At 66.5% G+C, this 221,367-nt stretch carries 202 protein-coding genes, 4 tRNA genes, 1 pseudogene and 1 riboswitch; of the genes and pseudogenes, 103 read left to right on the top strand and 104 right to left on the bottom strand.

Annotated elements, in window-relative coordinates:
- On the bottom strand, positions 1 to 1,819 hold a 1,819-nt coding region (locus tag CG50_RS01500; protein ID WP_051909337.1), incomplete at its 3' end, for a pseudouridine synthase.
- A gap of 129 nt (positions 1,820 to 1,948) precedes the next feature.
- Here CG50_RS01500 and CG50_RS01495 point away from each other — a divergent pair.
- Complete coding sequence (locus tag CG50_RS01495) at positions 1,949 to 2,416, top strand: nucleoside deaminase (RefSeq protein ID WP_036634244.1); 468 nt, start codon at positions 1,949 to 1,951, stop codon at positions 2,414 to 2,416.
- Positions 2,417 to 2,579: 163 nt separating this feature from the next.
- On the opposite strand, the gene CG50_RS01490 is transcribed toward CG50_RS01495, so the two are convergent.
- Positions 2,580 to 3,272, bottom strand: a complete 693-nt coding sequence (locus CG50_RS01490) for a metal-dependent hydrolase (protein ID WP_036634236.1) — start codon at positions 3,270 to 3,272, stop codon at positions 2,580 to 2,582.
- 111 nt (positions 3,273 to 3,383) lie between these two features.
- On the opposite strand from CG50_RS01490, the gene gatC reads away from it, so the two are divergent.
- The 6 genes from gatC to rarD all read left to right on the top strand — a co-directional run bounded on the left by gatC (position 3,384) and on the right by rarD (position 8,269).
- Positions 3,384 to 3,671 (top strand): Asp-tRNA(Asn)/Glu-tRNA(Gln) amidotransferase subunit GatC, encoded by a 288-nt coding sequence (gene gatC / locus CG50_RS01485; protein ID WP_036634234.1) that lies wholly within the window; start codon positions 3,384 to 3,386, stop codon positions 3,669 to 3,671.
- Positions 3,668 to 5,146 carry an Asp-tRNA(Asn)/Glu-tRNA(Gln) amidotransferase subunit GatA gene (gene gatA, locus CG50_RS01480; RefSeq protein ID WP_036634232.1) on the top strand — a complete coding sequence of 493 codons (1,479 nt, stop codon included), beginning with the start codon at positions 3,668 to 3,670 and terminating at the stop codon, positions 5,144 to 5,146. The genes gatC and gatA overlap by 4 nt, the downstream gene beginning before the upstream one ends.
- An 11-nt stretch (positions 5,147 to 5,157) precedes the next feature.
- Positions 5,158 to 5,850, top strand: a complete 693-nt coding sequence (locus CG50_RS17185; protein ID WP_051909335.1) for a hypothetical protein — start codon at positions 5,158 to 5,160, stop codon at positions 5,848 to 5,850.
- Positions 5,847 to 6,527: an N-acetylmuramoyl-L-alanine amidase gene (locus CG50_RS01470; protein ID WP_152559397.1), complete on the top strand. Its 681-nt coding sequence runs from the start codon at positions 5,847 to 5,849 to the stop codon at positions 6,525 to 6,527. The genes CG50_RS17185 and CG50_RS01470 overlap by 4 nt, the downstream gene beginning before the upstream one ends.
- A 160-nt stretch (positions 6,528 to 6,687) precedes the next feature.
- Positions 6,688 to 7,287 carry a superoxide dismutase gene (locus CG50_RS01465; protein ID WP_036634231.1) on the top strand — a complete coding sequence of 200 codons (600 nt, stop codon included), beginning with the start codon at positions 6,688 to 6,690 and terminating at the stop codon, positions 7,285 to 7,287.
- 82 nt (positions 7,288 to 7,369) lie between these two features.
- Positions 7,370 to 8,269, top strand: coding sequence for an EamA family transporter RarD (gene rarD, locus CG50_RS01460; protein WP_036634230.1), 900 nt, complete (start codon positions 7,370 to 7,372; stop codon positions 8,267 to 8,269).
- A gap of 17 nt (positions 8,270 to 8,286) precedes the next feature.
- Here the strand turns inward: rarD and CG50_RS01455 are convergent, their stop codons facing one another.
- Positions 8,287 to 8,844, bottom strand: a complete 558-nt coding sequence (locus tag CG50_RS01455) for an LOG family protein (protein ID WP_036634229.1) — start codon at positions 8,842 to 8,844, stop codon at positions 8,287 to 8,289.
- A 178-nt stretch (positions 8,845 to 9,022) separates the two neighbouring features.
- Between CG50_RS01455 and CG50_RS01450 the strand changes: the two genes are divergently transcribed.
- The 5 genes and pseudogenes from CG50_RS01450 to der form a co-directional block, all read left to right on the top strand.
- Entirely contained in the window at positions 9,023 to 10,213 is a 1,191-nt protein-coding gene (locus CG50_RS01450) for an Ig-like domain-containing protein (protein ID WP_051909333.1), read from the top strand.
- A gap of 173 nt (positions 10,214 to 10,386) precedes the next feature.
- Positions 10,387 to 12,180: an ABCB family ABC transporter ATP-binding protein/permease gene (locus CG50_RS01445; RefSeq protein ID WP_245615546.1), complete on the top strand. Its 1,794-nt coding sequence runs from the start codon at positions 10,387 to 10,389 to the stop codon at positions 12,178 to 12,180.
- A gap of 170 nt (positions 12,181 to 12,350) precedes the next feature.
- Positions 12,351 to 13,016: a hypothetical protein gene (locus CG50_RS01440; protein WP_036634226.1), complete on the top strand. Its 666-nt coding sequence runs from the start codon at positions 12,351 to 12,353 to the stop codon at positions 13,014 to 13,016.
- A gap of 63 nt (positions 13,017 to 13,079) precedes the next feature.
- Positions 13,080 to 14,408, top strand: a complete 1,329-nt coding sequence (locus tag CG50_RS01435; RefSeq protein WP_245615543.1) for an outer membrane protein assembly factor BamB family protein — start codon at positions 13,080 to 13,082, stop codon at positions 14,406 to 14,408.
- Positions 14,409 to 14,478: 70 nt separating this feature from the next.
- Positions 14,479 to 15,933, top strand: a pseudogene (der, locus tag CG50_RS01430) (ribosome biogenesis GTPase Der); the annotation flags it as partial.
- A 455-nt stretch (positions 15,934 to 16,388) separates the two neighbouring features.
- Here the strand turns inward: der and serS are convergent.
- Positions 16,389 to 17,678 carry a serine--tRNA ligase gene (gene serS, locus CG50_RS01425; RefSeq protein ID WP_036634223.1) on the bottom strand — a complete coding sequence of 430 codons (1,290 nt, stop codon included), beginning with the start codon at positions 17,676 to 17,678 and terminating at the stop codon, positions 16,389 to 16,391.
- Between the two features lie 189 nt (positions 17,679 to 17,867).
- Between serS and CG50_RS01420 the strand changes: the two genes are divergently transcribed.
- A complete protein-coding gene (locus CG50_RS01420; RefSeq protein WP_036634221.1) occupies positions 17,868 to 18,842 on the top strand; it encodes an efflux RND transporter periplasmic adaptor subunit in 975 nt (324 codons plus the stop codon).
- Between the two features lie 47 nt (positions 18,843 to 18,889).
- Positions 18,890 to 22,084, top strand: a complete 3,195-nt coding sequence (locus CG50_RS01415; protein ID WP_036634397.1) for an efflux RND transporter permease subunit — start codon at positions 18,890 to 18,892, stop codon at positions 22,082 to 22,084.
- Positions 22,085 to 22,160: 76 nt separating this feature from the next.
- Here CG50_RS01415 and CG50_RS01410 read toward each other — a convergent pair whose 3' ends face one another.
- Positions 22,161 to 22,457, bottom strand: a complete 297-nt coding sequence (locus tag CG50_RS01410) for an ArsR/SmtB family transcription factor (protein ID WP_081880235.1) — start codon at positions 22,455 to 22,457, stop codon at positions 22,161 to 22,163.
- 306 nt (positions 22,458 to 22,763) lie between these two features.
- Here CG50_RS01410 and CG50_RS01405 point away from each other — a divergent pair, with 306 nt between their 5' ends.
- Positions 22,764 to 23,732, top strand: coding sequence for a magnesium transporter CorA family protein (locus tag CG50_RS01405; RefSeq protein WP_036634219.1), 969 nt, complete (start codon positions 22,764 to 22,766; stop codon positions 23,730 to 23,732).
- 9 nt (positions 23,733 to 23,741) lie between these two features.
- Here the strand turns inward: CG50_RS01405 and CG50_RS01400 are convergent, their stop codons facing one another.
- From CG50_RS01400 to CG50_RS01390, 3 genes are all read right to left on the bottom strand, one after another.
- On the bottom strand, positions 23,742 to 24,212 hold the full coding sequence (locus tag CG50_RS01400) for a hypothetical protein (protein ID WP_036634392.1): 471 nt from the start codon (positions 24,210 to 24,212) through the stop codon (positions 23,742 to 23,744).
- 115 nt (positions 24,213 to 24,327) lie between these two features.
- Entirely contained in the window at positions 24,328 to 24,906 is a 579-nt protein-coding gene (locus CG50_RS01395; RefSeq protein WP_036634218.1) for a retropepsin-like aspartic protease family protein, read from the bottom strand.
- Positions 24,907 to 25,005: 99 nt separating this feature from the next.
- Positions 25,006 to 25,653: a MarC family protein gene (locus CG50_RS01390; RefSeq protein ID WP_036634216.1), complete on the bottom strand. Its 648-nt coding sequence runs from the start codon at positions 25,651 to 25,653 to the stop codon at positions 25,006 to 25,008.
- Between the two features lie 219 nt (positions 25,654 to 25,872).
- On the opposite strand from CG50_RS01390, the gene CG50_RS01385 reads away from it, so the two are divergent.
- Genes CG50_RS01385 through CG50_RS01370 form a run of 4 tightly spaced genes read left to right on the top strand, consistent with a single transcriptional unit; the run spans position 25,873 to position 28,303 of the window.
- Positions 25,873 to 26,115: a twin-arginine translocase TatA/TatE family subunit gene (locus CG50_RS01385; RefSeq protein WP_036634214.1), complete on the top strand. Its 243-nt coding sequence runs from the start codon at positions 25,873 to 25,875 to the stop codon at positions 26,113 to 26,115.
- A 27-nt stretch (positions 26,116 to 26,142) separates the two neighbouring features.
- A complete protein-coding gene (gene tatB, locus CG50_RS01380) occupies positions 26,143 to 26,625 on the top strand; it encodes a Sec-independent protein translocase protein TatB (protein ID WP_036634211.1) in 483 nt (160 codons plus the stop codon).
- Positions 26,622 to 27,470, top strand: a complete 849-nt coding sequence (gene tatC, locus CG50_RS01375; RefSeq protein ID WP_036634209.1) for a twin-arginine translocase subunit TatC — start codon at positions 26,622 to 26,624, stop codon at positions 27,468 to 27,470. Before tatB ends, tatC begins: the two co-directional genes overlap by 4 nt.
- A complete protein-coding gene (locus tag CG50_RS01370) occupies positions 27,467 to 28,303 on the top strand; it encodes an ATP-binding protein (RefSeq protein WP_036634206.1) in 837 nt (278 codons plus the stop codon). The genes tatC and CG50_RS01370 overlap by 4 nt, the downstream gene beginning before the upstream one ends.
- A gap of 375 nt (positions 28,304 to 28,678) precedes the next feature.
- Here CG50_RS01370 and CG50_RS01365 read toward each other — a convergent pair whose 3' ends face one another.
- From CG50_RS01365 to folK, 10 genes are all read right to left on the bottom strand, one after another.
- Positions 28,679 to 29,011, bottom strand: coding sequence for a DUF1491 family protein (locus tag CG50_RS01365; protein ID WP_036634205.1), 333 nt, complete (start codon positions 29,009 to 29,011; stop codon positions 28,679 to 28,681).
- The gene (gene era / locus CG50_RS01360; protein WP_051909331.1) at positions 29,012 to 29,983 is read right to left on the bottom strand and encodes a GTPase Era; all 972 of its coding nucleotides are present in this window, start codon (positions 29,981 to 29,983) and stop codon (positions 29,012 to 29,014) included.
- Positions 29,980 to 30,636, bottom strand: a complete 657-nt coding sequence (gene rnc, locus CG50_RS01355; RefSeq protein ID WP_374272263.1) for a ribonuclease III — start codon at positions 30,634 to 30,636, stop codon at positions 29,980 to 29,982. Before rnc ends, era begins: the two co-directional genes overlap by 4 nt.
- Before the next feature lie 64 nt (positions 30,637 to 30,700).
- A complete protein-coding gene (gene lepB / locus CG50_RS01350; RefSeq protein WP_036634201.1) occupies positions 30,701 to 31,522 on the bottom strand; it encodes a signal peptidase I in 822 nt (273 codons plus the stop codon).
- A 51-nt stretch (positions 31,523 to 31,573) separates the two neighbouring features.
- Positions 31,574 to 31,975, bottom strand: a complete 402-nt coding sequence (gene acpS / locus CG50_RS01345) for a holo-ACP synthase (RefSeq protein WP_036634198.1) — start codon at positions 31,973 to 31,975, stop codon at positions 31,574 to 31,576.
- Complete coding sequence (locus tag CG50_RS01340; protein WP_036634197.1) at positions 31,972 to 32,739, bottom strand: pyridoxine 5'-phosphate synthase; 768 nt, start codon at positions 32,737 to 32,739, stop codon at positions 31,972 to 31,974. The genes acpS and CG50_RS01340 overlap by 4 nt, the downstream gene beginning before the upstream one ends.
- Positions 32,736 to 33,563 (bottom strand): DUF2062 domain-containing protein, encoded by an 828-nt coding sequence (locus tag CG50_RS01335; protein WP_152559394.1) that lies wholly within the window; start codon positions 33,561 to 33,563, stop codon positions 32,736 to 32,738. Before CG50_RS01335 ends, CG50_RS01340 begins: the two co-directional genes overlap by 4 nt.
- A 145-nt stretch (positions 33,564 to 33,708) precedes the next feature.
- Complete coding sequence (locus CG50_RS01330) at positions 33,709 to 35,826, bottom strand: RelA/SpoT family protein (RefSeq protein ID WP_036634196.1); 2,118 nt, start codon at positions 35,824 to 35,826, stop codon at positions 33,709 to 33,711.
- 18 nt (positions 35,827 to 35,844) lie between these two features.
- Entirely contained in the window at positions 35,845 to 36,204 is a 360-nt protein-coding gene (rpoZ, locus tag CG50_RS01325) for a DNA-directed RNA polymerase subunit omega (protein WP_036634194.1), read from the bottom strand.
- A gap of 39 nt (positions 36,205 to 36,243) precedes the next feature.
- Entirely contained in the window at positions 36,244 to 36,867 is a 624-nt protein-coding gene (folK, locus tag CG50_RS01320) for a 2-amino-4-hydroxy-6-hydroxymethyldihydropteridine diphosphokinase (RefSeq protein WP_338048242.1), read from the bottom strand.
- Positions 36,868 to 37,018: 151 nt separating this feature from the next.
- Between folK and CG50_RS01315 the strand changes: the two genes are divergently transcribed.
- The 3 genes from CG50_RS01315 (at position 37,019) to rnr (ending at position 41,450) form a co-directional block, all read left to right on the top strand.
- Positions 37,019 to 37,594, top strand: a complete 576-nt coding sequence (locus CG50_RS01315) for a LabA-like NYN domain-containing protein (protein ID WP_036634192.1) — start codon at positions 37,019 to 37,021, stop codon at positions 37,592 to 37,594.
- Positions 37,595 to 37,834: 240 nt separating this feature from the next.
- Positions 37,835 to 38,977: a succinyl-diaminopimelate desuccinylase gene (gene dapE, locus CG50_RS01310; RefSeq protein WP_036634190.1), complete on the top strand. Its 1,143-nt coding sequence runs from the start codon at positions 37,835 to 37,837 to the stop codon at positions 38,975 to 38,977.
- A 211-nt stretch (positions 38,978 to 39,188) separates the two neighbouring features.
- A complete protein-coding gene (rnr, locus tag CG50_RS01305) occupies positions 39,189 to 41,450 on the top strand; it encodes a ribonuclease R (RefSeq protein ID WP_036634189.1) in 2,262 nt (753 codons plus the stop codon).
- Between the two features lie 246 nt (positions 41,451 to 41,696).
- On the opposite strand, the gene CG50_RS01300 is transcribed toward rnr, so the two are convergent.
- Positions 41,697 to 43,295: a phosphoenolpyruvate carboxykinase gene (locus CG50_RS01300; RefSeq protein ID WP_036634187.1), complete on the bottom strand. Its 1,599-nt coding sequence runs from the start codon at positions 43,293 to 43,295 to the stop codon at positions 41,697 to 41,699.
- A gap of 346 nt (positions 43,296 to 43,641) precedes the next feature.
- Between CG50_RS01300 and CG50_RS01295 the strand changes: the two genes are divergently transcribed.
- Genes CG50_RS01295 through CG50_RS01270 form a run of 6 tightly spaced genes read left to right on the top strand, consistent with a single transcriptional unit; the run spans position 43,642 to position 48,052 of the window.
- The gene (locus CG50_RS01295; protein WP_036634185.1) at positions 43,642 to 44,343 is read left to right on the top strand and encodes a response regulator transcription factor; all 702 of its coding nucleotides are present in this window, start codon (positions 43,642 to 43,644) and stop codon (positions 44,341 to 44,343) included.
- Between the two features lies 1 nt (position 44,344).
- Complete coding sequence (locus CG50_RS01290) at positions 44,345 to 45,949, top strand: sensor histidine kinase (RefSeq protein ID WP_051909327.1); 1,605 nt, start codon at positions 44,345 to 44,347, stop codon at positions 45,947 to 45,949.
- Positions 45,946 to 46,374 (top strand): HPr kinase/phosphorylase, encoded by a 429-nt coding sequence (locus CG50_RS01285; RefSeq protein WP_036634183.1) that lies wholly within the window; start codon positions 45,946 to 45,948, stop codon positions 46,372 to 46,374. Before CG50_RS01290 ends, CG50_RS01285 begins: the two co-directional genes overlap by 4 nt.
- Before the next feature lie 22 nt (positions 46,375 to 46,396).
- Positions 46,397 to 47,362, top strand: coding sequence for an RNase adapter RapZ (rapZ, locus tag CG50_RS01280; protein ID WP_081880225.1), 966 nt, complete (start codon positions 46,397 to 46,399; stop codon positions 47,360 to 47,362).
- Positions 47,359 to 47,763, top strand: coding sequence for a PTS sugar transporter subunit IIA (locus tag CG50_RS01275; RefSeq protein ID WP_036634181.1), 405 nt, complete (start codon positions 47,359 to 47,361; stop codon positions 47,761 to 47,763). Before rapZ ends, CG50_RS01275 begins: the two co-directional genes overlap by 4 nt.
- A 10-nt stretch (positions 47,764 to 47,773) precedes the next feature.
- Positions 47,774 to 48,052 (top strand): HPr family phosphocarrier protein, encoded by a 279-nt coding sequence (locus CG50_RS01270; RefSeq protein WP_051909351.1) that lies wholly within the window; start codon positions 47,774 to 47,776, stop codon positions 48,050 to 48,052.
- Between the two features lie 22 nt (positions 48,053 to 48,074).
- Here CG50_RS01270 and CG50_RS01265 read toward each other — a convergent pair whose 3' ends face one another.
- From CG50_RS01265 to purM, 8 genes are all read right to left on the bottom strand, one after another.
- Positions 48,075 to 48,599, bottom strand: coding sequence for an FUSC family protein (locus CG50_RS01265; RefSeq protein ID WP_036634178.1), 525 nt, complete (start codon positions 48,597 to 48,599; stop codon positions 48,075 to 48,077).
- Positions 48,600 to 48,717: 118 nt separating this feature from the next.
- Positions 48,718 to 49,593 carry a 3-hydroxybutyryl-CoA dehydrogenase gene (locus CG50_RS01260; protein ID WP_036634176.1) on the bottom strand — a complete coding sequence of 292 codons (876 nt, stop codon included), beginning with the start codon at positions 49,591 to 49,593 and terminating at the stop codon, positions 48,718 to 48,720.
- A 190-nt stretch (positions 49,594 to 49,783) separates the two neighbouring features.
- The gene (locus CG50_RS01255; RefSeq protein ID WP_036634174.1) at positions 49,784 to 50,710 is read right to left on the bottom strand and encodes an electron transfer flavoprotein subunit alpha/FixB family protein; all 927 of its coding nucleotides are present in this window, start codon (positions 50,708 to 50,710) and stop codon (positions 49,784 to 49,786) included.
- A complete protein-coding gene (locus CG50_RS01250; protein WP_036634172.1) occupies positions 50,710 to 51,468 on the bottom strand; it encodes an electron transfer flavoprotein subunit beta/FixA family protein in 759 nt (252 codons plus the stop codon). The genes CG50_RS01255 and CG50_RS01250 overlap by 1 nt, the downstream gene beginning before the upstream one ends.
- 151 nt (positions 51,469 to 51,619) lie before the next feature.
- Complete coding sequence (locus tag CG50_RS01245; protein ID WP_036634170.1) at positions 51,620 to 52,195, bottom strand: cob(I)yrinic acid a,c-diamide adenosyltransferase; 576 nt, start codon at positions 52,193 to 52,195, stop codon at positions 51,620 to 51,622.
- 33 nt (positions 52,196 to 52,228) lie between these two features.
- Positions 52,229 to 53,062 (bottom strand): SDR family NAD(P)-dependent oxidoreductase, encoded by an 834-nt coding sequence (locus tag CG50_RS01240; protein WP_036634167.1) that lies wholly within the window; start codon positions 53,060 to 53,062, stop codon positions 52,229 to 52,231.
- Positions 53,063 to 53,293: 231 nt separating this feature from the next.
- The gene (gene purN / locus CG50_RS01235) at positions 53,294 to 53,881 is read right to left on the bottom strand and encodes a phosphoribosylglycinamide formyltransferase (RefSeq protein WP_036634164.1); all 588 of its coding nucleotides are present in this window, start codon (positions 53,879 to 53,881) and stop codon (positions 53,294 to 53,296) included.
- Positions 53,878 to 54,951, bottom strand: a complete 1,074-nt coding sequence (purM, locus tag CG50_RS01230) for a phosphoribosylformylglycinamidine cyclo-ligase (protein WP_051909326.1) — start codon at positions 54,949 to 54,951, stop codon at positions 53,878 to 53,880. The genes purN and purM overlap by 4 nt, the downstream gene beginning before the upstream one ends.
- 160 nt (positions 54,952 to 55,111) lie before the next feature.
- Here purM and CG50_RS01225 point away from each other — a divergent pair.
- Positions 55,112 to 55,187: transfer RNA gene (locus CG50_RS01225), tRNA-Ile, on the top strand.
- A 4-nt stretch (positions 55,188 to 55,191) separates the two neighbouring features.
- Here the strand turns inward: CG50_RS01225 and CG50_RS01220 are convergent.
- Genes CG50_RS01220 through CG50_RS17515 form a run of 3 tightly spaced genes read right to left on the bottom strand, consistent with a single transcriptional unit; the run spans position 55,192 to position 56,710 of the window.
- Entirely contained in the window at positions 55,192 to 56,313 is a 1,122-nt protein-coding gene (locus tag CG50_RS01220) for a tyrosine-type recombinase/integrase (RefSeq protein WP_081880224.1), read from the bottom strand.
- A gap of 2 nt (positions 56,314 to 56,315) precedes the next feature.
- On the bottom strand, positions 56,316 to 56,501 hold the full coding sequence (locus CG50_RS17180) for a hypothetical protein (RefSeq protein ID WP_036634161.1): 186 nt from the start codon (positions 56,499 to 56,501) through the stop codon (positions 56,316 to 56,318).
- Between the two features lie 14 nt (positions 56,502 to 56,515).
- Complete coding sequence (locus tag CG50_RS17515; RefSeq protein WP_081880234.1) at positions 56,516 to 56,710, bottom strand: excisionase family DNA-binding protein; 195 nt, start codon at positions 56,708 to 56,710, stop codon at positions 56,516 to 56,518.
- A 63-nt stretch (positions 56,711 to 56,773) separates the two neighbouring features.
- On the opposite strand from CG50_RS17515, the gene CG50_RS16135 reads away from it, so the two are divergent.
- Together CG50_RS16135 and CG50_RS16775 are read left to right on the top strand one after the other, a co-directional pair.
- Positions 56,774 to 57,262: a helix-turn-helix transcriptional regulator gene (locus CG50_RS16135; RefSeq protein WP_081880223.1), complete on the top strand. Its 489-nt coding sequence runs from the start codon at positions 56,774 to 56,776 to the stop codon at positions 57,260 to 57,262.
- The gene (locus tag CG50_RS16775) at positions 57,259 to 57,570 is read left to right on the top strand and encodes a hypothetical protein (RefSeq protein ID WP_152559393.1); all 312 of its coding nucleotides are present in this window, start codon (positions 57,259 to 57,261) and stop codon (positions 57,568 to 57,570) included. The genes CG50_RS16135 and CG50_RS16775 overlap by 4 nt, the downstream gene beginning before the upstream one ends.
- Positions 57,571 to 57,628: 58 nt before the next feature.
- On the opposite strand, the gene CG50_RS01205 is transcribed toward CG50_RS16775, so the two are convergent.
- The 5 genes from CG50_RS01205 to CG50_RS01185 form a co-directional block, all read right to left on the bottom strand.
- A complete protein-coding gene (locus tag CG50_RS01205) occupies positions 57,629 to 59,269 on the bottom strand; it encodes a type I restriction-modification system subunit M (protein WP_036634159.1) in 1,641 nt (546 codons plus the stop codon).
- Complete coding sequence (locus CG50_RS01200) at positions 59,266 to 60,495, bottom strand: AAA family ATPase (protein WP_036634156.1); 1,230 nt, start codon at positions 60,493 to 60,495, stop codon at positions 59,266 to 59,268. Before CG50_RS01200 ends, CG50_RS01205 begins: the two co-directional genes overlap by 4 nt.
- A complete protein-coding gene (locus CG50_RS01195; RefSeq protein WP_051909320.1) occupies positions 60,492 to 61,811 on the bottom strand; it encodes a restriction endonuclease subunit S in 1,320 nt (439 codons plus the stop codon). The genes CG50_RS01200 and CG50_RS01195 overlap by 4 nt, the downstream gene beginning before the upstream one ends.
- The gene (locus CG50_RS01190; RefSeq protein WP_036634370.1) at positions 61,801 to 64,848 is read right to left on the bottom strand and encodes a type I restriction endonuclease subunit R; all 3,048 of its coding nucleotides are present in this window, start codon (positions 64,846 to 64,848) and stop codon (positions 61,801 to 61,803) included. The genes CG50_RS01195 and CG50_RS01190 overlap by 11 nt, the downstream gene beginning before the upstream one ends.
- A gap of 121 nt (positions 64,849 to 64,969) precedes the next feature.
- The gene (locus CG50_RS01185; RefSeq protein ID WP_036634153.1) at positions 64,970 to 65,170 is read right to left on the bottom strand and encodes a type II toxin-antitoxin system Phd/YefM family antitoxin; all 201 of its coding nucleotides are present in this window, start codon (positions 65,168 to 65,170) and stop codon (positions 64,970 to 64,972) included.
- 791 nt (positions 65,171 to 65,961) lie between these two features.
- Between CG50_RS01185 and CG50_RS01180 the strand changes: the two genes are divergently transcribed.
- Positions 65,962 to 66,201: an AbrB/MazE/SpoVT family DNA-binding domain-containing protein gene (locus CG50_RS01180; RefSeq protein WP_036634152.1), complete on the top strand. Its 240-nt coding sequence runs from the start codon at positions 65,962 to 65,964 to the stop codon at positions 66,199 to 66,201.
- Positions 66,202 to 66,315: 114 nt separating this feature from the next.
- Here the strand turns inward: CG50_RS01180 and CG50_RS01175 are convergent, their stop codons facing one another.
- Positions 66,316 to 66,873, bottom strand: coding sequence for a metallophosphoesterase (locus CG50_RS01175; RefSeq protein WP_036634149.1), 558 nt, complete (start codon positions 66,871 to 66,873; stop codon positions 66,316 to 66,318).
- A 79-nt stretch (positions 66,874 to 66,952) separates the two neighbouring features.
- Positions 66,953 to 67,204: a helix-turn-helix transcriptional regulator gene (locus tag CG50_RS01170; RefSeq protein WP_051909318.1), complete on the bottom strand. Its 252-nt coding sequence runs from the start codon at positions 67,202 to 67,204 to the stop codon at positions 66,953 to 66,955.
- A gap of 90 nt (positions 67,205 to 67,294) precedes the next feature.
- On the opposite strand from CG50_RS01170, the gene CG50_RS01165 reads away from it, so the two are divergent.
- The 3 genes from CG50_RS01165 to CG50_RS01155 are packed head-to-tail and all read left to right on the top strand — an operon-like array spanning position 67,295 to position 69,459.
- Positions 67,295 to 67,897 carry a hypothetical protein gene (locus tag CG50_RS01165; RefSeq protein WP_036634147.1) on the top strand — a complete coding sequence of 201 codons (603 nt, stop codon included), beginning with the start codon at positions 67,295 to 67,297 and terminating at the stop codon, positions 67,895 to 67,897.
- Between the two features lie 48 nt (positions 67,898 to 67,945).
- Positions 67,946 to 68,557, top strand: coding sequence for a hypothetical protein (locus CG50_RS01160; protein ID WP_152559392.1), 612 nt, complete (start codon positions 67,946 to 67,948; stop codon positions 68,555 to 68,557).
- A gap of 59 nt (positions 68,558 to 68,616) precedes the next feature.
- Entirely contained in the window at positions 68,617 to 69,459 is an 843-nt protein-coding gene (locus CG50_RS01155; protein ID WP_036634141.1) for a hypothetical protein, read from the top strand.
- A gap of 35 nt (positions 69,460 to 69,494) precedes the next feature.
- Here CG50_RS01155 and CG50_RS01150 read toward each other — a convergent pair whose 3' ends face one another.
- The 4 genes from CG50_RS01150 to CG50_RS01135 form a co-directional block, all read right to left on the bottom strand.
- A complete protein-coding gene (locus CG50_RS01150; protein ID WP_036634139.1) occupies positions 69,495 to 70,241 on the bottom strand; it encodes a hypothetical protein in 747 nt (248 codons plus the stop codon).
- Complete coding sequence (locus CG50_RS01145) at positions 70,238 to 71,665, bottom strand: hypothetical protein (RefSeq protein ID WP_036634137.1); 1,428 nt, start codon at positions 71,663 to 71,665, stop codon at positions 70,238 to 70,240. Before CG50_RS01145 ends, CG50_RS01150 begins: the two co-directional genes overlap by 4 nt.
- A gap of 257 nt (positions 71,666 to 71,922) precedes the next feature.
- On the bottom strand, positions 71,923 to 73,020 hold the full coding sequence (locus CG50_RS01140; RefSeq protein ID WP_036634134.1) for a helix-turn-helix domain-containing protein: 1,098 nt from the start codon (positions 73,018 to 73,020) through the stop codon (positions 71,923 to 71,925).
- 996 nt (positions 73,021 to 74,016) lie between these two features.
- Positions 74,017 to 74,715 carry a pyridoxamine 5'-phosphate oxidase family protein gene (locus tag CG50_RS01135; RefSeq protein ID WP_036634127.1) on the bottom strand — a complete coding sequence of 233 codons (699 nt, stop codon included), beginning with the start codon at positions 74,713 to 74,715 and terminating at the stop codon, positions 74,017 to 74,019.
- Positions 74,716 to 74,756: 41 nt separating this feature from the next.
- On the opposite strand from CG50_RS01135, the gene pdxR reads away from it, so the two are divergent.
- Complete coding sequence (gene pdxR, locus CG50_RS01130) at positions 74,757 to 76,178, top strand: MocR-like pyridoxine biosynthesis transcription factor PdxR (protein WP_051909316.1); 1,422 nt, start codon at positions 74,757 to 74,759, stop codon at positions 76,176 to 76,178.
- Between the two features lie 584 nt (positions 76,179 to 76,762).
- Here pdxR and CG50_RS01125 read toward each other — a convergent pair.
- Positions 76,763 to 76,969, bottom strand: a complete 207-nt coding sequence (locus CG50_RS01125; RefSeq protein WP_036634122.1) for a cold-shock protein — start codon at positions 76,967 to 76,969, stop codon at positions 76,763 to 76,765.
- Between the two features lie 242 nt (positions 76,970 to 77,211).
- Between CG50_RS01125 and CG50_RS01120 the strand changes: the two genes are divergently transcribed.
- Both CG50_RS01120 and CG50_RS01115 read left to right on the top strand, forming a co-directional pair.
- Entirely contained in the window at positions 77,212 to 78,336 is a 1,125-nt protein-coding gene (locus tag CG50_RS01120) for an aminotransferase class I/II-fold pyridoxal phosphate-dependent enzyme (RefSeq protein ID WP_036634120.1), read from the top strand.
- Positions 78,333 to 79,283 (top strand): Lnb N-terminal periplasmic domain-containing protein, encoded by a 951-nt coding sequence (locus tag CG50_RS01115; protein ID WP_051909314.1) that lies wholly within the window; start codon positions 78,333 to 78,335, stop codon positions 79,281 to 79,283. The genes CG50_RS01120 and CG50_RS01115 overlap by 4 nt, the downstream gene beginning before the upstream one ends.
- 160 nt (positions 79,284 to 79,443) lie before the next feature.
- Here the strand turns inward: CG50_RS01115 and CG50_RS01110 are convergent, their stop codons facing one another.
- Together CG50_RS01110 and mgtE are read right to left on the bottom strand one after the other, a co-directional pair.
- The gene (locus tag CG50_RS01110) at positions 79,444 to 80,004 is read right to left on the bottom strand and encodes a 5-formyltetrahydrofolate cyclo-ligase (protein WP_036634117.1); all 561 of its coding nucleotides are present in this window, start codon (positions 80,002 to 80,004) and stop codon (positions 79,444 to 79,446) included.
- On the bottom strand, positions 80,001 to 81,383 hold the full coding sequence (gene mgtE, locus CG50_RS01105) for a magnesium transporter (protein WP_036634115.1): 1,383 nt from the start codon (positions 81,381 to 81,383) through the stop codon (positions 80,001 to 80,003). The genes CG50_RS01110 and mgtE overlap by 4 nt, the downstream gene beginning before the upstream one ends.
- A 158-nt stretch (positions 81,384 to 81,541) precedes the next feature.
- Here mgtE and guaD point away from each other — a divergent pair, with 158 nt between their 5' ends.
- Entirely contained in the window at positions 81,542 to 82,834 is a 1,293-nt protein-coding gene (gene guaD / locus CG50_RS01100; RefSeq protein ID WP_036634114.1) for a guanine deaminase, read from the top strand.
- Between the two features lie 4 nt (positions 82,835 to 82,838).
- Here the strand turns inward: guaD and CG50_RS01095 are convergent, their stop codons facing one another.
- The 4 genes from CG50_RS01095 to CG50_RS01085 all read right to left on the bottom strand — a co-directional run bounded on the left by CG50_RS01095 (position 82,839) and on the right by CG50_RS01085 (position 85,994).
- Positions 82,839 to 83,291 (bottom strand): SAM-dependent methyltransferase, encoded by a 453-nt coding sequence (locus CG50_RS01095; RefSeq protein ID WP_036634112.1) that lies wholly within the window; start codon positions 83,289 to 83,291, stop codon positions 82,839 to 82,841.
- Between the two features lie 70 nt (positions 83,292 to 83,361).
- Positions 83,362 to 83,526: a hypothetical protein gene (locus CG50_RS16995; RefSeq protein WP_161785373.1), complete on the bottom strand. Its 165-nt coding sequence runs from the start codon at positions 83,524 to 83,526 to the stop codon at positions 83,362 to 83,364.
- 255 nt (positions 83,527 to 83,781) lie between these two features.
- Complete coding sequence (locus CG50_RS01090; protein ID WP_036634110.1) at positions 83,782 to 85,182, bottom strand: aspartate aminotransferase family protein; 1,401 nt, start codon at positions 85,180 to 85,182, stop codon at positions 83,782 to 83,784.
- A 110-nt stretch (positions 85,183 to 85,292) separates the two neighbouring features.
- Complete coding sequence (locus CG50_RS01085; protein ID WP_245615541.1) at positions 85,293 to 85,994, bottom strand: GntR family transcriptional regulator; 702 nt, start codon at positions 85,992 to 85,994, stop codon at positions 85,293 to 85,295.
- 193 nt (positions 85,995 to 86,187) lie between these two features.
- Between CG50_RS01085 and CG50_RS01080 the strand changes: the two genes are divergently transcribed.
- The 5 genes from CG50_RS01080 (at position 86,188) to CG50_RS01060 (ending at position 91,685) form a co-directional block, all read left to right on the top strand.
- Entirely contained in the window at positions 86,188 to 87,522 is a 1,335-nt protein-coding gene (locus CG50_RS01080) for an NAD(P)/FAD-dependent oxidoreductase (RefSeq protein ID WP_036634109.1), read from the top strand.
- Between the two features lie 146 nt (positions 87,523 to 87,668).
- Entirely contained in the window at positions 87,669 to 89,372 is a 1,704-nt protein-coding gene (gene dsbD, locus CG50_RS01075) for a protein-disulfide reductase DsbD (RefSeq protein WP_081880221.1), read from the top strand.
- Positions 89,369 to 90,007: a DsbA family protein gene (locus tag CG50_RS01070; protein ID WP_036634108.1), complete on the top strand. Its 639-nt coding sequence runs from the start codon at positions 89,369 to 89,371 to the stop codon at positions 90,005 to 90,007. The genes dsbD and CG50_RS01070 overlap by 4 nt, the downstream gene beginning before the upstream one ends.
- A gap of 92 nt (positions 90,008 to 90,099) precedes the next feature.
- A complete protein-coding gene (locus CG50_RS01065; RefSeq protein WP_036634107.1) occupies positions 90,100 to 90,561 on the top strand; it encodes a MarR family winged helix-turn-helix transcriptional regulator in 462 nt (153 codons plus the stop codon).
- A 5-nt stretch (positions 90,562 to 90,566) separates the two neighbouring features.
- Positions 90,567 to 91,685, top strand: a complete 1,119-nt coding sequence (locus tag CG50_RS01060; RefSeq protein WP_036634105.1) for an FUSC family protein — start codon at positions 90,567 to 90,569, stop codon at positions 91,683 to 91,685.
- A 53-nt stretch (positions 91,686 to 91,738) separates the two neighbouring features.
- On the opposite strand, the gene CG50_RS01055 is transcribed toward CG50_RS01060, so the two are convergent.
- The 3 genes from CG50_RS01055 to CG50_RS01045 all read right to left on the bottom strand — a co-directional run bounded on the left by CG50_RS01055 (position 91,739) and on the right by CG50_RS01045 (position 94,004).
- Entirely contained in the window at positions 91,739 to 92,560 is an 822-nt protein-coding gene (locus CG50_RS01055; protein WP_036634104.1) for a TIGR00282 family metallophosphoesterase, read from the bottom strand.
- A gap of 144 nt (positions 92,561 to 92,704) precedes the next feature.
- Entirely contained in the window at positions 92,705 to 93,535 is an 831-nt protein-coding gene (locus CG50_RS01050) for an MBL fold metallo-hydrolase (protein WP_036634098.1), read from the bottom strand.
- A gap of 64 nt (positions 93,536 to 93,599) precedes the next feature.
- Positions 93,600 to 94,004 (bottom strand): metallopeptidase family protein, encoded by a 405-nt coding sequence (locus tag CG50_RS01045; protein WP_036634096.1) that lies wholly within the window; start codon positions 94,002 to 94,004, stop codon positions 93,600 to 93,602.
- 123 nt (positions 94,005 to 94,127) lie between these two features.
- Here CG50_RS01045 and gltX point away from each other — a divergent pair, with 123 nt between their 5' ends.
- The 5 genes from gltX (at position 94,128) to ettA (ending at position 102,130) form a co-directional block, all read left to right on the top strand.
- Positions 94,128 to 95,456: a glutamate--tRNA ligase gene (gltX, locus tag CG50_RS01040; RefSeq protein WP_036634361.1), complete on the top strand. Its 1,329-nt coding sequence runs from the start codon at positions 94,128 to 94,130 to the stop codon at positions 95,454 to 95,456.
- A gap of 130 nt (positions 95,457 to 95,586) precedes the next feature.
- Positions 95,587 to 95,678: riboswitch (glycine riboswitch) on the top strand.
- A gap of 144 nt (positions 95,679 to 95,822) precedes the next feature.
- Entirely contained in the window at positions 95,823 to 96,932 is a 1,110-nt protein-coding gene (gene gcvT / locus CG50_RS01035) for a glycine cleavage system aminomethyltransferase GcvT (RefSeq protein WP_036634094.1), read from the top strand.
- 10 nt (positions 96,933 to 96,942) lie between these two features.
- Complete coding sequence (gene gcvH / locus CG50_RS01030; protein WP_036634092.1) at positions 96,943 to 97,305, top strand: glycine cleavage system protein GcvH; 363 nt, start codon at positions 96,943 to 96,945, stop codon at positions 97,303 to 97,305.
- 59 nt (positions 97,306 to 97,364) lie between these two features.
- Positions 97,365 to 100,205 (top strand): aminomethyl-transferring glycine dehydrogenase, encoded by a 2,841-nt coding sequence (gene gcvP / locus CG50_RS01025; RefSeq protein WP_036634090.1) that lies wholly within the window; start codon positions 97,365 to 97,367, stop codon positions 100,203 to 100,205.
- 269 nt (positions 100,206 to 100,474) lie between these two features.
- The gene (gene ettA, locus CG50_RS01020) at positions 100,475 to 102,130 is read left to right on the top strand and encodes an energy-dependent translational throttle protein EttA (protein ID WP_036634089.1); all 1,656 of its coding nucleotides are present in this window, start codon (positions 100,475 to 100,477) and stop codon (positions 102,128 to 102,130) included.
- A 226-nt stretch (positions 102,131 to 102,356) separates the two neighbouring features.
- On the opposite strand, the gene glyA is transcribed toward ettA, so the two are convergent.
- The gene (gene glyA, locus CG50_RS01015; RefSeq protein ID WP_036634087.1) at positions 102,357 to 103,649 is read right to left on the bottom strand and encodes a serine hydroxymethyltransferase; all 1,293 of its coding nucleotides are present in this window, start codon (positions 103,647 to 103,649) and stop codon (positions 102,357 to 102,359) included.
- A 292-nt stretch (positions 103,650 to 103,941) separates the two neighbouring features.
- Between glyA and CG50_RS01010 the strand changes: the two genes are divergently transcribed.
- Positions 103,942 to 104,703 carry an NAD kinase gene (locus CG50_RS01010; protein WP_036634086.1) on the top strand — a complete coding sequence of 254 codons (762 nt, stop codon included), beginning with the start codon at positions 103,942 to 103,944 and terminating at the stop codon, positions 104,701 to 104,703.
- 34 nt (positions 104,704 to 104,737) lie between these two features.
- Here CG50_RS01010 and CG50_RS01005 read toward each other — a convergent pair whose 3' ends face one another.
- From CG50_RS01005 to CG50_RS00990, 3 genes are all read right to left on the bottom strand, one after another.
- Positions 104,738 to 106,141: a sigma 54-interacting transcriptional regulator gene (locus tag CG50_RS01005; RefSeq protein WP_036634360.1), complete on the bottom strand. Its 1,404-nt coding sequence runs from the start codon at positions 106,139 to 106,141 to the stop codon at positions 104,738 to 104,740.
- 503 nt (positions 106,142 to 106,644) lie between these two features.
- Positions 106,645 to 108,537: a propionyl-CoA synthetase gene (locus CG50_RS00995; RefSeq protein WP_036634359.1), complete on the bottom strand. Its 1,893-nt coding sequence runs from the start codon at positions 108,535 to 108,537 to the stop codon at positions 106,645 to 106,647.
- Between the two features lie 174 nt (positions 108,538 to 108,711).
- Positions 108,712 to 110,985, bottom strand: coding sequence for an NADP-dependent malic enzyme (locus CG50_RS00990; protein WP_036634083.1), 2,274 nt, complete (start codon positions 110,983 to 110,985; stop codon positions 108,712 to 108,714).
- A gap of 276 nt (positions 110,986 to 111,261) precedes the next feature.
- Between CG50_RS00990 and CG50_RS00985 the strand changes: the two genes are divergently transcribed.
- The 5 genes from CG50_RS00985 to CG50_RS16130 all read left to right on the top strand — a co-directional run bounded on the left by CG50_RS00985 (position 111,262) and on the right by CG50_RS16130 (position 116,045).
- Entirely contained in the window at positions 111,262 to 111,684 is a 423-nt protein-coding gene (locus CG50_RS00985) for a cytidine deaminase (protein WP_036634080.1), read from the top strand.
- A gap of 1 nt (position 111,685) precedes the next feature.
- Positions 111,686 to 113,008 (top strand): thymidine phosphorylase, encoded by a 1,323-nt coding sequence (locus tag CG50_RS00980; protein ID WP_036634078.1) that lies wholly within the window; start codon positions 111,686 to 111,688, stop codon positions 113,006 to 113,008.
- Positions 113,005 to 114,237, top strand: a complete 1,233-nt coding sequence (locus CG50_RS00975; protein ID WP_036634075.1) for a phosphopentomutase — start codon at positions 113,005 to 113,007, stop codon at positions 114,235 to 114,237. Before CG50_RS00980 ends, CG50_RS00975 begins: the two co-directional genes overlap by 4 nt.
- Positions 114,238 to 114,264: 27 nt before the next feature.
- Positions 114,265 to 114,897, top strand: coding sequence for a uracil phosphoribosyltransferase (gene upp / locus CG50_RS00970; RefSeq protein WP_036634073.1), 633 nt, complete (start codon positions 114,265 to 114,267; stop codon positions 114,895 to 114,897).
- Positions 114,898 to 114,974: 77 nt separating this feature from the next.
- Positions 114,975 to 116,045 carry an SPOR domain-containing protein gene (locus CG50_RS16130; protein WP_051909309.1) on the top strand — a complete coding sequence of 357 codons (1,071 nt, stop codon included), beginning with the start codon at positions 114,975 to 114,977 and terminating at the stop codon, positions 116,043 to 116,045.
- Between the two features lie 49 nt (positions 116,046 to 116,094).
- On the opposite strand, the gene CG50_RS00960 is transcribed toward CG50_RS16130, so the two are convergent.
- From CG50_RS00960 to CG50_RS00945, 4 genes are all read right to left on the bottom strand, one after another.
- A complete protein-coding gene (locus tag CG50_RS00960) occupies positions 116,095 to 117,114 on the bottom strand; it encodes a hypothetical protein (RefSeq protein ID WP_036634071.1) in 1,020 nt (339 codons plus the stop codon).
- An 88-nt stretch (positions 117,115 to 117,202) separates the two neighbouring features.
- Positions 117,203 to 117,787 carry a hypothetical protein gene (locus CG50_RS16125; RefSeq protein ID WP_051909307.1) on the bottom strand — a complete coding sequence of 195 codons (585 nt, stop codon included), beginning with the start codon at positions 117,785 to 117,787 and terminating at the stop codon, positions 117,203 to 117,205.
- A 61-nt stretch (positions 117,788 to 117,848) separates the two neighbouring features.
- On the bottom strand, positions 117,849 to 118,310 hold the full coding sequence (locus CG50_RS00950) for a GFA family protein (protein WP_036634068.1): 462 nt from the start codon (positions 118,308 to 118,310) through the stop codon (positions 117,849 to 117,851).
- A gap of 125 nt (positions 118,311 to 118,435) precedes the next feature.
- Positions 118,436 to 118,858 (bottom strand): MerR family transcriptional regulator, encoded by a 423-nt coding sequence (locus tag CG50_RS00945; protein WP_051909305.1) that lies wholly within the window; start codon positions 118,856 to 118,858, stop codon positions 118,436 to 118,438.
- Between the two features lie 157 nt (positions 118,859 to 119,015).
- Between CG50_RS00945 and CG50_RS00940 the strand changes: the two genes are divergently transcribed.
- Genes CG50_RS00940 through CG50_RS00930 form a run of 3 tightly spaced genes read left to right on the top strand, consistent with a single transcriptional unit; the run spans position 119,016 to position 121,321 of the window.
- Positions 119,016 to 119,507, top strand: coding sequence for a PaaI family thioesterase (locus CG50_RS00940; RefSeq protein WP_051909303.1), 492 nt, complete (start codon positions 119,016 to 119,018; stop codon positions 119,505 to 119,507).
- Positions 119,504 to 119,998 (top strand): PaaI family thioesterase, encoded by a 495-nt coding sequence (locus tag CG50_RS00935; protein WP_036634066.1) that lies wholly within the window; start codon positions 119,504 to 119,506, stop codon positions 119,996 to 119,998. The genes CG50_RS00940 and CG50_RS00935 overlap by 4 nt, the downstream gene beginning before the upstream one ends.
- A 6-nt stretch (positions 119,999 to 120,004) precedes the next feature.
- Positions 120,005 to 121,321, top strand: a complete 1,317-nt coding sequence (locus CG50_RS00930) for an MATE family efflux transporter (protein ID WP_036634063.1) — start codon at positions 120,005 to 120,007, stop codon at positions 121,319 to 121,321.
- Between the two features lie 117 nt (positions 121,322 to 121,438).
- Here CG50_RS00930 and trpS read toward each other — a convergent pair whose 3' ends face one another.
- Complete coding sequence (gene trpS, locus CG50_RS00925) at positions 121,439 to 122,482, bottom strand: tryptophan--tRNA ligase (protein ID WP_036634062.1); 1,044 nt, start codon at positions 122,480 to 122,482, stop codon at positions 121,439 to 121,441.
- 133 nt (positions 122,483 to 122,615) lie between these two features.
- Here trpS and CG50_RS00920 point away from each other — a divergent pair, with 133 nt between their 5' ends.
- Positions 122,616 to 123,299 (top strand): rhomboid family intramembrane serine protease, encoded by a 684-nt coding sequence (locus CG50_RS00920; protein WP_036634059.1) that lies wholly within the window; start codon positions 122,616 to 122,618, stop codon positions 123,297 to 123,299.
- 86 nt (positions 123,300 to 123,385) lie between these two features.
- Here CG50_RS00920 and murJ read toward each other — a convergent pair whose 3' ends face one another.
- The 3 genes from murJ to CG50_RS00905 form a co-directional block, all read right to left on the bottom strand.
- Entirely contained in the window at positions 123,386 to 124,939 is a 1,554-nt protein-coding gene (gene murJ / locus CG50_RS00915; protein WP_036634058.1) for a murein biosynthesis integral membrane protein MurJ, read from the bottom strand.
- Positions 124,936 to 127,653 (bottom strand): [protein-PII] uridylyltransferase, encoded by a 2,718-nt coding sequence (locus CG50_RS00910; protein ID WP_394297129.1) that lies wholly within the window; start codon positions 127,651 to 127,653, stop codon positions 124,936 to 124,938. The genes murJ and CG50_RS00910 overlap by 4 nt, the downstream gene beginning before the upstream one ends.
- Positions 127,654 to 127,755: 102 nt before the next feature.
- Complete coding sequence (locus CG50_RS00905; RefSeq protein ID WP_036634056.1) at positions 127,756 to 128,931, bottom strand: penicillin-binding protein activator; 1,176 nt, start codon at positions 128,929 to 128,931, stop codon at positions 127,756 to 127,758.
- A 99-nt stretch (positions 128,932 to 129,030) separates the two neighbouring features.
- Here CG50_RS00905 and rsmI point away from each other — a divergent pair, with 99 nt between their 5' ends.
- The 3 genes from rsmI (at position 129,031) to gshB (ending at position 131,340) form a co-directional block, all read left to right on the top strand.
- Positions 129,031 to 129,960 (top strand): 16S rRNA (cytidine(1402)-2'-O)-methyltransferase, encoded by a 930-nt coding sequence (gene rsmI / locus CG50_RS00900; RefSeq protein WP_081880219.1) that lies wholly within the window; start codon positions 129,031 to 129,033, stop codon positions 129,958 to 129,960.
- Positions 129,957 to 130,325 carry a YraN family protein gene (locus CG50_RS00895; RefSeq protein ID WP_036634054.1) on the top strand — a complete coding sequence of 123 codons (369 nt, stop codon included), beginning with the start codon at positions 129,957 to 129,959 and terminating at the stop codon, positions 130,323 to 130,325. Before rsmI ends, CG50_RS00895 begins: the two co-directional genes overlap by 4 nt.
- A 70-nt stretch (positions 130,326 to 130,395) precedes the next feature.
- On the top strand, positions 130,396 to 131,340 hold the full coding sequence (gene gshB / locus CG50_RS00890) for a glutathione synthase (RefSeq protein WP_036634053.1): 945 nt from the start codon (positions 130,396 to 130,398) through the stop codon (positions 131,338 to 131,340).
- A gap of 1,153 nt (positions 131,341 to 132,493) precedes the next feature.
- Here the strand turns inward: gshB and infC are convergent.
- Entirely contained in the window at positions 132,494 to 133,099 is a 606-nt protein-coding gene (infC, locus tag CG50_RS00885) for a translation initiation factor IF-3 (RefSeq protein WP_245615540.1), read from the bottom strand.
- Positions 133,100 to 133,138: 39 nt separating this feature from the next.
- The gene (locus CG50_RS00880; protein ID WP_036634052.1) at positions 133,139 to 133,606 is read right to left on the bottom strand and encodes an Lrp/AsnC family transcriptional regulator; all 468 of its coding nucleotides are present in this window, start codon (positions 133,604 to 133,606) and stop codon (positions 133,139 to 133,141) included.
- A gap of 143 nt (positions 133,607 to 133,749) precedes the next feature.
- Between CG50_RS00880 and CG50_RS00875 the strand changes: the two genes are divergently transcribed.
- From CG50_RS00875 to CG50_RS00830, 10 genes are all read left to right on the top strand, one after another.
- Positions 133,750 to 134,055: a DUF2849 domain-containing protein gene (locus CG50_RS00875; RefSeq protein ID WP_036634050.1), complete on the top strand. Its 306-nt coding sequence runs from the start codon at positions 133,750 to 133,752 to the stop codon at positions 134,053 to 134,055.
- Positions 134,048 to 135,709, top strand: coding sequence for a nitrite/sulfite reductase (locus CG50_RS00870; RefSeq protein ID WP_036634048.1), 1,662 nt, complete (start codon positions 134,048 to 134,050; stop codon positions 135,707 to 135,709). The genes CG50_RS00875 and CG50_RS00870 overlap by 8 nt, the downstream gene beginning before the upstream one ends.
- Positions 135,684 to 136,481, top strand: coding sequence for a phosphoadenylyl-sulfate reductase (locus CG50_RS00865; RefSeq protein ID WP_245615539.1), 798 nt, complete (start codon positions 135,684 to 135,686; stop codon positions 136,479 to 136,481). The genes CG50_RS00870 and CG50_RS00865 overlap by 26 nt, the downstream gene beginning before the upstream one ends.
- Complete coding sequence (locus tag CG50_RS00860) at positions 136,478 to 136,855, top strand: DUF934 domain-containing protein (RefSeq protein ID WP_036634047.1); 378 nt, start codon at positions 136,478 to 136,480, stop codon at positions 136,853 to 136,855. Before CG50_RS00865 ends, CG50_RS00860 begins: the two co-directional genes overlap by 4 nt.
- Before the next feature lie 108 nt (positions 136,856 to 136,963).
- A complete protein-coding gene (locus CG50_RS00855) occupies positions 136,964 to 137,782 on the top strand; it encodes a ferredoxin--NADP reductase (protein ID WP_036634045.1) in 819 nt (272 codons plus the stop codon).
- A gap of 500 nt (positions 137,783 to 138,282) precedes the next feature.
- Positions 138,283 to 139,341, top strand: a complete 1,059-nt coding sequence (gene cyoA, locus CG50_RS00850) for a ubiquinol oxidase subunit II (RefSeq protein ID WP_245615537.1) — start codon at positions 138,283 to 138,285, stop codon at positions 139,339 to 139,341.
- Positions 139,331 to 141,328: a cytochrome o ubiquinol oxidase subunit I gene (gene cyoB / locus CG50_RS00845; RefSeq protein WP_051909299.1), complete on the top strand. Its 1,998-nt coding sequence runs from the start codon at positions 139,331 to 139,333 to the stop codon at positions 141,326 to 141,328. The genes cyoA and cyoB overlap by 11 nt, the downstream gene beginning before the upstream one ends.
- Positions 141,325 to 141,948, top strand: coding sequence for a cytochrome o ubiquinol oxidase subunit III (cyoC, locus tag CG50_RS00840; RefSeq protein WP_036634043.1), 624 nt, complete (start codon positions 141,325 to 141,327; stop codon positions 141,946 to 141,948). Before cyoB ends, cyoC begins: the two co-directional genes overlap by 4 nt.
- A complete protein-coding gene (gene cyoD, locus CG50_RS16420) occupies positions 141,948 to 142,484 on the top strand; it encodes a cytochrome o ubiquinol oxidase subunit IV (protein WP_081880218.1) in 537 nt (178 codons plus the stop codon). Before cyoC ends, cyoD begins: the two co-directional genes overlap by 1 nt.
- An 88-nt stretch (positions 142,485 to 142,572) precedes the next feature.
- On the top strand, positions 142,573 to 143,307 hold the full coding sequence (locus tag CG50_RS00830; RefSeq protein WP_036634041.1) for an SURF1 family protein: 735 nt from the start codon (positions 142,573 to 142,575) through the stop codon (positions 143,305 to 143,307).
- A gap of 21 nt (positions 143,308 to 143,328) precedes the next feature.
- Here CG50_RS00830 and CG50_RS00825 read toward each other — a convergent pair whose 3' ends face one another.
- Together CG50_RS00825 and mnmA are read right to left on the bottom strand one after the other, a co-directional pair.
- Positions 143,329 to 144,195 carry a DMT family transporter gene (locus CG50_RS00825; RefSeq protein ID WP_036634340.1) on the bottom strand — a complete coding sequence of 289 codons (867 nt, stop codon included), beginning with the start codon at positions 144,193 to 144,195 and terminating at the stop codon, positions 143,329 to 143,331.
- An 88-nt stretch (positions 144,196 to 144,283) separates the two neighbouring features.
- On the bottom strand, positions 144,284 to 145,423 hold the full coding sequence (mnmA, locus tag CG50_RS00820; protein ID WP_036634337.1) for a tRNA 2-thiouridine(34) synthase MnmA: 1,140 nt from the start codon (positions 145,421 to 145,423) through the stop codon (positions 144,284 to 144,286).
- Positions 145,424 to 145,569: 146 nt separating this feature from the next.
- Here mnmA and sciP point away from each other — a divergent pair, with 146 nt between their 5' ends.
- The 5 genes from sciP (at position 145,570) to CG50_RS17465 (ending at position 151,600) form a co-directional block, all read left to right on the top strand.
- Positions 145,570 to 145,848, top strand: coding sequence for a CtrA inhibitor SciP (gene sciP / locus CG50_RS00815; protein WP_036634039.1), 279 nt, complete (start codon positions 145,570 to 145,572; stop codon positions 145,846 to 145,848).
- 97 nt (positions 145,849 to 145,945) lie between these two features.
- Positions 145,946 to 146,659, top strand: coding sequence for a response regulator transcription factor CtrA (ctrA, locus tag CG50_RS00810; RefSeq protein ID WP_036634037.1), 714 nt, complete (start codon positions 145,946 to 145,948; stop codon positions 146,657 to 146,659).
- A gap of 552 nt (positions 146,660 to 147,211) precedes the next feature.
- The gene (gene ligA / locus CG50_RS00805; protein WP_036634335.1) at positions 147,212 to 149,302 is read left to right on the top strand and encodes an NAD-dependent DNA ligase LigA; all 2,091 of its coding nucleotides are present in this window, start codon (positions 147,212 to 147,214) and stop codon (positions 149,300 to 149,302) included.
- Positions 149,299 to 151,392 carry an ATP-dependent DNA helicase RecG gene (gene recG / locus CG50_RS00800; protein ID WP_036634035.1) on the top strand — a complete coding sequence of 698 codons (2,094 nt, stop codon included), beginning with the start codon at positions 149,299 to 149,301 and terminating at the stop codon, positions 151,390 to 151,392. The genes ligA and recG overlap by 4 nt, the downstream gene beginning before the upstream one ends.
- Positions 151,393 to 151,468: 76 nt before the next feature.
- Positions 151,469 to 151,600, top strand: a complete 132-nt coding sequence (locus CG50_RS17465; RefSeq protein ID WP_275452227.1) for a hypothetical protein — start codon at positions 151,469 to 151,471, stop codon at positions 151,598 to 151,600.
- 199 nt (positions 151,601 to 151,799) lie between these two features.
- Here CG50_RS17465 and CG50_RS00795 read toward each other — a convergent pair whose 3' ends face one another.
- Complete coding sequence (locus CG50_RS00795; protein WP_036634034.1) at positions 151,800 to 152,234, bottom strand: iron-sulfur cluster assembly scaffold protein; 435 nt, start codon at positions 152,232 to 152,234, stop codon at positions 151,800 to 151,802.
- 60 nt (positions 152,235 to 152,294) lie between these two features.
- Between CG50_RS00795 and hisI the strand changes: the two genes are divergently transcribed.
- On the top strand, positions 152,295 to 152,657 hold the full coding sequence (gene hisI / locus CG50_RS00790) for a phosphoribosyl-AMP cyclohydrolase (protein ID WP_036634033.1): 363 nt from the start codon (positions 152,295 to 152,297) through the stop codon (positions 152,655 to 152,657).
- A gap of 3 nt (positions 152,658 to 152,660) precedes the next feature.
- Here hisI and gluQRS read toward each other — a convergent pair whose 3' ends face one another.
- The 6 genes from gluQRS to CG50_RS00760 all read right to left on the bottom strand — a co-directional run bounded on the left by gluQRS (position 152,661) and on the right by CG50_RS00760 (position 159,724).
- Complete coding sequence (gene gluQRS / locus CG50_RS00785) at positions 152,661 to 153,503, bottom strand: tRNA glutamyl-Q(34) synthetase GluQRS (protein WP_036634031.1); 843 nt, start codon at positions 153,501 to 153,503, stop codon at positions 152,661 to 152,663.
- 35 nt (positions 153,504 to 153,538) lie between these two features.
- Complete coding sequence (gene trmFO, locus CG50_RS00780) at positions 153,539 to 154,876, bottom strand: methylenetetrahydrofolate--tRNA-(uracil(54)-C(5))-methyltransferase (FADH(2)-oxidizing) TrmFO (protein WP_036634029.1); 1,338 nt, start codon at positions 154,874 to 154,876, stop codon at positions 153,539 to 153,541.
- A gap of 60 nt (positions 154,877 to 154,936) precedes the next feature.
- Positions 154,937 to 155,638 carry a hypothetical protein gene (locus CG50_RS00775; RefSeq protein WP_152559391.1) on the bottom strand — a complete coding sequence of 234 codons (702 nt, stop codon included), beginning with the start codon at positions 155,636 to 155,638 and terminating at the stop codon, positions 154,937 to 154,939.
- A gap of 104 nt (positions 155,639 to 155,742) precedes the next feature.
- On the bottom strand, positions 155,743 to 158,526 hold the full coding sequence (gyrA, locus tag CG50_RS00770) for a DNA gyrase subunit A (RefSeq protein WP_036634026.1): 2,784 nt from the start codon (positions 158,524 to 158,526) through the stop codon (positions 155,743 to 155,745).
- Between the two features lie 102 nt (positions 158,527 to 158,628).
- Positions 158,629 to 159,129 (bottom strand): disulfide bond formation protein B, encoded by a 501-nt coding sequence (locus CG50_RS00765; protein WP_245615535.1) that lies wholly within the window; start codon positions 159,127 to 159,129, stop codon positions 158,629 to 158,631.
- Between the two features lie 13 nt (positions 159,130 to 159,142).
- On the bottom strand, positions 159,143 to 159,724 hold the full coding sequence (locus tag CG50_RS00760) for a YqaA family protein (RefSeq protein WP_036634025.1): 582 nt from the start codon (positions 159,722 to 159,724) through the stop codon (positions 159,143 to 159,145).
- A gap of 172 nt (positions 159,725 to 159,896) precedes the next feature.
- Between CG50_RS00760 and ypfJ the strand changes: the two genes are divergently transcribed.
- On the top strand, positions 159,897 to 160,754 hold the full coding sequence (gene ypfJ / locus CG50_RS00755) for a KPN_02809 family neutral zinc metallopeptidase (RefSeq protein ID WP_036634024.1): 858 nt from the start codon (positions 159,897 to 159,899) through the stop codon (positions 160,752 to 160,754).
- 27 nt (positions 160,755 to 160,781) lie between these two features.
- On the opposite strand, the gene CG50_RS00750 is transcribed toward ypfJ, so the two are convergent.
- Positions 160,782 to 160,865 (bottom strand) — tRNA-Leu (locus CG50_RS00750).
- A gap of 179 nt (positions 160,866 to 161,044) precedes the next feature.
- Between CG50_RS00750 and CG50_RS00745 the strand changes: the two genes are divergently transcribed.
- From CG50_RS00745 to CG50_RS00710, 8 genes are all read left to right on the top strand, one after another.
- Positions 161,045 to 162,007: a quinone oxidoreductase family protein gene (locus CG50_RS00745; protein ID WP_036634022.1), complete on the top strand. Its 963-nt coding sequence runs from the start codon at positions 161,045 to 161,047 to the stop codon at positions 162,005 to 162,007.
- A gap of 291 nt (positions 162,008 to 162,298) precedes the next feature.
- Positions 162,299 to 163,831, top strand: coding sequence for an acyl-CoA carboxylase subunit beta (locus CG50_RS00740; protein WP_036634021.1), 1,533 nt, complete (start codon positions 162,299 to 162,301; stop codon positions 163,829 to 163,831).
- Positions 163,832 to 163,858: 27 nt separating this feature from the next.
- Positions 163,859 to 164,284, top strand: coding sequence for a DUF6497 family protein (locus CG50_RS00735; protein ID WP_245615533.1), 426 nt, complete (start codon positions 163,859 to 163,861; stop codon positions 164,282 to 164,284).
- Between the two features lie 583 nt (positions 164,285 to 164,867).
- The gene (locus CG50_RS00730; protein ID WP_036634019.1) at positions 164,868 to 165,257 is read left to right on the top strand and encodes a hypothetical protein; all 390 of its coding nucleotides are present in this window, start codon (positions 164,868 to 164,870) and stop codon (positions 165,255 to 165,257) included.
- Between the two features lie 499 nt (positions 165,258 to 165,756).
- Complete coding sequence (locus CG50_RS00725; protein ID WP_036634016.1) at positions 165,757 to 167,760, top strand: acetyl-CoA carboxylase biotin carboxylase subunit; 2,004 nt, start codon at positions 165,757 to 165,759, stop codon at positions 167,758 to 167,760.
- Between the two features lie 153 nt (positions 167,761 to 167,913).
- On the top strand, positions 167,914 to 170,043 hold the full coding sequence (scpA, locus tag CG50_RS00720) for a methylmalonyl-CoA mutase (protein ID WP_036634005.1): 2,130 nt from the start codon (positions 167,914 to 167,916) through the stop codon (positions 170,041 to 170,043).
- 226 nt (positions 170,044 to 170,269) lie between these two features.
- The gene (locus tag CG50_RS00715; protein WP_036634002.1) at positions 170,270 to 170,980 is read left to right on the top strand and encodes a molecular chaperone DjiA; all 711 of its coding nucleotides are present in this window, start codon (positions 170,270 to 170,272) and stop codon (positions 170,978 to 170,980) included.
- The gene (locus tag CG50_RS00710) at positions 170,961 to 172,019 is read left to right on the top strand and encodes an endonuclease/exonuclease/phosphatase family protein (protein ID WP_152559390.1); all 1,059 of its coding nucleotides are present in this window, start codon (positions 170,961 to 170,963) and stop codon (positions 172,017 to 172,019) included. The genes CG50_RS00715 and CG50_RS00710 overlap by 20 nt, the downstream gene beginning before the upstream one ends.
- A 93-nt stretch (positions 172,020 to 172,112) precedes the next feature.
- On the opposite strand, the gene CG50_RS00705 is transcribed toward CG50_RS00710, so the two are convergent.
- The 26 genes from CG50_RS00705 to CG50_RS00580 form a co-directional block, all read right to left on the bottom strand.
- Positions 172,113 to 173,669 carry a Ppx/GppA family phosphatase gene (locus CG50_RS00705; RefSeq protein WP_051909294.1) on the bottom strand — a complete coding sequence of 519 codons (1,557 nt, stop codon included), beginning with the start codon at positions 173,667 to 173,669 and terminating at the stop codon, positions 172,113 to 172,115.
- A 54-nt stretch (positions 173,670 to 173,723) separates the two neighbouring features.
- Entirely contained in the window at positions 173,724 to 175,886 is a 2,163-nt protein-coding gene (locus CG50_RS00700; protein WP_036634000.1) for an RNA degradosome polyphosphate kinase, read from the bottom strand.
- 55 nt (positions 175,887 to 175,941) lie between these two features.
- Positions 175,942 to 176,616: a P-loop NTPase family protein gene (locus CG50_RS00695; protein WP_036633997.1), complete on the bottom strand. Its 675-nt coding sequence runs from the start codon at positions 176,614 to 176,616 to the stop codon at positions 175,942 to 175,944.
- Positions 176,613 to 177,689 (bottom strand): AI-2E family transporter, encoded by a 1,077-nt coding sequence (locus tag CG50_RS00690; RefSeq protein WP_036633994.1) that lies wholly within the window; start codon positions 177,687 to 177,689, stop codon positions 176,613 to 176,615. Before CG50_RS00690 ends, CG50_RS00695 begins: the two co-directional genes overlap by 4 nt.
- 152 nt (positions 177,690 to 177,841) lie before the next feature.
- Positions 177,842 to 178,939 carry a TRAP transporter substrate-binding protein gene (locus CG50_RS00685; protein WP_036633992.1) on the bottom strand — a complete coding sequence of 366 codons (1,098 nt, stop codon included), beginning with the start codon at positions 178,937 to 178,939 and terminating at the stop codon, positions 177,842 to 177,844.
- 179 nt (positions 178,940 to 179,118) lie between these two features.
- Complete coding sequence (locus tag CG50_RS00680) at positions 179,119 to 180,213, bottom strand: TRAP transporter substrate-binding protein (RefSeq protein WP_036633990.1); 1,095 nt, start codon at positions 180,211 to 180,213, stop codon at positions 179,119 to 179,121.
- A gap of 207 nt (positions 180,214 to 180,420) precedes the next feature.
- Positions 180,421 to 181,248 carry an arginyltransferase gene (locus CG50_RS00675; RefSeq protein ID WP_036633988.1) on the bottom strand — a complete coding sequence of 276 codons (828 nt, stop codon included), beginning with the start codon at positions 181,246 to 181,248 and terminating at the stop codon, positions 180,421 to 180,423.
- Positions 181,249 to 181,521: 273 nt separating this feature from the next.
- Positions 181,522 to 182,829 carry an NAD(P)/FAD-dependent oxidoreductase gene (locus CG50_RS00670; protein ID WP_036633985.1) on the bottom strand — a complete coding sequence of 436 codons (1,308 nt, stop codon included), beginning with the start codon at positions 182,827 to 182,829 and terminating at the stop codon, positions 181,522 to 181,524.
- Positions 182,826 to 184,187 carry a glutamine synthetase family protein gene (locus CG50_RS00665; protein WP_036633982.1) on the bottom strand — a complete coding sequence of 454 codons (1,362 nt, stop codon included), beginning with the start codon at positions 184,185 to 184,187 and terminating at the stop codon, positions 182,826 to 182,828. The genes CG50_RS00670 and CG50_RS00665 overlap by 4 nt, the downstream gene beginning before the upstream one ends.
- A gap of 16 nt (positions 184,188 to 184,203) precedes the next feature.
- Complete coding sequence (locus tag CG50_RS00660; protein ID WP_036633980.1) at positions 184,204 to 184,881, bottom strand: type 1 glutamine amidotransferase; 678 nt, start codon at positions 184,879 to 184,881, stop codon at positions 184,204 to 184,206.
- A 130-nt stretch (positions 184,882 to 185,011) separates the two neighbouring features.
- Complete coding sequence (locus tag CG50_RS00655) at positions 185,012 to 186,511, bottom strand: amino acid permease (protein ID WP_036633976.1); 1,500 nt, start codon at positions 186,509 to 186,511, stop codon at positions 185,012 to 185,014.
- Positions 186,512 to 186,879: 368 nt separating this feature from the next.
- Entirely contained in the window at positions 186,880 to 188,211 is a 1,332-nt protein-coding gene (locus CG50_RS00650) for a glutamine synthetase family protein (protein WP_036633973.1), read from the bottom strand.
- 4 nt (positions 188,212 to 188,215) lie between these two features.
- The gene (locus CG50_RS00645; RefSeq protein WP_036633971.1) at positions 188,216 to 189,046 is read right to left on the bottom strand and encodes an ABC transporter permease; all 831 of its coding nucleotides are present in this window, start codon (positions 189,044 to 189,046) and stop codon (positions 188,216 to 188,218) included.
- The gene (locus CG50_RS00640) at positions 189,043 to 189,924 is read right to left on the bottom strand and encodes an ABC transporter permease (RefSeq protein ID WP_036633968.1); all 882 of its coding nucleotides are present in this window, start codon (positions 189,922 to 189,924) and stop codon (positions 189,043 to 189,045) included. The genes CG50_RS00645 and CG50_RS00640 overlap by 4 nt, the downstream gene beginning before the upstream one ends.
- Positions 189,925 to 189,963: 39 nt before the next feature.
- Entirely contained in the window at positions 189,964 to 190,686 is a 723-nt protein-coding gene (locus CG50_RS00635; protein ID WP_036633966.1) for a transporter substrate-binding domain-containing protein, read from the bottom strand.
- Positions 190,687 to 190,734: 48 nt separating this feature from the next.
- A complete protein-coding gene (locus CG50_RS00630) occupies positions 190,735 to 191,511 on the bottom strand; it encodes an ABC transporter ATP-binding protein (RefSeq protein ID WP_036633963.1) in 777 nt (258 codons plus the stop codon).
- A gap of 151 nt (positions 191,512 to 191,662) precedes the next feature.
- Positions 191,663 to 192,106, bottom strand: a complete 444-nt coding sequence (locus CG50_RS00625; RefSeq protein WP_036633961.1) for a tellurite resistance TerB family protein — start codon at positions 192,104 to 192,106, stop codon at positions 191,663 to 191,665.
- Between the two features lie 25 nt (positions 192,107 to 192,131).
- Entirely contained in the window at positions 192,132 to 192,443 is a 312-nt protein-coding gene (locus tag CG50_RS00620) for a phosphoribosyl-ATP diphosphatase (RefSeq protein WP_036633959.1), read from the bottom strand.
- Complete coding sequence (gene hisF, locus CG50_RS00615) at positions 192,440 to 193,201, bottom strand: imidazole glycerol phosphate synthase subunit HisF (protein ID WP_036633957.1); 762 nt, start codon at positions 193,199 to 193,201, stop codon at positions 192,440 to 192,442. Before hisF ends, CG50_RS00620 begins: the two co-directional genes overlap by 4 nt.
- A gap of 208 nt (positions 193,202 to 193,409) precedes the next feature.
- Positions 193,410 to 194,129 (bottom strand): 1-(5-phosphoribosyl)-5-[(5-phosphoribosylamino)methylideneamino]imidazole-4-carboxamide isomerase, encoded by a 720-nt coding sequence (gene hisA / locus CG50_RS00610; protein WP_036633954.1) that lies wholly within the window; start codon positions 194,127 to 194,129, stop codon positions 193,410 to 193,412.
- A 55-nt stretch (positions 194,130 to 194,184) separates the two neighbouring features.
- The gene (hisH, locus tag CG50_RS00605) at positions 194,185 to 194,823 is read right to left on the bottom strand and encodes an imidazole glycerol phosphate synthase subunit HisH (RefSeq protein ID WP_036633950.1); all 639 of its coding nucleotides are present in this window, start codon (positions 194,821 to 194,823) and stop codon (positions 194,185 to 194,187) included.
- Positions 194,823 to 195,410, bottom strand: a complete 588-nt coding sequence (hisB, locus tag CG50_RS00600; RefSeq protein ID WP_036633947.1) for an imidazoleglycerol-phosphate dehydratase HisB — start codon at positions 195,408 to 195,410, stop codon at positions 194,823 to 194,825. The genes hisH and hisB overlap by 1 nt, the downstream gene beginning before the upstream one ends.
- A 130-nt stretch (positions 195,411 to 195,540) precedes the next feature.
- Positions 195,541 to 195,615 (bottom strand) — tRNA-Gly (locus CG50_RS00595).
- Positions 195,616 to 195,637: 22 nt separating this feature from the next.
- Positions 195,638 to 195,712, bottom strand: a tRNA-Gly gene (locus CG50_RS00590).
- A 225-nt stretch (positions 195,713 to 195,937) separates the two neighbouring features.
- Entirely contained in the window at positions 195,938 to 199,372 is a 3,435-nt protein-coding gene (locus CG50_RS00585) for a pyruvate carboxylase (RefSeq protein ID WP_036633944.1), read from the bottom strand.
- 142 nt (positions 199,373 to 199,514) lie between these two features.
- Positions 199,515 to 200,780, bottom strand: coding sequence for a serine protease (locus CG50_RS00580; RefSeq protein ID WP_051909292.1), 1,266 nt, complete (start codon positions 200,778 to 200,780; stop codon positions 199,515 to 199,517).
- A gap of 882 nt (positions 200,781 to 201,662) precedes the next feature.
- Between CG50_RS00580 and CG50_RS00575 the strand changes: the two genes are divergently transcribed.
- The 7 genes from CG50_RS00575 to glmM all read left to right on the top strand — a co-directional run bounded on the left by CG50_RS00575 (position 201,663) and on the right by glmM (position 211,893).
- Positions 201,663 to 202,616 carry a glycine--tRNA ligase subunit alpha gene (locus CG50_RS00575; protein ID WP_051909289.1) on the top strand — a complete coding sequence of 318 codons (954 nt, stop codon included), beginning with the start codon at positions 201,663 to 201,665 and terminating at the stop codon, positions 202,614 to 202,616.
- 97 nt (positions 202,617 to 202,713) lie between these two features.
- Positions 202,714 to 204,774, top strand: a complete 2,061-nt coding sequence (glyS, locus tag CG50_RS00570) for a glycine--tRNA ligase subunit beta (RefSeq protein ID WP_036633942.1) — start codon at positions 202,714 to 202,716, stop codon at positions 204,772 to 204,774.
- A 227-nt stretch (positions 204,775 to 205,001) separates the two neighbouring features.
- The gene (locus tag CG50_RS00565) at positions 205,002 to 207,563 is read left to right on the top strand and encodes a putative PEP-binding protein (RefSeq protein WP_036633939.1); all 2,562 of its coding nucleotides are present in this window, start codon (positions 205,002 to 205,004) and stop codon (positions 207,561 to 207,563) included.
- Between the two features lie 230 nt (positions 207,564 to 207,793).
- Positions 207,794 to 208,465 (top strand): cell wall hydrolase, encoded by a 672-nt coding sequence (locus CG50_RS00560; RefSeq protein WP_036633938.1) that lies wholly within the window; start codon positions 207,794 to 207,796, stop codon positions 208,463 to 208,465.
- 118 nt (positions 208,466 to 208,583) lie between these two features.
- The gene (locus tag CG50_RS00555) at positions 208,584 to 209,495 is read left to right on the top strand and encodes a dihydroneopterin aldolase (protein WP_036633936.1); all 912 of its coding nucleotides are present in this window, start codon (positions 208,584 to 208,586) and stop codon (positions 209,493 to 209,495) included.
- Between the two features lie 38 nt (positions 209,496 to 209,533).
- Positions 209,534 to 210,553 carry a dihydropteroate synthase gene (folP, locus tag CG50_RS00550; protein WP_036633934.1) on the top strand — a complete coding sequence of 340 codons (1,020 nt, stop codon included), beginning with the start codon at positions 209,534 to 209,536 and terminating at the stop codon, positions 210,551 to 210,553.
- Complete coding sequence (gene glmM, locus CG50_RS00545; RefSeq protein ID WP_036633933.1) at positions 210,550 to 211,893, top strand: phosphoglucosamine mutase; 1,344 nt, start codon at positions 210,550 to 210,552, stop codon at positions 211,891 to 211,893. Before folP ends, glmM begins: the two co-directional genes overlap by 4 nt.
- A gap of 53 nt (positions 211,894 to 211,946) precedes the next feature.
- Here glmM and CG50_RS00540 read toward each other — a convergent pair whose 3' ends face one another.
- Together CG50_RS00540 and ilvC are read right to left on the bottom strand one after the other, a co-directional pair.
- Positions 211,947 to 212,660, bottom strand: a complete 714-nt coding sequence (locus CG50_RS00540; RefSeq protein WP_051909287.1) for a hypothetical protein — start codon at positions 212,658 to 212,660, stop codon at positions 211,947 to 211,949.
- A gap of 225 nt (positions 212,661 to 212,885) precedes the next feature.
- Complete coding sequence (gene ilvC, locus CG50_RS00535; protein ID WP_036633930.1) at positions 212,886 to 213,908, bottom strand: ketol-acid reductoisomerase; 1,023 nt, start codon at positions 213,906 to 213,908, stop codon at positions 212,886 to 212,888.
- Between the two features lie 124 nt (positions 213,909 to 214,032).
- On the opposite strand from ilvC, the gene CG50_RS00530 reads away from it, so the two are divergent.
- The 9 genes from CG50_RS00530 to ureG all read left to right on the top strand — a co-directional run bounded on the left by CG50_RS00530 (position 214,033) and on the right by ureG (position 219,999).
- Positions 214,033 to 214,491, top strand: coding sequence for an Lrp/AsnC family transcriptional regulator (locus CG50_RS00530; protein ID WP_036633927.1), 459 nt, complete (start codon positions 214,033 to 214,035; stop codon positions 214,489 to 214,491).
- Positions 214,488 to 214,946 (top strand): Lrp/AsnC family transcriptional regulator, encoded by a 459-nt coding sequence (locus CG50_RS00525; protein ID WP_036633925.1) that lies wholly within the window; start codon positions 214,488 to 214,490, stop codon positions 214,944 to 214,946. The genes CG50_RS00530 and CG50_RS00525 overlap by 4 nt, the downstream gene beginning before the upstream one ends.
- Before the next feature lie 112 nt (positions 214,947 to 215,058).
- A complete protein-coding gene (locus CG50_RS00520) occupies positions 215,059 to 215,880 on the top strand; it encodes an urease accessory protein UreD (RefSeq protein WP_051909285.1) in 822 nt (273 codons plus the stop codon).
- 9 nt (positions 215,881 to 215,889) lie between these two features.
- Positions 215,890 to 216,192: an urease subunit gamma gene (locus CG50_RS00515; protein WP_036633919.1), complete on the top strand. Its 303-nt coding sequence runs from the start codon at positions 215,890 to 215,892 to the stop codon at positions 216,190 to 216,192.
- An 8-nt stretch (positions 216,193 to 216,200) separates the two neighbouring features.
- Positions 216,201 to 216,506 carry an urease subunit beta gene (locus tag CG50_RS00510; protein WP_036633917.1) on the top strand — a complete coding sequence of 102 codons (306 nt, stop codon included), beginning with the start codon at positions 216,201 to 216,203 and terminating at the stop codon, positions 216,504 to 216,506.
- Positions 216,506 to 218,212: an urease subunit alpha gene (gene ureC, locus CG50_RS00505; RefSeq protein WP_036633916.1), complete on the top strand. Its 1,707-nt coding sequence runs from the start codon at positions 216,506 to 216,508 to the stop codon at positions 218,210 to 218,212. The genes CG50_RS00510 and ureC overlap by 1 nt, the downstream gene beginning before the upstream one ends.
- 8 nt (positions 218,213 to 218,220) lie before the next feature.
- Entirely contained in the window at positions 218,221 to 218,724 is a 504-nt protein-coding gene (locus CG50_RS00500; RefSeq protein WP_036633914.1) for an urease accessory protein UreE, read from the top strand.
- On the top strand, positions 218,711 to 219,382 hold the full coding sequence (locus CG50_RS00495; protein ID WP_051909283.1) for an urease accessory protein UreF: 672 nt from the start codon (positions 218,711 to 218,713) through the stop codon (positions 219,380 to 219,382). Before CG50_RS00500 ends, CG50_RS00495 begins: the two co-directional genes overlap by 14 nt.
- Complete coding sequence (gene ureG / locus CG50_RS00490; protein ID WP_036633911.1) at positions 219,379 to 219,999, top strand: urease accessory protein UreG; 621 nt, start codon at positions 219,379 to 219,381, stop codon at positions 219,997 to 219,999. The genes CG50_RS00495 and ureG overlap by 4 nt, the downstream gene beginning before the upstream one ends.
- Positions 220,000 to 220,110: 111 nt before the next feature.
- Here ureG and CG50_RS00485 read toward each other — a convergent pair whose 3' ends face one another.
- A complete protein-coding gene (locus CG50_RS00485) occupies positions 220,111 to 221,304 on the bottom strand; it encodes a UbiH/UbiF family hydroxylase (RefSeq protein WP_036633908.1) in 1,194 nt (397 codons plus the stop codon).
- Positions 221,305 to 221,367 lie beyond the last annotated feature (63 nt).

The following is a 221,367-nucleotide window of genomic DNA, read 5'->3' as shown; positions in this document are numbered from 1 at the left end:
CACGGGGCTTGTCGCTGTAAGGACGGTCGCTGCGCGGTTTGTCACCGAAGGAGCGCTCGCCACGCGGCTTGTCGCTGAACGGACGATCCCCCCGCGGCTTGTCGCTGTAAGGACGGTCGCTGCGCGGTTTGTCACCGAAGGAGCGCTCGCCACGCGGCTTGTCGCTGAACGGACGGTCCCCTCGCGGCTTGTCGCCGTAGCTCTTCGCGCCCTGCGGACGCTCGCTGCGCTCGCCGTCGCGTGGCGCGGCGCCCGCGGCATGGGACTTGAAGCCCGCCGCGCGCGGCTTGCCGGCGCCGCCGTGGCTGCGGAAGCCCTCAGACTTGAACGAGCCGGGTTTGCCGAAACCCGAACCGCGCGGGCGGTCGCCTTCTTCGCGCGGACGGCGCGGGCGTTCGCCCTCACCTTCGGGGCGCTTGGCGTAGGGCTTGCGGAACGACCGTTCGCCCTCGGCGCCACGGTTGTCGTTGCGCTCGAACGGACGCTTGCCGTCCTCGTCGCGGCGCGGACGCTCCGCCCGCTCGGGGCGGTCGCCGCCCTCGAACCGGCGCGGCGCGCGGTCGTCGCCATGCGAACGGAACCCTTCCGAACGCGGCTTCGCGCCGAAGCGCTTGCCCTCGGGCCGGTCGCCGTCGCGACGATCCTTGTAGGGACGTTCGCCGCCCTCGGGACGCTTGCCCTCGAACCGGTCGGAGCCGAAGCGCTTCGGGCCGCGGTCGTTGCCCTCGCTGCGCGGCTTCGCGCCGAAGCGCGGTTTCGCCTCGCCGTCGCGCGGGGTGAAGCCCTCGCGGCGCGGCACGTCGTCACGGCTGCGGAACGGGCGCTCACCCTTCTTCGCATCGCCGCCGGCCGAGAAATCGCGCTGCCGGCCGAAGCCCTTGCGCGGTGCCTCGTCGTCACGCCCCTCGGGGCGGCGGCCGAACGGCTTGTCGCCGAACGAACGTTCGGGGCGGCCCGCGCCCTTCTCGCCGCGCACCACGCGCGGCTTGCGTTCCGAGAGCGGCGGGCGGCCATCCTCGGCCCCGGTCAGCAGCTTGTCGCCGAGCTGGTCGCGCAGCACCTTGCGCTTCACCTCGAGCACGTCGCCGGGCTGCATCTCGTTTAGGCGGAACGGGCCGTAGCTGACGCGGATCAGCCGGTTCACGGTCAGACCGATCTCGGCCATGGCGCGGCGGATTTCACGGTTGCGGCCCTCGCGCAGGCCAAGCGTCAGCCAGGCGTTCGCGCCCTGCTGGCGGTCGAGGGTGATTTCCATCGGCTGGAATTCCTCGCCGTCGATGGTGATGCCGCGGCGCAGCGGATCGAAGGTCTCGGGGCTCGGCCGGCCGTTGACGCGGACGCGATACTTGCGCAGCCAGGCGGTCTCCGGCAGTTCCAGCCGGCGCTTCAGCCCGCCGTCGTTGGTCAGGAGCAGCAGGCCCTCGGAGTTGAGGTCGAGCCGGCCGACATTCATCACCCGCGGCATCCCCTCGGGCATCTCGTCGAAGATCGTGCGCCGGCCCTGTTCGTCCTTCTCGGTGGTGACGAGGCCGAGCGGCTTGTAATACAGCCACAGCCGGGTTTCCTGCGGCGTGTCGAGCGGCTTGCCGTCGACGACCACCTTGTCGCCCGGCTTCACGTCGAGCGCGGGCGAGGAAATCGCCTTGCCGTTGACGCTGACGCGGCCGGCGAGGATCATCTTCTCGGCATCGCGGCGCGAGGCGACGCCGGAGCGCGCGATGACCTTGGCGATACGTTCCGCCGCGTCGGGCGCGGTCTCGGCGACCTCGGTGGCGGGAATTTCGGGCTCGGTTTCGGGGGTTTCGGGCGTATCGGTCATCGTCGGTCCTTCGATGGGAGGGGGCGCGCGGAATGCGGGCAAGGCGCCCTGATACACCGAAGCCCGCGCGAAGCAAAGCGCGATGCGCAAGCGTCTTGAACCGCGGTGCAAAGGCGGCGATGAAGGGCCATGAGCTTCACCTCTTACATGGATCTCGCGCTGGCCGAGGCACGCGCCGCCGCGCTGCGCGGCGAGGTGCCGGTGGGCGCGGTGATCGTGGCCCCGGGCGGGCGCGTCGTGGCGCGCGCCGGCAACCGCACCCGGGAACTGCGCGATCCGACCGCCCATGCAGAAATCCTCGCACTGCGTGCTGCCTGCGCCGCCCTGGGCTCAGAGCGGCTTCCGGGCCACGATCTTTATGTCACGCTCGAACCCTGCCCGATGTGCGCCTCGGCGCTGGCTCAGGCGCGGATCGCGCGGATCTATTACGGTGCGGCGGATCCGAAATCTGGCGGCGTCGCGCAGGGGCCGCGGATCTTCTCGCATCCCCAGTCGCATCACGTGCCCGAGGTCTATGACGACATCGCCGCGCGCGAATCCGAAGAGATGCTGCGCGCCTTCTTCGCCGGTCTGCGCGGCGGTGACGCCGAGAAGTGAGGGGCTCTGCCCCTCTTCGCGGCGGTGCCGCGAATTCACCCCGGGATATTTATGGAAAGATGAATGCAGGAGCGTCGCACTTCCTGCTTTCGATTCGCCTCAAATATCCCGGGGGTGAATTTGCCCGCAGGGCAAAGAGGGGGCAGAGCCCCCTCGCGACGGATCACAGATCGAACGGCACCATGACGTCGGGCTCGATCACCGCGACGCCGGGCAGCGCGGCCTTCATCGCCTCGGCCGATTGTTCGAGCAGCGGGAAAGTCTTGTAATGGCACGGGATCACCGTCCTGAAGTCGAAGTATTTCTTCGCGGCCCAGGCGGCGCCCTCCATGTCCATCGTGAAATGCCCGCCGGCGCAGAGGATGCCGATGTCGGGTTGGTAATAGTCGCCGATCCATCCCATGTCGGCGATGATCGAGGTGTCGCCCGAGACATAGATCGCATGGCCCTCGCCGCGGATCACGTAGCCCGATTCCGTTCCGGTGTAGACCGGCCCGTGCGGCCCGCCCATCGAGGACGAATGGCTCGCCGGCACCATCGACACTTTCGCCCCGTTCAGCGCGACCGTGCCGCCCTTGTTGAAGCCGATGCCCTGGATACCCTCCTTCTCCTGCCACCAGCTGATCAGATCGAAGATCCCGACCACGGGGATCTTCAGCTCTTTCGCGATGGCGAGCGTGTCGCCCGAATGATCGCCGTGGCCATGGGTCAGCAGCACATGGGTGGCGCCATGGATCGCCTCGGCGCGGCGGTCTGCCGGGAAGACCGGGTTGCCGCTGAGCCAGGGGTCGATCAGGATCACCGCATCCTCGATCTCCAGACGAAAGCCGGAATGGCCGAGCCAGGTCAGTTTCATTGTTCACCTCCGGGGTTTCCCCAAGCCTAGCGCGTCGCGCCCGAAAGGGAAGCGTGCTTGAAGTGAGCCGCCCCGGGCGTTAAACCCGCGCAAGATCAATCGGAGACCTTCATGTCCATCGACATCGACACCGCCCGCAAGGTGGCGCATCTGGCGCGCATCCGCGTGGCCGAAGAGGATCTGCCGAAGCTGGCCGATCAGCTCTCCGGCATCCTGACCTTCATGGAACAGCTGAACGAGGTCGACGTGACCGGCATCGAGCCGATGACCTCGGTCACGCCGATGCGGCTGAAACGGCGCGAGGATGTCGTGACCGACGGCGGCTATGCGGAACAGATCCTCAAGAACGCTCCCGATGCCCGCGAGGGCTTCTTTGCCGTGCCGAAGGTGGTCGAATGAGCCTGAACAAACTGACGATTGCCGGCGCCCGCGATGCGCTGCGCAAGGGCGAGGTTACCTCGGTCGAGATCACCGAAGCCTGCATCGCTGCGATCGACGGCGCCGATGCGCTGAACGCCTATGCCCACAAGACGCCCGAACTCGCGCTAGAGCAGGCGAAGGCGGCGGATGCGCGGATCCGGGCGGGTGACGCGCCCGCGATGTGCGGCATCCCGCTCGGCGTGAAGGACGTGTTCTGCGTCAAGGGCGTGCCCTCGCAGGCGGCCTCGAACATCCTCGCGGGCTTCAGGCCGGAATACGAATCGACCGTGACGCAGAACCTGTGGAACGCGGGCGCGGTCATGCTCGGCAAGCTCGGCATGGACGAGTTCGCCATGGGCTCGACCACGGAATCGTCGTGCTATGGCGCGGTGGTGAACCCGTGGAAGGTCGACGATGCGCTGCGCAGCCCGGGCGGGTCCTCGGGTGGTTCGGCGGCGGCGGTGGCGGCCGATCTGTGCCTTGCCGCGACCGGCACCGATACCGGCGGCTCGATCCGTCAGCCGGCGGGCTTCACCGGCACCGTCGGCATCAAGCCGACCTATGGCCGCGTCAGCCGCTGGGGCGTGATCGCCTATGCCTCGTCGCTCGATCAGGCCGGGCCGATGACCAAATCGGTGCGCGATGCCGCGATCATGCTCGAGGCGATGGCCTCGGTCGATCCGAAGGACTCGACCTCGGCCGAGATCCCGGTGCCCGATTACGAGGCGATGCTGACCGGCGACATCCGCGGCAAGAAGATCGGTATCCCGCGCGAATATCGCGTCGATGGCATGTCGGACGAGCTGGCGAAATTCTGGGACGAAGGTGCGCGGATGCTGAAGGATGCCGGCGCCGAGATCGTCGACATCTCGCTGCCGCATACGAAATACGCGCTGCCCGCCTATTACGTGATCGCCCCGGCCGAGGCATCGTCGAACCTCGCGCGCTATGACGGCGTGCGCTATGGCCACCGCGCGCATCTGTCGGCGGGCGACGGCATCGTCGAGATGTATGAAAAAACCCGCGCCGAGGGCTTCGGCCCCGAGGTGCAGCGCCGCATCATGATCGGCACCTACGTTCTGTCGGCGGGCTATTACGACGCCTATTACAACCGCGCCCGCAAGGTCCGCACGCTGATCAAGCGCGACTTCGAGCAGGCCTTCGCGGCCGGCGTCGATGCCATCCTCGCACCGACCTCGCCGACTTCGGCTCTGGCGCTCGGACAGCTTGCCGATGCCTCGCCGGTCGAGATGTATCTCAATGATGTGTTCACGGTGACCTTGAACCTCGCCGGTCTTCCGGGTGTTGCTGTGCCGGTGGGCCTCGATTCGAAGGGGCTGCCGATGGGGCTTCAGCTGATCGGGCGTCCGTGGGGCGAGGGCGAGCTGCTGAACGAGGCTCTTGTTCTGGAACGCGCGGCGGGGTTCACTCACAAGCCGGCGCAATGGTGGTAAGGGGATAGTCGATGCTGAGGGTCTCGCTTCTGGTACTGACGGCGGTTCTTGCGGCCGGGTGTTCCCACAAGGAGGCCGACAGCGAAGACAGCTCCTATGACAGCGGCTCGGGCGGGTTCGGCTCGGCCTCGTCGGGGGATCATGGCTCGATCGGGTCGGACACGCTGGCGGCGCTGAAATCCACCTCGGATGATTCGATCGAGACCGCCTCGCTCAACGGCGGGGTGGCGGGTGGCGATCTGCCGCCCTCGCCGGTCGGATCCTCGTCGCTGTCGGGGGGCGGGAAAGCCGCGTCCTCGATGGCCTCGTCGGTTTCGAGCGCCCCGATGAGCGCGGTTTCCGCCGCCAAGGCCGCGGCCCCCGCGGTTCCTGCCCCGGTCACGAAGGTGGCGAGCCGCGCCGCGCCGGCCACGGCTGCGGCCGCTTCGGCAGCTTCGGGCGGTGGCGATCTCGGATTCGGCTCGCAGGATCTGTCGGTCGACCTCGGCGCCTATGCGCGCAAGGTCACCAATCCGCCGGGCCAGCACGTGTTCCCCCGCACCGATACCGGCATCGACATCGTGCAGGCCTGTCTGAAATACCGCGGCCCCGATCTCGCGCAGATCGCCTTCGTGAAGGCGGGCGGACCGGGCAAGGATCCGCTCGGTCTCGACCCCGACGGCGACGGCTACGCCTGCGGGTGGGACCCGACGCCGTTCCGCTGATGCGCTCGCCGAATTTCGGCCCGCGTCGCGACGGCGCGCAGCCCGGGCTGGTGGTGATCCATTACACCGCGATGCCCACCGCGGCCTCGGCGCGCGATCGGTTGTGCGATCCCGCGGCCGAGGTCTCGGCGCATTGGCTGATCTCTGAAACCGGAGAGGCCGAGGCACTGGTCGACGAGGCGATGCGCGCCTGGCACGCCGGGGCGGGCAGCTGGCAGGGGCGCGGCGACGTCAATTCGCGCTCCATCGGCATCGAACTCGCGAACCTCGGCGACAGACCGTTTCCCGAACCGCAGATGAAGGCGCTTGAGGTGGTTCTGGCCGGGATCCTGCGCCGCTGGTCGATCCCGCCCGAAGGGGTGATCGCGCATTCCGACCTTGCACCCGAGCGCAAGATCGACCCCGGTCCGCGCTTCGACTGGGCCCGTCTGGCGCGGCAGGGGCTGTCGGTCTGGCCGCGGATGCGCGCGGCCGGCGCCCCCGATGCCGCGCGATTCGCCGCACTTATGGAAACCTTCGGCTATCCCGCGGATATGCCCCCCGACGTGCTGCTGAGGGCATTCCGGTTGCGGTTCCGTCCGCGGATCGAAGGCCCGCTCGACGCGACGGACATGGGACTTGCCGCCGATCTCGCGTTGCGCTTCGGCGCCGATGGCGGGGCCTGGCGCGCGAGCTGAGCGCGGGACCGTCCCGAGGTCGCGACAGGGCCCGGATCGCACAGCCGCTGTGAAGCTCCGTCGCGGAAAAGGTGAGACTTTCACTAATGGTTTTCTTGACCTGCGCGATTTGCGGGCTTCTATAGGGGGCAAAGGAAACCTTCGCGAAAGGACTGATGAAATGGCTTTCGAACTCCCGGCTCTTCCCTACGCTCATGACGCGCTTGCGGCGCTCGGCATGTCCAAGGAGACGCTCGAATATCACCACGACCTGCACCACAAGGCCTATGTCGACAACGGCAACAAGGCGATCGCGGGCACCGAGTGGGAAGGCAAGTCGGTCGAAGAGATCGTGAAAGGCACCTACAAGGCGGGCGCCGTCGCTCAGTCGGGCATCTTCAACAATGCCTCGCAGCACTGGAACCACACCCAGTTCTGGGAAATGATGGGCCCGACCGGCAAGAAGATGCCGGGTGAGCTGGAAAAGGCGCTGGTCGAGGCCTTCGGTTCGGTCGACACCTTCAAGGAAGAATTCGCCGCCGCCGGTGCCGCGCAGTTCGGTTCGGGCTGGGCCTGGCTCGTCAAGGAAGCCGACGGTTCGCTCAAGGTCACCAAGACCGAGAACGGCGTGAACCCGCTGTGCTTCGGCCAGACCGCGCTTCTGGGCGTCGACGTGTGGGAGCACAGCTACTACATCGACTTCCGCAACAAGCGTCCGGCCTACCTGAAGAACTTCCTCGACAATCTGGTGAACTGGGAAAACGTGGCTTCCCGTCTCTGACCTGCGGGGATAAGAGGCAAGGGCCCGTCGCGATCGCGGCGGGCCTTTTCATTTTTGCGGTCAACGGAACGGGCGGTGCGCGATGAGCGATTCGGTCAAGGGGTTCTGGGCGCTCCTGGCTTCCTGCGCGATCTGGGGGCTGTCGGGGATCTATTACAAGGCGCTGTCGGATGTGCCGGCGTTCGAGATCCTCGCCCACCGCACGGTCTGGTCGGTGGTGTTCCTCGGCGCCGTTCTGGCGGTTCAGGGCGGCCTTGCGGGGCTGCGCGCGGTGGTGCTGGAAACGCGCACCTTCGCGCTGGTCGCGCTGGCGGCGCTGGCGGTGTCGATCAACTGGGTGGTGTTCATCTGGGCCGAGCAGTCGGGCCATGCGGTCGATGCGAGCCTCGGTTATTTCATCCTGCCGCTGGTCTCGGTGGCCTTCGGGGTGACGCTGTTCCACGAGCGGCTGAGCCGGGCGCAGGTCGCGGCGCTGACGCTCGCGGCGGTGGCGGTCGCCTATATGACGGTCGAGATCGGTTCGGCGCCCTGGGTGGCGCTGAGCCTCGCACTCAGCTTCAGCCTGTATGGCGTGTTCAAGAAGGGGCTGGCGATCCCGTCGCTGGTCTCGGTCACGGCCGAGGTGGCACTGCTCGCCCCGATCGCGCTGGTGTTCCTTCTGGCATGGGAATTCGGCTGGGGTCTTCCGGGCGGCAAGGGCGTGTTCGGCCATGATCTGCGCGCGACGCTGCTGTTGCCGCTGTCGGGCCCGCTCAGCGGGGTGCCGCTGCTGCTGTTCTCCTATGCCGCGCAGAAGGTGAAACTGAGCACGATGGGCATCGGCTTTTACCTTAACCCGACGCTGCAGTTGCTCGTCGCGGTGCTGGTCTTCGGCGAGCCCTTGCTGCACGCCCATGTGGTCGCGTTCCCGCTGATCTGGATCGCGCTCGCGGTCTACACCGTGGCCGGGCTGCGCCGCTCGCGGGCCGAAAGCCGGGGCTGAGCCCCGGCCCGCCGCCTTCAGGCGAAGGCGGTCTTCAGCGCGGTTTCCAGCGCCGCGACATCGGCGACGGGGGTGACGAAATCGCGCAGGCTCGGCGCAGCGAAGGCCTCGTCGACCATGTGCCCGATCAGCGCGAGCAGCGGGTTCCAGTAGCCCTCGGTATCGAGCAGCAGGATCGGTTTCGTGTGCAGCCCGATCTGGCGCCAGGTCAGCACCTCGAAGAACTCGTCGAGCGAGCCCGCGCCGCCCGGCAGCATCACGATGGCGTCGCAGTTCATGAACATGACCTTCTTGCGCTCGTGCATCGTCTCGGTGACGACGAAGGTCGACAGGTCGCGCTTGCCGACCTCACGCGGGAACAGGTGTTCGGGGATCACGCCGAAGGTGCGCCCGCCCTCGGCCTGCGCGGTGCGGGCGACCTCGCCCATCAGCCCGACATCGCCTGCCCCGTAGACCAGCTGCCAGCCGTTGCGCGCCAGCATCGCGCCGGTGTCATGGGCGGCCTGCATGTAGGCCGGGCGCGCACCGGGGCGCGAGCCGCAGAATACGCAGATCGAATGAGCGGGGAGGGACATCGGAAACCTTTCGTGAATGGGCGCGCCGGGGCGCGACTGGCAGCTCTCCGGGCGGGCGACAGGGGCGCGTGGGGGGAGTTGCTTTGTGCCGTGATACCGGGTCAGATGGGGCTGCTCAAGGCGGCGAGAGACCGCGGCGAACGGACCCGGAAAAAAGGGCCTGCGGAAAGGGACACGGATGGAACAGGGTGAAGCGGCCGGCGCTCGGACGCCGGAGGCGGGCAAGGTCGGCGATATCGGCAAGGCCGCAGAGATCGAAGCCATGGCCGATGCGGGAAAGACGCTTTCCGCCGCGCCGCCGCTGGCTGCCGGGGGTGGCGCGGCGCCTCGCCGCGGCGCGCTGATCGGCGGTCTCGCGGGCGTGGCGCTGGTGCTGGCGGTGTTCGGCTATTGGGCGATGAAGGTGCCGGCTCCGGTTTCGGTCAGTGCTCCGGTTCCCGTGCCGGCCGCGACGCCTTCGCCTGCCGCCGCGCCGGAACCTGCGGTGCAGACCCCGCCCGCTGCTGACATCGTCAGCTTCGATCTGCTGCGCTCGGCGCCGGACGGGTCGGTCACGCTGGCCGGCCGGGCGGAGCCCGGTGCCCGGGTCGAAGTGCTGATCGACGGCGCCACGGTCGATACCGTGACGGCCGGCGCGGATGGCAGTTTCGTGTCGCTTTCCACTGCCGCGCCCTCGGCCGTCGCGCGGCAGTTGCAGGTGCGGGTCACCGGCGCCGATGGCATCGCGCGGCTTTCGGCGCAAAGCCTGACCGTTGCCGCCGCCCCCGAAGCTGCCGCCGCTGCGGCCGCCGCCGCCGGCGCGAGCCCGGAACAGGCCACGGCCGAGGCCGATGCCGCCCGCGACATGGCGGCGCGTCCGGTCATCGCCGACGCCGATGGCGCGCGGGTTCTGGCACCGGCCTCCGACAGTCTGGCAATCGACACGCTGTCTTTCGACGCGACCGGACGGGTGGAAATCTCGGGCCGCGGTGCGCCGGCGGGAACGGTGCTGCGCGCCTATGTCGACAATACCGAATTCGGGCTGGTCTCGCCCGGGGCCGATGGCGGCTGGCGCATGGCGCTGCCTGCGCCGGGGGCGGGCGATCACACGCTGCGCGTCGATGCGCTCGATCCGCAGGGCAAGGTTCTGGGCCGGGCCGAGCAGAGCTTCGCCGGGGTTGGCGCCCCCGCCACGCTCACCGCGGCGGCGGGAACGGAGGGACCGAAGACCCGCGTCATCCGCATCGAGAAGGGGGCGACGCTGTGGGCCATCGCGCGCGCGGCCTATGGCGATCCGCTGCTTTACGTGCGGGTGTTCGAGGCCAACAAGGCCCAGATCCGCGATCCCGATCTGATCTATCCCGGTCAGGTGTTCACCGTCCCGCAGTAGAGGCAGCGCGGGCAGACTTTCGGGGGCTGGACTCCGGGCCGGAAAGCCTTAGGTAAGCCCGGCCGGGGCCACAGCCGCGGCCTGCCAATATGTCCGAAGACGAAAGGCGCGCCCTTCGCGGGGCGCGATCAAGGTGTGCGATGCCGCCCTCTCAGATCACGCAATCCGGCCCGATGACCGCCGAAGATCGCGCCCGCAACATCCGCACCCTGCGCGCCGTGCTGCCGAGCCTCTGGCCGAAGGGCGAGAACTGGGCGAAGCAACGCGTCGTTCTGGCGATGCTGCTGCTGATCGCGGCGAAGGCGATCTCGGTGATGACGCCCTTCGTCTACAAGGCGGCGGTCGATGCGCTCGCAGGCCAGGGGCGCGGCGACGGCTGGGCGATCGGTGTGGGGGCTGTCGGACTGACGGTCGCCTATGGGCTGGCGCGCCTCGCCTCGGTCGCGTTCGGTGAATTGCGCGATGCGGTCTTCGTGCGGGTGGCGCAGCGCGCGTTGCGCAAGCTCGCCCTGCGCACCTTCCGCCACATGCACGCGCTGTCGATGCGCTACCACATCACCCGCCGCACCGGCGGGCTGAGCCGCATCATCGAGCGTGGCGTGAAGGGCGTCGAGTTCCTGTTGCGCTTCATGCTGTTCTCGGTCGGGCCGCTGATCCTCGAACTCAGCCTGGTGACGATCATCTTCGCCTGGGTGTTCGACTGGCGCTATGCGCTCGCCGTGGTGGTGACGATCTGGCTTTACGTCTGGTTCACCTTCAAGGTCACCGAATGGCGCGTGGCGATCCGGCGCCGGATGAACGAGGCCGACACCGCCGCCAACCAGAAGGCCATCGACAGCCTGCTGAACTTCGAGACCGTCAAGTATTTCGGCGCCGAGGCGCGCGAGGCACGGCGCTATGACGAGTCGATGCAGGTTTACGAATCCGCCGCGGTGCGCACCGGGCAAAGCCTCGCCTTCCTGAACTTCGGTCAGGGGCTGATCATCACCGCCGGTCTCGTCGTGGTCATGGTGATGGCGGCGATGGAAGTGCAGTCCGGCAAGCTGACCGTGGGCGATTTCGTCATGGTTCAGGCCTACATGATCCAGATCACCCTGCCGCTCGGCTTCCTCGGCACGGTCTACCGCGAGATCCGTCAGGCGCTCGTCGACATGGGCGAGATGTTCGACCTGCTCGACCAGCCGGCCGAGATCAGCGACCGTGCCGATGCAAGGCCGCTGAAGGTGACGGGGGGCGAGGTGGTGCTCGATCACGTCGGCTTCGGCTATACCGCCGAGCGTCCGATCCTGCGCGACGTGTCGCTGACCATCCCGGCCGGGCATACGCTGGCGCTGGTCGGCTCGTCGGGGTCGGGCAAATCGACCATCGGGCGGCTGCTGTTTCGCTTCTACGACGTGACCGCGGGCGCGATCCGCATCGACGGGCAGGACCTGCGCGACGTGACGCAGGACAGCCTGCACGACGCCATCGGCGTTGTGCCGCAAGACACCGTGCTGTTCAACGACACGATCCGCTACAACATCGCCTATGGCCGCGACGGCGCGACCGAGGACGAGGTGATCGCCGCCGCCAAAGCCGCGAAGATCCATGACTTCGTGATGTCGCTGCCCGAGGGCTATGACACCACCGTGGGCGAGCGCGGGCTGAAGCTCTCGGGCGGCGAGAAGCAGCGCGTGGGCATCGCGCGCACGCTGCTGAAGAACCCGCCGATCCTGCTCCTCGACGAAGCGACCTCGGCCCTCGACACCCAGACCGAGCGCGACATTCAGGACAGCCTGCGCGCGATGGGCGAGGGGCGCACCGTCATCACCATCGCGCACCGGCTGTCGACCATCGCGGATGCCGATTGCATCGTGGTGCTGCAAAAGGGCCAGATCGCCGAGCAGGGCCGGCATGACGAGCTTCTGGCGAAGGGCGGTCGCTATGCCGCGATGTGGGCGGCGCAGCAGGCCGAGGATCTGGACTGACGCGCAGTCCCGGTTCGGGGGTCCGGATCTGGCCCCGGACCGGCGCTGATCGCGCGAACGTGGCGGCTCCTTGCCGGGGGAAGGGGCAAGGTGCGATGCGCAGCCTTGTCCCCCCCGCCGGCTTGCGTGTAGAAAACGCCTTGACGACGCGAATGGCAAGGAGCGGGACCGTGACCCAGAGCGACAGCTTCATCAATGAAGTCACCGATGAGGTCCGCCGCGACCGGCTGTTCGGCTACATGCGCCGCTATGGCTGGATCGGCATCCTGGCGGTGATCGGCATCGTCGGTGGCGCGAGCTGGTTCGAGTGGCAGAAATACTCGGTCCAGAGCGGGGCTCAGGCGTTCGGCGACAAGATCCTCGCCGGGCTGAAGGCGGACGATCCGGCGGCGGCGCTGAAAGCGGTGACGGCGAGCGGCTCGCAGCAGGCGCTTGCGCGCATGTCCGAGGCCGCGGCGCTGGCCGAGGCCGACCGCCCCGCCGAGGCTTACGCCGCACTGAAGCCGGTGATGGACGATGCCTCCCTGCCGAAAAGCCTGCGCGACCTGGCCGGGTTGAAGGCGGCGATGTTGCCCGGCGATGCGATGTCCGCCGATGCCCGCACGGCGCTTCTCGACCGTCTGGCAGCTCCCGGTGCGCCCTATCGGCCGCTCGCGATGGAGCGGCAGGCCGTGGCGCTGATCGCGGCCGGAGACACCGCCGGCGCCATCGCGAAGGCACAGGAAATTCTGGCGGAGCCCGGGCTGACGCCGGGTCTGCAACAGCGTGCGAACGAGCTGATCGTGGCCCTTGGCGGCGAGCCGCCGAAGATGTCCTCGCTCGCCGTTGGACAATAGACCGAGTCATCGGCGCCCCGCCGGGCGCCCGCGAAGCCCGAACCGGGCAGGGAGACGAATGCAGTGGTGAATCTGATCCGGGGAATGGCCCTTGCGGGCACGGTTTTGGGCTCGGTAGCGCTGCTGGCGGGCTGCCAGAAGGAAGAAATTCTGCAAGGCACGCGGATCGACCCGCGCGACGTGATCGAGGGGGCCTCGGTCCCCGGGCCCGAGAATGTCGCGCGCCCGATTTCCCTGCCGAAGCCGCAGGCCAATGCCGACTGGCCGCAGCGCGCCGGCGATGCGCAGCATCTGCTGGTGAACCCCGCGCTCGGGGCTGGGGTGACGCAGGTCTGGGAAGCGCCGATCGGTCAGGGCGACAGCTATCGCTATCGGCTGGTGGCCGAACCCGTCGTCGCGGCGGGCCAGGTGTTCACTCTCGACAGCCGCGGTCTGGTGACCGCGACGGCGGCGGCGAACGGTGCCCGGATCTGGCAGGCCAGCATCACCCCGGCCGGAGACCGCGCCGACGACGCGACGGGCTCGGGCCTCGCTTATGACGGCGGCCGGCTCTACGTGACCTCGACTTATGGCGAGCTGGTGGCGCTCGATGCGCGCACGGGGGCGGTGATCTGGCGTCAGCGCTTCGATGCCGGGATCGGCGGCGCGCCGACGGTCGCGGATGGCGTGGTCTATGTGGTGGCGCGCGATGCCTCGGCCTGGGCCATCCAGACCTCGGACGGCAAGGTGTTGTGGCAGCTCGATGCGGCGCCGGCCCCGGCGGGGATGGGGGGGGCCTCGGCCCCGGTGGTGGCCGGGCGCGCGGTGATCTTCCCCTTCGCCACCGGCGAGATGCTGGCGGCGATGCGTCAGGGCGGCATCGGGCTGTGGCAGGCGAATGTCGCCGGACGGCGCGTCGGTCGCGGCTATTCGCAGGTGCAGGATCTGACCGGCGAGCCGGTCGTGGCGGGCAATGTGGTTTATGCCGGTTCCTCGGCGGGCAAGCTTTCGGCCTTCGATCTGGGCAGCGGAACCATGCTGTGGACGGCGCAGTCGGGGCCGACCTCGCCGGTGCAGGTCGCGGGCGGGGCGCTGTTCATGACCACCGACGACGCCAAGCTGCAGCGTCTGGATGCGGTGACCGGGCGGGTGATCTGGTCGGTCGATCTGCCGCAATACGTGCGCGAGAAGATCAAGAAGCAGAACGAGATCTGGGTGAATTACGGCCCGGTTCTGGCCGGAGGGCGGCTGTTCGTGCCGTCCTCGGACGGGGTGCTTCGGGTGTTCGATCCGGTGAGCGGCGCGCTCGTCAGTCAGGGCGTGATCCCGAGCGGCGCCTCGACCGATCCGGTCGTCGCGGGCGGCACGCTGTATCTGGTCAGTCGCGACGGCGTGCTGCGCGCCTATCGCTGAGGTTGAGCCGGGCGGAAAACCCGTGTAATGAGGCTGCTTCCGCCGGTCCGGCGGCGCACAGGAGCGGAAAATGAGCTTTACCCTCGCCATCGTCGGCCGTCCGAATGTCGGCAAGTCGACGCTGTTCAACCGGCTGGTCGGCAAGCGTCTGGCGCTGGTCGATGACCAGCCCGGCGTGACCCGCGACCTGCGCGAGGGCGATGCGCGCCTTGGCGATCTGCGCTTCGTGGTGATCGATTCGGCCGGTCTCGAACTCGCCGACGACGACAGCCTGCAGGGTCGGATGCGGCGGTTGACCGAACATGCGGTCGAGATGGCGGATGTCTGCCTGTTCCTGATCGACGCCCGCGCCGGCGTCACCCCGGCCGACGAGATCTTCGCCGACATCCTGCGCCGCAAGAACGCGCATGTGATCGTTGCCGCCAACAAGGCCGAGGGACGGGCCGGCGACGGCGGTGCGATCGAGGCCTGGGGCCTCGGCCTCGGCGAACCGCTGCGGATTTCGGCCGAGCATGGCGAGGGGCTCGACGATCTTTACACGGCGTTGCGCCCGCTGGCCGATGAATTCGCCGAGCGTCACGCCGCCGATGTCCCGCAGACCGATGTCGAGGTCGAGGAAGGCTCGGAGGACGAGACCGTCGTTCCGGTTCCGACGCGCGAGAAGCCCCTGCAGATCGCGGTGATCGGCCGCCCGAACGCCGGCAAGTCGACGCTCATCAACAAGATCCTCGGCGAGGACCGTCTGCTGACGGGCCCCGAGGCCGGCATCACCCGCGACGCGATCTCGCTGACCATGGATTACATGGGCACGCCGATGCGGTTCTGGGACACTGCCGGGATGCGCAAGCGCGGCAAGGTGAACGACAAGCTCGAGAAGCTGTCGGTCGCCGACGGCCTGCGCGCGGTGCGCTTCGCCGAGGTGGTCGTCGTGCTCCTCGACGTGAACATCCCGTTCGAGGTGCAGGATCTGCGCATCGCCGATTTCGCCGAGACCGAGGGCCGCGCGGTCGTCGTCGCGGCGAACAAATGGGATCTCGAGGAAGACAAGCCCGAGAAGCTGAAGGAGCTGCGCGACAGCTTCGAGCGCCTGTTGCCGCAGCTGCGCGGCGCGCCTCTGGTCACGGTCTCGGCCAAGACCGGCAAGGGGCTCGACCGGCTGCACGCGGCGATCATGCGCGCCTATGAGGTGTGGAACCGCCGGATCTCGACCGCCAAGCTGAACATGTGGCTCGGCGCGATGACCGAGGCGCATCCGCCGCCGGCACCGGGCGGTCGCCGGATCAAGCTGCGCTACATGACCCAGGTGAAGACCCGGCCGCCGGGCTTCGTCATCATGGCGACGCATACCGACAAGCTGCCGGAAAGCTATGGCCGCTATCTGGTGAACGGTCTGCGCAACGATTTCGACATGCCGGGTGTGCCGATCCGGCTGACCTTCCGCGATCAGGGGGCGAAGAACCCTTACAAGGATCGCAAGAAGTCGATCCCGTCGCGGCTGACCAAGCATGTCGAGGCCCGCAAGGCGGCCGAGCGCAAGGGCGAGAAGGCCAAGGGCGGCGTCGCGCCGAAGGGCACCGTGCGGGTCGAGAAGACCGCGCCGAAGAAGCAGCGTCCGCCGAAGAAGTGATCCCCGGCGCCGGGGATCGCGGTGGGGACGGACGGGGGCTCTGCCCCCGCGCCTTCGGCTTCCCCCGGGATATTTATGGAAAGCCGAAAGGGCGAAACGATTTCTTAACCTTGAGGATGCTACCTCTTGGGTGCGGAACAGGCGGGGACGCCGATGACCGTGAAAGACGAAAGACCCGGTCTGCCGTTGCGCAGGCCGGGTTCTCTTTTTCGGCTTTCCATAAATATCCCGGGGTGAGCCCGGAACGGGCGAGGGGCAGAGCCCCTCTGCGCGCGTCGTGACAAGAGACTCGCGCGCAGCGAAAAGCCCGGACGTTTCCGCCCGGGCTTTGCTCATTTCCAAACGGACTGCAATCAGACCAGCACGCCGTCGACCAGCCGGGTCTTGCCGCCGAGATAGGGATGCAGCACCTCGGGCAGGGTGACGGAACCGTCCGCCTCCTGGCCGTTCTCCAGCACCGCGATCAGGCAGCGCCCCACCGCGAGGCCCGAGCCGTTCAGCGTCGCCACGAACTCGGGCTTGCCGCCCGTCGCGGGCTTGTAGCGGCCGTTCATCCGGCGCGCCTGGAACTGGCCGCAGGTCGAGCACGACGAGATCTCGCGATAGGTGTCCTGACCGGGCAGCCAGACCTCGAGGTCATAGGTCTTCTGCGAGCCGAAGCCCATGTCGCCGGTGCACAGCACGATGCGGCGATAGGGCAGGTTCAGCTTCTCCAGCACGTCCTCGGCGCATTTGGTCATCCGCTCATGCTCGGCGATGGCATCCTCGGGGCGGCAGATCGTCACCATCTCGACCTTCTCGAACTGGTGCTGGCGCAGCATGCCCGAGGTGTCCTTGCCTGCCGAACCCGCCTCGGAGCGGAAGCAGTTGGTATGTGCGGTGAGCCGGGTGGGCAGAACCGCCTCGTCCCAGGTCTCGCCGGCGATGAAGTTGGTCAGCGTCACCTCGGCCGTCGGGATCATCCACCAACCGTTGGTGGTGGAATAGCTGTCCTCGGCGAATTTCGGCAGTTGGCCGGTGCCATACATGGTCTCGGGCAGCACGAGGACCGGGGTGATCGCCTCGGTCAGGGCGTGGTCGTTGACATGCAGGTCCAGCATGAACTGAGCAAGTGCGCGGTGCACGCGGGCGACGCCCGATTTCAGCACCACGAAGCGCGAGCCCGACAGCTTCGCCGCCGTGGCGAAGTCCATCGCGCCCTGCACCGCCGGCAGCTGGTAATGTTCGAGCGGCTTGAAATCCAGCGCGCGCGGCGTGCCCCAGCGGTGGATCTCGACGTTGGCGCTCTCGTCCGGGCCCTCGGGCACGTCGTCGAGCGGGCTGTTCGGGATCTCCATCAGCCGGTCGCGCAGCTCGGCGTCGAGGCGGTTCGCCTCGCTTTGCATGTTGGCGACCTCGGCCTTCTTCTCGGCGACGAGGGCGCGCAGGCGTTCGAATTCTGCCTCGTCGCCCTTGGCCTTGGCAGCGCCGACCAGCTTCGAGGCGGCGTTCTGCTCGGCCTGAGCGGTCTCGGCCTGATGAATGGCGGTGCGGCGCGCTTCGTCGAGCGACAGGATCTCGGGCGACAGCGGGGCCAGCCCGCGGCGCGCGAGGGCAGCATCGAACAGGGCGGGGTTTTCGCGGATCGCGCGGATGTCGTGCATGGTCGTCACCTCTTTTGATCGCCCCGGCTTTAGCCTGTTAACGGCTGCGGGTCAAAGCCCGTGCTATCGTATCGAGACCTTTGGCCCCGGGCTGCGGGCAGCCGTTGCCGGCACGCAGTTTCGGGCTGGTGCGGTCACGTCGTATTCACTATATGGAATGTAAATCCCTTCGCCGATCGGGAGCAGCCCATGAGACATTTCCATCTTCCCCTTGCGCTGGCGCTTCTGGTGCCGCCCGTTCTGTCGGGCCTGCCCGCGGTTGCCGGGAGCTATGTCGCCAGCCCTGTCGAGGTGACCGACTGGAAAGCGGTTTACGGTCAGGTTGAGGCGCGCGATCAGCTGCCGGCGCGGGCGCGCCTTGGCGGCACGCTGGTCGAGCTGAGTGCAAGCGAGGGCGATACCGTCACCGCCGGGCAGGTTCTGGGCAAGATCGTCGATGACAAGATCGCCTTCCAGCTGAACGCGGTCGATGCGCAGATCGCCGCGCTTCAGGCGCAGCTCGACAACGCGAAGGCAGAGCTGACCCGCGGCGAGGCGCTGAATGCCCGCGGCGTGTCGAGCGCGCAGCAGCTCGATCAGCTGCGCACTCAGGTCGATGTCTATGCCAGCCAGATCGCGGCGCAGCAGGCCAACCGTCAGGTGATCGAGCAGCAGGCTGCCGAGGGCGAGGTTCTGGCGCCGGTCTCGGGGCGGGTGCTGACGGTTCCGGCGGCGCGCGGCGCCTATGTCATGGCGGGCGAGACCGTCGCGACGGTTGGGGGCGGCGGGTTTTACCTGCGCCTGTCGGTGCCTGAGCGCTTCACCTCCACCCTGACCGAGGGCGCGGCGATCGAGCTCGAGACCCCGCGCGGCACCGTCGCGGGCAAGCTCGTGAAGGTCTATCCGCTGATCGAGGGCGGTCGGGTTCAGGCCGATGTCGAGGTGCAGGGCCTCGATGAAAGTTTTGTCGCGGCGCGCGTTCTGGTGCGGTTGCCGCTGGCGAAGCGGCAGGCGATTCTGGTGCCCGAAGGCGCCATCGCCACCCGCTCAGGTCTGGATTTCGTCACCCTCGCCGACGGGACGGAGCGCGCGGTTCTGCCCGGCCCTGCCCGGCGCATCGACGGCGCCGGCATGGTCGAGGTGCTGACCGGCCTCGAAGGCGGCGAAACGGTGGTGACGCCATGAGCCAGCCCGACCGGAACGAAGCCGGGCAGGGCCCGGAGGCCTCCGCCATGCCCGATGCCCATCTGGGCGTGGCCGGCCGGCTGACGCGGGCGTTCATCCGCTCGGCGCTGACGCCCCTGATCGTGCTCGCCGCGCTGGCGGTGGGCATTCTGGCGCTGGTGACGCTGCCGCGCGAGGAAGAGCCGCAGATCTCGGTGCCGATGGTGGATATTCATATCTCGGCCCCCGGTCTGAAGGCGCCCGATGCCGTCAAGCTGGTGACCGAGCCGATGGAGACCATCGTCAAGGGCATCGACGGGGTCGAGCATGTCTACAGCCAGACCAATGACGATTCGGCGCTGGTCATGGTGCGTTTCAAGGTCGGCACCTCCGCCGATGCGGCGATCCTGCGGGTGCAGGAGAAGGTGAATGCCAATCTCGACCGCATCCCGGTGGGCATTCCGCAGCCGCTGATCGTCGGGCGCGGCATCAATGACGTGGCCATCGTGTCGCTGACGCTGTCGGCGAAACCGGGGCAGGAGGTCGGCTCGAACGATCTGACCCGGATCGCGCGCGAATTGCAGACCGAGGTCTCCAAGGTCGAGGATGTCGGGCTGACCTATCTCGTGGGCGACGCCACCGAGGCGATCCGCATCGACCCCGATCCCGAGAAGCTGGCGCTTTACGGCGTCACGCTGCAACAGCTGTCGCAGAAGGTTGAGCAGGCGAACCGCGCCTTCACCACCGGCCGGGTGCGGCAGGGCGGCAAGCAGATCGACCTGGTGGCCGGCCAGACGCTGACCGCCCCGGCCGAGGTGCAGGGCCTTCTGGTCACCACCCGCGACGGCCGTCCGGTCTATGTCGGCGATGTGGCGAAAGTGTCCTATGTGCCCGATACGTCGGAACATATCGTCTCGAACGTCACCCGTGTGGGCGACAAGGACGCGCTCGACCGCCGTCCGGCGGTCACGCTGGCCGTCGCGAAGCGTCCCGGCGCCAATGCCGTGGTGGTGAGCGAGCATATCCTCGACCGCATCGAGGGGCTGCACGACCGCCTGATCCCGAATTCGGTCGCGGTCGATGTCACCCGCAACTACGGCGAAAGCGCCAATGAGAAGGCGAACGAGCTGCTGCTGCATCTGGGCATCGCCACGATCTCCATCGTGATTCTGGTGCTGATCGCCATCGGCTGGCGCGAGGCGGTGGTGGTCGCGGTGGTGATCCCGGTGACGCTGCTGCTCGCCTTGTTCGCGGCGAAGTTCATGGGCTACACGCTCAACCGCGTCAGCCTGTTCGCGCTGATCTTCTCCATCGGCATTCTGGTCGACGATGCCATCGTGGTGATCGAGAACATCGCCCGCCACTGGGCGATGCCGAAGGGCGGCGACCGCGCCAGCCGCGCCATCGAGGCGGTGGCCGAGGTCGGCAATCCGACCATCGTCGCCACGCTGACCGTGGTCGCGGCGCTGCTGCCGATGCTGTTCGTCTCGGGGATGATGGGGCCTTACATGAGCCCGATCCCGGCGATGGCTTCGGGGGCGATGGTGTTCTCGTTCTTCATCGCGGTCACGGTGACGCCCTGGCTGATGCTGAAGATCGCCGGCAAGGCCCCGGTCCATGCCGAGGCACCGGGCCACGAGGGCGGGCGACTGGGGGCGCTGTATGAACGTGTCGCGCGCCGGGTTCTGGCGACGAAACGCTCGGCCTGGAAATTCCTGATCGGGGCGATCGTGCTGTCCTTCGGCTCGCTCGGGCTGCTGTATACCAAGGACGTGACGGTCAAGCTGCTGCCCTTCGACAACAAGACCGAGCTGAGCGTGCTGATCGACCTGCCCGAGGGCTCCTCGGTCGAGGCGACGGATGCCGTCGCCCAGCAGGTCGCGGCGAAGGTGCTGACGCTGCCCGAGGTGACCTCGGCGCAGACGCAGGCGGGGACGGCCTCGCCGTTCAACTTCAACGGTCTGGTGCGGCATTACTACCTGCGCGAATACCCTTGGCAGGGCGACGTTCAGGTCAACCTGACGCCGAAGGGGGAGAGGTCTCGGTCGAGCCACGAGGTCGCGCTGGAGATCCGCAAGATGATCGCCGATGTGACCATGCCGAAGGGCACCGTTCTGAAGACGGTCGAGCCCCCGCCCGGCCCGCCGGTGATGTCGACGCTGCTCGCCGAGGTCTACGGCCCCGATCCCGAGGCCCGTCGCGCCGCCGCGGCGAAGATCCGCATGGCCTTCGAGAGCGTGCCGTTCATCGTCGATGTCGATGACAGCTACGGCACGCAGGCCGAGCGGCTGCGCGCGCGGATCAGCCCGGACGATCTGGACTTCTACAGCGTGCAGGAATCCGACGTGTTCGACACGCTGAACCTGCTGAACGGCTCGACCACGGTCGGCTATTCGCATCGCGGCGACGCCCGCCAGCCGCTGCCGATCGTCATGAAACGTGCCAAGTCCGAGAAGGTGATGGACGAGGCGACGCTCTCGACCCCGATCCCGGCCGATGTGCTGCCCGGCTCGCGCGGGGTGGTGGAGCTGGGCGATGTGGTCAAGGTGACGCCCGAACAGTCCTCTTTCCCGATCTTCCGTCACAACGGCCGTGCCGCCGAGATGGTCGAGGCCGATCTCGCCGGGGCGTTCGAGGCGCCGCTTTACGGCATGATCGCGGTCGACCGCGCGCTCGATCAGATGGACTGGCCCGCGGGCGAGAAGCCGGTGGTGGCGCTGCACGGTCAGCCGGCCGACGAATCGCATGTGACGCTGTTGTGGGACGGCGAATGGGAAGTGACCTGGGTCACCTTCCGTGACATGGGCGGCGCCTTCGGCGTGGCGCTGGTCGGGATCTATATCCTCGTCGTGGCGCAGTTCGGCTCGTTCCGGTTGCCTTTGGTGGTGCTGACGCCGATCCCGCTGACCTTCTTGGGCATCATGTTCGGGCACTGGCTGTTCAATGCGCCGTTCTCGGCGCCCTCGATGATCGGTTTCATCGCGCTGGCGGGTATCATCGTGCGAAACTCGATCCTGCTGGTCGATTTCATCCGCCACGGCGATCACACCGGGCGCTCGGATGTCGATGTGCTGATCGCGGCGGGCGCGATCCGGTTCCGGCCGATCTTGCTTACCGCCATCGCGGCGATGATCGGTGCGGCGGTGATTCTGGCCGATCCGATCTTCCAGGGGCTGGCGATCTCGCTGCTGTTCGGTCTGCTGACCTCGACGTTGCTGACGGTGCTGGTGATCCCGGCGATCTATCGGGTGTTCCGCACCTGAGCCGTCCGGTTCCGAAATCGAAAAGCCCCGCCGGAGCGATCCGGCGGGGCCTTTTCATGGGGTGTTGACCGCGACCTCAGCGCGGCGAGCAATCGGCGCTGCAGAACATGTCGTAAAGCAGTTCGACGATGCGCATCGCGCGCGGATCGCTGAGCGAATAATGGATCGCCTTGCCGTCGCGGCGCGCGCTGACCAGCCCCTCGCTGCGCAGCCGCGCAAGCTGCTGGCTCACCGCCGCCTGCCGCTGATCGAGGAGATGTTCGAGCTCGGTCACCGATTTCTCGCCCGAGGCCAGATGGCACAGGATCATCAGCCGGCCCTCGTGCGACAGCGCCTTGAGCAGCTGCGCCGCCCCCTCGGCCCGGTCCAGCATCTCGGCGGCATGGACTTCGGGCCGCACGCTGTCCGCAGCCTTCGGCGCCTCGCCGGGCAGGACGGAACCTGCGGCGGGGGCACTGGGCGAGGAAAGAAGGGTGCGATCGTGTGACATCGGGTCCAGATAGCACGGGTTTCGCGCCGAATCGAGACGCCAGCACGTCGCAGCCGGCATGAAAACGCCCATCTTTCGTCACGAGCGCGTGGCCCGGCCGTTCCCGTGCGGTCAGAGGCGGGGCAGGGGGTTGATCTTGCCCCGTCCGGGCCGCTACCGATGGGGCACTGCCGCGAGCCGGAGGGTCCGATGCTGCACGCCTACATTGCCGGAACGCGGGGTCTGAACCGCATCGACCAGGAAGATACGATCAACCCCGGCGCACAGATTGCCTCGGCGTTGTGGATCGACCTCTATCGGCCGCTCGACAGCCAGTTGGCGGCGGTCGAGTCGCTTGGCATCTCGGTGCCGACGCTGGCGGACATGGAAGAGATCGAGATTTCGAATCGCCTCTATCGCGAGGATGGCTGCGACTACATGACCGTCGTGGTTCCGGGCCAGACGCCGGACGGCGTGCAGATCTCGGGGCCGGTCACCTTCATCCTGTCGCCCTCGCGGCTGGTGACGGTGCGCCACCACGCGCCGCGCCCGTTCGAAACCTTCCCCGAGCGGGCCGACCGTTCGACCGCGGGCTGCGGCACGCCCGAGCGCATCTTCCTCGGGCTGATCGAGGAGATTGTCTCGCGCCAGGCCGATTTGCTCGAAGGCATCGGCCGGGTTCTCGACCGGGTGTCGGCGAAGGTGCTGGGGCAGGCCACCCCCGAGGAGCTGCAACAGGCCCTTGGCGAGGTCGGCCGGCAGGGCGAGCTTCTGGGCAAGATCCGGCTGTCGCTGCTGACGATGGAGCGGGCACTGTCGTTCTACGACCAGTCGCTGAGCGGTCATCCGACCGGGCGCGACCTCCATGCGATCATCAAGGGGCAGATGCGCGACCTCAGCTCGCTGGCGGTGCATGGCGATTTTCTCAGCAGCCGGGTGTCGCTGTCGGTCGATGCCACGCTCGGCATGATCAATCTGGTGCAGAACATCACGGTGCGGATCGTGTCGGTGGTGGCGGTGCTGTTCCTGCCGCCGACGCTGATCGCCTCGGCTTACGGGATGAACTTTGCCAACATGCCGGAACTGAACAAAAGCTGGGGCTATCCCTTTGCCATCGCGCTGATGATCGGCTCGGCCGTGGGGACCTGGGCGTTCTTCAAGTGGAAGAAATGGTTGTGAACCTCCCGCTCAGCGCGTGCAGAGCCGCGCCTGAGGGTCGAGCTGGACATAACGCTTCGCGCTGATCCGGGTGATTTTCGTGCTGTTGCCCCAGCTTTGCTGCCATTTGCGGGCGATGCCGTTGCGATAGAACTGGCCGATCAGGTCGCCGACCATCGGGGCGGGGGTGCTGCTTCCACCGATGCTGGGGGCGTGAAAGCCGAAGGTGGCATCGGGCGCCAGACAGGCGTTCGGCAAGGTGGTGAACATGGTGCAGGCCGAATCGCAGAAGCCGCGCAACTGCACCTCGCGCCCGGAGTTCGCCAGTTGCTCGCGGCGCAGGATATTCGCCGCGACATTGCCGCCGTGATCGTTGCGGATGACGATCGGCGCGTTTCGCGTGCCGCCGGCCGGGGTGGACTGCGCGGGCCCTGGCGCCCCGACGCAACCGGCGAGAACGGCCGCGCTCAGCAGCGCGACGAGAGTGTAACGGGCAGTCATGGTCCCTCCGGACAGCTCGGCGTTGAGGCGCCACATTACCCCCGCTCACCCGGCCGGCCAATGGTGCCCCGGGGCGCGGCTGCGGCCGTCGGCCGGGTTTTGCCGCCGCGCGCGCTCAGCGTTCGAGGATCATCCGGTCGCGGTCGAACTCCACCCGGCCGAAGCGGGTCAGGTAGCTCATCCCGAGAAGCGAGGTCTCCATCTCGGCGCCGTTGACCACCGCGCGCACGTTGCGGTCCTGGATCGGGCCGATGTCGATGCTGTCGAGGCGCACCGGTGCCGTGGAGATGGTGCCGTTCGCCGTGCTGGCCGAGCCGGTGAACGCCAGCATCCGCGGATCGAGGCCGAGGCGTTCCGCATCGCGCCGGGTCAGCACCACCTGTGTCGCACCGGTGTCGATCACGAAGCGCAGCGGCACGCCGTTCACCTTCGCCACCGCGTAATAATGCCCGTCCGGCTCGCGCGGGAGTTCCACCCGCCCGTCCGCCAGAACCTGCTGGCGCGGGATCAGCGTGGCCTTGATGTCGCCCCACATCCCGAACACCGCGATCAGTCCCAGAAACAGCAGCGCCCAGACCGACAGCTGTTGCAGCGTGCGCGCCGGGCTGCGGCGCACAGAGGCGACCAGCACCCCGCCGAGTGCCATCAGCAGCAGAAGAAGATAGATCGCATTGGGCAGGGTATCGCCGGTCATCGGGGCTTCCGTCGGGGACTTGCGGTGTCTCTTTGCGATGTAGGCATGACCGGGGCGCTTGTCACCCGGGCGTCGGCAGACAGCTTTCCGCCCCGGGCCTCAGCGCGCGGCATTCAGCAACGGCACGATCCCGGCGCCGCGCAACCCGTCGAGAATGAACTGCGCCGCCAGCGCCGCGAGCAGCATCCCCAGAAGCCGTGTCACCACCATCGTTCCGGTCCGGCCCAGAAGCCGCTCGATCGGGGTGGCGAGCAGGAACAGCACGAAGACGCAGCCCAGCACCGAGAGCATCACCAGATGCACCTCGATCAGCCGCGTCCCGGAACTCGCCGTGCCGCCCGCGAGCAGGATCATCGCCGCCAGCGCCCCCGGCCCGGCGATCAGCGGCGTCGCCAGGGGAAACACCGACGGATCGACGGTATCGTCTTCCTCGTGCAGCTGCGACTGCCCCTCGCGCCGCTGGGTGCGGCGCTCGAACAGCATGTCGAGCGCGGTCAGGAACAGCAGCATCCCGCCGGCGATGCGGAATGCCGGCAAGGTGATGCCGAGCCCCGAGAGAATCTTGTCGCCGAACAGCCCGAACAGCGTCATCAGCCCGGCCGAGACCGCCAGCGCGCGCAACCCCACGATCAACCGCTGGCGCATGGACATGCCGAGTGTCAGCGCGATGAAAATCGGCGCGAGGCCGATCGGGTCGACCACGACGAACAGGGTGACGAAGGCGGTGATGGCTTCGGAATGCGACATGGGGCCACGTTACCCCGACCGGCGCCGGGGATCCAGCCGGCTGATCGTGCCCGCCGCCTGCCCGGGCCGTCGCCGCTCACGGCCCGGGCAAAGTTTCGCGAGCGGGCGAAAAAATTGGCTGCAGTCCCGGAATCGCTCTTTGCTTGCCCCGGCGCAGATCATAAACCTTAGGGCGAAAAGCGGCGCGCCCTCATTCCTTCCGCGCCCGAGGAGACTGACATGCTCAACAATATCGGCCTGCCGGGCCTTCTTCTGATCGCGGTCATCGTGCTGGTGCTGTTCGGCCGTGGCAAGATCTCGTCGCTGATGGGCGAGGTCGGCAAGGGCATCACCGCGTTCAAGAAGGGCGTGACCGACGGCACCAAGGAAATCGAGGATGCCGCCAAGAGCGACACCGAACCGCGCGACATCACGCCGCCCGCCGCCAATCCGGCTGCCCCCTCCGACAAGGACAAGGCCTGAGCGGCCCCGGCCGGAGGCTGATCGGTCATGCTTGATATCGGTTGGAGCGAACTGCTTCTGATCGGCGTGGTTGCGCTGATCGTGGTCGGTCCGAAGGACCTGCCCATGATGTTTCGCAGCCTCGGCCGGATCACCGCCAAGGCCCGTGCCATGGCGCGTGAGTTCAGCCGCGCGATGGAGGACGCCGCGAAGGAAACCGGCGTGAACGAGGCGGCCGACAATCTCAAGGCGCTGACCTCGAAGAAGTCGCTCGGGCTCGATGCGCTCGAACGCGCGACCGAGAAGTTCGAGAACTGGGATCCGAAGTTCCCCTCGCAGCGCACCCCGGGCAGCGAAAAGCTGGAGGCCGATCCCGGTCTTGCGGCCGATCTCGATGCAGCCGAGACCGCAGCCGAGCCCGATCCGTCCGCGCCTGAGCCCGCCGCTCCGGATGCGCCCGCGGATCCGGATGCGCCGGTTCCCGCCGTTCCCGTGACGTCGCCCGTATCCGAAAAGAAGGACGAGGCATGAGCGCCGAGAACGACATCGACGAATCCGCCGCCCCCCTGGTCGAGCATCTGGCGGAGCTGCGCACCCGCATCCTCTATTCGATGCTCGCCTTCGTCGTGGCGATGGTGCTGTGCTATCTGGTCTGGAACCCGATCTTCAACTTCCTCACCAAGCCGATCTGCTCGGCCCTGACCGAGCGCGGCCAGCAATGCGGGCTGTATCTGATCAAGCTGCAGGAAGGCTTCTTCGTCGCGGTGAAGATCTCGGTGCTGGGCGGTTTCGCGCTGTCCTTCCCGATCATCGGCTACCAGATGTGGCGGTTCGTGGCGCCTGGCCTTTACAAGTCCGAGAAATCCGCCTTCCTGCCGTTTCTGATCGCCTCGCCGGTGATGTTTTTCGTCGGTGCGGCCTTCGCCTATTACATCGTTCTGCCGATGGCCTTCGGCTTCTTCCTCAGCTTCCAGCAGCCGGGCGCCGAGCTGGTCAAGGGCACGAACGAACTGGCTTCGATCGGCTTTCAGGGCTCGGTCGAGGAATACCTCGGCCTGACCACCAAGTTCATCATGGCCTTCGGCGTCTGCTTCCAGTTGCCGGTTCTGCTGACGCTGATGGGCAAGGCGGGGCTGGTGTCGTCGAAGGGGCTCGCTTCGGTGCGCCGCTATGCCATCGTGGTGATCCTGATCGTCGCGGCCATCGTGACGCCGCCCGACATGATGAGCCAGGTGACCCTGTTCGTGGCGATCTATCCGCTTTACGAGGTCTCGATCTGGCTGATCCGCGGTATCGAAAAGCGCCGCGAGGCCCGGATGCGCGCCGAAGGCACCTGGATCGACGAGGATGAAGACGAGGAAGAGGGCGGAAAATGAGCGACGCGCTGATCCGGATCGCCGAGGCCCTCGAACGCCTTGCCCCGGCGCCGGTTCCTGCGCCGGATTTCCGCGCCGCCGATGCCTTCATCTGGACGACCGGCCCGGATCGTCTGGTGCCCATCGCCCATGTCAGCCGGGTCGATCTGGACCTTCTGCGCGGGATCGAGCGCGCGCGCGATACGCTGCTTGCCAACACGCTGCAATTCGCCCGCGGCGCCGCGGCGAACAACGCGCTCTTGTGGGGTGCGCGTGGCATGGGGAAAAGCTCGCTCGTCAAGGCCGTCCATGCCGAGGCGCTGCGTCAGGGCCTGCCGCTGAAGCTCGTCGAGATTTCGCGCGAGGATATCGCCTCGGTCTCGCGGCTGCTCGATCATCTGCGCGGCCGGGCGGAGCGGTTCTTGCTGTTCTGCGACGATCTGTCGTTCAGCCATGACGACACCGATTACAAAAGCCTGAAGGCCGTGCTCGACGGCGGCATCGCCGGCCGGCCGGCGAATGTGCTGCTTTACGCCACCTCGAACCGACGCCACCTGATGCCGCGCGACATGATCGAGAACGAGAAGGCCACCGCCATCACCCCCGGTGAGGCGGTCGAGGAAAAGGTCTCGCTGTCGGATCGCTTCGGCCTCTGGCTCGGCTTCCACCCGACCGATCAGGCGACCTATCTGGCGATGATCGAGGGCTATTGCGCAGCCTATGGCCTCGACATCGCACCCGATCAGCTGCGTGCCGAGGCGATCGAATGGCAGGCCACGCGCGGCGGCCGCTCGGGCCGCGTCGCCTGGCAGTTCTTCTGCGACCTCGCCGGCCGGCACGGGCTGGCGCTCTGACCGGGGTCCCTGTCGTGGCACGGGCGTGGATCGAACGCCTGCCCCGAAACGTCACCGCCGCGTCCATCCCGTCGACGGGGCAGGGGCAGATCTTCCCGATATGCCGCCACTCTCCGCCCCGCCATGGCAGGAGGCTCCCGTTTCGGCGAGCACATGCCAAGCCCTTCTGCGCTCCCGCTCATCGCCAGGCGCCGGCTCCTTTCCCTTTCGCTTTGCTGAAAATATCCCGGGGGTGAGGGCCGCAGGCCCGAGGGGGCAGAGCCCCCTTTCTTCACATCCGGACGGGGCGCAGGGCTCACCCTTTCGATGTCGGGCGCTCATGTCGCGAGATCTGCCCCTTCGGGAGGCATCCTCGCATTCGACGAACGCGCGCCGCTACGCCAGCCCGTCCTCGTCGAGCAGCGTCCGCCCGTCGCGCGCCTCGATCTCGATCACCCACAGATCCGGATCGAAGCCGCGCTGTTTCTTCACATGCAGGTCGATCTCGGCCTCGGGGCCGCGCGCCATCTCGCTCCAGCGCCGCGCGCCGCTCGCCAGATCGTAACCGCGCGTCCACAGCACCGCAGCGCCGTCGAGTGTGGCGCATTTCACCAGCACCGCCCCCGAGGTCGCATCGCCTCGCGCCGTCACATAGGCCGGGATATTCTCCAGCTCCAGCCGGCGCAGATAGGCGCGGACCCAGACATCGCTGGCTAGCCGCGCCTCCATTCAGGCTTTGCCCCGCGACTCGCCGTCCTTGAAGTCGAGGCCCATCTCGGAATAACGCTCCGCCTCGTCGAGCCAGTTCGGCCGCACCTTGACCACCAGGAACAGATGCACCGTCCGGCCGAGGAATTCCGACATCTCGGCGCGCGCCGCGGTCGAGATCGCCTTGATCGTCTCGCCGCCCTTGCCGAGCACGATGCCCTTGTGCCCCTCGCGCGAGACATAGATCACCTGGTCGATCCGGGTGGAGCCGTCCTTGCGGTCCTCCCATTTCTCGGTCTCGACGGTGAGCTGATAGGGCAGCTCCTCGTGAAGACGCAGGGTCAGCTTCTCGCGGGTGATCTCGGCCGCGATCTGGCGCATCGGCAGATCGGCGATCTGATCCTCGGGGTAATACCACGGGTTCTCGGGCAGCACGCCCTGAAGCCAGTTGCGCAGCCCCTCGACGCCATAGCCCTTTTCGGCCGAGATCATGAAGGTCTCGGCGAAGGGCCAGGCGGCGTTCGCCTCCTCGGCCAGCGCCAGCAGCGTTTCCGCCTTCACCTTGTCGATCTTGTTGATCGCCAGAGCGACCGGCTGGCGCACGCCATGTTCCTTGAGCGAGGCGATGATCGCCTTGGCGCCCTCGGTCAGGCCGCGATGCGCCTCGATCAGCAAGATGATGATGTCGGCGTCTGCCGCGCCGCCCCAGGCGGCGGTGACCATCGCCCGGTCGAGCCGGCGGCGCGGACGGAAGATGCCGGGGGTGTCGACGAAGACGATCTGCGTCTGACCGGCCATCGCCACGCCGCGGATGCGGGCGCGGGTGGTCTGCACCTTGTGGGTGACGATCGAGACCTTGGCCCCCACCATGCGGTTCAGCAGCGTCGACTTGCCGGCGTTCGGCTCGCCGATCAGTGCGACGAAACCGGCGCGGGTCGGGCCGGTAGCGGCCGGCTCGCCTTCGGGAGGAAGGGCCTCGGGGGTATCGGTCATGCGCGAGTCTCCAGTCGTTTCAGCAGGGCGCGCGCGGCGGCCTGTTCGGCAAAGCGTTTCGATCCGGCCTGGGCCTGCTCGGTCTCTCCCGATTCCAGTCGGACCTCGATGGTGAAGACCGGGGCGTGGTCCGGCCCTTCGCGTGAGATCGCCTCGTAATGCGGCGGGTGCTGGCCACGGGCCTGCGCCCATTCCTGCAACGCCGTCTTCGGATCGCGGGCGTCGTCTTCGACCCGGTCGACTCTGTCACCCCACAGCCGCAGCACCAGCGCGCGGGCGACATCGAAGCCGGCATCGACGAAAACGGCGGCGATCACCGCCTCCATCGCGTCGCCGAGCAGCGCTTCCTTGCGCCGCCCGCCCGACATCATCTCGGACCGGCCGAGCTTGAGCACATCGCCCAGCCCGATCTGGCGCGCCACGTCGGCACAGGTTTCCTTGCGCACCAGCGCATTGAAGCGCGGCGCGAGCTGCCCCTCGGTCGCGGCCCGGTCGGCAGAGAACAGCGCCTCGGCCATGGTCAGACCAAGCACCCGGTCGCCGAGGAACTCAAGACGCTGGTTGTCCGGCCGCGTCACCGATCCGATCGAGCTGTGCGTGAGAGCGCGCAACAAAAGTTCCGGCCGGCGGAACTGATGCCCCAGCCGGTCCATGAATGCCGATATGTCCGCGCCGATCTTCACTGTCTCGTCCTTTTCGTCCGGGGCCCGCCGGGCCTCATTTCACCGCCTTGAAGAAGCGGTCGGGCCTCCAGGTCCAGAAATACATCAGCGACTTGCCGGCCGAGGAGAACATGATCCGGTCAGCCCGGCCCACCAGATACTGCGCCGGAACGAAACCCACGCCGCCCACCGACTGCGGGAACCGGCTGTCCTCGGAATTGTCGCGGTTGTCGCCCATGAAGAAATATTCGCCCTCGGGCACCGTCAGAACCGGAGTGTTGTCGGCCATCCAGCTGTCCGAGATGTTCAGGATATCATGCTTCACCGGCGGGTCCGAGGGGGTGTTGCCCGGCAGCGTCTCGATGAAGCGCTGCTTGATGCAGGTGCCGCCGAGGCCCACCGGATCGTTGACGCAGCGCGGCGGGGTGCCCTGCGCGCCCTGCGGTTCCTTGATTTCGGTGAAATTGCCCGCAGGCTCCTGCGGGGCGGCGGTGCCGTTGATGTAAAGCGTGCCGTCGATCATCTGGATCTTGTCGCCGGGCAGGCCGACCAGCCGCTTGATGAAATCGACGTTCTGCACCGGATGGCGGAACACCACCACATCGCCGCGTTTCGGTTCCGAGGCGAACAGCCGGCCCTCGATCGGGCAGGGGCTGAAATCGGCCGAGGCGAAGGGGCACGAATAGCGCGAATAGCCATAGGCCATCTTGTTGACGAACAGGAAGTCGCCGACCAGCAGCGTGTCCTTCATCGAGCCCGAGGGGATGAAGAACGGCTGGAAGAACAGGGTGCGGACCACGCCCGCGATGACCAGCGCCCAGACGATGGTTTTGATCGTCTCCACGAAGCCGCTGTCGGTTTTCTTCGAACTGGCCATGATCTGCCTTCTGCTTGGTTTCGCCTTCCTTGGCGCGCGGGGGCGCTCAAGTCAAGGAAGCGGGCGTGCCTCGATGACGACGAAAGCCTGCGCCCAGGGGTGATCGTCGGTCAATGTGACGTGAACATGGGCGCTGTGGCCCGCGGGTGTCATCTGTGCGAGGCGTTCCGCCGCCCAGCCGGTCAGCCGCATCTCGGGCTGGCCGGTGTGCAGGCTCTCGACGCCCATGTCCTTCCACGAGATGCCCATCCGCAGCCCGGTGCCGAGCGCCTTCGAGCACGCTTCCTTCGCCGCCCACCGCTTGGCATAGGTGCCGGCGGTGTCGGCGCGGGCCTCGGCTTTGGCGATCTCGGTTTCGGTGAAGACGCGGGTGCGGAACCGGTCGCCGAAACGGTCGAGCGCGGCCGCGATGCGCTCGATATTCGCGAGGTCCGACCCGATGCCGAGGATCACGCGCGGCCCCCCGCGGGGGCGGTGCCCCGGGCCTCGTCCATCAGCGTGCGCATCCGCCTGACCGAGCGTTCGAGGCCGACGAACAGCGCCTCGCCGATCAGGAAATGGCCGATGTTCAGCTCGCGGATCTCGGGGATGGCGGCGATCGGGCCGACGGTGTCATAGGTCAGCCCGTGACCGGCATGGACCTCAAGGCCGTGCGACTGCGCATAGGCGGCACCGGCGCGCAGCGCGGCAAGCTCGCGGTCGCGTTCCTCGAACCGGCCCCCGGCGTGCAGGTCGCAATAGCGGCCGGTGTGCAGTTCCACCACCGCGGCACCGATCTGGGCGGCGGCCTCGATCTGGCGCGGGTCGTGGCCGATGAACAGCGACACCCGGATGCCGGCCTTGCGCAGCGGCGCGACGTAACCGATCAGCCGCGTGATATCCGAGGCGACGTCGAGCCCGCCCTCGGTCGTCACTTCCTCGCGCCGCTCGGGCACCAGGCAGCAGGCATGAGGACGGATCATCAGCGCGATGCGCTGCATCTCTTCGGTCGGCGCCATCTCGAAGTTCAGCGGCACCTTCAGCCCGGCCTTCAGTGCGCCGATGTCGGTGTCGCGGATATGGCGGCGGTCTTCGCGCAGATGGGCGGTGATGCCGTCGGCGCCCGCATCCTCGGCCAGACGTGCGGCGCGCAGCGGTTCGGGGTAGGCGGTGCCGCGCGCGTTGCGCAGCGTGGCCACGTGGTCGATGTTGACGCCAAGGCGGAGCGAGCGGGTCATGGGCTTCCTTTGTCGGATGGTGCGGCGGAGGTGGCAGTGGGTGCGTCGGGAGCCCGGTCGGGTCCCCGGTCGGGTGACGCGGGCAGATCATGCACGCCGGCCGGGGCGATGGGAAGAGGGGCGGGGATCACAGGGGCTTGCGGTGCAGATACGTGCGCTGGCACCGGGTCCGGCGGCAGGGGAAGGGCGGTGCCCGGATCGGCCAGCCTGTCGCGCGCCGCCTGCAACCGGGCGCGCAGCAGAGCGCGGCGCCCCGCCTGATACCCCGCCACCGCCGAACGGGTCAGCCAGTAGCAAGGCAGCGCGCACAGGCAGCCCAGCACCAGCCCGCCGATCAGATAGGGGATGAATACCCCGTCGACGAAGGCCCCGAACCCGTGCCAGTGTACCGGCGCGCCGGTGAACAGGGCGATCAGGTTGTGCCACAGGCCCGACCATACCCCGGAAAAGCTGTCGAGCAGCGCTTCGCCGCTGGTCACGGTGCGGGCGTGGGGCGAGAGGTGCCGGCCCACCTCCATCGCGGCGACGGCGATGAAGGGGAAGGTCAGCGGATTGCCGATCAGTGTGCCCAGAAGCGAGGCCAGCACATTGCCGCGCATCACCCAGGCCAGACCCGCCGCGAGCAGCAGATGCCCGCCGAACAGCGGCGTGAAGGACACCAGAACGCCCGCCGCGATGCCGCGGCCGATCCGGTCCGGCGTGTCGGGGATGCGGTTCATCCTCAGGCGCAGATATTGCGCGCTGCGGCCCCATCCCCGCCGCGGCCAGATCCAGCTGCGCAACCGCTCTGCCCCGGAAAGCCTGTCTCGGCGCTTGAAGATCACCCGCCCTGTCCCCGCCGCCTGCCGTATCCTTGTCCCGGCCGTCGTGACGGCAGGGGCAGTGCGAGAGTGCCGCAGGGCCGGGCGCCTGTCACGCCCCCGATCTGCCGGTTCGCGTGCGGCCACGCTGCTGCTGCCGGATGGCAGCTCAGGGCTTGCGGCTCAGGTCGCGCCAGCGTTCCACCTGCGCGACATCGGATTCCGCTTCCAGCGCGGTCAGGATGCGGTGCAGATGTTCCACGTCGCTGACCTCGACCTCGATCACGATCGAGTAGAAGTCCGGCTTGCGGTCGACGAAATGCAGGTCCGAGATATTGGCGCGCTGCTGGCCGATCAGGGTGCAGATATGCCCCAGAACGCCCGCATCGTTCGAGATCGTCACCTTCAGCGACACGGTATAGACCGGCGGGTGATCGCCCGGCTGCCATTGCAGATCGACCCAGCGTTCCGGCTCCGTCTCGACGTCCTCAAGCGCCGGGCAGTCGATCGCGTGGATCAGCACGCCCTTGCCGCGATAGGTGATGCCGACGATGCGTTCGCCGGGCAGCGGCTGACAGCAGCCGGCGCGGGCGAAGCTCTGATCCGCCTCGAGGCCGAGGACCGCGTGATCGGGTTCGACCGTGGTCAGCCCGGGACGGGCGAGTTCCGGGTAAAGCGCCGCCACCACGTCGCGCGCGGTGACCTCGGCGGAGCCGAGGCGGGCCAGAAGCTCGTTCTCGTCGGCGATGCCCATGGTCTTCGCCGCGGTGCGCAGCGCCTTGTCCGACACCTTGCGCCCGACATGCTCGAAGGCGAGCCGCGCGAGTTCCGCGCCGAGCTTGACGAAGCGGCCGCGGTCTTCCTCGCGCAGCGACTTGCGGATCGCGGCGCGGGCGCGGCCGGTCTGCACGATGTCGAGCCAGGTGGCCTGCGGGCGCTGACCGGCGGCAGTGATGATCTCGACCGACTGGCCGTTCTTCAGCCGGGTCCACAAGGGCACGCGCACCGCGTCGATCTTGGCTCCGACGCAGCCGTTGCCGATGCGCGAGTGGATCGCATAGGCGAAGTCGATCGGCGTCGCCCCCTTGGGCAGCTTGATGACGTCGCCCTTCGGGGTGAAGCAGAACACCTGATCCGAATACATCTCGAGCTTCACGTTCTCGAGGAAGTCGTCGACATTGCCTTCGGAGAACCGCTCGGTCAGCGAGGTCAGCCATTTCGCCGGGTCGACGGCGAAGGGGTTCTCGGCCGGTTCGCCATCCTTGTAGGACCAGTGCGCGGCCACGCCCGCCTCGGCGACCTCGTGCATCTGGCGGGTGCGGATCTGGATCTCGACCCGCTTGCCGTCACGCCCGGTCACCGTGGTGTGGATCGAGCGATAGCCGTTGGTCTTCGGCTGGCTGATGTAATCCTTGAACCGGCCCGGCACCGCGCGCCAGCGCCCGTGCACGAGGCCGAGCGTGGTATAGCAGTCTTCGACCGTCTCGGTGATGATGCGGAAACCGTAGATGTCGGACAGCCGCGAGAAGGCGAGCTGCTTTTCCTCCATCTTGCGCCAGATCGAATAGGGGCGCTTGGCGCGGCCGAAGACGTCGGCGTCGATCCGCGCCTTTTCCAGCAGCAGGCGAATGTCGGCGGTGATCTTCGAGATCACATCGCCCGATTCCTTCTGCAGGCTGACGAAACGGCGGATGATCGAGGTGCGGGCCTCGGGGTTCAGCACCTTGAAGGCGAGATCCTCAAGCTCTTCGCGCATCCACTGCATACCCATGCGCCCGGCGAGCGGGGCATAGATATCCATGGTCTCGCGTGCCTTCTGGGCCTGCTTCTCGGGGCGCATCGACTTGATCGTGCGCATGTTGTGCAGACGGTCGGCGAGCTTGACCAGAAGGACGCGCAGGTCCTTCGACATCGCCATCAGCAGCTTGCGGAAATTCTCGGCCTGTTTCGAGGCGGTCGAGGACAGCTGAAGGTTGGTCAGCTTGGTCACGCCATCGACCAGCTCGGCGATGTCGTGGCCGAACATCCCCTCGACCTCCGAGAAGGTCGAGCGGGTGTCCTCGATGGTGTCGTGCAGCAGGGCGGTGACGATCGTCGCGTCATCGAGCCGCTGTTCCGTCAGGATCGCGGCCACGGCGACGGGATGATTGAAATAGGCCTCGCCCGACTGGCGGAACTGGCCCTCGTGCATCTTGAGGCCGTAGGCATAAGCCCGGCGAATCAGATCTGCGTCCGTGTGCGGATTGTAGTTGCGGACGAGCGCGATCAGGTCTTCGACATCAATCATCGCAAGCCCGCCGCAGGGTTATTCGCGCCCCTGCGCATCCATGAGCGCACGCAGCATCCGCTCTTCGTCCATGTCGTCGGCCTTCGGCTTGTCGGCCTCGCCCGGGGCCGACATCAGCAGCGACATGGCGTCGTCTTCCGGCTCGTCCACCTCGATCTGGGTCTGGTAGGATTCGATCAGCCGCTCGCGCAGATCGTCGGCCGACTGGGTTTCGTCGGCGATCTCGCGCAGCGCCACGACGGGGTTCTTGTCGTTGTCGCGGTCCACCGTGATCGGCGCGCCGGCAGCGATTTCGCGCGCACGATGCGCGGCGAGCATCACCAGCTCGAACCGGTTCGGAACCTTGTCAACGCAATCTTCAACCGTCACGCGGGCCATCGATGTCTCCAGATAGACGTGGGAGTGCAAGCCGACTGTCTAGTCCGATCCGTTCGCCTTGGCAAGCGCCGGCGGTTCACATTCCGCCGCGGATATGGGCGAAAGTGCCGCCTTTTCGCTCTCGGGCAGGCGGTCGAGCATCTCGCGCACGCTTTGTCCCAGAACCGGATGGCGCCAGCCCGGCGCGATCTCGGCGAGGGGAATCAGCACGAAGGCGCGGTCCTGCAACCGCGGATGAGGCAACAGCAGATGGCCCGGCGCCTCGCGCATCTGCTGTTCGAGCGGCAGATCGCGCCAGCGGGCATGGGTCCCGGCGTCGGGCACAAGGCGGTCGTCCATCGCGATCAGATCGAGGTCGATGCCGCGCGCCCCCCAGCGATCGTGCCGCACCCGGCCAAGGCCCGCCTCGATGCGGTGGAGCGCGGCAAGCGCGTCTTCGGGCGCAAGCGCGGTTTCGGCAATCGCGCAGGCATTGACGTAATCGGGGCCCGATCCCGCCGGAAAGGCCGGAGAGCGGAAGAACCGGCTGACTGCCCGCAGATTGAGCATCTCCTCTCCGAACCGGCCAAGAGCGGCGCGAAGTGTCTCAGTCGGGAGACCGGCCGGAGACGGCAGATTTGCCCCGAGCGCGATCAGGCATATGTGAGGTGCGGCTGCGATCAAGGCAGTATCCTTTCGCCGGGACTGCTGGTAGTCAAAGCCACTCTAAGAAGTCCCAATTGCGTTATTGCTGCGTATTGGAACGGTGCCGAGGGCGCGTCAACCATTCCGGGCGCGTCACGAGGCGGTTGCTCGACATAAGGGACCACGGTTCATGTTTTACAAAGACGAAAGGCTCGCCTTGTTCATTGACGGGTCGAACCTCTATGCCGCGGCCAAGGCGCTTGGCTTCGACATCGACTACAAGCTGCTGCGCCAGGAATTCGAACGTCGCGGCAAACTGGTGCGGGCGTTCTATTATACCGCGTTGCTGGAGAACGACGAATATTCGCCGATCCGGCCGCTGGTCGACTGGCTGAACTACAATGGCTACACCATGGTGACCAAGCCGGCCAAGGAATACACCGATGCCCAGGGCCGCCGGAAGGTGAAGGGCAACATGGATATCGAGCTTGCGGTGAACGCGATGGAGCTGGCGCCGCGGCTGGATCACGCGGTGCTGTTCTCGGGCGACGGCGATTTCCGGCCGCTGGTCGAGGCGATGCAGCGTCAGGGGGTGCGGGTGTCGGTGGTCTCGACCATCCGTTCGCAGCCGCCGATGATTGCCGACGAGCTGCGCCGTCAGGCCGACAACTTCATCGAGCTGGATGCGCTGCGCGACGTCATCGGCCGCCCTCCGCGCGAAACCCGCGAGCCCGAGGCTGCGCCGGTGCAGCGCGCCGAGGTCTGAGACGACACGATCCGGTCCGGTCCTGTGCCGGACCTTTCCCGACAATGCGGCGGGCCGGTCTCCGGCCCGCCGTTTTTCGGTCTGGCCCGGTTCGTTCCTGCCCGCTCCGTCCCGGCCCGTCTGTTCCGGCCCGTCTGTTCCGGCGCCCCTGGCTTCTTCGCTGACCGCACCGGCCGTGTCTGGCGCGTTGTGTCCGGTCTCTGGCGGGGCTAATCCTGCCGGAACCAACTGGAGGTTCCGATGCCGCTCGATCCCGTCACCCTGTCCGCCGATCTGATCCGTTGCCCCTCGGTCACGCCCGATGCCGAAGGCGCGCTGGAATTGCTGGAAGGCGTGCTGAGCGGCGCGGGCTTTGCCTGCACCCGGGTCGACCGCAACGGCGTGCCGAACCTGTTCGCCCGCTGGGGCGCGAAGGGCGTGCGCAGCTTCGGCTTCAACGGTCATGTCGACGTGGTGCCGGTGGGCGAGCGTTCGGACTGGGCGCACGATCCGTTCGGCGGCGAGATTTCGGACGGGATGCTGTGGGGGCGCGGCGCGGCCGACATGAAGACCGGGGTCGCGGCCTTCGTCGCGGCGGCGGTCGATTTCGTCACCGAGACGCCGCCCGAGGATGGCGCGGTCATTCTGACGCTGACCGGCGACGAGGAGGGGCCGGGCCTCGACGGCACGCGCGCGCTGCTCGACTGGATGAAGGCCGGGGGCGAGGCGATGTCGGTCTGTCTGGTGGGCGAGCCGACCTGTCCCGAGGTTCTGGGCGACATGATCAAGATCGGCCGGCGCGGTTCGGTCACTTTCGTCGTCGAGGCCGAGGGGGTGCAGGGCCACGTCGCCTATCCGCAGCGGGCGCGCAATCCGCTGCACGCGCTGATCGCGCTGCTGGCGCCGCTGACGGCGACGCCGGTCGATCATGGCACGGCGCATTTCGACCCTTCGACGTTGCAGGTGACGACGATCGACTGCGGCAATGCGGCAAGCAACGTGGTGCCTGCGAAGGCGCGGGCGGTGTTCAACATCCGTTTCAACGATGCCCATGACGGTGCGGGGCTGGTCGAGTGGGTGAAAAGCCTCGCTGCGGCGGAAAGCGCGCGGTCGGGCGTGCGACTGAGCGTGACGGCGACGATCTCGGGCGAGAGTTTCGTCACCCCGCCCGGGCCTTTCGTCGATCTGGTGGCGGCGGCGGTCGAGGCGGAGACCGGGGTGACGCCGGAACTGTCGACCTCGGGCGGCACGTCGGACGCGCGCTTCGTCAAGGATCACTGCCCGGTGCTCGAATTCGGGCTGGTCGGCAAGACCATGCACAAGGTCGACGAATGCGTCGAGGTGGCGCAGATCGAGGCGCTGAAGGCGATCTACGGGCGGATCCTGCGCAGCTATTTCGGCTGAGGTGCCTCGGAAGGGGCAGGAGGGGCCCCGCCCCGCAGAAAAGTTGAAGAGAGGGGGCTCTGCCCCGCCATGAGGAAAAGAGAGGGGGCTCTGCCCCCTCGGGCCTTCGGCCCTCACCCCCGGGATATTTGGGGCGAATCGAAAGGACGAGGGCGGCGCTTGGTGCAAACGGGGTGCGTGACGCGGCTGCGGGCGCGTGCTAGTCAGGGCCATGAACCAGATCCCGACCAAGGAACAGATCCTCGCCTGGCTTGCCGACAATCCCGGCGAGGGGGCCAAACGTGACATCGCGCGTGCCTTCGGCATCAAGGGCGCCGCCAAGATCGAGCTGAAACGGCTGCTGAGCGAGATGGCCGAGGAGGGCAGTATCGCCCGGCGCCGGCGCAGTTGGCGCGAGCCGTCGAAGCTGCCTCCGGTGGCGGTGCTGCAGATCCTCAAGCCCGATGCGCAGGGCGATCTGTGGGCCAAGGCCCTGGAATGGCAGGGCGAGGGCGACGGGCCCGCGATCCTGTATGTCGCGAAGCCTGGCGATCCCGCGCTGGCCGAGGGCACGCGCATCCTGGGGCGGATGACCGAGGTCGAGGGCGAGGGCTACGAATACGAGGCGCGGCTGATCCGGGTGATCGGGCAGGCTGCGGCGAAGGTCGTCGGCATCTTCCGCAAGGGCGCCGAAGGCGGGCGCATCGTTCCGGTCGACAAGGGCGAGCAGAAGGAATGGCAGGTTCCGGCCGGCCAGACCATGGATGCGCGCGACGGCGAGCTGGTCGAGGCCGAGCAGAGCGGTCCGCGCGGCCGGATGGGCCTGCCGCGGGCGCGGGTGACCGAGCGGCTCGGCGATCCGAGCGCGCCGCGCGCGGTGTCGCTGATCGCGATCCATCAGCACGGCATCCCCGACGATTTTCCGCAATCGGTGATGGACGAGGCCGATGCCGAGGTGCCGGCGCTGCTTGACCGGCGCGAGGATCTGACCGGGCTGCCCTTCGTCACCATCGACCCGGCCGATGCGCGCGATCACGACGATGCCTGTCTGGTGATCCCGGACAGCGATCCGAAGAACCCGGGCGGGCATCTGTTGTGGGTGGCGATCGCCGATGTCGCGCATTACGTGCGGCCGGGCTCGGCGCTCGACCGCGAGGCGCGCGAGCGCGGCAATTCGACCTATTTCCCCGACCGCGTGGTGCCTATGCTGCCGGACCGTCTGTCGGGCGATCTGTGCTCGCTGCACGAGGGGGTGGAGCGCGCGGTTCTCGCGGTGCTGATGAAGGTCGATGCCGAAGGGCGCAAGATCGGTCACCGGTTCACCCGCGGCATGATCCGCTCTGTCGCCTCGCTCGAATATGTGCAGGTGCAGGAGGCGCATGAGGGGCGTGCCGACGCGCAGACGGAGCCCTTGCGCGAGACGGTGATCGAACCGCTTTACGCCTGCTATGCCTCGCTCAAACATGCGCGGGCGATGCGTCAGCCGCTGGAACTCGATCTGCCGGAACGACAGATCGTGATCGGCGAGGATGGCAAGGTCGCCTCGGTTCGGTTCAAGGAGCGGCTCGATGCGCACCGGCTGATCGAGGAATTCATGGTGCTGGCGAATGTCGCCGCCGCCGAGGAGCTGGAACGGCTGCGCCGGCCGCTGCTGTATCGTGTCCACGAGGAACCCGCGCCCGACAAGATCGACGCTTTGCGTGAGGTGGCACAGGCCTCGGGCTTCACGCTGGCGCGGGGGCAGGTGCTGAAGACCGGGCAGCTGAACCGGCTGCTGGAACAGGCGGCGGGTTCCGAGTTCGACGATCTGCTGAACATGTCGACGCTGCGGGCGATGACGCAGGCCTATTATGCGCCGCAGAACCTCGGTCATTTCGGGCTGGCGCTGCGGTCCTACGCGCATTTCACCTCGCCGATCCGGCGTTATTCGGACCTGATCGTGCACCGGGCGCTGATCTCGGGGCATGACTGGGGCCGCGACGGGCTGAGCAAGGACGATGTCGAGCATCTGGAAGACACGGCGAAGCATATCTCGGAGACCGAGCGGCGCAGCATGGCGGCCGAGCGTGACACCACCGACCGCTACCTTGCCGCCTATCTGTCCGAGCGGGTGGGGGCCGAGTTCACCGGCCGGATCTCGGGGGTGCAGAAGTTCGGCGTCTTCGTGCGGCTCGACGAGACCGGGGCGGACGGGCTGATCCCGGTGCGCTCCATCGGGCGCGAGTTCTTCCATTACGAGCCGGATCTGCAGCAGCTCGTCGGCTCGGAAACCGGGCTGACCATCGGCGTCGGTCAGCGGGTGACCGTGCGGCTGTCCGAGGCGGTTCCGGTGACTGGCGGGCTCGAACTCGAGCTGATCGAGGTCGAGGGCGCGACGCTGCCCGGCCCGAAGAAGGGCGCGCGCAAGGGCTTCAAGCCGGGGCGGCGCATGGCTTCGGTCAAGGCGCGCGAGCGCGGCATCGCCCGCAAAGTCAAGCGCAACCGCAAGTCCTGATCCTGAAACTGCGGAGGGGGCTTTGCCCCCGCTGCGGCAGGGCCGCAGCCCCCCAGGATATTTTCAGCGAATCGAAAGCCGCAAATCCCCTGCTTTCGATTCGCCCCAAATATCCCGGGGTGAGCGGCGCAGCCGCGAGGGGCAGAGCCCCTTTCTTGCCTCCCTCTGGTCCGGGTTTTCCGGGCTCAGGGCATGAAAAAAGGCCGGGCTTGAGCCCGGCCTTTCACGTTTTCCGAAGCGGAGGGCTCAGCCGATGGCGGCGGCCTTCACGTCTTCGTCCACATGGGGCAGATACTGGGCGAAATTGTCGGAGAACATCTTCACCAGCTTGTCGGCCTGCGCGTCGAACGCGGCCTTGTCGGCCCAGGTATCGCGCGGGTTCAGGAGCGTGGTCTCGACCCCCGGCACCGCGACCGGAACATCGAAGCCGAACTTCGCGTCCTTGCGGAACTCCACCTTGTTCAGCGACCCGTCGAGGGCTGCGGTCAGCAGGGCGCGGGTCGCCTTGATCGGCATCCGCTTGCCGGTGCCGAAGGCGCCGCCGGTCCAGCCGGTGTTCACCAGCCAGCACGCCGCGCCATGTGCCCGGATCTTCTCCTGCAGCAGCTTGCCGTAGACCTCGGGGCGACGCGGCATGAAGGGCGCGCCGAAGCAGGTCGAGAACGTCGGCAGCGGTTCAAGAACACCGCGTTCGGTGCCCGGCGTCTTCGAGGTGAAGCCCGACAGGAAGTGATACATCGCCTGCGCCGGCGTCAGCCGCGCGATCGGCGGCAGCACGCCGAAGGCGTCGCAGGTCAGCATGATGACATTCTTCGGATGCCCGCCGAGGCCGCTGTCCGAGGCGTTGGAGATATACTCCATCGGATAGGCGCAGCGCATGTTCTCGGTGTATTTCGCATCGTCGAAATCGAGTTCGAAGGTCTCCGGATCGAACACCATGTTCTCGATCACCGTCGAGAACATCGAGGTGGTCTTGTAGATCTCGGGCTCCGCCTCGGCCGAGAGGTGGATGGTCTTGGCGTAGCAGCCGCCCTCGAAGTTGAAGGTGCCCTTTTCCGACCAGCCGTGTTCGTCGTCGCCGATCAGGATGCGCGAGGGATCCGCCGAGAGCGTGGTCTTGCCGGTGCCCGACAGGCCGAAGAAGATCGCGGTGTCGCCGGTGTCGCCCGGTGCGTGGTTGGCCGAGCAGTGCATCGCCATCACGCCCTTGCCGGGAAGAATGTAGTTCAGCAGCGTGAACACCGATTTCTTGTTCTCGCCCGAATATTCGGTGTTGGCGATCAGGATCACCTTCTTCTCGAAGTTCAGCGCGATCACCGTGTCGGTGCGGCAGCCGTGACGCTCGGGGTCGGCCTTGAACGACGGGCAGTTGATGATGGTGAATTCCGGCGCGAAGGTCTCCAGCTCCTCACGGGAGGGACGGCGCAGCAGATGGCGGATGAACAGGCCGTGCCAGGCGAGCTCGGTGACCATGCGCACGTCGAGGCGATGGTCCGGATCGGCGCCGGCATAGAGGTCCTGCACGAAATAGTCGCGGCCCTTCATGTGCTCGATCATGTCGTCATAGAGACGATCGAAGGCCTCGGGCTCCATCGGGCGGTTGTTTTCCCACCACACGGTGTCGACGACGCCCGGGGTGCGCACGATGTGCTTGTCCTTGGGCGAGCGGCCGGTGAACACGCCGGTGGTGCAGTAGAAGGCGCCGCCCTTGCCGAGCGTGCCCTCGCCGCGCTTGACGGCTTCGGAGACGAGCGCGGGTTCCAGGAGGTTATAATAGACAGTGCCGAGGCCGGTGATGCCTTGTTCGTCCAGGCGTTTCGCCGGGTTCACGCGTCCGATGTTCATCCGTAACTCCCCTGCCGCGAGCGGCGTCGTTCGGGTTCCTCCCGGCATCCCGCACGACAAGGGATACCGACCGGGACGCGCAAAGCCGCACCCGATGGCGCCCCTATAGCATGAGGTTTCCGCCTTGGAACAGGAAAGGTTGCCCCCCGTTAGCGCAACCGCGCCGGTTAGCGTTACCGTTTGCGGCGGACAAATGCGCCTGCCTAAGCGATTTCCGGCCATTCGGGGTGACAAAACGTCGCTTTTCGTTGTGCCGCCGGTGTCGGGTGATTCGCAGATTGCGGTTGATTCCCCCCGGTCGAGCGGGGAAACTGCGCGAAATCAAGAAGCAGGCAGGAAGCAAGATATGTCGAGGATCGCCCTGGTTGACGATGACCGTAACATCCTGGCCTCGGTGGCGATGACGCTCGACGCGGAAGGCTATGCCGTCGAGACCTATACCGACGGCCAGGCGGCGTTCGAGGCCTTCGGCAAGAAGTTGCCCGATCTCGCAGTTCTCGACATCAAGATGCCGCGCATGGACGGGATGGAGCTGCTCAGCCGGCTGCGTCAGCGCACCATGATGCCGATCATCCTGCTGACCTCGAAGGATGACGAGATCGACGAGGTGCTCGGGCTTCGGATGGGGGCGGACGACTACGTGAAGAAGCCGTTCAGTCAGCGCCTTTTGCTGGAGCGGATCCGCTCCTTGCTGCGCCGTCAGGAGGCGAGGGCCTCGGACGAGGTGCCGGCGGCGGGCGAGGGCGCGCTTCTGGTGCGCGGCAATCTGACGATGGATCCGCTGCGCCACTCGGTCAGCTGGAAGGGGCGCGACGTGACCCTGACGGTGACGGAATTCCTGTTGCTGCAGGCGCTTGCTCAGCGGCCCGGCTTCGTCAAGTCGCGCGATCAGCTGATGGACGTGGCTTATGACGATCAGGTCTATGTCGACGACCGCACCATCGACAGCCACATCAAGCGCCTGCGCAAGAAGATGCGTGCCGTCGACGAGGAATTCTCGGCGATCGAGACGCTCTACGGCATCGGCTATCGCTATATCGAGGAATAGGATGAACCGGCCGTTCCGCCGTGGCCGGGACTGGCTGCGCCGCGCGCTCGTGGTCGAGGGCGAAAGCGGGCGGCGGGTTCTGCTACGCCGCTCGCCGCTCGCGCGCAAGATCATCCTGTTCAATCTGGTCGCGATGGTGGTGATGGCGGCGGGGGTGCTGCTGTTCAACCCGTTTCGTGACAGTCTGGTCTATCAGCGCGAGACCGCCATCGTGCGTGAACTCGATCTGATCGCCCAGCTGATCGGGGCCCGCCCCGCTGCTCTGACCGAAGGCGGTCAGGCTTTCGACGGGTTGCGGCTGCCCGACGGGGCGACGGTTTATCTGTTCTCGGCCGGGGGCGGTCTGATCGGATCGGCGACGACGGCCGAATCGGCGGGCCCCGACGTGCCGCTGCAGACGCGTTCGACGCTGATCACCGATCTGCTCGGCCAGCTTTGGGAAGCGGTTTCGCGGCTCGGTCCGCAGATGCCGGTGTCGCGGCTCGATCCGGGCGGGATGGCGCAGGCGCTGGCGCGACAGACCGGATCCGGGCCGGTGCGCATGGCCTCGGTGCGCGATGCCGCAGGGGCGACGATCTTCGTGGTCGCCCAGGGGGTGGCGCAGGATGGCCGGCCGATCGGCACACTCGCGATGACCACCGCCGCAGGCGAGATCGACCGCCTCGTCCGGGTCGAGCGCGAACAGATCCTGCAGGTGTTCCTGATCGCGGTGGTGGTTTCGGTCGGGCTGAGCCTGGTCCTCGCCTCGACCATCGCCAACCCGATCGCCGATCTCGCCCGTGCCGCCGAGGCCGGTCAGGACCGCGATGCCGGACACATGGTGCCGGCGCGGGTGCGCATTCCCGATCTGACCGGCCGTCCCGACGAGATAGGCCGGCTGTCGGGGGCGATGCGCGGCATGGTCGATGCCCTCTATCAGCGCATCGACGCCAACGAGCAGTTCGCCGCCGACGTCGCCCATGAGATCAAGAACCCGCTCGCCTCGCTGCGCTCTGCCGTGGCCTCGCTGCAGGTTGTGAAGCGCAACGATCAGCGCCAGAAGCTGCTCGAGATCATCGACGCCGACGTGGGCCGTCTGGACCGGCTGGTCAGCGACATCTCGAACGCCTCGCGCCTCGACAGCGAGCTGGTGCGCGAAGAGCAGGAGCGTTTCGATATGGTGCCGATGCTGCGCAACCTCGGCGAATATCTGGGCGAGAAGGCGGCCGGTGCCGGCGTGGGCTTCGAGATGGACCTGCCCGCAGCACCGGTGACGATCACCGGGCTCGAAAGCCGGCTGGCACAGGTCTTCGTCAACCTCATCACCAATGCGGTCAGCTTCAGCGGGCCGGGCGACCGGGTGCGTCTGGCGCTGAATCGCACGCCCGGCCGGATCGTCGTCACCGTCGAGGACACCGGCCCCGGCATTCCCGAGGAGGCGTTGACCCGCGTGTTCGAGCGGTTCTATTCGCAGCGGCCGGCGCGGCAGTTCGGCGGGCATTCGGGTCTGGGCCTCGCGATCTCGCGTCAGATCGTCGAGGCGCATGGCGGCACGATCCGGGCGAGCAACATCGGCCCCGAGGGTCCGCATCGCGGCGCGCGCTTCGCGGTGGAACTGCCGGCATGAGCGAACCCGACGCCTGGGTCCATGCCGGGGCGGTGGCGCTCGATGCGGATCGGGGCGTGCTGATCCTCGGTCCTTCCGGGGCGGGGAAGTCGGCACTTGCGTTGCGGCTGATGGCCTTCGGGGCCGTTCTGGTCTCGGACGACCGGGTGCGGCTGAGCGCCGAGGCCGGCGCGCTGATCGCCCGCGCCCCCGGCACGATCCGCGGCCGGATCGAGGCGCGCGGTCTCGGCATCCTCGGGGCCGGGACGCTGGCACAGGCGCGGATCGTGCTGGCGGTCGATCTTTCCCTGCCCGAGGCCGAGCGTCTGCCGCCGCACCGTGTGTGCCACCTTTGCGGGCTGGCGGTTCCCCTTGTGCACGGGGCGGGTTGCGACCATCTTGATGTCGCCGTGCTGCAATGGCTGAAGGGCGGGCGGCTGGCCTGAGCCGTGAACGGGCCGGAAGGGAATGAGCGTGGGCGAAGCGAGCGAGAGAGTCAGCGAGGCGGAAACCGACACCGCGACCGATTGCGCGTCCGCGCCGCGGCGGGTGGTGCTGGTCACCGGGCCTTCCGGAGCGGGGCGTTCGACGGTGATCGCGACACTCGAGGATCTGGGCTACGAGGCGATCAACAACCTGCCGCCGTCTCTGGTGCCGCGGCTGACCGAGGGGCCGGCCGGGCGCCCGCTGGCGGTGGGTATCCATGTCCGGGGGCGTGATTTTTCCGTCGCCGCGATGATCGCGATGATCGAGACGCTGCGCGCCGATCCGGGGCTGATCGTCGAGGTGCTCTACGTCGAGGCCGCCCCCGACGTGCTGATGCGCCGCTATTCCGAGACCCGCCGGCGTCACCCGATGGCGCCCGACAAGGCGCCGATGGACGGTATCTTGCTGGAATTCGAGATGCTTTCGCCGGTGCGGCTGATTGCGGATCTGCTGCTCGATACCTCGGCGATGAGCCCGCACGATCTGCGCGCCGAGGTCACCCGGCTGTTCGATCCGGGTCATGTCGCGCCGCTTGCCGTGACGATCTACAGCTTCAGCTACAAGCGCGGCGTGCCCAGGATGCTCGACATGATGTTCGATTGCCGGTTTCTGGCCAATCCGCACTGGGTGCCGGAGCTGCGCGCGCTGACCGGGCTCGATCCTCGGGTGGCGGCCTATGTCATGGCCGATCCGAACCACGCGCCGTTTTTCGAAAAGCTGCGCGATCTGATCCTGTTCCTGTTGCCCGCCCATGTCGCCGAGGGAAAGACGCATCTCGCCATCGGATTCGGGTGCACCGGAGGGCAACACCGTTCCGTCACGCTGGCCGAGGAAATGAGCAAAGCCCTTGCAGAAGCCGGCTGGCATGTGTCTAAACATCACAGGGAACTGGAGAGGCTGTCCGTAGCGCAGCCGGTAACATCAGGTGGTGGAGTGATCGGCGCGTGATCGGAATCGTGATCGTGGCTCATGGCGGTCTTGCGCGCGAATATCTCGCGGCGGTCGAGCATGTGGTGGGACCGCAGACGGGGATCCGGGCCATCACCATCGAGGACAACCATGACCGTGCCGCCAAGCAGGTCGAGATCCGCGATGCCGTCGAGGCGGTGGATACCGGCGAGGGCGTGGTGGTGGTGACCGATATGTTCGGCGGATCGCCGTCGAATCTCAGCCTGCTCGCCTGTTCCAGCTGCGAGCGCGAGATCGTCTATGGCGCCAACCTGCCGCTTCTGATCAAGCTGGCGAAATCGCGCGCCCTGCCGATTCAGGCAGCGGTCGCCGCATCGCTCGATGCGGGGCGGAAATACATCGACTGCTATTCCACTGCCGCGCCGATGAGTGGCAAATAAGCGGGGCCGGATCAGCGTGAGTGTCACCAGAGAATTGCGGATCGTCAACGAGAAGGGGTTGCACGCGCGCGCCTCGGCCCGGTTCGTCGAGGTGGTCGAGGGTTTCGATGCCACCGCCGAGGTCGAGAAGGACGGCATGACCGTCTCGGGCGATTCGATCATGGGGTTGCTGATGCTGGCGGCCTCGCGCGGGACCGCGATCCGCGTGACCACCGAGGGCACCGAGGCCGATACGCTCGCCGATGCGCTGGCCGCACTGGTCGCAGGCCGTTTCGGCGAGGACATCTGAGGCCCCGTCTCCCGATCGTTCCCTATTCCGGGTGATCTATCGGCTGTTTCACGGCGCTGCCCGCGGGCGGCGCGATCTTGCGAAACAGCGCGTCGATCAGGAAATGCACGATGGCGCCCGTGGTGCCGCCGACCAGCACCTCGACCCCGCGCCACAGGCCGTCGGTGAACGGGGCGGGGGTCACGGCGTTCGACAGGTAGACGATGGGCACCGTCCACATCGCGACCTTCAGTTGCGGCCAGCGCCGCGCGAGCCAGGCGGTCAGCGCGACGCCTGCCGACATCTGCACCACCGTGCCCAGATGGATCGCCTGGATCGCCACGCCCGTCAGCACGGCGATGGCCACCCCGGCCAGCGTTCCCGCCAGCCGCTGCACCGCAGCCGAGCGGGTATCGCTCAGCTTCTCTTGCGACACGATGATCGCCGAGACCGAGGCCCAGGACGGATAATCGAGCCCCATCGCCGCCGCGATCAGATAGGACAGCGCCGCGGCGGCGGTGACGCGCAGCACGAACAGAATGTCCCTCAGACGGTCTTGCGCTGGCATGTCTGGCCCCCGGCGGTCGCGTTTCCCCCGCTCTAGCACGGCCGCGGTTCAATACGAATGAAAACGGCCCCCGCCTTTTAGGGGCAGGGGCCGTTCGGATGGCGATATCAGGCGCGGATTACCGCGTCGGAACCGGGGTCTCGCCCGAGTAGTCGTAGAAACCGCGGCCGGTCTTGCGGCCGAGCCAGCCGGCCTCGACGTATTTCGCCAGAAGCGGGCAGGGCCGGTATTTCGAGTCGTTGAACCCGTCGTAAAGCACATTCATGATCGCGAAGCAGGTGTCGAGACCGATGAAATCCGCAAGCTCCAGCGGCCCCATCGGATGGTTCGCGCCGAGCTTCATCGCCATGTCGATCGAGGTGACATCGCCCACGCCCTCATACAGCGTGTAGATCGCCTCGTTGATCATCGGCACCAGGATGCGGTTGACGATGAAGGCCGGGAAGTCATGCGCCGAGGCCGCCGTCTTGCCGAGCTTGCCGACCACCTCGAGCATGGTGGTGTAGGTCTCGTCGTCGGTGGCGATGCCGCGGATCAGCTCGACGAGCTTCATCACCGGCACGGGGTTCATGAAGTGAACGCCCATGAACTTCGCCGGGCGGTCGGTGCGCGCGGCAAGCCGGGTGATCGAGATCGACGAGGTGTTGCTTGCGAGGATCGTCGTCGGCTTCAGATGCGGCACCAGCGTCTCGAAGATCTGCGACTTGACCGCCTCGCGCTCGGTCGCGGCCTCGATCACCAGATCGGTCTGGCCGAGATCGGTCAGCACCAGCGTGGTCTTGATATGGCCAAGCGTGGCGGCCTTGTCGGCCTCGGTGATCTTGCCCTTCGACAGCATCCGGTCGAGGTTCTTGCCGATGGTGGCAAGCGCCTTGTCGAGGCTGTCCTGATTGATGTCGTTCAGAACGACGTCGTAGCCCGCCTGAGCGAAGACATGGGCAATGCCGTTGCCCATCTGTCCTGCGCCGACGATACCCACGGTCTGGATGGTCATGTCGCTTCCTTTCGGATTGGTCGGGCGTCACTATGAGGCGCGCCCCGGGGGCGCGCAAGGCGCGGGCAGGGGGGCTGCCGCGACGTCACTTGCCGGGCCTTCCGATACGGCCTTCACAGGCGGGCGCCAGATGGCAAAAGGCCCCGCCGGAGCGGGGCCTTTCGGCAGGGTTTCAGGATCCGGAGCCGGATCAGAGCTTCGAGGTCAGCTCCGGCACGGCGTCGAACAGGTCGGCGACCAGGCCGAAATCGGCGACCTGGAAGATCGGCGCCTCTTCGTCCTTGTTGATCGCGACGATGACCTTCGAGTCCTTCATGCCGGCGAGGTGCTGGATCGCGCCCGAGATGCCGACCGCGACATAGAGGTTCGGCGCCACGACCTTGCCGGTCTGGCCGACCTGACGGTCGTTCGGCGCATAACCCGAGTCGACCGCGGCGCGCGAGGCGCCGACGGCAGCGCCGAGCTTGTCGGCGAGGCCCTCGATCAGCGCGAAGTTCTCTTCCGAGCCGACGCCGCGGCCGCCCGAGACGACGATCTTCGCCGAGGTCAGCTCCGGCCGGTCGGACTTGACCACCTCGTCGGCGACCCAGACCGAGGCGCCCTTGTCGCCGGTCGCGGCGATCGCCTCGACCGGGGCGGCACCGCCCGCGGCGGTCGCGCCGAAGGCGGCGGTGCGCACGGTCAGAACCTTCACCTTGTCCGACGACTTCACCGTCTGGATGGCGTTGCCGGCGTAGATCGGGCGCTCGAACGTGTCGGCATCGACGACGCCGGTGACATCCGACAGCACCATGACGTCAAGAAGCGCGGCGATGCGCGGCAGCGCGTTCTTCGCCGAGGCGGTCGAAGGCGCCACGACATGGCTGAACCCGCCCGCGAGCGAGACCACCAGATCCGCCAGCGGCTCGGCCAGCCCGTGGGCATAGGCCGCATCGTCCGCCTTCAGCACCTTCTCGACGCCGTCGAGGGTGGCCGCCGCGGCCGCGGCCGCATCCACGCCCTGACCCGCGACCAGAACCGTCACCGGCCCGATGGCCTTCGCGGCGGTCAGCGCCTTGGCGGTGGCATCCGTGGCCAGCTCCGCCCCGTTCAGCTCTGCAATCAGAAGAACCGCCATCAGATCGCCCCCACGTCCTTGAGTTTCGCGATGAGTTCGTCGACCGAACCGACCTTGATGCCCGCGCTGCGGCCCTTCGGCTCGGCGGTCTTCACGACGGTCAGGCGCGGCGTGACGTCGACGCCGTAATCGGCGGCGGTCTTTTCCTCGAGCGGCTTCTTCTTCGCCTTCATGATGTTCGGCAGCGAAGCGTAGCGCGGTTCGTTCAGACGCAGGTCGGCGGTGACGATGGCCGGCAGCTTGACCTCGATCACCTGATGGCCGCCGTCGACCTCGCGGGTGACCTTGGCCTTCTCGCCTTCGATCTCGACCTTCGAGGCGAAGGTCGCCTGCGGCCAGCCGAGCAGCGCCGCAAGCATCTGGCCGGTGGCGTTCATGTCGTTGTCGATCGCCTGCTTGCCCGACAGGATCAGACCGGGCTGTTCCGCCTCGGCGACCTTTGCGAGGATCTTGGCGACGGCCAGAGGCTCGATGTCGGTATGCACGTCATCGGCGGCCACGACGAGGATCGCGCGGTCCGCACCCATGGCGAGGGCGGTGCGCAGGGTTTCCTGCGCCTGCTTCACGCCGATCGAGACCACCACGACCTCGGTCGCGACGCCCTTTTCCTTCAGCCGGATCGCCTCTTCGACGGCGATCTCGTCGAACGGGTTCATCGACATCTTCACGTTGGCAAGATCGACCCCCGTGCCGTCCGCCTTGACGCGAACCTTCACGTTGTAGTCGATCACGCGCTTCACAGGTACCAGGACCTTCATCGGCGGTGTCTCCCTTTCTTGATTTCTGCCCGGGCCCCAGCGGGTCCGGACGGCTTTCGGCAAAACTGTTACTCGACCGAAACCCTCGGCGACAGCCCAAAAACGGCATCTGCCGCGCAGGCAACGCCACGTTCATTGAGCAACGGAGGGTTCAGCCCCGGGTCAGACCCGGCACCCACAGCACATCGGCCCGGCCCGCGTCATTGGCGATACGCGCCGCGACGAAGCACCAGTCGGACAGCCGGTTCAGATAGCGGATCGCATCGGGGTTTGCGTCGCCCCCGGAGGCGAGCGTCACCGCCTCGCGCTCGGCGCGCCGCGCCACGGTGCGGGCAAGATGCAGATGCGCGGCAAGCGCCGATCCGGCCGGCAGGATGAAGCTGTGCAGCGGCTCAAGCCGCGCGATCATCGCGTCGATCTCGGCCTCCAGCCGGTCGATCTGCACCGGCACGATGCGCAGCACGGGGTATCCCGCCTCGCCGTCGCGCGCCCTCTCCGGCCGCGCGAGATCGGCGCCGAGGTCGAACAGATCGTTCTGGATGCGGGTGATCGCCGCCGCCATCTCGCCTTCGGCATGAAGCCGCGCGAGACCGAGCGTCGCGTTCAGCTCATCGACCGTGCCATAGGCGGCGACGCGCGCCGAATCCTTGGGAACCCGCGTGCCGTCGCCAAGCGCGGTTTCCCCCGTGTCGCCGGTGCGGGTGTAGATCTTGTTCAGAACGACCATGCGTGCCTCCTCATTCGCGCGGGCGAGACTGCCTCAGGAGCGGGAGAGAAACCAGTCCCTCACCGACATCGGCGCCACGCGGCGCAGCAGCTCGGCCAGACGTGTCGCGTGGGTGATATGGTAGTGCGCCCGCGGCTTCGGATCGGTCAGCGCGCGCAGCAGCGCCGCCGTCACCGCCGACGGGGGCAGCTCGAAGCGGTCGGGCTTGCCACCCGGCTGATACAGCCGTTTCAGCAAGGACCCCTCATATTGCTCCCGCCGCGCCGAGGTCTTCCAGTCCACCCATTTCTCGAAATGCGGGATCGAGTTCTTCCTGAACGCCGTCGGGATCGGGCCGGGGTTGAGGATCGAGACGTGAATGTCCGTGTCGCGCATCTCCAGCCGCAGCGCCTCGGTCAGCCCCTCGAGGGCGAACTTGGTCGCCACGTAGCTGCCGCGCCAGGGCGTGCCGACGATCCCCAGAACCGAGGAACACTGCACGATCCGCCCGTATCCGCCCTGCGCGCGCATGACCCGGATGGCGCGGATCGTCAGATCGTGCAGACCGAACAGATTGGTCTCGAAATTCTCGCGCAGCGCGCCGGGCGGCAGATCCTCGACCGCGCCGGGCGTGGCGAAGGCTGCGTTGTTGTAAATCGCATCGAGCGTGCCGCCGGTGATTTCCATCGCCCGCTCCCACCCGGCCGCGATCGAGGCCGGATCGCCCACGTCGAGTACGAAGGACGTCAGCCCCTCATCCCGCAGCCGGGCGCAATCCTCTTCCCTGCGGCAGGTCGCCAGCACCACCCAGCCCTTGCGGGTCAGCCCCCGCGCCGCATCGAGCCCGATACCCGAGGAACAGCCAGTGATCAGGATCGTTTTCGTCATCCGAGGTGCCTTTCCCGCGCAAGCCCGCCGCCGGGGCCACCCCCAGCGATAGGAGGCAGGGCCGCGCCACGCAAGCGCAACCTCACTCTTTCGATTCGCCTGAAATATCCCGGGGGTGAGGGCCGCAGGCCCGAGGGGGCAGAGCCCCCTCTCTTAACCTTCTGTGGGGCAGAGCCCCCTCTCTTAACCTTCAGCGGGGCAGTGCCCGCTTCTTTACTTGAAGGCGGGGCTTTACAGCTCGACCGGCGTGCGCTCGCCCGTCACATAGCGGCGCAGCACCGCCGGATAGAGCTTGTGTTCGACCGTCAGCACCCGCGCGGCCAGCGTATCGGCATCGTCGCCGGGCAGGATCGGCACCCGCCCCTGACCGAGGATCGGCCCGGCATCGAGTTCCGCCGTCACCTCATGCACGGTGCAGCCGGCCTCGGCATCGCCCGCCTCGATGGCGCGCTGATGGGTATGGAGCCCCGGATATTTCGGCAAGAGCGAGGGATGGATGTTCAGCATCCGCCCCTCGAACCGGCGCACGAAATCGGGGGTCAGCACGCGCATGAAACCAGCCAGGCACACCACATCGGGGTCTGCGGCCAGCAGCGGCTTCACCAGCTCGGCCTCGAAGGCCGCGCGATCCTTGCCGAAGGCGCGGTGATCGACCGCCACCGCCTCGACGCCACGTGCGCGCGCTTTCTCCAGCCCCGCCGCCGCCGGATCGTTCGACAGCACCAGAACCGGGGTCGCGTAGCCCTCGTCCTGCATCGTCTCAACCAGCCGGACCATGTTGGACCCGCCGCCCGAGATCAGGATCGCGACGCGTTTCAAATCAGGTGACCCGTGTAGCTGACGCCCGTGCCCCTGGTGACGGTGCCGATGCGGGTCACGCTCTCGCCCTGCTCGGCGAGCAGCGCGGCCAGCGCCTCGGCGCGCTCGGGGGCGACCACGACGATCATGCCGATGCCGCAGTTGAAGGTTTTCAGCAACTCGCCCTCGGCCATCCCCGCGGTCTTCGCCAGCCAGCCGAACACACCGGGCAGCTTCCAGCTGTCGAGGTCGATCGCCGCGCCCAGCCCCTCGGGCAGCACGCGCGGCAGATTCTCGGTCAGACCGCCGCCGGTGATATGGGCGAGCGCATGAACCCCGCCCGCGCGGATCGCGGCCAGCGCCTGGCGCACGTAAAGCCGGGTCGGCGCCAGCAGCGCCTGGCCGAGCGTGCCCTCCGAGAACGGCGAGGGCGCATCCCAGCCGAGACCCGAGATCCCGACCACCTTGCGCACGAAGCTGTAACCGTTCGAATGCACCCCGTTCGAGCCGAGCCCGAGCAGCACATCGCCCTCGGTCACGCCCGCCGGCAGGTCCGAACCGCGCTCCATCGCGCCGACGGCGAAGCCCGCCAGATCGAAATCGTCCGAGGCATACATGCCCGGCATCTCGGCGGTCTCGCCGCCGATCAGCGCGCAACCCGAGGCCGCGCAACCGTCGGCGATCCCTTCGATCACGCGGGCGGCCTTGTCGACCTCCAGCTTGCCGGTGGCGAAATAGTCGAGGAACAGCAGCGGCTCCGCGCCCTGGCAGACCAGATCGTTGACGCACATGGCGACGAGGTCGATGCCGATGGTGTCGTAATTGCCGGTGTCGATGGCGATGCGCAGCTTGGTGCCGACGCCATCGGTGGCGGAAACGAGGATCGGGTCCTGATAGCCGGCGGCGCGCAGGTCGAACAGCGCGCCGAAGCCGCCGAGGCCCGACATCGTGCCCGAACGGTTGGTGCGCTTGGCGGCGGGCTTGATGCGCTCGACCAGAGCGTTGCCCGCGTCGATGTCGACGCCGGCGTCGGCATAGGTCAGCCCGGGCTTCGTGTCGCCGGTTTTCGCGTCATGGTTCGAGGTGCTCATCGCCCGTGTCTCCGCCTCTGGGTGCTTGCCCCGGCCTTATCGCAAAGGCCCGCCGGGGGCAACGCCCGAGCGCCGAGCGCCGCGGTTTCGCGGGCGGTTTCCGGTGCGCACGTTTCTTGACCGCCACGGATTTCTTGCCTAAGCCGGGACAAGACCTTGGGGGCCTGTAGCTCAATGGTCAGAGCAGGGCGCTCATAACGCCTTGGTTGGGGGTTCAAGTCCCTCCGGGCCTACCAAATATCACTTTTTATCTCCTGTATTCATGCCGTTACCAGAATTCCTGGCGAACCTTTCAGGGTGGTTCGCCAGACCTTCTTCCCGCCTCCCTCCGCTGGGAAGGCTTTCAATCGCTGAGTCGGCTTTGGCCTTACGATTGTATTTATCGATGTATTTCTGCGCTTCCTTCAGGTCGTGGTGTCCGCTGACCGCCATCACCTTGAACACGTCGCCCTCAATCTCGGCGATGCGGCGGCAGATCGCCTTGCGCAACCCATGCGACGAACAATTCGGCAGCCCGGCTTTGTTGCACCAATTCCGCATGGACGACCCCAAACCAGCGGCGGTTCGCGCGCTGCCGGTTGAGGTCTCAAGGAAGGTGAAAGCGCCAGGCCGCACATGGGAAAGTGTCTCGGCCAGATAGGAATGGATCGGTATATTGACCTCGAAGCCATCCGGGTTCTTCTTCGTCTTACGGCGGCGGTAGACGATCCTGCCATCGCGGACATGCCCCTTGCCCATTCTGACGGCATCACACTTCGCTGCGCCGGTATACAGCATCAGCGTCATGCAGAGATGTGCCGGTGTGCCGATTTCATGGACCTCGTAGAAACGGGCGATCTCACCCTCGTCCCATGAATGGAGGCCGTCCGGGTTCGTCGGATACCGCTTCACGCCTTTAACCGGGTTATCCGTGCGCCATTCGAGTTCGATAGCCAGATCCATCATCTGCGAAAGACGCTTCAAGGTCTTGTTTGCCTGTTGCGGCGTCTCGGCCATTTCCGCCTTTATTTCCATCACGTGGCGGCGGCGCAGATGCGACACACGCTTTTTCCCGTGTCTCATACGCAGCGGTTCGATTACCGATCGGTAGTCTGCAGCTGTGCTATCCCCGACCGTCGGAAGATGCAGTTTGTAAAATTTTACGGCCAAATCATTGAAGGTACCGGGTATGGTTCTAGAAGCGCCCGCGCCCTCGGATTTTTTCCCGTTTTCAGCCTCGGCGTAACGTCGTTGAAACTCTTCACTACCCCATTCCGAGCCAAGTTCGACAGTCAACCCTTTCCGACGGAATCGCCACCGGCGCTTTCCGTGGCGGTCAAGGTAAGATTTGGCATAAGGAAAGCGATCGACCTTTTTCGTCATACTTAGTCCCAGTCGTTATCGTTATCATCAGCTTCAGCTGTACCGATCTGGACTACGATCTTGCCGTCTCGGTCAACTTCAACTCGCCCGACAACCAGACCAGCTTTCGTGACGCCTTTGGTGGCCCTTGTTATATCAACCTGCTTGAACGCGGCAGAACGCGGACCGGACATGCGGGCGGGTTTCATTTCGCTTCTCCTCGTTACGCACGATCCGGCTCGACCATTCTTGTTGATATATACTCCTCGACCGCACCTGCCGGGATGAGATAGAGCCCACCGACCTTCACATGCCGCAGCTCTCTCCCACGGATCAGCTTTCGGACCCGGGCCAGCGGCCAGCCGAGACGAGCGGCAACCTCCCGCGGGCTTTCGAGTGCGTGCGTAGGTTTTGTCATCGCGTGGTGACTCCAGTTCCAATTATGGTACAATTCAGGATAGAAGCATCGAATCATGAATGAGTGTTCACAAATGATGACAATCTTTCTCAAAACTTGTCAACCCAAGGATTCTTTGCTTTGCCCCTAGCTTCATCGATCGGAGAGCGTCTTGACCAAGTCCGACGAACGGCGAACGCCTCACAAGCGGATTTTGCTGCCAAGCTAGGCATAAGCAGGACGACGCTTCACAACTATACTAGGGGAGAACGGGACATCCCTGTTCCGGTTCTGGCCAAGCTCTTGGAGGTCTATCGAGCCGATCCTCTTTGGATTCTGGACGGCGAAACAGGCATCCAAAGCAGAGAGTCCGACATCTTGCGCGAGCTTGGCGACATCTTAGAGCAAGTTGAGGAACGCCTTGAGAAGCGCAGAATGCGGCTCGGCACGAAGAAGCGGTGGATGATAGTTTGCCGCCTATATACCGAACGGCTCACCACTCTGCGGCAGACCGGAGAAAAGCCCTCGCTGGAAGCCCTTGGCTTGGATGACTTGCTGGATGTAGCGGCATGACCGTTGAAAAATTCACGCCCCCCGGACGGATTTCGGCTGATCAGATAGAAGCCCTTCTTGATGAGTACACGCCTGACGAGTGGCTACCTGCTGCGCTCCGAGTGCCGTTTCAGGTAGGTATACTGGCAGGTGCAATTGCTCTGATTGCTTTGGCGATACAGGCCTTTTTTCCGGAACACCGCTTAGTCGCCCTGCCGCTCTGGCTGATCTTTTATGTCCTCGTGCCATTCTCGGCTTGGCATATGCGCAGGCTGTACAAGGTCCGGCAACGCGAACACCAACGATGGCAAGAGAAAGCCGATCGATGAAATACATTCACGAACCCCACTGACGCTCTGACGCTGCATAAACCTAGAGTGGCATATCTCATTCGGCCCCGGGAAGAACAGGAAGCCCCAACTCCCTCAGATACGAGTTGTGTTTTGACGTTGCTTCCCGAATTTGGTCTTCGATTGATACCAATTCCTGCTGCGTTGCATCCAGGTCGATTTCAGCCTCAGCCACAGCGGTGCTGATGTATCGGGAGATGTTGAGGTTGAAGCCTTCCTCTGCGATGCGCTCCATGCTCACGCGCTTGGAGTAGCGGTCCTCCTCCTTGCGGAACTGGTACGTCTCGATGATCTTCTGAATGTCATTCGGCTTGCCATCGTCCCCTTCCCGCAGTCGGTTCTGCCGCTTGCCTTTTTCATAGTGCTCGGAAGCGTTGATGAAGAGCACATCATCCGGCTTCTTGCACTTCTTCAGCACGAGGATGCAGACCGGGATGCCAGTCGAATAGAAGAGGTTCGCGGGGAGGCCGATCACCGTATCGATGTGACCATCCTTCAGCAGCTTTGTGCGGATGCGTTCTTCTGCCCCACCCCGGAACAGCACACCATGCGGCAGGATGATGGCCATCACGCCCTCATCCTTCAAGTAGTGGAAGCCGTGCAGGAGAAAGGCGAAGTCTGCGGCGGACTTGGGCGCCAGCCCATGGTTCTTGAACCGCACGTCGTCGCCCATCGCTTCAGTCGGCTCCCAACGAAGGCTGAAGGGCGGGTTGGCTACGATCGCATCAAACGACGGCTTCTTGGCAGGGTTCAGCTCTCGCAGGATGTCCCAGTCATTGGTCAGCGTGTCGCCATGGTAGATTTCGAATTCGGTGTCTTTCACGCCATGCAGCAGCATGTTCATGCGAGCGAGGTTATAGGTGGTGATGTTCTTTTCTTGCCCGTAGATTTTCCCGATGCCATGCGGTCCCATGCGCTTTCGCACGTTCAGCAACAGCGAGCCGGAACCGCACGCGAAATCGAGCACACTGGCGAGACGCTCTTTCTTTCCGGTGGCGGGTTCCTGGCTGTCCAACGTCACGATCGCGGAAAGGATGTCAGACACCTGCTGTGGGGTATAGAACTCGCCTGCCTTCTTTCCGGAACCGGCTGCAAACTGGCCGATCAGATATTCGTAGGCGTCGCCCAACGCATCGACATCGGAAGAAAAATCAGCGAGCCCATTGGCGATCTCCGTGATGATGGTGCAGAGCTTGGCGTTGCGATCTGCATAGCTCCTGCCGAGCTTTTCTGAGCCGAGATTGATTTCCGAAAAGAGTCCCCCGAATGTACTCTGGAAGGACTCATTCTCGATATACTTGAAGCCTGCCTGCAGCGTGTTCAGCAGATCGTCGCTCTGGGTGCGCGCCATGTGGGCGATGCTGGTCCAGAGGTATTCCGGCTTGATGACATAATGCGCCTTGAGGCGCATCTGCATTTCAAACGCCGAAATATCGTCGGGGTTTTGCGCGTACCACACGGAAAGCGGCGAGCGCCCGCCATTGCCGATCGTGTCGGGATCCGGGTAGTCGCGTCCGAGCTCCTTCCGGGCGGCCGTCTCGTAGTTGTCCGACAGATAACGCAGGAACAGGAAGGACAGCATGTAATCGCGGAAATCGTCCGCGTTCATCGCTCCGCGCAAAGTGTCGGCGATGTTCCAGAGTGTCTTGCCCAGTTGCTTTTGGATTTGGTCGTTCATTGTGCTGTTGCTTCCTGGGGGACGGGCGCGGGTGCTGGGGCGGGATGCGGGGCCGGAGCGGCGCCCGGGAGGTGAAACTCGAACCGCGTGACGAACTCGCGCAGAATGCGGCGAAACAGTTCCTTGTTGTCCTCGCCCATCTCTGTGGGTTCGTGGATGGCGTATGCCCCGTGGCTCAAAAGGTTCAGGGCCCGGTTGAACAGTGCCCTGTCTGCGTCGGTGTCGAGAGCTTTCAGGCAAAAGGCGATGCTCGGGTGACCGAAAAACGATGCCGTCTTTTCCATGACACTGCGCAGGGCATTGAAGTGGAAGGTGTAGAGCTTGCCCTTCTTCGGATCGGCCGCGCGCTGCAACTCGGCGAGCGTTGCAACGTGGTGAAAGAAGGGCGTGTCTTCCGTGGCCTGAAGCGTGTAGGTGCCGTCGCCACTTGGCCGGTGCAGGAAATAGCGCCGATGGTCGACCGAAGGCGCGTCGTCGATCTTCCGACCGACTTCGTTACACATGACGTTGAAGAACAGCGCATGGTGCGAAGAGAAGATCACCTTGATCGGGGCAGGCTTGCCCTCGGCGTCTTTCCGTGTGGCCGCCCGACGGAGGAGCTTGGCAAGGTCGCAGGCGACGGAAATCGCGTTGTTGTCGTCCAGCGACGAGATCGGATCGTCGATATAGAGGTATTTCTTCCCCTGATAGGATTCATGCCCATCCAGCATCCGTTCGCAGATGGCCATGAAGATGCACCAAATGAAGATGTTCTGTTCGCCCCGCGACACCTTGATGTTGGCCTCGCCACCCTTTCGGAAGCTGACGAAATCCGGCTTGGAGATGGTGTCCTTGCCCTGCTGAACGTCCTTGTAGGTGAAGTCGAACTCGAAGTCGGCATAGCGGGACAGGTAGCGGGCGATGGTTTCGTCCAGCGCGAGTTCCGTCATCGCGTTGAAAAAGGACGACTTCTCGTTCAGTTGCAGGCGGCGCACGCTGTCGCCTTCGAGATCGTTCTCCCAGACGAAAAGGTCCTCGGTGAAGGCGTTGAAATACAGAGTGTCGGGTGTGCCGGTGGGGTTCTTCTTGTTCTTGCGCTTGCCTGCGTCCTTGAATTCCATCGACAGGCGGGTCTTGCCGGTCCGGTTGTACGCATAGATCAAGACCAGCGAGAGCGGCCTCGTCGGATTGGTCAGATCGTCGCGAAGTCTGGCCACCAAGCTCTTCAGGTTCTTGTAAGTGCTCATGCGTCATACTCCCCGGCCTGGGGGAAAAGCTGCTGCATCAAGCCCTTCTTGTGGGTCTTGAGCGTGTCGAGCTTTCGGGTCTCGGCGGCGATGAGGTCATCGAGGGAGGTAAGGCAGTCTGCGATGCGCTGTTGTTCAAAAATGGTTGGCGGAATTATAAACGAGAGATTTGAAAGGTTCTCTTTGCTTATCCGCTGACGTGTCGATCCTGACGACAGCCCGGCGACATTTCGGAAGTAAGCGTCAGTTTGAGTCAAAGCAACGAAAAGACGGGGAACAATCTTTGTCTCGTCAAAACGGACGATCAAGCAGTCAACTGCCGTTATCATCCTTTCTCCGATGTCAGGAATAAAGCATGAGCGCCCGAGTGGATCTGGAAGTCGCGAGACCAAGCAATCTCCAGGAAAGACTTCTGTGCACCGAAGTCTTTCAAATGTCTCATTTGACACGAAGCGCGCCTTCCCGCTCTTGGCGATAAAATCTCCGACACCGATATTTCCAGTTTGAATAAGTCGAAATCCGTCTTCTGATTGATCTTTAGACTCAATCCAGTCCCCGTCCAGAAGCGCAGTAGTGACTTGCTTCAGGCTATGAGGCACCCACTCTCCCGCCCCCTCAAACTCAGGGAAGCGGAGGCGGGGTTGGGTTTCGCCTTCCTGTGGGAATAGCTGCTGCATCAGCCCCTTCTTGTGGGCCCTCAGCGCCTCCACCTTCCGCCCCTGCGCGGCAATCAGCGCGTCCGCAGAGTCCAGACAGTCGGCGATCTTCTGTTGTTCGGCTTCATCCGGCCGCCATGCGTTCGTCGACAAGAACTGAGTGACGGAGATATTGAACCGGCCTGCTCTGGCGCCCTCGTTTACGAGCCCACCCAGCGCGGGATTATGGCTTCCCGACTCGAAGTACCATTCCCAGAAGGCTGGGTTCTCACTCGGATGGAAGCGGAAGCACTTATAGATGGGCGAGACAATCCCACCCGCATAGGCGGAAAGCCGTTTGATCGTTCCGAAGCCTGACGCCTTGGTTGTCCGGTCATTGTAGACGAAGTCGTCTTTGCGAATCTTCAGATAGCGATCAGTGTTGTCGCCAGCGATCTTCTTTCCGAAGTATTCGCTCTGAAGAACAAGTCCATGCTCTCCCGAAAGACTTAGCACGTTGTCCGCGTCGCCGGTTGTCGCCCGATCAGTTACAGGTCGAGCAAGCTTCTGGAGCGGTATCTCCTTCCAACCATCAGTCTCCTCGAACTCAGGAAACCGCAGCTTGGGCACCAAAGCAGCCCCGCTGGCCGCGACGGCAGATGATTTCTCTTTACTGCTCATAAGCGCTCAGCCCCGAAATCTCTCGCCCACCGGCCCGCTTCAGCAGCAATGGCATAAGATCGGCCATCAGATCCAGCTCCTTCACCCGCCGCGCCTTCCAGTTCAGGCCAAGGGGTTCCATCAGGTCGGTCAGCGCCTCGCCGTCAAAGATCATGCGTTGCAGGATGGTGTCGACAAAGCCTTGCAACGCCTCGTTCGCCAGCCCGTGTTTACTCGCGATGGCCGCCAGTTCCGCCGCGTTCTTTTCCGCCTTGAAGCGGCTGTAGCCGTCGCGGATGGCCTTTTCGCTGAGCCCCTCGCCCTCCTTGAGAGTATTGATGTAGGCCGCGATATCCTCGCGCTCGTCCATGAACTTGGCGTCGGACTGGATCAGGCCGATCAGCTCCTCGCGGCTCATCTTTTGCTTTCCAGGCGTCGCCTCGGAATAGCGGGCGATAAGACCCATGATGTAGTCATAGTCGATGACGGCCGAGGCGAAGAGGACGAACTCAAAATCCAGTTGGTCGGCGTCCTGGCTGGGCTTGTCCGTGGCTGTCCCCTGCTGGGCGCGAAGGCGCTGCGCGGTTTCCAGATAGGCGCCGCGGAAGCCGAGCAGGTTGTCGCGTGGCAGAACCTGTTCGATGGTTTTTCGGTTCTCTTCGGTCAGGTCGGTATACTGGTCAAGTTGAGTCTTGAGCCGCTGAACCTCTTTGAAGTGTTCGATGAAGGCCGCACGGGCTGCGTCGCCCTTGAGGTTGGGCACGGCTTCCGGGGCGCAGTCGAGGCCCTGCGATTTCATGAAGGTATCAAGCCTCTGGACCGCGGTCTCCAGCTTCTGGATGACCACCGGGGCCTTGTCGACCAACCAGATTTCGCGGGCCTTTTCAGCGGCGGCTTCGCCTGAGAAGAGTGCGATGGCGGCATCGACCGCGCCCTGCTGTTGCCGGAAGTCCATAATGTTGCCGTAGGGCTTGGTAGCGTTCAGCACCCGGTTGGTGCGCGAGAAGGCCTGGATCAGGCCGTGATGCTTCAGGTTTTTGTCGACGTAGAGGGTGTTCAGGAACTTGGAGTCGAAGCCGGTCAACAGCATGTCGACGACAATCGTGATGTCGATCTTGTGGTGCGGCTGGTTGGGATAAGCCTTCTTCAGGTCGGCATCCGGCCATTGCTGGTCTTTGATCCGCTTCTGCACGTCCTGGTAGTAGAGATCGAATTCGCCGATCTTGTGGTTGGTGCCGTAGTGCGCGTTGTAATCGGCGAGGATGCCCTTAAGGGCTTCCTTCTTCTTTTCAGGATCGACCTTATTGTCTTCCCTCTCGTTCTCAAGGTCTTCCGAAAGCTGTTCGATGTCCTTCTTCGCCTCTGGAGTTTCAGCCAGTTGGGCAGGCGGGGAAAAGACGCAGGCGATGTTCAGCGGCCGGAAGCTAGGATCAGCGGCCAGCTTCTCTGCCTGCATCGTCTTGAAGAGGTCGTAGTACTCAATAGCATCATTGATCGATGATGTGGCAAGAAGGGCGTTAAACCGGCGCTGCCCGGTGGCTTGGTCATGCTTGGCAAGTATCGCCTCGATTACTGCCTTCTTGGCCAAAGGTTCGCCGGGCTTAGGCAGGGTTTTGCCCTGCGGCTTGAAATAGTCGACATGGAACCGAAGGACGTTTCCGTCCTCGATGGCGTGGGTGATCGTGTAAGTGTGAAGGCGCTGCTGGAACAGGTCTTCCGTTGTCTTCATGCTGGCTTGAGTGTCTTCGATCTTCTGCTGGGCGGCGTTTTGATCGAAGATGGGTGTCCCAGTGAACCCGAAGAGCTGGGCGCGCGGAAAGAACTCCTTGATCGCCTTGTGGTTCTCGCCGAACTGCGACCGGTGGCATTCGTCGAAGATGAAGGCGATGCGCTTGTCGCGGAGGGGCTCCAGCTGCTCCTTGAAGCTCTTCTTGCCATCCTTCTTCTGCTGCTTGTTACGCTTGCTGTTTTCGTCCAGCGCGAGTCCCAGCTTCTGGATTGTGCAGACGATAACCTTGTCGGCGTAATCGTCCGACAGAAGGCGTCGAACCAGTGAGGCTGTGTTGGTGTTCTCTTCGACGCAGCCTTCCTGGAACTTGTTGAACTCCTCGCGAGTCTGGCGATCAAGGTCCTTGCGATCCACGACGAATAGGCATTTCTCGATGTCGGGATTGTCCTTCAAGAGCGTTGACGCCTTGAAGGAAGTGAGCGTCTTGCCGCTGCCTGTCGTGTGCCAAATATAGCCGTTGCCGCAGTCCTGAGCTATGGAGTCGACGATCGCCTTCACCGCGTAGACCTGATAGGGCCGCATCATCAGCAGTTTCTGTTCGCTCGCGACCAGAACCATGTACCGGCTGATCGTCTGACCGAGGGCGCACTTGACAAGGAATGTTTCGGCGAAGCTGTCGAGATGGACGATCTTCTTGTTGTCTACGTCCGCAAACTCATAGACCGGGAGAAATAGTTCTTCGGCGTTGAAGGCGAAGTGCCGCGGGTTGTTGTTCGCGAAATAGAACGTCCGATCGCGGTTGCTGACGATGAACAGCTGCAAGAAGCAGAGGATGGTCTTGGTATAGCCGTTCCCCGGATCGTTCTTGTACTCGACGATCTGCTCCATGGCACGACGAGGGCTTATGCCGAGGGTCTTCAGCTCGATCTGAACAACCGGAACACCATTGATCAGGAGAATGACGTCATAGCGGTGGTGGCTGTTGTCCGTGTTGATGCGAAGCTGGTTGATCACCTCGAAGGAATTCTTGCACCAGTCCTTGATGTTCACGAGCGTGTAGTTCAGCGGCGTGCCGTCATCGCGGGTGAAACTGTTCCGCTCGCGCAGGGTTCGTGCAGCTGTAAAAACATCCGGCGTGACGATTTCATCGTGCAGTCGCTGAAACTCGCCATCGGTGAGCCTGACGCGATTCAGCTCTTCGAATTTGTTCCTGAAATTCGCCTCCAAAGTAGCTCGATCGCGAATATCGGGTCGATATTCGTACTTGAGCTCCTTGAGTTTCGCGATCAGAGCATCCTCAATATCGCGTTCGTGTCTGTTCGCGGTCATCACGAGACTCATTGGCTATTACACCCCTCTGAAGGGACGAGTTTCCTGCATGGAAATTGGATAGGTGCAAGGTTCGGGAGTTTCAAAATCGGTAATATTTGAGCTTTGTGAATAGCCTGAATCATCGCGCGGTCTCACCATTCTTGCCCGAGCGGTCATTCCTTTTATCCATCTCAAGGCCCTTTAGCCGCTCGTACTCCTCGACCGCAATCACCACCACGACGGCACGACCATGCTTGGTCACGGCCACCGGCTCGGCTCTGGCAAGATCAATAAGCCGCCCGAACTCGTACTTTGCGTCCTTCGCGCTTAGGGTCCGCATTTCCCAGCTCCCAGCTCCCAGCTCCCAGCTCCCAGCTCCTATCTTCTGGCCATTTTGGCTGAATTTGACAATGGTCTATCGTGTCCAGGGGCGTGCCTTCGGCATCGCCTGTGTCGCTTCGACTTCACGATGTTGATTTCTACGCGGAACTGACCCCGGCTTTCCACCGAGAGGTAATCTACCTCTTGCGGGTCGCTGAAAAATCCTGCTGTTCAGGCCCCCGCTCCATCACGGCGTGTTTGACAGTGTACCGAACCTCATCCCCACGTTCGCCTTGCGCAACGGCGACAGATATCGACGCGGAGAAGGCCGACCGCAGCGCGCGGGACCGGCACAACTCGGCGCAATTGCTTCGCTGCGCATGGCTGACCGCTTTCCAAGGTCCGCTGCGGGGGCCTTTTCTGCGCGCATCGCTCATTCATGCCATGCACGGCGAACAACAGCTCTCTGCCATCGGCAGCCGGTGGGACTTCAGGCTTCGACCGGGCACTCCCCGCTCAGGACTGTCGGCAGGGAGCCGCGCACCTCGGCCAGCCGCTCCCCGGCCCTCTGCGACGGCACCTAGCCTAACACTGCGCCTCTCACGACCGGCAGCAATGGACTGAATCGCTGCCCTCGCGGCAGATCGCCCGAGTGATCATTTCGAGCAAGCTGCTTCCCGCGTGCGGAAACGGGTTCCGTACGCAAATGAGACGAGCTTCTTAGCGAGATCCCGGCCAAAATCTCAATTGAAGCTTTTCATCGGTTCGGCGAGTCTTCTCTCGAAGGCCCTATCATGGGAGAATTCCGACATGCTGACGTACATCTTGAAACACGAAGATGCCGCCATCTTGCCACTCCCCGGCAGTGTGCTTCGCGCAGCGGGTCTGCACATGGGCGATGAAGTCGATGTCGTGGCATCACTTGGCCGCATCGAGATCCGTCGAGCGGATGTCGAGCGCATTCTGCTCGGAACGCTCATCGCCGGCATGACCGAAGAAAACTGCCACTCCAGCATCGACTATCGGGTTCTCGGCCGAGAAGCCCTGTAAAGTGACCGTTATGACCCGTCTGAACCTGCCCGGGTCAAGCCGCTAGATTGGTTGCCCCTGCAAGTGTGTGGCGGGCCCCTCGCCTCGTCTGCCCCAGATCAGGCCTGACAGATCTCACGCCCTAGGCTCAACATCCTTCCAGTGGCGGTTCGCCGGCAACGCCTTTGCCCGCCGGGCCGCGTCCTGCACCGTGACCGGGTAGAAATCCCAGACGTCCACCCCGACATTGACCGCGTTCGCGCTTCCCTTCCAGTTGCCATGCACATGGCCGAACAGATGCAGCGCGCCCTTGCGGGCATGGTTCCACGTCATCATCGGGTAGTGGCAGAGCGTCACCGGCCGGTCGGCCGACGGATCCTCGACCTCGGCCAGAAGCGCCACGCTGTCCCAGGGCAGCGCCTGCGTCAGGGCGCCATCATGGTTGCCGACGATCAGATGACGCCGGGCGCCGGGAAGCTGTCCGAAGATCGTCAGCAGCCAGCTTTCATCCTTAGCCTGCGGGCCGAAGGCGAAATCTCCGACAACCCACAGATCATCCTCGGGTCCGACCTTCTCCCAAAGCCGCTCGATCAGCACAGCGTCCATATGGCTCGTGTCCCGGAACGGGCGATGCGCGTTCCGGATGATGTTCTCGTGCCCGAAATGCGGGTCGGCAGTGTACCAATGCGTCATCGTGAAAGATCCGTTGCAGGCGGGGCCGCGGTTGTGCCGCACCAGCGGGGGCCGGGTCAATAGCCCGTAAGAGCCGCCGTTACAGCCGATCCGGCAGCGTGATCGCAGCTGGCGCCCAGAAGCTCTCGAAATCCGCGTCGAGCTCCCGGAGGATCACCAGAAGCTCGATCACGTCAAGCCGGCGCTCGCCCAGCTCATATTTCCCGACAAAGGACGGCGGCTTGCGCAGCTTCGCCGCCAGATCCGCCTGCGACATGGCGCGTTCCGTCCGAAGAGCAATCAGCGCCTTCAGAAGACTGCGATACGCATCTGAATGAACGCTGCCCGCCAATAGTCCGCCTGCCTTTGATTTCGACAGGTTCAGCTATTGACCCCATTATGGGTTTAACCCCAAAATGGGGGTGACAATTGGAGGTCCGCAATGAAAGACGCCATCTCTGCCGCAAACGACCTGTTGTCCGGCGTGGGGCTCTGGTTCCGGAGCAAGGCGGAGCAGGCCGCGGCAAAGCGTGAAGCGAAGGCCTGGGCGAAGGCTCTGCCAAAGGCCATGCTGGAAGAGATCGTGGCGGCTGTTCCTATGCCTGCGCACCTGTGGCGCGAGGACTATTGGGTTCTCAATCAGGAGTCGCTGCGGGAAGGCCCGGCGATCTACCGGGCTTATGTGGACGAGAATTTCCCCCATGAGCCGGAGGCTCGGCGCGTGGAGCTTGTGGATCGTCTCATGGGCGACAGGTATGATCTGTGGATGGTCGCGACCCGCGAACTGACCCGCGCCGCTGTCAGCGCTGGTATGGCGGCTGATCAGGCCCGCCGGGATGCGAACTACGCGGCCCGGATGGCGGAGGAAGCGGCGAGGCCACATCGCCTGTCGATGGCCGGTCGGAAGGCCGAGGCGGAAGCCTGCTATCGCAACTCGGGTGTCTATGCGGATGGCAGCGGTCGCGTGCTGAGCCACGCGGAACGGTTCCAGCTCGGTCTGCCCGCGAACACCGGCGGTGCGAAGTCGGGGCTGATCGACGGATAAGTCTCGTCCGCGAGATTTTGGTTCGAGGAATTGATGATGAAGAGAATTGTGCTCGGGCTGCTGCTGGCCCTCGCCTCGCCCGCCTATGCCGAAGGGCTAGATCTGGCACCGATCCGGCAGGATCTGGACCGGGCGATGGCGTCCAATGGAAAAGCGGTCTGGCTGATCTACGGCGCGGTCTCGCGCGAGAAGATCGCCGAGGCGATCAAGGTTCTCGCGCCGATCAAGTCGCGGGTGACGGTCGGCGTTTATGGCCGTGACTACCCGGACGATCAGGCGCGTGCTGACTTCAAGGCAGCGGGCTTCAAGGTCTGCTCAAGGTGGGGCCGGGATAACCTGCGGACCACGCTTCACAAGCCGACCGGCGACGGCGATCTCAACAACAATGCCATGTTCGATGCCAAGATCAATTTCTCGGAAACCGATGCGCTGATCTTCGAGGAGGGCAGTCGGCAGCTCGAAGCCATCGCTGGCGAATGGGAAATGGGCGGCACGATGCCGGGGGCAGCGAAGAAGAACTTCTTCTTCGCGAATATCCTGTCCGACGAACTTGATGGTGAAGCACCGCCCAGACCCACGCGCGTTACCGATGACGCGAAGGTCGGCGGCGTGTCGAGCCTGCTGTCCTTTGAGGGCGGGCGCGGATGTTTCGAGAAATGACCGGGCGCGTTTCAGTCCCCACCCGCAGATCGCCCCCATTGCATCGTCAGGAGTCCATTATGTTGAAGAAATGCCTTGCCGCCTCGGTCTGCGCGGTCCTGTTCCCCGGTCTTGCACTGGCCGACACGCTGAAAGAGATCGACTATTCCGCGCCGCCAGCCTCCGGCAAACTCGCCGTGATCGGGATCGCTCCGGGCATGACCCTCGACGACGCCCGCGCGGCGATGACGAAGCGCGGTCTGGAGCTGTCGACCGGGAAGGTCGATCTGCGCGCCTCCTCGCCCAAGGGCAAGACCTTCGATCTGTCGGCGGTGGCGAAGTTCGGCACGGCCGGCGTGGGGCTCAACACGCGCCTGTCCGGCGCCGGTTATGAAGAGGTCACCGGCACGCTGGATCTGGGGGCGCTTGGCGGTCGGATCATCTCGGTCGGTCGCACGATCCAGGGCAGCAACGCGGATCTGCCGAAGCCGGACGAGCTGCTCGCGCAGCTCACCGAGGAATATGGCGAGCCGTCGCTCGTGGAGGTCGATCACGGCGGGAAGATGACGATCCTTTACGGCTGGGACGAGGCGGGCGCGAAGCTGACCGCGCTGGATCAGGCGGCACCGCTGGAGATGGAGGAAAAGACCAGATCCGGGACCTCGACGACAGAATACGTCCCCTGCGTGTCCTCCGGCTTCGGCACGATGCAGGTGGATTATAAAAAGCTGAACAGCGACAAGCCCATCGCGCCGGGATGCTCGGCCCGCTATCAGGTCGTTTACGAATCGAAAGCCGGGCAGTCGAAGATCCGGTTCTCGCTCACCGATTTCGCGCGGGCGCGCAAGGCGCGCGAGGAAACGGATCGCCAGATCAACGAGGCCCTGACCGGGGCGGCCAGGGCCTCGAACATGGATCTGTAACCGGGCAGCGCGGTCAGGCCCGGGGCCGCGCCCCGTCATTTCCGCGCCATCACCCGGTACATCCGGCCGTTGTAGCGGGCGAGATCGGACAATCCCGCCGCCCGCCAGCCCCTTAGCTCGTATCCTTCGGGGACAACGATGACCGGCCGGGTGTGGCTCTCGACAAGCTGGATGCCGATGCGGTCGCGCAGGGTGACGAACTGTTCAAGCTCCGCCTTGACAGAGGCCCGCTCGGCCTCCAGCCCCGCAAGTTCCGCCCCGGCGGCGCCGAGGCTCTGCTCGACACTCGCCCGCTGCGCCGCAAGCTGCGCCTCAAGGGCCGCGAGGGCGCGCGCGCCATCTTCCCGGGCCGCCGCCAGTTCCCCGGCATTCGCGGCCCGGATCGTATCGGCCTCCTGCCTCGCCCCATCGACCAGCCGGCTGGCACCCCATATCGCCAACAGCAGGATGCCTGCGGCGACGAGACAGATCCCACCGAGCGCGGCCCTCGTCCATTTCACCTGTCGCCGGAGCAAGATCCCGTTGGCGTCCAGCCGGGTTCTCAGCTCCTCGTTGTCGGCGCGCAAAGCCTCCAGCCTTGCCTGCTCCGCGGCGACATGCCCTGAGACCGAGAACATCATCAGCCGGATCTGCTTTCCTTCGGCGTCGAGTTTCCGCCCGATGCCGTCGGCATGCTCCGCGAGGCCTTGCTTCAGGCGGTCCAGCTCGCCCGCGGCATCGTCTTCTTCAGCCCGACGCCGTTGCCGCAATTCCGCGATCCGCGCGTCCAGATCAATGGTCATCGCCCGATCCCCCTGTTCCGAAAGGCCGAGGCCGGAAGATCGTGCTCCCGCACCTGTTCGGCCGCATGTTCCTGCTCCCGGGCCAGCTCCGGGGCAGACAGGCGCGTTTTCAGCCGGTCCCAGAGCGAGGTGACGACCGTCACCGCTTCCCGCAGCGCCGGGCCGATCTGCAGGGCCTCGACCCGTTCGTGCAGCGCCCTGTCGCGGATTCCCCACCCGGAACCCCGCGCCGGACGCACGACCTTGCCGGTCAGCACCCCGACGATAACCAGCACCGCGACAGCCGCCGCTTCCTGCGCGACGCGTCGTGCAATCACCGCCTTCTCAGCCTCGAACGCCTGTCTGTCGTCCTGAAGCCGGCGAGCGCCTGCTTCGGCCTCCCTTCCGGCGGCGGCCCTGATCTCTTCGGCGGCGGAAATCAGATCCGCCGCCTTCTGTTCTGCCGAGCTCCTGATCTTGCGGACCTCCTCCTCCGCCGCCAACCGGAGGGCGGCGGCTGTCTTTCTGCGCGCCGTCGCCACGGCCCGCTCCTGCGCCGCCGCAGATCGTTCGGCTTCGGCCTCGGCATGGAGCCCCTCAGCCTGATGAAGCCTCGCCTCAAGATCGCGTGCCATTCTCTCCGCCGAAGCACTCAGCGCATCCTCCTGATCGGCGAGGTCGCTGACCATCTCCTCCATCTGCCTCAGAGCGCGGGCGTTGCGGCTGGCTTCGTCCTTGCGGGCGCGCCATTGCTGCCGCGACAGCCGCTCCCGCTTCGGGCCGGTGCGGGTCAGGCCAGACGGCAGTCCCACTTCGCGGTGATACTGGTCCTGAAGCTCGCGGGCCCGCGAGCGATAGGCATGATTGCCATGCTTCACTGCCGTCTTGTCGTCATGCCCTTCCCCTCTTGCCACGGCCTCGGCTTCGCTCTTGGCCAGCCAGCACGGGTTCAGATCCCGGGCCGAACAGGCGGGATCATCCAGTGGCAAGACGTAGGCGTGAAGATGCGGGTGCTCTTCGTCGACATGCTCAATCACGCTCACCAGACGTTCGCCGAAGAGGCCGCGCAGAAACGTCAGGTTCCGCTCCACCCAGGCGTCATAGTCCCGCCGGGCTTCGGGATTTTCCATGACCTGCGCAGTCAGATGCGGATGCGAGGCCACCGCCGTCAGCAGGGTGTGACGGTCGGCGCGGATACCCCGGCGCGCAGACCGGCCATCCTTCAGCGTGACCGCGACACTGCCCGCGGCCACCATCTCGTCATGCAGGCGCTGCACCTCCTGAGGCGACACGCCGGCGATCACCCGGAAGGGGAGGGGTTTGGAAACGTGCCTCGAGAACATCGGATCGCGCCGCGCTTCTGCCAGAACCTGTTCGACCGACTGGCCTGTCTTGTTGGGCTTTCGGGAATAGGTCTGCAGGTGGAAAAACTGGGGTCCGGCCATGGCTCAGCCCCCGTTGCCGGAGAAACGCAATATGGACCGACTATTATGTTGCAAGCAACATGTCGGCGAAGGCGCTGCGCCCCTCGACCCAGCCAGCGGCTGCGCCGCCGATCCGTCCCGGATCGAAGCCGCCAATGGCGTCTGCAAAACCCGACCTTCGCCAACCTCGTGACGGGCGCTCCGATCGGGTTTTGCAAGAGTGCCATCTGCGGTTTCTGATTGCCTGGTCGATGCCTGAGGCCGCTGATTTTTCGTGGTCATCCCAGCCTCCGTGAACAGGCCTGGATCAGCTCCGCAATCAGGATACTACTGACAGCCTTTCCGCGCGTTTCCTGTCTCACCAAACCGATGAACGCCCGCGCCGCATTCCTCACTCGGAAGCGATCAGTTCGTTCCGCATTGCAATCCGCTAAGAGCAGGCAGAGCGAGGTGCGCATCTCTCCCAAGCTGTCACGCGCAGCATCCCAATCCGAACCGGACACACCCAGCATCATCGCCCGCTCTCTCGCCCCAAGCCCGATGCAGCGCCAACTCGGGCTGTGCAGACACCCGTCAGCTTCGGCGTAAAGCTCGATTGCCTCGCGCAACTCTTCTCCAGCTAGTGCCAAAACCTGCCCGGTGCTGATGCGCAGCGGCTTGTGTGCGGCATCGCCGTGTCTCCTACAGGTTTCGATTTTCTTTTTCGGATTGGTATTAGGTCGGACAGAACTGTCCGACGGCGCGACCTCAACTGTCCGACCGGAATTTGCCGAAAACTCGGTGACAATGGTTTCGAGCACATTGATGATCGCCGCCAGTCGCTCGCCATCCTGGACCTCAGAGGGGCGCAGGCGTGGGAATGCTTCACGGGCAGCTGCCAGTGCCTCGGGGGCATCGAGGTTCCGGATCTGGCGAATGAGATCGTTGGCGCGCCGGCGGTCGTCCTTCAACCGTTCGGCGCCGATTGTAACGCTTCGCTGCCAGGCCAGAAATTCACCAGCGCGCTCGATCAACGGAGCGAGGTTGATGCCGCCAACCGACAGGATCCGCCCATCCCCGGAACGACGACCAAAGCGCATACCATTTGCAGCGCCGGTCCGACGAAGTAACCCGCGAGCCTCCAGCCGCGTCTCGATCCGGGTAATGCGGCGCACATTGAAGCCGAGGCGATCGGCCAGTCCGGAGACCTTCTCCCAGAAGCCGCAGACCCGGCCGGGCAAGAAATCCTCCGAGCGCACCAGTCGGAAGGCACAGCGCAGGTAGGCTAAATCTTCGTCGCGCAAACCCAACCGGTTGCGCAGCTTTTGCAGGACATCCAGCAGCTCGAATGGCGACATGCCCTCGGGAAGGCCGCAATGCGTGAGGGTGACGCTCATGCTCCCGCCCTCTCTGCTAGTTCCGAAATCCGGCTTGCTTGGCGGCACACCGCACAGTAGGTTTCAGCTACGGAGTGATTTTCCATTTGGTCGTCGGAGCGGGTTGCAGCCCCTCCGGCGACTTTCCGTTTCTGGCCTCTTTCATCCGGGAATCCGCCCAGAAAAAGGTTCACCACGCCCCGATTTTCCGCAATGAAATCAAAGGGGGATTTTCGCGCATTCACCACGCCAAGCCATTGAAATCCGGGAATTGCTCCATTCCCTCCGGGCCTACCATGAGCTCGCCATATATCTGATATTTATGGCATTTCAGGCGCGTGAGGCGCTTTCATCCGCGCCGTGGGTCACTCGACCGTTCCCCCAATGAGCTGGCCGAGCCTGTGCACGACCGATTCCGCGAACGCCGCGCGGATGTAGACCTTCCCATTTCATACCCAAGCAGCACATCACTTTCCGTGCTCGGTGCCCCCTTGCTCGCCAGCAGAGACGACACTCCTTTCCGAACGCCATGCAGACTGCGGCCCTCCAGCCCTGCCGCATCGCACCAGTCGCCGAACTTGTTCTCGATTCCGGTGACCGACACCGGCGCGCCCTGGTCCTTCAGAAATTCGTTCAGCCGGCGCAGGTGGCAAATGTCTCCGCGCCGGGCCGCGGTCGACATGGCGAGGATCAGGGCGCGGCGTGCCATGATGAGCTTCGAAAGACGATGGCGCTTTCAGGGTCATCTTCACCTTGCTCCGCCGGAAACGGTTGCGGGCCCTCGCCAGAGGGAAGGCGCTCCTCCATGATGTATGGCAGCTTCATCAGATCCACGGTTCTGGCGTCCGGTCATCCGCGGCTTGCGGCGGGCGGTGCCGGGGGGCGGTCAACAGCCGGGATCCGCAGCACGCCGGCGGCCTTGTCGATCTCCACGATTGCAGGCGGGTCGTCTGCCGGCGCGGCCTTCAGGTGGCGCGAGAGCTCGGCTTGTGTGAATGTCTGGCGCTTACCCATCCTCTATCCGCGGGTTGACGGCTCATTCTGCCCCCCCAACCGGAAATCCCTGACATGGCCCGGCATCTCGACCTCGTCCAGATTGCGAGGATCGGGGACCGGGGAACCGATCTGCATTCGCACCGGGATCACGCCGGCCCAGATGGGCAAAGTGTAGTCCTCCGGCTCGTCATTCGGCCCGCCGGTGCGGATCTTGGCACTTCCTTCCGCGATCTTCAGGCCCAGAACCGTGGTTGCCTTCAGGTCCTGCGTCCTGTCGGGGCGCAGACCGGCATAGCGACCGGCAAAGAGACCGTCGACGAAACGCGTCAGCCTGGTCAGCTTTTCCTCTGCATCCTCGACCCTGAATGCCGTGCCGAACAGCGTCACCGAACGCGAATTGACGGAATGATGAAACCCGGAACGCGCCAGCACGAAGCCATCGAGGATCGAGACGCTGAGGCACACCTCGGCATCGCACCCGGCCCGCAGCGCCCGGCTGGCCGAGGATCCGTGCCAATAGACATGATCGCCCTCGCGCCATTGCAGGGTCGGGGTGACATAGGGTTTGCCTTCCATCACGTAACCGACCGAGCACAGAGGTTGCGCATCCAGAATGTCATTGATCGTGGCGCGGTCGAAATGTCCGCGCGGGTGAGAGCGGCGCAGACGAGAGCGCTCGGTGATGGGCAGGCTGTCAGTCATCGGAAGACGTCCGTTCATGGTTGATATCCTGAACGTAGCGCCCTATTGGATTAACAAATATGGCCAATATAGATAAAAATTCTCAGTCCAATTTGAATGCCGCGCTCTTCGCGGTGACATTGGACCGCGCCGCCGAGCCCGCATTGCATCTGCAGCTCGCCGGAGCCCTGCGGACACTGGTGCTGAGCGGAAGCCATGGCGGGCAGCGTCTGCCGGCCAGCCGCCTTTTCGCTGCAGAACTCTCTATTTCGCGCCTGACGGTGACCGCGGCCTATGACCAGCTGATCGCAGAAGGATATCTTGTGGCGCGGCAAGGATCGGGCACCTACATCGCCGAGCATTTGCCGCATCTGATCGCCCCTGAGCCACGGCCGGTTTCCGCGCCGAAACCTGCGCGGGTCCTGCCATTTCATCCTGGCGTTCCCGATCAGGCGGGCTTTCCGCATCGGGCCTGGGCACGTCATCTGGAGCGTGCGTGGCGGGCGCCTGCAGCCGGATTGCTGGAGCTGGCCGATCCTTTTGGCTGGTATCCGCTTCGTGCCGCTATCGCCGCGCATCTGGCTGCGTGGCGGGGCCTCGATTGCACGGCCGAACAGGTGGCGATCACCGGCGGCGCATGGGATGGGCTCGATATCCTGCGCGGCGCCGGGCTGCTGCGCGGTCGGCGGCTGGCGATGGAAGATCCCGGTTGGCCGACGCTTCACCGGCTGGTTGCACGGGCCGGGATGTCTCCCGAACCGTTACGGATCGACCGCGATGGCTTCGATCCGGCGCTGATCCCGCCCGATATTTCCAGCGCCATCGTGACCCCCTCGCGCCACTATCCCACGGGGACCGCCATGCCGCTGCCCCGGCGGCTGGAGCTGTTGCATTGGGCCGAAGCAGAAGGCGGGCTGATCGTAGAGGACGATTACGACAGCGAGTTTCGCTATCAGGGGCAGCCATTGCCGTCTTTGGCTGGCCTCGACGGGCTTCGCCGTGTGGTCTACATGGGCAGCTTCTCGAAATTGCTCAGCCCCGGCCTGCGCATTGGCTATCTGGTCCTGCCCGAGGTGCATCTCGCCGCCGCGCGGGATTATCTGTCCGTGACCGGGGCGCGGGCCTCTGTGTTGCCGCAGCCGGCGCTGGCGGAGTTCATGGCAAGCGGAGAATTCTCGACCCATCTGCGTCGGATGCGCCGGACATATGCCCGCCGTCAGGCATGGCTGTTGCGAGAACTCGCCCCCGTCGGGAACTTGCTGAAGTTGACCCCGGATGCCGCCGGAATGCACCTGTGCCTGCCTCTCCGTCCGGAATTGCGCGCGACCGACCGGCAGGTCGCGGCGCTTGCCTCGGCACAAGGCCTGACTGTTCGCGCGCTTTCGGCCCATGCTCAGCTGCCCGATCCGCCTCAGGCGCTGCTGCTCGGCTATGCGGCTTTTGCCGAAGAAGCACTGGCCGTCGCGGCTAAAACATTGATAGAGATATTACATAATATTTAAATAAAATCAGTATATTAGATCCGTCGTTACGAACGGCCGCACCGGGCTGTGAGGCTGACAGTCCTTTGCGGCGCGCGGTGGGGGGCCGTAAACGATCACTTCCGGCCACGGGATTTTTCCGCCATCGCCGATGAGGGTCCGGCTCAAGCTGAAGACGGACGATGAGGCGCACCGGATTCAAAGGCGAACGGATCATGATGGTGACGCCCGTCGCGAAGTGCGAGGCTGTCGTGCATCTGAGAACCCTTTCCGGGTTGTCCGAACGGTGAGCGCCAGACTGCCGGGGCGGATCGGAAGGCCTCGCGTTACCGGCCGCGCAGGGGGCCCGACCCGGCGTGTGCGGGCCAGCGAATGCCGCCAGCCCGTCATCCTGTCACGGCCCGGGAACTCTTGTCTCGGGTGGCCCGGATTTCGTGGGCAAAGCAAATGATCCGCGACCTCCGGCCACGGCCGGATGAAAGACCCGGCGCACAGGTCAGGGGGGATCCGGCACCGATGCAACAGCGTCCCCATCGTGCGCCCCGCATAGCAAAACGCCCGGCAGGGAAGATCCCTCCGGGCGTTCGCATTGATTTTGGGTCAGCTCAGGCGAGCTTCAGGTTCGTCGCCGAGACCTTGCCGTTGCGGCCGGTTTCCAGCTCGTAGCTGATCGCCTGGCCGTCGTTCAGGCCGCGCAGACCGGCACGTTCCACCGCCGAGATGTGCACGAACACGTCATCGCCGCCCTGCTCGGGAGCAATAAAGCCATAACCCTTGGTGGAGTTGAACCATTTCACGGTGCCATTGGCCATCGTTTTATTCCTTTCAATCATGCTGCCCGCGAAATTACGGCAGCCCGGCACAGACAAACTCGAATGCTGGCCGGTGAGGAACAGTAACGAAGAAGGCAGCGCAAGACTTCGTATAGCATGTGATTCGCCAAAAGCCTACAAAAATCAGATCGGCGCGGGCAGACTTCGGCCACTGTCCGCGGGGCTGTCGGGGCCTGCGAAACCGGCTATATCTGTCCCGATCCCCGCGACAGGAGCCCCCGATGGACATTCGCGAATTCGGTGTCGAGCAATGGATGAACGCCCATGAGACATCGGCGCGCTGGAATCTGGCCGAGACCTGTTGCGACAGTCTGACACTCGGCGCCCTGCTGGAGCTTGCCGGTCCGGGGGCGGGCAGCCTGAACGATCTGTTGGCGCTGCGCCTCGACTACGGCGAGATTGCGGGGTCGCTGCGGTTGCGGCGCGCGATCGCCGCGCTTTACCGCACCCGGCAGGCCGAAGAGGTGCTGGTCACTCATGGCACCATCGGCGCGAATGCGCTGGTGCATCGCACGCTGGTCGGGCCGGGCGATCGGGTGGTGTCGGTCGTGCCGACCTATCAACAGCATCTGTCGATCCCGGATTCCCTTGGCGCCCGGGTCATCCCGGTGGCGCTGCGCCCCGAAGATGGCTGGCGGCTGAATCTCGACGCGCTGCGCGCGGCCGTCACGCCGGGCACACGGCTGATCGCCCTGAGCAACCCGAACAATCCGACCGGCGCGTTGCTCGACGAAGACACGCTTGGCGCCATCGTCGCGATCGCGCGGGCGGCAGGGGCCTGGATCCTCGCGGACGAGGTTTATCGTGGCCTCGATGCCGTCGGAGAGGGCCAAACCGCATCGGTTACGGACCTGTATGAAAAAGGCATTTCGACGGGAGGCATGTCGAAGGCATTCTCGCTCGCCGGTCTGCGGCTCGGCTGGATCGCGGGACCGGCCGAGGTGCTGCGCGCGGTCTCGGTCCACCGCGATTACGACACGATTTCGGTCGGCCGGATCGACGATCATTTCGCGGCTGTCGCGCTTGAGGCGAAAGACGCGATCCTCGGGCGCAACCTTGCGCTCAGCCGGCGTAACCGCGCGATCCTCGCGGGGTGGATCGCGTCCGAGCCGCGGGTCGGCTGGGTGCCGTCGGGGGGCGGGACGGTGGCGCTTCTGGCCATCGCCGGCATGATGGATTCGGCCCGGTTCTGCCGCGAGCTGCAAGAGCGGACCGGGGTGATGGTGCTGCCCGGTTCGGTGCTCGGGGTCGAGGGGACCGTGCGCATCGGTTACGCCTGTGCGAGCGATGTCCTGCGCGAAGGACTGGCACGGCTGTCGGACCATCTTGCCGCAGGCCCGGCATGAGGCCGCGGCCCGCGCGGATTGCCTTCGGTGCCGTGCTCGGGCTCGGGGCGGTCTGGACCGGCCTTGCGTGCTGGGTGCAGCTTGCCGGGGCGCTGCGGATCGGGGCCGGGGTCGGGCTTGTGGTGCTGGCCCTCGGGCTGTGGCGGCTCGGCCGGGAGAGGGCGCTTCGTGGCTGGATCGGACTGGCCGTTGCGGGGTGCCTGGTCGGGCTGTGGTATCAGAGCATCGTGCCGCGACAGGATCGGGGCTGGGCCATCGACGTCAGTCGCGGCGTCCGGGCCACGCAGACGGGCGATATCGTGACACTTTCGGATATCCGCGATTTTCACTGGACGACGCCCGACACCGCCACGCCGCACTGGATCGTGCGCAGCTACGATCTGGCGACGCTCGACAGCGTCGAGATGTTCACCTCGGTCTGGTCCTCTCCCGCAATCGCGCATCTGCTGGTCAGCTTCGGTTTCTCGAATGGCGATCATGTGGTGTTCTCGGCCGAGATCCGGCGCGAGAACGGCGAGGCGTTCAACGAACTCGGCGGGTTCTTCCGCCAGTTCGAGCTTGTCCTGATCGGCGCGACCGAAGACGATATCGTCGCGTTGCGCAGCCAGATCCGGCACGAGACCGTCACCCGGTATCCGGTCGCGCTCGATGCCGATGAGCGGCGGGCACTGTTTCTGGCTTATGTGGGCCTTGCCCAAAGGCTTCAGACGGCGCCTGAATTCTACAATACCGTCACGGCGAATTGCACCACCGTGGTCTGGCGTCTCGCGCATGGGCTGCGTCCGGACCTGCCGCTCGGGGCGGGGCTGGTGTTGTCGGGCTATCTGCCGGGATATCTGGCGAAACTGGGCGTTCTCGGCGGCGCGGGCAGCCGCATCGACCCCGGAATGATTGCCGGGCGCATGGCACGTGGTATCGGCTATTCCCAGGCGATCCGGATGCCCTGATCTTCCGGCTTTCGATTCGCCGCAAATATCCCGGGGGTGAACCGGCGAAGCCGGGAGGGGGCAGCGCCCCCTGCGACCGGGGTCAGGGGGCGCTGCCCCCTCGGGCCTTCGGCCCTCACCCCCGGGATATTTGCGGCGAATCGAAAGGAGAACGGTCCCTTCAGGCGGGGCGGATGGTCTCGCGCTCGGTCACGATCAGGTCGAGGGGCTGATCTGTCGTTTCGGTCGGCACGGTGCCGATTTCCTGATCCGCGAAGGCGAAGCCGATCGCCGTGACCGGGCCGCGGGCGCGCAGCCGCTCGAGCGTGCGGTCGTAGAACCCGCCGCCATAGCCGAGCCGGAAGCCGCGCCGGTCGAAGGCCAGCATCGGCACGATCAGAACCTGCGGTGTCATCGGGCGGCCGGTCTCGGGGATCGGGGCGCCGAACGCACCGGGGATCATCGGGCAATCCGGGCTCCACAGCCGGAAGACGAGGGGGTGTGCCTCTGCCACAATCACCGGCACACCGACGGGCCCCGGATGGCGGGCCATTGCCGGGCGGGGGTCGATCTCGGTGCGGATCGGCATGTAACCGGCAAGCGGCCGACCGGCATGGGGCAGAAGGGCGGCGAGCAGACGCTCGGTCGCGGCGGAATGCGCGCCCGACTGGCTGCGGGCATGGGCGAGCTTGCGCGCGGTGAAGGCGGCCTTGCGGGTCAGGGCCTTCACGTCCTCGCTCATAGCAGGATCACCGTCGCGAGGCCGAGGAAGGCGAAGAACCCCATCACATCGGTCAGCGTGGTCACGAAGGTGCCGGAGGCCAGCGCCGGATCGAGCCCCATCCGGTCGAGCGTGAGCGGCACCAGCACGCCGCCGAGGGCCGCGACAATCTGGTTGGCGATCATCGCCATGCCCAGCACCAGCCCGAGCCGGAAGTCGTGAAACAGCAGCGCCCCCGCCGAGCCGAGGATGATCGCGAGGCTGATCCCGTTCAGCATCCCGGCCAGCAGCTCGCGGCGCACCACGCGTTTCGCGTTTGAGCTGTTCAGATCGCGCGCGGCAAGAGCGCGCACCGCCACCGCAAGCGATTGCGTGCCCGCGATGCCCCCCGTCGAGGCGACGATCGGCATCAGCGAGGCCAGTGCCACCAGCCGCGCGATGGTATTCTCGAACTGCGAGATCACGATGGCCGAGAGCGACGCGGTGCACAGGTTGATCACCAGCCAGGGCAGGCGCTGCTTCGCCGTGGTCAGCGGCCCGTCCGAGACGTGGCTCTCGTCGTTCACGCCGGCGAGGCGGAGCATGTCCTCCTCGTGTTCCTCGTCGAGAACGGCCATCGCATCGTCGATGGTGATGACGCCGACCAGCCGGCCGGAGTCGTCGACCACCGGGGCCGAGATCAGGTGATACTGGTTGAAGGCATAGGCGACATCGCCTTCTTCCTGCCGGGCCGAGATGGTGCGGAAGCTGTCCTCGGTGATCTGCATGAGCGGGGTCGCGCGGCGCGACGACAACAGTTTGCCGAGTGTGACATAGCCCACCGGGTGATGCGCGGCATCGACCAGGATGACGTGATAGAACTGATCGGGGAGTTCATGATCGCGGCCGAGGAAATCGACCGCATCGCCGACGGTCCAGTGCTCGGGCGCGGTGACGACCTCGCGCTGCATCAGACGGCCGGCGGAATATTCCGGCCAGGTCAGAGACTGCTCGACCGCGGCCCGGTCGCTGACATCGAGGGCGCCGAGGATCGCCTCTTGCTGCGGCTCCTCGAGATCCTCGATCAGGTCGACCACATCGTCGGAATCGAGTTCGCGCACCGCGCCCGCCAGAACGTCGCGCGGCAGGGCCGAGATGACTTCCTCACGGATCGATTCGTCGAGTTCCGACAGCACCTCGCCGTCGATCTCGTCGCCCCAAAGATGCAGGATCTCCTGGCGCTGCGCTGCACCGACCTGTTCGAGAAGGTCGGCGATATCGGCGGCGTGCAGCGGTTCGAGAAGCCCGCGCAGCGCGGCGGCATCGCCGGATTCGGCCGCGGCGACGACATGATCCACCAGCTCCGGATCGAGGGTGTAGTCCTCATCCTCGTGCTCGGTTTCCGTCGCCTGCGCTGCCATCCGATCTTCTGCCATGCCGCCCCCTGCTTGGTTCGTGTTTGGCCGCACCCTAGCCGATGCCGGACGGCAGCGACAGGGGGCGCAGATGTGGGGCACGGGGGGCGTTTACCTCGGAGGCCGGTGTTTCTAGACTAGGGCATGACAGACAGGAGGATGGCATGGCGGAACTGCTGATCGGACAGCTCTTGCGTTTCGAGGGCGACCCGATGACCGAAGGCCCCGATGTGGCACGCCACAGCAGCCGCGGCGCCGTGGTGATCGAGGATGGCCGCATCGCCGCGGTGGGCGAGGCGGATGCGCTGCGCCGCGACTGGCCGCAGGCGGCGGTGACCGACCTTGGCGGGCGGCTGATCTCGGCCGGCTTCGTCGACGCCCATGTGCATTACCCGCAGACCCAGATCATCGCGAGCTGGGGCAAGCGGCTGATCGACTGGCTGAACAGCTACACCTTCCCGGCCGAGATGCGCTTTGCCGATCCGCGCCACGCCGCCGATGTCGCGGCGCTGTATCTGGATCTGGCGCTCGATCACGGCACCACCTCGATGTGCAGCTATGCGACGATCCATCCAGAAAGCGTCGACGCCTTTTTCGCCGAGGCCGAGGCGCGCGGGATGCGGGCGATGGCGGGCAAGACCTGCATGGACCGCAACGCCCCCGAGGGGCTGCGCGATACCGCTCAGGCGGCTTATGACCAGTCGAAGGCGCTGTTGCAGAAATGGCATGGCAAGGGGCGGCTGTCCTATGTCATCACACCGCGGTTCTCGCCCACTTCGACGCCCGATCAGCTGTCGGCGCTCGGTTCGCTCTGGGCCGAGTATCCCGATTGCCCGATGCAGACCCATCTGAGCGAACAGGTCGACGAGATCGCCTGGGTGCGCGAGCTGTTCCCCGAGGCGCGCGATTACCTCGACACTTACGAAACCTTTGGATTGCTGGGGAAAAACGGCATCTACGGCCATGCGATCCACCTCGAACCGCGCGAGATCGCCCGGCTGCGCGAGGTGGGGGCGGCGCTTGCGCATTGCCCGACCTCGAACACCTTCATCGGCTCGGGGCTGTTCGATATGCGCGGGCTGACGGTGGCGGGGCTGCGGGTGGGGCTCGCGACGGATACCGGAGGGGGCTCGTCCTTCTCGATGCTGCGCACGATGGCCGCGGCCTATGAGGTCGGCCAGTTGCGCCGCTATCCGCTGCATCCGGCGCAGCTGTGGTGGCTTGCGACGCAAGGGGCGGCGCGCGCGCTTGGCATCGGCCATGCGGTCGGCAATATCGCGGTGGGGATGGAGGCCGATCTGATCGCCGTCGATCTGCACTCGACCCCCGCCATCGCGCAGCGTGCGGCGCAGGCCGGGAATTTCTGGCAGGCGCTGTTTCCGACGATCATGATGGGCGACGACCGCGCCATCGCCGGCGTCTGGATCGGCGGCAAGGCGGTGCGGGCGGTGAGCTAACGGTTCACCGGGCCGGGACGTCGATGTCGGGCTTCAGGTCGATCAGCGGCGTGCCGTCGAGGCAATCGAGACCGCGCACCTGAAGCCGGTTGCCGCTGACCGATATCAGCCGCACCACCGAGGAAGCGATGGGATTGGGTCGCACCGGAGAGCGCAGCGCGAAAGTGCCGGTGGGCTCTTCATGGCCATGCCGGGTCTGGTGCACCACATCGCGGCGCGCCCGGTCCATCCAGTAAAGAACCTGCATCCGCGGCTTCTCCGCCACACCGTCGAGCGCCGGCAGCCAGCGCGGATCCAGCTCGATCTCGCACAGCGGACCGGCCTCGGCATCGCCGCGGCGAGGGCAGTCCTTGCGCTCTGTCCAGGGGGTGTGGATGCGTCCGATGAACCACAGGCCGGCATCGAAAAGGCCGGGCAGATCGACGGTGATTTCGCCCGGCCTCAATTCGTCTGTCATTGTCTTTCCTGTGCCGGGGAGGGCCCCGTTGCGCATCCGGACGGGCCGGGGGCAGACAGGGCGGGGCGGCTCAGGCCTCTTTCTTCGCTTCGGGCTTGACGGTCAGCGGCGCCGCGGCGGCGGTACGATCGTCGGAGGCGGCGGTGGCCCCGGAGGCCGCCGAGGTCTGGAACGCAACCGGCACGGCGAAACCACCCATCGCGACGAACGTCAGCACGGCTTCTTTCACACGCATGTGGGATCTCCGATTTCCTGAAATTCGATAGCGGCGACGGGATCGAAGTTTTTTCCGTTACCGCTATCGTGGTGCAACATAACGTTGCCCGGCGCGATTTCAACTGGATTGCTGGTTTCCAGACGACAATTTGTCGCATGTGATTAAATTCATGGCAACGAATGCGTTCCATCCATGAAAACGGGCCGCCGGAGCGACCGGCAGCCCGTTTCACGTCTTTGCATAAGGCCGTGAGGCGAGTCGCCCCGGCCCGTCTTATGCCGCGGGGGCCGCTTTCCAAAGGCCGCGGGCCTTCGCGATCTCCATCCCCTCGTCGAGCGAGCGGATCGCGCGCTCGATCAGCATGTCGATCTCGGCCCGGCTGATGACCAGGGGCGGCGCGATCACCATGCGGTCGCCGACATGGCGCATCACCAGGTTGTTGGCGAAGCAGCGCTCGCGGCAGATCAGGCCGACGGTGCCTTCCTTCGACGCGAATTTCGCGCGGGCGGCCTTGTCCGGCGTCAGCGCGATCGAGGCCATCATGCCGACGATCTTCGCCTCGCCCACCATCGGATGGGCGGTCAGCGCCTCCCATTTCGTCTTCAGATAGGGCGCGGTATCGGCGGCCATCTTCTCGACGATCTTCTCGTCTTGCATGATCCGCAGGTTTTCCAGCGCGATGGCCGCGGCGACGGGATGGGCCGAATAGGTGTAGCCATGCGCGAACTCGCCGCCCGCGTTGATGACCTTCGCCACCTTGTCCGACACCAGAGAGCCCCCGATCGGCACATAGCCCGAGGACAGCCCCTTGGCGATGGTCATGATGTCGGGGCGCAGACCGAAGGTCTGGGTGCCGAACCAGTTGCCGGTGCGTCCGAAGCCGCAGATCACCTCGTCGGCGATCAGCAAGATGCCGTATTTGTCGACGATGCGCTGGATCTCGGGCCAATAGGTCTCGGGCGGAACGATCACGCCGCCCGCGCCCTGGATCGGCTCGGCGATGAAGGCGGCGACCTTGTCCTCGCCGAGGTCGAGGATCTTCGCCTCGAGCTCGCGCGCCCGGGCGAGGCCGAACTCCTCGGGGCTCATCTCGCCGCCCTCGGACCACCAGTCGGGCTGGTTGATCCAGTCGATGCCGGGGATCGGCAGGCCGCCCTGCTTGTGCATCGCTTTCATGCCGCTCAGGCTGCCCGACCCCATCGTCGAGCCGTGATAGGCGTTCCAGCGCGACAGGATGATCTGCTTCTCCGGCTTGCCCTTGAGCTGCCAGTAATGGCGCGCCATGCGCATGTTGGTGTCGTTCGAATCCGACCCCGAGCCGTTGAAGAACACATGATTCAGATCGCCCGGAGCGAGCTCGGCGAGCTTCGCTGCCAGTTCCAGCGCCGGCGGATGGCTGGTCTGGAAGAAGGTGTTGTAATAGCTCAGCTGGCGGATCTGGCGCGCGGCGGCCTCGGCGATCTCCTCGCGGCCGTAACCGATATTGACGCACCACAGCCCGGCCATGCCGTCGAGGATCTGCTCGCCCTCGCTGTCGGTGACGAACACGCCCTTGGCCGAGGTGATGATCCGCGCCCCCTTGGCGTTGAGCGCATCGCCGTCGGTGAACGGGTGCATGTGATGGGCGGCATCGAGCGCCTGCATCTCGGAGGTGGGACGGTGATTCTCCAGCATGGTGAAGTCCTTCGGTTGGGCCTGCGGTCCGGGCCGCGAGTCCGGCCCTCGGTCAGCGCCGCGAAAGCCGCGGCTGCTTTCCTCCAGCTAATATGATCAAATTATTCCGGTCAAGAGGCGGCAGCATCGCGCGACGCGTCGTCAGGGGCCTCCAGCAGCACGGCGCGGATGTTGTCCATGCCCTGGCGGATGTCGCGGGCGATGGCGGCGGCGGCGGCCCCGGGGTCGCGGCGGTCGAGCGCGGCGATGGTCTCGTGGTGCATGTCGGGCAGGTTCTGCGTGCCGAGGCGGCCGCACATGATCCGCAGCGAGGGCGCGGCGCGCAGCCAGAAGCCATTGACCGCCTGCGACAGGATCGCGCTGTCGGCGGCGGCGTAAAGCGTCATGTGGAAGCGGTGGTTGAGCCGCAGATAGCCGCGCGCATCGCCCTGCCCGATGGCCCGGTCGAGGGCCGCGTCGATGGCCCGCAACTCCTGTGTCAGGGCGGGCGTCGCCACCAGCGCGGCGCGGCGGGCAAGCTCCGCCTCCAGCGCGACGCGGCCGAAGGTAAGAGCCTCGACCTCGGCGAGCGTCAGCACCGGCACCGAGACCCGGCGGTTGCCCTGAAACAGCAAGGCGCCTTCCGAGGTCAGCCGCCGGATCGCCTCGCGCACCGGGGTGGCGCTGCCGCCGAGCATCCCGGTCAGCCCCTGGATCGTCACCGCCTGTCCGGGCGCGAGATCGCCGCACAGGATCATCTCGCGCAGCTGGCCGTAAATGGTCAGATGCGCCGGAAGATGCGATGGCGTGTCGGTGGGCTCTTCTGGATCCATTGTGCTCTCCGGCATTCGGTCTTCGGTGTATTTGATCAAATCATGGCTCATCTGCGGCTGCAAGGGGCCGGTCCGGGCAGGGGGGCGGGGGGCGGTTGCGGGGCGGAAGGGCGCGCAAGCTGGCGAACGGGGCTTTGGCTTCGTCGCGGATTGAGCTAAGCGGGAAGACGACAACCAGTGATCGCGTATCCAGATGCCGCAACGGATCTATGAACCTGCCGCTTATGGCGAAGCCTCTCTCGGGGGGTGTTACTGGTATGACAGTGTGCCCGATGACACCCGCTGGCCATCGGCAGACGGGACGATCGACGTCGATTTCGCCATCGTGGGCGCGGGGTATACCGGGCTGTCGGCGGCGCTGACGCTGGCGCAGGCAGGGGTCGAGGTCGCGGTTCTCGATGCGCACCGGCCGGGCTGGGGCGCCTCGGGGCGCAACGGCGGGTTTTGCTGCATCGGCGGGGCGAAGGCGACGGGACGGCAGATCCGCCGCCGCTGGGGCGAAGAGGATCTCGCCTGTTTCCGCCGTGCGGAGCGCGCCGCGATCGAGATGGTGCGGGCGCGGATCTCGGGCCTCGGGGTCAATGCCGACATCCATTCCGAAAGCGGCGAGCTGCAGATCGCGCACAGCCAGCCGGCGTTTCGCGCGATGCGCCGCGAGGCGGCGGCGCTGGCCGAGACCTATGGCACCACCGCCGAGGTGCTCAGCCGCGCCGAGATGATCGAGCAGGGGCTGAAGCTGCGCGGCGCCTGGGGCGGGCTGCATCTGGGGCTCGGTTTCGCGCTGAACCCGCGCAAATATGTGCTGGGGCTGGCGCGCGAGGTGGTGGCCTGCGGCGCCAGGCTTTATGCCGACAGCCCGGTGCTGTCGACCGGTCGGACCGAGGACGGGCGCCACCTGCTGCGGCTGCCGCATGGGACGGTGCGGGCGCGCCGGCTGCTGATCGCGACGAACGGCTATTCCTCGGACGATCTGCCGCCATGGATGGCGGCGCGCTACCTGCCGATGCAGTCGAGCGTGATCGTGACCCGGCCGCTTGAGGACGAGGAGATCGCGAAACAGGGCTGGTCGAGCGATCTGATGGCCTATGACTCGCGCAACCTGCTGCATTATTTCCGGCTGATGCCGGACCGGCGGATGCTGTTCGGGATGCGCGGTGCGGTGCGCTGGACCGATGCCGCGCAGGACGCGCAGCGCCGTGCCGTGCTGCGCCATTTCCGGCACATGTTCCCGGCCTGGCGGCGGGTCGATGTGCCGTGGTTCTGGTCCGGGCTGGTGTGCATGGCGCGCGATCTGGTGCCCTTCGCGGGGCAGATCGGGCCTGACACCTGGGCGGCCTTCGCCTGGCACGGCAATGGCGTCGCGATGGGCAGCTGGACCGGCGAGCAGCTGGCGAAGCTCGCGCTCGGTCAGGCGACGGAGATGCCCGGGTTCTTCGGCCGGACTCCGCCGAAATTCACGCTCGGGGCGCGGCGGCGGGCGGGACTGCCGGCGGCGCTGCTGTGGTATCGGTTGCGCGACGCGTTCTAGGGGTTACCCCCCGTGGGGCAGGAAGGGAGGGGCTCTGCCCCCTCGGGCCTTTGGCCCTCACCCCCGGGATATTTGCGGAAAGATGAATGGGAGAAGTCTTAAGCCTGAGTTAAGCGCGGCGGGCGAGAGCCGCGGCAGAGGTGGCGATGAGGCAGGATATGTGGGGCAAGGCGATCGCGGCGCTGATTCTGGGGCTGGTCTTCGGAACGATCGGCGGAGCGGTGCTGGCGGCGGGGCGGCCACTGCCGGCGGCCGAGGCGTTTCGGATGCAGCTTCTGTCCGTCGATGCGCAGGGCGCGCGGATCGGCTGGACCATCGCGCCGGGTTATTATCTGTATCGCGACGGGTTTTCGGCCACGGATGACGCGGGCGCGGCGCTGGAGTTGCACACGGATCCGGGCGAGGTGACGCAGGATCCGGGCTTCGGTTCGGTCGAGGTGTATCGCGACCGGGCGGAGGTTCTCCTGCCCGGTGCGCGCGGGGTGGTGCAGGTGACGGCACAGGGCTGTCAGCAGGACGGGATCTGCTATCCGCCGGTGACTGAAACCGTGACCTTGCCCGGGACGGCGCCGCCCGAGGGCATAGGGGCGGAAGGGGCGCTTGCAGGGAACTGGCTGACGGTTCTGGCGGGCTATTTCGGGCTTGGGGTGCTGTTGGCCTTCACGCCCTGTGTGCTGCCGATGTTGCCGATCCTGCTCGCGCTTCTGGCGCGGCAGGGCGAGACGCTGCGTCCGGCGCGCGGGGCGGTGCTGTCGGGCGCTTATGTGCTGGCGATGGCGGTAGCCTTCGCCGCGATCGGGGCTGTGGCGGGCTGGTCGGGGCGCAACCTGCAACTGGTGCTGCAATCGCCCTGGGCCATCGGGGCGATGGCCGGGCTGTTCGCGGTGCTGGCTCTGCCGGGGCTCGGGTTGTTCGAGATCGCGCTGCCGTCAGGTCTCGCGCGGGTGGCGGACCGGGTGCAGGGCCCGCGCGGATCGGTGCGCGGCGCGGTTGCACTTGGGCTCGGGGCGGCGCTGGTGGTGGGGCCGTGCCTGACCGCGCCGCTGGCGGGGGCGCTGTTGTATATCGCGCAGGGGGGCAGCGTGGCGTTCGGGGCTGCGGCCCTGTTCGCTCTGGGCCTCGGGCAGGGGGCGCCGCTGCTGCTGGCCGGGGTGTTCGGTGCGGCATTGCTGCCCCGGGCCGGGGCCTGGATGGGGGCGGTGCGTCCCCTCGTGTCCTTCGTGTTTCTGGCGTTGGCGGTGTGGCTGCTGTCGCGGGTGGTGCCCGGGACGGTGACGGCGGCGCTGTGGGCGGGGCTTCTGCTGTGGGGTGGGGGCTGGCTGATCCGCGGCACGGGGCGGGTGCGGCGCGGTCTGGGGGTGCTGGCGCTGCTCGGGGCCGGGGCGCAGGTCGCAGGGGCGGTGCTGCCTGGCGTGGGTGGACCGCTCGCGACCGCCACGCCAGAGGCCGCGCCGGGGTTCGGGCGGGTCAGCACGGTGGACGGGCTTGAAACCGCGTTGGCCGCCGCGCGGGGGCGCCCGACGCTTGTCTATGTCACGGCCGACTGGTGCGAAAGCTGCCGCCAGATCGCCCGCACGCTCTGGCCCGATCCCGCGGTCGGGGCCGCATTGCGCGGCGTCACCCGGATCGAGCTTGACGTCACCCGCGCCGATGCCGGCGCCGAGGCCGCGCTGAAACGACTGTCGGCCTTCGGTCCGCCGACCCTTTTGTTCTTCGGCCCCGACGGGACCGAGCGCATCGCCAGCCGGCGGACCGGCCCGGTCCCGGTGCCCGATTTCCTGAGTGCCGCGAGGGCCCTGCGCCCCGCCGGCTTCGCCCCCGATCCATCCATTCAAGGAGTTTCCGAATGATTTTTCCGCTGAACCGCCGCGCTTTGCTGGTGCTTGCTCCGGGGGGGATGATGACGCTCGGGGCGGCGGGGGTGCAGGCCAGGCCCGAGGCCATTCCGCCCAAGGCTCCCGGCTATGCCGAGCTGATCTCGGATCCGGCGCAGCCGGTGCTGGGCAATCCGAAGGGCGATGTCACCATCGTCGAGTTCTTCGATTACCAGTGCCCGTTCTGCCGCAAGAGCTATCCCGAGATGCAGGCCTTCGTCAAAAAAGACGGCAATCTGCGCTGGATGATGAAGGACTGGCCGATGTTCGGGCCGGTGTCGGATCGGGCGACGATGATCGCGCTCGGCGCCGTGAAACTTGGCCGTTATGCCGAGGTCAACGCTGCGATCATGGCGCTGCCGGGGCGGCATCTGAGCGTCGAGCAGGTCGATGCGGCAGCGAAATCGGCCGGTGTCGAGGCGGGCGATGCTCTCGACAGCTTTCAGAAGGATTACAACAGCTGGACCGAGCTCGTCGGCAAGAATATCGGCGAGGCCTATGAGCTGGGCCTGATGGGCACACCGGGCTTCGTCGTCGGGCAGGATCTGTTCAACGGTGCGACCCCGATCGCCGATCTTTCCAAGGCCGTGGCGCGTTTGCGCCGGGGGTGAGGCCCCCCGGTTGCCCGCGTCGCGGATGCGACAAATGTTGTATCCGACTCATTTGATTTGCAAACCAAATGAAATTCTGATCAGAGAGAGGCATGACCTCAGATCTGACTTCTCCCCGGGCGCGGCTTGGCCGGCGCTTCGCCGTGTTGGCGCGGCGCTGGCGCCAGGTTCTGGATGCGCGCCTGACCGAGGCGGGGCTGTCCGCCGCGACCTGGGTGCCGCTCGTGCATCTCGACGACATGGGCGACGGCATCGCACAGGCAGAGCTGGCGCGGCGGATCAGTCTCGATGCCTCGAGCCTGGTGCGCCTGCTCGATATCCTGTGCCGGCAGGGGCTGGTCGAGCGCCGCCCCGATCCGGTCGACGGACGGGTGCGGCAGGTGGTCCTGACGCCTGAGGGGCACGCCCGCGTGGCCGGGATCTCGCGCGAGCTGGCCCGCTCCGAGGCAGAGCTTCTGGCGGGTCTGAGTGACGATGACATTGCCGGTATGCTCGCCGGTTTCGACAAGATCGACCTTGCGCTGACTGCGGCGCGGTCGCCGCGACAGGAGTGACCCCCTTGCCCTTTTCTCCCGATCCGACTCCGGCCGAGGCGCGCCATCTGGCCGCTGCACGCCGCCTGCTGGAGCTGCGTCAGATGCGCGAAAGCCTCGCCGTGGCGCGCCGCCAGCCGTCCTTGCGCAACTCGATCCTCGTCGGGGTGCAGGCCGCGCTGACGGTGCTGATTGCGCTCAGCGCGACCTACATGTCGCCCTGGCCGCAACTGGTGGGCTACGCCTCGCTCGGGTCTCTGGTGGCGCTGTTCGGCCGGTTTTCCTCGCGCCGGGGGCGGCGCGGGGTGCTGGTGCTGAGCGCGCTGACCCAGACCGGAGGGGTGGTTCTGATGTCGGCGGCGACCGCGCTCGGCGCCCCGAAAGAGGTGCAGCTGGCGGTTCTGGCGCTGTTTTGCGGCGTGGCGGTGTTCATCGCGGCAACCGGTCGGGTCGGTGCGCCGGGGCCGCTGATTTTCGCTTTCGCGGCGGGGGCCTCGATGGTGCCGGTGGCCGGCTGGACCGAGGTGGCCGAGCGCGGTCTTGCTACCGGGGCGGTCAGTATCGTGGCGCTTCTGGTCTGCCTCGCGACGGAACCCCTGCGCCAGCAGCCCACGCCCGAGCGCGCCTTTCCTGTTGAACCGTTGCGGCCCGCCTCGCACCGGGCGGTGGCCGCCGCGCGCATCGCTTTCGGTGCCGCGGTTGCGGCTTTCGCGACCCATGCCGTCGGCGCGGCACATCCGGCCTGGGCGGCGCTCGGCGCGGTTGCGGTGCTGCAGGGCGCGCATCTTCACATCAGCATGAACCGGGCGTTGCAGCGCATGGCGGGCACGCTCGTCGGCGGGGTGATGGTGTGGTTCGTGCTCTCGGCGCAGCCGGGGATCTGGCAGGTGATCTGGATGCTCGCCTTCCTGCAGATCGCGACGGAGCTGGTGATCGGCTACAACTACGCTTTCGGGCAGGCTTTCGTGACGCCGATGGCCTTGCTGACAAGCTACCTCGCCGCGCCCGGTGCCGCCGGTGCCGAGATGGCGCCCGAGCGGGTTCTCGATACCCTGATCGGGGCGAGCATCGGCATGGTGGCGGCACTGATCCTGTCGACGATCGACGACCGTGCCTTCCTCGCCCGCCACGCCGGCGGCAAGTAGCAAGGCCGGCGGCAAGTAGCAAGGCCGGCGGCAAGTAGCAAGGAAGGGGGGGCTCAGCCCTCCTTCGGCCCGCTTTGCGACAGCCGACCGCCGACGCGCACCGGACGCGCCACCAGTGCCTTGCCGCTGCGGTCGTCGGTCTCGACATAGATCCCGCTCAGCGTCGCCTCGCCGGTCGCGGGGGTGAAACGCTCGCGCGCCATGCCGGTGATGAAGCGGCGCATCGGCTCGGCCTTGTCCATGCCGATGACCGAGTTGTAATCGCCGCACATGCCCGCGTCTGTCATGTAGGCGGTTCCGCCCGGCAGCACGGTGACATCGCCGGTCGGCACATGGGTATGCGTGCCCACGACGACCGAGGCCCGCCCGTCGCACCAGTGCCCCATCGCCATCTTCTCTGAGGTCGCCTCGCAATGCACGTCGATCAGGATCGCCTGCGCCTGCCCGCCGAGGGGATGCGCCCGCAAGACCGTTTCGACGGCCGAGAACGGATCGTCATAGGCGCGCTTCATGAATACCTGGCCCAGAACCTGCGCCACCAGAACCTTGCGACCGCGCCGGTCCTCGAACAGGCGAAACCCGCGTCCCGGCGCGTCCTTGGCATAGTTGATCGGCCGGATCACCCGCGGCTCGCCGTCGATGAAGCGCATCATGTCCTTCTGATCGAAGGCATGATCGCCAAGCGTCACCACATCCGCGCCCGCGGCCAGCAGCAGTTTCGCGTGCTCGCCCGTCAGTCCCATGCCACCCGAGGCGTTCTCGCCGTTCACCACGACGAAATCGAGCCCCCAGTCAGCGCGCAGCGCAGCCAGCCGCTCGGCAATCGCCGTGCGTCCCGCGCGTCCCATCACATCGCCAAGAAAAAGGATCTTCATGCCGGTTCCATAGGCGCGCCCGCGCCCGAGGGCAAATCCTTTCGTCCGTCAGCGATTGCGTGCCCCCTCTCTTTCGGCTTTCCATAAATATCCCGGGGGTGAATTTGCCTGAAAGGCAAAGAGGGGGCAGAGCCCCTTGCGCTCTCAGGGCCGGTCGCCGGCGGCGCGGAACCGGAATCCTCCGGCGTCGCGCTCCAGAAATCCCACCGCGGGGAAGGGCATGTGATAGCCGATGAACGGCACGCCCTCGTCGGCGATCTGGCCGAGGATGCGCTTCCGGGTCTCGATGGCGCGGGCCTTGTCGATGTCGAAGCGCACTTCCCAATCCGGATGGCTGACGGACCACAGCGCGTGGTTCGCAGTGTCGGCGGTCAGCATCAGCCTGGCCTCGCCGCTTGTCAGCCGGAACGCCATGTGGCCGGGCGTGTGGCCGGGCGCGAGGATCGCCGTCGCGCCGGGGAAGGGGCTGTCGCCATCCTCGATCAGCGTGATGTGGCGCGCGAAGGGACGCACCAGCCGCTCGAACCCGTCATTGCCCGCCATCGCCCAATGATCCCATTCGCGCCCTCCGGCGATCAGCCGCGCGTTCGGGAAGACCGGCCGGCCGTTCTGCATCAGCCCGCCGATATGGTCGGCGTGCATGTGGGTGAGCACGATCAGCGTGATGTCTTCGGGGCTGTGCCCTGAGGCAGTGAGCGCCGTGACGATCCCTTCGGGCGTCAGTCCGGTGTCGAACAGCACCGTCTCCGTCCCGGTCTCGACCAGCGTCGGGGTGAAGCCGTTCGACCACCGATCCGTCGGCTGACCCGCCTCGCGCGAGATCCTCTCGAAGGTCTCGGCATCCACGTTCAGCCCGTAGGTGGCATGGGCGTCGGTCATCTCGCGCGTGCCCGACAGCAAGGTCGTCACGCGGAAATCGCCGAGCCGGAAGCTGTGCCAGAGGGGCGCGGACGGCGCGGTTTCGGGAAGGGTCATCGTCGGCTCCGGCTTCGGTCATCTGCTGCCCGAGGGTAGGGCGCCGCCCGGTCGGGGCAAGGGATCACTCCCACCAGCGGTCTATCGCGGCAATGTCGTCGTCGGACCAGCCGAAATGATGGGCCAGCTCGTGGACGTAGACATGCGCCGTCAGCGCGTCGAGCGCGACATCGCCGCGTTCCGCCCATTCATCGAGGATCGCGCGGCGAAACAGCCAGATCACATCCGGCCCGGTGGGATCGGCGACGGATTTCAGCGTCAGCGGCACGCCTTCGTAAAGCCCGGTCAGCTCGAACGGATCTTCGATCTCCATCTCGGTCAGGATGTCGTCGGGCGCGAGGTCGGCCACGCGCAGCACGACCGCCGCGGCCGCGGTGCGAAACGCCGCGGGCAGGGCGTCGCGCGCGGCGAGCGCCATCGCCTCGATCTCGTCGAGCGAGGGGGCCTCGCGTCCTCTCCAGTCGCTCATCGGCGCCTCCTGTCTTGCTTCACCCAAGCTATGGACAAGCCCGCCGCTCTGGACAAGCCTGTCGATCTGGATAACACCGCGCCTCGCGACCCGACCTGCCGCACCCGATATGGAGACGCCCGCATGACCATCGTGACCCGCTTCGCGCCCTCGCCGACCGGCTATATCCATGTCGGCAACCTGCGCACCGCGCTGATGAACTATCTCGTCGCGCGCAAGGCGGGCGGCACCTTCATCCTGCGCATCGACGATACCGACCGGGAGCGCTCGAAGCAGGAATATGTCGATGCGCTGAAGGCGGATCTCGACTGGCTCGGCCTTGGCTGGGATCGGGAAGAGCGTCAGTCCGACCGCCTCGGCCGCTATGAGGAGGTCGCCGGAGAGCTGCGCCGTTCGGGCCGGCTCTATGAATGTTTCGAGACCCCGACCGAACTCGATCTGCGGCGCAAGAAGCAGCTCAACATGGGCCGGCCGCCGGTTTACGACCGTGCGGCGCTGACGCTTGACGAGGCGGCGCGCGAGGCGCTGCGCACTGAGGGGCGCGAGGGCTATTGGCGGTTCCTTCTGGACCGCGAGCGCGTCGAATGGACGGACGGGATCCTCGGGCCGATCTCCATCGACGCGGGATCGGTGTCGGACCCGGTGCTCATCAAGGCCTCGGGGCAGGTGCTGTATACTTTCGCCTCCTCGGTCGACGATGCCGACATGGGGGTGAGCGACATCGTGCGCGGCGCCGATCACGTCACCAATACCGCGACGCAGGTGCAGATCATCCGTGCCATCGGCGGCACGGTGCCGCGCTTCGCGCATCACTCGCTGCTGACCGGGCCCGAGGGCGAGGAGCTGTCGAAGCGTCTGGGTGCGCTGTCGATCCGCGATCTGCGCGAACAGGGCGTGGCGCCCGAAGCGCTGCTGAGTCTGATGGCGCGGCTCGGCTCCGGCCAGCCGGTGGAGCTGCGGATGTCGCTCGACGAGATCGCGGCGGGCTTCGATCTGTCGCAGTTCGGCGCGGCGCCCACCCGGTTCGATCCGGCGGAGCTGAGCGTGCTGACGCGCCACCGCAACCAGCAGCTGCCCTTCGCCGCCGTCGCCGGCCGGATCGCAGCCCTCGGCATCCCGGACGGGCAGGCGGAGGCGTTCTGGCGTGTCGCCTCGCACAATATCGACACGCTCGCCGATCTCGACCACTGGGCCGCGCTGTGCCTGACCGGGGCGGAGCCGCTGATCGAGCCGGAAGACGCCGAATTCGTGCGCACCGCCCTCGATCTGCTGCCCGAGATGCCGTTCGACGCCACCACCTGGCGCGACTGGACCGCGCGGGTGAAAGAGGCCACCGGGCGCAAGGGCCGGGGGCTGTTCATGCCGCTGCGCAAGGCGCTGACCGGCGAGGCGCATGGCCCCGAGATGTCCGAGCTGATGCCGCTGCTGCACCGCATTCGCGCGAAGGGCTGATCCCGCGCTCCGGGGCGGTAACCTGCCCCGGATGCCCGCCTTTTCCGCGCCCGATGCCGCATCGCGGCGCCAAAACGTCGTTTTCGTTTTTTCCTGTTGTCAGCGCGTCCCGTGCCGGGCTATCCGATTTGCGACGGAATCGGGAGAAGCCGGCCCTCGCGGTCGGTGCCGAAGGAGCAACCGCCCCGGGAAACTCTCAGGCAAAAGGACCGTTCCGGCCATAACTCTGGAGAGAGGCACCACAGTGCCCGCCGAAGGGATAACGATCTCAGGCGCCCGGTGACCGGGCAGGGACAGATGGGGCATCGAGCGAGCTTGCGGGCTCATGGTGTCTGTGCCGATCATTCGGCAGCAACGAGGGGCGGAATGGCCGGAAACGAAACCCTGAAGCGGACCGGGTTCTACGATCTGCATGTCGAGCTGGGCGCCAGAATGGTGCCCTTCGCGGGCTGGGAAATGCCCGTGCAATACCCGATGGGCGTGATGAAGGAGCACCTTCATACCCGCGCCGAGGCCGGGCTGTTCGACGTCAGCCACATGGGGCAGGTGATCCTGCCCGCCTCTGCGGTGGCCGAGCTGGAAAGCCTCGTGCCGGTCGATATCGCCGGGCTCGGGCTGAACCGTCAGCGCTATGCGATGTTCACCAATGCCGAGGGCGGTATCCTCGATGACCTGATGGTGGCGAACAAGGGCGATCACCTGTTCGTCGTGGTCAACGCCGCCTGCGCCGAGCAGGACATCGCCCATCTGAAGGCCCATGTCGCGGGCGTCGAGGTGGTCACCGGCCGCGGTCTGCTGGCGCTGCAGGGCCCGAAGGCCGAGGCCGCGCTCGCCCGGCTGATCCCCGGGGTCGCCGCGATGCGCTTCATGGATGTCGGCACCTTCCCCTGGAACGGGGCGGAGCTGTGGATCTCGCGTTCGGGCTACACCGGCGAGGACGGGTTCGAGATTTCAGTCCCCGATGCGGTGGGCGTCGATTTCGCCCGCGCGCTGCTGGCCGAACCCGAGGTGGCGCCCATTGGCCTCGGTGCGCGCGACAGCCTGCGTCTGGAGGCCGGTCTGTGCCTTTACGGCCATGACATCGACACCACGACCACCCCGGTCGAGGCGGATCTGAAATGGGCGATCCAGAAGGCGCGTCGCCACGGCGGGGCGCGCGAAGGCGGCTTCCCGGGCGCCGAAATCATCCTCGATCAATACGACAACGGCTGTGCGCGCCGCCGCACGGGCCTGCGCCCCGAGGGCCGCGCGCCGATGCGCGAGGGCACGCCGATCTATCTGGCCGCCGAGGGTGGCGAGCCGGTCGGTCAGGTGACCTCGGGCGGTTTCGGCCCCTCGATCAACGCGCCGATGGCGATGGCCTATCTGCCGGCGGATCTGCCGCTCGGCGCCACCGTCTACGGCGAGGTGCGCGGCAAGCGTCTGCCCGCGCTGATCGCCGCCATGCCCTTCCAACCCAACACCTACAAGCGCTGAGGAGCGTCCCATGACCGTCAAGTATACCGAAGAGCACGAATGGCTCCGCGTCGAGGGCGACCTCGTTGTCGTCGGCATCACCGAGCACGCGGCCGAACAGCTCGGCGATGTGGTGTTCGTGGAACTGCCCGAGGTCGAGACCAAGGTCACCAAGGGCGATGAGGTCGTGGTGATCGAATCGGTCAAGGCCGCCTCGGACATCCTGTCGCCGCTCGACGGCGAGATTGTCGAGGTCAACGAGGCGCTCACCGATACCCCGGCTCTGGTGAACGAGGATGCGATGGGCGCCTGGTTCTTCAAGATGAAGGTCGAGGACATGGAGCAGCTCGACGCTTACATGTCCGAGGACGAATACAAGGACTTCATCGCCTGAGGCGATGCGCGCCCGGCGTGTCCCGCGCCGGGCGGTTCCATTCAATCAAAGGTGTCCTGATGGCTTACAAGCCTTCGACCTACGATCCCTACGACTTCGCCAACCGCCGTCATATCGGGCCGTCCCCGGCCGAGATGGAGGAGATGCTGAAGGTCGTGGGTGCGCCCTCGCTCGAGGCGCTGATCGACGAGACCGTTCCCGCCAATATCCGCTCGAAGACCGCGCTCGACTGGGAGCCGATGTCCGAACATGCCGTGCTGGAAAAGCTGCGCGGCGTCGGCGCGAAGAACAAGGTGATGACCTCGCTGATCGGGCAGGGCTATTACGGCACGGTCACGCCGCCGGCGATCCAGCGCAACATTCTGGAAAACCCGGCCTGGTATACCGCCTACACCCCCTATCAGCCGGAGATCGCCCAGGGCCGTCTCGAAGCGCTGCTGAACTATCAGACCATGGTCGCCGATCTGACCGGCCTGCCGGTCGCCAACGCTTCGCTCCTCGACGAGGCGACCGCCGCCGCCGAGGCGATGACCATGGCCGAGCGCGCCTCGAAGTCGAAGGCCAAGGCCTTCTTCGTCGACGAGAATCTGCATCCGCAGGTCAAGGGCGTGATCCGCACCCGCGCCGTGCCCTTCGGCATCGAGATCGTCGAGGGCGCGCCCGAGACCGTCGTCCCCGATCAGGTGTTCGGCGCGATCTTCCAGTATCCCGGCACCTACGGCCATGTCCGCGACTTCACCGATCTGATCGCGAAGCTGCATGACGCCAAGGCCCTTGCCGTCGTCGCGACCGATCTTCTGGCGCTGTGCCTGCTCAAGGAGCCGGGCGCGATGGGCGCCGATATCGCCGTGGGCTCGGCGCAGCGCTTCGGCGTGCCGATGGGCTATGGCGGCCCGCACGCGGCCTTCATGTCCTGCACCGATGCGCTCAAGCGCACGATGCCGGGCCGTCTGGTCGGCGTCTCGGTCGATGCGCGCGGCAACCGCGCCTATCGTCTGGCGCTGCAGACCCGCGAGCAGCACATCCGCCGCGAGAAGGCCACCTCGAACGTGTGCACCGCGCAGGCGCTTCTGGCGGTGATGGCCTCGTTCTACGCGGTGTTCCACGGCCCCGTCGGGCTGCGCGCCATCGCCGAGCGGGTGCATTTCAACACCGTCCGGCTGCGCGACGCGCTGCTGAACGCCGGTGCCGATGTCCAGCCCTCGGCCTTCTTCGACACGATCACCGTTCGGGTCGGCGTCGGCCAGCAGGGCATCATGGCGGCGGCGCGCCATCGCGGCATCAACCTGCGCAAGGTCGGCCGTGACCGCGTCGGCATCTCCTGCGACGAGCTGACGGACGAGGGCGTGATCGCCCGCGTTCTCGACGCCTTCGGCATCACCGAGCCCGCGCCGAAGGAGGTCGATCTCGGCTTCCCCGAGGACATGCTGCGCCAGACCGAATATCTCACCCATCCGGTCTTCCACATGAACCGCGCCGAATCCGAGATGATGCGCTACATGCGCCGCCTGTCGGACCGCGATCTCGCGCTCGACCGGGCGATGATCCCGCTCGGGTCGTGCACGATGAAGCTGAACGCCGCGGCCGAGATGATGCCGATCACCTGGCCCGAGTTCAACACCCTGCACCCCTTCGCGCCGCGCAATCAGGCCGAGGGCTATGCCGAGGTGATCTCGGATCTGACCGCGAAACTGTGTCAGGTCACAGGCTACGACGCCTTCTCGATGCAGCCGAACTCGGGTGCGCAGGGCGAATATGCCGGTCTGATGACGATCCGCGCCTATCACCATGCGCGCGGCGACGACGGGCGCGACCTGTGCCTGATCCCGATGTCGGCGCATGGCACCAACCCGGCCTCCGCGCATATGGCGGGGATGCAGGTGGTGCCGGTGGCGACGGCGCCGAACGGCGACATCGACATCGAGGATTTCGCGAAGAAGGCCGACGAGGCGGGCGACCGGCTGGCCGCGTGCATGATCACCTATCCCTCGACCCATGGCGTGTTCGAGGAAACGGTGACGAAGGTGTGCGAGATCACCCACGCCCACGGCGGTCAGGTCTATATCGACGGCGCGAACATGAACGCGCTGGTCGGTCTGGTGCGTCCGGGCGACGTGGGGGGCGATGTCAGCCACCTCAACCTGCACAAGACCTTCTCGATCCCGCATGGCGGTGGCGGCCCCGGCATGGGCCCGATCGGCGTCAAGGCGCATCTGGCCCCCTTCCTGCCCGGCGACCCCGAGGTCGCGCAGGGCGAGAACCCCGGTCCGGTCACCGCGGCGCCCTTCGGTTCGGCCTCGATCCTGCTCATCAGCTGGGCCTATTGCCTGATGATGGGCGGCAAGGGCCTGACCCAGGCGACCCGTGTCGCGATCCTCAACGCGAATTACATCGCGGCCTCGCTCAAGGCGGAATATCCGATCCTGTTCATGGGCAACCGCGGTCGCGTCGCGCATGAGTGCATCCTCGACACCCGCCCCTTCGCCGAGGCCGGGATCTCCGTCGACGACATCGCCAAGCGGCTGATCGACAACGGCTTCCACGCGCCGACGATGAGCTTCCCGGTGCCGGGCACGCTGATGGTCGAACCGACCGAGTCCGAAACCAAGTTCGAGCTCGACCGGTTCATCACCGCGCTCCATGCGATCCGCGCCGAGATCCGCGACGTCGAAGACGGCAAGCTCGCCGCCGAGGAAAGCCCGCTCCACTTCGCGCCGCATACGGTCGAGGATCTGGTCTCCGACTGGGGCCGGGCCTATTCGCGCGAACAGGGCTGCTTCCCGCCGGGCGCGTTCCGCGTCGACAAGTACTGGCCGCCGGTCGGGCGCGTCGACAACGTCTGGGGCGACCGCAACCTGACCTGCATCTGCCCGCCGGTCGAGGCCTACGCGGCCGAATGAGCCCCTACCGCCCCTCCGGGCGGGACACAGCAAACCAGAACGGGCCGGGATCGCTCCCGGCCCTGTCGCTTTCGGCTTTCCATAAATATCCCGGGGGAGTCCGGCCCCCGGCCGGACGGGGGCAGAGCCCCCTGCCGCGATCTCCCTGTTCCACAACGCTCAAAGACCACGAAACCCCGTCGCGGCCCTTCCCCTCGCGCCCTGTTTCGCCTATCTGAAAAGCGATCCGCAAACTCAGCGACAGTGAATTTCCGCGAAAGGTGCCCCGAATGGCCTCCTACCAGTATGTCTATCACATGGATGGCGTCTCGAAGACCTATCCCGGTGGCAAGAAGTGCTTCGAAAATATCCGCCTGAACTTCCTCCCCGGCGTCAAGATCGGCGTCGTCGGCGTCAACGGCGCCGGTAAATCGACGCTGCTGCGCATCATGGCCGGCATCGACAAGGATTATCAGGGCGAAGCCTGGGCCGCCAAGGATGCCAAGGTCGGCTATCTCTCGCAGGAGCCCTACCTCGATCCGGCGCTCGACGTGCGTGGCAACGTCATGCTCGGCGTCGCCGAGAAGCAGGCCAAGCTCGACCGCTACAACGAACTCGCGATGAACTACTCGGACGAGACCGCCGAAGAGATGGCGCGTCTGCAAGACGAGATCGACGCGGAAAACCTGTGGGATCTCGACAGCCAGGTCGACATCGCGCTCGAGGCTCTGCGCTGCCCGCCCGACGACGCCGATGTCGAGACCCTTTCGGGCGGCGAGCGTCGCCGCGTCGCGCTGTGCAAGCTGCTGCTCGAAGCGCCCGACATGCTGCTCCTCGACGAACCGACGAACCACCTCGACGCCGAGACCATCGCCTGGCTGCAGAAGCACCTGATCGACTACAAGGGCACGATCCTGATCGTCACCCACGACCGTTACTTCCTCGACGATATCACGTCCTGGATCCTCGAACTCGAGCGCGGCCGCGGCATCCCCTACGAGGGCAACTATTCGAGCTGGCTCGAACAGAAGGCGAAGCGCCTCGAGCAGGAAGCGCGCGAGGACAAGGCCAAGCAGAAGGTCATGGCCAAGGAACTCGAATGGATCCGTGCCGGTGCCAAGGCCCGTCAGGCCAAGTCGAAGGCGCGTATCTCGGCCTATGAGAAGATGGCGGACCAGTCCGAGAAGGAACGGGTCGGCACTGCGCAGATCATCATCCCGAACGGCCCGCGCCTCGGCGGCAAGGTGATCGAGCTCGAGGGCATCTCGAAGCACTACGGCGACAAGCAGCTGATCGAGAACCTGTCGCTGTCGATCCCGCCGGGTGCCATCGTCGGCGTGATCGGCCCGAACGGCGCCGGCAAGTCGACGCTGTTCAAGATGATCACCGGGCAGGAAACGCCCGACACCGGCACCGTCACCATCGGCGAGACGGTGAAGCTGTCCTATGTCGACCAGTCGCGCGACGCGCTCGACCCGGAGAAGAACGTCTGGGAGGAAATCTCGGGCGGGGCGGAGCTGATCCAGCTTGGCGAGGCGACGGTGAACTCGCGCAGCTATGTCGGCGCGTTCAACTTCAAGGGCTCTGACCAGCAGAAGAAAGTCGGCCTGTTGTCGGGCGGCGAGCGCAACCGCGTTCACATGGCGAAGCTGCTGAAATCGGGCGGCAACGTGCTTCTGCTCGACGAACCGACCAACGACCTCGACGTGGAAACGCTGCAGGCGCTGGAAGCGGCGATCGAGGATTTCGCGGGCTGCGCGGTCATCATCTCGCACGATCGCTTCTTCCTCGACCGTCTGTGCACCCACATCCTCGCCTTCGAGGGCGATGCGCATGTCGAATATTTCGAGGGCAACTTCGAGGATTACGAGGCCGACAAGGCCCGCCGCCTCGGCCCCGACGCGCTGGAGCCGAAGCGGGTCAAGTACAAGAAGTTCACCCGCTGAGGCGAGAGAGAGCGTGAAAGAGAGGCGCGAGGGGGAGACCCTTCGCGCCTTTTCCTTTGTCCGGCGTTCCGGGGCGGCGTTGCCCCCAAGGCCGGGGGCTGTCTGCCCCCGGACCCCCGAGGATATTTGTGGAAAGCCGAAAAGGGGGGAGGGGAGTTGCGCGAGGGGGCGGAATGCGAAAAGGCCCCCTTGCGGGGGCCTTTCGTGTCGGTTGCGGGTCCGGGGATCAGAGCGTCGGGTAGATCGGGAAGCGCTTGAGCAGCGTCGCGACCTTCTGCGAAACGGCGGCTTCGACCTCGGCGTTGTCATCTTCGCCGTTCTTCGCCAGACCGTCGACGACTTCGACGATCAGACGGCCGATCTCGCGGAACTCTTCTTCCTTGAAGCCGCGGGTGGTGCCGGCCGGGGTGCCCAGACGCACGCCCGAGGTCACCGTCGGCTTTTCCGGGTCGAACGGGATGCCGTTCTTGTTGCAGGTGATATGCGCACGGCCGAGCGCCTTCTCGGTCGCGTTGCCCTTCACGCCCTTCGGGCGCAGGTCGACCAGCATCAGATGCGTGTCGGTGCCGCCGGTGACGATGTCGAGGCCGCCCTTCTGCAGCTCGTCCGCCAGAGCCTTGGCGTTGAGCACGACCTGTTTGGCGTAGTCCTTGAACTCGGGGCGCAGCGCCTCGCCGAAGGCCACGGCCTTGCCGGCGATCACATGCATCAGCGGGCCGCCCTGGATGCCGGGGAAGATCGCCGAGTTGACCTTCTTCGCGATCTCTTCGTTGTTGGTCAGGATCATGCCGCCGCGCGGGCCGCGCAGGGTCTTGTGCGTCGTGGTGGTGACCACGTCGGCATAGGGGAAGGGCGAGGGATGCTGCCCGCCCGCCACGAGGCCGGCGAAGTGAGCCATGTCGACCATCAGGATCGCGCCGACCTCATCCGCGATCTCGCGGAACTTCTTGAAGTCGATCTGGCGCGGGATGGCCGAGCCGCCGGCGACGATCAGCTTCGGCATGTGCTCTTTCGCGAGCGCCAGAACCTGATCGTAATCGAGCAGGCTGTCTTGCTTGCGCACGCCGTATTGCACGGCATGGAACCACTTGCCCGACTGGTTCGGACGCGCGCCATGGGTCAGGTGACCGCCGGCGTCGAGGCTCATGCCCATGATGGTGTCACCGGGCGCGAGCAGCGCGTTGTACACGCCCTGGTTCGCCTGGCTGCCCGAGTTCGGCTGAACGTTGGCATATTCGCAGCCGAAGATCTGTTTCGCGCGCTCGATCGCCAGGGTCTCGGCGACGTCGACGCACTGGCAGCCGCCGTAATACCGCTTGCCGGCATAGCCTTCGGCGTATTTGTTCGTCATCACCGAACCCTGCGCCTCCATCACCGCCTTCGAGACGATGTTCTCCGAGGCGATCAGCTCGATCTCGTCGCGCTGACGTTCGAGTTCGTCGGTGATCGACTTCCAGATTTCGGGGTCACGGGTGGCGAGGCTTTCGGTGAAAAAGCCGGAGTCGCGCTGGTCAGTCATCGGGCTCTCCTGACGCATGGGGTGATATTCGCCGACCGTTTATCGCAGAAAGCGACGCGCCGAAAGCGCCCAAAACGACTATCGGGGATTTTGCAACGTCATGCCGGGGGCGGGCCGCGGTCGCCGGGCCGGGTTTTCCGGCAGGCAACCTGGACGCGGCCCAGGGCCGATCGCGCGACGCGACGTCCGGTCGCCGGGCGGGCGGGCAATTCGCCGCTTGTGTTTCCCCTCCCGCCTTGTCACACCTAGGAAAAACAGGGGCCGGAGCCGGGTTTCGGCGCCGGAGACGCGCATGAACAGGCCGAACAGGATTCATTTCACCGCCTCGACCGCCGAGGCCGCGCAGATGGCGCTTGCCGAGCTTACGGCACTTTACGGTCAGGCGCGCGTCGATACCGCCGATGTGATCGTCGCGCTCGGCGGCGATGGGTTCATGCTGCAGACGCTGCACGCGGACCGGGGCCTGCCGGTCTATGGGATGAACCGCGGCTCCGTCGGGTTCATGATGAATGACTATGTGGCCGAAAACCTGCCCGACCGTCTGGCCGAGGCCGAGGAGGCGGTGATCAACCCGCTCGCGATGCGCGCCGAAACCGCCGACGGCGTGGTGCACGATGCGCTGGCGATCAACGAGGTCTCGCTTCTGCGCATGGGGCCGCAGGCGGCGAAGCTGCGGATCTCGGTCAACGGACGGTTGCGGATGGAGGAGCTGGTCTGCGACGGCGCCATCGTCTCTACGCCTGCGGGATCGACGGCTTACAACTACTCTGTCCACGGGCCGATCCTGCCCATCGGCTCGGATGTGCTGGCGCTGACGGGCATCGCCTCGTTCCGGCCGCGGCGCTGGCAGGGCGCGATCCTGCCGTCCTCGGCGGTGGTGCGTTTCGACGTTCTGGAGCCCGAGAAGCGGCCGGTGATGGCGGACGCGGATTCGCGCTCGGTCATGCAGGTGCAATGGGTCGAGGTCCGCTCCGAGCCCGGGGTGCGTCATCGCATCCTGTTCGATCCCGGCCACGGTCTCGAGGAACGGCTGATGCGCGAGCAGTTCGCCTGAGGCGTGCTGCGCCGCGCGCGGTCTGGGGGGGCGCTCAGTCCTCCGGGGTCCAGCTGTCGATCTTGCGATAGAGCGTCGAGGGGGCGACCGAAAGTTCGCGCGCGGCCTTGGGGACCGAGCCGTGATGGCGCTCCAGCGTGGCCTTGATGACCCGGCGCTCGATCTCGGCAAGGGTCATGCCGGCCAGCGCCTTCGACGGATCCTTGAAGTTGTTTCCGGCGACCAGGTTGTGCATGTCATCGGGCAGCATCTCGGGCTTCAGCTCGGGTCCGTCGTGCAGCACGGTGATGGCCCGCATCACGCTGGTCAGCTGGCGGACATTGCCGGGCCAGGGCTGCGCCTGCAGCACGGTGGCCGCACGCGGTGCGATCGAACGGAACGCCCGGTTTTCCAGCCGTGCCGCCCGGCGCAGAAGTTCGGTCGCGAGTGGCACGATATCCTCGGGTCGTTCGCGCAACGACGGCATCCGGATACTGACGACCTGCAACCGATAGAACAGCTCGTCGCGCAGCCGCCCGTCGGCCACCGCCTCCAGCGGCGGGATCGTCGAGGCGGCGATGACGCGCAGATCGACCGGATGGGAATCGATGCTGCCGACGGGCTGCACCTGAAGAGATTGCAGAAAGCGCAGTAACTTGGGCTGGGCGGCGGCGGGAAGCTCGCAGATCTCGTCGAGGAACAGCGTGCCGCCATCGGCCAGCGTCGCCAGCCCGGGCCGGTCGGTGACCGCGCCGGAAAAGGCACCGCGGAAATGGCCGAACAATTCCGATTCGAACCGCTCTGCCTGAATCGACGCGCAGTCGAGCACGACGAACGGCCCCGAGGCGCGCGGGCCGAGGGCATGGATGGTCTGGGCGCACAGCTCCTTGCCCGTGCCGCTTTCACCGGTGATCAGCACCGGCGCATCGGTTTGCGCGGCCAGGTCGATGCGGTCGCAGACCTGACGCATCAGCTGCGATTCGCGCACCAGGACCGGGCGCGTGGGTTCTGGCCGGTTGAGCGGGGTCGTTGCCCGGGTGCGCCGGGTGGCGGCGGCACAGGCGGCCTCGATGGCCTCGACCAGAAGAGAATCTGCTACCGGAGCAGTCAGCACATCGAACGCTCCTGCGCGCATCGCGGCGACGGCCCGCCGGGCCGAATCGTCTGGCATCAGCACCACGACCGCGGTTTCGGGGCGGGCGGTCAGAACGGCGCGGATCCGCCGCGCGTCATCGCTTTGCGCTGGTTTTCCGGGGGCGGAGGCACTCAGATCGAGAATGGCGACCGCGGCATCGGTGTGCTGCAGCACACCGATTTCCTCGGGGGAGGTTTCGGCCCGGCATGACGCGAGCCCGCTGTCACGCAGCTCTCCGAGGCGGATTTCGCGCAGCGTGTCGGGGCCGTCGATCAGAAGAACATGCGCTGAATCGCTGGCTGCAGTGGGCTGAGTTCTGTTCATCGACATGTCTGCGGTCTTGCTAGGGGGGCATGTGCGCAGCTGCGCGTCGCTTTGTCGGTCCGGCAGGGTGCCCATGGGACGATGCCGTCTGGCCGGGCCGGGCCGTTCGCAAAACCGGAAGGCGGACGTCGCGTGCCGGATCGGGGCGGCAGGGGCCTGACCGGGCGTGGCCGGTCCGGTCGGTGACTGGCGGGCGCAACTATGACACGGCAAGGCCCAGGCCGGGCCGGTGCCGGAACGGATGGGCGGGACTGTCCGGTGCAGCGCATTGCCCGGAGCTGGGGCGACAGCGCCTGCCGGTCTGCGCCGAAGCCGCTCATACGGCCGGGTCCGTCGATAGCCTGAACATTGGAAACAGATGAAATCATGAAATAACCCCACAACATTATCGATGGAAGCCCTTGCGATTGCAAGGGTATGCCATGGGACGGGACGCGAAGAATACCCTTTCGGGGGCAACCGGGAATGCACCGCGGCCCGGGGGTCCGGGCCGCGGCGGGGGGTCAGGCAGCGGGATAGCCGATGGTTTTCAGGGCTGCCGCGATCTCGTCGAGGATCGCCGGATCGTCGATCGTCGCCGGCGGTTTGAACGGCTGACCATCGGCGATCTTGACCATGGTGGCACGCAGGATCTTGCCCGAGCGCGTCTTCGGCAGACGTTCCACCACCACGGCTTTGCGGAAGGCGGCGACGGGGCCGATCTTGGCACGCATCAGCGCGACGCATTCGGCGATCACCTGATCCTCGGTCTTGGTGGTGCCGCGCTTCAGACACAGGAAACCGACCGGCAGCTGACCGCGCAGCGCATCCGCCGCCCCGATCACCGCGCATTCGGCGACATCGGGGTGCGAGGACAGCACCTCTTCCATCGCGCCCGTGGACAGCCGGTGACCCGCGACGTTGATCACGTCATCGGTGCGGGCCATGATGTAGATATAGCCGTCGTCGTCGATGTAGCCCGCGTCGCCCGTTTCGTAATACCCCGGGAAGTGGTCGAGGTAGGATTTGCGGAACCGTTCTTCGGCGTGCCACAGCGTCGGCAGGGTGCCGGGGGGCAGGGGCAGTTTGATCGCGATGGCGCCGAGCGTGTTGCGCCCGATGGGTTGTCCCCCCTCGTCAAGCACCTGCACGTCATAGCCGGGCATCGGCACCGAGGGGCTTCCGGGCTTGATCGGCAGCCGCTCGATCCCGAGGGGATTGGCCGCGATGGCCCAGCCGGTCTCGGTCTGCCACCAGTGGTCGACCACCGGCACGCCAAGGTGCTCCTCGGCCCATTTCACGGTATCGGGGTCGGCACGTTCGCCGGCCAGATACAGGCCCTGCAACGCGTGAAGTTTGTAGCGCTTGATCCATTCGCCGTTCGGATCCTCGCGCTTGATCGCGCGCAGCGCGGTCGGCGCGGTGAAGAAGCTTTTCACCCGGTAGTTCTGGATCGTGCGCCAGAACACGCCCGGATGCGGCGTGCCGACGGGCTTGCCCTCGTATACGATCGAGGTCGCCCCGGCGATCAGCGGCGCGTAGCAGATATAGCTGTGCCCGACGACCCAACCCACGTCCGAGGCCGCCCAGAACCGTTCCCCCGGCCCGATGTTGTAGATGTTCGGCATCGTCCAGGCGAGCGCCACCAGATGCCCCGCGGTGTCGCGCACCACGCCCTTGGGCTGGCCCGTGGTGCCCGAGGTATAGAGGATATAGGCCGGATGATTGCCCTCGACCGGCACGCATTCGGCGGGTTCGACGCCATACTGGAAGGTGTGCCAGGCGACGTCGCGTCCCTCTTCCAGCCGGGCGACCTCCTGATCGCGCTGGTAGATCACGCAAAACTCGGGCTTGTGGGCGGCCTGCTCGATCGCGGCATCGAGAAGCGGCTTGTAATGCACGATCCGGTCCGGCTCGATGCCGCAAGACGCCGCGATGATCGCCTTCGGCGTGCAGTCGTCGATGCGCACGGCCAGCTCGTTCGCGGCAAATCCGCCGAACACCACCGAATGCACCGCGCCAAGCCGCGCGCAGGCCAGCATCGCCATCACCGCCTCGGGGATCATCGGCATGTAGATGATCACACGGTCGCCCTTCTCGATCCCCTTGGCGCGCAGCGCCCCGGCAAGCGAGGCCACCCGGTCGCGCAGCTCGCGGTAAGTGATGCCCTTGGTCGAATGCGTGACCGGGCTGACGTGCTCAAGCGCGATGTAATCGCCCATGCCGTTCTCGACGTGGCGGTCGACGGCGTTCCAGCACGCATTCACCTTCGCGTCGCGGAACCACTCGTAGAACGGGGCGCGGTCGTCGAACAAAGCCTTCGACGGCCTCTTAACCCAGTCGATCGCCTCGGCCGCCTGCATCCAGAACCTGTCCGGGTCTTGCTGCCACGCCGCATAGACGTCCTTGTAAGTCATGTGATCCTCCTCCTCCATGAAATCATCTAAGGCGAAGGAGTTCCATTTCGCAACATTATTGCGATGGCTTTCTTCCGTTTTGCGGAACAAAAAACGCCCGCCCTGTCCCGATTGCGGGACGGAGCGGGCGCAAGGGGCCGGCGTGCGGCCCCGATGACGGCAACAGCCGGCCGGTCAGCTGTAATGCGTGACCGGCGTGCCGGCGAGCGCCGAGATGTTCAGCAGCCCGCGCGTGGTGATCGACGGCGTGACGATATGCGCCTTGTTGCCCATGCCCATCAGGATCGGGCCGACTTCGAGCCCGTCGGCCTTGACCTTGAGGATGTTGCGCACCCCCGAGGCGGTATCCGTGTTGGCGAAGACCAGCACGTTCGCCGCCCCCTCGAGCCGGCTTTCCGGCATCAGCCGGGCGCGGATCTCGGGGTCGAGGGCCGAATCGATGTGCATTTCGCCCTCGAAGGCGAAGTCGGGCTCGCGCGCGGCCAGCAGCTCCATCGCTTCGCGCATCCGACGGCCGGTGTCGATGTCGAGGTTGCCGAACTGGCTGTGCGAGCACAGCGCGATCTTCGGCTCCAGCCCGAAGCGGCGCACGTGGCGCGCGCAGCCCATCACCGTGTCGGTGATCTGCTCGGGGGTGGGGGCGTGGTTGACATGGGTGTCGGCGATGAACAGCGGACCGTCCTCGAGGATCATCATGCTCAGCGCGCCGACCGGATGCAGACCGTCGCGGGCCAGCACCTGACGGATATACTTCAGATGCCACAGATACTGCCCGAAGGTGCCGCAGATCATGCTGTCGGCCTCTTCGCGATGCACCATGACCGCGGCGATGGCGGTCGTGTTGGTGCGCATGATCGCGCGGGCGAGGTCCGGGCTGATGCCCTGACGCGCCATAAGGTTGTGATAGGTGCCCCAGTAGTCGCGGTAGCGCGGATCGTCCTGCGGGTTGACCACCTCGAAGTCCTTGCCCGGACGCACCGGCAGGCCGGCGCGCTCGCAGCGGGTGGCGATGACGTCGGGACGGCCGATCAGGATCGGACGGTCGGTGGTTTCCTCGATCATCGCGTTGGCGGCGTGCAGCACGCGCTCGTCCTCGCCCTCGGCGAAGACGATGCGGCGCGAGGCGCTGGCGGCGGCCTCGAACACCGGACGCATCACCATCGCCGACTTGAACACCGAGCCTTCCAGCGTGCGGCGGTAGTCGTCGAGATCGACCGGACGCATCGCGACGCCGGTTTCCATCGCCGCCTTGGCGACGGCGGTGGCGACGGTGGCGACCAGACGCGGATCGAAGGCCTTCGGGATCAGGTAGCCGCGCCCGAAGGTCAGGTTCTCGCCGCGATAGGCGGCGACCGCCTCGGCCGAGGTGGTGGTGCGCGCCATCGCCGCGATCCCCTCGATGCAGGCGAGCTGCATCTCGTCGTTGATCGTGGTGGCCCCGACATCCAGCGCGCCGCGGAAGATGAACGGGAAGCACAGGACGTTGTTGACCTGGTTCGGGTAATCCGACCGGCCGGTGGCGACGATGGCGTCGTCGCGCACGGCGGCCACTTCGTCGGGCAGGATCTCGGGGGTGGGGTTGGCGAGGGCGAAGATGATCGGATTCGCCGCCATCTTGGCGACCATCTCGGGCTTCAGCACCTTCGGACCCGACAGGCCGAGGAACAGATCCGCCCCGCCGATCACGTCGTCGAGGGTGCGCAGGTCGGTCTTCTGCGCATAGGCGACCTTCTCGGGGTTCAGGTCGTTGCGCCCGTCATGGATCAGCCCGTCGATGTCGCAAAGCCACACGTTCTCGCGCTTCACGCCGAGCTTGAGCAGCATGTTCAGGCACGCGATGCCCGCAGCACCACCGCCGGTCGAGACGATCTTGATGTCCTCGAACCGCTTGCCGGCGATCATCAGCGCGTTGGTGGCGGCCGCGCCCACCACGATGGCGGTGCCGTGCTGGTCGTCGTGGAACACCGGAATGTTCATCCGCTCGCGGCAGATGCGCTCGACGGTGAAGCAGTCGGGGGCCTTGATGTCCTCGAGGTTGATCGCGCCGAACGAGGGTTCCAGCGCGCAGACGATCTCGGCGAGCTTCTCGGGATCGCTTTCGTTCACCTCGATGTCGAAGGCGTCGATATTGGCGAATTTCTTGAACAGAACCGCCTTGCCTTCCATCACCGGCTTCGAGGCGAGCGCGCCGATGTTGCCCAGACCCAGAACCGCGGTGCCGTTCGACACCACCGCCACCAGATTGCCGCGCGCGGTATAGCGTGCCGCGGTCGTCGGATCGGCCTTGATTTCAAGACAGGCTTCCGCCACACCCGGAGAATAGGCGCGGCTCAGGTCGCGACCGTTGGCGAGCGGCTTCGTTGCCCGGATCTCCAGTTTGCCGGGGCGCGGGAATTCATGATAGTCGAGCGCCGGATGCCGGCTCTGCTCGTGCTTGACCTCGTCCATAGGGACCTCCCAAAAAACTGGTTTAACGCTAAACCATCTTTGCCCGCAGGGGAAGGGTGGCCCGGGTTTTTCTGCCGGGCCGCCGTGACAAGCGCGTGACCGGGCTGTGGTGCGCAGTCTGCCGCGCCAGCGGGCCGCGGCGCGCTTGCATCGGCGCGGCGGGCGGCGCACAGTCTCGTGAAGTCGCCCGTTTCGCTAAGTCACCCGTGACGACCATTTCGTGCCGGGGGTCGCGGAGCGTATCCGCCGATTCCGCACCTCTGACCGGAGAGCCCGATGCCCGTTTCCCTTGATCCGCTTGCCCCTGCCGCGCTGCTCGATACGGCGCGCGCGGTGCGCGAAAACGCCTATGCGCCCTATTCGCGGTTCAAGGTGGGGGCGGCGGTGCGCGGTGCCTCGGGCACGGTCTATCGCGGCGTCAACGTCGAGAATGTCGCTTACCCCGAGGGCACTTGCGCCGAGGCGGGCGCCATCGCGGCGATGTGCGCGGCCGGCGAAACCCGGCTTACCGCCGTCGCTGTGATCGCCGACAGCCCCGAACCCGTGCCGCCCTGCGGCGGCTGCCGCCAGAAGCTCGCCGAATTCGGTGCGCCCGACACGCCGGTCGTTCTGGCCACCACCGAGGGCAAGGAATTCCACACCACCATCGGCGCGCTTCTGCCGGGCCGCTTCGATGCGGGCCACATGAGCAAGGTCTGACATGGACGCACGCAGCGTCATCGCCGCGGTGCGCGACGGCCGCGGACTCAGTCCCGAGGCGGCCGAGTGGTTCGCACGCGGTCTGGCGGGCGATCAGGTCTCGGACGCGCAGGCGGGGGCTTTCGCCATGGCGGTGCTGCTGCGCGGCCTCGACGGGGCGGGGCGGGTGGCGCTGACCGGCGCGATGCGCGATTCGGGCGAGGTGCTGAGCTGGGATCTGCCGGGGCCGGTGCTCGACAAGCATTCGACCGGGGGGGTGGGCGATTCGGTGTCGCTGCTGCTCGCGCCGGCGCTCGCGGCCTGCGGCGCCTATGTGCCGATGATCTCGGGGCGCGGGCTCGGTCACACCGGCGGCACGCTCGACAAGCTGGAGGCGATCCCGGGCTATCGCAGCGGTGTCGATGTCGAACGCCTGCGCCGCATTGTCGGCGATGTCGGCTGCGCCATCGTCGGCGCGAGCGAGCGCATCGCCCCGGCCGACCGCCGGCTTTACGCGATCCGCGATGTCTCGGGCGCGGTCGAGAGCCTCGATCTGATTACCGCCTCGATCCTGTCGAAGAAGCTCGCGGCCGGGCTCGGCGGGCTGGTGCTTGACGTCAAGGTGGGGTCGGGTGCGCTGTTGCCGGGGATGGAGGCGGCGCGGGGTCTCGCGCAGGCGCTGGTCTCGACGGCGAATGGCGCCGGTTGCCCGACGTCTGCGCTCATCACCGACATGAGCCAGAGCCTCGGCCATTCGGCGGGCAATGCGCTCGAGGTGCTCGAAGCGATGGAGACGCTGACGGGATCTGCCGTGAACGAAGCGCTGTGGGACGTGACCGCGGCGCTTGGCGGCGAGGCGCTGATGCTTGCCGGGATTGCCGATGACATGGACGACGGGGCCGAGATGATCGACGCCGTGCTGAGCTCGGGGCGCGCCGCCGAGGTGTTCGGCCGCATGGTCGCGGCGCTTGGCGGCCCGGCGGATTTCGTCGAGCGCTACCCCGACCGGCTGCCGGCCTCGCCCGTCATCGTCCCGGTGCCTTGCCCGCGCGCGGGCTTCGTCGCGCGTATTGACACCCGCGCGCTCGGCGAGGCGGTGGTGCGCCTCGGCGGCGGGCGGATGCGCGCGGGCGACCGCATCAACCCCTCCGTCGGGCTGAGCGGCCTTGCCGTGATCGCCGAGGAGATGGCCGAGGGTGAGCCCCTCGCGCTGGTTCACGCCCGGAACGACGACGAGGCCGCGCGCGCCGTGGCCGCGATCCTTTCCGCCTATGACATCACCGACGACCAGCCCGAGGAGCCGCCTCTGATCCATGACCGCATCGGGCCGGAGGAGATGCCTTGACCCGTGCCTTTCTGATCGTGCTCGACAGTGCCGGGATCGGCGGCGCGCCCGATGCCGGTGCCTTTTTCAACGCCGATGCCGAAACCGGCGCCCGCGTGCCCGACGCCGGCGCCAACACCATCGGCCATATCGCCGAGGCCTGCGCCGCCGGCCGGGCCGAGGTCGGCCGGACCGGGCCGTTGCAGATGCCGAACCTCGACCGGCTGGGCCTCGGCGCGGCGATCGGGCTGGCCTCGGGCCTCAACGCACCCGGCCTCGGCGCGCGACCGGAAGGGCTGTGGGGGGCGGCGACGGAAGTGTCGCGCGGCAAGGACACGCCGTCCGGGCATTGGGAGATCGCCGGCGTCCCGCTGCCCTGGGACTGGCATTATTTCCCCGAGCGCGAAAACAGCCTGCCCGCCGATCTGATCGCCCGGATCGCGCGCGCGGCGGGCACGGAAGGGGTTCTCGGCAATTGCCATGCCTCCGGCACCGAGATCGTCGAGCGGCTGGGGGCCGAGCATCTGCGCACCGGCTGGCCGATCTGCTACACCTCGGCCGACAGCGTGGTGCAGATCGCCGCGCATGAGCAGGCCTTCGGGCTGAACCGGCTGCTGAAACTGTGCCGCGCCATCGCGCCCGAGCTGCACGCGATGCGCGTCGGGCGGGTGATCGCGCGCCCGTTCACCGGCCGGCCGGGCGCCTTCGTGCGCACCCCGAACCGGCGCGATTTCGCCATGGCCCCGCCCGCGCCGACGCTGCTCGACCGCGCGCAGGCCGAGGGCCATGTCACCCATGCCATCGGCAAGATCGGCGACATCTTCAGCCATCGCGGCATCGACCATCTGCTCAAGGGCCCGGACGACGCGGCGCTGATGGGGCATCTGCGCCGCCTGGCGACCGAGGCGGAACCGGGCAGCCTGACCTTCGCGAATTTCGTCGAATTCGACAGCCTTTGGGGCCACCGGCGCGACGTTTCGGGCTATGCCCGCGCGCTCGAATGGTTCGACGCCGAGGCCGGGGCGTTCATGGCGGCGCTTGGCCCCGGAGACCTCGCGATCTTCACCGCCGACCACGGCAATGACCCGACCTTCGCGGGCACCGACCACACCCGGGAACGGGTTCCGGTGCTTGGCTGCGGCTTGGGTTTGAAACCCGTGGGTCAGGTGGGTTATGTGGATATCGCGGCCTCGGTCGCGGCGCATCTGGGACTGGCCCCCGCGGGGCCGGGGCGCAGCTTTCTGGATTGACGGACGGGACAGGGACAGGAACGGGCAATGGACGAATTCGTGACGGTGGTGAACCACCCGCTGGTGCAGCACAAGCTGACGATCATGCGCGAGAAGCAGACCTCGACGGCCGAGTTCCGCCAGCTTCTGCGCGAGATCAGCCTGCTGCTCGCCTATGAGGTGACGCGTGGCCTCGAACTGACGACGAAGCGGATCGAGACGCCGATCTGCGAGATGGACGCTCCCACGCTCGAGGGCAAGAAGCTCGCGCTGATTTCGATCCTGCGGGCGGGCAACGGGCTGCTCGACGGGATTCTCGAACTGATTCCCGCCGCGCGGGTCGGTTTCGTGGGCATGTATCGCGACCCCGAGACGCTGCAGCCGGTGCAATATTACTGCAAGGTGCCGCCGCTTCTGGACGAACGGATGGTGATCGTGGTCGATCCGATGCTGGCGACGGGCAACAGCTCGGCCGCGGCGGTTCGGCTGCTGAAGGAACAGGGCGCGAAGAACATCCTCTTCCTGTGCCTGCTGGCCGCGCCCGAGGGCATCGCCCACATGCGCGCCGAGCATCCGGATGTGCCGATCGTCACCGCTTCCATCGACGAGAAGCTGAACGATCACGGTTACATCGTGCCCGGCCTCGGCGACGCGGGCGACCGCATGTTCGGCACGAAATAGGACGAAACGCAACGGGGCCGCGCCATGGGGCGCGTGCCTCGCAAGACGGAAGGCCGCGGAAAATGACGGTTGGCGGGATGCGCACCAAGACCCTGATGGCAATGACGATGACCCTGACGATGGCGACCGGCCTGAAAGCCGAAACGCCGGTCGAGATCGTGCGGATCGAGACGGTGCCCGGCGCCGCCACCTCCTGCCCGAACAGCCCCGAGACCGCCGAGCGTTACGTGCTGTCGGACGGGCGCAGCATCCTGCGCTGCGGCGCGCCGACCGCGGACCCGGTGGGCTTCCTGAACGGCGCACATGTCGAGGGGCTGACGGTCTCGGGGCTGGCCGCGGGGGTCACGGTAGCGCAGCCGCAGGCCGGGACTCCGTCCGAGGCGGCGACGGTTCCGGCCGAGCCCGCCCCGGTGGCCGAACCCGCTGCTCCGGCTCCGGAACCGGTGCCTGTCGAGGAGCCCGCAGCGACAGAGCCGGCGGTGGCGGACTCTGCTGCGCCTGAACCCGCGCCCGCCGCTCCGGCGGAGACTGCACCCGAGGCCAGCGAACAGCCCGCGGCTGCCGATGTCGCGGCGGAGGATCCCGTTGCTCCGGAACCCGCCGCTCCGGAACCCGCCGCTCCGGAACCCGCAGCATCCGAACCCGCCGCTCCTCAGGCGGCACCGCCCGAGGCGGGGAACCCGCAGGCGGCATCGCCCGCGGATCCGACGGCCGAAACGACCTCCGGCGCACCGCAGATCGAGGTTCCGGCTCCGGCTGATGCCGAGGCCCCGGCCGGGGCGGGGGAGGCGCCGGCTCCGGTGCTGCCGAAGGCCAGGCCGGACGAGGTCGGCAAATCCCCCAGAACGGGCGATGCGCGTCCGGCGCCGAAGCGGCACGAGGCGGGCAAGGGCGATGCTCCGGTCGGGCGCTGCGCCGATGCGTCACGCTGCTATGTCCAGCTCGGTGCGTTCGGCTCTGCCGCGAATGTCGAGCGGGCGCGCTCGGCGCTTCATGCGCTGCGGATGCCGGTCGCAACGCAGAAGCTGCACCTGCGCAATGGCGGCGAGCTGACGGCCGTGCTGGCCGGCCCGTTCGAGGCTGCGCGGGCGGAGAAGGCGCTGGCCGCAATCCGCGGCTGCGGGTTCGGCGCGGCGATGTTGCGTTAAGAGTTAGCGAGGGGGCGGACAGCGACCGGGCCGCGGCACCCGGCCCGGCTCAGTCGCAGATCGCCTTCAGCGCGTGCCACTGCGCATCTTTCAGCACGGCGACGGGGGCGGGCTTGCCCTTGAACGGGTCGGCCTCGATCAGCGGCAGCACGCTTTCGCCCGAGGGGTCGGTCATGTAGGCATAGGGCGTCGAGGACAGGTTCGCGGCGCGGAAGGCGCTCAGCAGCACCTCGGGCGCGACGGCCGGGGCCGGGGTGTCGAGAACAACCTTGCCGTAATCGCGCGTCACCCCGCGCGGCAGATCGCCAGTCACCAGCAGTTGCAGCGCTGCCCGCGCACCGGCCCATTTCATGAAATCGAGGAACGGATCGAGTCCGGCTGCGGCGGCCTCGGTGGCGACGACGGCGCCGGCGACGGCCTCGGGCGTGTCGGGGCCGCTCAGGGTGCGCCGGCCGATCGCCACGACGTTGCCCGGCAGCATCCGTCCGCCGTCCTTCAGCCCGCGTGGCACGATGGCGATGGTCAGATTCTCGCCGGGCAGACGTTCGGCCAGAACGCCAAGCGCGGCATCGCCCGCCGTCGAGTGACAGACGGCGCCGGTATAGCGCGTCATGTCGGCCAGGATGGCGCGGCCGACGTCCTGGCGCCGGGTGTCGGTGGCGACGCGCGCCGCCTGATTGATCAGCCCCGACGGCAGCCACAGGGCAATCCCCGCGAGGATCGCCACGATGATCGTCCCGGTGAGCCAGCCGCGCAGCCGGCCCGGGTGGGGGCGCCCCGACTCGATGGCCGACAGCACCTTCTCGATTGCGCCGATCATGTCCTCGTCGGCGATCTCGAGGATCTCGCCGGGGTCGTCGGAGGGCGCGAAGATCGCCGGCTTGCGCCCGGGATTGCGCCGGATCAGTGCCGCCAGAGACCAGTGCGTCAGCGGGATCGCCGAGCGCGCATCCGCCAGCATCAGCGTCGCGTCGCCGAACACCACGATCACCTCGCGGCGTTGCGCGTCGAGGCTGTCGCGCCACAGGCCGGGGGATTCGAGCCTGACGTATTGGGGAAGAGCGGTCATCCGGGCCCTGGGTTTGTACGGCGGAGAAAGGATAGCGGAACCGGCCGGAGGGTCAATCTGCGTGGATTGCCCAGACCGGCCGCGGCCTTCAGGGGGCAGGTGCCGCGCCAGAGGGGGCGGGGGAGGCGGCCTCCAGAGCGACATCGCTGAAATCGTCATAGGCGGCGCGCAATGCCGCCGCCTGTTCGGGCCCGTCAAGGCGCACCAGATACCATGCTCCGCCGTCCTTCATCGCAAGGGTCACCGTCCGCACCGGGGCCGGGGCGGCGCCGTCCTGGGCGATGGTGGTCAGCGTCGGGATCAGCGCGTAAGGCCGTCCGGTGCGGGTGTCGCCGGTGGTCATCGCGCCGGTCTGCAGATCGAAATCGTCGAGCGTCACCCCCGCCATCGCCTCGCTCACCTGCACGCGCATCGCCTGCTTCAGCGTGTCGCTGTCCATGTTGCTGCGCAGGGCCAGCGCCGACAGCAGCCGCGGCGGCACCGCATCGACGAAGACCGAATAATCGCGGTGCGCCACCGCCGTCTCGTAGCTGTCGGCCCGGGCGAGAACGGCCAGCCGGTCCGCCTCGTCGAAGGCGAGGGCGGGGGTCGCGCCGGAGATCAGGGCGCACAGGGGAAGGGCGCGCAGTCCGAGGGCCTTAGCACGGCGGAGCGAGGAACGAGCGAAGATCATGGCGCGGGCCTTTCGGAAGACGGACGGATCGGGGCGCCGGTCCGCGAAACGGGGCGGGCCATCAGGGCCGCTGTGAAGGGGCTTCGGGGTCGAACTGGTGGCTCTCGATGCCGGTCCGGCTGGCGGGATAGGCCGGCAGGCGGTCCAGACCGCCGAGCCAGGGGTGACGCGCCTCGACCCCGCATTGCCCGGACGGGGTGAATGGCATCGTGGCGGGAAGCGAGCCCGAGGTCAGCTCGATCGTCCCGCTGCCGAGGGCGCGATAAAACAGCGAGGTGCCGCACTGCGGGCAAAAACCGCGCTCGGCCAGGTTCGAGGAGGCGAAAACCCCGGGCGTGCCGTGCCAGGTGACGCGGCTTTCGCCGACTTCGAGGAACCCCGCGAGCGGCGCGCCCGTCGCGCGCTGGCACATCCGGCAATGGCACACCGAGGCTCGCACCGGCCCGGCGGTCACGTCGTAGCGCACATGGCCGCACTGGCAGCCGCCGGAAAACGCCTCGTTCTGTCGCCAGCCCTGATCCATCGCTCTCTCCTGAGCTTTCCACGCCCGGTGGGGGGCGTCTCTCGCCCCGGACCTTAGGCCGGGGGCGCGGGCTTTGCTACCGGATGTTGCCGGACCGCAGGACGCGCGACGGGATCGCCCGGGTCTCAGTTGCTGCCGTCGGCCGATTTCAGCGCCTTCAGCGGGGTGCCGTCGGTCTCGGCGGTGGAGACCATCCCGGCCACGTCCTCGCGCAGGCGGCGCAGCTCCTCGATGGTCACGGCCAGCTCGTCATGCTGCTTGCGCAGCGCCGCGAGCTGCCGGTCGGCGAGATCGACCCAGACCTTGTATTGCTCGAGGGTGCCCTTCTCGTTGTACAGCTCCAGCCACTGGCGCAGCTCTTCGAGAGAGAAACCGAACCGCCGACCGCGCAGGATCAGCGTCATGCGCGCAATTTCGCGCGGGCCGTAATAGCGGGTTCGCCCGACCTTCGAGGGCGAGAGCAACTCGATATACTCGTAATAGCGCAACGTCCGCGGGGTGACTGCGAAGCGCGCGCACATTTCCTTGAAAGTCAGAACCTGTGCCATGATCGTCTCCGTCCCGGTCCATCCTATAATGTGCCGCCGGGCGGATGAACAGGGCATTGTGCACACAGGGATACAACGCGCGCGCGGAGGGCAACGCGCGGGCTTGCACCCGGAGCGCCGGACGGGGATAGTCCGGGCCAGAACAAGGATAGCCAAGATGCCCCAGCCCTCCGATATCTCCGGCGTGCAGGATCTGTCGCCGGAAGATCTGCTGCATACAGCGCGCGCCTTCATCGCCGCGATCCCGCACGCGCGCGCGCTGAACATGCGCCTCGATGCCATCGGCGGCGGCAAGGCCACGCTGTCGATGCCCTGGGATGAACGTCTTGTTGGCGATCCGCGCACCGGGGTGATCCACGGCGGCGCGATTTCGGCGCTGATGGACACCTGTTCGGGGGCGGCGGTGCTCAGCCACCCCGAGGCCGGGACGGTGACCGCCACGCTCGATCTGCGCATCGACTACATGCGCTCGGCCACGCCCGGCCAGCGCATCGCCGCGCGCGCCGAGGTCTATCACCTCACCCGCACCATCGCCTTTCTGCGCGTCGTCGCCACCGACGAGGAGGCCGGCGGCGTCCCTGTCGCCACCGCGACCGGCGCCTTCACCGTCGAGCGGCGCAGCCCCGACAGCACCGGAGGCCGCGCATGACCGGCAAGCCAGAACCCGTTCAGGTCATCAAGCACCGCCGCGATGCGGCACTGCGCGCGCTGGTCTCGGGCGTGCCCTATATCGGCTTCCTCGGCATCCAGTTCGACCGCCGCGGCGACGAGATCACGGCAACGCTGCCCTATGACGACAAGCTGGTCGGCAACCCGATGCTGCCGGCGCTGCACGGCGGCGCGACGGCGGCATTCCTCGAAGTCACCGCCATCGTCGAGCTGAGCTTCTCGATGCTGTGGGAGGATGTCGAGGCGGGGCGCATCGACCTTTCCGACCCGGCCGCGCTGCCGCGGCTGCCGAAGACCATCGACTTCACCGTCGATTACCTGCGCAGCGGGCTGCCGCGCGATTCCTATGCGCGGGCTCGGGTGAACCGCTCCGGCCGGCGCTATGCCTCGGTCCATGTCGAGGGCTGGCAGGATAACCGCACCCGGCCGTTCATCCAGGCGACCGGCCATTTTCTGATGCCCGAGCTCTGATCGCAGATGTCCGGGCCGGATCTGTCCCACGCGCGGGTGCTGCGCATCGCGTTCCCGATCGTGCTGTCGAATGCGACGGTGCCGCTCCTCGGTCTCGTCAACACCGGGGTGATAGGTCAGCTCGGCTCGGCGGCACCGATCGGGGCTGTTGGGATCGGCGCGGTGGTGCTGACCTCTGTCTACTGGCTGTTCAGTTTCCTGCGCATGGGCACCACCGGCATCGTCGCCCAGGCCTTCGGGCGCGGCGACGCGGCCGAGGTCTCTGCCGGGCTGTGGCGCGCGCTGATCGTCGCGCTGGCGGCGGGCGCGGTGCTGATCGCGGCGCAGGCGGGGATCGCGGCCGCGGCCTTCCGCCTCGCGCCGGCAAGTCCCGAGGTCGAGAGCCTCGCGCGCGCCTATCTCGGCATCCGGATCTGGGGTGCGCCCGCCACCATCGGGCTTTTCGCGCTGAACGGCTGGCTGATCGCGCTCGAACGCACGCGGGCGATCCTCGCGCTGCAACTGGTGACCAACGGGCTGAACATCGTGCTCGACATCGGCTTCGTGCTGGGCCTCGGCCTCGGGGTCGAGGGGGTGGCAACGGCGACGCTGATCGCGGAATGGTCGGGGCTCGGCTTCGGGCTGTGGCTCGCGCGCGGCGCGTTCACCGCGCGGCCGGCCCTCGCGGTCATCCTCAAACGCGACAAGCTCACCCGCATGGTCTCGGTCAACCGCGACATCATGATCCGCTCGGTTCTGCTGCAGGGCTGCTTCACGGCGTTCCTGTTCCTCGGCTCGGGCGAGGGCGACGTGACGCTCGCCGCCAATCAGGTGCTGCTGCAATTCCTCGAGATCACTGCCTATGTCCTCGACGGTTTCGCCTTCGCGGCCGAGACGCTGGTCGGTCAGGCGGTGGGGGCGGGGCTGCCATTGCGGTTGCGCCGGGCGGCCGGGGTCTGCGGCACATGGGCGCTCGGCGGCGCGGTGGCGCTCAGCCTCGCGTTCTGGCTCGGCGGGCCGATGCTGATCGACGCGCTCAGCACCGATCCGGCGGTGCGCGCCGAGGCCCGGATCTATCTGCCCTGGCTCGCGCTCTCGCCGCTGATCGGGGTGGGGGGCTGGATGTTCGACGGCATCTTCGTCGGTGCGACGCTCGCGCGCGAAATGCGCAACACCGTCATCGTCTCCACGCTGGTCTATGCCGCCATCGTCGCGGCGCTTCTGCCCGTCTGGGGCAATCACGCGCTCTGGGCCGGGCTGATGGCGATGAACCTGATGCGCGGGGTGGTGATGGCCTTCCTCTACCCGAGGGCCGAAGCCCGCGCCGCGACCGCCGCCGCCTGAGCGCGAACCACCTCCAGCCTTTCGGCTTTCCATAAATATCCCGGGGGTGAATTTGCCTTGAAAAGGCAAAGAGGGGGCAGAGCCCCCTCTCTTTCCTGCGTCAGAAGAGCCGCCCGCTCAGAGCGAGCGCACCATCCCCATGATGTCCTTCGCGCGTTCCAGGATCGGCTGAGCGATGGCGCGGGCCTGCTCGGCGCCGCGGCCGAGGATGCGGTCGATCTCCGCCGGATCGTCGCGCAGCCGCGCCATCTCCGTCGAGATCGGCGACAGCTTCGCCACCGCAAGATCGGCGAGCGCGGGCTTGAACACGCCCCAGCCCTTGCCGCCGAACTCGGCCAGAACCTGCTCCTGCGTCACGTCGGCAAGTGCGGCGTAGATGTTCACCAGGTTCTTCGCCTCGGCGCGTCCGGTCAGCCCCTCGGCGCTTTCGGGCAGCGGCTCGGGGTCCGAGACGGCGCGCTTGAACTTCTTCGCGATGGTGTCGGCGTCGTCGGTCAGGTTGATCCGGCTCGCATCGGCCGGGTCCGATTTCGACATCTTCTTCGTGCCGTCCTTCAGGCTCATCACGCGGGTCGCGGTGCCCTCGATCAGCGGCTCGGGGCTCGGGAAGAACTCGGTGCCGTAGTCATGGTTGAACTTCGCCGCAATGTCGCGGGTCAGCTCCACATGCTGCTTCTGGTCCTCGCCCACGGGCACCATCGTCGCGTGATAGACCAGAATGTCGGCGGCCATCAGCGAGGGATAGGCATAAAGCCCGAGGCTTGCGTTCTCGGCATTCTTGCCCGCGACCTTGTCCTTGAACTGGGTCATGCGGTTCATCCAGCCGAGACGCGCGACACAGTTTAGAAGCCAGGCCATCTCGGCATGGGCCGAGACCTGCGACTGATTGAACAGGATCGACTTCGACGGATCCACGCCCGAAGCGATGAAGGCGGCGGCCGCCTCGCGGGTCTGACGCTTCAGCGCTTCCGGTTCCTGCCAGACCGTGATCGCGTGAAGGTCGACGAGGCAATAGATCGTCTCGACCCCTTCGTCCTGCTTTGCGGCAAAGCGCTTCAGCGCGCCCAGGTAGTTGCCGAGCGTCAGGTTACCCGAGGGTTGAATCCCCGAGAACACGCGCGGCGTGAATTTCGCATTCGGTTTGGCAGGTGTATCGGTCATGGCAGTGCTCCTCAGCCGGGCTGGAAAACGGCTGCCCGAGGGCTTATCGCTAAAGCGACAGGGGCGCAACAGGACCGCCCGGAACCGCCGCCGCCCTGCACGGGAGCCGCGCGGCCCACAGCAGGAGAGACCGATGCGCGCCCCCCAAGGCGAATCCTTCTTCAACGAACTGCCGCCGGTGGTGTGGCTGCTGGCCGGACCGATCATCGCGGGCGAGATCCTGTTCGGCCTCGGCCAGAGCGGGATCTTCGGCGATCAGGCGCTCGGCTGGCGCAACGAGGCGTTCCAGCGCTTCGCCTTCGCGCCGAACGGGTTTCGTTACATGCTGGCGACGGGGGGATGGGACTGGCGCGATGCGGCGCGGGTCGTGACCTATCCGTTCGTGCATGGCTCGCTCACCCATGCGGCGATGGTGCTGGTGTTCCTGCTCGCGCTTGGCAAGATGGTTGGCGAGGTGTTCCGGGGCTGGGCGGTGGCGGCGGTGTTCTTCGCCGCCTCGATCGGCGGGGCGCTGATCTACGGGCTGTTGCCGTTCACCCGCGTCGCGTTGTTCGGGGGGTACCCGCCCGCCTATGGGCTGATCGGGGCCTTCACCTGGCTTCTGTGGATGAAGCTCGGCTCCGTCGGGGCCAGCCGCTCGCGCGCCTTCCTGCTGATCGGGATGTTGCTTCTGGTGCGGCTGGTGTTCGGGGTGTTCTTCGGCATCGGGGCCGACTGGATCGCCGATTTCTCGGGCTTCGGCATCGGCTTCGCGATCAGTTTCTTCGTCGCGCCGGGGGGCTGGCGCAACGTGCTGCGCCATCTGCGCGAGCGCTGAGGCGCCTGTCAGGCAAAACGAAGGCCCGGCCCGCGGATGCGCAGGCCGGGCCTTTCATGAAGGTCTGGCTCAGCCCTTCGCCGGCCTCAACCTTTCGCGGGGCGGCGCAGGCGCGAGCGGATCTCGCCCGGGCTGTAGGCGCCGATGAGCGCACCGAGCACGAAATAGATCGCGATCCCGCCGCCGCACAGGATCCCGAGCGCGCCCCACCGTGCGCCGCCGTGGCGCAGCAGCATCGGGCCGAGCCAACCGGCCATCAGCCACAGCGCCGCCCCCATCGCGGCCGAGGCCAGCACGATGCGCGGGAACCGCTTCCAGAACCGGGCATCGGGGCGGGCTTCGGCGCCCATACCGCGCGCGCCCCACCACAGTTGCGCCACCATCACCCAGCCCGAGACCGAGGTCGCAAGCGCCGCCGCCATGAAGCCCATCACCGGCATCATGCCGACGGCGAAGCCCGCGTTCACCACCATCGACACCACCGCATAGCGGAACGGCGTGCGGGTATCCTCGCGCGCGTAATAAAGCGGTTGCAGCACCTTTTGCAGCACGAAGGCCGGCAGCCCGACGCCATAGGCGGCCAGCGCCAGCGCCGTCGCCCAGGTGTCCTTCGCCGTCCAGGCGCCGCGGTCATACAGAACCGAGATCAGCGGCGTCGCGATCACGACGAGCGCCACCGCCGCCGGCAGCGTCAGGAACAGCGCGAATTCCGCACCGCGAGAGAAGCTCTCGCGCGAGGCCGCGGCATCGCCTGCCCGCAGATGACGCGACAGCACCGGCAGCAGCACGGTGCCGATGGCGATGCCGACGACGCCCAGAGGCAGCTGATACAGCCGGTCGGCATAGCTGAGCCAGGCGACCGCGCCTTCGGTGAAGGAGGCGACCTGACGCCCGACCAGCAGGTTGATCTGCACCACGCCGCCCGCGAGGATCGCCGGCCCCGCGATGATCAGAAGCCGTTTCAGATCCGGCGTCATGCGCGGAATGCCCGGCCACAGCCGATAGCCGAGCTGGCACGCCGCGACCCAAGTGAACAGGAACTGCGCCACGCCGGTCACCGGCACCGCCCAGGCGAGCGTCAGCCCGTAATCCCAGCCGAGCCGCCCGGCAAGCCACAGCGCCACGATGAACACAAGGTTCATCAGCACCGGAACCAGCGAGGCCTCGGTGAACTTGCCGAAGGTGTTCAGGATGCCAGACAGCAGCGCCACCAGCGAGATGAACAGGATGTAGCTGAACCCGATCCGGCCATAGAGCACGGCCAGCGTGAACCGTTCGTCGCCGTGAAAACCCGAGGCCATCGCCCAGACCAGCCACGGCATCGCCATCGTGCCGATCACGGTGAACACCATCAGCACCGCGAAGAGGCCCTTGAAGGCGTCCTCGGCAAAGCCCTGCGGGTCGTCCTGGCCCTCGACCTTCTTGGCGAAGATCGGCACGAAGGCCATGTTGAACGCCCCTTCCGCGAAGAAGCGGCGGAACATGTTGGGCAGCGAGAAGGACACGAGGAACGCCTCGGCCACGGGGCCGGAGCCCAGATAGGCCGCGATCATCATGTCGCGCACGAAGCCCAGAAGACGCGAGCCGAAGGTCCACAGACCGACGGTCAGGAAGCCTTTCACAAGGCGGATCGGTTTCATGCGTTGGCGCGCTCCGCCCCGCGGGCGATCGCCTCGCAAAGGCGGCGCTCCAGCGCCTCCTCGCGGCTGCGCGACAGTTTCAGCCCGAACATGTCCTTGACGTAGAAGGTATCCACCACCTGCGCCCCATAGGTCGCGATCACCGCCGAGGCGATGTAGATGTTCGACGAAGCAAGCGCCCGGGTCAGGTCATAGAGCAGCCCCGGCCGGTCGCGGGTGTCGACCTCGACGATGGTATAAATGTCCGATCCGTCGCCGTCGAAGGTGACATGGGTCGGGAAGCGGAACTGGCTTTCGCGCTTCTTCACCTTGTCGCGGTCCTTCAGCGCGTCGCGCGCGACGATTTCGCCTTTCAGGGTGCGCTCGATCATCTTGCTCAGCCGCGGCAGGCGGTCGGCGTCGAACGGATGCCCCTCGGCGTCCTGCACCCAGAACACCGCGGTGGCGTAACCGTCTTTCGACGTATAGGTGCGCGCGTCGACCACATTCGCACCGACGAGCGCCAGCGCGCCCGCGAGCCGCGAGAAGATCCCCGGATGGTCGGCCAGCGCGAAGGCCACGCGCGTCGCGTCATGGTCCGCGTCGGGATGCAGGTCGATCCGGATCTCGTCATCGCCGAGACTGCGCAGCAGCCGGGCGAAGATCTCCTGCGTCTCGGTGCTCAGCCCCTGCCAGTAGGGCGGATAATGGCGGCCGATCTCGGCGCGCAGATCCTTCGGATCCCAGTCGCGCAATGCCTCGCGCAGCGCCTTCTTCGCCTCGTCGGTGCGCTGTTCGCGGTTCAGCTCCTCGACGCCATGTTCGAGGGCATGGGCAGTCTCGGCATGGAGTTTGCGCAGCAGCGACGCCTTCCAGTTGTTCCACACGCCGGGGCCCACGCCGCGGATGTCGCACACCGTCAGCACCGTCAGCAGATCCAGACGGCGCCGGCTTTTCATCTGTTTGGCGAATTCGCGGATCGTGGCCGGATCGCTCAGGTCGCGCTTCTGCGCCACATCCGACATCAGCAGATGGTTGCGGATCAGCCACTCGACGGTTTCGGTTTCCTCTGCCGTCAGACCGAGCCGCGGCGCCACCTTGCGCGAAATCTGCGCGCCGAGGATCGAGTGATCCTCGGGCCGGCCCTTGCCAATGTCATGCAGCAGCAGCGCCACGTAGATCACCCGCCGGTTCACGCCCGACTGCATGATCTTCGACACCAGAGGCAGGTCCTCGGCCAGCTCGCCGCGCTCGATCTGGGCAAGCGTCGAGACCACCTGAAGGGTGTGCTCGTCCACGGTGTAGCTGTGATACATGTTGAACTGCATCATCGCCACGATGGGCTCGAACTCGGGGATATAGGCGGCGAGGACGCCAAGCTCGTTCATCCGGCGCAGCAGCCGTTCGGGGTTGCCGTATTTCAGCAGCATGTCGAGGAAGATCCGCGCCGCTTCCTTGTTGGCGCGCACGCCCTCGTCGAACAGGGCGAGGTTGGCGGCGATCACCCGCATCGCGTCGGGATGCAACAGAAGCCCGGTGCGCAGCGCCTCGCTGAAGATGCGCAGCATGTTGAGCGGATCGGCCAGGAACGCCTTGCGGTCCGAGATGTTGATGCGGTTGTTGTCGTCGATGAACGGCGCCATCAGCGGCTTGCGCCGGCGCAGGAAGCGCTTGAGCACCGGGGCATGCTTGACGTGCTGCGCCTCGAGCGAGGTCAGGAAGATGCGGGTGACATCGCCGACGCGGGTGGCGTGGCGGAAATAGTCCTGCATGAACACCTCGACGCCGCGCCGGCCGGCGGTGCCCTGATAGCCCATGCGCTTCGCGACCTCGGGCTGCATGTCGAAGGTCAGCTGATCCGAGGCGCGTCTGGCGATCAGGTGCATGTGACAGCGCACCGCCCAGAGGTAATCTTCGGCCTCGCGGAACTGGCGGTATTCGTCGGCGGTGAACACGCCGAGCGGCACCAGATCCGCCGCCCGGTTCACGCCGTGGATGTATTTCGCGATCCAGTAGAGCGTCTGCAGGTCGCGCAGGCCGCCCTTGCCCTCCTTGACGTTGGGTTCGAGAACATAGCGCTGCCCGCCCTGGCGCTTGTGGCGCTCTGCGCGTTCGGCGAGCTTCGCCTCGATGAACTCGGGGCCGGTGTGGCGGAACAGGTCGTGGCGCATCGTCTCGGCCAGATGGCGCGACAGCTCCAGATCGCCGGTAATGCCGCGCTGTTCGAGAAGCGCGGTGCGGATCGTCACGTCGTCCTTGGCCAGATGGACGCATTCCTCGACGGTGCGCGTGGCGTGGCCGACCTTCAGTTTCAGATCCCACAACATGTAGAGCATCGCCTCGACGACGCTTTCGACACGCGGCGTGATCTTGCGCCCGGCGAGAAACAGCAGATCGACATCGGAATGCGGCGCCATCTCGGCCCGGCCGTAGCCCCCCACGGCGAGGACGGCGATTGCCTCCGGGTGGCGGGCTTCGGCCGGATGCAGACGCCCTGCCGCAACGTGATAGAGCGCGCGCACGATGCCGTCGGTCATCTGCGCATAATGCGCCACGGTGTCATGGGCATTGCGCGGATGGCCGGCGAAATCGGCCTCGATCCATTTCGTGGCCTGATCGCGGGCCTCGCGCAGGAAGCGCACTGCGGCGGGGCGCAGCTCCTTCGGGTCGGCGCCGGGGGGCAGAGCGGCCTCGAAGGCGGGAAGCAGGCGCTCGGGCGCCAGAAGCAGCGGCACCCCGGCGTCGGCCGGGGTCGGAAGAGGAAGGTCGCTCACGTTTACGCCAGTCTCATTCAGGGCCGTCCGTCAGTCTGGGCGGGCTTGGGGGAAGGCGCGGGGTCAGAACCCCGCACCGGAAAACGATTTGGGCGCCGGGTCGACGATGGCGAGGGTGCCGTTGCGCACCTCGGCTACGGCAAGGGCGCGCTGGTTGGTGCCGTCGGGCAGCAGGCGGAACACGCCGCTGACGCCGACGAAGCCCGAGGACTGGGTCAGCGCCTTCGCCGAGAACGGATCGGAGCGGCCCGATTTCACCAGCGCACCGATGGCGGCGATACCGTCATAGGCAAGGCCGGCGATCGGATGCGGCGCGCTGCCATAGGCAGCCTTGTAGCGCGCCTGGAACCGGTCGTTCATCGACGGATCGGGCAGCGCGAACCAGCCGCCCTGCAGGCCCGGCAGTGCCAGCGTGGCATTCGGCACATCCCAGCGGGTCAGGCCGAGGAACTTCGTCGCCTGCGGGTCGATGCCGTTTTGCGGCAGCAGCTGCGCGAGAAGCGGCAGCGCGCCGGCGGTATCGGCGGTCAGGAACAGCGCATTGGCGCCCGAGGCGTTGATCTGCTGGGCGATTTCGGGCATCGCGGAATTCAGCCCGTCTTGCGAGAACGGATAGGAGGCCTGTCCGGCAAGCGCCGCCCCCGAGCGGCCGAGCGCCGCGGTGATCGCACGCGCACCGATGGTGCCGGCAGTGGTCTGGTCGCTGAGGACGAAGATCCTGTCCTTGCCCTGCGCGGCGGCATAGCTCGCCAGCCGGCTGGCGGTATTGGGGAAGGTCGAGCCGAGCACGAAGACGTTGCCGCCGGCGATGTCGACATTGTTCGAGAAGGCGAGAACGTTGACGCCCCGGTCCGCGACCGCGCGGCCCGCGGCATTGGCGGCCTGGGCATAGACCGGCCCGAGGATGACCTTCGCGCCTTCGTCGACCGCCTGACTGGCGACCTGAGCCGCCTGCGCCGGATCCGAGCCGGTATTGTAGACCCTGAGGTCGATCTTCACCCCGTCGAGATCCGAGATCGCCATCTGCGCCGCCTGCTGCAACGAGCGCGCGAGCGCATCGTCGCCTGAGGTTCCGGATCCGGCCGGAAGCAGCAGCGCGACGGGCACGCCTTTGCCGGCATTGCCTGCCTGTCCGGGGCCGGCGTGCCCCGTCGGTTCGCACGCCGCCAGCCAGAGCGTGGAAAGGGCCACGCCGATTCTCAGCAACGGGTTGCGGGAACTCACAAATTTCGCGAACATTGGCAGGACCTTTGATCCGGAGACAGAGGGCAGGGACAGGCGGACCCTAGTCGTTTCGCCGCGCGAAGTAAACTTTCGCGCTCAGCTTTGGGTGATCCTATGACAGGCAACGGGGAACAGGCGGGGCAGGGCTCCGCCGGGGACGGGCATGAGACGGGCGGGGACCTCGGCCTCCCGCCGAGCGGGGCTCTGGCGCCAGGGCTTTATTTCATCGCGACCCCGATCGGGGCAGCGCGCGATATCACCTTGCGCGCGCTGGATATTCTGCGCGATGCGGATGTGCTTGCAGCGGAGGATACCCGCACATTGCGCCACCTGATGGAGATCCACGGCGTGCCGCTGCGCGGTCGGCCGATGATCGCCTATCATGACCACAATGGCGATGCGGCGCGGCCGCGGGTTCTGGGGGCGCTGGCGCGCGGGCTGTCGGTCGGATACGCGTCGGATGCGGGGACGCCTCTGGTTGCAGATCCCGGGTTCCAGCTCGGACGGGCCGCGATCGCCGAGGGCTATACGGTTTGCGCCGCACCTGGCCCCTCGGCTGTTCTGACTGCCCTGACAGTTTCCGGCCTTCCGACCGACAGGTTCCTGTTCGCGGGGTTTCCGCCGACCGGCGGCTCGGCCCGGCGCAGCTGGTTGAAGGAATTGTCGGACATGGCTGCGACAGTGGTGCTGTATGAATCGCCGAAACGCGTTGGGGAATTGTTAAGGGATATGGTGTCAGAGTTCGGAGCACAGCGGCGTGCCGCTGTATGCCGGGAACTGACCAAGCGATTCGAGGAGATTACCCGGGGCCCGCTGGACGAACTGGCGGAGAAATTTTCCGGTACGCCCCCGAGGGGGGAGATCGTGGTTGTGGTCGATCGGGCGCCGCCGCGTGTGGTTTCGGCTGAGGCCGTGGAGGCGGAACTGCGTCTACGTCTGGGGCGGATGAGCACCAGAGACGCGGCAGAAGAGGTGTCCAGGGCACTTGGTGTGCCCCGGCGTGACGTGTATCAGCGGGCCCTGGCCCTGGAGAGAGAAGCATGAACAGAGCACAGCAGGGAGCTTTGGCCTATCACGCGGGGCTTGCGGCAGAGGAACAGGTTGCGGAACGCTATCGCCGCGTGGGTGCTGACGTCTCTGCCCGGCGTTGGCGTGGACGGTTCGGCGGCGAGATCGATCTGATTGCGCGCGACGGCGATGTTCTGGTCTTCGTCGAGGTGAAACGAGCACGAACCCATGCTGTCGCGGCAGAGCGTCTGTCGATGCATCAGCTGCGTCGTATCGGAATTGCCGCCGAGGAATATGCAGCGCTCTATGCTGCGGGGCCGGGGCAGAAGATGCGATTCGATCTGGCTCTGGTCGATGGGGCCGGCCGTATCGAGGTGATCGAGAACGCCAGCATGTTCTAGTGGGGGGTCATCTGGCGATTGCATCGCCGCCTCGGGCAGGGCATCACTTTCGCAACGAAAGGGGGCGGTCATGGCCTTGAAAGTTGCGATTCAGATGGATCCCATTTCCGATGTCAACATCAATGCGGATACCACGTTCCGCATTGCGGAAGAGGCGCAGGCACGGGGGCACTCCCTGTTCTACTACACGCCAGACAAACTGTTCTATCGGGAAGGACGTGTTCTGGCACATGGCTGGCCGCTTGAGGTTCGTCGCGAATTTGGAGACCATTATTCACTTGGGGACGAGCAGGAAGTCGATCTGCAAGACTATGATGTCGTCTGGCTGCGGCAGGATCCGCCCTTCGACATGGGATATATCACGACGACCTATCTTCTCGAACGCATCCATCCGCAAACGATGGTCGTGAACGATCCCTTCTGGGTTCGCAATTCGCCTGAGAAGCTCTTCGTACTGAACTTTCCGGAGCTGACTCCGCCGACGCTGATTGCCCGCGATCTCGCCACAATTCGCGAATTCAAAGCGCGACATGGAGATGTGATTCTTAAGCCGCTCTACGGCAACGGAGGGGCAGGGGTCTTCCGGCTCGATCCGAATGATCGTAATCTGGCCTCGTTGCACGAGCTGTTCACCGGTATCAACAACGAGCCCCTGATCGTTCAGAAATACGTTCCGGCTGTCGTGAATGGCGATAAGCGTATCATTCTGGTCGATGGAGAGCCCGCCGGGGCGATCAATCGTGTTCCCGCCACGGGGGAGACGCGCTCGAACATGCATGTGGGCGGGCGGCCGGAGCGGATCGGTCTGACCGAGCGCGATCTGGAAATCTGCAGCAAGATCGGGCCTGTTCTGCGCGAGAAGGGGCAGATCCTTGTCGGGATCGACGTGATCGGCGAGTGGCTGACCGAAATCAATGTGACCTCTCCGACCGGCATCCAGGAAATGGAGCGTTTCGATGGGACCAATGTGGCACGGATGATCTGGGAAGCTATCGAACGCCGCCGGAACGGCTGAGAATCGCATGGCACGCGGATAGGGCGATCCGTGTAATTTCCGGGGTCCGACAGTTCCGGGTGGCTGGTGCCTCCGGGCCTCGTGCTGCGTCAGAATGCTTGTCGCCGGTCCGGACATTCGCCGATCGTTCGGGCCGGCGTTCGTTTCGGGCAGAACCCGGTGTCGGGAATGGTTGCCTGCGCAGGGGGGACGCATGGATTGTTGCGATCTTGAGTGCCTTTGGTGCAGATCTCGCGGCTCTCTTCTTTCCGCGAGGCGGGGTTACGGTGGATGCCTTCGGCGGACACATGCGGCCGATATGCTGATCCAAAGATAGTTCGCCCCGCGGCAGGAAGAGAGTTTGCGATGGCGCGATGATGGCGGCCTCTCTCGCGTGCCCGATTGCGAAGCGCAAGGAGGCGCACTTGTGAGGGGGGGCACGCCGGGGCTTCTGGACGGCCGTGATCCTGGCCGGACGGGGTGGGCGAGGGGCGGCAGGTTCTTCGAAGTGCCTCCTCGGAGATCGAGGGGAAAACATCAGTTTGCCGGGGAGCCGTGCTGGCGATCATGAGCGGCATCGGAGGCCCATCCGGGCGTCATCGGCAGACATCGAGCCGAGAAAAGCCGTCTTTCGGCAAGAAAATCGTCGCCCGGGTGTCCGGGCGGGTATCATAGCGATCAAACGGAGGGGGCTCTCCGGGATAGCCCGCCCGGAACGGCCCCCGGCCAACGTGGCGCGCGCCAGTCCGGGACAGGGGCCTTGTCCGGAAATGGGGCCTTGTCCAGAAATGGGGCCTTGTCCAGAAATGACGTTCCCCGAGGTGTTGGGCTGATGCCCCTCACGATCCGATAAAAAGACGATGACGGTCGAGCATCGGACATTGCCGACGGGACCCGGCATCATGGTCAGATCAGAAATATGGTTCTTGGGGCGTCGATTTACCTGACCGTTCATCGGGGACAGTCGGTCGGGCATCTGGCCGAGTTTCTGGTCTTCGCCGGGTGTGCGGGCCGGTTTGCCGCAATGCTGCTGCGCTTACGGGATCGGCGAAGCACTCGTCATGCGTGGAACGGCAACCATCCCGCAGGGGACGAAAAACACACAGCGCCCCCCTGAACGATCAGGAGGGCGCTGTGGAAAATTCCTGCACAGAGGCGTTCCGGCAGAACGGCCTTACTTCGGGCCGATCATCATCACCATCTGGCGGCCTTCGAGCTTGGGCATGCTCTCGACCTTGCCGAGTTCGGTTGCGTCGGTTGCCACGCGGTTCAGCAACTCGATGCCGAGCTGCTGGTGCGCCATTTCACGTCCGCGGAAGCGCAGGGTGATCTTCACCTTGTTGCCTTCGCCGAGGAACTTCTGCACCGCCCGCATCTTGACATCGTAATCGTTGGTATCGGTTCCCGGACGGAACTTGATTTCCTTGATTTCGATGACCTTCTGTTTCTTGCGGGCTTCGGCTTCGCGCTTTTGCTGTTCATACTTGAACTTGCCGAAGTCCATGATCTTGCAAACCGGGGGTTCGGCGTTGGGCGAAATCTCGACGAGGTCGAGCCCGGCCTCTTCGGCCATCGCCATCGCCCGGGCGGGGGTGACGACGCCGACATTCTCGCCATCCGCCCCGATCAAACGGATTTCCGGGGCGCGGATGCGCTCGTTGATCCGGGGTCCGGTGTCACGTTGCGGCGGGGCGTTGTGCGGTCTGCGGGCTATGGCTTTGTTCCTTCTTCGGCCAACTAGAATGGCGCGCAAAATAGGCAGCCGGGGCTTGGGTTTCAACCGGAATCGTCAGCCCTTCCGGCCGGAAACGCCGGGATGTCAGCCCTGGACCGGCAACAGCGTGGTCGACTTGATCTCTTCCATCGAGAGCAGCGCGGTGACGTTGTAGATTTTCACCTCGGAGATCAGCGCCTGATAGAACTGGTCGTAGGCGCGTGCATTCGCCACTCGCACCTTCAGGATATAGTCGATGTCGCCCGCCAGCCGGTGCGCTTCCAGCACCTCCGGGCGCGAGCGGATCGCGGCGAGGAACTTCTTCTGCCAGTCGGCTTCGTGCTCGGCGGTGCGGATCAGCACGAAGAAACACGCCTCGAGGCCGAGCGCCTCGGGGTCGAGGATCGCAGTCTGGCGACCGATCACGCCCTGTTCGCGCATCCGGCGGATACGATTCCACACCGGCGTCTTCGAGGAGCCGACCTTGCGCGCGATCTCGTCGAGCGACTGGGACGCGTCTTCCTGGATCTGGACGAGGATTTTCCGGTCGAGATCGTCGAGGCGGACAGACATTCGTGTTTTCTCCACGGAACAGGAAATCCGGACTTGTGCCGGCACGATAAGGGACGCCTGTCCTTATTGGCAAGGGGGAATGGCGCTTGTGGGGAAGAATTTCCTATATTGCAGCCAGAAACAAGCCGTATCGGAGACTATCCATGGCCCGCGGGTTCACACCGAAAGTCGTCACCGCCAACGATCTGCGTCTGGGCGATGTCGTCTACATGTGCGCCGACGGGTCCTGGACACGCTGGCATCACGAGGCGGAGCTTCTGACTGACGAGGCCGATGCGGAGCTGCGTCTCTTGTCGGCGATGGGGCAGTCGAACTTGGTGGTGGGCGCCTATCTCGCCGATGCGCGCCCCGGCCCGAACGGGCCCGAGCCCGTCCATTTCCGCGAGGTGTTCCGCACCCGCGGCCCCTCGAACGTGCCGTTCGGCAAGCAGGAGCAGGCGCATGTATAAGTATTCCGACTTCGACACCGCCTTCGTGCGCGAACGCGCGCGTCAGTTCCGCGCACAGGTCGAACGCCGGCTCGACGGTTCGCTGACCGAGGACGAATTCCGTCCGCTGCGGCTGATGAACGGCGTCTATCTGCAGCTTCATGCCTACATGCTGCGCATCGCCATTCCCTATGGCACGATCTCGGCGCCGCAGATGCGGCAGCTGGCGATGATCGCCGACACCTGGGACAAGGGGTATGGCCATTTCACCACGCGCCAGAACATCCAGTTCAACTGGCCGAAGCTGGTCGATATTCCGGACATCATCGACGCGCTCGCCGATGTCGAGATGCACGCGATCCAGACCTCGGGGAACACGATCCGCAACGTGACCACCGACGCTTTCGCGGGCGCCGCCGCCGATGAGGTCGCCGATCCCCGTCCGATCGCCGAGCTGATCCGCCAGTGGTCGACCGATCACCCGGAATTCCAGTTCCTGCCGCGCAAGTTCAAGTTCGCGATCACCGGCTCGCCGGCCGACCGTGCCGCGATCCGGGTGCATGACGTCGGGTTGCAGGTCGTCGAGAAGGGCGGCCAGCGCGGCGTGCGGGTCTATGTGGGCGGCGGCCTCGGCCGGACGCCGATGATCGGCCAGCTTCTGCGCGACTTCCTGCCCGAGGCCGATCTGCTGCCCTATTTCGAGGCGATCGTGTCGACTTACAACCTGATGGGGCGGCGCGACAACAAATACAAGGCGCGCATCAAGATCACCGTGTTCGAGAACGGCATCGACGCCTTCCGCGAGCAGGTCGAGGCCGAGTTCGTGCGCACCCGCGCCGAATTCACCGGCGTCGATCAGCAGATCCTGAAGGAGATCGAGGCCGAGTTCGCCCCGCCGGCATTCAAAAACGATCCGGTCGACGCCTTCGAGGCGGCGAAGGCGGTCGATCCGCTGTTCCGGCGCTGGAGCGCGCGCAACCTGACCGCGCACCGGGTCGAGAACCACGCCATCGTCACCGTCTCGCTGAAGGAACACGGAAAGACGCCGGGCGATGCAAGTTCGGCACAGATGCGCATCCTCGCCGATCTGGCCGAACGCTATGCCTATGGCGAATTGCGCGTCAGCCACGAGCAGAACATCGTTCTGCCGCATGTCGCCAAGGCCGATCTGCCGGCGCTGTTCGCCGAGCTGCTGCGCGCCGGGCTCGCCACGCCGAACATCGGGCTGGTGTCGGACATCATCGCTTGCCCGGGCATGGATTACTGTGCGCTCGCGACAGCGCGTTCGATCCCCGTGGCCGAGGAAATCGCCACGCATTTCAAGGAGATCGGCCTCGAGGATGAGGTCGGCAAGATGCAGATCAAGATCTCGGGCTGCATCAACGCCTGCGGTCATCACCACATCGGGCATATCGGGATTCTCGGGCTCGACCGGGCGGGGGTGGAGAACTACCAGATCACCCTTGGCGGCGACGAGGGCCCCGCGGCCGCGATCGGTGACAAGACCGGACCGGGCTTCGCCTATGACGAGGTGGTTCCGGCGATCGAGCGCATCCTGCGCGCTTACCTCGATCTGCGCGCCGGTGCGGACGAGGCGTTCATCGACACCTTCCGCCGTCTCGGCGCGGCCCCGTTCAAGGAGGCTCTCTATGGCGTATCCCGCGATGCAGCCTGATCTGGTGCCCGAGCCGCAGCCCGCTCCGGCCCCCTTGTCCGATATCGCGACGCGGGTGGCCTCGCTCAATGCGCGCTACCGGCATCACTCGGCGATCTCGGTGGTGGAGAAGGCGCTGAGCGATCCGGAAGCGGGCAATGTGGCGCTGGTGTCGTCCTTCGGGGCGGAATCGGTGGTGTTGCTGCATATGGTGTCGCTGGTCGCGCCGGGAACGCCCGTGCTGTTCATCGACACGATGATGCTGTTTCAGGAGACGCTCGACTATCAGCGCGAGGTCTCGCTCCGGCTCGGTCTGACCAATGTGCAGACGATCCGCGCGGCGGATGCGGCGCTCGCGCTCGACGATCCCGACGGCACGCTGCATCAGTTCAACACCGATGCCTGCTGCCAGCTGCGCAAGATCGTGCCGCTGGAGAACGCGCTTGCGGGCTATGACGGCTGGATCACCGGGCGCAAGCGGTTTCAGGCGGGCACGCGCGCGCAGCTCGATTTCTTCGAGGTCGAGACGCCCACCCGGATGAAGATCAACCCTCTCGCCTGGTGGGGGCGCGAGGATGTCGAGGAATACATGATCCAGAACCGGCTGCCGCGCCATCCGCTGGTGGCGAGGGGCTATCCCTCGATCGGCTGCGCGCCCTGCACCTCGCCGGTGAAGCCGGGCGAGGATCCGCGCTCGGGGCGCTGGCGCGGTCAGGCGAAGACCGAATGCGGCATTCATTTCATCGGCGGCAAGGCGGTGCGTGCCGGCGGCCAGAAGGAGACGACGAAATGAGCGTGATCGTGCGCGACGACGGCTTCCATGCCGAGGACTGGGTGGGCGAGATCACCGAGGTTCCGGCCGACACCGCCATCGCGGCAGTTGCCGGGCTGGCCGCGGCGGGGCAGGGGGGGATGCTGCGCGTGGCCTTCCCGTCCTTCGCCGACGGACGGGGCTTCACGCTCGGCCGCCGGCTGCGCGATGCGGGCTTCACCGGCCGGCTGCGTGCGGCGGGCCCGGTGCTCGCCGATCAATATGCGATGGCTCGGCGGTCGGGTTTCGACGAGGTCGAGATCCCCGACGATCTGGCCGCCCGCCAGCCCGAGGACCAGTGGCTGTTCCGCGCCGACTGGCGCGAAGGCAGCTACCGCGCCCGGCTGCAGGGCTGATTTCCGGTTCCCCGCCGGGCTGTTTCAGCGTATGCCTTGGCCCGGCCGGAACCGCCGGCAAACCGCCCCCTCCGACTGTTCCGGGGGCCGAATTCATGAGATGATCCCGTGACCGATATTTCCGCTGCGACCGTTCCGCCCGTCAAGACGCTTCCCGATGCCCAGACCGTGACCGCGGTCCGGCACTGGACCGACGCGCTGTTCTCGTTCCGCGTGAGCCGGCCGCAGAGCCTGCGGTTCAAATCCGGCCAGTTCGTGATGATCGGGCTGATGGGCGACAACGGCAAACCGCTGCTGCGCGCCTATTCGATCGCCTCGCCGGCCTGGGACGAGGAGCTGGAGTTCTATTCGATCAAGGTTCCGGACGGCCCGCTGACCTCGAAGCTGCAGCACATCCAGCCGGGCGACGAGATCATCCTGCGTCCGAAGCCCGTGGGCACGCTGGTGCATGATGCGCTGTTGCCGGGCAAGCGGGTGTGGTTCCTCGCGACGGGGACGGGCATCGCGCCCTTCGCCTCGCTGATGCGCGAGCCCGAGACCTACGAGAAGTTCGACGAGGTGGTGATGATGCACACCTGCCGCACCGTCGCCGAACTGGAATACGGCCGCGAGCTGGTCGAGAGCCTGAAGGACGATCCGCTGATCGGCGAGATGGTCGGCGACAAGCTGAAATACTATCCGACCGCCACGCGCGAGCCGTTCCATCACACCGGCCGCATCACCGAGAATCTTCGCTCGGGCAAGGTGTTCGAGGACCTCGGCCTGACGCCGATGTCGCCCGGGACGGACCGCGCCATGGTGTGCGGATCGCTGGCGTTCAACAAGGACGTCATGGAGGTTCTGGAAAGTTTCGGGCTGCGCGAAGGCGCGAATTCCGAGCCGCGCGAATATGTGGTCGAGAAGGCTTTCGTCGGCGACGGGGTGTGACAGCGAGTCGCGGGGCAAACCGGCACGCGGGTTCTGTCCGCGAGGCTGTGAGGAGAAGGTGACCTCGCGGAAAGCTCGGCGGCGAGTTCTCCGGTAAATTCAACGATACCAATAATTTAAGCCTTTTCGCCCGATGCGGAAAGGCTTTTTTCATGCCGGTCCGGCAGGTCTGGCGATAACTTGCCCCTCGCGTTTTGGTGAAGGTCGGATATAAGTTACGACGTCGTGCGATGCCCCTGCGCACGCCCGGCCCGTGCGCGCGAGGCGTGCGGGTCGTTGGTATGTGCGCTCAGGCGCATCGTCGGGGAAGGGAGGTCCGCCGTGTCGAGGGCGATCCGAAACAAGGGGGTGCGACATGATGTCACGTGCCATTGTGTCGCGCTGCCCCCTATGCGCAGCCCCAGGTCTACCCCGGTCGCCATGTGCCGCCGGCGGATCCTTCCGATCGCATCGCGGACGGCTTGTTCCGTCCGGGTTGTCTATGCCGCAAGAGGCCCGATTTGCTGAAACTGCCTAAACTCCTTTTGATGCTGCCCGTGGCAGCGCTTCTGGCGGGATGTCAGTACGACGTCCTGGTCCCGAAAGGATGGGTCGCCGCGCAGGAGCGCGACCTGTTCGTCATCTCCACCCTGATCATGTGCATCGTCATCGTGCCGGTGCTCATCATGGCGGTCTATTTTCCGTGGAAATACCGCGCGAGCCGTCAGGACAAGTCGGATTACGATCCGAATTTCGAGCATTCGACCAAGATCGAGCTCGTCGTCTGGGGTGTTCCGATCGCGATCATCGTCGCGCTCGGCTGGTTCGTTTACGAATATACCCACAAGCTCGATCCCTACCGCCCGCTGCCCGCCGAAGTCGCGCAGGGCAAGCCGGTCGAGGTCGAGGCAGTCTCGCTCGACTGGAAGTGGCTGTTCATCTATCCGGAATACGGCGTGGCCTCGGTCAACGAGATGGTGATCCCGGCGAACCGCCCGATCAACATGAAGCTGACCTCCTCGACGGTGATGTCGACCTTCGTGGTGCCCTCGCTGAGCGGGATGATCTACACCATGACCGGGATGCAGACCAAGCTGCACATCGTCGCCGATCATCAGGGCACCTATCCGGGCCGTGCGGCGCATTACAACGGTCCGGGCTTCACCGGCATGACCTTTGACACCATCGCCACCGACGACGCGGGCTTCGACGCCTGGATCGCCAAGGCGAAGGCCTCGGGCAAGGCGCTGGACACCGAAAGCTACATGAGCCTCGAGAAGCCCTCGATGCGCGATCCGGTCGGCTATTATGCCTCGGTCGAGCCCGATCTGTTCAACCGCATCGTCAACATGTGCGTCGAGCCCGGCAAGACCTGCATGGCCGAGACCATGATGCAGGACCGCATGGGCGGCGGCGGCCTTGATGGCATCAAGGACAAGAGCAAACTGGAATACGATGACGCCCGTGGCGTCGACGGGTTCGGCAACGCGCTGCCGACGCCGCCGGCTCCGCTCGCGCATCTGCTGAGCGGCGGTCACGGTGCCGCCGGCGAAGAGGAAGGTCAGACTCATGGCGAATGAGCAAATCAACCCCTATCTGGACGGATGGTCTCCGCTCTTCGGGCGGCTGACCTGGGACTGGATTCCCTATCACGAGCCGATCCTCGTCGCGACCTTCGCGGGCGTGGTCGTCGCCGGCCTGATCGTGGTCGCGCTGATGACCAAGTATCGCCTCTGGGCGCCGCTGTGGAACGACTGGGTGATCTCGATCGACCACAAGAAGATCGGCATCATGTATATGGTGCTGGCCTTCGTGATGTTCGTGCGCGGCTTCGCCGACGCGATCATGATGCGTGCCCAGCAGGCGATGGCCGCGGGCGGAGCGGCGGGCTATCTGCCGCCGCATCACTTCGACCAGGTGTTCACGGCACATGGCGTCATCATGATCTTCTTCGTCGCGATGGCCTTCATCACCGGCATCATGAACTTCGTGATGCCGGCGCAGATCGGCGCGCGCGACGTGGCCTTCCCGTTCCTGAACAACTTCTCGTTCTGGATGACGGTCTGCGGCGCGATCCTGGTCAACCTGTCGCTGTTCGTGGGCGAGTTCGGTCGCGTCGGCTGGCTGGCCTTCCCGCCGCTGTCGGAGAACCAGTTCTCCTACGGGCCGGGTGTCGACTACTACCTGTGGTCGCTGAACCTCGCGGGTATCGGCACGACATTGTCGGGCATCAACATGGTCACCACGATCCTGAAGATGCGCGCGCCCGGCATGGGCATGTTCCAGATGCCGGTCTTCACCTGGACCGCGCTGTGCGCCAACGTGCTGATCGTCGCCGCTTTCCCGGTGCTGACCGCCACGCTGACCATGCTGACGCTTGACCGCTACATCGGCACGCATTTCTTCACCAACGATCTCGGTGGCAATGCGATGATGTACATCAACCTGATCTGGGTCTGGGGTCACCCGGAGGTCTACATCCTGATCCTGCCGATGTTCGGCGTGTTCTCGGAAATCACCTCGACCTTCTCGGGCAAGCCGCTGTTCGGCTACAAGACCATGGTCTGGGCGACGATCTCGATCATGGTGCTGTCCTTCGTGGTGTGGCTGCACCACTTCTTCACCATGGGGTCGGGCGCGAACGTCAACACCTTCTTCGGCATCGCGACGATGATCATCGCCGTTCCGACGGGCGTGAAGATCTTCAACTGGCTGTTCACCATGTACAAGGGCAACATCCGGTTCGAAGTTCCGATGCTGTGGACGATCGGCTTCATCATCACCTTCACCATCGGCGGCATGACCGGCGTCATGCTGGCGATCCCGCCGGTCGACTTCCAGCTGCACAACACGCTGTTCCTGATCGCGCACTTCCACAACGTGATCATCGGCGGCGTCGTGTTCGGCACCTATGCGGCGGTCTACTTCTGGTGGCCCAAGGCCTTCGGCTTCAAGCTGATGGACAAATGGGGGCGCCGGTCGTTCTGGCTGTGGTTCACCGGCTTCTACTTCGCCTTCATGCCGCTCTACGCGCTTGGCCTGATGGGCGTGACGCGGCGCATGAACAGCTACATGGATACCGGCTGGCAGATCTACTTCATCGTCGCCGCCTTCGGCGCCGTGCTGATCGCGCTCGGCATCGCCTGCACCTTCTGGGGCATGTTCGTGTCGATCCTGCACCGCAAGGAACTGGCCTGCGGCCCGGATCCGTGGAATGCGCGGACGCTGGAATGGGCGATGTCCTCGCCGCCCGCGCCCTACAACTTCCCGGAAACGATCCATGTCCGCGGTCTCGACGAGTTCTGGCGGATGAAGCAGGAAGGCTTCAAGTGGTCGGGTCACTACCATGACATCCACATGCCGAAGTCGACCACGGCCGGCGTGCTGATCGCGGCTGCCGCGACGGTCTTCGGTTTCGCGATGATCTGGTACATCTGGTGGCTCGCCATCGTGTCCTTCGTCGCGATCCTGGCGATCGCCATCGGGAATACCTTCAACTACAACCGTGACTACTACATCCCGGCGAAGGAAGTGGCAGAGACGGAAGCCAAGGGAGCTGCCGTATGAGCACGACCCAGATGACCCAGGGGGGGGCGGCTGTCGCCCCCGCCCATGGGGATGACCACGCCCATCACGAGAGCCCGACGCCGCTCGGCTTCTGGATCTACCTGATGAGCGACTGCCTTATCTTCGGCACGCTGTTCGCGACTTACGCGGTTCTCGGCTACAACTACGCCGGGGGGCCGTCGCCGAAGGATCTGTTCGAGCCGGGCTTCGTCGCCATCGAAACCGCGCTGCTGCTGCTGTCGTCGGTGACCTTCGGCATGGCGATGCTGCGCGCGGTGAAGTCGGACATGAAGGGCACCATCCTGTGGCTCGTCCTGTCGGGGCTGCTGGCCGTCGGCTTCGTCGCGATGGAGCTTTACGAGTTCCGCCACCTGATCCACATCGGCGCCGGTCCGACGCGTTCGGGCTTCCTGTCGGCGTTCTTCCTGCTGGTGGGCACGCACGGTCTGCACGTGACGGTGGGCTGCATCTGGCTGATCACGCTGATGATCCAGCTCGGTCAGCGCGGTTTCTGCGAGGCCAACATGCGCCGCCTGAACGCGCTCTCCGTGTTCTGGCACTTCCTCGACCTGATCTGGATCGGGGTGTTCTCCTTCGTCTATCTGGTGAGGCTCGTCTGATGGCCGAACATCACGAAAACAACACGCATGGCTCGATGGGCCAGCTGATGACCGGTTTCGTCCTCGCGGCGATCCTGACCATCATTCCCTTCGCGCTGGTCATGTCGGAAGTCGAGATGAACCGCACCCTGCTGATCGGCATCGTCATGGTGCTGGCGGCGGTGCAGATCGTGGTTCACCTGGTCTATTTCCTGCACGTCAACCGTCACGCCGAGCAGGGCTGGACCGTCGCCGGAACGCTGCTGTCGGTGATTATCCTTGCGATCATCATCGTGGGCTCGCTCTGGGTCATGCACAACATGAACGTGAACATGATGCCGGAGATGGATCATTCGGCGATGCCGGTGGCCCCGGCCGAAGCGCCCGCCGCTCCGGCGATGGATCACTCGGCGATGCCGGGGATGGACCATTCGGCCATGCCGGCCGCTCCGGCCGAGGCGCCTGCCGCTCCGGCGATGGATCACTCGACCATGCCGGGGATGGATCATTCTTCGATGCCGGGGATGACCACGACGACGCAGCCTGCCTCGAACTGAGGTTTCGCGATAAGATGACGCACGGGGCCGGTCTTCCGGCCCCGTTTGCATGACCGCCCGCCCGACGGGCGCAGGAACGGAGAAGACGATGACCTATCTGAAGCCGCGCTGGCCTCGGCTGATCCTTGTGACGCTTCTTGCGCTGATCGGCGCGGTAGGGTTCGGCAGCCTCGGCACATGGCAGGTGCACCGGCTGCACTGGAAGCTCGATCTGATCGCGCGGGTCGACAGCCGGGTCCATGCCGATCCGGTGCCGGCGCCGGGCCCGGCCGACTGGCCGAAGATCAACGCCGCCGATTACGAATACATGCGGGTGACGCTGCGCGGCACCTTCCTGAACGGTGACGAGGCGCAGGTCTACACGCCGACCGACTGGGGCCCGGGTTACTGGGTGCTGACGCCGCTGCGCCGCGATGACGGCACGGTGGTCTTCGTCAACCGCGGTCTGGTGCCCGAGGCGATGAAGGCGCCGGCCACGCGCCCCGCCCCCGAGGGCGAGCAGACCGTGACCGGTCTGCTGCGGATCTCGGAAACCCGGGGTTGGCTGTTCTCGCAGCCGAACGAACCGGCGAAGGACAAGTGGCACCTGCGCGACGTGGGCGCCATCGCGGCCGCCCGCGGGCTGACCGATGTCGCCCCCTATTTCGTCGATCAGGAGATGGTCTCGCCCGAGGCCTGGCCGAAGGGCGGTCAGACCGTGGTGAAGTTCCGCAACGCTCATCTGAGCTATGCGCTCACCTGGTATGGGCTGATGCTGTTCGTGATCGGGGCCTGGGGCTACGTCGCCTATACCGAGTTCCACCGCCGCCCCGACGAGGCGTAAGGGCAGGGGCCGGGGCGTCCCTCAGCGCCGCCCCGGCCCGATCAGCGTCAGCAGTCCGGATCCGACGATCAGCACGATGCCCATCAGCATCGGCAGGTCTATCCCGGTGCCGAACAGAACGTAATCAATGACGATCGCCCACAGCATCTGGCTGTATTGCGTGGTGCCGACATAGGCGCCGGGGGCACAAAGTGCGGCCTTGGTCACCAGCCAGGTGCCCAGAACCGCGAGCAGCCCATAGCCCGCCAGCATCGCCCATTCGGCCGCCGACGGCCAGACGAGCGACGGCAGCGCGATCAGTCCGCCGATCGCCGTGCCGCCCAGAAGCCCCGCCCCGAGCATCGAGACCCGCGTTTCGCGTGCCCCCACCGCCCGCGCCGACAGCACCGACACCGCTCCGCCGAGCCCGCCCACCACCGCGCCCAGATGGCCGATCGACAGTTCGCGAAAGCCCGGGCGCAGCACGATCAGCACGCCCAGGAACCCCACCACCAGCGCCGCCCAGCCCCGGGCATCGACCCGCTCCTTCAGCCAGACCAGCCCGATGATCGTAATATAGGACGGCATCAGGAAGATCAGCACGAAGGCCTCGGCCATCGACAGATGGGTGAAAGCGGTGACCGAACCGATCACGCCGGCCGGATAGCTGACGAATCGGATCAGCCACAGCGGCCGGTTCACCGTGCGCAGCATGTCCGACATCCGCTCGCCCGGCAGCTTCAGCGCCGGCAGGCACAAAAGCCCGATCGCCGCGCCGATGAAGGCCGATTCGTAGGGCGACAGGCGCCCCTCGATCAGTTTCACGCTGGTATCGCTGAACGTGTAGGACAGGAAGCCGGCAAAGCCGAGCAGCACCCCCCGGGTCAGGGGCGAAAGAGCGGCAGACATGGGATCCCTTCGGTCATGCGTCGCCGGGCAGCGGCGGCCTCCCCTGAATTGAGGCTGCCGCGCCAAAGGTCAAGCGCTGGAACGGTCTTCAGGCGCCGGCGTGGATCCAGCCGCCGCCCAGAACCCGGCTGCCCTCGGGGGCGTAGAACACGCAGGCCTGACCGGGGCTGACGCCTTCCTCGGGCAGGATCAGTTCGACCTCGGCCTCGGTGTCGCTGATCGGGCGCAGGATCGCCTCGTGCGGCGGCCGGGTGGAGCGCACCCGCACCCGCATCGGCCATTCGGCGCGTGCGCTGAGCGGTTCGTCCCCGAGCCAGTTGATCTCGCGCACCGGCACCGTGCGGGTGGCGAGCGCGGCCTTCGGGCCGACCACGACGCGGCGCGTCGAGGGCTCCAGCCGGACGACATAGAGCGGCTCGCCGAGGCCCCCGATGCGCAGCCCGCGGCGCTGGCCGATGGTGTAATGGATCACGCCGTCATGGGTGCCGAGGACATTGCCCTCGAGGTCGACGATCTCGCCCGGATCTGCGGAACCGGGACGCAGCTTCTCGATCACGCTGGCATAATTGCCATTCGGCACGAAGCAGATGTCCTGGCTGTCGGGCTTGTCGGCGACCGGCAGACCGTATTTCGCGGCAAGCGCGCGGGTCTCGGCCTTGCTCGCCAGCCCGCCGAGCGGGAAGCGCAGGAACGACAGCTGTTCGGGCGTGGTGGCGAAGAGGAAATAGCTCTGGTCGCGGTTCGGATCGACGGCGGAATGCAATTCGGGCCCGTGCGCGCCGTCTGCGCGACGGATGTAATGGCCGGTCGCCATGCAATCGGCTTCGAGATCCTTCGCCGTTTCCAGCAGGTCACGGAACTTCACCCGCTGGTTGCAGCGAATGCAGGGCACCGGGGTGGCGCCGGCCAGATAGGCATCGGCGAATTCCTCGATCACCGCTTCGCGGAAGGTGTTCTCATAATCGAGCACGTAATGCGGGAAGCCCATCGCCTCGGCGACGCGGCGGGCATCGTGGATGTCGCGCCCGGCACAGCACGCGCCCTTCTTCGCCAGCGCCGCTCCATGGTCGTAAAGCTGCAGCGTGACGCCGACGACATCATAGCCCTGTTCTTTCAGCATCGCGGCCACGACCGAACTGTCGACCCCGCCCGACATGGCAACGACGACGCGCGTTTCCTCTGGCGGCTTTGGGAACCCGAGAGAATTCAATGGCATATCATGCGGCATGTCGATGTCCATCCCACGTTCTCCGGCCCATGGTCTTTGGCAGGTCCGCAGCAATACAGAAAATGCGACATATCCACAAGCCCGCGCTTCACCCCCGATTAACGTACTGGCGGCATCCTTTGAGCACATTACATGGGGTAAGGCCGATGTATCTGAAGAAAGTCATGGGTCCGCGAGCGGTTACGCTCCCGGATGGAAGCATTCTGACCCGGGGGGATCTGCCCGCACCCGACACCCGCCGCTGGGTCGCATCGCGCAAGGCGGTGGTGGTTCTGGCGGTCGAACACGGGCTGGCGTCGCGCGCGGAGGTTCTGGAACGGTATGATTTGTCAGAGGAAGAGTTCGACCTTTGGACCGAGGCGGCCCGTCTTCACGGGGCGGAGGGGCTGAAGGTCACGGCGATTCAGAAGTATAGACAACTTTAGATTGCGGGATCACGAATCTGTGTCACAGTAACGGGGTGTTAACCACTTCGTGGCAGTTTTCAGAATGAGTTAGGCACAGTTTTCGGAGATTACGGCAATGCGCATTCTCTTGATCGAGGACGACCCGACGACCTCGCGCAGTATCGAGCTGATGTTGTCCCACGCCAACCTGAACGTCTACAGCACGGATCTGGGGGAGGAGGGGATCGACCTCGCCAAGCTTTACGATTACGATTTAATTCTGCTGGATCTGAACCTTCCGGATATCAACGGTCTCGAGGTGCTGCGGCAGCTGCGTCTGGCACGGATCGACACGCCGATCCTGATCCTCACCGGGGCGGATGATTCCGATAACAAGATCAAGGGATTCGGCTTCGGGGCGGATGACTATCTGACGAAGCCTTTCCACCGAGATGAGCTGATCGCGCGCATTCACGCGATCATTCGCCGCTCCAAGGGGCATTCGCAGGCGATCATCCGCACCGGAAAGATTTCGGTGAATGTCGACGCCAAGACGGTGCAGGCCGGGGCGCGCGCGATCCATCTGACCGGCAAGGAATATCAGATGCTGGAGCTGCTGAGCTTGCGCAAGGGCACCACGCTGACCAAGGAGATGTTCCTCAATCATCTTTACGGCGGCATGGACGAGCCGGAACTGAAGATCATCGACGTGTTCATCTGCAAGCTGCGCAAGAAACTGGCCGAGGCGACGGAGGGCGACAATTACATCGAGACGGTCTGGGGCCGCGGTTATGTGCTGCGCGATCCCGATCAGGGCGATGCCAGCCGCCGGTTCGCCGCGACGGCCTGATCGGCCCGGGCAACGGTGTTTCGGCCTGGCCGGATGGCGGAAGGGCACAGGCGGCCTTGCCCGCAGAGGCCTGCGGCCATGCTTTCAATCCAGGAGGGAGGATGGATCTTCGGGGCGCCTGGTCTTCTCCGCGATGGACGAAATGGCTCGGTATCACATTGATACATAATGATATATGTCGGTGACAGCCTTCATGCGGGGGGTGTTGTGAGGTTGTGCACGGGGCATGGCAGGGCTGGACGGCCGCGGCCCCTCCCCCTATTCCTTTGGCCAGTTTGAGGGGCCAGCCTGAGGGGGTGCATCATGTCCGTACCGGGTGACGATAGCCGGCAGTCCGCTTCGCGGGAGAGCCGTGGCGTGGGCGCTGCAGGCAGGGATTCCGAGGGGCAGGCTGCGGCGAAGGGGCCTGCGTCCCGGGCGCTCTTGCCCGAGAGCGATGCCGTGCAGCCGGTCCTGAGGCAGGACGATTCGTTTCCAGCGGATGCGACCGTTGCGGACGCCGATCCCGTGGAGCCGGACGAGAACGGCAGGGTTGCCGCCGCTGTCGCACAGCTGAGCCATGACGATGCTGCGGCCGAGGTGCCCCGCCTTACCGCCGTTCTGGTCGCGGCGAACACCGCCTACCACACCCTCGACGCGCCCGAGATTTCGGATGCGGAATACGATGCCAAAAAGCGTCGCCTTGCTGCGATCGAGGCGCGTTTCCCCGATCTTGCCCGTCCCGACAGCCCGACGCAGAAGGTCGGCGGTGCGCTGGCCGAGGGCTTCGGCAAGGTCGTCCACGAAGTCCGGATGATGAGCCTCGAGAACGGCTTCTCGGAAGACGACATTCTGGATTTCGATACCCGGGTGCGCAGCTATCTGGGCCTCAGTGCCACCGCGCCGCTGCCCTTCACGGCGGAACCGAAGATCGACGGCCTGTCGCTGTCGCTGCGTTACGAGAACGGCATTCTGGTGCAGGCCGCGACCCGCGGCGATGGCGAGGTCGGCGAGAACGTCACCGAAAACGCCCGCACCATCGCCGAAATCCCGCAGCGGATCGAGGGGGCGCCCGCCATCCTCGAAGTCCGCGGCGAGGTCTACATGGCGCACAGCGATTTCGAGGCGCTGAACGCGCGTCAGGCCGAACGCGGCGAGAAGCCCTTCGCCAATCCGCGCAACGCCGCCGCCGGTTCGCTGCGCCAGCTCGACCCGAAGGTGACCGCGCGGCGGGTGCTGCGCTATTTCGCCTATGCCTGGGGCGCGCTCTCGGAACCCTTGGCCGATACACAGTTCGGCGTGATGGAGCGGTTCCGCGCCTTCGGGTTCAAGGTCAACCCGCTGACCGTGCTGTGTGACGGCCCGGCCGAGATGCTGGCGCAATATCGCCGGATCGAGGAGCAGCGCGCCACCCTCGGCTATGACATCGACGGCGTGGTCTACAAGGTGAACGACCTTGCGCTGCAACGCCGGCTCGGCTTCCGGGCGACGACGCCGCGATGGGCGCTCGCGCACAAGTTCCCGGCGCAGACTGCCTGGACCCGGCTTGAAAAGATCGAGATCCAGGTCGGCCGCACCGGCGCGCTCAGCCCGGTGGCGCGGCTGACGCCGGTGACGGTGGGCGGTGTCGTGGTCTCGAACGCGACGCTGCACAACGAGGATTACATCGCCGGCCGCGATTCGCGCGGCGAGGAGATCCGCGGCGGCAAGGACGTGCGCGAAGGCGACTGGGTGCAGGTCTATCGCGCGGGCGACGTGATCCCCAAGGTCGCCGATGTCGATCTGAGCCGGCGCGATGCGGCCTCGGTCCCGTTCGAGTTCCCGCATACCTGCCCCGAATGCGGCTCTGACGCGATCCGCGAGCCGGGCGATTCGGTGCGGCGCTGCACCGGCGGGCTGATCTGCCCGGCGCAGGCGGTCGAGAAGCTGAAGCATTTCGTTTCCCGCGCCGCCTTCGACATCGAGGGGCTGGGCGCGAAACAGATCGAGGCCTTCTATCGCGACGGCTGGATCCGCGAGCCGGCCGACATCTTCCGTCTCGAAGAGCGTTACGGTTCCGGTCTGCGGCAGCTGAAGAACCGCGACGGCTGGGGCGACAAGTCGGCACAGAACCTGTTCAGGGCCATCGAGGAACGCCGCCGCATCCCGCTGGAACGGCTGATCTTCGCCCTTGGCATCCGCCATGTCGGCGAGAGCGGCGCGGCACTTCTGGCGCAGCATTACGTCAGCTGGCAGGCGTTCGAGGCGGCGATGACCTCGGCCCGGATCGGCGAGGGCGAGGGCTGGACCGACCTTCTCAGCATCGACGGGGTGGGCGAGGTGTTCGCGACTTCGGTCGTCTCGACCTTCCATCAGGGGGCGGAGCGCGCCTCGATCGACCGCATCGTCGCCGAGCTGACGATCGAGGACGCGGTGCCGCACGCCACCGAAAGTCCGATCGCGGGGCTGACCGTGGTGTTCACTGGCACACTGGAGAAGATGACCCGGCACGAGGCGAAGGCGCGCGCCGAGGCCTTGGGCGCCAAGGTCGCGGGCTCGGTCTCGGCGAAAACCGATCTTCTGGTCGCGGGGCCTGGGGCGGGTTCGAAGGCCACCAAGGCCGCGGATCTCGGCATCAGGGTGATCGACGAGGACGGCTGGCTCGCGCTGGTCAACGGCGCATGAGCGGCCGCCCGGACGTTCTGTTCCCGCTGTTCGCCGGGCTCGAGACGCTGCCGGGCATCGGCGCGAAGACCGCGAAGGCATTGGAGCAGGCGGGGATCGAGCGGCCGCGCGATCTGCTGCTGACGCTGCCCCATGCGGTGATCGACCGCCGGCCGCTGGCGGCGCTATCTGACGCCGTGCCGCCCGCCGTCGTCACGCTGGAGGTCACCGTGACCGGCCATCTGCCGGCGCGCCGGAAGGGCGGGCCGACGCGGGTGTCGACCGAGGATGCCCGCGGGCAGGAGCTTGCGCTGATCTTCTTCCACGCCCGCGGCGACTACCTTGAGAAGATCCTCCCCATCGGGGCGCGCCGGCTGGTTTCGGGCAAGGTCGAGACCTTCGACGGCCTCGCGCAGATGGTGCACCCGGATTACATCCTGCCGCCCGAGGGCGCGGCGGAGCTGCCGCGGTTCGAGCCGGTCTATCCGCTGACGCAGGGCGTGACGCAAAAGGTGATGGCACGCGCGGCAGAGGGGGCCATCGCGCGCGCGCCGGATCTGGCCGAATGGATCGACCCTTCGCTGATGAAACAAGAGGGCTGGCCCGGCTGGGCCGAGGCGCTGACGGCGGCGCATCATCCGGCCTCGGCCGCAGAGACCGCACCCACCGCGCCCGCCCGGCTGCGCCTCGCCTATGACGAGTTCTTCGCCCATCAGCTGACGCTGGCGCTCGCGCGGCGCAGCGAGCGGCGGCTGAAGGGGCGCGCGACGCGCGCGACCGGGGCGTTGCAGAACAAGGTTCTGGCCGCGCTGCCGTTCCGCCCGACCGCGGCGCAGACCCGCTCGGTCGCCGAGATCACCGCCGACATGGCGTCCGAGCGGCGGATGAACCGGCTGCTGCAGGGCGATGTCGGCGCCGGCAAGACGCTGGTCGCGCTGATGGCGATGCTGGCCGCGGCCGAGGCGGGCGGGCAGGCGGTGATGATGGCGCCGACCGAGATTCTCGCGCGCCAGCATTATGACGGTCTGGTGCCTCTCGTCGCGCTGTCGGGGGCGCGGATGGCGCTCTTGACCGGGCGCGACAAGGGGGCGGAGCGGGCGGCCAAGCTCGCCGATCTGGCCGAGGGGCGGCTCGACATTCTCGTCGGCACCCATGCGGTGTTTCAGGCCGATGTGGTGTTTCACGATCTGCGTCTGGTGGTGATCGACGAACAGCACCGCTTCGGCGTGGCGCAGCGCATGGCGCTTGGCCAGAAGGGGCAGGCGGTCGACGTGCTGGTGATGACGGCGACGCCGATCCCGCGCTCGCTCGCGCTGGCGCAATATGGCGACATGGATCTGTCGGTGCTGGACGAGAAGCCGCCGGGCCGCACACCGGTGCGCACCGCGCTGATGCCGACCGCGCGCATCGCCGAGGTGGTCGAGCATCTGAAACGCGCCGTGGCCGAGGGGCGGCAATGCTACTGGGTCTGCCCGCTGGTCGAGGAAAGCGAGAAGGTCGATCTCGCCTCGGCCGAAGAGCGGTTCCTGGCGCTGCGCGCGGCGCTTGGCGAGGGCGTGGTGGGGCTGGTCCACGGCCAGATGCCGCCCGCGGAGAAGGACGCTGCGATGGCCGATTTCGTCGCCGGGCGGACGCGGGTTCTGGTTGCCACCACGGTGATCGAGGTCGGCGTGAACGTGCCCAACGCCTCGATCATGGTGATCGAGCGGGCCGAGATCTTCGGTCTCGCGCAGCTTCATCAGCTGCGCGGCCGGGTCGGGCGGGGGGCGGCGCAATCGACCTGCCTGATGCTTTACCAGGCGCCCCTGTCGCAGACCGGCGAACGCCGCCTGTCGATCCTGCGCGAGACCGAGGACGGTTTCCGCATCGCCGAGGAAGACCTCGCGATGCGCGGTGCGGGCGATGTGATCGGCACCGCGCAATCGGGCCTGCCGCGGTTCCGCATCGCCGATCTGGAACATCAGGCCGGGCTGATGGCGACGGCGCAGACCGATGCCCGCGCGCTGCTGACCACGGACCCCACGCTCGACGGTCCGCGGGGCAAGGCGGCGCGGGTGCTGCTGTGGCTGATGGGGCAGGACCGCGCGATCCGGCTGATGGATGTCGGTTAATGTTCTCTGAAAGTTCTTTACAGACTCGGAGAATCATGAGAACAAAGTGGCAACGAAACAGAAGGAGGTCCTGGAAATGCACAAACGCTTCGCCGCTCTGCTCGTCAGTCAGCCTTCGTCGGGCACGCGTGCCCTGCACGATGCCTTCGGCGCATTGTCGCTGTGCGTGACCTTCGTCGGGCTGATGTTCCTGCCCGGCTTCTTCTGAGTTCCGATCTTCGGCCGCTGTCCCCCAGGGCCGTCGCGGCGGCGGGTGGTTGATCCCGTCAGACACCCGCCGCCGATTTGTTCCGTTACTGCCTCGCGCTTTCGCACGCCACTCCCGTGGCCTGCCTGTCCCCAACGGAAGCGCTCCTGCGCCGCCATCCTTGCGATGGCGGCGTTTTTTTATCCTTCGGGGGGAGGGGTCAGGCTTCGGCCGCGTCCCAGGCGGCGAGCGTCGCCTCGAGTGCCAGCAGGATGGAGCCGTGCCGCGCCGGATAGTCGCGTGCCGCCTGCAACAGGGCGTAATCGGCGAACGGTGCCTCGGGGACGGGGCCGCCTTTCAGCATCGCTTCGAGCTGGTCGCGGGCGCGCTGCACCTCGGCCCGGCTGCGCCCGATCGCCTGCGCGCCGAAGATCGCCGCGGACGCCTGACCGAGAGCGCAGGCCCGCACCTGCTGGCTGAACCCGGCGATCCTGCCGTCCTCGATCACCAGATCGACCCCGATGGTCGAGCCGCACATCGGCGCGCGCTTCTGCCCATGCGCGCCCGGAACGGGCAGCGGCTCCAGATGCGGGATCGCCGCGGCAAGCCCGAGGATCCGTTCGGAATAGAGGTCGTAAAGGCCGGTGTCGCTCATCTCTTTCCTCCGGGGCATTCGGCGCTTAGATAGGCCGGCAACCGCTTCGAGGAAAGACCGATGACCTTCGATCCCGACACGCTGAAATATGACGCGCAGGGCCTGATCCCGGCCATCGCCCAGGATTACGCCACGGGCGAAGTGCTGATGATGGCCTGGATGAACGCCGAGAGCCTGCGCGAGACCCTGCGCACCGGCCAGGTGACCTACTGGTCGCGCTCGCGCGGCGAGCTTTGGGCGAAGGGGGCGACCTCGGGCCATGTGCAGACGCTGGTCGAGATGCGCATCGACTGCGACCGCGATGCGCTGCTGCTGCAGGTGGAGCAGATCGGCCCGGCCTGCCACACCAACCGGCGCAGCTGCTTTTACACCGCGCTGCGCGACGGCGAGGAAGCCGTCATCATGGCGCCGATGGCGGACTGACCTTTACAGCCCCACCATGCGGCGGATGTCGGCGGGGCTGGCGCCTTCGGCACGAAACAGCGACAGCGCGCGGGCATCGTCGCGCTTCGCCAGCCGCTTGCCGTTCTCGTCGCGGATCAGCGGGTGGTGGCAATAGACCGGCACCGGCAGGCCCAACAGGTGCTGCAAGGTGACATGGATGCGCGTCGCGTCGAACAGATCCTCGCCGCGCGTGACATGGGTGACCCCCTGCGCCGCATCGTCGAGGACCACCGACAGATGATAGGACGTGCCCATCTCGCGCCGGGCCAGAACCACATCGCCCACCGTGGCGATCATCTCTTCGGGGGTGATTCTGTGGTGGCCGGCGTGGCGTGGCCCGATCTCGTCGAACCCGCAGGAGCAGGCGGCGCGGTCCATGCGCAGGCGCAGCACGGCATCGGGCAGGGGCTCGCCGGGGCGGGGCGCGCCCGCCGCGCGGCAGGTGCCGGGATAGATCAGACCGTCGGGGCCGTGGGCGGGCTCCGCCCCTTCCTGCGGGGCCGAGACCGCGGCCTCGATGTCGCGCCGGGTGCAGCTGCAGCGATAAAGCAGCCCGCGTGCCCACAGATCCGCCAGCGCCGCGCGGTATTCCGGCAGCCGGTCCGACTGGCGCAGCACCGGCCCGTCCCAGCTCAGCCCCAGCCAGCGCAGATCGTCGATAAGCTGCGCCTCCCACCGCGGTTTGGAGCGCTGCCGGTCGATGTCCTCGATTCTCAGCAGGAACCGCCCGCCCGCGGCGCGCGCCATGTCATGGGCGAGGATCGCCGCATAGGCATGGCCGAGGTGCAGCGGACCCGTGGGCGAGGGGGCGAAGCGCGTCACCATCCCCGCCCGTTGGCCTGCCGCACCCGTCATCGCGCTCAGCCCTGAGCGTCGAGCCAGAGGGTGAAGCTCTCCTTCGCCCGGTCGGTATAGGCCTTGTAGCGGTCCTTGCGGCCGCGCCGTCCGCCCTTCGCCTCGATCGGGGGGAACAGGCCGAAGTTCACGTTCATCGGCTGGAAGGTCTTCGCCTCGGCGCCGCCGGTGATGTGATTGACGAGGCTGCCCATCGCGGTCTCGGGGCCGGGGGGCGGCAGATCGCGCCCGAGGATCTCGGCCGCGGCCATGCGCCCGGCCAGAAGCCCCATCGCGGCGCTTTCGACATAGCCCTCGACGCCGGTGACCTGCCCGGCGAAGCGCAGATTCGGCCGCGCCTTCAGCCGCATCCGGTCATCGAGCAGCGTCGGCGAGTTCAGGAAGGTGTTGCGGTGGATGCCGCCCAGACGGGCGAAGCGCGCGTCCTGAAGGCCGGGGATCAGCCGCAGCACCTCGGTCTGGGCGCCGTATTTCATCTTGGTCTGGAAGCCGACGATGTTGAACAGCGTGCCGAGCGCGTTGTCGCGGCGCAGCTGCACCACGGCATAGGGCTTGTCTTCGGGGCGGTGGGCGTTGGTCAGCCCGACGGGCTTCATCGGGCCGTGGCGCAGGGTCTCGCGGCCGCGCTCGGCCATCACTTCGATGGGCAGGCAGCCGTCGAAATAGCCCGCCGTTTCGCCCTCGTGGAACTCGGCCTTGTCGGCGGCGAGGAGCGCGTCGATGAACGCCTCGTAGTCGTCGCGGGTCATCGGGCAGTTGAGGTAGGCTTTCTGCTCTTCCTCGGTCTCGCCCTTGTCGTAGCGGCTTTGGGCCCAGACGATGCTGCGGTCGATGCTGTCGGCATAGACGATCGGCGCGATGGCGTCGAAGAAGGCGAGGCTGTCGGCCCCGGTCACGGACCGGATGCTGTCCGCGAGCGCGCCCGAGGTCAGCGGGCCGGTGGCGACGATCCATTGCCCGTCGGTCGGCAGCTCGGTAATCTCGCCCTCGGCGAAGGAGATCAGCGGATGGGCGCGCAGCGCGGCCGTCACCGCCTGCGAGAACCCGTCGCGGTCCACCGCCAGCGCACCGCCCGCAGGCAGCTGATGGCGGTCGGCCGTCGTCATGATGATGCCGCTCGCGGCGCGCATTTCCCAATGCAGCAGCCCCACGGCGTTGCGCTCGTCATCGTCCGAGCGGAACGAGTTGGAGCAGACCATCTCGGCGAAATCGCCGGTCTTGTGCGCGAAGGTGCCGACCGTCGGCCGCATCTCGTGCAGGACGACCGGCACGCCGGCCTCGGCCGCCTGCCAGGCGGCCTCGGATCCGGCCATGCCGCCGCCGATGATATGAAGAGTTTCCATGCGCGGCATGTAGCGCCGCGCAGGAGGTCTTGCAATCCGCGCCTTGCGCGCGAGGGGGGATTACCGGCCCGGATACAGCGCCTGAAGACCGCGCTCGCCGAAGGTCACGCCGTTCTGGCCGCCGAAGGTCGCCCGCACGCCGAGGCTGACGAACGCCTCCTTGTCGGAATTGGCGCGGTCGGCCATGCCGATCTCGCCGTCGATGGCATAGCCCGCCGGGAAGGCATAGGTCGCCGTCGCGCCGAGGCGCTGCAGCTTGTCGTCGTTGTTGACCATCCCATATTCGCCGCCGAGGCCGAGACGGTCGGTCGCGGCGAAGGTCGCGCTGCCGCCGAGGGTCGTGCCCTTGTTCTCGCTCGCGCCGCGGATGTAGCCGGCATAGCCTTCAAGGCGCATCTGGTTGAAGCTCTGCGCGCCCTCGACGCCGTAGTAGTCGGAATCCTTGCCCTTGATCCAGTCATGGCCATAGAATGCACCGAGCGCCGCGCCGTTCGAGGCATGGTAGGTGCCATGCACCGTGCCGGTGGTGCCTTCCCAGCTGGCGACGCCGTAGTAACGCTGTGCCACGTCGCCCTGGACCGAGAACTCGGGCGTGATCGCGTATTCCATCGCGCCGCCAAGAGACGTCTTGTGCATGTCGCGCGCATCCGCGTCGCCGTAGCCCGAGTATTGCAGGCCAACCTGAGCGCCGGTCACTTCGGCCGTTGCCGTCAGCGGGGCCAGCGCGGTGCAGAGCACCGCGATCAGAACTGTCTTCTGCATCATCAACCTCTTGCGGGCCGTCTTGTCGCGGCCCTGTTCAGTGTGGGGGGTTCGCTTGCTTCAAGCGTCGCCGCGCGGGGGGAGGGCCCTCGCGCGACGGCAGGTCAGGCCTCGGTTTCGTCCGTTTCCGGGCCGGCCTCGGTCACGGCCTCGTCGGTCGTGTCCTCGTCCTGCTCGGCGATCCGGGCGACCGAGACGACTTCCTCGTCGACGCCGGTGTCGAACACCTTGACGCCACCGGCCGTGCGCGACCGGAACGAGATTCCCGCGACCGGGCAGCGGATCGACTGCCCCGTCGACGTGGCGAGCATGACCTGATCGGTCATCAGCACCGGGAAGGAGGCGACGAGCGCGCCGCCCTTCTCGGTCATCTTGAAGGCGCCGACACCCTGGCCGCCCCGTCCGCGCACCGGATAGTCATGCGAGGAGGTGATCTTGCCCAGGCCCTTGCCGGTGATCGTCAGCAGCAGATCCTGCGCGAACAGCATCTCGATGTAACGCTCTTCGCTCAGCGTGCCTTCGGTCAGGGCGCCATCCTCGTCGGTGTCGGGGACCGTATCCTCTTCGGTCTGATCCTCCGCGCCATGTTCCTGACGGTAGCGCTTGACGAAAGCGGCGCGTTCCCAGGGCTCGGCGTCGAAATGGCGGATCACCGACATCGAGACGACCTTGTCGCCTTCGGCCAGACGCACGCCGCGCACGCCGGTGGAGGAGCGGCCCTTGAACACCCGAACCTCGGGCACCGGGAAGCGGATCGCGCGGCCGCTGGCGGTGACCAGCATGATATCGTCATCGGTGCTGCACATGCGCGTGTCGACCAGCGTCACGCCCTCGGGCAGCTCCATCGCGCGCTTGCCGTTGCGCATCACCTTGGCGAAGTCGGACAGCGCGTTGCGGCGCACGTCGCCCTCGGAGGTGGCGAAGAACACCTGATAATCGTCCCAATCCTCTTCCGGCGCATCGACCGGCATCAGCGAGGCGATGGTGACGCCCTGCGGGATCGGCAGGATATTGACGATCGCCTTGCCCTTCGAGGTGCGCCCGGCCTGCGGCAGACGCCAGCACTTCAGGCTGTAGACCATGCCGTCGGTGGTGAAGAACAGCAGCTGGGTATGGGTGTTGGCGACGAAGAGCGTGGTGACCACGTCGTCTTCCTTGGTCTGCATCGAGGCCAGACCCTTGCCGCCGCGGCGCTGCGCGCGGAACTCGGCCAGGGGCGTGCGCTTGATGTAGCCACCCGAGGTGATGGTGACCACCATGTCCTCGCGCTCGATCAGGTCCTCGTCCTCGAGGTCGCCCGCCCATTCGACGATCTCGGTGCGGCGCGGCACCGCGAACATCGTCTTCACCTCGGTCAGCTCGTCGGCGATGATCGCCATGATCCGCACGCGCGAGCCGAGGATTTCCAGATAGTCGCGGATCTTCGCGGCGAGTTCCACGAGTTCCTCGGTGACTTCCTGCACGCCCATCGCGGTCAGCCGCTGCAGACGCAGTTCGAGGATCGCGCGTGCCTGTGCCTCGGACAGGAAATAGGTCCCGTCCTCGTTCAGCTCGTGGAGCGGATCGTCGATCAGCCGGATGTATTCGGCGATCTCGTGGGCCGGCCAGCGCCGGGTCATCAGCTTGTCGCGCGCCTCGGCCGGGTCCTTCGAGGCGCGGATCGTCGCCACCACCTCGTCGACATTCGACACCGCGACGGCCAGACCGCACAGGATATGGCTGCGCTCTCGCGCCTTGTTCAGCTCATAGGCGGTGCGCCGCGCCACCACTTCCTCGCGGAAGGTGATGAAATGCGCGAGGAAATCGTGCAGCGTCAGCAGCTCGGGCTTGCCCGAGTTCAGCGCCAGCATGTTGCAGCCGAACGACACCTGCAGCGGCGTGAAGCGCCACAGCTGGTTGAGCACCACATCGGGCGTCGCGTCGCGCTTCAGCTCGATCACCACGCGCACGCCGACGCGGTCGGATTCATCGGCGATCGAGGCGATGCCCTCGATGCGCTTGTCGCGCACCAGTTCGGCGATCTTCTCGATCATCGCGGCCTTGTTGACCTGATAGGGGATCTCTTCGACGATGATCGCCTGGCGGTCCTTGCGGATCTCCTCGACCCGGGTCTTGGCGCGGATCACGATGGAACCGCGGCCCTCGGTATAGGGTTTGCGCGGGCTGGTGCGGCCCATGATGAGGGCGCCGGTCGGGAAGTCCGGCCCCGGGACGTAGCGCATCAGCTCTTCGGAGGTCAGATCCGGGTTCTCGATCAGCGCGAGGGTGGCGTCGATCACCTCGCCCAGGTTGTGCGGCGGGATGTTGGTCGCCATGCCGACGGCGATGCCGCCCGCGCCGTTGACCAGCATGTTCGGGAACCGCGCCGGCAGGACCGAGGGCTCCTTGTCCTTGCCGTCGTAGTTGTCCTGGAAATCGACCGTATCCTTGTCGATATCGGCGAGCATGAAGTTCGCCGGCTTGTCCATGCGCACTTCGGTGTAGCGCATCGCCGCCGGGCTGTCGCCGTCCATCGAGCCGAAGTTGCCCTGCCCGTCGAGCAGCGGCAGCGACATCGAGAAGTCCTGCGCCATGCGCACGAGCGCATCGTAGATCGCGGCGTCGCCATGCGGGTGATATTTACCCATCACGTCGCCGACCGGGCGGGCCGACTTGCGGTAAGGCTTGTCGAAGGTGTTGCCGGTTTCCGACATCGCGTAAAGGATGCGCCGGTGCACCGGCTTCAGCCCGTCGCGCAGATCGGGGATCGCGCGCGACACGATCACGCTCATCGCGTAATCGAGGTAGGCGGTTTTCATCTCTTCGGAAATCGAGACCGATGGGCCGTCGTAGGTCGGGCGCTTCGGGCCGTCTTCAAGGGTTTCCGGGGTCTCGGGGGTATCGGTCACGCGATTGGCTCGTTCTTCTAGGTCTTGTTGGTCTGCTTTATAGCCCCTGCAAGGCCTTGTGCGCAATCACGAAGGGGCGAGGGGGCCGTGGGCCGCGCCCGCTCAGGCGGTTTTTCGCGCCTTCACGAAGGCCGAGACCCAGATCGCGGCAAGGATCAGCGACAGCACCACGTTCAGGTTGGGCATGGTCACGCCCAGGAACGACCAGGCGATATCGTCGCAGCGCACCAGCGGTGTGTTCTGGATCTGGGCAAGCAGGTCGGCAGCCGACATCTGCGCGGGCTTGGCCGCGGTGCAGCTGTCGGGGCCGGCGATGATGTGGCGCTCGACGAGTGAATGATAGATGCCGATGCCCGCCGTCGTCAGCGCCGCGAGCGCCCCCAGAAGCGCCGTCACCATCGGCAGTCGCAACGCCAGGATCGCCAGCCCGATCACCACCGCCGCCGCATGGGGCCAGCGTTCGAGGATGCACAGATGGCACGGTGCATAGCCGAGCGACTGGAACACGAACGCCCCCCCGAGCGCCGCCGCCGATCCGACTGCCGCCACCATGACCCGCGTGCGCGCACCGCAGCCCTGATCCGTCATCTGTGCCTTCGTCATTGTGACCCTCTCCTCACCCCTTCAGAAACCAGATCGCGATGCCCAGCACCGCGAGAACGCCAAGCGCGATCCACGCCATCCGTCGTTCGACGAAATGCACGATCGCCACGCCATAGCGCGACAACAGCCAGCCGAGCCCATAGAACCGCGCGCTGCGCGCCACGATGGCCGACAGGATGAACAGAACCGGATCGAAACTGATGACTCCGGCCAGAATTGTCACCACCTTCATCGGCGGCACATGCGCCAGCCCCGCCGTCACCAGCATGGCCAGAATTGCCAGGTCTCCCTGCGTGCCGCGCAGCTTCTCGAAGGTATCCATCTTGCCCATCGCCTCCAGCAGCGGCCGGCCGACCGCATCGAAGGCATAGTGACCGAGGCACCAGCCGAAGATCCCCCCCAATACCGAGGTGATCGAGGCGATCAGCGCATAGCGCCACACCTTTTCCGGCCGGGTCAGGCACATCGGTATAAACAGCACATCCGCCGGTATCGGAAAGAATGAGCTTTCGACGAAGCTGATCGTGCCGAGGCCGATTTCGGCGCGCGGATGCCCGACGAGGCCGGCCGTCCAGAGATAAAGCCTGCGAAACATCCGTCCTCCGGGATGGGGCTGCGGCCCGTGCCGGAATGTCCGGACGGGGCGGGTCCGCCGATCCATCGCCCGACGCCGGCGCGAGGTCAAGCCGGGGCGCTCTTTCCCCGGCGGTGCGGTGCGGCTAATCTCGGCTTCGTGATGGACGAGTGATGGCATCGGGAGGCCGGCGATGAAGTGGCAGGGACGGCGTGGCAGTGACAACATCGAGGACCGGCGCGGGCAGGGCGGAGGCGGCGGGTTGCGCCTTGGCGGCGCCGGCGGCCTCGGGGTGCTGGCGATCGTGGTTGCGGGCTGGGTCTTCGGGGTCGATCTGACGCCTTTGCTGAGCGGCCTCGACGAGGCGCAGGCGCCGGCCTCGCGGAGCCAGCTGACGGATCGTCAGCGCGCGGCGGGCGAGTTCGTCTCGGTCACGCTGGCCGATACCGAAGAGGTCTGGACGGAGGTGTTCCGCGATCAGCTCGGGCGCAGCTATCGCCCGGCGAAGCTCGTGCTGTTCTCGCAGGTCTATCCCTCGGCCTGCGGCAGTGCCTCGGCGGCGACGGGGCCGTTCTATTGCCCGTCGGACGGCAAGGTTTACCTCGACACCGCGTTCTTCGACACTCTGTCGCGCCAGCTTGGCGCCGGGGGCGATTTCGCCGCGGCCTATGTCATCGCCCATGAGATCGGCCATCATGTCCAGGACGAGCTTGGCATCCTGTCGAAGGCGAACGATCTGCGCTCGCGCATGTCCGAGGCCGACAGCAACGCCATCTCGGTGCGTATCGAGCTGCAGGCGGATTGCTTCGCCGGTGTCTGGGCCAATCATGCGGCGGCGCAGTTCCAGTCGCTCGAACCCGGCGATATCGACGAGGCACTGAATGCCGCCGCGCATATCGGCGACGATACCTTGCAGCGCAATGCCGGCCGGGTGCCGATGCCCGACAGCTTCACGCATGGCACTTCGGCACAGCGGGCGCGCTGGTTTGCAAATGGTTATCGTGGCGGCAAGGTGGCTTCTTGCGACACGTTCTCGGCCCGCAGCCTCTAGGCTGGCCGTTTTCTGTGTCGGGAGGTGTGGTAGGGGAAAGGGGACTCGAACCCCTACACCGTCAGGTAGCTGATTTTGAGTCAGCCGCGTCTACCGTTCCGCCATTCCCCCGGGATGCGCGCTGCGCGGACCCGTCGGTTTCGGATACCCGCGCCGCGGGCGTGGTGCAAGCGCAAAGCTGATGCCCCGGCGCTTCGCCCCTTGCCCCGGCGCTTCGCCCCTTGCCCTCGCGCTGTCGCGCCCCATAACCATGCCCTGACGTCACGGCACACGGAACGGGGATCCGGAACATGTTCGCACTTACCTTTGAAACCTTCGGCGGTCCCGAGGTCCTGCGCTACCGCGAAGTCCCCGATCCCGTCGCCCGGCCCGGAGAGGTTCTGGTCGATGTGCGCGCGGCCGGGGTGAACTTCGCCGATATCTACCGCCGCCGCGGCCATTACCGCGAACTGGGCGAGCCGCCCTATATCGACGGCTACGAAGGGGCGGGCGTGGTCGTGGCGCTTGGCGCCGGGGTCGGGGGCTTGCGCATCGGCGACCGGATCGGCTTCGTCGATGTGGCGAGGGCCAATGTCACGCGGCTGGCGGTGCCGGCCGAGCGCGCCATCCCGCTGCCCGAGGGCGTGGACGAGGTGACCGCGGCGGCGATCCTGCTGCAGGGGCTGACGGCGCAGTATCTCAGCGAGGACAGCGCCGCGATCCGTCCGGGCGATAGTGTGCTGGTGCATTCGGCCGCGGGCGGGGTGGGGCGGCACCTGCTGCGGCTGTGCCGGGCGAAGGGGGCGCGGGTGATCGCGATGGCGTCCTCGGAAGAAAAGCGACGCATCGCGCGCGATCTCGGGGCAGAGGCCGTTTTGGGCTATGACGGCGACTGGGTGGCCGGGGTGCGGGCGCTGACCGGCGGCGGGGCCGACGTGGTCTACGATGCGGTAGGCTCGACCCTCGCGCGCAGCATCGAGGCCGCGCGCAACCGCGGCACAATCGTGACCTATGGCATGTCGGGCGGTGCGCCCGCGCCGGTCGATCCGCTGATGCTGATGCAAAGCTCGAAGGCGCTGCGCGGCGCCGAGCTGTGGGACTACCTCGACAGCGGCGCCGAGCGACGGCGCCGCAGCCGCAAGCTGTTCGACGCCCTGGCCGCGGGGGTGATCGCGGTTCCGCCGATCGAGACATTTGCCCTTGCGGACGGTGCCGCCGCGCATCGCCGGCTGGAGGATCGGGGGTTCTCCGGCAAGGTCGTGCTGGTGCCTTAGAAGGGGGCGCCGACGGGCCGGTTTGGCTGCCTCTCCGGTCCCCGGCTGCGACCTTTTGGCGGCTGCCGCTCTAAGGGAATGAACTCTATATGAAATGTGCAGCCGCCCCGGCCCGGTCTTCCGCGGGCGCGGCCGGACGGGGAGTGCGGGCGCTGTCGCGCCCCCTGAGAATATTTGCCAATATTCAATTCGCAACGCATGACTTGGCAACTGTTTGCAAATTAGCTGAATTGGTGTTGAAAGAATATTGCGCGAGTATAGTCTCCGGCCGAACATTCGGAGGAGGCGGGAATGAAAGACATTCTCAACCAGCTGGAGGAGCGGCGCGCTGCGGCACGCCTTGGCGGGGGGCAGCGCCGCATTGAATCTCAGCACAAGAAGGGCAAGCTGACGGCGCGCGAGCGCATCGAACTTCTGCTCGACGAAGGGTCGTTCGAAGAGTTCGATATGTTCAAGGCGCATCGCTGCGTCGAGTTCGGCATGGAAGCCGACAAGCCCGCCGGCGACGGCGTGGTGACCGGCTGGGGCACCGTGAACGGCCGCATGGTCTACGTGTTCTCGCAGGACTTCACCGTGTTCGGCGGCTCGCTGTCCGAAACCCACGCCGAGAAGATCTGCAAGATCATGGACATGGCGATGCAGAACGGCGCGCCGGTGATCGGCATGAACGATTCGGGCGGTGCGCGTATCCAGGAGGGGGTCGCCTCGCTCGCCGGTTATGCCGACGTGTTCCAGAAGAACATTCTCGCCTCGGGCGTGGTGCCGCAGATCTCGCTGATCATGGGCCCGTGCGCGGGTGGTGCGGTGTATTCGCCGGCGATGACCGACTTCATCTTCATGGTGAAGGATTCGTCTTACATGTTCGTCACCGGCCCCGACGTGGTGAAGACCGTGACGAACGAAATCGTCACCGCCGAGCAGCTCGGCGGTGCCAGCACCCATACCAAGAAGTCCTCGGTGGCCGATGCCGCCTTCGAAAACGACGTCGAGGCGATCGCCGAAACCCGTCGTCTGATCGACTTCCTGCCGCTGTCGAATCGCGAGAAGGCCCCGGTCCGGCCGTTCTTCGATGACGTCGCGCGGGTCGAGAACTCGCTCGACACGCTGATTCCGGCGAACCCGAACCAGCCCTACGACATGAAGGAGCTGATCGTGAAGATCGCCGACGAGGGCGACTTCTTCGAGATCCAGAAGGACTTCGCGGGCAATATCATCACCGGCTTCATTCGCCTCGAAGGCCAGACCGTCGGCGTCGTCGCCAACCAGCCGATGGTGCTGGCGGGCTGCCTCGACATCGACAGCTCGCGCAAGGCGGCGCGCTTCGTGCGCTTCTGCGACGCGTTCGAGATCCCGATCCTGACGCTTGTCGACGTGCCCGGCTTCCTGCCCGGAACCTCGCAGGAATACGGCGGCGTCATCAAGCACGGCGCGAAACTGCTGTTCGCCTATGGCGAGGCCACCGTGCCGAAGGTGACGCTGATCACCCGCAAGGCCTATGGCGGCGCCTATGACGTTATGGCCTCGAAGCACCTGCGCGGCGATTTCAACTACGCCTGGCCGACCGCCGAGATCGCGGTGATGGGGGCCAAGGGCGCAGTCGAGATCCTGTATCGTTCGGAACTGGGCGATGCCGAGAAGATCGCGGCGCGCACCAAGGATTACGAGGACCGCTTCGCCAACCCCTTCGTCGCGGCCGAGCGCGGTTTCATCGACGAGGTGATCCAGCCGCATTCGACCCGTCGTCGCATCTCGCGGGCCTTCGCCTCGCTTCGTTCGAAGAAGCTGTCGAATCCCTGGAAGAAGCACGACAATATTCCGCTCTAGTCTGGCGGAATTTGGGAAGGCCCGGAAATGCTCAACGCGAAACTGACGATCGCTGCCGTCGCTCTGACGGCAGCCCTTTCGGGGGCGGTCTTTGCCGAAACCCCGAAAGCCCCATCGGGCGACCCGATTGCGGTGCCTTCGGGGATGGACGTTCGCTGGCTCGAAACCCTGCGCGACAGCCAGGGGCCGGCCGGGCTGACGATGCGGTTCCGGTTCGTCGCGCCGGATCTGGCGAAGAAAAAGGTCTCGCAAGAGGTTGTCGCCAAGGACATGGAGGCGCTGTGCAACGGCTACGCGTTGCCGCGCATCGCGAAATCCGGGCCACAGCCGGCGCAGATCGTGATCGCCATTGCCGACCGGGTCTTTCCCTTCGGCGAGGCGGATGAATCGGCGAAACAGTATTTCGAAGCCTATTCGATCGAGAATGGCGCCTGTGTCTGGGAGTTGTTTTAATGAGTGCCTGTCGCATGAATGCGGAGCTCGGGGGGCGTGTGATCACGCCCGTCTGCGATCACGCATTCGTGTGGCGTTTTTATGATGCGGCGTTGCAACATCGCGTCGCGATGCGGTTTGCCCGCTTCACCTGCGTTCAAACGCAGGATAATGTGACCTCGGGTTGGAATGATCCGACTCGTGACATGATCGGGGACTACGGGCTGGAGGGGGAGACCTCTCTTGGTTGCGGGCCTCACTGGAGAACAAAATGTCGAAAGCAATCCTCGTTGCTGCTCTCGTCGCCGTTGTCGGCGTCGCTGCTTGCGCTAAGAAAGAGCCGGCTCCGGCTCCGGCTGCGGTCACGACCGAGCCCCACTACACCGGCAAGTACAAGTAATATCGCACGGGGGCGGCGGCCTGCCGCTGCCCCCTGCAATCCCGGTGCCGGTTTCGGTGCCGGTCGGCGGGGCGATTCTTTCGCCCCCGCCAACTCTTGCGGCGGCCCGGCTTTCGAAGCGGGTTCAGCCATTCTTCCGCAGATGCCCCTTGCGCAGGCCCCCCGGGCCATGTTGCTTCCGCTCGTCAAGACGGAGGCAAAGACATGCTGAAGCATCGCGGATTTCCCGGGCGCCTGCCCGGAACCGATTTCCAGTTCACCATCCGGCGCGCCAATAAGCAGGGCCCGACGAAGATCATCCGGCGCGAACGGTTCAAGGACCGCGCCCCGGCCGACCGACGGGCCGATGCAGGCTTCATGGCCGCGCTGTGGGAGCATTTCGGCGAAGAGCCGTTCGAGCGTGGCAATCTCGACGCCGGTCGGCTGTCGTGGCTGATCGGGCGCGAGGTCGTCGCCGCCGAGGAGCCGTTCGATCCGGCCTCTTACGAGCAGCTTTTGCGCATCGAACCGAGCCGCGCGAAGGCTTCGTTCCCCGAGGTGTTCGACGACGACAACGGTTTCGTCTGGGACGATGACGACGAGGACGAGGACTGAGCATGTTCCGGCCGTTCTCCCCCTCCATCCGGCAGTTTGCCGCCGACGCGTCCGCGCCGGTCCGGAAACGCTTTGCCAGCTGCCCGTCCGTGGCGCAGTCTGGGGGCGCGACCGGGAGGGCCGCACGGCCGGTTCCTTCCTCGTCTCACTTTCCGACCCCTTTTTGCCTCTGGCGGTTCGGCCCCATGGCCGGACCGTCCCTTTGCCGCGCTGACCGTTCCGGACAGCGGGGGCAGGGGGCATCCCGTTTCGTCGCGGCCCCCGGGCCGCACAGAACTCCGGCGCAGGCCCGTTCAGGCCGCCCGGTGCAGGCTGCACTGTCCGGCCGGCCGCTTCGCCGTGCCGCCGGGCCGATCCGCACGGGTGCCGTCGCGCCCTGCGGGCAGAGCACGATGCCCTCGGGGGCATCGCCAGTTTCGAATTCATTGTCGTCCCCGGACGCAGTGAGAGCAGCAGAGGCGGCCCGGAGGAGGTTCCGGGGCCGAAGGGAAGGAAACTCATGTTCAAGAAAATCCTGATCGCGAACCGCGGCGAGATTGCCTGCCGCGTCATCAAGACCGCGCGCAAGATGGGCATCCAGACGGTTGCCGTTTATTCGGACGCCGATGCGAATGCGCTGCACGTGAAAATGGCCGATGAGGCGGTCCATATCGGTCCGCCGCCGGCGAATCAGTCCTATATCGTGATCGACAAGATCATGGATGCGATTCGCCAGACCGGCGCCGAAGCGGTTCACCCGGGTTACGGCTTCCTGTCCGAGCGGATGGATTTCGCCGCCGCTCTGGAAGAAGCGGGCGTGGTCTTCGTCGGTCCGCCCTCGCCCGCCATCGAATCGATGGGTGACAAGATCACCTCGAAGAAGATCGCGCAGGACGCCGGCGTGTCGACGGTTCCGGGTTACATGGGCCTGATCGCCGATGCCGAGGAAGCGGTGAAGATCTCCGATCAGATCGGCTATCCGGTGATGATCAAGGCTTCGGCCGGCGGCGGCGGCAAGGGTATGCGCATCGCGTGGAACGCCCAGGAGGCCCGCGAAGGCTTCGAGATGTCGCAAAACGAGGCCCGTTCCAGCTTCGGCGACGACCGTATCTTCATCGAGAAGTTCGTCACCCAGCCGCGCCACATCGAGATCCAGGTCCTCGCCGACAAGCACGGCAACTGCGTCTACCTGCACGAGCGCGAATGCTCGATCCAGCGCCGCAACCAGAAGGTGATCGAAGAGGCGCCCTCGCCCTTCCTCGACGAGAAGACCCGCAAGGCGATGGGCGAGCAGGCCTGCGCGCTGGCGAAGGCGGTGGGCTACACCTCGGCCGGCACGGTCGAATTCATCGTCGACGGCAACCGCAACTTCTACTTCCTCGAGATGAACACCCGTCTGCAGGTGGAACATCCCGTCACCGAGCTGATCACCGGCCTCGATCTGGTCGAGCTGATGATCCGCATCGCCAATGGCGAGCCGCTGCCGTTCAAGCAGGAAGACCTGAAGATCAACGGCTGGGCGATGGAAAGCCGGCTTTACGCCGAGGATCCCTATCGCAACTTCCTGCCCTCGATCGGGCGTCTGACGCGCTACCGTCCGCCGGTCGAAGGCAAGACGGTGCGCGGCGGCATCGTGCGCAACGATACCGGCGTGTTCGAGGGCGGCGAAATCTCGATGTATTACGACCCGATGATCGCCAAGCTCTGCACCTGGGCGCCGACGCGCTCGGAGGCGATCGAGGAAATGCGTCTCGCGCTCGACACGTTCGAGGTCGAGGGCATCGGTCACAACCTGCCCTTCGTCGCGGCGGTGATGGATCACCCGCGCTTCACCTCGGGCAACATGACCACGGCCTTCATCGCCGAGGAATACCCCGAGGGCTTCCAGGGCGTGACGCTCGACGAGCCGGTGCTGCGCCGTGTGGCCGCCGCCACCGCCGCGATGAACCGGGTGTCGGAAATCCGTCTCAGCCGGATCTCGGGCACGCTCGGCAATCACGAGCGCAAGGTCGGTGACGACTGGGTGATCTCGCTGCAGGATCACGAATACAAGGTCTCGGTGGCGGCCGATCATGACGGCGCGACGGTGATCTTCGTCGACGGGCAGAAGATGCGCGTCACCTCGGACTGGCAGCCGGGCCAGTCGCTGGCGAAGCTGACGGTCGACGGCGAGCCGCTGGTGCTGAAGGTCGGGCTGATCCCGATGGGCTTCCGCATCCGGGTGCGCGGCGCTGACATGAAGGTCCACGTGCGCACCCCGCGCGCGGCCGAGCTTGCCCGCCTGATGCCCGAGAAGATGCCGCCCGACACCTCGAAGTTCCTGCTCTGCCCGATGCCGGGTCTGATCGTGAAGATCTCGGTCGAAGAGGGGCAGGAGGTTCAGGAGGGCCAGGCGCTGGCCACCGTCGAGGCGATGAAGATGGAAAACATCCTGCGCGCCGAGCGCAAGGGCATCGTCAAGAAGATCAACGCGGCCCCGGGCGCAAGTCTGAAGGTCGACGAGATCATCATGGAGTTCGAATGAGCTTCGCGGGCGGCCCCGGACATGGGGCTGCCCGGCCGGTTTCGGGGCGCGCGTGCGCCCCGCTGACGCCTTTCCCGGCCCTCGTGCCGGGGCCGTGACAACCTGCCCGCACCGCCCCGGCGGCCCGCGGCGCCCGAGGAGGAGGATCGTCCGATGACGGACAAGAAAGAGGAATGGACCAAGCTCGCCCAGAAGGAGCTGAAGGACCGTCCGCTCGACAGCCTGACGTGGAAGACGCTCGAGGGGATCGACGTCCAGCCGCTTTACACCGAGGACGACCTCACCGGGCTGAGCCATCTGGGCACGATGCCGGGCTTCGCGCCGTTCCTGCGCGGCCCGCGCGCGACGATGTATGCCGGCCGTCCGTGGACGATCCGCCAATATGCCGGCTTCTCGACCGCCGAGGCCTCGAACGCCTTCTACCGCAAGGCGCTGGCCGCCGGTCAGCAGGGTATCTCGGTCGCCTTCGACCTCGCGACGCACCGCGGCTATGACAGCGACCACCCGCGCGTGGTGGGCGATGTCGGCAAGGCGGGCGTCGCCATCGATTCGGTCGAGGACATGAAGATCCTGTTCGACGGCATCCCGCTCGAGAAGGTCTCGGTCTCGATGACGATGAACGGCGCGGTGATCCCGATTCTGGCGAATTACATCGTCGCGGGCGAAGAGCAGGGCGTGGACCGCAGCCTGCTGTCGGGCACGATCCAGAACGACATCCTCAAGGAGTTCATGGTCCGCAATACCTACATCTATCCGCCCGAGCCCTCGATGCGGATTATCGCGGACATTATCCAGTATACCTCGAACGAGATGCCGAAGTTCAACTCGATCTCGATCTCGGGCTATCACCTGCAGGAAGCGGGCGCGAACCTGGTGCAGGAGCTGGCCTTCACGCTGGCCGACGGGCGCGAATACGTGCGTGCCGCGCTGGCGACCGGGATGGACGTCGACAAGTTCGCCGGCCGGCTGTCGTTCTTCTTCGCCATCGGCATGAACTTCTTCATGGAAGTCGCGAAGCTGCGCGCCGCGCGTCTGCTGTGGCATCGCATCATGACCGAGTTCGCTCCGAAGAAGCCCGGCTCGCTGATGCTGCGCACGCATTGCCAGACCTCGGGCGTGTCGTTGCAGGAGCAGGACCCCTACAACAACGTCGTGCGCACCGCCTATGAGGCGATGGCGGCGGCACTCGGCGGCACCCAGTCGCTGCATACCAACGCGCTCGACGAGGCGATTGCGCTGCCGACCGAATTCTCGGCCCGGATCGCGCGCAACACCCAGCTGATCTTGCAAGAAGAGACCGGGATCACCCATGTGGTCGATCCGCTTGCCGGCAGCTACTACATCGAGAAGCTGACCGCCGATCTCGCCGACAAGGCCTGGGCGCTGATCGAGGAGATCGAGGCGATGGGCGGCATGACCAAGGCGGTCGTGTCGGGCATGCCGAAGCTGCGCATCGAGGAAACCGCGGCGCGCCGTCAGGCGATGATCGACCGCGGCGAGGAAGTCATCGTCGGCGTGAACAAGTATCGCCCGGCGCATGAGGAACAGCTCGACATCCTCGATATCGACAACGCCGCGGTGCGCGAGGCGCAGGTGGCACGTCTGAAGCAGATCCGCGACACCCGCGACGAGGCGAAGGTGACGGCGACGCTCGCCGAGATCACCCGCCGCGCCAAGGAAGGTGGCAACCTGCTCGAGGCGGCGGTCGATGCCGCGCGCGCCCGGGCCTCTGTCGGAGAGATCTCGATGGCGATGGAAGAGGTGTTCGGCCGTCACCGGGCCGAGGTGAAGACGCTCTCGGGCGTCTATGGCGCGGCCTATGAGGGCGACGAGGGCTTCGCCCAGATCCAGCGCGACGTCGAAAAATTCGCCGAGGAAGAAGGCCGCCGGCCGCGTCTTCTGGTGGTGAAGATGGGCCAGGACGGTCACGACCGCGGCGCCAAGGTCATCGCGACGGCCTTCGCCGACATCGGCTTCGACGTCGACGTCGGCCCGCTGTTCCAGACCCCCGAGGAAGCCGCGCAGGACGCCATCGACAACGACGTCCATGTCATTGGCATCTCGTCGCTCGCCGCAGGTCACAAGACGCTGGCGCCGAAGCTGATCGAGGCGCTGAAGGAAAAGGGCGCAGGCGACATCATCGTGATCTGCGGCGGCGTGATCCCGCATCAGGATTACGAGTTCCTGAAGAACGCCGGCGTCAAGGCGATCTTCGGGCCGGGCACGAACATTCCCTTCGCCGCCCGCGAGATCCTCGACCTGATCCGCGCCGCGCGCGCCTGAGAACACAGGGGAGGGGGCTCTGCCCCCTCTTCGCGCCCCCTCCTGCGGAGGCGCCGCGAATTCACCCCCGGGATATTTATGGAAAGTCGAAAGAGAGAGCGGCTCTCCTTTTCGGCTTTCCATAAATATCCCGGGGGAAGGCCGCAGGCCGCGGGGGCAGAGCCCCCGTTCTTCCCTCGACGTTTTCGGGTTCAGACCGGGCACAAAGCCCGCTAATCTCGTGCGCATGGATCAGCCGGTTTCGATATGGGCCCGCATCGGCGAGGCACTGGCCACGCTCGTTCGGGGCGAGGGGCTGGGAGCCGTGTTCGAGCATCTGCGCGGTGCTCCAGAGCATTCGGTCGGCTTCACCATCGCGGTCATCGCGCTCGGCGCCAAGATGGCCAAGGCCGACGGCCACGTGACGCGCGACGAGGTGGCGACATTCCGGCGCATTTTTCAGATTTCGCCGGATGAAGAGACCCATGCTGCCCGCGTTTTCGATCTGGCGCGTACCGATGTCGCGGGTTTCGATGCCTATGCCCGCCAGATTGCCGCCATGTTCGGTCCCGGCGCACCGATGCTGAAGGACGTTCTCGAAGGGCTGTTCGCGATTGCCGTGGCCGATGGCGATTATCACGAGGCCGAGAATGCCTTCCTGGCCGAGGTCTCGCGGATCTTCGGTCTCGACGAATGCTGTTTCGCCGCGATGCGTGCGAGCTTCGTGCCCGATGCCGAACCTGACCCCTGGACCGTGTTGCAACTTCCCCCCTCCGCCCCGGTCGAGGAGGCGCGCGCGCGCTGGAAATCTCTGGTGCGCGAGGCCCACCCGGACCGCGCGATCGCCCGTGGCCTGCCGGCCGAGGCGGTGCAGCTGGCCGAGGAGCGTGTCGTTGCGCTGAACCGCGCCTGGGAGCAGATCCGCGATGGGGCCGCTCATGCGCATAGCCACTTATAACGTCGAATGGTTCACCAGCCTGTTCGACCGCCGTGGCCGGCTGCTCGACGACGGCGAATGGTCGTCACGCTACAATGTCACGCGCGGCGATCAGCTGGGCGCACTCGGCATCGTGTTCACCGCGGTCGATGCCGATGTCTTCCTGATCGTCGAGGCGCCGGGTGATGGCGATGGGCGCGATACGGTCGAGATGCTCGAGCGCTTCGCCGCCTTCGCCGGATTGCGCCAGCGCAAGGCGCTGATGGGCTTCGCCAACGAGACCCAGCAGGAGATTGCGCTGCTCTACGATCCGGATGTCGTCACCGCGATTCACGATCCGCAAGACGATCCGCCCGATTGCCCGCGCTTCGACCGCAGCCTGAAAATAGACCTGGACATCGACGGCAGACTCGATCGTGTCGTGTTCTCGAAACCGCCGCTCGAAGCGGTGCTTGAAACGCGGGATGGGGCGCGGCTTCGGCTGGTCGGCGTGCATGTGAAATCCAAGGCGCCGCACGGTGCCCCTTCCGATCCCGTGGCCGAGGTGCGCATCGCCATCGAGAACCGGCGCAAGCAACTCGCGCAATGCCTGTGGCTGCGCCGCCGAGTGGATCTGCTGCTCGACGCGGGCGAGCCATTTCTCGTGCTCGGCGATTTCAACGACGGTCCCGGCCTCGACGAATATGAGAAACTCTTCGGCCGCTCCGGTCTCGAGATCGTTGTGGGCGAGGATCAGCCCCCCGCGCGGCGTCTGCGCGACCCTCATGCCAGGCTGAACAAGGGCGGTCCCTTCGCCGCGCAGCCGGTTTCGGCCCGGTTCTACCTCAAGGATGCCCGTCAGTATTTCGGAGCGATGCTCGACTATATCCTGATCTCGCCCGATCTTTGCACCGCCGCCCCGTCCTGGCGGATCTGGCATCCGTTCGACGATCCCGGGTGTTACAAGGTGCCTGAGCTGCGCGAGGCGCTGTTGCAGGCCTCGGACCACTTCCCGGTCTCGCTCGATCTCACGCTTGCCGCGGCGCCGAAACCTGTCGGGCCGCCGATCGTGCAAAGCTGACGGCCCTTTCGATTCGCCGCAAATATCCCGGGGGAGTCTCCGCAGGAGACGGGGGCAGAGCCCCCATGCACCGCAAGCCGCCCCGTCCTTCCCTCAGGGATATTCGATTACCGGCTCCGCCTTCAGCGACTGTGCGAGCGAGCTGAACCGCGACAGGCAGACCTCGCCGAACAGCTCCACCCCCGGGGGGGTCAGCTTCAGCACCAGCTGGCTCTTCTTCGGCTTCAGCTCCAGCGTGCCGGCCTTTGACGGATCGCTCATCGTGAACATCGCGCCGAAGCGCATCGCCCTGCCGAGGATCTCGGCCTCGGTGATCTGGGCGGGGCTCAGCAGCGCGAACATCGGCTCGAACCGCGATCCCGCGCGCGAGTTCTTGTAGCGGTGCAGCAGCGACAGGCCGATGAACACGCGCTCGGGGTGGGTCAGCGCCGACAGGTTGGCCCGCGTCACGTTGTCGAAACAGGCCTCGGCCCGGTAATCGGGATGGGTGCGCCAGGTGGTGTCATGCAGATAGCAGGCCGCGCGGTGCAGCCGGAACTGCCCGGGGCTAACCTCGCCCATCACCGGTTTGATGAAATTGTGCAGCTTCTTGCCGAACCCGGGCAGGCGCGCCTGCATCTGTTCGGCGTAGCGGCAGGCCTCGATCAGCGGATCGCGTTCGCGCAGCCGCTCGGGCATCTGCTCGAACAGCAGCCCCTCGCGGATGCCGAATGACGAGCAGTCGATCTCCTTCGGCTGGAACACCCGAATCAGCTCGCGCAGCACCAGCGCGGCGAGCGGAACCAGCTCCATCCGCGCGGCAGAGGTTCCGGTCCGGGTGCGCAGCTGTCCGAGGTCGGTCTTCTCGATCCAGTCGAGGGTTCTCAGAAGGGCCTCCGGCTCCATCCGGTATTCGTGCAGCACCAGAAGCGGATAATTCGCCCGTTCCATGTCGAGGCGCGCAATCGCCCGCCACGAACCGCCGACGAGATAGATCCGCTCGTGTCCGACGCCCACCGCAGCCGCGAGCTTCGCGATCTGCTGCTGGATCGTCGCCAGCAGTTCCTTGCGGCCGCCCTTCACCTGCTGCAGCCGGAACGGGCCGAGCTGCGAGGTCTCGCGCCGGCCAACCTGACCGGCGCCGATCTCGGCAAGCTCCATCGAGTTGCCGCCCATATCGCAGATCAGCCCCGAGGCATCTGGCCAGCCGAGCATCACGCCCTGTGCCGAAAGCCGGGCTTCCTCGGCGCCGTCGATCACGTGCAGATGCAACCCGGTCTCGCGTTCGACCTGTTCCTGAAACGCCGGGCCGTCGCCCGCATCGCGCACCGCCGCCGTTGCCACGCAGGTCAGCGGGCCGATGTCCATCCCCTTCGCCACCGCAGCGAAGCGGCGCAGCGCCGAGAGCGCGCGCTCGCGCCCCAGAGGGTTCAGCATCCCGGTTTCCGCCAGCCCCTGACCGAGGCCCGCCATCACCTTCTCATTGTAGAAATAGGCCGGACTGCGGGCGGCACCGTCGAACACCACCATCCGCACCGAGTTCGACCCCACGTCGACCACACCCACCCGGCTCAGCGCCCGGGCCGACGGATCGTCGAACAGGGGCTTGCCGAATGCGTCCCACTCTTCGGCAGAAACCACCCCGCGGGGGGCATCGGCTTTGGCGTTCATCCTGTCGTCCTGTCCTCAGTCGCGCCAGCGGTGGGCGCGGCGCAAATCTAGCCCCTAGTCGGTGCCATGGGCAAGCTCGGGAACGTCGCGCGCCCCGGCCGATCCGCGGCCCGACAGCGACGGGAATTCCATGAAGAACCGGTGGCAGGAGAACAGCTCCTTCCCTTCGGGGAGTTCGCGCAGGAACCGTCCGTCGGGTTGCAGGATCCAGCTTTGCGCCTCATCGGCCATGTTGGCGGCCATGATCTGGCTGACGATCTGCGCCTTGACGGTCTCGTTCTTCGCCTCGACCAGGGTCTCGACGCGCCAGTTCAGGTTGCGCCCCATCCAGTCGGCCGAGGACATGAACACCCGCGCGTTCTTCGACGGCAGCCCGTGACCGTTGCCGAAGCACACGATCCGGCTGTGTTCGAGGAACCGCCCCACGATCGACTTGACGCGGATGTTCTCGGACAGGCCGCGGATCCCGGGTCGCACGCAACAGATGCCGCGCACCACGAGGGAAATCTTCACCCCGGCCTGCGAGGCGGCGTAAAGCGCGTCGATCACCTCGGGCTCGGTCAGGCTGTTCATCTTGGCCCAGATTTCGGCCGGGCGGCCGGCGCGGGCATGGGCAATCTCGGCCCCGATCAGTTCCAGAAGCCGCGATTTCAGCGAGATCGGCGAGATCGCCAGGTTCTCCAGCTCCTCTGGCTGGACGTAGCCCGAGAGGAAATTGAATACCTTGGTCGCATCGCGCCCGAGCGCGGGATCGCAGGTGAACAGGCTGAGATCGGTGTAGATCTTGGCGGTAATCGGGTGATAGTTGCCGGTGCCGAAATGGGTATAGGTCACCAGCGCATCGCCCTCGCGCCGTACCACGGTGCTGATTTTCGCGTGCGTTTTCAGGTGCATGAAGCCGTAGACGACATTCGCGCCCGCGCGTTCCAGCCGGCGCGACTGGCGGATGTTGGCGGCCTCGTCGAAGCGCGCCTTCAGCTCGACCAGCGCCAGCACCGACTTGCCGTTCTCCGCCGCTTCGCACAGCGCATCGACGATCGGACTGTCCTTCGAGGTGCGGTAGAGCGTCTGCTTGATCGCCACGACATTCGGATCGTTCGCTGCCTGTTGCAGGAAGCGGATCACCATGTCGAAGGTCTCGTAGGGGTGGTGGAGCAGCATGTCCTTTTGCCGGATCGCGGCGAACATGTCGCCGTCGTGATCGGTCACGCGCTCGGGCACTCGCGGCGTGAACGGCGGCCACAGCAGATCCGGGCGCGAGGACAGCACCAGCTCCTTCAGGTCGGCGACGCCCAGAAGGCCCTTCACCTCGACCACCTCGTCGGGGTTCACGCCAAGCTCGCTCATGATGACCGTGCGCAGCGATTCGGGCGCGCCTGCGGTGATCTTCAGCCGGATCACCTGACCGCGGCGGCGCCGTTTCAGCGCCACCTCGAATTCGCGCACCAGATCCTCGGCCTCGTCCTCGACCTCGAGGTCGCTGTCGCGCAGCACCCGGAACGCGCAGGAGCCGGTCTCGCGGTAGCCCGGGAACAGCGATCCGAGGTTGAGCAAAAGCAGCTCTTCCATCGGCAGGAAGCGGTCCTCGCCGGGCAGGGCGATGAAGCGATTGAGCTGTTGCGGGATCGGCAGAAGCGCCTGCATCCGGCGGCTGTCGCGCTCGCGTTCAAGTTCGAGTGCGAGGCAGAAGCCGGTGTTCGGGATGAAGGGGAAAGGATGCGCCGGGTCGATCGCCAGAGGCGACAGCACCGGGAACACGTTCGACAGGAAATATTCGCCAAGGTAAGTGCGGTCGGCCTTGGTCAGCTTGCCGCGGGTCAGCAGGTGAATACCGGCGGTTTCCATCTCGCGGCGGATGATGTTCCAGCTGCTTTGCTGGGTGCCCATCAACCGGCGGGCATCGGCGTTGATCTTCACCAGCTGCTCGGCCGGGGTCAGCCCGTCGTCCGAGGGCAGGGTGTTATGCTCGCGCACCAGCTCCATCAGGCCGGCGACGCGCACGGTATAGAACTCGTCGAGGTTGGTCGCCGAAATCGACAGAAACCGCAGCCGTTCAAGCAGCGGCACCCGTGGATTCGCCGCCTCCTCCAGCACGCGCCAGTTGAAGGCAAGCCAGCTCAGCTCGCGGTTGAAGAAGCGAGACGGCCCCGTGATCTCTGCCTCGGGCAGCTCGACGGGGGCGGGGAACGGGGTCTGGAGAAAATCGGCCTGGGTCATGATAGGCGCAGTTATCGCGCTGATTTGTAATGGTTCAGTGACAGTTTGCGCCGGTTCATGCGCGCATGTCCAGCACTTCGGCCGCCATCGCGCGGCTGAGCGGGCGGCCTTCCGCAACGGCACGGGCGTCGAGTGCGGCAACCAGCCGGCGTGCGGCATCGAAAGAGCGGTCCATATGCCCGACGAGCCAGGGGATCAGGCTGCGCGGCACCTTGGTCTGGCGGTCGGCGAACAGCTTGACCAGCACCGCCGAGAGCAGTGCATCGTCGGGCGGCCCGATCCGAACCGAGGCGAGCGCGGCCATCCGGCTTGCCAGATCGGGCAGGTGCACCCCCCAGTCGCGCGGCGGGCTGGCTGCCGTCAACAGCATCCGCCCGCCCTCGGCCTGCATCAGGTTATGGAGGTGAAACAGCGCTTCCTCGGCCGCGGGGCGGGTGGCGATGCGGTGGGCATCCTCGATCACCACGGCGCCGTGACGGGCGGCGGCGGGGGCCTCGGCATCGGTCAGGGCGGCGGCGGAAAGCACCGGGGCGTCCTGTGTTTCGGCCCAGATCGCGGCGAGATGCGATTTCCCGGCCCCCTCGGGCCCGATCAGCAGCATCCGCCCCGAAGGCCATCCCGCGCAATCGTCGAGCGTCGCCAGCGCCAGCGCATTGGGCGGGGCGACGAAGAAATCGTCGCGCCCGCGCGCCTGACGCACCGGCAGATCGAGGATCATCTGGCGCGTCATCCGCGCCTGTCCTGTTCGGTTCCCGCCTGCCCGAGATACAGCTCACCCTTCAGGTAGCGCATCAGCATGAACCGTGCGAGCACCCCGATCACCGCAGCCACCGGCACCGCCACCAGCATTCCGACGAAGCCGAACAGCGTTCCGAAAGCCGACAGCGCGAAGATCAGCCACAGCGGGTGCAACCCGATCGACTGGCCGACGAATTTCGGCGTGATCACATTGCCTTCGAGGAACTGCCCGAGACCGAAGATCCCGACGACGATGCCGATCTGCAGCCAGTCGCCCCAGAACTGATACAGCGCCAGCCCGATCGCCAGCCCGCCGCCAAGGATCGCACCGACATAGGGGATGAAGGTCAGCGTGCCCGCGATGGCGCCCGCCAGCAGCCCGAAGTTCAGCCCCGCCAGCATCAGCAGCGCCGCGTAAAACGTGCCCATGATGACGCAGACCGAGACCTGCCCGCGCACGAAACCCGACAGCACCTTATCGATCTCGCGGGCGATGGCGCGGACCTCGGCCAGATGGTCGCGCGGCAGCCAGCTGTCGACCCTGGCGATCATCCGGTCCCAGTCGAGCAGCATGTAAAATGCCACGACCGGCACCACGACGACAAAGATCGCGAAATTCACCAGACTCATCGCCGAGGTCAGCACGGTCTGAGCCAGCTCTCCGCCGCGGGCCTTGACCGCCTCGCCAAGCGATTGCAGCGTCTCGTTGATGACCGAGCCGCGCTGGTGCATCTGCGGGAACTGCTGGTTCAGGAAATCCAGAAGATGTTGCGTCATGTCAGGCGCCGCCGCCACGAGGCCCGCCAGCTGCCGCACCAGCATCGGCACGATCAGCAGCCCGCCGACCACGAAGCCAAGCGTCGCGATCAGCGCGATCAGCGCCGTCGCCATCACCCGCGACAGGCCGAGCCGTTCCAGCCGGTCGGCCACCGGGTCGAGGAAATAGGCGATCGCCCCGCCGACGAGGAAGGGCAGCAGCACTGCCCCGAGCCCCCACAGCACGGCCAGAAACACCAGGGCGGCAAGCCCCCAATAGACGAACTGTTGCCGGGCCGGCAGCGCCATAGGATTCCCTCTGCGGCATGGATCTTCGCGGCCATCATGACATGCGCGCCGGGCTTTTCAACGCCGAACGCCGGGGCGGCAGGGACCCCGGCACGAAAACGCGCGCCGCAGAGGATCCGGGCGCGCGTTTCTGGTCGCGAAGGCAGGGCGGCTTACAGCTTTCCGCCGCGCTGCTGGATCATCATGAAGGTGTCGTAGTTGTATTCGGTGACCTGGCTCCAGAAGAACCATTCCTTGCGGAAGTCCTTGATCGAGCCCCAGATCTTCTTGAACGCGGGGTTGGTCGCCTCGATCTCGGCATAGGTCGCGTTGGCGGCCTCGAAACAGGCCTGCATGATCTCGGGCGAGAACGGGCGCAGCTGCGTGCCCTTGGCGACCAGCGACTGAATCGCGGTGGTGTTCTTGCGGTCGTATTTCGCCAGCATGTCCTGGTTCGCCGCCATGCAGGCGTTCGACAGAATCGACTTGTATTGCGCCGGCAGCTCGTTCCACTTCTGCAGGTTGAACAGCGCGTGCACCGTCAGCCCGCCTTCCCACCAGCCCGGATAGTAGTAATAGGGCGCGATCTTGTAGAAGCCGAGCTTCTCGTCGTCATAGGGCCCGATCCATTCGGTGCCGTCGATGGTGCCTTTCTCGAGCGCGGCATAGATGTCGCCGCCGGCGATCTGCTGCGGCACCAGACCGAGACGTTCGAGCACCTTTCCGGCGAAACCGCCGATGCGCATCTTCAGCCCCTTCAGGTCGTCGACCGTCTTGATCTCCTTGCGGAACCAGCCGCCCATCTGCGCTCCGGTGTTGCCCGCCGGCAGCGCATAGAGGTTCTGTTTCGCCATGAACTCGTTGTAAAGGTCGATCCCGCCCGAGTAATACATCCACGCGTTCATGCCACGCGCGTTCAGCGCGAAGGGAACCGTCGCCCCAAGTGCCCAGGTCGGGTCCTTGCCCCAGTAGTAATAGTTCGCGGTATGGCAGGCCTCGACCGTGCCCGAGGTCACAGCATCGGCTGCCTGCAAGCCGCCCACGATCTCGCCCGCGGCGAAGACCTGGATCTGGAAGTCGCCCCCGGTCGCCTCGGACACGGCTTTCGCGATGAACTCGGCTCCGCCGTAGATCGTATCGAGCGACTTCGGGAACGAAGACGTCATCCGCCAGGTGATTTTGGGGCTGGTCTGGGCCACGACCGGCGCGGCCAGCGAGGTGGCCGCGGCGCCACCGAGGGCGGCCTTGGTCAGAAATGAACGACGATCCATGAAAACTCCTCCTGTCGATGCGCGCCGGTCCCCCGTGGGGCTCCTCTCCGGCGGCTCTCAAAGGGATAGTATCGTGCTGTGACGACCTGTCCAGCAATTTTCTTGCGCGCGGCTCGCCGCACGAAAAAAGGCCCCGGCACGGGTGCCGGGGCCTGATCCGAAAGCTGTCGGGACAGGGCTCAGAGCGTGTTCTTGCGCTGCTGAACCATCATGAAAGTGTCGTAGTTGTATTCCGCGACCTGCTGCCACAGATACCACTGCTTGCGGAAATCCTTGATCGAGGCCCAGATCTTGGCGAATTCGGGGTTGGTCGCCTCGATCTCGTCATAGACCTTGTTGGTGGTCTCGTAGCAGGCCTGCATGATTTCGGGCGAGAACGGACGCAGCTGCGCCCCCTCGGCCATCAGCCGCATCAGCGCCGGCGGGTTGTTCCAGTCGTATTGCTGCAGCATGTTCGCGTCGATGCTCTGGCAGATCGAGCGCAGCAGCGACTGGTAATTCGCCGGCAGCGCGTTCCACTTGTCGAGGTTGAACATGAAATGGACGGTCGGGCCGCCTTCCCACCAGCCGGGGTAGTAGTAGTAAGGCGCGACCTTGACGAAGCCGAGCTTCTCGTCATCGGCGGGCGAGGTGAATTCCACCGCGTCGATGGTGCCCTTCTCGAGCGCGGCATAGATGTCGCCGCCGGCGATCTGCTGCGGCACCACGCCGAGACGTTCGACGATCTTGCCGGCGAAGCCGCCGATGCGCATCTTCAGACCCTTCAGGTCCTCGAGCGTGTTGATCTCCTTGCGGAACCAGCCGCCCATCTGGGTGCCGGTGTTGCCGCCGGGCAGCGCGAACAGCTTCTGCTTCGCCATGAACGCGTTGTACATGTCGATGCCGCCGCCGAAGTAGTGCCAGGCGTTCATCCCGCGTGCCGACAGACCGAACGGCACCGCGGCGCCAAGCGCCCAGGCCGGATCCTTGCCCCAGTAGTAGTAGCCCACCGTATGCGCGGCCTCGACGGTGCCGTCGGCCACCGCATCGGCGGCCTGCAGCCCGCCGACCAGCTCGCCTGCGGCGAAGGGCTGGATGGTGAAGTTGCCGTTCGTCGCTTCCGAGATCCGCCGGCCGAGTTCCTGGGTGTTGCCCCACAGCGTCGCGAGCGACTTCGGGAACGAGGACGTCATTCGCCAGGTGATCTTCGGATTTTCCTGGGCGAGGGCGGGGGCGGCCAGGCCGGTCGCGGCAGTGCCGAGGGCGGCCTTGGTCAGGAAGGAACGGCGATCCATCTGAAAAACTCTCAATATCTGCGGGGTCAGCGCAGCGGGTCGAGCCCGATGCGACCACCAGAGCCTGTTCCCGGGCGGCGAGGGTGTTGTGTCAGCTTGCGCCTCGCCTGTCCAGACATGACATGACGATTTTTGCACCAAAAACGAAATAAAACGTCTTTCGGGCGGGCAGTTCTGAAACAGGCCCCATCGCGGGGGGGGCTTCGATCAGTCGCGGCCGTCGGGCAGACGGATACGGGCCACCTGTTCGGCGATCGGATCGACGGCCAGCGGGTGGGTTTCGCTCTGATGGCTGGCCGGATCGCCGATGTCGCTCCACACTCCGCCCTTGTAGATGTCGAGTGCGCCGAACCGCGCCTTGTATCCCATCTTGCGCGAGCCCGGCACCCAGTAGCCGAGATAGACATAGGGCAGCCCGGCGCGGCGCGCGATCTCGACATGATCTAGGATCAGATAAGTGCCAAGCGAATCCTGATGCCGGTCGGGATCGTAGAAGCTGTAGACCATGCTCAGCCCGTCATCGAGGACGTCGGTCAGGCAGACCGCGACCAGCGCATGAGTGGTCGCAGGCGAGGCATCGGTTTCGCGGTATTCGATGACGCGGGTCTTGACCGGGGTTTCCTCGATCATCGCGGCGAATTCGAAGATGTCCATGTCGGCCATGCCGCCATCGGCGTGACGCTGGTCGAGATAGCGGCGAAACAGCGCGAACTGTTCCTCGGTGGCCCAGGGGCTGGTGCTGGTGCGGCGCAGATGGGCGTTGTGTTTCAGCACCCTGCGTTGCGTGCGGTCGGGCTCGAAATCCGCGACGCGGATGCGCGCTGACAGACAGGCCGCGCAATCGGCGCAGGACGGGCGATAGAGCACGTTCTGCGAGCGGCGGAACCCCTGGCGCGACAGCGTGTCATTCAGCTTGTCGGCATCCTCGCCCTGCAGCGCGGTGAACAGCTTCCGCTCCTGCCGCCCGTCGAGATAGGGGCAGGGTTGCGGGGCCGTCACATAGAATTGCGGGGCAAGGGGCAGGGAATGACGCATGAGAAAGACGACCGCGAGGCAGGGACCAGACTGGGCATGGCGCCTTTCGGCTGCCGGCTGGTGACAGGCTAACAACAACCCACCGGCGCGCCAAGCCCTTCCATCCCGCAGATAGGGCCTGCGCTCCGGACTTCAAAGCCGGGCCGCCTCGGGCCGGCATGTCGCCCGCCGTCGAGAGCGACCTTTCTCTTTCGCTTTGCCGCAAATATCCCGGGGGTGAGGGCCGCGAGGCCCGAGGGGGCAGAGCCCCCTTCCTTGACTTTCGGCCGGGCCTCAGAACCCCAGCTTGTCGCGCAGCCCGTACCAGCCCATGCCGAGCATGAGGAGCGGGAACCGCAGATGGCTGCCGCCGGGGAAAGGGGCGCAAGGCAACGCGCCCATCACGTCGAAGCCGTTCGAGGTGCCCTCGATCGCCTGCGCCATCAGCTTGCCCGCGAGCGTCGCCATCGCCACCCCGTGCCCCGAGTAGCCCGAGGCCGACAGGCAGTTCGGCGCCGGCCGCCGGAAGCACGGCATCCGGTTCATGGTGATCGCGAGCGTGCCGCCCCAGGCGTAATCTATCCGCACGCCCTTCAGCTGCGGATAGACCTGTTCGAGCGGCCGGCGCACCATCGCCTGAATGTCGCGCGGGAAACGGTAGCTCACCGTCTCGCCGCCGCCGAACACCAGCCGCTCACCCCAGGGGCGCCAGTAATTCACCACGAATTTCGTGTCATGCGCGGCAATGGGTTGCGTCAGGACATCCTTCATCCGCGCGCCCAGAGGCTCGGTCGCCACGATGTAATTGTTGATCGGCATCACCCGCGCCGCGACCGAGGGTTCAAGGTGATCGAGGTACCCGTTCGCCGCCAGCACCAGATGATCGGCGATCACCTCGCCCTCGGCCGTCGCGATCCGGCTCGGCGCACCGGCGCTCTCGCCATGCTCGACATGGGTGACGGGCGACCGTTCCAGAATGACCGCGCCCGCCGCCTCGGCCAGCCGCGCCATGCCGAGCGCGAGGTTCAGCGGATGCACATGACCCGCGCCGCGGTCGATGTCGCCGCCGATATACAAGGGCGAGGGGATCAGCGCGCGCAGCCCGTCGCGGTCGAGCGGCTCGATCAGGTCATAGTCGTAGTCTCGCGCCAGACGTTCGGCCATCGCATGGGCGTGATGCACCTCGGACGGGTGCAGCGCGCAATGCGCGATGCCGGGCCAGACCCGCTGGCCCGCGCGCTTCGCGAGATCCGCGGTCAGCGCCTTCGCCTCCTCGGCCATGTCCCACAGCCGCCGCGCCACCGCCTTGCCGGCCATCTTTTCGAGCGCGTCGACCTCCAGCCGCTGGCCCGAACCGATCTGCCCGCCGTTCCGTCCCGAGGCGCCGAACCCCGCCCGATGCGCTTCGAGGACGATGACGCTGCGCCCGGCCTCGGCCAGATGCAGCGCCGCCGACAGCCCGGTGTACCCCGCGCCGATCACGCAGACATCGGCCCGCATCCGCCCCGCCAGCGCGGGCCGCGCCGGCGAAGGGTCGCGCGTCGCGGCGTAAAGGCTGGGCGGGTAAGTGCCCGCGGTATCGTTCGCGAAGAGAAGGTTCATACGTTCAGCAGCAGATGCTCGCGCTCCCAGGGACTGATGACTTGCAGGAATTCCTTGTATTCATTGCGCTTCACCGCCTCGTAGACGATGCAGAAATCCTCGCCCAGAACTTCGCGCATGGCCTTGTTCTCGGCGAAGAGGTCGAGTGCGTCGCCGAGGTTGTAGGGGATTTCGGTGTCGCTGATATAGGCGTCGCCAAGGCACTCGGGCTTCGGCAGTTTCTTTTCCTTCAGCCCCAGATAGACGCAGGCCATCGAGGCCGCGAGCCCGAGATAGGGGTTGCAGTCCATCCCGGCGAGGCGGTTCTCGATGCGCCGGCCCGAGGGCTCCGAGATCGGCACGCGCAGACCCGTCGTGCGGTTGTCGCGCCCCCATTCGAGGTTGATCGGCGCCGAGAAGTCCGGCACGTAGCGCCGGTAGCTGTTCACATAGGGCGCAAGCAGCGCGATCACCGCCGGCAGATGGTTCTGCAACCCGGCGATGGCGTAAAGGAACTGCTCGCTCTCGCCGCCCTCGGGGGTCGAGAAGATGTTGCGCCCGGTCCCGGTGTCGATCACCGACTGATGGATATGCATCGCCGAGCCGGGCTCCCCCTCGATCGGCTTCGCCATGAAGGTGGCGAAACAGTCGTGACGCAGCGCCGCTTCGCGGATCAGCCGCTTGAAGTAGAAGATCTGATCGGCCAGATGCACCGCGTCGCCATGGGCGAGGTTGATCTCGACCTGACCGGCGCCGCCTTCCTGCAAGATCCCGTCGATCTCGAAGCCCTGCGCCTCGGCGAAGTCGTAAATGTCGTCGATCACCTTGCCGTATTCGTCGACGGCCGACATCGAATAGGCCTGCTTGCCCGCCGCGCGCCGGCCCGAGCGCCCCATCGGCGGGATGACCGGCTGGTTCGGGTCAAGGTTGCGCGCCACGAGGAAGAATTCCATCTCCGGCGCGACGATCGGGCGCCAGCCCTCGGCCTCGTAAAGTTTCTGGATGCGCTTGAGCACGTTGCGCGGCGCGGTCGGGATCGGTGCGCCCTTCTGGTCATAGGCGTCATGCACGATCATCAGCGTGATGTCGGCGGTCCAGGGGGCGGCGGCGGCGGTCGTCCAGTCCGGCGTCAGGATCATGTCGGGCTCGGTGAAGGCGCCCATCGGGTTGTCGACCCATTCGCCGGTGATGGATTGCAGAAAGATCGAGTTCGGCAGGAAGAAGTGATCCTGATGCACGAATTTCGAGGCCGGCATCGCCTTGCCGCGGGCCACGCCCGCGATGTCGGCGACGATGCACTCGACTTCATCGAGGCGGCGGCCGGCGATGTAGTCGCGCGCGGCCTGAGGAATGCGGTCTTGCCAGTCGGTGGTGGACATGGGGCCCTCCGGGCGCTCAGCTGCGCGGTTTCAGGAAGAACTCGGCGATCCGTCCGGCCAGTTCGGCCGAGGATTTGCCGTCGTCGAGGCGGGTCTCGGCGTGCTCGACCAGTGCGGCCGGCACCGCCTTGCCCTTGGTCTCCAGCATACCGCCGATGAACGAGTCGTCGAATTCGGGATGCGGCTGCACGGTGAGGGCCTCGTCGCCGTATTGCAGGATCGCGTTGCGGCAGAAGTCGTTGCCGGCGAGGCAGGTGGCGCCGGGCGGCAGCTCTGTCACCTGATCCTGATGCCAGGCGTTCAGCGTGATCTTATGATCGCCGAGGGTGTAATCCTGCGCGCCGATCGCCCATCCGCCCGGGTATTTCTCGACCTTGCCGCCGAGGGCCTGGGCGATGATCTGATGGCCGAAGCAGATGCCGACCATCGGCACGCGGGCGGCTGCGGCCTCGCGGATGAAGGCTTCGAGCGGGCGCAGGAACGGGTGATCCTCGTAGACGCCGAAGCGCGATCCGGTGATCAGCCAGCCGTCGGCGGCATGGACATCCTCGGGGAAGTCCATCTCGGCCACGCGCCAGGTGCGGAAAGTGAATCCATGTCCGGCCAGAAGGCGCTGGAACATGTCGGGGTAATCGCCGTGCTCTGCCCTGAGGGTGTCGGGGGCTTCGCCGGTCTGCAATATGCCGATGAGCATGTCAGTCTCTTGGGTTTCGTGGCCCCGAGAGTAGCCGCCGAACCGCCGCGCGGCAAGGGGAGGGGGCGCGTGCACCGCGCCCCCGGAGGTCACGAGGGGCCCTTGCGCCCCGACGTCACCGATGCCGGGCTCAGCCCTTCTTGTGCGACAGGGCGAATTCTTCCTCCGGCGACAGGATCAGCCGGTGCCGGCCGACGAGGGCGAAATAGCCGATGGCGAGGGCGAACCAGATCAGCACCCACAGCACGCCCTTGGTGAAGTTCGGATCCTGCACCTGATAGAACAGCGTTACCACCGCGATGACGATGGTCAGCACCGCCCCCGGAATGCCGAAGGGCGAGCGGAACGGGCGCTCGATCCCCGGCATGGTCTTTCGCAGCACGATGAACGAGATGGCCTGCAGGATGTAGCTGAACATCGCCCCGAACACCGCCATGTTCAGCAGCACCGAACCGATGACCGATCCGCCCTCTTCCGCGCCGAGCGCGAACCAGATCGCCAGCATCACCGCCAGCCCGACGATGGCGCCGGCGATCATCGCGACATGGGGGGTCTTGTATTTCGAATGGGTGATCGACAGGAAGGTCGGGAAATAGCCGGCGCGGCTGAGCGAATAGACCTGCCGGCCCTGCGCGAACATGATGGTGTGGAACGACGCGACCAGCCCGGTCAGCGCCACGATGCCCAGCACCACGACCCCGCCCTGACCGTAGATCGCGCGGAACCCGTCGAGCAGCGGCTCGAGCGCGGTGGTCAGATGATAGGTGCCCACCCCCGGAACCGAGGGGTTCAGCAGCACGATCATGAAGGCCGACAGCATCAGCGTCAGGATGCCGAGGATGATCCCCTTCGGCATGTCCTTCTTCGGGTCGACCGATTCCTCGGCGGCAAGCGGCAGCTGCTCGATTGCGAGGAACAGCCACACCGCGAAGGGCAGCGTCGCCAGCACCCCCGAGATCCCGGTCGGGAACCACGGACCGTGGCCTTCGGGCAGCTCGATCAGCGTGCCGTCGGGGCCGAGATCGACGTTCAGCGCCCACCGGCCGAAATCCATCTGCGGGATGGCACTGATCCAGAAGAACACCAGCACCGCGAGAGAGATCACCGTGATGAAGAAGGTGAACTTGAACGACACCTCCAGCCCGAAGATGTTGAGGCCGAGGAAGATCGCGTAGAACACGACCCACACCAGCGGCGACCAGGCCGCGTCGATGCCGAGGATCGCGTTCACGTAAGCCGTGATGAAGGTCACGATCACCGCGGGCGTGATGACATATTCGACGTTCTCGCACAGCCCGGTGACGAAGCCGCCCCAGGGCCCCATCGCGGTGCGCGCGAAGGAATAGGCCGCGCCGGTATGGGGCAGGGCGGGGCTCATCTCGGCTATCGAGAAGGTCAGGCCCAGATACATCACGCAGATGATGATGCCCGCGACCAGCATCCCGCCCCAGCCGCCGGTGCCGAAACCGAGGTTCCAGCCCGAGAAATGCCCCGAGATCACCGCGCCCACGCCAAGCGACCACAGCGACCAGACGCCGGCATATTTCGACAGACCGCGCTTGTCGAAATAGGACGCGTCGGCCTTCTTGTAACTGACACCGGACGAAGGTCCGGTTTCGATGGTGCTCATTCCCTACTCCTGTCGGATGGGCCGCCGGTTGTGCCCCGGCCCGGGCCGGGCGGGCGGTCGTTGCGAGAGTCGTGCGTGCGCGGGGGGAAGCGAGAGTGCAGGCGGCCCGGGCTGCCAACGCCGGCCCGCGTCCCGGGTGTGGCAGCGGGCACGCGACAGGCGTGCCCCGGGGCAGGCTCGGCGCGGGACGGGCCTTGCGTCAAAGAGTTTCGCGGGCCACGCGACGGGGCAGACCGGGGCTGGCCATAAAATGCGCGCCGATTTGATCGGGCGATCAAATCGGCGGCAGTCATGAAGGTATCGGGCCTCCTCACGGCGAAACCGGGTCCGGTATCTGCCCCGGTTTCAGGTCCCGGTTCGTTCCGGGATCAAACCGTGTCGAGATACAGCTCGGTCTGTTCCTGTTCGGACAGCTCGGCCATGTAATGGACCTCCTGACGCTTGCACATCAGGAAGTTCTCGATCAGCTCGCGCTCGAAGATGCGTGCGATCAGAGAGCTCTCGGCGAAGGCATTGATCGCCATGTTCCATGTCGCGGGCAGCTGTGGCAGCGACTGGGCATAGGCATTGCCGACGAGCGGTTCGTCGGGCGTCATGCCATCCTCGATGCCGATCAGCGCCGCGCCGAGGATCGCCGCGATCATCAGATAGGGGTTCACGTCGCCGCCCGCCACGCGATGCTCGATCCGCCGCGCCGCCGGGCCCGAGGCCGGGATGCGCAGTGCCGCCGTGCGGTTCTCGTAGGCCCAGCCGATGCCGGTAGGGGCATGGGAATTGGGCACGAGCCGTTCATAGCTGTTGGCGTGCGGTGCGAAGACCAGCGTCGAGTCGGGCAGCGCCGCGAGGCACCCCGCGACCGCGTTTCTGAGCAGCGCCGACCCCTTGTCCGACCCGTCGTTGAAGATGTTCTGCCCGTCCTTGTCGAGGATCGAGAAATGCGTGTGCATCCCGTTGCCGGGCCACAGCTCGTAGGGTTTCGCCATGAACGAGGCGGCGAAGCCATGCGTGCGCGCCAGCCCCTTGACCAGCATCTTGAACAGCCAGGCGTCATCGGCCGCCTTCAGCGCATCGCCCTGATGGATCAGGTTGATCTCGAACTGGCCGGGGCCGGCCTCGGAGATCGCGGTGTCGGCGGGGATGTCCATCTCCTCGCAGGCGTCATAGAGCGCGGTGAAGAAGGTGTCGAACGCATCGAGCGAGCGCAGCGACAGCGTTTCGCCCCCCGTCCGGCGCTTGCCCGAGCGCGGCGAGGGCGGCACGCGCAGCGTCTTGCCGGAATCGTCGATCAGGAAGAATTCGAGTTCCGTCGCCACCACCGGGGTCAGCCCGCGCGCGGTATAGCGATCGACCACGCGTGCCAGCGCCTGACGCGGATCGCCCGCATAGGGCCGGCCGTCCATGTGGAACATCCAGATCGGCAACAGCCCCGTCGGCGCCGAGAGCCAGGGCATCGGCATGAAGCCACGCTCCGTCGGCATCAGCAGCCCGTCGCAATCGCCGCTTTCGAACACCAGCGGGCTGTCCTCGATGTCCTCGCCCCAGATGTCCAGATTCAGCACCGAGAAAGGAAATCGCGTCCCTTCGGTAAACACTTTTCCTGAAAATCGTGCGGGGATGCGTTTTCCCCGCGCCACCCCGTTCAGGTCGGCCGCTGCCACGCGAATGGTGCGTACCTCGGGGTGTTCCTTCAGCCAGTCCATGTCCTCACCTGATGAGTTGCGGTCTGATCCTCAGTCTGGGCCGCGCGGCCTGCGGCAGATGTCGGTTCAGACGGCGGTTGATCACCCCGAAGATGCCGATGATCGTCAGGGTGACCAGAACGAAATAAAAGGCCGCGATCGGATACGGGATGAAAGGGTCGAAAGTCTTGTCCGCGAAATACTTGGCGTAATAGAGCGCATCGCCGCGCTGCTGATAGGCCGGGAAGCTCGAGAAGAACACCAGCGTGGTGGCGTGAAACAGGAAGATCGCCTCGTTGGTGTAGGCGGGCCAGGCAAGACGCAGCATCGTCGGCCAGACCACGCGGCGAAACCGCGCCCAGCCGGTCAGCCCGTAGGCGTCGGCGGCCTCTAGATCGCCCTTCGGCACGGCGCGCAAGGCTCCGTAAAAGATTTCCGCGGCATAGGCCGAGGTGTTCAGAAACAGCACGAACAGCGCCCCCGACCAGGCCGAGGTCACCCAGCCCGTCGGAATGGTGAGCCCGCCCAGATGCAGCCCCCCCTGAGGCAGCAGCACAAGGGCCTCGTAGGTGACGAAGAACTGGATGAACAGCGGCGAGCCGCGGAACACGAAGACGAACCATTCCGCGGGCTTGCGAAGGGCCGCCCGCGGCGAGGCCTTGGCGAGCGCCAGCGCCGTCGCGAAGACGAAGCCGAACAGCAACGCCAGCGCGCCGAAATACACGTTCCAGATCAGCCCCGAGCCGATCAGCGTGAACTGCTCGCACAGGCCGATGCCGTCGCCGCGCGGCAGCACTCTTTCGCCGATGCCGATGGAGCGCAGCCCGTAATCCGCGATGGTGTCAAGGCAGCTCATGCGCCCACCTTCCGCAGGGCTTCGCCCGCCATCGTCGCCTGCCCGCGCGCGAGCCGCGCGCTCAGCCGTTTCAGCACCACTTCCGAGACCCGGGTGAGCAGCAGGTAGAACACCAGCAGCCCCAGGAAATACCACAGCCGCCAGTCCGGATGCGGATAGGCGTAGATCTTCGATTTCGTCGCGCCGAGCTCGCGCGCCCAATACACGATGTCCTCGATCCCGAGCATGTAAAGAAGCGGCGTCGCCTTGATCAGGATCATCCACAGGTTCGACAGACCCGGCAGGGCATAGGTCCACATCTGCGGGATCAGCACGCGCCGGCGCACCTGACCGGGGGTCATGCCATAGGCCTCGGCGGTTTCGAGCTGCGCACGCGGCACCGCGTTCATCGCCCCCGAGATCACATTCGCCGCGAAGGCGCCGAACACGATGGCGAAGGCGATCACCGCCAGAACGAAGCCATAGCTCTCCTGATAGAACGGCGAGGCATCGGTGGGCGGCAGTTTCGCCGCCGGGCAGACCAGAAAGTCGTTGCCCTGCCGGATCGGTGCGGTCCAGTCCGGGCACAGCACCTTGTGGCGCATGTATTCCAGTCCCTGATCGAGCGCGATCGGCACGAACAGGAAGAAGATCACGTCCGGGATGCCGCGCACCATCGCGGTATAGGTCTTGCCCAGCATCCGAAGCGGCCAGAATCCCGAACGTGCGGCCAGCGCGCCGCCGAAGCCGAAGGCAAGCGCCACCGGCGCCACCACCACCAGCAACAGCAAGACCACGAGGAACGAGCCATAGAACATCAGCTGCTTGTCTGTGGTCAGATAGCAGATGAGCCAGTTCAGGCCCGACAAGGCGGAGGGATCGGCACAGCTCAGGAACATGGGGGTCTGCCGGGGGTGTCAGCCACCCCCGGCCTCTTCTCAGAACGTCGGGGTTTCGTCGCCGAACCACTTCTTCAGCAGGACATTCAGCGAGCCATCCGCCTTCATCTTGCCGATGCCGTCGTTCAGCTTGTCCTTCAGCGCGGTGTCGGACTTGCGCAGACCAACGCCGATGCCCTCGCCAAGCTGCACTTCCTGACCGGCCCAGACGAAATCACCGCCCTCGGCCTTGCTGAACGGCTTCAGCGCGTCCTTGTCGGCGAAGACCGCATCGGCCTCGCCGTTCTTCACCGCGGCGATGGTGTCGTCCATCGTCGGGAATTCCAGCAGCGTCGCACCCGATTTCGCCACGTAATCGGCCTGGATCGTGCCGACCTGCGCGGCGACCACGCCCTTGATATTCGCCCCCGCATCCTTGCCCAGATAGGCCGAGAACGCCGGCGGATAATAAGCCTGGGTGAAGTCGATGGTCTTCTTGCGCTCGTCGGTGATGCTCATGCCGGCCATGATCGTGTCATAGTTGCCCGACAGCAGGTTCGGGATGATCGAATCCCAGTCGTTGGTGGTCCAGGTGCAGGTCAGGCTCTCCATCGCGCACAGCTTGTCGCCCAGCTCGCGCTCGAACCCGTCGACCTGACCCTTGTCGTTGATGAAGTTGTAGGGCGGATACTTGCCCTCGGTGCCCATGCGCACGGTGTCGCCGGCATGGGCGAGGCCCGCGGTGAAGGCGAGAGCGGCGGCGGCCAGAAGCGTCTTCTTCATGTGTTTCCCCTGTGGTTTCTTGTTGGGTTGGTGGTTGTCTCGGTCCGGTCAGGCAGCGACGCTGGCCGACAGGAATTGTTTCAGCCGCTCGGATTTCGGCGTGCCGAACAGCGTTTCGGGCGGACCCTCTTCCTCGATCCGGCCCTGATGCAGGAAGATCACGTGATCCGACACATCGGCGGCAAGGCGCATGTCATGCGTCACGATGATCATCGTGCGATGCTCGTTCGCCAGATCCTTGATGACCTTGACGACTTCCTGTTGCAGCTCGGGATCGAGGGCCGAGGTCGGCTCGTCGAACAACAGCGCCTCGGGCTGCATGCACAGTGCGCGCGCGATGGCGGCGCGCTGCTGCTGGCCGCCCGAAAGCTGCGCCGGCCAGTTGTCGGCCTTGTCACCGATGCCGACCTTGTCGAGCAGCTGCCGCGCCAGAACCGCGACTTCCTTCGGGTCGCGCTTCAGCACGGTGACCGGGCATTCCATGACGTTTTGCAAGATCGTCATGTGCGCCCACAGGTTGAACTGCTGGAACACCATCGACAGGTTGGTGCGGATGCGCGTCACCTGCGCCCGGTCGGCGGGATGACGGCCAAGGCCTTCGCCCGCCCATTTGACCGCCTCGCCGTTGAACAGAATCTCGCCCTTCTGGCTGTCCTCGAGCAGGTTGCAGCAGCGCAGCAGCGTCGACTTGCCCGACCCCGAGGACCCGATCAGCGAGATCACCTTGCCCCGATCCGCCCGGACCGAGACCCCCTTCAGCACTTCGAGCGCCCCGTAACTTTTGTGGAGATCGCGGATTTCGATGACAGCTTCGCGTTGGCTCACGTCGGATTCTCGGTCCGTTGACAAAATTGTTACGATACAGATTGGCGTGAGAGCGGGGAGGAATGCAACAGCGAAACCGGAATATGAGCAAAAATCGCTCATTTCCTGTGCGAATGCCGATTTGTTGGACGGTCAGGCCGGGGGGAAGGGGTCAGACCTCGCCGCGCGCGATGCGCTGCCGGGCAAGGGCCGAATCCCGGTCGGCGACGCCCAGAAGATTTGCAACGAGGCGGATCAGCGCTTCCTCTCCGGGGCTGCGCTCGTTGTCGGACAGTGCCACGTCCCACAACGCTTCGATCACCTCGATGCGGTCCTCGTAAGCGATGCGCTCCTTGAGAACGCGGGTGAAGCGCACGGTGTCGGGGGCGTCACGCTCGGCCGTCTCGGCCTCGGTGCGGATCGCCTGCGCCTCGGGGTGCGAAATTCCGCGCCGGCGCATCAGGATGCGGTCGATGTGAGCGCGCTCGGGCGTGTCGTAATGATCGTCGGCCCGCGCCAGACGCACCAGCAGAACCGCCAGTGCCAGCGTGGCATCGTCGGCGGAAAGCCCCGGCCGGGCCGGGGCGGTCAACAGGTCGAACAGGGCGCGGAACATCGGGCCTCCGGAGGGTTTGAGGCGCTCAGCCGCGGGCGGCCTTCTCGGCGATCCCCGAAGTGCCCTCGCGCCGTTCCAGTTCGGCCAGCACCTCTTCGAGCGTCACACCGCGCGCGGTCAGCATCACCAGCAGATGATACAGCACATCGGCGGATTCGTAGATCAGGTTGTCGCGATCGTCCTTGGCCACGGCCATGCAGGCCTCGATCGCTTCCTCGCCGAACTTCTGGGCGCATTTGTTCGCCCCCTTCGAGAACAGCTTCGCAGTCCAGCTGCTGTCGGGGTCGGCGTCCTTGCGCGCCTGGATGGTGGCGGCGAGCCGTTCGAGCGTGTTCATGTCAGCCTCACGGGGATGCCCGCGGCGGCCATGTGCTCCTTGGCCTCGCGGATGGTGTAGGTGCCGAAGTGGAAGATCGAGGCGGCGAGCACGGCGCTCGCATGGCCTTCGGTCACCCCTTCGACGAGATGGTCGAGCGTGCCGACCCCGCCCGAGGCGATGACCGGAACCTCGACGGCGTCGGCGATGGCGCGGGTGAGCGGAATGTTGAAGCCCGCGCGGGTGCCGTCGCGGTCCATCGAGGTCAGCAGGATCTCGCCCGCGCCCTTCGCCTCGACGGTGCGGGCGAATTCGACGGCGTCGATGCCGGTCGATTTGCGTCCGCCATGGGTGAAGATCTCCCACCGGCCCGGGGCGACGGTCTTGGCGTCGATGGCGACGACGATGCACTGGCTGCCGAAGCGGTCTGCGGCCTCGGCGACGACATTCGGATCGGCCACCGCGGCCGAGTTGAACGACACCTTGTCGGCACCGGCGAGCAGCAGCTTGCGCACGTCTTCAGGACTGCGCACGCCGCCGCCCACGGTCAGCGGCATGAAGCATTGCTCGGCAGTGCGGGTGACCAGATCGTACATCGTGCCGCGGTTCTCGTGTGTGGCATGGATGTCGAGGAAACACAGCTCGTCTGCGCCCGCCGCGTCATAGGCCTTCGCGGCCTCCACCGGATCGCCCGCGTCGATCAGGTTGACGAAGTTCACGCCCTTGACCACGCGCCCGTCAGCGACGTCGAGGCAGGGGATGATCCGGGTCTTCAGCATGGCGGGCTCCTTTGGGGCCTAGATAACGCGCCGGCGCGCCCGTGGCCAGTGCCGAGCGGGGCTCTGCCCCGCACCCCGGGATATTTATGGAAAGCCGAAAGGGGCAGGGCACCTTTGTCTTTCGATTCGCCCCAAATATCCCGGGGGTGAGGGCCGCAGGCCCGAGGGGGCAGAGCCCCCTCTCTGTTTTCTTGCGCGAGCGGTGCGCTCAGGCCTTCAGCGCAGCCAGGGCCGCCGTGAGATCGATCGCCCCGTCATAGAGTGCGCGCCCCGAGATCGCGCCGGCGATGGCGCCCGTGTCGCGCAGCGCGATCAGATCCCCGACCGAGGACACGCCGCCCGAGGCGATCACCGGAATCGACACCGCGCGGGCGAGCTCTTCGGTCGCGGCGATGTTCGGCCCCTTCATCGCGCCGTCGCGCAGGATGTCGGTGTAGATGATCGCGGCGACGCCGGCGTCCTCGAAACTGCGGGCGAGGTCGGTGACCATGACCTCGGTCTCCTCGGCCCAGCCCTTGGTTGCGACGCGGCCGCCGCGGGCGTCGATGCCGACTGCCACCTGTCCGGGGAAGGCGCGTGCCGCCTCGCGCACCAGATCGGGGTTCTCGACCGCGACGGTGCCTAGGATCACGCGCGCAAGGCCCTTCGACAGCCAGGTCTCGATGGTCTTCATGTCGCGGATGCCGCCGCCGAGCTGGGCGGGCACCTTGATCCGGGCGAGGATCGCCTCGACCGCGGTGGCGTTCACCGGGGCGCCGGCGAAGGCGCCGTTCAGATCGACGAGGTGCAGCCATTCGCAGCCGGCGGCCTCGAATTTCGCGGCCTGCGCCGCCGGGTCGTCGCCGAACACCGTGGCCTTGTCCATGTCGCCGCGCAGCAGGCGCACGCAATGGCCGTCCTTGAGGTCGATGGCGGGATAAAGAATCATCTGTCTGTCCGGGGCTGTCGGGCCGCGTCTGTCGGGCCGGGGAAAAGGCGGGCGCTCAGGGCTGCCAGCCGAGGAAATTCGCGATCATCCGCAGGCCGGTCGCCTGCGACTTCTCGGGGTGGAACTGCGCGCCCGCCACATTGTCGCGCCCGACGATCGCGGTGATCGGCCCGGCGTAATCGACATGGGCGATACGGTCGGCGGGATCGGCGACCTGGAAGTGATAGGAATGCACGAAATAGGCGTGATCGCCGGTGGCGATCCCTTCGAGCAGCGGATGCGGCCGGTCGATCACCAGATCGTTCCAGCCCATGTGCGGCACCTTCAGCGCCGGGTCGGCGGGAGCGATGCGCACCACCTCGCCCGGGATCCAGCCGAAGCCCTCGGTCGGTTCGAATTCGAGGCCGCGGCTCGCCAGCATCTGCATCCCGATGCAGATGCCGAGGAACGGCCGGCCGCGCTCTCGCACCGATTCCGCGATTGCCTCGAACAGCCCGGTGTGGCGGATCAGCGCCGCGCGGCACGACGGGAAGGCCCCGTCGCCCGGCAGCACGATCCGGTCGGCGCGCGCCACCACCTCGGGGTCCGAGGTCACGGTGATCTCGCCGCGCCCGGTCTCGTTCGCCACCCGCTCGAACGCCTTGCGCGCCGAGTGCAGGTTGCCCGAATCGTAATCGACCAGTGCCGTCAGCATCACAGCGCGCCCTTCGTCGAGGGCAGCGCGCCCGCCATGCGCGGGTCGATCTCGACCGCCATGCGCAGTGCCCGCGCCACCGCCTTGAAGCCGGCTTCCGCGATATGGTGGCTGTTGATGCCGTGCACCTTGTCGATGTGCAGCGTGATGCCGCCGTTTGTCGCGAGCGCCTGGAAGAACTCGCGCACCAGCTCGGTATCGAAGGTGCCGATCTTCTGCGTCGGGAACTCGACGTTCCACACCAGATAGGGCCGCGCCGACAGATCCAGCGCGCAGGCCATCTGCGTGTCATCCATCGCCAGCGCGAAATGCCCGTAACGCCGGATCCCCGCCTTGTCGCCGAGCGCCTTCACCAGCGCCTGACCGAGCGCGATGCCGGTGTCCTCGACGGTGTGGTGATCGTCGATGTGATAATCGCCCTTCGCGGTGATCGTCATGTCGATCAGCGAGTGGCGCGACAGCTGGTCGAGCATGTGGTCGAAGAACCCGACCCCGGTGTGATTTCGGTAGACGCCGGTTCCGTCGAGGTTGATCTCGACCTCGATCGCGGTTTCGGCGGTCTTGCGGGTGATCGACGCTGTGCGCATGGCTCCCTCCGGGGTTCGATCCGGCTTTCAGGGGCCTTATAGGCGGGGCGGGGCCGGTTGCAAAGCGGCGAGGGCGGAAACCGGGGATGGAAAAAACAAAAGGACCGCCGAAGCGGTCCTTTTCGTTCGCTGGAGCGGGCGAAGGGATTCGAACCCTCGACCCTAACCTTGGCAAGGTTATGCTCTACCCCTGAGCTACACCCGCACTCTAGCGTCCTTCGCCGAATTGGAGCGGGCGAAGGGATTCGAACCCTCGACCCTAACCTTGGCAAGGTTATGCTCTACCCCTGAGCTACACCCGCATTCCGTTTCGGTGAGCGGGGATTTAGGGGATGGCGCGGAGGGCTGCAAGGGAAAAATTGCACCCCGCGCTGAATTCCCGCCGCAGGGTGGGGGCGGAATGCGGGTTCGCCCTTGGCACAAAGGGACAGGCCGCGATCCGGGCTTCGGCCCGCATCGTCCCGAGGCCGGCGTGCGACGGCGACCGGCGCCCGAATCGGATGCCGGCCCCGTATCGCGATGGCGACTCAGCCGATCACCGCCAGAAGATCCTTGGCGTCGATCTGCGCGCCGGGCGTGACATGAAGGGCCGTGATGGTGCCGTCGCGGTCGGCATGGATGCCGGTCTCCATCTTCATCGCTTCGATGGTCAGCAGCAGATCGCCCGCCTTCACCGGCTGGCCCTGGGTGACCGCGACCGATGCCACCACCCCCGGCATCGGCGCCCCGATCTGGCCCGGCGCTGCCGGATCGGCCTTCGGACGTGCCTTCACCCCGGCGCGGGCCGAGCGATCCGGCACCCGGACCGAGCGCGGCTGACCGTTCAGCTCGAAGAACACCTTCACCTGGCCCTGCTCGTCGGTGTCAGAGCGGGTCTGATAGCGGATCTCCAGCGTCTTGCCCTGGGAGAGTTCGACCGAAACCTCGTCGCCCGGCTTCATGCCGTAGAAGAACACCGGCGTCGGCAGGGTGCGCACCGGGCCGTAATCGCGATGGCGCAGCCGGTAATCGGTGAACACCTTCGGATACATCAGCCAGGCGGCCAGATCCTCGTCGTCGATCTCCTCGTCGTCGAGGGTCTTGCGCAGATCCCGACGCGCGGCGTCGAGGTCCACGGGCGGCAGATGCTTGCCCGGCCGCTCGGTCGAGGGGGTCTCGCCCTTGAGCACCTTCGCGCTGATCGCCGCGGGCCAGCCGCCCGGCGGCTGACCGAGGTTGCCGCGCATCATGTCGACGACCGAATCGGGGAAGGCCACGTCCTTCGCCGGATCAAGCACATCCGCCGCGCTCAGCCCCTGCGCCACCATCATCAGTGCCATGTCGCCCACCACCTTCGAGGACGGCGTGACCTTCACGATGTCGCCGAACAGCCGGTTCGCGTCGGCATAGGCCTGCGCGACCTCGTGCCAGCGCTCTTCCAGACCGAGGCTGCGCGCCTGCGCCTTGAGGTTGGTGAACTGACCTCCGGGCATCTCGTGCAGATAGACCTCGGAGGCCGGGGCCTCGATCCCGCTCTCGAAAGCGGCATATTGGTGGCGCACGCCCTCCCAGTAACCCGACAGCCGCCGGATCGCGCCGATGTCGAGGCCGGTATCGCGCGGCCCATGTGCCAGCGCCTCGACGATCGAGCCAAGGCAGGGCTGCGAGGTGCCGCCCGAGAACGCGTCCATCGCCGCATCGACCGCATCCACCCCGGCCTCCGCCGCCGCCAGAACCGAGGCGGCCGAGATGCCCGACGTGTCATGGGTGTGGAAATGCACCGGCAGGCCCACTTCGTCTTTCAGTGCGCGGATCAGCGCGCCCGCCGCCGCGGGCTTCATCAGCCCCGCCATGTCCTTCAGCCCGAGGACATGCGCCCCGGCGGCCTCCAGATCCTTCGCCAGATCGACGTAATACTTCAGATCGTATTTGGCGCGGTCCGGGTTCAGGATGTCGCCGGTATAGCAGATCGTGCCTTCGCAGATCTTGCCGGACGCGATCACCGCATCCATCGCGACGCGCATGTTCTCGACCCAGTTCAGGCTGTCGAACACGCGGAACAGATCGACGCCGGATTTCGCCGCGGTCTCGACGAAGAAGGTGACCACGTTGTCGGGATAGTTGGTGTAACCGACCCCGTTCGCGCCGCGCAGCAGCATCTGCGTCAGGATGTTGGGCATCCGCTCGCGGATGTCGCGCAGCCGCTGCCAGGGGCATTCCTGCAAGAACCGATAGGCCACGTCGAAGGTCGCGCCGCCCCAGCACTCGACCGAGAACAGCCCCGGCAGGTTCGCCGCATAGGCCCCCGCCGCCCGCACGATGTCGTCCGAGCGCATCCGCGTCGCCAGCAGCGACTGATGGCCGTCGCGCATCGTGGTGTCGGTGATCAGAAGCCGCGTCTGATCCTTCATCCACTCGGCCACCGCCTTCGGCCCCCCGGCCTCCAGAAGCTGGCGCGTGCCCGGCGCGATGGTGTCCTTCACCGGCGGCAGCTTCGGCGCCCTGGCGCCCGCGGGCGGCAGCGGACGGCCCGCGGTCTCGGGGTGACCGTTCACCGTGATGTCGGCGATGTAGGTCAACAGCTTCGTCGCCCGGTCGGCGTGGCGCTTGAACTGGAACAGGGCCGGCGTCGTGTCGATGAACTTGGTGGTGTAGCTCATGTCGAGGAACGTCGGGTGCTTGAGCAGGTTCACCACGAAGTCGATGTTGGTGCTGACGCCGCGGATGCGGAATTCGCGCAAGGCCCGGTCCATGCGGGCGATGGCCTTTTCGGGCGTCGGCGCCCAGGCGGTGACCTTGACCAGAAGCGAGTCGTAATAGCGCGTCACCACGCCGCCCGCATAGGCCGTGCCGCCGTCGAGGCGCACGCCATTGCCCGTCGCGGTGCGGTAAGCGGTGATCCGGCCGTAATCGGGGATGAAGTTGTTCTGCGGGTCTTCCGTCGTCACCCGGCATTGCAGCGCATGGCCGTTCAGATGAATGTCGGACTGGCTCGCCGCGCCCGTCGCCTCGGCCAGCGTCGCGCCCTCGGCGATCATGATCTGCGCCTGAACGATGTCGATGCCGGTGACTTCCTCGGTCACGGTATGCTCGACCTGGACGCGCGGGTTGACCTCGATGAAGTAGAACCTGCCGCTGTCCATATCCATCAGGAACTCGACCGTGCCGGCGTTCTGATAGCCGACGGCATTGCCGATCTTCAGCGCCAGCGCACAGACCTCGGCGCGCTGGGCTTCGTCGAGATAGGGGGCGGGGGCGCGTTCGACGACCTTCTGGTTGCGCCGCTGCACGGTGCAGTCACGCTCGAACAGGTGGTAAAGGTGGCCGTGGGTGTCGCCCAGAAGCTGCACCTCGACGTGGCGGGCGCGCAGGATCATCTTTTCGAGGTAGCCCTCGCCATTGCCGAAGGCGGCCTCGGCCTCGCGGCGGCCTTCGAGAACCTTGCCCTCCAGCTCCTCGGGGCCGAAGACCGGGCGCATGCCCCGTCCGCCGCCGCCCCAGCTCGCCTTGAGCATCAGCGGATAGCCGATCCCGGCGGCCTCGGTTCGGATCGCGTCGAAATCGTCGCCCAGAACCTCGGTCGCGGGGATCACCGGCACGCCGGCCTTCATCGCCACATGCCGGGCGGATGCCTTGTCGCCGAGCGCGCGCATCGTCTCGGCCCTCGGGCCGATGAAGGCAATGCCGGCGGCGGCGCAGGCCTCGACGAAATCGGGGTTCTCGGAGAGCAGCCCATAGCCCGGATGGATCGCATCCGCGCCCGACAATTTCGCCACGCGGATGATTTCGGGGATCGAGAGATAGGCGCCCACCGGGCTCAGCCCCTCGCCGATGCGGTAAGCCTCATCTGCCTTGAAGCGGTGCAGGCTCAGCTTGTCTTCTTCGGCATAGATCGCCACCGTCTTCTTACCGAGTTCGTTCGCCGCGCGCAGCACGCGGATCGCGATTTCGCCACGGTTTGCAACCAGTATCTTGCGAAACATTCATCTCTCTCCCAGCGGTGCCGCGAGGCGGGCACCCGGGGGACAGCCTATCGGTGGCGCGGGCCGGCACAAAATGGAAAATCGCCGGAGTGGCAACTTTGCGCCCCGGTCAGGGAGGGGTTTGCAAACTTTCCGGGCGCGATCAGTTCCAGCAGCCGATGCGCGTCGTCATCGCCGCGGCCCGGCGCGACAGCTCGGCATCGGGCAGGGTCGGGGCGCCGGCCTCGGCGGTCTCGGGGGCATAGTCTCGTCCCGCCAGCGCCGCCCCGAGCGGGCCGAGCGGCACCGCCCGGCTGCTGTCGCCCGCTGCCGGATCGGGGGCCAGAATCAGCGCCGCGACCGCGCCTGAGGCATCGAGAACCGGCCCCCCGGCATTGCCGGGACGTGCCGGCACCGACAGCCGGATGGCGGCCGGGGCGTCGGCGGCAGCGCCGGGAATCTTGTCGGCGCCGCGCAGCGTGCCGAAGGTCACCGCCGGGGCGGCCATCGCATCGGGCCAGGGAAACCCCGCGACGACGACTTCGGCGTCCGGGGCAGGCAGCGCCGGGGCCAGACGCGCCATCTCGCGCGGCGACAGCGGCGGATCCGGGTTCAGCACGGCGAATGTCGCGTCGCTGTAGACGATGCTTGCCGCGACCGTGCCGACGGTCAGCCGCCGGCAGCCCGCAAGCCCGTCCGCGAGCGTCAGCACCGCTCCCTCGGGCGAGACATAGGTTCCCGCGCGCCAGAACGCCGGGCGCTCGGGCGTCAGTCCCGAGGTCAGATCGTCGCGTGCCACCGCCAGTGGCGTGCCGAGGCCCGGGTCCAGCACGGTTGCGTCCGCGGGCGGGGTGAACGTGGCCTTCATCGTCGCCAGAACCCGGGTCATGCGCGCATCGTCGGCGGCGGGCCAGGACAGCACGAAACCGGTGATCCGCCCGCCTTCGATCCCGGCACGGGCGTAGGCGTGGCGTTGCGCGTCCTGTCCTGCGATTTCGAAGTCATACAGGTTCAGACTGCGCGGCCCCTGCGCGGGCATTGCGGGCAGACTTTGGACCACGCCGTAAAGCCCGGCGAGCGCGCTGCGCCCGCCCGCGCGCGAGATCAGCATCGCGCTGACCCCCGAGCCCGCCTTCGGGCCATATTGCACGAAAGGCGGGGCGTAGCGGTCGAACGCCACGAGACCGAGCGGCAGATCCACCCGCAGCCCCGAGGCGGAATCGTTCACCCTCTCCATCCCGACGGCCGTGCGTCCTTGTGCTGCGGCGTGCAGCAGCCTGTCGGTCTGCGGACGGCTCAGTGCGCCATCGGCGGCAAGGCCCGTGGCCTTTTGCCAGGCGGCGATCGCGGTGCGGGTGCCGGCTCCGAACACCCCGTCCGCCCGCCCGTCCGAATAACCGAGCCAGACCAGCGCCGACTGGACCGCCACACGTTCGGACCAGCTCAGATCGGCGCCGTCCGTCGTGGCGGTGGCCGTGGCGGCTGTCGGTGCGGCTGCCGGTTCAGGGGCTGCGGTCTGGGGCTGTGCGGCTGAGCCGCCTGTCGTGGGCCGGGGCGGGGCGGCTTCGGGCCGGACGCTCGGCGGGGCACCCGCGGGGGCGGCACCTGTCGCCGGCATTGCATCGGCAGCGGGCGGGGTCGGGCGGGGCAGCGGAGTGGGGCTCGCCGCGGGAGTGGTGGGGGCGGGGGGGGCGCCGGCCGGGGCGGCGGCGGAATCTGGCACGCCATTCTGCTGGGCGGTTTGCGGGGCGGCCGCGGGGCGCGGCAGTGGCGCCGGGGCGCTCAGCGGGGCGGCACTCGGGGCCTCGGCGGTGGACGCGGGCGGCACAGGCGCGGTCTGGGGCGGGGTGCCGCCCGTCGACGCGGGCGGCGCAGGCGGGGGCACCACCCGCCCAAGGTCCGCCGGCCGGACCGGGGCGCGCGCGGGCTGCGGTGCGCTGTCCTGCGCCCCGGCCAGTGCCGGCATCCCGAGGCACAGCGCCGCAAGGCACAGCGTGCGCAGCAGCGCGCGCCCGCTGCCTGCCCGAAGGCCCCGCACGTCCCCGCGAAGTTCCTGCCCGTCCGTTGCTGCGCCCTGTCGCGTCATGACTGCCGTCTCGTTTTCGTCTGTCTCTCGCATCCGCCTAAGCCGGATCGGGCGCAGGTTACCAGCCCCCTTCGTCGCGTCATCCGCAAAGCAGTCGCGAAAACCGCTCCGAGCGGCGTGTCCGGCCCCGGAAAAGCACGCTTCGCGGGCACTCGGCGGTCTCTTGCCGTTGACCCCCGCCGGCCCCTTGCCTAGAGAGGAGGCGCGAAATCTACAGGTGCGCCCATGTCGATCACTGCCCCCTCCACCGCCGCTTCCGCCGCGCCGCGGTCGTTCCAGGAGATCATCCTGCGGCTGATGACTTACTGGTCGTCGAAAGGCTGCGCGGTGCTGCAACCCTATGACATGGAGGTCGGCGCCGGCACCTTCCATCCGGCGACCACGCTGCGCTCGCTCGGTCCGACGCCCTGGGCCGCGGCCTATGTCCAGCCCTCGCGCCGTCCGACCGATGGCCGCTACGGCGAGAACCCGAACCGCCTTCAGCACTATTATCAGTATCAGGTGCTGATCAAGCCGAGCCCCTCGAACCTGCAGGAGCTGTATCTCGGCTCGCTCGACGCGATCGGCATCGACACTTCGCTGCATGACATCCGCTTCGTCGAGGACGACTGGGAGAGCCCGACGCTCGGCGCCTGGGGTCTGGGCTGGGAAGTGTGGTGCGACGGCATGGAAGTGTCGCAGTTCACCTATTTCCAGCAGGTCGGCGGCCATGACTGCCATCCGGTCTCGGGCGAGCTGACCTACGGTCTCGAACGGCTGGCGATGTATATCCTCGGCGTCGATCACGTGATGAACATGCCCTACAACGACCCGGACGCGCCGATCCATCTGAGCTATGGCGACGTGTTCCGTCAGTCCGAGGAGCAGTATTCGCGCTACAACTTCGACGGTGCCGATACCGCGATGCTGCTGCGCCACTTCGAGGATGCCGAGGCCGAATGCGACCGTCTTCTGGGCTTCGCGCCCGACGATCCCAATTCCGGCAAGCGCATCGTCATGGCCCAGCCCGCCTATGACCAGTGCATCAAGGCCTCGCATATCTTCAACCTGCTCGACGCGCGCGGGGTGATCTCGGTCACCGAGCGGCAGGCCTATATCGGCCGGGTGCGGGCGCTGGCGAAGAAATGCGCCGATGCCTTCGTGCTGACCGAGGCCGGCGGCTGGACCCCGGCGGCCTGAGCGCCGCCGCCCCGCCGTCTGCCCGACCGGGCCGCCCCTGCTGATGCGGCCCATCCCCTTTCTCCCGCCCGATGGCGGCCCGACACGAGACGAACCCATGCCCGATCTTCTGATTGAACTCTTTTCCGAGGAAATCCCGGCCCGGATGCAGGGCATGGCGCGCGACACGCTGCGCAAGATGGTGACCGACGGTCTCGTCGAGGCGGGCCTCACCTATGCCCATGCGCAGGCGTTCTCGACGCCGCGGCGTCTGGTGCTGGCGCTCGAAGGCCTCAGCGCCGAAAGCCCGACGCTGACCGAGGAACGCAAGGGTCCCGCGACCACCGCCCCCGAGAAGGCGCTCGAAGGCTTCCTGCGCTCGACCGGGCTGAGCCGCGACCAGCTTGAAGTGCGCGACGACAAGAAGGGCCAGGCCTATTTCGCCACGATCACCCGCCCCGGCCGCAAGGCGCCCGAGATCATCGCCGAGGTGCTGGAGAAGACGATCCGCACCTTCCCCTGGCCGAAGTCGATGCGCTGGGGCTCGGGCAGCCTGAAATGGGTGCGCCCGCTGCATTCGATCCTGTGCATCCTGACCGATGAGGCGGGCCACACGGTCGTGCCGCTCGATGTCGACGGCATCGTCGCGGGCGACACCACCGAGGGCCACCGCTTCATGGCGCCGGGCCGCTTCGCGGTGACCGGGTTCGACGATTACGCCGCGCGGCTGAAGGCGGCGAAGGTCGTCCTCGACAGCGCCGAGCGCGAGGAGATCATCTGGAACGGGGCGACGACGCTCGCCTTCGCGCGCGGCCTCGAAATCGTCGAGGATCGCGGCCTGCTGACCGAGCTCGGCGGTCTGGTCGAATGGCCGGTGCCGCTGATGGGCGAGATCGCCGGGGAATTCCTCGGCCTGCCGCCCGAGGTGCTGCGCACCTCGATGAAGGAACATCAGAAGTTCTTCTCGGTGAAGAACCCGAAGACCGGCCGGATCGAAGGCTTCGTCACCGTGGCGAACCGCGAGACCGCGGACAACGGCGAGACCATCCTGAAGGGCAACCTGAAGGTGCTCTCGGCGCGGCTGTCGGATGCGAAATTCTTCTGGGAACACGATCTTCGCGTGGTGAAGTCCGAGGGGCTTCTCGGCATGGGGGCGGGGCTGAGCCACGTCACCTTCCACAACAAGCTCGGCAGCCAGGCCGCGCGGATCGAGCGCATCGCCGCGCTCGCCCAGGTTCTCGCGCCGCTCGTCGGTGCCGCGCCGGATCTGGCGGTGCAGGCGGCGCGCGTGGTGAAGTCGGATCTGCGTTCGGCCATGGTCGGCGAGTTCCCCGAGCTGCAGGGCCTGATGGGCAGCTATTACGCCCGCGCCGAGGGGCTGCCCGAGGCCGTGGCAGATGCCTGCAAGGGGCATTACTCGCCGCTCGGGCCGTCCGACGATGTGCCCGATCAGCCGGTGACGGTGGCGGTGGCGCTCGCCGACAAGATCGACACGCTGACCGGGTTCTGGGCGATCGACGAGAAGCCGACGGGCTCGAAGGACCCCTTCGCGCTGCGCCGCGCCGCGCTTGGCGTGATCCGTCTGGTGCTGACGAACGGGTTGCGGCTGAAGCTTGGCGAGGTCTTCGCCAAGGCGAACCCGGCGACGGATGCGGCGGATCTGCTGTCCTTCTTCCATGACCGTCTGAAGGTCTATCTGAAGGATCAGAACATCCGCCACGACGTGATCGACGCGGTTCTGGCGATGCCGGGAGCGGACGATCTGGCGCTGGTGGCGCGCCGGGCCGAGGCGCTGTCGGCCTTCCTCGCGACCGAGGATGGCGGGAACCTGATTCAGGGCTTCAAGCGCGCGAACAACATCCTGACCCAGGCCGAGGCCAGGGATGGCGTCGAATACAGCTATGGCGCCGATCCGAAATTCGCCGAGGCGGCCGAGGAAGCTGCGCTGTTCGCCGCGCTCGACGCCGCCGATGCGGCGATCGCGCCGGCGATGGCGGCTGAGGACTTCCCCGCCGCGATGGGTGCGATGGCGGCACTGCGCGCGCCGATCGACGCCTTCTTCACCGCGGTGCAGATCAACTCGGACAATCAGCTGGTGCGGCGCAACCGTCTGAACCTGCTGTCGCGGATCCGCCAGATCTGTCTCGGTGTCGCGGATCTGAACCGCATCGACGGCTGACGCTCTTTGCCCGAACGCCGGGGGCTTCGCGCCCCCGGACCCCCGCGGGATATTTGTGGCGAATCGAAAGGTGGAGTGCCGCTTTCGCTTTCGATTCGCCTCAAATATCCCCGCCGGAGGCTCCCGCACGCGACACGGGCGCGACGTTGCCGGCCTCGTGCCGCCGGTGACGCCTTGCGCGATGCGCGATTGTGCCTATCCTCAGGGCCGGGAGAGAGGACGCAACCATGCAACGACACGCGGATTTCGCTGAATTCACCGAGGTCACGCCGACCGCGCAGATCGCGCAGTCGCGCCACGGCTGGCGGGCCAAGTGCCTGCAACGCCTGATCCGCATGGAGCTGCCGGTGCCGCGCACCGTCGCCCTGCCGTTCGAGGTCGTTCGCGCCATCGCCGCCGGCCAGATGCCCGATATTGAAGGGCTTGCGGCGGTGTTCGGCGAGGATTTCGTCGTCTCGATCCGGTCCTCGGCCGAAAAGCCGGAATGGGGCGGACCGGGGACCATCCTGAACGTCGGGATGAACGACCGCGTTCATGCGCGGCTGATCGGCACGCACGGTCAGGAAGCCGCCGACGCGCTTTATCTGAATTTCGTGCAGACCTACGCAACCCAGGTCGCCCGGCTCGATCCGGACATGTTCCATGACGAGCCCGGCCCCGGCGCGCTGAAGGCGGCGCTCGCCACCTACCGGGCCGAGACCGACGACGATTTCCCGCAATCGGCGACGCGCCAGCTGATCGAGGTGCTGCGTTCCATGGCGCGGGGGTGGGAGGGCACCACCGCACGGCTGTTGCGTCAGGCGAAGGGCGCGCCGGCCGAGGCCGCGCTCGGCCTCGTGGTGCAGCGCATGGCGCTCGGCATCGGGCCGGGGCTGTCGGGCTCGGGCACGATGCAATTCGTCGATTCGGTCACCGGCCTGCCGCAGATCACCGGCCGGTTCCGCGGCCAGAGCCAGGGCCGGCGCGAGGAGGTGGGGGCACTCTATCTGACCCGAGATCCGCGCGGTGCCTCGCTCGAGGAGGCGGATCCGGACCTTTTCGCCCAGCTGTGCGATTTCGGCGCCCGCTGCCGGGTGCGGCTGCGCGAGGAGATGCAGATCGAATTCACCATCGAGAGCGGTCAGCTTGCGGTGATCGACGCGGTGAAGGTGCAGCGCTCGGCGCGCGCCGCGGTGCGCATCGCCGTGGCGCTGGCCGAGGACGGGATCATCGGCCGTGAGGACGCGCTGTTGCGCATCGAGCCGCGCGCGCTGACCGAGCTGCTGCACTATCAGGTCGATCCGCGCGGCGCGCGCGATCCGCTCGGCAAGGGGATCGCGGCCTCGCCCGGTGCGGCGACGGGGCGGATCGTGTTCACCTCGGCCGAGGCGCAGGCCTCGGCGGCGCGTGACGAGGCCTGTATCCTCGTGCGGCGCGAGACCGTGCCCGAGGACGTGCGCGGGATGCACGCCGCCGTCGCCGTCCTGACCGAGCGCGGTGGCATGACCAGCCATGCGGCGGTGATCGCGCGCGGGCTCGGCCTGCCCTGTATCGTCGGTTGCGCGGATCTGTCGATCAACACGCGCGAGCGCACCTTGCGCGCGCCCGATGGCCGGGTGTTCCGCGCCGGCGACACGATCACCGTCGACGGCACCAATGGCGAGGTTCTGGCCGGTGTCGCCGATATGATGGAGCCCGCGCTCGACGGCGAGTTCCGCACGCTGCTGCACTGGGCCGACACGGTGCGCGACATCGGCGTGCGGGCGAATGCCGACACGCCCGACGACGCCCGCACCGCGCGCATGTTCGAGGCCGAGGGCATCGGCCTCGCCCGGACCGAGCACATGTTCTTCGACGAGGACCGGCTGACGGTGATGCGCGAGATGATCTTCGCCGATACCGCGCCCGACCGCCGCGCCGCGCTGGACCGGCTGTTGCCGATGCAGCGTGCCGATTTCATCCGCCTGTTCGAGATCATGGCCGGTCAGCCGGTCTGCATCCGGCTGTTCGACCCGCCGCTTCATGAATTCCTGCCCCATGACCGTGACGGGATGCGCGAACTCGCGGAGGCGCTGGACCGGCCGCTGTCCGAGGTCACGCGGCGCTGCGATGCGCTTTCCGAATTCAACCCGATGCTCGGGATGCGGGGCGTGCGGCTCGGCGTGACGGTGCCAGAGATCTACGACATGCAGGCGCGCGCGATCTTCGAGGCGGCGATCGAGGCCTCGCGTCACGGTGCGCCGGTGGTGCCTGAGGTGATGATTCCGCTCGTTTCGGCTGCGCGCGAGGTCGAGATCGTCAAGACCCGGATCGACGCGGTGGCCTCGGCGGTGAAGACCGAGATGAAGGCCGACCTGACCTATCGCCTCGGCGTGATGGTCGAGACGCCGCGTGCCGCGCTGCGCGCGGGCGAGATCGCACCGCATGTCGAATTCCTGTCTTTCGGCACCAACGACCTGACCCAGATGACCTACGGTCTGTCGCGCGACGACGCCGGCCGCTTCATGTCGATCTACGTCAGCCAGGGGGTTTACGAGGAGGATCCGTTCCATCGCCTCGACGTCGAGGGGGTGGGGGAGCTCTTGCTGATGGGGGCGAAACGCGGCCGCGAGGCCCGTCCGGGGCTGCGGATTTCGGTGTGTGGCGAGCATGGCGGCAACCCCGAATCGATAGCCTTCTGCCGCGCTGCGGGCTTCGACTACGTGTCGTGTTCACCGTTCCGGGTGCCTGTCGCGCGTCTTGCTGCGGCGCATTTCGCGCTTTTGGCACCGCGCGGCGAGCGGGCCGGAGAGGGCGTCCAAAAAAGCTGACAAGCCCCCAGATTTCACTGGTGTTATCAGGCGCTTGTTCCTATTCAAAAGAAAGCGACCCCGAAGTGATTCGGGGCTGCCTTGCGCGAAAGTCCGCCGTTCTGGCGGCCAGTTTCTGCACAAAAAAGAGCCGGTAGGTGGACAAGGCGGGCCGTTTTCGGCTATTTGCGCCGGGTTCCGGTTTGCGATGCCATAGCAGCCGGGGCGATTGATCTTATCGGAAGATACACATGTCAGTGCTGAAGAGCTGGACGGGTGGACTGATTGTCCTCCTTGCCCTCGCCGGAGGCTTGCGTGCCGAAGTTACGGTAAGCCAGTCCAATGATCCCGCTGCGGTGCAGCCGGATCTGGCATCCCTTCTGGGCAGGGAACGCTCGGGCCTCGATGCGGTCTCCGCTGCGCGCATGACGCAGATTCTGGTCGCGCCGCAATCCCGTCCGGGCCAGACGCCCAACAAGATCACCGAAGCCTGGCTTGACAGCCAGCCGGTGCCGCAAGGCGATGCGCAGCTGAACTGCCTCGCCTCCGCGATCTATCACGAGGCGCGCGGCGAAAGCCTCGACGGTCAGCAGGCCGTCGCGGAAGTCGTGCTCAATCGCGTCGACGACGCCTCGTTCCCGAAGACCATCTGCGGTGTGGTCAGTCAGCGCGTCTCAGGGAGCTGCCAGTTCAGCTTCACCTGCGATGGCCGGTCCGACGGCTATGCCGACCGCGATGCCTTCGAAAGGGCAGAGAAGATCGCCCGTGCCATGCTCGACGGGTTTCCCCGCGGGCTGACCGATGGGGCGACCTATTTCCACACCCGCTGGATTCGCCCCGGCTGGTCGCGTCGGTTCGAACGAACCGCCGATATCGGGGCGCATCTGTTCTACAGGAAACCCATCGTCACCGCGATGAACTGATCGCGATGGCGTCATGACAGGCGCTGCGGGTCGCTTCCGGCCCGCAGGGCGACGTTTCGGGGTGGGCCTTTGCCCGCCCCGATTCTATACGGTGAGGCAATCAAGCGATGAGGCTGACATGACCTCCGACACCGCCCTTGCCTTCGCTCATCCCGAAGAGCGCGCCCTGGCCTCGGCCCCGGCCGATCCGCGAGACAGGATCAGCCTGCGCGATCATGTGGTGAGCGCCGATATCGGTGCCTTCCAGCAAGAGCGCGGCCACGGTCAGCGGCTGCGCTTCAACGTGGTCGTCGAGGTCCGTCCGGCGCCGGCGCCGCTCGATGACGATGTGGACCGCATTCTCTCTTATGACCGCATCACCGAGGCCATCGCGGCCGAACTCGCGGCGGAACGGCTGAACCTGCTGGAGACCCTCGCCGAGAAGGTGGCCGAACGCATTCTGGCCGAGCCGCAGGCGATGCGCGTCTTCGTGCGGATCGAGAAGCTCGACCGCGGTCCGGGCGCGCTCGGGGTGGAGATCGTTCGCTCGCGCGCCTCGGCTCCGGTCGCGGTCGAGGGGCAGGGGACGGCGCTGCATCCGGTGGTGGCCTGGCTGTCGAACGCGGCGATCCATGCCGATGACTTGTCGGCGCGGCTCGACCGGCTGGCCGCGGGCGGCGCGCCGGTGATCCTGAGCGTGGGAATGCCCGAGGGCGCGGTGCCCGAGACCGGGCAGAAGCCGACGCAGCGCCGCATCGACCTTCTGGCGATCGAGCAGAACGCCTGGGTGCTGGCGGCGCGCGACCGGCGTTGTGTCGTCGTCGCCTCGCGCACGGAAATCGACTGGGCGATGCGCAATGGCCGGATGGTGGTCTGGGCGCCGTCGAAGATCGTTCTCGATGCCGTCGACGGGCCGAAGGTGCCGGCGCGCAACTCCGTCGCACTGTCGCTGTGGCTGGCCGAACAGCTCGCCGCCGACCGGCTGGAACTGCACGGAACCGACACCGCCCCGGCGGGAAGCCGCGTGCCGGTGGTGAACGTGGCGCTGTGAGCCTTGCCAATCGCGCGTCCTCGCGCCAAGACAGCGCGATGGACAGGCTTTATTACCGACCGATTGCCCGCACCGACCGGGCCCGGCCCGCGGGGGCGGTGACGCTCGCGGGCGGCTGGTGCTGGTTCGACAGCGTCGAGGTGCTGTCGCGCGGTGCGGCGCCGCGGCTGATCCCGGCCGCCGATCTGCCCGAAGATGTGCGCGACCGGCTGAGCGCGCCGCGCCCGGCGATGGCGGGCCTCGGTTTTGACCGCCCGACGATCATGGGCATCCTCAATCTGACGCCCGACAGTTTCTCGGACGGCGGGCGGTTCAATGCGCCGCAGGCGGCGCTTGATCGTGCCCATGCGCTGATCGCGGCGGGGGCGGATATTCTCGACATCGGCGGGGAATCGACCCGGCCCGGTTCGACCGAGGTTCCCGTTACCGAGGAGATCGAGCGCACCGCCCCGGTGATCGCAGCATTGCGTCTGGCGGGCTTCACCGCGCCGATCAGCATCGACACCCGCAAGGCCGCGGTCGCCGAGGCGGCGCTTCGCACCGGCGCCGATCTGGTCAATGACGTGGCGGCGATGGAATTCGATCCCGCGATGGCCGAGGTCGTCGCGCGTGCAGGGGCGCCGGTGTGTCTGATGCACGCTCAGGGCCTGCCCGAGACGATGCAGGACGATCCGCGCTATGGCGATGTGCTGCTCGACGTTTACGATTACCTTGAGGAGCGGATCGCCGTCGCCGAGGCCGCGGGCATTCCGCGCGCCCGCATCCTGACCGATCCGGGTGTCGGCTTCGGCAAGACGGTCGGCCATAACCTCGCGCTGATCCGCGGGCTGAGCCTGTTTCACGGCCTCGGCTGCGCGGTGCTGCTGGGGGTGTCGCGCAAGCGCTTCATCGGCACGGTGGGCGAGGCGCCGGAGGCGACCTCTCGCGCGCCCGGCACGCTGGCGGTGACGCTCGCGGGGCTTGGGCAGGGAATTCAGATGCACCGGGTGCATGACGTGACGGAGATCGCGCAGGGCATCCGCCTGTGGAACGCGATCGCAAGGGGATACGAGGAATGACGCGCAAGCTTTTCGGAACGGATGGGGTTCGCGGCGAGGCCAACAGCTGGCCGATGACGGCCGAGATGGCGCTGAAGCTGGGCGCGGCGGCGGGGCGGTATTTCCGCAATGACGCGAGCCATGGCCATCGGGTGGTGATCGGCAAGGATACCCGGTTGTCGGGCTACATGCTGGAAAACGCGCTGACCGCGGGGCTGACCTCGACGGGGATGAATGTGCTGCTGCTCGGCCCGGTGCCGACGCCGGCGATCGGCTATCTGACGCGCTCGATGCGGGCCGACATGGGGATCATGATCTCGGCGAGCCACAACCCGGCCAAGGACAACGGCATCAAGTTCTTCGGCCCCGACGGGTTCAAGCTGTCCGACGAGGCCGAGGCCGAGATCGAGGCGATGGTGGCGGGCGAGATCCGCCTCGCGCAGCCGCAGAACATCGGCCGGGCGAAGCGCATCGACGACGGCGTCGGGCGCTACGTCGAATATGCCAAGACCACCTTCCCGGCGCGTGGCCGGCTGTCCGGGATGAAGGTGGTGATCGATTGCGCCAACGGTGCGTCCTACAAGGCCGCGCCCGAGGTGCTGTGGGAGCTTGGCTGCGAGGTGATCCCGGTCGGCGTCTCGCCCGACGGGCACAATATCAACGAGCGCTGCGGCTCCACCCATACCGAGGCGGCGCAGGCCGCGGTTCTGGCGAACGGAGCGGATCTGGGGATTTCGCTCGACGGTGACGCGGACCGGGTGATGATCATCGACGAGAAGGGCCGGGTGGCCGACGGCGATCAGATCATGGCGCTGTTCGCCGGCCGCTGGGCCGAGCAGGGCCGGCTGCGCGGCGGTGCGCTGGTGGCGACGGTGATGTCGAACCTCGGCCTCGAACGGTTTCTGACGGGGCGCGGGCTGCGTCTTGAACGCACCAAGGTGGGCGACCGCTATGTCGTCGAGCGGATGCGCGAGGGCGGCTTCAATCTCGGCGGCGAGCAGTCGGGCCATATCGTGATGACCGATTACGCCACCACCGGTGACGGGCTGATGGCGGGGTTGCAGTTCCTGGCGGCGATGGCCGAGACCGGGCGCAAGGCTTCGGAGCTTGCGCAGCAGTTCGAGACGGTGCCGCAGCTTCTGAAGAACGTGCGTTACGCGGCGGGGAGCGATCCGCTGAACGCGGCTCCGGTGCAGGCGGCCATCGCCGCGGCCGAGGCGCGCCTTGACGGCAACGGCCGGCTGCTGATCCGCAAGTCCGGCACCGAGCCGCTGATCCGCGTCATGGCGGAATCCGAGAACGATGCGCTGCTCCACGAGGTCGTCGACGGCATCGTCGCGACTGTCGAGGCAGCGGTCTGACCGGCTGAGATCCGGTCCCGGCTGCCCCGCGACTGTGCGGGGGCTCCGGGCGGTCAGTCGCTCCGGGGCCCTCCGGCGGAGGCGTCGGGCGTGCTGTTGCCCGCCTCCCTTTCCTCGTCCTCTTCGTCGGGCTCTTCATCTTCGCCGGGTGCGGGGTTGGCATTCTCGACGCCCCACCATTTCAGCGGCCGGCCGATGAAGGATGACAGCCGCTGGCGCGCATCGGGCGCGGTGATGTCGAGATCGAGGAAATTCGGATCGTAATCGAAGATGTCACGGATCGCGGCGTGATGGGCCTCGATCCAGCGGGTGAGGTCCTCGTGCCGGTCGCCGCGGCCGGCGGGCAGGCCGGGGATGTCGGCGCGGGTGACGCGCTCGACCAGCGCGCCCCAGCCCTGCCAGCGCGCGAAGCTGTCGACGGTGGCGTCATAGGGGCGGGCGTTGAAGATCAGCTTCACCCCGGGGTGCAGCCGCCGGATTACCAGAAGCAGGGAAATATCGAGGTTCGGCCAGTAGTTGCGCCCGCTTTCGGGGTGGCAGAAATCCATCTGCGTGACCGCATCGAGCCCGGTCAGGAGCGCGAGCGGATCGCCCTTGTCGAACCAGCCGTCATAGATCAGCCGGCCGATGGCATTGCCGTTCCACGTCCAGTGCGCGCTGGTCAGCCCGCTTGCAGTGAAGGCACGCTGGAGTGTCGAGGTGCCGGATTTCGGAAATCCGATCACCAGGATCGTGGGAAGGCGGTTCGGGTCTTCGCGGTCTGTCATGGGGGCAGGCTAGAAAGAAATCGGCCGCCTCGCAAGGCGACCGGATCCGGAAGGCGGGGCGCTTGCCCGCGTGACGCAGGCAGGCAGCTCCCCGCAGAGGCAAAGGGGAGGGGGCTCCGCCCCGCAAAGGCAAGGGGAGGGGGCTCCGCCCCCTCGGGCCTCGCGGCCCTCACCCCCGGGATATTTGCGGCGAATCGAAAGGGAAACGCCGCGCCCGTCGCCCGATCAGTTGCGCGAGCGGTCGACCAGCTTGCCCTTCGAGATCCAGGGCATCATGTCGCGCAGCTTGGCGCCGGTCTGTTCGAGCAGGTGCTCGTCGCCGATGCGGCGGGTCGCCTTGAAGAACGGCTGGCCGACGGCGTTTTCCTGCATGAAGTCACGCACGAACTTGCCGTTCTGGATGTCGGTGAGCACGGCCTTCATGCGGGCCTTGGTCTCTTCGTAGGGCAGAACGCGCGGGCCCGAGACATACTCGCCGTATTCGGCGGTGTTCGAGATCGAGTAGTTCATGTTCGCGATGCCGCCTTCGTAGATCAGATCGACGATCAGCTTCATCTCGTGGGTGGTCTCGAAATAGGCCATCTCCGGGGCGTAGCCGGCTTCGACCAGGGTCTCAAAACCGCAGCGGATCAGCTCGACCAGACCGCCGCACAGCACGGCCTGCTCGCCGAACAGGTCGGTTTCGCACTCGTCGCGGAAGGTGGTCTCGATGATGCCCGAGCGGCCGCCGCCGATCGCCGAGATGTAGCTCAGCGCGATTTCCATCGCCTTGCCGGTCGCGTCCTGCGCCACCGCCGCGAGGCACGGCACGCCGCCACCCTTGACGTATTCGCCGCGCACGGTGTGCCCCGGCCCCTTCGGCGCCATCATGATGACGTCGACGCCGGGCTTCGGCTCGATCAGGCCGAAGTGCACGTTCAGGCCGTGCGCGAAGGCGATCGCGGCGCCTTCCTTCAGGTTGTCATGGACGTATTTCTTGTAGGTCTCGGCCTGCAGCTCGTCGGGCATGGTGAACATGATCAGGTCGCACCAGGCAGCGGCTTCGGCGATGCCCATGACCTTCAGGCCCTCGGCTTCGGCCTTCTTCGCCGAGCCGGAGCCCTCGCGCAGCGCGACGACGACGTTCTTCGCACCCGAATCGCGCAGGTTCAGCGCATGGGCGTGGCCCTGCGAGCCGTAACCCAGGATGGCGACCTTCTTGTCCTTGATCAGGTTCACATCGCAATCGCGATCGTAATAAACGCGCATGATTTCCTCCATATTCGCTGCGTGCAGAATAGGCGAAACGTGGAGATACAGGGTTTCATTGACGATGATATTTTGCGATAAATGGCAATATCAATTCGTATGAATGGCAATTATCGAAACAGTCATGCAGATAGACGATACTGACCGGCGCATCCTGCGCAACCTGCTGGCCGATCCGGCGATGGCGGTGGCCGCCTTGGCCGAACGTGCCGGCATCACCACCGCGACCTGCTGGCGCCGGATCGAGAAGCTGCGCGAGGCGGGCGTCATCCGCGGCACGCAGGCGGTGATCGACTGGCGTCGCCTCGGCTGGGAGATCGAGGTGTCGCTGCGCTTCACCCTCGACAAGACTCATCCGCGCGCCTTTGACGAGTTCATCGCCGCCGCGCGGCTGGTGCCAGAGGTGTTGGAGATCCAGACCTTCCTCGGCCAGACCGACGTGCGTCTGAACGTGATCGCGCGCGACATGGAGCATTGGAAGGAGATCTATCGCGACCGCATCCTGACGCTGCCGCATATCCAGGACACCGAGGCGCTGATGCTGGTGTCCTCGATCAAGGACACGACGGAGCTGCCGCTGTGATCGCGCTCGACGATACCGACCGGGCGATCCTGCGGGCGCTGGAACAGGATGCGACGCTGTCGGCGGGCGCGCTCGGGCGCCGGGTGGGGCTGTCGCAGCCGGCGTGCTGGCGCCGGATCCAGCGGCTGACCGAGCAGGGCGCCATCGCCGGGCGCCGGCTGGAGCTGGACCTCGCCGCGGTGGGTTTCGGGGTGACGGTGTTTCTGGGGATCAAGATCGGCACGCGCGGGCGGGTCAGCCTCGAGGATTTCGAGCGCGCGGTGACCGCCATCCCCGAGGTGCAGGTGGTGCAGCATGTCCTTGGGGTGTTCGATTACCGCATCAAGGTGCGCGCCCGCGACATCGCCGATTTCGAGCGCATCCTGCGCCGCCGCATCCTGACGCTGCCCGGTATCGGTCAGGTCGAGGCGAATGTGCTTCTGTCCGAGGAGCGCTTGCCGGGGCCGTTGGGGTAGGGGGTGCCGTGCGCCTGAATTTTGTGCGCTTCGCCCCGGGTGTGGCGCGGTTTAAGGCGCGCGGGATGGACGCGGGCTTCGGCTTGGGGGTAAATCGGCTGAGGAGAGACCGATGTTCGACACCCCCGATCCGGAAACGGCCCCGCAGGCCCAGATGCAGCGCGCCCAGGGCGAGGCGGCGGCGCGGTTTCGCGATGGCCGGCTGAGCGGTCTGCGCCAGCAAGGCTGCGGCAAGGCGCTTCTGCCCCGGGTGCGCGGCGTGCCGGAGGTGGTGTTTCTCAACACCGCGGGCGGGCTGACCTCGGGCGACCTGCTGTCCTATGCCACGGAAACCGACACCCGGCTGATCGCCACCACTCAGGCGGCCGAGCGCGCCTATCGCGCCGATCACGGTCCGGCCCGTGTCACGGTGCGCCACGAGGTGCACGGCGCCGGCTGGCTCGACTGGCTGCCGCAGGAGACCATTCTGTTCGACCGCGCGGATCTGGAGCGCGAGACGGTGATCGCGCTTACCCCCGAGGCGGGCTGTCTGATGATCGAGGCGGTGATCCTCGGCCGCGCCGCGATGGGCGAGACGGTTCAGACGCTGAATTTCCGCGATACCCGCCGGATCGAGCGTGCGGGCAAGCCGGTGTTTCTGGAGCCCTTCCGGCTGAGCGGCGAACCCCTCGCCCAGGGCCCGCGCGGTGCCGTGCTGAGGGGTGCGCGCGCCTTCGCCACGCTCGTTCTGTGCACCCGCGGCGCCGAGGATGCGCTGCCGGCCGCGCGCGCCGCTCTCGGCCATGAGGGGGTGGAGGGGGCGGCCTCGGCCTTTGACGGAAAATGCGTCGTGCGGATGCTGGCCGCTGACGGCTGGCCGCTGCGCCGGCAGATACTGGCTTTGATGACCGCGCTGCGGCAGGGCGCCGCCCCGCCGCGCGTGTGGCAACTGTAAGAGGGAAGCATGAACCTGAGCCCCCGCGAGAAGGAAAAGCTGCTGATCAGCCTTGCCGCGATGGTCGCGCGCAACCGGCTGGAACGCGGCGTCAAGCTGAACCACCCCGAGGCGATCGCCATCATCTCGGATTTCGTGGTCGAGGGCGCGCGCGACGGCCGCTCCGTGGCCGATCTGATGGAGGCGGGCGCCGCCGTCATCACCCGCGCGCAATGTATGGACGGCATCGCCGAGATGATCCCCGCGATCCAGATCGAGGCGACCTTCCCCGACGGCACCAAGCTCGTCACCGTTCACCATCCCATTCGCTGAGGTCCGCCATGATTCCCGGAGAGATCCTTCCCGCCGCTGGCGAGATCACGCTGAACGAGGGGCTGGAGGCCATCGTGCTGACCGTCTCGAACACCGGCGACCGTCCGATCCAAGTCGGCTCGCATTACCATTTCGCCGAGACCAACGCCGGGCTGTCCTTCGACCGCGCCGCGGCGCGAGGGATGCGGCTCGACATCGCGGCGGGGACCGCGGTGCGCTTCGAGCCGGGTCAGACCCGCGAGGTCCGGCTGATCCCCTATCGCGGATCGCGCCGGGTGTTCGGCTTCAACCAGACCGTGATGGGAGACCTGTGATGGCCAGCACGATTTCGCGCGGCACCTATGCCGACATGTATGGCCCCACCACCGGCGACCGGCTGCGCCTTGGCGATACCGACCTGATCATCGAGGTCGAGAAGGACTTCACCACCTATGGCGAAGAGGTCAAGTTCGGCGGCGGCAAGGTGATCCGCGACGGCATGGGCCAGTCGCAGGTCTCGCGCGCGGGTGGCGCGATGGATACCGTCATCACCAATGCGCTGATCGTCGACTGGAGCGGCATCTGCAAGGCCGACGTCGGTCTGCGCGACGGCCGCATCGCCGCCATCGGCAAGGCCGGCAACCCCGACACCCAGCCCGCCGTGACCATCGTCATCGGCCCGGGAACCGAGATCATCGCCGGCGAAGGCAAGATCCTGACCGCGGGCGGCATGGATGCGCATATCCATTTCATCGCGCCGCAGCAGGTCGAGGATTCGCTCTATTCCGGGGTGACCTGTATGCTCGGCGGCGGCACCGGGCCGGCGCATGGCACGCTTGCCACCACCTGCACGCCGGGGCCGTGGCATATCGCGCGGATGCTGCAGGCGCTCGACGGGCTGCCGATGAACTTCGCGCTCGCCGGCAAGGGCAACGCCTCGCTCCCCGAGGCGCTGACGGAACAGGTCAGCGCCGGCGCCGCCGCGCTGAAGCTGCATGAGGACTGGGGCACCACCCCCGCCGCCATCGACTGCTGCCTGAGCGTTGCCGACAAGATGGACGTGCAGGTGATGATCCACACCGACACGCTCAACGAATCCGGCTTCGTCGAGAACACGCTCGCCGCCTTCAAGGGCCGCACCATCCACGCCTTCCATACCGAGGGCGCGGGCGGCGGTCATGCGCCCGACATCCTCAAGGTGGTCGGCGCGCCGAACGTGATCCCGTCCTCGACCAACCCGACGCGGCCCTATACCGGCAATACGCTGGAAGAGCATCTCGATATGCTGATGGTGTGTCACCACCTCGACAACAAGGTGCCCGAGGACGTGGCCTTCGCCGAAAGCCGTATCCGCAAGGAAACCATCGCCGCCGAAGACATCCTGCACGACATGGGCGCGATCTCGATCATCTCGTCCGACAGTCAGGCGATGGGCCGGGTGGGCGAGGTGATCACCCGCACCTGGCAGACCGCCGACAAGATGAAGAAGCAGCGCGGCCGCCTGCCCGAGGAAACCGGCGACAACGACAACCTGCGGGTGCGCCGTTACGTGGCGAAATACACCATCAACCCGGCCATCGCGCATGGGCTGTCGGCGCATATCGGCTCTGTCGAGGTCGGCAAGCGCGCCGATCTGGTGCTGTGGGAGCCGGCGTTCTTCGGCGCGAAACCCGAGATGGTGCTGATGGGCGGCATGATCGTCGCGGCGCAGATGGGCGATCCGAACGGCTCGATCCCGGCGCAGCCGTTCTACATGCGCCCGATGTTCGGCGCTTTCGGCAAGGCGCTCGGCGCGAGCTGCGCGACCTTCGTCTCGGGCGCGGCCGCCGCGGCCGGGGTGGGGGCGACGCTCGGCCTCGACAAGGCGGTTCTTCCGGTCAGCCATACCCGCGGCATCGGCAAGGCCGACATGAAGCTGAACGACGCGCTGCCGAAGATCGAGGTCCATCCCGAGACCTACGAGGTCCGCGCCGATGGCGTGCTGCTGACCTGCGAACCGGCGAAGACGCTGCCGCTCGCACAGCGCTACTTCCTGTTCTGAGGCTGCCGATGTCCGATCTGATCCATGCCCAAAGCGTGATCCCGGCCGGGGAGTGGACGGGGGCGGCCGATCATGTCGCCCTCGATTACGAGGGGCGTTTTTTGCGCCGCAAGCGGCTGACCTCGGCGGGGGGGATCGACTTTCTGGTCGATCTCGCGGAGGTCACCAACCTGACCGGCGGCGAGGCGTTTCGCCTCGACGACGGGCGGCTGATCGAGGTGCGTCCGGGCGTCGAGCCCTGCCTGTCGGTGACCGGCAATCTGACACGTCTCGCCTGGCATATCGGCAACCGCCATACGCCGTGCCAGATCGAGCCGCTGCGGCTGGTGATCCGGCAAGACCATGTGCTGAAGGCGATGCTGGAACAGCTTGGCGCGAAGGTGACCGAGACGGTCGAGCCGTTCCGCCCCGAGGGCGGCGCCTATGGCATGGGCCGCACGATGGGCCACGAGCATGGCGCGACGCTGTTCGGCCACAGCCATGGCGACGGCAGCTTCCATGTGCACGGCTGAGGCTGAGACCGGGGCAGACGGTGCCGGTCTGACGGTCTGGCTCGATCTGATGCAATGGCTGTCGCCGGCGTTTCCGACCGGGGCGTTTGCCTACAGCCACGGCCTCGAACAGGCCATCGCGGCGGATGAGGTGCGCTCCGAGGCGGCGCTCTCCGACTGGCTCGACGACATCCTGCGCTACGGGGCGGGGTGGAATGACGCGGTGCTGATCGGCGCGGCGCTTGCGGGTGAGGCGTTGGAGCCGCTTGCCGATCTCGCCCGCGCGCTGGCCGGTTCCGCCGAACGTCTGGCCGAGACCGAGGCGCAGGGCCGCGCCTTCACCCTGGCGCGCAACGAGATGACCGGCGCGGCGGAGGCGGCTTTGCCGCTGCCTCTGGCCTTCGCGCGGGCGGCGCTGCGGGTCAACGCGCCGGCTGAGCCGGCGATCGCGCTGTTTCTCCATGCCTTCGCCTCGAACCTCGTGTCCTGCGCGGTGCGGTTCATGCCGCTCGGTCAGGCGGCGGGGCAGAGGGTGCTGGCGGGGCTGCATCCGCGCATCGCGGAGCTGGCCTCGCGCGCCGCACGGGCGGGAACCGGGGCGCTTGCCACCTCGGCCTTCCGCGCCGATCTGGGCGCGATGGCGCATGAGACGATGGAAGTGAGGATCTTCAGGACATGACGAACGGACCTTTGCGCGTCGGCATCGGCGGGCCGGTGGGAGTGGGCAAGACCACGCTGACGGAACAGCTGTGCCGCGCGCTGGCGGGGCGCTGCTCGATGGCGGTGGTGACGAATGACATCTACACCCGCGAGGATGCCGAGGCGCTGATGCGTGCCCAGGTGCTGCCCGCCGAGCGGATCCGCGGTGTCGAGACCGGCGGCTGCCCGCATACCGCGATCCGCGAGGATGCCTCGATCAACCTCGCGGCCATCGCGGATCTGAACGCGCAGTTTCCCGATCTGGATCTGGTGCTGATCGAATCAGGCGGCGACAATCTGGCGGCGACCTACAGCCCGGAGCTGGCGGATCTGACGATCTACGTGATCGACACCGCCGCCGGGCAGGACATTCCGCGCAAGAAGGGGCCGGGGCTGACGCGTTCGGACCTGCTGATCGTCAACAAGACCGACCTCGCGCCCTATGTCGGCGTGGATCCGGAGCTGCTGGAACGCGATACGCGGGCGGCGCGGGGGACGAAACCCTATGTCATGGCGCGGCTGCGTCAGGGCGTGGGGATCGACGCCGTGGTCGGGTTCTTGCAGCGGGAAGGTGGGTTGGAACTCGCGGCCGAGTAAGCGTCGGCGGGTCGTTTTGCGGGACGGGGGCAGGGGGCTCTGCCCCCGTCTCCTTCGGAGACTCCCCCGGGATATTTGGGGAAAGCCGAAAGAGGCGGGGGCTGCCTTCGCTCAGCGGACGCCGAGGCCCGCGCGCATCAGCGTGCGACGCACCGGCGGCAGGCTGTAGAGCGCGCCCAGAAGCCCCGCCCGCAGATCGCGCAGCGGTCGCGGCGCCATCATCGAGGCGCGGTTGAGCAGGTCGATGCCGATCTCGCGCGCCTTCACCTCGGGCCAGCGGCGCCGGCCATAGGCGTCGAGCATGGCGCGTTCGCCGATATGGGCGGGATCCTTCTCGCACAGCGCGAGCAGGCAGGTCAGATCGGCGAGCGACATGTTCAGCCCCTGCGCGCCGATCGGCGGGATGACATGGGCGGCCTCGGCGATCAGGGCGGTGCGCTCGGCGGTGAAACGCTCGGCGAGGCGGGTGATCATCGGCCAGACGGCGCGGCGGGTTTCGAGCGTCAGCGGGCCGAAGATGCCGCCCGAGCGCCGCGTCGCCTCGGCTTCGAATTCGTCTTTCGGCAGGGCGGCGAGGCGCTCGGCCTCGGGGCCGCGCTCCATCCAGACGATGGCGGAGGAGGGTTTGCCGTCGCGGTCGGGCAGCGGCACGAAGGTGAACGGGCCGCCCGAGCGGTGGATCTCGGTCGAGACGTTCTGATGCGGGATGGGGTGGGTGACGGCGAAGGCGAGTGCCTTCTGGCCGTAATGCGTGGTCTTCGCGCGGATGCCGGAGGCCTCGCGGATGAAGGAGTCGCGCCCGTCCGCGCCGATCACCAGGCGCGCGGCGATGCGGCTGCCGTCGGAGAGCGTGACCTCGGCCCCCGAGGCGCGGGTGGCGAGGCCGGTGGTGGCGACGCCGGGACGGAAATCGACATTGCCGAGCTCGGCGAGGCGCGCGACCATCTCGCGGCGCAGCAGCCAGTTCGGGAAGTTCCAGCCGAACGGCTGATCGGAGAGTTCGGCCGCGACGAAATCGCGCGTCAGGCGCGGCGTGGGCTCGGCGCCACCTGCGTCGACGATACGCATGATGTTGAGGGGCGCGGCATGAGGCACGAGCCGCGGCCACAGCCCGGCGCGTTCCAGCACGTCGCGCGAGGGCTGCAGGAAGGCGGTCGAGCGCATGTCGGCCCCTTCGGAACGTTCGTCGGTGACTGGGGGGGTCGGGTCGACGCAGGTCACAGAAAAGCCCGAGGAGGCGAAGGCCGCCGCCGCCGTCAGCCCTGCCACGCCGCCGCCCGAGATCACGACATCGACCGTTTCCATGCTGTCTTCCTTGCGTTCGCTGCACTCTCGCAGCCGATTTAGGGTGTTTCGCGGCCCCGTCCA

It is taken from the genome of Paenirhodobacter enshiensis, from assembly GCF_000740785.1.
Classification (GTDB): Bacteria; Pseudomonadota; Alphaproteobacteria; order Rhodobacterales; family Rhodobacteraceae; genus Rhodobacter; species Rhodobacter enshiensis.
The sequence above is the reverse complement of the archived record's forward strand: the minus strand, read 5'-3'. Positions and strand labels throughout refer to the sequence as shown.

Excerpts from the sequence above, each read along its gene's own strand:
- CG50_RS01445 (WP_245615546.1), top strand. The coding sequence starts at position 10,387 with ATGACCGCCGAAGATCGCGCCCGCAACATCCGCACCCTGCGCGCCGTG.
- ureC (WP_036633916.1), top strand. The coding sequence starts at position 216,506 with ATGGCCAGCACGATTTCGCGCGGCACCTATGCCGACATGTATGGCCCC.
- CG50_RS00760 (WP_036634025.1), bottom strand. The coding sequence starts at position 159,724 with ATGTTTCGCAGGCTTTATCTCTGGACGGCCGGCCTCGTCGGGCATCCG.
- CG50_RS01190 (WP_036634370.1), bottom strand. The coding sequence starts at position 64,848 with ATGACCGCGAACAGACACGAACGCGATATTGAGGATGCTCTGATCGCG.
- guaD (WP_036634114.1), top strand. The coding sequence starts at position 81,542 with ATGGCGGAACTGCTGATCGGACAGCTCTTGCGTTTCGAGGGCGACCCG.
- CG50_RS01005 (WP_036634360.1), bottom strand. The coding sequence starts at position 106,141 with ATGAACAGAACTCAGCCCACTGCAGCCAGCGATTCAGCGCATGTTCTT.
- lepB (WP_036634201.1), bottom strand. The coding sequence starts at position 31,522 with ATGGCCAGTTCGAAGAAAACCGACAGCGGCTTCGTGGAGACGATCAAA.
- CG50_RS00585 (WP_036633944.1), bottom strand. The coding sequence starts at position 199,372 with ATGTTTCGCAAGATACTGGTTGCAAACCGTGGCGAAATCGCGATCCGC.
- CG50_RS01450 (WP_051909333.1), top strand. The coding sequence starts at position 9,023 with ATGGAACAGGGTGAAGCGGCCGGCGCTCGGACGCCGGAGGCGGGCAAG.
- CG50_RS00935 (WP_036634066.1), top strand. The coding sequence starts at position 119,504 with ATGACCGGCAAGCCAGAACCCGTTCAGGTCATCAAGCACCGCCGCGAT.
- CG50_RS01150 (WP_036634139.1), bottom strand. The coding sequence starts at position 70,241 with ATGACCATTGATCTGGACGCGCGGATCGCGGAATTGCGGCAACGGCGT.
- rsmI (WP_081880219.1), top strand. The coding sequence starts at position 129,031 with ATGACAGGCAACGGGGAACAGGCGGGGCAGGGCTCCGCCGGGGACGGG.
- CG50_RS16130 (WP_051909309.1), top strand. The coding sequence starts at position 114,975 with ATGCGCACCAAGACCCTGATGGCAATGACGATGACCCTGACGATGGCG.
- CG50_RS01315 (WP_036634192.1), top strand. The coding sequence starts at position 37,019 with ATGTTTTACAAAGACGAAAGGCTCGCCTTGTTCATTGACGGGTCGAAC.
- CG50_RS00670 (WP_036633985.1), bottom strand. The coding sequence starts at position 182,829 with ATGAACCTTCTCTTCGCGAACGATACCGCGGGCACTTACCCGCCCAGC.
- CG50_RS00735 (WP_245615533.1), top strand. The coding sequence starts at position 163,859 with ATGCTCAACGCGAAACTGACGATCGCTGCCGTCGCTCTGACGGCAGCC.
- CG50_RS01200 (WP_036634156.1), bottom strand. The coding sequence starts at position 60,495 with ATGAGCACTTACAAGAACCTGAAGAGCTTGGTGGCCAGACTTCGCGAC.
- CG50_RS00930 (WP_036634063.1), top strand. The coding sequence starts at position 120,005 with ATGTCCGGGCCGGATCTGTCCCACGCGCGGGTGCTGCGCATCGCGTTC.
- CG50_RS01385 (WP_036634214.1), top strand. The coding sequence starts at position 25,873 with ATGCTCAACAATATCGGCCTGCCGGGCCTTCTTCTGATCGCGGTCATC.
- CG50_RS01390 (WP_036634216.1), bottom strand. The coding sequence starts at position 25,653 with ATGTCGCATTCCGAAGCCATCACCGCCTTCGTCACCCTGTTCGTCGTG.
- rnr (WP_036634189.1), top strand. The coding sequence starts at position 39,189 with ATGAACCAGATCCCGACCAAGGAACAGATCCTCGCCTGGCTTGCCGAC.
- ctrA (WP_036634037.1), top strand. The coding sequence starts at position 145,946 with ATGCGCATTCTCTTGATCGAGGACGACCCGACGACCTCGCGCAGTATC.
- CG50_RS16125 (WP_051909307.1), bottom strand. The coding sequence starts at position 117,787 with ATGATCTTCGCTCGTTCCTCGCTCCGCCGTGCTAAGGCCCTCGGACTG.
- rnc (WP_374272263.1), bottom strand. The coding sequence starts at position 30,636 with ATGGACCGGCTGGGGCATCAGTTCCGCCGGCCGGAACTTTTGTTGCGC.
- CG50_RS01285 (WP_036634183.1), top strand. The coding sequence starts at position 45,946 with ATGAGCGAACCCGACGCCTGGGTCCATGCCGGGGCGGTGGCGCTCGAT.
- CG50_RS00485 (WP_036633908.1), bottom strand. The coding sequence starts at position 221,304 with ATGGAAACGGTCGATGTCGTGATCTCGGGCGGCGGCGTGGCAGGGCTG.
- CG50_RS00575 (WP_051909289.1), top strand. The coding sequence starts at position 201,663 with ATGTCGATCACTGCCCCCTCCACCGCCGCTTCCGCCGCGCCGCGGTCG.
- CG50_RS00620 (WP_036633959.1), bottom strand. The coding sequence starts at position 192,443 with ATGAACACGCTCGAACGGCTCGCCGCCACCATCCAGGCGCGCAAGGAC.
- scpA (WP_036634005.1), top strand. The coding sequence starts at position 167,914 with ATGACGGACAAGAAAGAGGAATGGACCAAGCTCGCCCAGAAGGAGCTG.
- CG50_RS00905 (WP_036634056.1), bottom strand. The coding sequence starts at position 128,931 with ATGTTCGCGAAATTTGTGAGTTCCCGCAACCCGTTGCTGAGAATCGGC.
- gatA (WP_036634232.1), top strand. The coding sequence starts at position 3,668 with ATGAGCCTGAACAAACTGACGATTGCCGGCGCCCGCGATGCGCTGCGC.
- purM (WP_051909326.1), bottom strand. The coding sequence starts at position 54,951 with ATGAGCACCTCGAACCATGACGCGAAAACCGGCGACACGAAGCCCGGG.
- CG50_RS01195 (WP_051909320.1), bottom strand. The coding sequence starts at position 61,811 with ATGAGCAGTAAAGAGAAATCATCTGCCGTCGCGGCCAGCGGGGCTGCT.
- CG50_RS00530 (WP_036633927.1), top strand. The coding sequence starts at position 214,033 with ATGCAGATAGACGATACTGACCGGCGCATCCTGCGCAACCTGCTGGCC.
- CG50_RS01155 (WP_036634141.1), top strand. The coding sequence starts at position 68,617 with ATGTTGAAGAAATGCCTTGCCGCCTCGGTCTGCGCGGTCCTGTTCCCC.
- CG50_RS00875 (WP_036634050.1), top strand. The coding sequence starts at position 133,750 with ATGGCCCGCGGGTTCACACCGAAAGTCGTCACCGCCAACGATCTGCGT.
- CG50_RS01065 (WP_036634107.1), top strand. The coding sequence starts at position 90,100 with ATGACCTCAGATCTGACTTCTCCCCGGGCGCGGCTTGGCCGGCGCTTC.
- hisH (WP_036633950.1), bottom strand. The coding sequence starts at position 194,823 with ATGCTGACGGCACTGGTCGATTACGATTCGGGCAACCTGCACTCGGCG.
- CG50_RS01370 (WP_036634206.1), top strand. The coding sequence starts at position 27,467 with ATGAGCGACGCGCTGATCCGGATCGCCGAGGCCCTCGAACGCCTTGCC.
- CG50_RS01070 (WP_036634108.1), top strand. The coding sequence starts at position 89,369 with ATGATTTTTCCGCTGAACCGCCGCGCTTTGCTGGTGCTTGCTCCGGGG.
- CG50_RS17465 (WP_275452227.1), top strand. The coding sequence starts at position 151,469 with ATGCACAAACGCTTCGCCGCTCTGCTCGTCAGTCAGCCTTCGTCGGGC.
- ettA (WP_036634089.1), top strand. The coding sequence starts at position 100,475 with ATGGCCTCCTACCAGTATGTCTATCACATGGATGGCGTCTCGAAGACC.
- CG50_RS01395 (WP_036634218.1), bottom strand. The coding sequence starts at position 24,906 with ATGACCGGCGATACCCTGCCCAATGCGATCTATCTTCTTCTGCTGCTG.
- CG50_RS00625 (WP_036633961.1), bottom strand. The coding sequence starts at position 192,106 with ATGTTCCGCGCCCTGTTCGACCTGTTGACCGCCCCGGCCCGGCCGGGG.
- gcvT (WP_036634094.1), top strand. The coding sequence starts at position 95,823 with ATGGCCGGAAACGAAACCCTGAAGCGGACCGGGTTCTACGATCTGCAT.
- CG50_RS00685 (WP_036633992.1), bottom strand. The coding sequence starts at position 178,939 with ATGGATCGTCGTTCATTTCTGACCAAGGCCGCCCTCGGTGGCGCCGCG.
- ypfJ (WP_036634024.1), top strand. The coding sequence starts at position 159,897 with ATGAAGTGGCAGGGACGGCGTGGCAGTGACAACATCGAGGACCGGCGC.
- CG50_RS17180 (WP_036634161.1), bottom strand. The coding sequence starts at position 56,501 with ATGAAACCCGCCCGCATGTCCGGTCCGCGTTCTGCCGCGTTCAAGCAG.
- CG50_RS00655 (WP_036633976.1), bottom strand. The coding sequence starts at position 186,511 with ATGAGCACCATCGAAACCGGACCTTCGTCCGGTGTCAGTTACAAGAAG.
- hisI (WP_036634033.1), top strand. The coding sequence starts at position 152,295 with ATGACCTTCGATCCCGACACGCTGAAATATGACGCGCAGGGCCTGATC.
- CG50_RS00895 (WP_036634054.1), top strand. The coding sequence starts at position 129,957 with ATGAACAGAGCACAGCAGGGAGCTTTGGCCTATCACGCGGGGCTTGCG.
- CG50_RS01405 (WP_036634219.1), top strand. The coding sequence starts at position 22,764 with ATGCTGCACGCCTACATTGCCGGAACGCGGGGTCTGAACCGCATCGAC.
- CG50_RS01090 (WP_036634110.1), bottom strand. The coding sequence starts at position 85,182 with ATGCTGGAGAATCACCGTCCCACCTCCGAGATGCAGGCGCTCGATGCC.
- glyA (WP_036634087.1), bottom strand. The coding sequence starts at position 103,649 with ATGACTGACCAGCGCGACTCCGGCTTTTTCACCGAAAGCCTCGCCACC.
- tatB (WP_036634211.1), top strand. The coding sequence starts at position 26,143 with ATGCTTGATATCGGTTGGAGCGAACTGCTTCTGATCGGCGTGGTTGCG.
- CG50_RS01185 (WP_036634153.1), bottom strand. The coding sequence starts at position 65,170 with ATGCGGACCCTAAGCGCGAAGGACGCAAAGTACGAGTTCGGGCGGCTT.
- CG50_RS01495 (WP_036634244.1), top strand. The coding sequence starts at position 1,949 with ATGAGCTTCACCTCTTACATGGATCTCGCGCTGGCCGAGGCACGCGCC.
- folP (WP_036633934.1), top strand. The coding sequence starts at position 209,534 with ATGGACAGGCTTTATTACCGACCGATTGCCCGCACCGACCGGGCCCGG.
- trmFO (WP_036634029.1), bottom strand. The coding sequence starts at position 154,876 with ATGGAAACTCTTCATATCATCGGCGGCGGCATGGCCGGATCCGAGGCC.
- CG50_RS01250 (WP_036634172.1), bottom strand. The coding sequence starts at position 51,468 with ATGAAGGTCCTGGTACCTGTGAAGCGCGTGATCGACTACAACGTGAAG.
- CG50_RS01465 (WP_036634231.1), top strand. The coding sequence starts at position 6,688 with ATGGCTTTCGAACTCCCGGCTCTTCCCTACGCTCATGACGCGCTTGCG.
- CG50_RS01140 (WP_036634134.1), bottom strand. The coding sequence starts at position 73,020 with ATGAGCGTCACCCTCACGCATTGCGGCCTTCCCGAGGGCATGTCGCCA.
- CG50_RS00510 (WP_036633917.1), top strand. The coding sequence starts at position 216,201 with ATGATTCCCGGAGAGATCCTTCCCGCCGCTGGCGAGATCACGCTGAAC.
- hisB (WP_036633947.1), bottom strand. The coding sequence starts at position 195,410 with ATGCGCACAGCGTCGATCACCCGCAAGACCGCCGAAACCGCGATCGAG.
- gluQRS (WP_036634031.1), bottom strand. The coding sequence starts at position 153,503 with ATGGTGACGCGCTTCGCCCCCTCGCCCACGGGTCCGCTGCACCTCGGC.
- rapZ (WP_081880225.1), top strand. The coding sequence starts at position 46,397 with ATGAGCGTGGGCGAAGCGAGCGAGAGAGTCAGCGAGGCGGAAACCGAC.
- CG50_RS00765 (WP_245615535.1), bottom strand. The coding sequence starts at position 159,129 with ATGACGAAGGCACAGATGACGGATCAGGGCTGCGGTGCGCGCACGCGG.
- CG50_RS00560 (WP_036633938.1), top strand. The coding sequence starts at position 207,794 with ATGTCAGTGCTGAAGAGCTGGACGGGTGGACTGATTGTCCTCCTTGCC.
- CG50_RS01110 (WP_036634117.1), bottom strand. The coding sequence starts at position 80,004 with ATGAGCGAGGACGTGAAGGCCCTGACCCGCAAGGCCGCCTTCACCGCG.
- CG50_RS00995 (WP_036634359.1), bottom strand. The coding sequence starts at position 108,537 with ATGACTTACAAGGACGTCTATGCGGCGTGGCAGCAAGACCCGGACAGG.
- CG50_RS01080 (WP_036634109.1), top strand. The coding sequence starts at position 86,188 with ATGCCGCAACGGATCTATGAACCTGCCGCTTATGGCGAAGCCTCTCTC.
- CG50_RS00565 (WP_036633939.1), top strand. The coding sequence starts at position 205,002 with ATGCAACGACACGCGGATTTCGCTGAATTCACCGAGGTCACGCCGACC.
- CG50_RS00500 (WP_036633914.1), top strand. The coding sequence starts at position 218,221 with ATGTCCGATCTGATCCATGCCCAAAGCGTGATCCCGGCCGGGGAGTGG.
- ilvC (WP_036633930.1), bottom strand. The coding sequence starts at position 213,908 with ATGCGCGTTTATTACGATCGCGATTGCGATGTGAACCTGATCAAGGAC.
- CG50_RS01045 (WP_036634096.1), bottom strand. The coding sequence starts at position 94,004 with ATGAGCGACTGGAGAGGACGCGAGGCCCCCTCGCTCGACGAGATCGAG.
- CG50_RS01055 (WP_036634104.1), bottom strand. The coding sequence starts at position 92,560 with ATGAAGATCCTTTTTCTTGGCGATGTGATGGGACGCGCGGGACGCACG.
- CG50_RS01085 (WP_245615541.1), bottom strand. The coding sequence starts at position 85,994 with ATGGATCCAGAAGAGCCCACCGACACGCCATCGCATCTTCCGGCGCAT.
- CG50_RS00635 (WP_036633966.1), bottom strand. The coding sequence starts at position 190,686 with ATGAAGAAGACGCTTCTGGCCGCCGCCGCTCTCGCCTTCACCGCGGGC.
- cyoB (WP_051909299.1), top strand. The coding sequence starts at position 139,331 with ATGGCGAATGAGCAAATCAACCCCTATCTGGACGGATGGTCTCCGCTC.
- CG50_RS01300 (WP_036634187.1), bottom strand. The coding sequence starts at position 43,295 with ATGAACATCGGACGCGTGAACCCGGCGAAACGCCTGGACGAACAAGGC.
- cyoD (WP_081880218.1), top strand. The coding sequence starts at position 141,948 with ATGGCCGAACATCACGAAAACAACACGCATGGCTCGATGGGCCAGCTG.
- CG50_RS00640 (WP_036633968.1), bottom strand. The coding sequence starts at position 189,924 with ATGTTCCTGAGCTGTGCCGATCCCTCCGCCTTGTCGGGCCTGAACTGG.
- CG50_RS01095 (WP_036634112.1), bottom strand. The coding sequence starts at position 83,291 with ATGACAGACGAATTGAGGCCGGGCGAAATCACCGTCGATCTGCCCGGC.
- murJ (WP_036634058.1), bottom strand. The coding sequence starts at position 124,939 with ATGAAACCGATCCGCCTTGTGAAAGGCTTCCTGACCGTCGGTCTGTGG.
- CG50_RS01180 (WP_036634152.1), top strand. The coding sequence starts at position 65,962 with ATGCTGACGTACATCTTGAAACACGAAGATGCCGCCATCTTGCCACTC.
- CG50_RS00715 (WP_036634002.1), top strand. The coding sequence starts at position 170,270 with ATGGATCAGCCGGTTTCGATATGGGCCCGCATCGGCGAGGCACTGGCC.
- CG50_RS01145 (WP_036634137.1), bottom strand. The coding sequence starts at position 71,665 with ATGGCCGGACCCCAGTTTTTCCACCTGCAGACCTATTCCCGAAAGCCC.
- rarD (WP_036634230.1), top strand. The coding sequence starts at position 7,370 with ATGAGCGATTCGGTCAAGGGGTTCTGGGCGCTCCTGGCTTCCTGCGCG.
- gltX (WP_036634361.1), top strand. The coding sequence starts at position 94,128 with ATGACCATCGTGACCCGCTTCGCGCCCTCGCCGACCGGCTATATCCAT.
- CG50_RS00540 (WP_051909287.1), bottom strand. The coding sequence starts at position 212,660 with ATGACAGACCGCGAAGACCCGAACCGCCTTCCCACGATCCTGGTGATC.
- CG50_RS17515 (WP_081880234.1), bottom strand. The coding sequence starts at position 56,710 with ATGACAAAACCTACGCACGCACTCGAAAGCCCGCGGGAGGTTGCCGCT.
- gshB (WP_036634053.1), top strand. The coding sequence starts at position 130,396 with ATGGCCTTGAAAGTTGCGATTCAGATGGATCCCATTTCCGATGTCAAC.
- serS (WP_036634223.1), bottom strand. The coding sequence starts at position 17,678 with ATGCACGACATCCGCGCGATCCGCGAAAACCCCGCCCTGTTCGATGCT.
- CG50_RS16995 (WP_161785373.1), bottom strand. The coding sequence starts at position 83,526 with ATGCGTGTGAAAGAAGCCGTGCTGACGTTCGTCGCGATGGGTGGTTTC.
- pdxR (WP_051909316.1), top strand. The coding sequence starts at position 74,757 with ATGGCCAATATAGATAAAAATTCTCAGTCCAATTTGAATGCCGCGCTC.
- CG50_RS00660 (WP_036633980.1), bottom strand. The coding sequence starts at position 184,881 with ATGCTCATCGGCATATTGCAGACCGGCGAAGCCCCCGACACCCTCAGG.
- CG50_RS01295 (WP_036634185.1), top strand. The coding sequence starts at position 43,642 with ATGTCGAGGATCGCCCTGGTTGACGATGACCGTAACATCCTGGCCTCG.
- CG50_RS01400 (WP_036634392.1), bottom strand. The coding sequence starts at position 24,212 with ATGACTGCCCGTTACACTCTCGTCGCGCTGCTGAGCGCGGCCGTTCTC.
- hisF (WP_036633957.1), bottom strand. The coding sequence starts at position 193,201 with ATGCTGAAGACCCGGATCATCCCCTGCCTCGACGTCGCTGACGGGCGC.
- gatC (WP_036634234.1), top strand. The coding sequence starts at position 3,384 with ATGTCCATCGACATCGACACCGCCCGCAAGGTGGCGCATCTGGCGCGC.
- CG50_RS00700 (WP_036634000.1), bottom strand. The coding sequence starts at position 175,886 with ATGACCCAGGCCGATTTTCTCCAGACCCCGTTCCCCGCCCCCGTCGAG.
- CG50_RS00665 (WP_036633982.1), bottom strand. The coding sequence starts at position 184,187 with ATGTCCACCACCGACTGGCAAGACCGCATTCCTCAGGCCGCGCGCGAC.
- CG50_RS01245 (WP_036634170.1), bottom strand. The coding sequence starts at position 52,195 with ATGGTCGTTCTGAACAAGATCTACACCCGCACCGGCGACACGGGGGAA.
- CG50_RS01120 (WP_036634120.1), top strand. The coding sequence starts at position 77,212 with ATGGACATTCGCGAATTCGGTGTCGAGCAATGGATGAACGCCCATGAG.
- recG (WP_036634035.1), top strand. The coding sequence starts at position 149,299 with ATGAGCGGCCGCCCGGACGTTCTGTTCCCGCTGTTCGCCGGGCTCGAG.
- CG50_RS17185 (WP_051909335.1), top strand. The coding sequence starts at position 5,158 with ATGCTGAGGGTCTCGCTTCTGGTACTGACGGCGGTTCTTGCGGCCGGG.
- CG50_RS00880 (WP_036634052.1), bottom strand. The coding sequence starts at position 133,606 with ATGTCTGTCCGCCTCGACGATCTCGACCGGAAAATCCTCGTCCAGATC.
- CG50_RS00985 (WP_036634080.1), top strand. The coding sequence starts at position 111,262 with ATGCCCGTTTCCCTTGATCCGCTTGCCCCTGCCGCGCTGCTCGATACG.
- CG50_RS00945 (WP_051909305.1), bottom strand. The coding sequence starts at position 118,858 with ATGGCACAGGTTCTGACTTTCAAGGAAATGTGCGCGCGCTTCGCAGTC.
- CG50_RS00710 (WP_152559390.1), top strand. The coding sequence starts at position 170,961 with ATGCGCATAGCCACTTATAACGTCGAATGGTTCACCAGCCTGTTCGAC.
- era (WP_051909331.1), bottom strand. The coding sequence starts at position 29,983 with ATGACCGATACCCCCGAGGCCCTTCCTCCCGAAGGCGAGCCGGCCGCT.
- CG50_RS01490 (WP_036634236.1), bottom strand. The coding sequence starts at position 3,272 with ATGAAACTGACCTGGCTCGGCCATTCCGGCTTTCGTCTGGAGATCGAG.
- CG50_RS01240 (WP_036634167.1), bottom strand. The coding sequence starts at position 53,062 with ATGACGAAAACGATCCTGATCACTGGCTGTTCCTCGGGTATCGGGCTC.
- CG50_RS01260 (WP_036634176.1), bottom strand. The coding sequence starts at position 49,593 with ATGACCATCCAGACCGTGGGTATCGTCGGCGCAGGACAGATGGGCAAC.
- CG50_RS01165 (WP_036634147.1), top strand. The coding sequence starts at position 67,295 with ATGAAAGACGCCATCTCTGCCGCAAACGACCTGTTGTCCGGCGTGGGG.
- CG50_RS01125 (WP_036634122.1), bottom strand. The coding sequence starts at position 76,969 with ATGGCCAATGGCACCGTGAAATGGTTCAACTCCACCAAGGGTTATGGC.
- glyS (WP_036633942.1), top strand. The coding sequence starts at position 202,714 with ATGCCCGATCTTCTGATTGAACTCTTTTCCGAGGAAATCCCGGCCCGG.
- CG50_RS00745 (WP_036634022.1), top strand. The coding sequence starts at position 161,045 with ATGTTCGCACTTACCTTTGAAACCTTCGGCGGTCCCGAGGTCCTGCGC.
- CG50_RS00515 (WP_036633919.1), top strand. The coding sequence starts at position 215,890 with ATGAACCTGAGCCCCCGCGAGAAGGAAAAGCTGCTGATCAGCCTTGCC.
- CG50_RS01010 (WP_036634086.1), top strand. The coding sequence starts at position 103,942 with ATGAACAGGCCGAACAGGATTCATTTCACCGCCTCGACCGCCGAGGCC.
- CG50_RS01415 (WP_036634397.1), top strand. The coding sequence starts at position 18,890 with ATGCCCGATGCCCATCTGGGCGTGGCCGGCCGGCTGACGCGGGCGTTC.
- CG50_RS01220 (WP_081880224.1), bottom strand. The coding sequence starts at position 56,313 with ATGACGAAAAAGGTCGATCGCTTTCCTTATGCCAAATCTTACCTTGAC.
- CG50_RS00960 (WP_036634071.1), bottom strand. The coding sequence starts at position 117,114 with ATGACCGCTCTTCCCCAATACGTCAGGCTCGAATCCCCCGGCCTGTGG.
- cyoC (WP_036634043.1), top strand. The coding sequence starts at position 141,325 with ATGAGCACGACCCAGATGACCCAGGGGGGGGCGGCTGTCGCCCCCGCC.
- CG50_RS00940 (WP_051909303.1), top strand. The coding sequence starts at position 119,016 with ATGCCCCAGCCCTCCGATATCTCCGGCGTGCAGGATCTGTCGCCGGAA.
- CG50_RS01135 (WP_036634127.1), bottom strand. The coding sequence starts at position 74,715 with ATGAACGGACGTCTTCCGATGACTGACAGCCTGCCCATCACCGAGCGC.
- glmM (WP_036633933.1), top strand. The coding sequence starts at position 210,550 with ATGACGCGCAAGCTTTTCGGAACGGATGGGGTTCGCGGCGAGGCCAAC.
- CG50_RS00675 (WP_036633988.1), bottom strand. The coding sequence starts at position 181,248 with ATGCGTCATTCCCTGCCCCTTGCCCCGCAATTCTATGTGACGGCCCCG.
- CG50_RS00870 (WP_036634048.1), top strand. The coding sequence starts at position 134,048 with ATGTATAAGTATTCCGACTTCGACACCGCCTTCGTGCGCGAACGCGCG.
- CG50_RS00920 (WP_036634059.1), top strand. The coding sequence starts at position 122,616 with ATGCGCGCCCCCCAAGGCGAATCCTTCTTCAACGAACTGCCGCCGGTG.
- CG50_RS00860 (WP_036634047.1), top strand. The coding sequence starts at position 136,478 with ATGAGCGTGATCGTGCGCGACGACGGCTTCCATGCCGAGGACTGGGTG.
- CG50_RS01255 (WP_036634174.1), bottom strand. The coding sequence starts at position 50,710 with ATGGCGGTTCTTCTGATTGCAGAGCTGAACGGGGCGGAGCTGGCCACG.
- CG50_RS00950 (WP_036634068.1), bottom strand. The coding sequence starts at position 118,310 with ATGGATCAGGGCTGGCGACAGAACGAGGCGTTTTCCGGCGGCTGCCAG.
- mgtE (WP_036634115.1), bottom strand. The coding sequence starts at position 81,383 with ATGGCAGCGCAGGCGACGGAAACCGAGCACGAGGATGAGGACTACACC.
- CG50_RS01115 (WP_051909314.1), top strand. The coding sequence starts at position 78,333 with ATGAGGCCGCGGCCCGCGCGGATTGCCTTCGGTGCCGTGCTCGGGCTC.
- CG50_RS01330 (WP_036634196.1), bottom strand. The coding sequence starts at position 35,826 with ATGATTGATGTCGAAGACCTGATCGCGCTCGTCCGCAACTACAATCCG.
- CG50_RS00495 (WP_051909283.1), top strand. The coding sequence starts at position 218,711 with ATGTGCACGGCTGAGGCTGAGACCGGGGCAGACGGTGCCGGTCTGACG.
- CG50_RS00690 (WP_036633994.1), bottom strand. The coding sequence starts at position 177,689 with ATGGCGCTGCCGGCCCGGCAACAGTTCGTCTATTGGGGGCTTGCCGCC.
- hisA (WP_036633954.1), bottom strand. The coding sequence starts at position 194,129 with ATGATTCTTTATCCCGCCATCGACCTCAAGGACGGCCATTGCGTGCGC.
- CG50_RS00825 (WP_036634340.1), bottom strand. The coding sequence starts at position 144,195 with ATGTCTGCCGCTCTTTCGCCCCTGACCCGGGGGGTGCTGCTCGGCTTT.
- trpS (WP_036634062.1), bottom strand. The coding sequence starts at position 122,482 with ATGACCGATACACCTGCCAAACCGAATGCGAAATTCACGCCGCGCGTG.
- CG50_RS00980 (WP_036634078.1), top strand. The coding sequence starts at position 111,686 with ATGGACGCACGCAGCGTCATCGCCGCGGTGCGCGACGGCCGCGGACTC.
- CG50_RS01410 (WP_081880235.1), bottom strand. The coding sequence starts at position 22,457 with ATGCTGGACCGGGCCGAGGGGGCGGCGCAGCTGCTCAAGGCGCTGTCG.
- CG50_RS01420 (WP_036634221.1), top strand. The coding sequence starts at position 17,868 with ATGAGACATTTCCATCTTCCCCTTGCGCTGGCGCTTCTGGTGCCGCCC.
- CG50_RS00865 (WP_245615539.1), top strand. The coding sequence starts at position 135,684 with ATGGCGTATCCCGCGATGCAGCCTGATCTGGTGCCCGAGCCGCAGCCC.
- upp (WP_036634073.1), top strand. The coding sequence starts at position 114,265 with ATGGACGAATTCGTGACGGTGGTGAACCACCCGCTGGTGCAGCACAAG.
- CG50_RS00830 (WP_036634041.1), top strand. The coding sequence starts at position 142,573 with ATGACCTATCTGAAGCCGCGCTGGCCTCGGCTGATCCTTGTGACGCTT.
- CG50_RS00740 (WP_036634021.1), top strand. The coding sequence starts at position 162,299 with ATGAAAGACATTCTCAACCAGCTGGAGGAGCGGCGCGCTGCGGCACGC.
- CG50_RS01265 (WP_036634178.1), bottom strand. The coding sequence starts at position 48,599 with ATGCCAGCGCAAGACCGTCTGAGGGACATTCTGTTCGTGCTGCGCGTC.
- CG50_RS00645 (WP_036633971.1), bottom strand. The coding sequence starts at position 189,046 with ATGAGCTGCCTTGACACCATCGCGGATTACGGGCTGCGCTCCATCGGC.
- CG50_RS00680 (WP_036633990.1), bottom strand. The coding sequence starts at position 180,213 with ATGGATCGCCGTTCCTTCCTGACCAAGGCCGCCCTCGGCACTGCCGCG.
- CG50_RS00555 (WP_036633936.1), top strand. The coding sequence starts at position 208,584 with ATGACCTCCGACACCGCCCTTGCCTTCGCTCATCCCGAAGAGCGCGCC.
- CG50_RS01205 (WP_036634159.1), bottom strand. The coding sequence starts at position 59,269 with ATGAACGACCAAATCCAAAAGCAACTGGGCAAGACACTCTGGAACATC.
- ureG (WP_036633911.1), top strand. The coding sequence starts at position 219,379 with ATGACGAACGGACCTTTGCGCGTCGGCATCGGCGGGCCGGTGGGAGTG.
- CG50_RS00730 (WP_036634019.1), top strand. The coding sequence starts at position 164,868 with ATGCTGAAGCATCGCGGATTTCCCGGGCGCCTGCCCGGAACCGATTTC.
- CG50_RS00520 (WP_051909285.1), top strand. The coding sequence starts at position 215,059 with ATGTTCGACACCCCCGATCCGGAAACGGCCCCGCAGGCCCAGATGCAG.
- rpoZ (WP_036634194.1), bottom strand. The coding sequence starts at position 36,204 with ATGGCCCGCGTGACGGTTGAAGATTGCGTTGACAAGGTTCCGAACCGG.
- CG50_RS00725 (WP_036634016.1), top strand. The coding sequence starts at position 165,757 with ATGTTCAAGAAAATCCTGATCGCGAACCGCGGCGAGATTGCCTGCCGC.
- CG50_RS00695 (WP_036633997.1), bottom strand. The coding sequence starts at position 176,616 with ATGACGCGCCAGATGATCCTCGATCTGCCGGTGCGTCAGGCGCGCGGG.
- tatC (WP_036634209.1), top strand. The coding sequence starts at position 26,622 with ATGAGCGCCGAGAACGACATCGACGAATCCGCCGCCCCCCTGGTCGAG.
- CG50_RS00795 (WP_036634034.1), bottom strand. The coding sequence starts at position 152,234 with ATGAGCGACACCGGCCTTTACGACCTCTATTCCGAACGGATCCTCGGG.
- dsbD (WP_081880221.1), top strand. The coding sequence starts at position 87,669 with ATGAGGCAGGATATGTGGGGCAAGGCGATCGCGGCGCTGATTCTGGGG.
- gcvP (WP_036634090.1), top strand. The coding sequence starts at position 97,365 with ATGGCTTACAAGCCTTCGACCTACGATCCCTACGACTTCGCCAACCGC.
- CG50_RS00990 (WP_036634083.1), bottom strand. The coding sequence starts at position 110,985 with ATGGACGAGGTCAAGCACGAGCAGAGCCGGCATCCGGCGCTCGACTAT.
- gcvH (WP_036634092.1), top strand. The coding sequence starts at position 96,943 with ATGACCGTCAAGTATACCGAAGAGCACGAATGGCTCCGCGTCGAGGGC.
- CG50_RS01455 (WP_036634229.1), bottom strand. The coding sequence starts at position 8,844 with ATGTCCCTCCCCGCTCATTCGATCTGCGTATTCTGCGGCTCGCGCCCC.
- CG50_RS16775 (WP_152559393.1), top strand. The coding sequence starts at position 57,259 with ATGACCGTTGAAAAATTCACGCCCCCCGGACGGATTTCGGCTGATCAG.
- CG50_RS01290 (WP_051909327.1), top strand. The coding sequence starts at position 44,345 with ATGAACCGGCCGTTCCGCCGTGGCCGGGACTGGCTGCGCCGCGCGCTC.
- dapE (WP_036634190.1), top strand. The coding sequence starts at position 37,835 with ATGCCGCTCGATCCCGTCACCCTGTCCGCCGATCTGATCCGTTGCCCC.
- CG50_RS00775 (WP_152559391.1), bottom strand. The coding sequence starts at position 155,638 with ATGCAGAAGACAGTTCTGATCGCGGTGCTCTGCACCGCGCTGGCCCCG.
- CG50_RS01175 (WP_036634149.1), bottom strand. The coding sequence starts at position 66,873 with ATGACGCATTGGTACACTGCCGACCCGCATTTCGGGCACGAGAACATC.
- CG50_RS01365 (WP_036634205.1), bottom strand. The coding sequence starts at position 29,011 with ATGGAGGCGCGGCTAGCCAGCGATGTCTGGGTCCGCGCCTATCTGCGC.
- CG50_RS01050 (WP_036634098.1), bottom strand. The coding sequence starts at position 93,535 with ATGACCCTTCCCGAAACCGCGCCGTCCGCGCCCCTCTGGCACAGCTTC.
- mnmA (WP_036634337.1), bottom strand. The coding sequence starts at position 145,423 with ATGCCGCATGATATGCCATTGAATTCTCTCGGGTTCCCAAAGCCGCCA.
- CG50_RS00705 (WP_051909294.1), bottom strand. The coding sequence starts at position 173,669 with ATGAACGCCAAAGCCGATGCCCCCCGCGGGGTGGTTTCTGCCGAAGAG.
- CG50_RS00650 (WP_036633973.1), bottom strand. The coding sequence starts at position 188,211 with ATGGACTGGCTGAAGGAACACCCCGAGGTACGCACCATTCGCGTGGCA.
- sciP (WP_036634039.1), top strand. The coding sequence starts at position 145,570 with ATGTATCTGAAGAAAGTCATGGGTCCGCGAGCGGTTACGCTCCCGGAT.
- CG50_RS01340 (WP_036634197.1), bottom strand. The coding sequence starts at position 32,739 with ATGACCCGCTCGCTCCGCCTTGGCGTCAACATCGACCACGTGGCCACG.